The following is a 228,059-nucleotide window of genomic DNA, read 5'->3' as shown; positions in this document are numbered from 1 at the left end:
GCGCCGAAGATCGAATGGCCGGTCTTGTCCTTCATCTCAATGCGGATCGTGTCGCCGAAACGCAGGAAGGGCGTTTTAGGCTGGCCTTGCGTGATGGTCTCGACGGTGCGCTGTTCGGCGATGCAGGAATAGCCGAGGCCCCCCTCTATGACGGGTTTGCCCGGCCCGCCGTCACCGCCTCTGTTCGAAACCGTTCCCGATCCGATGAGGGTGCCGGCTCCCAGGGGGCGAGTCTTCGCTGCGTGGGCGATCAGGGTCGGAAAGTCGAAGGTCATGTCGACACCGGCATCGGGCTTGCCGAAGAGATGGCCGTTGAGGCTCGACAACAGCGGCAGATGCAGCCTTTCGCCATCCCAAGCCTCTCCTAATTCGTCGGGTGTGACGGCGACCGGCGAGAAGGCCGAGGACGGCTTGGACTGGAAGAAGCCGAAGCCCTTGGCGAGCTCTGCCGGGATCAGATTGCGCAACGAAACGTCGTTGACGAGGAGGATGAGGCGGATTGCCGTGGCGGCCTCATCCCGCGAGGCGGACAGGGGCACGCCGTCGGTGATCACTGCAATTTCGGCCTCGAAATCGATGCCATGGGCGTCATCGACGGCGAGGATCGGGTCGCGAGGGCAGAGGAAAGAATCCGAGCCGCCCTGATACATCAGTGGGTCGGTCCAGAATGAGTCAGGCATTTCCGCACCGCGGGCCTTTCGAACCAGTTCGACGTGGTTCACGTAGGCCGAGCCGTCAGCCCATTGGTAGGCGCGGGGCAGGGGTGACGCACAGTCATGCTCGTGGAACCGAAACGAAGGAACAGAGCCAAGTTCGAGCTGTTCGGCCAAATCCCGAAGCCTGGGCTCGACTAATTCCCAATTGTCCAAGGCTTGCTGCAAGGTCGGAACAATGAAAAAAGCATCCGTTGCGCGAGTGAGATCCCTTGAGACGACGACGAGACGGCCGTCACGACCTTGCTTGAGGGAAGAAAGCTTCATGGCCACCGTCCTGGGTTGTTATGATTCACTCAGCTTGCAACGGAAAGCTTAGCGGGGAAATGCCCATGACGACATCGACGATGAAAAGAAGAAGCTTCCTGAAGGGAGCGGGCCTGGCAGCTGCGGCTGGAACCGTTGCTGCGCCTGCCATTGCGCAATCTTCCCCTGAAATCCGCTGGCGTCTCACATCGAGCTTCCCGAAATCGCTCGATACCATCTTCGGCACCGCCCAGACCTTCGCGAAGTATATGGCGGAGGCGACCGACAACAAGTTCCAGATCCAGGTTTTCGCCCCAGGCGAGATCGTCGGTGGCTTGCAGGCTCTCGATGCGGTGCAGAACGGCACCGTGGAATGCGCCCATACCCCGACCTACTATTATCTCGGCAAGGAACCGGCGCTTGCCATTGGCACGGGCCTTCCGTTCGGCCTCAATGCCCGTCAGCAGCATGCCTGGTGGCATTTCGCCGGCGGCAAGGAAATCATCAACGAGTCGCTGGCCAAATTCAACGTCACCTCTTTGGTGTGCGGCAATTCCGGCGCGCAGATGGGCGGGTTCTTCCGGAAGGAAATCAACTCCGTAGAGGATTTGAAGGGCCTCAAATTCCGCATCGGCGGTCTGGGTGGCATGGTGCTCGCGAAGCTCGGTGTCGTGCCGCAGCAGGTCGCTCCGGCAGATGTCTATCCGGCTCTGGAACGCGGCACGCTGGACGCCGCCGAATTCGTCGGTCCGTACGACGACGAGAAGCTCGGGTTCCTCAAGGTCGCCAAATATTACTACGCGCCTGGCTGGTGGGAGGGCGGCGCCATGCTGCATCTCATCATCAACCAGCAGAAATGGAATGAGCTGCCGAAGCATTATCAAGCCATCATGGCTCAGGCTTCCGAGGCCGCGAACAACTGGATGCTGGCGAAATACGACGCCGTGAACGGGCAGGCCTTGCGGCGTATGATCGGTTCCGGCGCAGAACTGCGCACCTTCTCGCCCGCCATCATGGAAGCCTCGCTCAAGGCAGCGAACGAGCTTTATGCCGAACTCTCCGAGAAGAGCCCGGATTTCAAGAAGGGCTACGAGTCGATGGCAGCCTATCGGGCGGACGTGTTGCCCTGGTGGCAGCTCAACGAATACGCGTTCGATACCTTCATGATCCGCACGCGCGGGAAGAGCTGAGCTCCGGTTCCTGTTTGAAATAAGAGAAAGGCCGGCGGCACCTTCCGCCGGCTTTTTTATGAAGCGGCTACTAGGGCTCGCGTCGATTGGGGTCGAAGCACTTCTTCAGGTCCCGCCAGCAATCGATATAGTTCTTCTGCAATGTCGGCAGTCCGGCGGCGTATTTCGTCACCCGCTGCGGGAAACGCGTCTCGAACATGAAAGCCATTGTGCCGGTGAGCTTTACAGGCTTCAGCTCCACATTGCTCGCATGCTCGAAGGCCGATGCATCCGGCCCGTGCGGCAGCATCTGATTGTGAAGAGAAAAGCCGCCCGGCACGAAGCCCTCGGGCTTTGCATCATAGACGCCGTAGACCAGCCCCATGAATTCGGACATCAGATTGCGGTGATACCAGGGAGGCCTGAACGTGTTTTCCGCCACCGACCAGCGCTCGGGGAAGATCACGAAATCCACGTTAGCCGTGCCGGGAGTTTCCGAGGGTGCGGTCAGCACCGTGAAGATCGATGGGTCCGGGTGGTCGAACAGGATCGCACCGACCGGCGAGAAGTGGCGCAGGTCGTACTTGTAGGGCGCATAATTGCCGTGCCACGCCACCACATCGAGCGGCGATTGGTTGATTTCCGTGCGGTGCAGATCGCCGCCCCATTTCACATAAAGCAGGGAGGGCACCTGCTTGTCTTCATAGGCCGCGACGGGGGTGTGGAAGTCGCGAGGATTAGCGAGGCAATTCGCGCCGATGGGGCCGCGGTCGGGCAAGGTGAACGCGCCGCCGTAATTCTCGCACACATAGGCGCGGGCAGGCCCGCCACGTAGTTCGACCTTGAAGATCACGCCACGCGGGATGACGCAGATTTCCCCCGGTTCGATATCGATGATTCCGAATTCCGTGCGGAAGCGTAAGGAGTTTTCCTGCGCAACCACCAGAAACTCACCATCCGCGTTGAAGAAATACTCGTTCTCCATAGAGCGCGTGACGAGAAGCACGTGCGCTGCCATGCCGACCTGCGTATCCGAGTCCCCCGCCGTGGTGATGGTGCGCAATCCGTCGATGAAAGTAAGAGCTTCATCCGGAAGCGGCGTCGGATCCCAGCGTAGCTGACCGAGGGCGAGATCGCTTTCGTTGCGTGCTTCCGGCGCGGTGCGGATCAGACCTCTCTCGACCTTCACATAATAGCCCGAGTGCTTGACCGTCGGGCGGATGCGATAGAGCCACGAACGCTGGTTCGTCGCCTGGGGTGCCGTGAAGGGGGACCCGGAAAGCTGCTCCGCATAGAGACCGTAATTCAGCTTCTGGGGCGAGTTGCGGCCGATAGGTAGCGCGCCGGGCAGGGCCTCCGTCTCGAACGAGTTGCCGAAGCCGGACATATAGCCGGGAATAATGGCGCTGGTGCGCGTCTCTTGAGATGGGCGATGGGGGGCGTTCTGGACATTCATGGCGCATCTCCTTCTGGGAGGCGGCTGAACCGGTGACAATATCGTTGCGCGTGCAACGAATTTGCTCTATTAGTTGCACTAGCAACGAATTATGTCAACGATGACACAAAGCTCTGCAGCTCTCAGGAAGCAGTCGGAAGCGCTCGTGGTTCTGGAGCGTTTTCTGCCATACCGGCTCAATGTTCTCGCGAGCCTGACTTCGAACGCGCTCGCGCAGATCTATGCGGAGCGGTTCGACCTCACGATCCCCGGCTGGCGGGTGGTCGCCACGCTCGGCCAATATGAGTTCCGCACGGCGCGGGATATCGCCACTCACGCTGTGATGCATAAATCCACCGTGTCGCGCGCAGTTGCGGTTCTGGAAGGGCGGGGCTTGGTCGTCCGCCGACCGAACACGGACGATAGACGCGAGGAATTACTCGAACTGACCCCGGAGGGACGCGCCATCTACGAAGCGCTCGCGCCGGAGGCCCTGTCTTTCGAGGATCGGCTTTTGTCCGTTTTGAGCCGAGACGAACAGAGCCTTTTATGGGCCCTTGTCGACAAACTCGGCCGCCACGCCAGGTCGCTTGCGCCAGAGGAGGAGGGCCGGTCTTGAAGCTCTACGGCTACTTCCGCTCCTCCGCTGCCTATCGTGTGCGGATCGCCCTCAACATCAAGGGGCAATCCTACGCGACCGTGCCGATCAATCTTCTCAAAGGCGAACAACTCGAAGCGCCATATAGAAGCATCAATCCGCAGGCGCGCGTGCCGGCTCTCGATATCGGCGAGACCATCCTCATCCAATCCCCGGCGATCCTCGAGTATATAGAAGAGACTTATCCGGAGCCGCCGCTTCTTCCGGCGGATGGAGTGGAGCGGGCGAGAATCCGGGCGGTGTCGGCCATCATCGGTTGCGATATTCATCCGCTCAATAACCTGACCGCACTCAAATACCTGAAGCACACGCTGGGACACGATCAGCCGGCCATCGATGCCTGGTACGCGCATTGGATCCGTCAGGGTTTCGACGTCATCGAACGTCTCATCCAACCGGAACCCTATGCCTTCGGGGCTGTCCCGACATTGGCCGACATTTATCTCGTTCCGCAGGTTTTCAACGCGCGCCGGTTCAACATCGCCCTCGACGCCTATCCGAACATCGCCGCCGTCGACGCCGCTTGCTTGGAGCATCCAGCGTTTCAGGCTGCCGCACCGGAGCGACAATCCGATGCGGTCTGACGACCTGCATTCGCGAATACGCCTTTGGTCATAGAGCATGATCAGAACAAGTGGAGACCGGTTGTTCGCCCGGATCATGCGGATTTTCAAGCACTAGCCGGCCGCTTCGAAAGGGCCGGAGAACAACAGGAGGAGAACAATGGGACCGTTTCCGCACGACGCGCCGCCCCCGACCATCAGCGACGAAAACCCGATGGGCACCGACGGCTTCGAATTCGTCGAATTCTGCCATCCGAAGCCCGAAGAGCTTGATCGCCTGTTCAAGACGATGGGTCTTGCTGCTGTCGCGAAGCACCGTTCTAAGAACGTCACCCTTTATCGCCAGGGCGACATCAATTTCATCCTGAACGCGGAGCCGGGCTCCTTCGCCGAACGGTTCGCGAGAGAGCATGGTCCGTCCGCGCCGGCCATGGCGTTCCGGGTCGTGGACGCCAAGCATGCTTATGACCGTGCTTTGTCACTCGGCGCGAAGCCGGTTCAAACACGGATCGGGCCGAACGAACTCAATATCCCGGCCATCGAGGGTATCGGCGGTCTGCATATCTACTTCGTGGACCGTTACGGCGCGAAGGGCTCGATCTACGATGTCGATTTCGAGTGGTTCGGCGAGCGGGACGCGAAGCCGCCGGGTGTCGGGCTCTATTACATCGATCACCTGACTCACAACGTCCATCGCGGGCGTCTCAATGAATGGGCGGGCTTCTATGAGCGCCTCTTCAATTTCCGCCAGATCCGCTACTTCGATATCGAGGGCAAACTGACCGGGCTGCATTCCCGTGCCATGACGAGCCCCGACGGCAAGATCCGCATTCCGATCAACGAGGATGCGGGCGAAACCGGGCAGATCGAGGAATATCTGCAGGAGTACAAGGGCGAGGGCATTCAGCACGTGGCTCTCGGCTCCACCGATCTCTATGAATCAATTGAAGCCCTCATCAAAGCTGGCGTCGAGTTCATGCCCGCGCCGAACGAGCTCTACTACGCCCGCATCGACACGCGGCTCCCCAGTCACGGCGAGCCGATTGCGCGGCTACAGGCGAACGGGATTCTCATCGACGGAGAAGGCGTGGTCGAGGGTGGCTTCACGAAAGTCCTTCTGCAGCGGTTCGGTAAGACGGCCATAGGCCCGATCTTCTTCGAGTTCATTCAGCGCAAGGGTGACGATGGATTCGGGGAGGGGAATTTCAAGGCGCTCTTCGAATCGATTGAGGAAGATCAGATCCGCCGCGGGGTCCTGAAGGCCGAAAACGCCTAACGATTCTGACTCGCCCAGGGTCGGGACGCCTGACTCTGGGTCCGCGTCGAGGGAGAGTTATCCTCAGGCGCTGTCCTGCTCCATCAGCTTACAAATGCCGATTTTCAAGCCGAAAACGGCTGCGCCAAGTGATTCCACGTGTCGACACCGATGTCGGAAGTCGTTGTTTCTTAATGGTTTATTAAAATTGCAGGCCTGTTCTTTAACGCAACGTTAAGGTCCCGCCGAAGAACGTGGCCTTTGTGCAACATGCCTCTGAAAAGCCCCCATTGTTGCCCGTTTTCCGCCTTCATTCGGTTGCTTGAGCGTTCGTCCTGGCTAATGTGGCACCAGCGACGGGGGCACCCCGGTCGTTACTGGTTGTTCCCAACCCGGATTTCCGGCGAGGGCCAATCGATAACCAGGGGAAATGGGACGCTTTCTAGGCTTCGTTGAAGCTGTCGAGGCAAAAAAGCCCGGCCCCCCAAGGGTCTCGAAACTTTGGAGGTCACTCAATGAAGCTCGTCAAGAGCCTTCTCCTCGGATCGGCTGCTGGTCTTGCAGCTGTTGCCGGGGCTCACGCTGCCGATCTGCCTGCCAAGAAGGCGGCTCCGGTGGAATACGTTCGCGTCTGCTCCACCTACGGTGCAGGCTTCTTCTACATCCCGGGCACGGAAACCTGCCTTCGCGTCAGCGGTCGCGTTCGCGCCGACTACCTGTTCGGCCAGGCTTTCAGCCGCGCTTCTGACACTGTTGGCTTCCGCACCCGCGGCCGCATCCAGCTCGACGCTCGTACGGCGACCGCTTACGGCCTGCTCCGCTCGGTCGTCCGCTTCGAGATCACCCGTTCGTCGGGCACGCCGTTCGGTAACACCGGCACGGTTGGTTCTTCGTCGCCGAACGTTGCTGAAGCCTTCGTCCAGTTCGGTGGCCTGACCGCCGGTCGCGTGACGTCGTTCTTCGACAACGGCGATCTGCCGACCGGCCACATGGGCACGCTCCGCTTCTCGGACGCTCCCGACGTGGATCTGTTGGCCTACACCTTCTCGTTCGGCAACGGCTTCTCGGCCACCCTGTCGCTCGAAGACGGTCTCGAGCGTCGTAACGGCGCTGTCGCCGGTGCGTTCTCGTACGGTGGTCAGCGCGTTCCCGACGTCGTCGGTAACGTGAAGTACACCGGCACGTGGGGTACGGCTCAGTTGTCGGCTGCTGTTCACCAGATCCGCAGCGCCAACCTGTTCACGACCGCTGGCTTCGCTCAGTTCCCGGACACCGAGTACGGCTTTGCCGTCACGGGTCAGGTTGGCATCAACCTGCCGATGCTCGCTCCGGGTGACGCTGCTTGGTTGGCTGCAACCTACGCTAACGGCGCTCTTGGCTACATCACCGGTGGTGCTAACAACAGCATCGGCGTTGGTACGCTTTCGGGCCCGACGGTCGACGCTTTCTTCAACCCGGCTACGGGTAACGTCAGCAAGTCGAATGCATGGTCGGTTGCAGGTGGCTTCCGCCACTACTGGACCCCGCAGATCCGTCAGAACGTGTTCGGTTCGTACGCTCGCTTTGACTACTCGGCTGCAGCCAACATCGCTGGTCTGCCGGACTTCAACGAGTGGCGCGTTGGTACCAACGTGTTCTGGAGCCCGGTTAGCGGCCTCGATATGGGCGTGGAAGTTCTCTACGCTAAGGTCGACCCCCGCAACCGCGTTGTCCTCCCGCTCGGCGCTTCGCAGAGCTCTTGGGAAGGCCGTCTCCGCGTTCAGCGCGACTTCTAATCGGTTCTCCGATTGGACAGGAAACCCCGGTGGCAACACCGGGGTTTTCTTTTTGTGCGTCAGCCAAATGGCGGAGTGCTGTTGCGGCAAAAGACGCGTGCCGTCTTGCCCAGTGTGAGAACAGGTTTTTGCTTTAGAGGATGATCAGAACAAACCGTTGTTCGCCCGGATCATGCGGCATCAAAAGAATCGAGAGTTTGATCCTGTTTCAATCTGAAACGATCAAACTCTAGGCCGTTCGACGGATGGCTTAGTTCTTCGTTGGTCATGACGATGGTGGGCCATAGCCGCGCGCCAATCTCAGTCATGATTGAACGTGAAGCGCTTTTGTCCGCGTGCCGTAGCAAGAGCCGGACTAGGAAACTCGAGATCCAGCTTCCAAGAATACAAGGCGGAGTGGAGAACCCGGAAACAGTTCAGGTTCAACGAGACATGCTTGATTCTCTAGCGGCTGCTTGCTCGGTCGAGAGGACGAAATCTTCCACGATTGAGATCAGGGGACCTTCGAATTCCGGTGCGTGACCCTGGTCCGGGACCGTCACCGCCGAGAGGTGCGAATGGCGCTGCTTCATCTCCTCGACTGTCGTCGCGGCGAGGAGATCCGAGTTCGCCCCACGCAGGACCATGACCGGAATGCTTTTGAGGCCTTCGAAGAAAGGCCAGAGCGTCGGGAGAGGCGTTTCGAGGTCGATCGCATCAAGGGTTTTCATGAGCGCGGGGTCGTAGGTCGGAACTAGTTGCCCGTCCTGTTCGCGCCAGGTTCCTCGCGCAATCCGTTCCCATTGCTCTTGCGAGTTGCGTGGAAATTGGGCGTCGGACATCAATTTCAGGATTTGACCGGCTTCATGGAAGCTCCGTGGTTTCGGCAACTGCCCGATATAGCCTTTGATCCGTATCAGCCCCTTGGCGTCGATCACGGGGCCGACATCGTTGAGCACCGCGCCGCGAAGGAGTGTCGGACGTACCGCCCCGAGCGCCATGATGATCAGGCCACCGCGCGACGTGCCGACGAAGATGGCGTTTTCGATGCCGGCGGCCGTCAGAACTTGAAGGGTGTCGTTCAGCTCCATGCGTACGTCGTAGTTACGCCAGTCCTGATCCCATTCCGAACGCCCGCGGCCGCGATAATCGGGGCAGATCACGCGCCGTGGCATCTGGCCTTGAGAGAGGGCCAGAGCAAGGTCGTGAAAGTCGATAGAATTGCGAGACAGTCCCGGCAAGCACACGACCGGCGTCGCGGAGGAGACAAGCGGCCCGTAATCGCGTGCATAAAGGCGCAGACCGTCCGATGCGGAGACGAACAAGTCCCGATAGCCGTCATTCATGATCTGTTACGCTCCAGTCGGATCAATCGATCAATATTCAATCTGATTGGAGGCTTTCGCGCTATCCGTCTTGTTCGCAAGCGAGCGATTTTCCAGCCTCTGTCGATAAACCGTGAGGTTCTCCAGCACGCGCTGAACGTAGTTTCGGGTTTCATTGAATGGAATGCGCTCGATCCAATCCACCATGTCGACCTGCGGCTGCCGCGGATCGCCATAGGCCTGGATCCATTTTCTCACATTCCCTCCACCTGCGTTGTAGGAGGCGAAAGCGAGCACATGCGATCCCTTCCAAACGTCCAGGAGCTCACCCAAATGTGCCGCGCCGAGTTTCGTATTATAGGCCGGGTCGGTGACGAGACGATTGACGTCGAAGGGCATGTTGAACCGCTGCGCAGTCGTCTTTGCCGTTGCAGGCATCAACTGCATCAGCCCACGCGCACCCGCGCTGGAAAGGGCTTTTGTATCGAAGGCGCTCTCCTGCCGCGCGACAGCATAGACCATCGCGGGATCGATGGGATCGCCCAGAGTCTCGAAGTCCGGGATCCCTGCAAGCGGATAGGCATGCAAGTCCAGCGGCAGGCCTCTTTGAACGGCTGACTTGCCGATAGCGAGCATTGCGCGCGGGTTGTTTTGAGAGGCTGCCAACGCCGCCAGCGCGCCGAGTTGCGCCGGGTCGTTCAGACCCAGGGCAAGATCGCTGTAGAGAGTGAGCGCGAGATCCTGCTCACCGATCTGCTCGAGAAGCTTGATGGCGTCGACAACGGGCATCGCCTCGAAAGCTTTCCGCGTTTCCTCAGGGAGCGCGGGTTCGGTTTTGAAAACGATGGGTTGCCCGAGTTTTTCCAAGGAAAGCTGGCCGTAATAGGTCGTCGCGTATCCCGCCGCTCTCCGGTAGGACAAATTCGCTTCCTGATGCAGGTTCGCTGCTTCAGCGGCTCGGCCGAGCCAATAAGTTGCCCGCGCAATGGAAATCGGCGTCGATGCGTTGTGGGCGGCATTCGTGAAGTGCTCCAGGGCCTTCACGGGCTCATTGAGAAACCGCAATGCGATCCAGCCAGCATGGAATTCGGCCTCGATCTGTTGCGCGGGAGATTCCGCCGCGTGCCCGCTCGCGACATCGTAAGCGGTCTTCGCGTCGCCCTTGTCGAGCAGATCGCGGGCGATCCGCCGCCGCTCGGTCCACCATTCATCTCCATCGACGAGGAGGTCCACATCGCGCGGAGCCTGAGTCAGCAAGCGGGCCGCTTCCGTCAGATTGTCGTTCCGTCGAGAGAACAGAATGCGGGAAAACTGGTAGGAGGCATCCGAACGCAAGTTCGCAGGAACCGCAGCGAAGGCTTTCTCAGCGGCCTTCTTTCCCTGAAACAACCCAAGGCGCGCCTTGACCAGGGTCGCATAGTCCTTGCCGGCTCGAGAGGCAGCTCGCAGGGCACCACTCCAGCTCTCCTTGAGCGCGAAGCGTTCCATTCGAAAACGATGGTCAGTCTGGGACAAGTCGCCGGCGAATTTGTCCATAACCCTGTCTTCGATCTCGCTCCCGAAGCTGTCTTCCCGCCAGACACGACGGATCAGCCGGGCTGCATCCTTGTCAGACCCGTTGGCCTTGAGTGCCATGGCAAGACCGATCCGCCCGTTCACGGTGACGGGTGGCTGCGCCCCAAAGTAGCCGGTGATCTGCGAGGGAGTCTTCTGGCTGGCCAGGAAGGCCTCCTCCACTCGCCGACGGAGGAGAGCGGATCGGGGCCAATCCCTGAATTCGCCCTGAAAGGCCGCGATCCGCTCAAACCCCATGGGAATTCCGCCACGGATTGCGAACCACTCGGCGAGGCCCTTTGCCGCTGGCCTTTGGAGTTGGGACCTCAGAATCTCGGCTTCAGCCGCATCGCCGGTGCGATACGCCTTGAAGACGAGTGGGAGGTAATCGACGTCGCCCAACGCTCGCGGGAGAATGACTTGATCGTCAACCGAGCCGAACCGGTTGTCGTTCAACAATCCAGGAGAGGCGGGACTTTCGGCGGCGAGTGTCGCCATAGCCCAGCTCTGCGCCAGGGCGACGGAAACGACAAGATAGGTCATAAGGCGCTTCGTCCTCATGAAACTCCCTTTTTGCCCCGGCCGAAGTCTCTTATCCTGAGACTATGCCCTTGAGGAAACACTAACAGCCGGGCTAGGACAACAGCACGGGCCTTCGTTTGCGCTAATGGGCCGCACCCCTTATGTGTCCCCAGACAACTCTCTCGGTTCTAGAGAGTTCAAGAGATTTCATCCACGGAGAGCGTCCCATGGTTCAACTAAAAGGCTCAATCACCGCCCTCGTGACGCCCTTCAAAAACGGCGGCGTGGATGAGGCTGCCCTCAGGGCCCACATCAATTGGCAGATCGAGAACGGCACCCACGGCCTGGTTCCAGTCGGGACGACGGGCGAGAGCCCGACGCTCAGCCACAAGGAGCATGAGCGCGTCGTCGAGGTCTGTGTCGACGAGGTGAAGGGCCGCGTTCCGGTCATCGCCGGGGCAGGTTCCAACAGCACCACCGAAGCGCTGGGCTTTGCGCGCCACGCCGAACGGGTCGGGGCCGATGCCTTGCTCATCGTGACGCCTTACTACAACAAGCCGACGCAGGAAGGCCTGTATCAGCACTTCAAGGCCATCAACGATGCGGTCGGCATTCCGATCCTGATCTACAACATCCCTGCTCGGTCGGTGATCGATATGTCGGTCCAGACCATGGCGCGCCTCTACGAGTTGAAGAACATCGTGGGCGTGAAGGACGCGACCGCCAGCATGGCGCGCGTGAGCCAGCAGCGTCAGGCCATGGGGCCGGACTTCATCCAACTCTCGGGCGAGGATGCGACGGCTCTCGGCTTCAATGCTCATGGTGGGCATGGTTGCATCTCGGTGACCGCGAACGTGGCGCCGAAATTGTGCAGCGAGATGCAGACTGCGTGCCTGTCGGGCGATTTTGTCACGGCGTTGAAGATTCAGGACCGGCTTATGCCGCTTCATGACTCGCTTTTCGTCGAAACCAGCCCGTCACCAGTCAAATATGCCGCGTCGGTGCTTGGCCTCATGGAGGACACCGTCCGTCTTCCGTTGATTCCCGTATCCGACGGCACGAAGACGTTGGTGCGGGCGGCCATGGCCCATGCGGGGCTAACCAACGCGTAAGAAATCATGTCGAGCGATCCCAGCAAAGCCAACAAGATCGTCGCCGATAATCGAAAGGCGCGGTTCCATTACGAGATCACGGATACCTACGAGGCCGGCATTGCGCTCACCGGCACGGAGGTCAAATCCTTGCGCCAAGGTAAGGCGACGATCGGCGAGGCTTATGCGGGGCCATCCGGCGAGGAGTTCTTCCTCTTCAACGCCTATATTCCGGAATACCTGCAGGCGAACCGCTTCAATCACGAGACCAAGCGCCCTCGTCGCCTGCTGCTGCACAAACGCCAGATCGACAAGCTGATCGGCGCGACGCAGCGGGAAGGCTATACGGTCGTTCCGCTCAAGATCTATTTCAACGAGCGGGGCATGGCCAAGGTCGAACTCGGCCTCGGCCGCGGCAAGAAACTCCAAGACAAGCGCGAGACCGAGAAGAAGCGGGATTGGGATCGCGAGCGCGGGCGGCTCATGCGCGACAAAGGCTGAAGCGCACTCCTAGATTACCTACAGCATGATCAGAACAAGTGGAACCGGTTGTTCGCCCGGATCATGCGGCATCAAGAGAATCTAGAGTTTGATCATGTTTCAAAGAGACATGACAAACTCTAGTGCAATTTCTCCAGCACCGGCCCGTCGATGATGATTTGCGGGCGGAGCTGGGAGCATGGCTCGATGCGACCGGAGACTTTGTAGACCGACTTGAGAAGGCCCGGCGTGATCACGTCACCGACCGGCCCGCAGGCGACCATCGTGCCCTGGTCGATGACCATGACCCGGTCTGCAACACGCAAGACCTGGTTCAAATCGTGGATCGCCAGGATGACGCAAATCTCCCGTTGCCGCGCGAGATTCTGCACGAGACTCAACACCTCCACTTGCCGATGAAGGTCGAGAGCGCTGGTCGGTTCGTCAAGCAACAGGATGCGAGGGTCACGTACCAGCGTCTGGGCCAGCGAAACCAGTTGCCGCTGACCGCCGCTCAGTTCGGATAGGCCTTTGAACGCGAAGGGTTCGATCCGCAAAGCCGTCAGCATGTCATCGACCGCAGCCAGATCCTCGTCCCGCACGCGCCGCTCAGTGCCCTGCTTGCGCGCCAGAAGGATCGACTCATAAACGGTGAGGACTGTGTTTACGGAGGTGTCCTGCGGCATGTAGCAAATGCGGCTCGCAATCCCGCTCCCGCCATGGCTGAGAGCGAGTTCGCCCGGCCCGTCGAGAAGCCCGGCGATACGGCGGAACAGGCTCGATTTTCCGGCCGCGTTAGGGCCGATGACCGCCGTGATCTCGCCACCACGCAGAACCGGGGTTGTGATGCCGGAAAGAACGCTCTGCTTGCCATAGCGCACGCCGACGTCTTTGAGCTGTAAGGTGGCTACCATGCCCGCCCCCGGTTCGACATGATGAGACTGAAAAGGAAGGGTACGCCCACGAGGGCCGTGATGATGCCGATCGGAAAGATCGTGCCCGGTATGATCGACTTGCTGATGACGGACGTGAGCGAGAGAAGCGCTGCACCTGCCAACGTGGAGGCGGGAAGGAAGTATCGTTGATCCTCACCGATCAGCATGCGTGCGATGTGGGGACCGACCAGCCCGACGAACCCGATGGTTCCAACGAACGCGACGGAAACAGCGGCGAGGATGCTGACGGTCATCATCGTCTCGAGTCGCAGGCGGCGGACATTGATGCCGAAACTCAACGCCTTGTCCTCGCCAAGCCGCAGGGCTGTAAGACTCCAGGCTCGCCGGATGAAAAGCGGCAGGGCCACGATGAGGACGGTGCTCGTGATCGCGAGTTTGGGCCACGTCGCGCGGGTCAGGCTTCCCATCGTCCAGAACACGATGGCGCCGAGCGCCTGTTCCGAGGCGAGATATTGCACAAGGGCGAGCAGCGCATTGAAGGTGAAGACGAGGGTGATGCCGAGAAGAACGACAGTTTCGACCGTCACGCCGCGCCTCTGACTCATGACATGAATGAAGAGCGCTGCCGCCATGGCCATGATGACGGCATTGATCGAGACCACGTATTCTATCGCAAAGGGGAGAAGGCCCACACCGAAGGCAAGCGCCAGCGCGGCGCCGAAGCTCGCAGCCGCCGACACGCCGAGCGTGAATGGGCTGGCAAGCGGATTGTTCAGGATCGTCTGCATCTGTGCGCCTGCAGCGGACAGCGAAGCGCCGACGACGACGGCCATCAGGGCAATCGGCAGCCGGATATCCCAGATCACGACGCTGATCTGGTTCGAGACCTGCGGCGATCCTGCGAGAGCGAGCACGACCTCGCTCATGCTGTAGCGGGCAGGGCCAAGGCCCAGATCGGCGACGACGGAGGCGACGAGCACCACCGACAGGATGAACAGAACGAGCTTCTTGCGTTGGACGAGGGCGCGGTAGGTTCCGCGCCCCGATTGAACCGCAAGCGATTGAGGGTGGCTCAAGATCTTACTCTTTGTCGGTGAGGGAGACCCAGTAGCCGGGCTTGTATCCGACCGGCAGGAACCGCTCGTGCAACGCACGCATTGTCTGGTTCGGATCCACATCCTTGAACAGGTCGGGATGGAGCCACTTCGCCATCTGCTGAATGGCAACGAACTGATACGGGCTGTTGTAGAATTGGTGCCAGATGGCGTGGACCTCGTTGTTCTTGACCGCCTTCACGCCGGTATAGGCAGGACGCTTCATGAGTGCGGCGAGCTTATTGCGCGCCATCTTGGCATCGGCACCGGGGCCGACTCCGACCCACGCGCCGCCGGGTACGTAAAGCTCCCAGTTGGAGCCCGTCACGATGACATGATCGGGATTGGCCGCGACGATCTGCTCCGGATTGACGATGCCGAAAGTGCCGGGAATGATTTTTCCGGCCATGTTCACGCCGCCGGCGATCTCGACCATCTTGCCGAAGTTCTCGCTGCCGAAGGACATGCAGCAATCGTCGCTGTATCCGGCGGCACGCTCCATCATCACCACGGGCTTGGGCGGATTGGCCTTCGCAAGGCGATCGGTGATGATCTTGATCTGCTCGTTCCTGAACGCGACGAACTCTTCCGCCCGGGCCTCCCGGCCGAAGAGCTTGCCGATCAGGCGCATGCTCGGATCGGTGTTCACGAAAGGCTGGTCGCGAAAATCGACGAACACCACCGGGATGCCGACCTTGGCGAGCTTTTCGGTGAGCTTCGCGTCATCGGTGGCGGTCTTCGCTTCGATGTTCATGATCATGACGTCCGGCGCGAGCGCGACCGCCTGCTCGATGTCGAAGGTTCCTTCCTTCGAACCGCCGAAGGTCGGCAGCTTCGCAATCTGCGGATATTTCGCGAGGTAATCCTTGTAGCCGTCGAGATCGGCCTTCTCGAAATCGTCGCGCCAGCCGACGACACGCTTGAAGGGATCGTTCGTATCCAGCGCGGCGACGAAGTAGATTTGGCGTCCCTCACCGAGAATCGCCTTGTTGACCGGAACCTTGACCTCGACCTGGCGGCCGGTCACGTCCGTTACGGTCACCTTTCCCTCAGTTGCATGAAGTGTGGCTGGCACAAGGCCTGCGAACGCCAGAGATGCGCAGAGTGCGAGTTTACGAAGCAACATTTCAGTTTCCATTTCAACAAAGGTTGCTCCTGATAGTTTTTGATCGTGCTTGAATCAATAATTATGTTTTAGAATGTCTCTATACTGGAGAAATGTATCGCAGTTTATAATTATTATAATTTGACGATCGTCATTTGCGAATGTAATCGAGCCGTAAATATCGAACTATGCATTGAGCTCCTTAGATGAATTCTAATTTCTCGATCCGAGACGAAATCCGGGAATATTGGTCCTCGCGCGCCGCGACCTTTGACGAACAGGTTGGGCACGAGATCTTCTCGGAGGCGGAGCGGCAGGCTTGGCAGGGCCTATTCATGCGCCATCTCGGACCGGGTGACGGACGCAAGGCCCTCGATCTTGCCAGTGGAACAGGCGTGATCTCACTCCTGCTTCATGGATTGGGCTTCGACGTCACCGGGCTCGATTGGGCCGAGCCGATGTTGGCCCGTGCCCGCGCCAAGGCCGCCAGCCGCGGCGCGCAAATTCAGTTCATGATGGGAGATGCCGAGCAGACGCTCGAGAAGCCTGAGAGCTACGACGTGATCGTGACGCGCCACCTCGTCTGGACACTTGTGGATCCCAAAGCGGCTTTTCGCGAATGGCACTCGGTGCTGCGGCCCGGCGGGAAGGTTCTGATCGTCGATGGCGACTTCGTTTCGCATACGATCGTCAAACGGATCATCCAGCTCATCGAAAAAATGACACGCCGTTCAACAGCGGCCACTCATATTCCCGACGTGATGAGGGGAGTGCATGAGCGCATTCTAAGGCAGGTCTACTTTTCGCAAGGCGCCAAGGCGGATGAGGTGGCAAAGCTCCTTGGAGAAGCGGGTTTCTCGAATATCGTGATCGACAGGAACCTGTCACGCATCCACCGCGAGCAGGCGAAAAACCTGCCTCTTCTGAAAGCGCTCGATCGGCAGACCCAGCATCGCTATGCCATCGTCGCGACGAAGCCGGTGTGATGCTCCGGCTGCAATGGCAGGCATGAGCTGCCCGCTCGTTGTGTATTCAAAGCAGGTGACGGGGTGAATTGATCGCTCCGCCGCCCGTTGAATCAGATTTGAGTGAAAGATTGCGCTAGGGTCTGGACTCAACTGCTAGAACGGCGAGGTTCCGCTCACGACCCACACCGGACGCGCGCACCAGATCCGTGGTGTTACCCGCTTCCTTCATGGTAGGCATGCTTCGTTTCGGCATGCCGAGCCAGAAGGAGTGAGCCGCAATGAAGTGCCTGCGCATCTATGCCACCCTGGATGGCGAGTCGCATTTCGACGAAGTCGAATTGCCGATGACGAAGAGGTCGGTGCACCCCGATGCCGTGCCGTTCGAGGTCTCGGCCAGCTATCAGGCGTCCCGCGTCCGCTTCACCCGCATCCCAGCGGGTATGCGCGAGGTTGCTTGGCATACGGTCCCAGAGCCGGTGCTTACGGTCAGGCTGGATGGTTCTGTTGAATACGAGACGAGCGACGGAGAGGTGCGCCACGTTCAGGCAGGTAGCTTCGTGTTAGTGGAGGACACACACGGCAAGGGCCATCTGTCACGCCATTCTGCAGAGGCGCAAACTGTCATTTGGATCTCACTACCGAACGGCCTCGATTTGCCGCCCGCATAGTCCGTCTTGGCACGCTGTCGGCGCCGCTGTCGAGGCGTAGTTGCGGGCGAGCTTGTCGTAGCGGGTGGCGACGTGGCGAAAGTCCTTCAGATGGCAAAACATCGCCTCAATACGCCAACGCTCGATCACGAAACCGAAGCCGTGGCAACGGCTTGGCTCGGTTCAGGCCCTAGCCTTCGATATCGTCGTCGTTCTGGCGAATGCCGTATCGGCGTTCGAGGCCGCCCGGGCTGACGGGACCCTGCGTCCGTGGACGTTCGCCGAACTCGCCCGGTACACGCGCGGGGCGTTCGCCTTGTTCGCGGCCGATCTTCGAGACTAACTGCGAGAGATCCAGGAACTCGTCGGCCTGACGGCGCAGTTCATCCGCCACCATCGGCGGCTGGGTCGTCACAGTGGACACGACGGAGACGCGCACACCGCGACGCTGCATGGCTTCCACCAGTGAGCGGAAATCACCGTCGCCGGAGAAGAGAACCATGTGGTCGATGTAGGGAGCCAATTCCAGGGCATCGATGGCGAGCTCGATGTCCATATTGCCCTTGACCTTCCGGCGACCGGCCGAATCGACGAATTCCTTCGTGGGCTTCGTGACGACACGGTAACCGTTGTAATCGAGCCAATCGATGAGCGGGCGGATGGAGGAGTATTCTTGGTCTTCTACGAGGGCGGTATAGTAGAAAGCCCGAACCAGGGTGCCGCGGCTCTGAAATTCCTTGAGAAGCTTTTTATAGTCGATGTCGAAGCCGAGCGTCTTCGTTGTGGCATAGAGATTGGCGCCGTCGATGAAGAGGGCAATTCGCTGCTGGCCGGCCATGCTTTGTCTCGCACTATATGCTCAGGGTCTGGCAAAAACCGTACTTAAAAAAACGACATCAAAACTATTCGCGACTGAAATAAAGTAGCGAGCTATTTGCGGCGTATTCTGGAGCGGCTGACCGTACCCTCGTCAGGAATAATAAACTTCAACCTCTACAGTAAAGCCATAGGAACAATTTGTGTCAAGCGGGTACTACTTCAGGATGATAAGATATGCCCATGAAATTAAAGGAAAAATCTATGTTGTAAGGTTTCGGCTCCCCGGCTTTGTCGCGGGAAGTGCCGCCAGTTCCGGCGGCAGTTCGTCAGCCGGATAAGTGGGAATATCCAGCTGAATCAGGGAGACCAGCGGGACGCCCAGATCGGCTTTGCCACCGGATCGATCGATGAGGCAGGCCGCTCCCAAAATCTTTCCCGGATAGCTGCTCAGAGCGGCAAGGCATTCACGGGAGGAGAGACCCGTCGTCACGATATCTTCCACCATCACGACCCGGGCGCCCTCCGGAATGGTGAAACCGCGCCGCAGCACGAACTCGCCGTTCTCACGCTCGACGAAGATCGCCTTGCAGCCCAGATGCCGCGCCGTCTCATAGCCGGGCACGATGCCGCCGATGGCAGGGGATACGACGTAATCCACCGTCCCGTAAACATCCTTAATCCGCTCGGCCAACGCCTTGCAAACACGCTCCGTGCGCGCCGGATCCTGAAAAACGAACATCTTTTGCAGGAAGACGGGGCTGTGCAGCCCCGACGAGAGAACGAAATGTCCCTCCAACAGGGCGCCAGCGGAGCGGAATTCGTCGAGGGCTTCTGTGGGGGTCATGCGTTGGCTTTCGATTAGGTGCGTCCGGGGTTGGTTAACTCATGACGGGAGGGGGCGTCGAGAAGGATTTTCAGTAACAAAGTTCATGAATAGTCCCTAGTATCGAGCGCTCGGCGCAGCTTCTCTTCCACGGCGGATTTTCATGCGGGTTCTCGTCCTTGGGGCATACGGGCTTATCGGACTGCCCGTCGTTCTCAAGCTTCTCGATGCCGGCCATGGTGTCACGGGTTTAGGGCGTTCGGTCACCAGAGCGCGCGTGTCGCATCCCGACGTGATCTGGCTCGAACGGGATATCGCGCAACTCACTGATGCCGCCGCATGGCTGCCCGTCTTGTCGAACGTGGATGCCGTCGTGAATTGTTCCGGGGCGCTCCAGGATAGTCCGCGCGACAATCTGCAAGCGCTCCAGTTCGACGCGATGGAGGCGCTCTTCGCAGCCTGCGAGCAAACCGGGGTAAAATACGTATCCAGGTGTCGGCTGTTGGTATCTCCGCTGAGGCGGATGTTCCGTTTTCCCGTACGAAGGCACTAGCCGATGCGGTCCTGATGGCCTCCGATCTGTCCTGGACGATTTTGCGCCCCGGTTTGGTTATCGCTCCTAATGCCTATGGCGGGACGGCGCTCTTGCGAGGCCTCGCATCGTTTCCTTTGGTGGTGCCGCTTCTCGATGGTGAGCAGAAGATCCAGACGGTGAGTGTCGATGATGTTGCGGAAGTCGTCTGTGCTGTCGTCGAGGAGCGTGTGCGCAGCCGCATGACCTACGATCTCGTGGAAGACGAAGCCCATTCCCTGCGCGATGTCGTTCTGGCCTTTCGCTCATGGCTCGGATACCCGCATCGCATTCTTCATGCTGATGGCCCATCGGACGGGCAATCCCGCTTTGATCGCGCATGTTGCCGGAACTGTCGTCCTGGCGGATCTTCTAGCAATAAAAGCCTCGGCTTTCGGCGCAGTTCTCGCCATCATTTGGCTGATGCTGGCGAAGCCATCGCTCCAACTGATCTAGGAATTCACTTTCTTGAAGCTTCAATGAAGGCACTGAAAACCCTATTCCCCGGATGATCCTGGGTCGCGAAAGCCTCCTGGTGCCATTGGAGGCCCAGGGCGAAGCGGCGGGAGGGGATCTCGATGGCTTCGATGACGCCGTCATCCGCTTTGGCGGCGGCGACAGCTTTGCCTGAGACTTCGACCACGGCCTCCTGATGGCGGCTGTTCACCGCGAATTGGTCGGTGCCGAGGATGCGTGAGAGCATCGTGCCTGGCGCAATGGAGACGGTGTGCGTTCCGTTGCGGTTGTCATGATCGAGAATATGCGCGCCGACTTTGCGCACCTCGTGGACCATGCGTCCGCCGTTGAGGCAGGCGAGCATCTGCATGCCGTTGCAGATGCCGAGAACAGGCTTGTCGCGGTTGAGAAAGCCTTGCATGAGCGCCATTTCGACGGCGAGGCGTTCGGAGAGTGGATAGCGCGACTCGTGACCTGGTATGTACCACTCGCCGGGAAATCGGATGCGACCGCCGACGCTGACCAAGCCGTCGAACTCCTCGACGACCGGCTCGACGAGATCGGCGAAATACGGAATGCCGAATGGCAGGCCGCCCGCGCGATGGATCGCGATGAAGTAGGCTTTCGTCATGTCGTACCGGGTGCCGTCGACGCTGGTGTTTTCGTCCATGATGACGGCGATGCGCGGGTTCTTGCTCACGTGTAGGGCTTTCTAGAGCTTTCTCATGTCTCATTGAAACATGAGAAAGCTCTCGTTTCTTTAGTGCCGCATGATCCGGACGAACAACCGGTTTCCACTTGTTCTGATCATGCTCTATCCGATGACGCGCTCGACCTTGCTGACGACACGCTTGGCGCGCAATTCGGCAATGATCGCGTTGAGTTGTTTGAGATCCCACACCGTCAGATCGATGGTCATATCCGTGAAGTCCTGTGTGCGGCGCTTCATGGAGACGTTGTCGATATTGCCGTCGTGATCGGCGATGACCTGTGTGATCTGGGCGAGCGAGCCCGGTTCGTTGATGGATTCGAGCTTGATCCGCGCGGGGAAGCGCTGATCGGCATGCGCTTCGATATCCCAGCGCACGTCGATCCAGCGGTCGGGCTCGTTGTCGAAGGCCGCGAGTGAGGAGGATTGGATCGGATAGATCGTCACACCTTCGCCGGGCGTCAGAATGCCGACGATGCGATCGCCGGGGATCGCGCCGCCTTCCGGCGAGAAGCGGATCGGCATATCGCGATTGAGGCCGCGAATGGGGATGCCTGTCGAAGAGCCAATCCCATCGTTGCCGGTGGCGGTCGCAATCTCTGCCTGATTGGCCCGCCGCTCTTCCTTGAAATCAGGATAGACGGCACGCACGACATCGCCTGAGAACATCTCGCCACGTCCAACCGCCGCGAGCACGTCCTCGATGGAGCCGCGTGCAAGGCGTGGCAGGGCGCCCTTCAGCTTCTCGTCCGAGAAAGCCTTGCCGCCTCGCTCGAAGGCGCGCTCCAGGATCTGATGACCGAGACCCGTATATTGCCGCCGCACGGCGGCGCGCGTGGCCCGACGGATCGAGGCGCGGGCCTTACCGGTGACGACGAGGGATTCCCAGGCGGCTGGGGGCGTCTGACCTTCGGAACGAATGATCTCGACCTCGTCGCCGTTCTGCAATTCCGTAAGAAGGGGTGCGATGCGGCCGTTGATCTTGCAGCCGACGGCCGTGTTGCCGACATCGGTGTGCACCGCATAGGCGAAATCGATAGGCGTCGCGCCACGGGGCAGGGCGATGAGCCGCCCCTTCGGCGTGAAGCAGAAGACCTGATCGTGAAACAGTTCGAGCTTGGTATGCTCCAGAAACTCTTCCGGATTGTCGCCCTCGGCCAGAAGGTCGACCGTGCGCCGCAGCCATTGATAGGCGCGGCTCTCGTTGGCGAGCCGTGAATTGTCGTTGATGCCCTCCTTGTAGAGAGCGTGAGCTGCGATGCCGAACTCGGCGATCTCGTCCATTTCCTGACTTCTGATCTGCAATTCCACACGCTGGCGACCGGGGCCGATCACGGTCGTGTGGATCGAGCGATAATCGTTCTGCTTCGGCGTGGAGACGTAGTCCTTGTAGCGGCCCGGCACCATCGGCCAGGACGTGTGCACGACGCCGAGCGCGCGATAGCAATCGTCCACATTATCGACGATCACGCGGAACCCGAAGATGTCGGACAATTGTTCGAAGGCCAGGGACTTGCGCTCCATCTTGCGCCACACGGAATAAAGCCGCTTCTGGCGTCCGGTAACGACCGAATGGATCCCCTTGGCTTCAAGTTTCGCGGTCAGGTCCTGCTCGATCTGCTCGACGAGTTTTTCGTTCTTGACCGTCAGGTCGCGAAGATGCCGGCTGATGGCCTCATAGGCGTCTGGGTCGAGGTTCTGGAAGGCGAGATCCTCCAGTTCCTCGCGCATTTCCTGAATGCCCATTCGTCCGGCGAGGGGCGCGTAGATATCGAGCGTTTCCTCGGCGATGCGCTTGCGCTTCTCCGGCGACATGAACTGGAGCGTGCGCATATTGTGCAGGCGGTCCGCCAGCTTGACGAGAAGCACGCGCACGTCATTGGCAATCGCGAGCAGAAGCTTGCGGAAGTTCTCTCCCTGGGCTGCCTGTTTCGAGACGAGATCGAGCCGCTTGATTTTGGTCAGACCATCCACGAGCGCGCCGATCTGCGGGCCGAAGGTCTTGTTGATCTCCTCCAGCGTCGCCTCGGTATCCTCCACGGTGTCGTGCAGAACGGCGGCGGCGATGGTCGCATCGTCGAGCTTCAGGTCGGTCAGAATGGCAGCGACTTCGAGGGGGTGGCCGAAGAACAGATCGCCGGAGGCACGCTTCTGACTGCCATGAGCCATCATGGCATAGATGTACGCACGATTGAGAAGCGCCTCGTCGGTCGAGGGATTGTAGCGCTTGACCCTCTCGACAAGTTCATACTGGCGCATCATCGGCTGAACATCTCCTTCTCGTCCTCATAACCGGCTGAGGTTAAAAGGATATTGTCGAAGCTTGCATGATCGCAAGCTGAACGGTTTCGAAAATACGGCAAGAAACCTGCAATAAGAAACCCACAATAAAAAAGCCCGGCGCTGGGCCGGGCTTTCGAAATTCGACATTCGACGCTTATTCGCGGTCGTCGTCGTCCGCGCTATGGGTCGGCGGCACGAGGCCTTCGAGGCCGCGGAGCAGGTCTTCTTCGCTCATGCGGTCGAACTGCACATCGGAATCGTCGCCGCTGCTGGCGGCAGCCGTGTTGCCAAGAAGTGGCACGGCTTCCGCTTCGGGCTCGTCCACTTCGACATATTTCTGCATCGAGTGGATCAGCTGCTCCTTCAGATCGTCCGGGGCGATGGTCTCGTCCGCGATCTCGCGCAGGGCAACGACGGGGTTTTTATCGCGGTCGCGATCGATCGTCAGCGGCGAGCCGGAGGAGATCAGGCGGGCGCGATGGCTGGCGAGCAACACGAGCTCAAACCGGTTATCGACCTTGTCGATGCAATCTTCGACGGTCACACGAGCCATGGAAAGGCTCCTTCTTCAGGTTCGGGAAGATCTGGAAAGTGGCTGGATACACTGTGCCAGCCGAGAAGACAAGGGCGCTATGCGGTGGGGCGTGGAAGCAGGCTTAAAGGGGATCAAGCCTCAAGGCCGTCATATGGAAACCAAGCTTCCTTAAATCGGTGCCTAAAGAAAGATCTCTCGGCGATTTGAGATCGGCGAACCTGAACTGCAGAGAAACATAGCCGTTCCGCTTCTCTACCAAAGAGAAAGGGACAATTATTTTGTATTCCTGGTCGACGTCTCCGGAAAACCTTACCGTCTGGAGGTTTTGGCCATTGACGATAATGTCTGCCACTTGGAAATCCCGCCCCGGTCTCTGGAAAGGGGTTCCGGAGACGACGACCTGGCAGTCGGCTTTAATCTCGAAAGTGACGCGAAAAAGAAGATTGGCCTGCGGCTCTTCGCTCCAGACTCCGCTGGCATCCGGCTCGGACCAGCCCATGCCCAGGATGCTCGGATCCTTGGGTCCCTTGTCGGAGAAGATTTTTTCGTAGGGGCGAACTTCGGGATACTGGCCACCCCGGACCCAGCGCTTTGCCGTCTTCTCGATAAAGTAATCCCGATATTCCGGACGTACTTTCGGATTCAGCACAATGAAAAGAAAGGTCGCATTCAGGGCAAGAGCGACCACCAGCACGACAAGTTTCGCGATGAACGCCACCGCGGATACCGCTTTGCTCTCGAGAATTATACCAGCCACGACGCGCCCCTGAACCATTCCCCCGCAAACGCGAACAGAAGGTTGAGTTGGCCGATCAGAATAATGACGAGAACAGGCCTTGGAAGCTTCGGGATGGCGTGAACGAAGAACAGGGCAAACCCGACCGAGGCCAGGACATAGCGGGGCATTGAGATCAGCGAACCCGAGGAGGTAGCCAAGGCAAAGCCTAGGGCCGTGAAGATGGCTTCACCCCAGCGCTGCGTCCAGGCAAGCCATGCCGTCGCGATGCAGCCCAGGATCAAGGTGGATAGGGCATATATGTTGTAAGCATCGCCAAGCCACACGATGTTCAAGACCAATAGGGTGGGATTTTCGAAGCCTCTCCCCCAGGCTCGTTGAATGTGGCCGAATGAATGCCGCGGAAACGTCGACGTATCGCGCCTTTGAGGCGATTTTCATTAGAAATCGGACACTGAGTGGAAACAGCGGAAAGAATGCCCAGTTGGCCGCGTCCCCCCATGCTTGTCGCTCTGAGCATTCTGTGAGCGATCTTTTGGGCGAAAAGCCAGGCTTGGGGAAAGTCAGGGGCGTTCATTTTCAGCTGTATAGACGCCTAAACAAGCGAAGTGACCCTTGCACCAGCTTGACTCATCCTGCCGCTGGTGCGAGTCCCGCGCGGATTTTTAAAATAGCTAAGGGCGTCATTTCATGAAGCGCGCATTCGTCTTTCCCGGTCAGGGAAGCCAGTCGGTCGGGATGGGCAAGGCCCTGGCCGATGCTTTTCCGCAGGCCAAGGCCGTCTTCGACGAGGTTGACGAGGCCCTCTCCCAGAAGCTTTCCAGCATCATCTGGGATGGTCCTGTCGAGGAATTGACGCTCACCGCCAACACTCAGCCGGCGCTCATGGCCGTCAGCCTTGCCACGATCCGTGTGCTCGAGGCCGAGGCCGGGCTCGATCTGAAGCGTGATGCAGCTTATCTCGCTGGCCACTCGCTTGGGGAGTATTCGGCGCTGGCTGCGGCAGGAACGTTGTCCATTGCCGATACGGCTCGCCTGCTGCGTATTCGCGGCAACGCCATGCAGAGCGCCGTGCCGGTCGGGCAGGGCGCCATGGCGGCACTGCTCGGTCTGGAATACGAGGTTGCGCTCGAGGTTGCTCGCGAGGCTGCTCAAGGCGAGGTCTGCGATGCCGCCAACGACAATGGCGGCGCTCAGGTCGTCGTCTCCGGCCACAAGGCTGCTGTCGAACGGGCGGTCGTGATCGCTCAGGCGAAGGGCGCCAAGCGGGCGGTGATGCTGCCGGTGTCCGCTCCCTTCCATTGCTCCCTCATGGCCCCGGCCGCCGAGGCGATGCGCGAGGCCCTGGCAAAGGTCACGGTCAATGCGCCGGTCGTGCCGGTGGTGGCCAATGTCGAAGCGAAGCCCGTCTCTGACCCGGCGGCGATCCGCGATTGCCTCGTCCGGCAGGTGACCGGCACGGTCCGTTGGCGCGAAAGCGTTGCTTATATGGCGTCTGAAGGCGTTGACTCATTCTATGAGGTAGGTGCGGGTAAGGTGCTGACCGGACTCGTGAAACGTATCGCGGCGGGGGCTTCTGCCGGCGCCATCGGCGGGCCTGACGATATTGCCGCCTTCAAAGTATCCCTGCAAGGTTGAGGAGAGCCTTCATGTTCGATCTGAGCGGCCGCAAGGCTCTTGTCACCGGCGCGACCGGCGGAATCGGCGGGGCGATTGCCCGCGCTCTGCATGCACAGGGCGCGACCGTGGCCATTTCCGGCACCCGGCGCGGCGCGCTGGATGAACTCGCTGCCACCTTGGGTGATCGGGTTCATGTGATCGAGGCGAATCTGTCCGACAAGGATTCCGTCGAAGCGCTTGTTCCCGCCGCGGAAACCGCCATGGATGGGCTCGATATCCTCGTCAACAACGCAGGCATCACGAAGGACAACCTCTTCATGCGCATGAAGGACGAGGAGTGGGATGCGGTGATCGCCGTCAATCTCACGGCGGCCTTCCGCCTCTCCCGCGCGGCGGTGAAGAACATGATGCGTCGCCGCTACGGCCGTATCGTCAATATCGGGTCCGTGGTCGGTTCGACCGGCAATCCGGGGCAGGGCAACTATGCCGCCGCCAAGGCCGGCCTGATCGGCATGACCAAGGCGCTCGCCGCCGAGGTCGCGAGCCGGAACATCACGGTCAACTGCGTCGCTCCCGGCTTCATCGCCTCGCCGATGACGGACGTTTTGAACGACAAGCAGAAGGAAGCCATCCTCGGGACGATTCCCATGGGCCGCCTCGGCCAGGGGGATGAAATCGCATCCGCCGTTGTTTATCTGGCATCGACGGAAGCCGCCTACGTGACGGGCACCACCCTGCACGCCAACGGCGGAATGGCTATGTTCTAAAGCGACTTAGGACGTCTGCCGGAATCTGTTTGCGAAACTCTTCGCCCCCTCGCCAGACACGATAAGCTTGTGTTAAGCATGGGGTTGATTGGGTCGTAGGGGTTGACCGGCGATCAAAAATGCGGCTTTGCACGGCGTAAGCCGACCGTTAGCCAGAAACGGGCAGAGCCGCTAAACCGAAATCTATTCTTGATCCGCCCAAATCACGGGCGGCAGCCACTGAGGAAAGAACGATGAGTGACATCGCTGATCGCGTGAAGAAGATCGTTGTCGAACACCTGGGCGTCGACGCCGAGAAGGTGACGGACAATGCCAACTTCATCGACGACCTTGGCGCCGACAGCCTTGACACCGTCGAGCTCGTCATGGCGTTCGAAGAAGAGTTTAACGTCGAGATCCCGGACGATGCCGCTGAGACGATCGTCACGGTCGGCGACGCGATCAAGTTCCTTGAGAAGAACGCGGCCTAAAGCCCATGGGGCGTCGGATGAACCATCCGACGCCCGATTTTTGTTTAAAGACATGGCCTGGAAAAGTGGAATGCGGTTTTCCGACAAGGCCATGCCTCGTCTAAATGGCAGGATTTAGCATGCGTCGTGTCGTCGTCACAGGTCTTGGCATGGTCACTCCCCTCGCTTGCGGGGTGGAGGAGACATGGTCTCGAATCCTCGAGGGCAAAAGCGGCGCGAACAGGATCGCTGGTTTTGAAATCGACGATCTCGCCTGCAAGATTGCCTGCCAAATTCCCATGGGCGACGGTTCCGACGGCACCTTCAATCCTGATCAGTGGATGGAGCCGAAGGAACAACGCAAGGTCGATCCGTTCATCGTCTATTCCATGGCTGCGGCCACTCAGGCGCTCAACGACGCCGGGTGGAAGCCGACCACTTATGAAGATCAATGCGCTTCGGGCGTTCTGATCGGCTCCGGCATTGGCGGCATCGGCGGCATCTACGAGGCCTCGCAGACGCTCATCGAGCGCGGGCCGCGTCGCATTTCGCCGTTCTTCATTCCCGGCCGTCTGATCAACCTGGCGGGCGGCTACGTTTCCATTGCCCATGGCCTCAAGGGCCCCAACAACGCGGTCGTGACGGCGTGTTCCACCGGTTCTCACGCCATCGGCGACGCGGCCCGCCTCATCGCCCTCGGCGATGCGGAAGTGATGGTGGCCGGCGGCACGGAATCGCCCATCAACAGGCTCTCCATCGCAGGCTTCGCGGCTTGCCGGGCCCTCTCCACGAATTTCAACGACGACCCGACCAAAGCCTCGCGGCCCTACGACAAGGACCGTGACGGTTTCGTCATGGGTGAGGGCGCGGGCGTGGTGGTTCTCGAGGAATACGAGCATGCCAAGGCACGCGGTGCCAAGATCTATGCCGAGGTCATCGGTTACGGGCTTTCGGGCGATGCCTATCACATCACCTCGCCCTCCGAGGACGGCGACGGGGCCTATCGCTGCATGGCAGCCGCAATCAAGCGGGCCGGCATCTCGGCGTCCGAGATCGACTACATCAATGCCCACGGCACCTCGACGCCCATGGGCGACGAGCTTGAGCTGAAGGCGGTCGAGCGTATCGTCGGCAACGCCGCGGGCAAGCTTTCCATGTCCTCGACCAAATCGGCCATCGGGCATTTGCTGGGCGCTGCCGGCGCCGTCGAGGCGATTTTCTCGATGCTGGCCATGCGGGACAGCATCATTCCGCCCACGCTCAATCTCGACAACCCCTCCGTTGAGACGGCTATCGATCTCGTTCCGCACAAGGCCAAGCGCAAAGAGGTCAATATTGCGCTTTCGAATTCGTTCGGCTTCGGCGGAACGAACGCTTCGCTGGTTTTCCGGCGCGTTGCTTAACCAGACGCGCCTTTACTACCGTTTTTTGCCATAATTTCTGGTAGGGTGTCTCAGGCGGCTTGCCCGCTGATTTGGCATCGGCATATTTTGCAGAGCGCTTTCCGCAGGACGGCCTTCGATCCTGCGATGAATGTGCGTCGAATCATAACGCCAGAGCTTTTTCGTGAAGACGAGAATGCTCTACTCACGCGAATTCCCGTTCGCCGAAGAAATGCGGCTTTTTAGATAGTTTCCTGATGTTCGGCAGAAAAAAGCAGACGCCTTTGATGCAGCAGCCTGAAGGGCAGGAGAGCGACCTTCAGCCTCGCCTTGCGCCGAAATCGCCCAGCGAAGCGATCAAGCCCATGGCTGCTCCGCCCCCTCCGCCCCAGCTGCGGCGCCGTCGCGGGGGCATGATGTCGACCTTCAGCGGTCTCCTGACCCTGCTGATTGCGCTTGCCGGTGCTGCGATCTTCGGAATCAGCATTCTGGAAAAGGAAGTGTCGGCTCCGGGGCCTCTGCAGGCCGACAAGGTCGTGGTCATTCCGCGCAATACCGGGACCAACGAGATCGCCGGCCTGCTCAAGCAGGAAGGGGTGATCGAGCAACCTCTGCTGTTCGAAGTCTTTGCACTGTTGAACCGTCAGCGTGGCCAGCTCAAGGCGGGCGAGTTTTTGTTCAAGGCCAAGGCGAGCCTTGAGGATACGATTGATACGCTGGTTCAGGGCAAGGCCATTCTACACTCGGTAACGGTACCTGAGGGTCTGACGAGCGATCAGATCGTCGCGCGCCTCTACGACAACGATATTCTCTCCGGCGACGTGATCGAGACGCCCCGTGAGGGCTCCCTCCTGCCGGATACTTACAAGTTCGAACGCGGAATGACCCGTCAGCAACTGATCACCTCCATGCAGACGGCGCAACGACAGGCCATCACGCAGATCTGGCAACGCCGCTCGACCGACCTGCCGATCAAGACGCCACAGGAATTGTTGATCCTCGCCTCCATCGTGGAGAAGGAGACGGGCCGAGCCGACGAGCGCACCCGCGTCGCAGGGGTGTTCATCAACCGCCTGAACAAGCGCATGAAGCTCCAGTCCGATCCGACCATCGTTTACGGACTGGTCGGCGGAAAGGGCACCCTCGGACGCGGAATCACAAAGAACGAAATCGAGACGGCGACGCCCTACAACACCTATGCCATCGAGGGCTTGCCTCCGAGCGCCATTGCCAATCCGGGGCGCGCGGCGCTGGAAGCGGTCGCCAATCCGTCGCGGACCAAGGACCTCTATTTCGTGGCGGACGGGTCGGGCGGGCACACCTTCGCCGAGACCTACGATCAGCACCAGCGTAACGTGGCCCGGTGGCGGCAGATCGAGAAGACCCGCGCCACGACCGATGGCGCAGTCGACCGCGCCGAGCCTGACGACGACGTGAAGTCGGGGATGACCGGCTCCCCCGCTCCCGCTCCCGCTCAGGACCAGGCCCCGGCGGTGCTCAAGCCAGGTGCGCGCCCGCGTGCTTTCGATGCGAGCGAAGGCACGAACAAAGACCCGCTGAAGAACAAGAGTTTTGATCTGAACTCGCAGAAGTCTGTCCCTAACCTGCGCCAGCCTTAAGCGCTGAATTCGCTCGGTAGAACGGCAGATTTCTTGCAGCATAAAGGAGCGCGGACTATGGTCCTGCGCTCTTTTTCCATTTTGAGGCTCTAGAGTATGTCCATTGCGAGTATGACCGGCTTTGCCCGTGAAGCCGGAGTCACGGGTTCGTCCCAATGGGCTTGGGAGATTAAGACGGTGAACGGGCGCGGCCTCGAGGTTCGCGCGAGAGCGCCGATTGGCCTCGACATTGTCGGTGAGGACGCACGCGGCCAAATTCTCAAGGCTCTGACCCGGGGCCAGGGGCAACTCAATCTCTCGGTCACGAAAACCGCCGCGACCCCCAAGGTGCGGGTCAATGGCGATGTCTTGAAGTCGCTGATCTCCGCTATCGCGGACCTCGAGCTTCCCGCTTCGGTGAAACCCGCTTCTCTCGATGGTCTCCTGAACGTGCGCGGCGTTGTGGAGGTCGAGGACGAGGGCACGGAGCCGGGGCAGGACGCAGCTCTTCAGGCCGACCTCAAGGCAGCGGTGTCGCGTTTAATTGAGGGGCTCAAAGCGGCGCGTCTGACCGAGGGTAGGGCGCTCAAGGGTATCCTGGAGCAGCATCTGGAAATCATCGCTCGCCTGACCGATGAGGCCGACGCGGCCCCCGCCCGTCAGCCCGAGGCGGTCCGCACTCGTCTTGCCGCACAGATCGACCAGATCCTGGGCGCCAGCGCGACGCTGGATCGGGAGCGTCTGCATCAGGAGGCCGTACTCATCGCCGCCCGTGCCGATATCCGCGAAGAGCTCGATCGCTTGCGCGCTCATATCGAGACTGCTCGCGGCTTGTTGACGGAAGGCGGTCCGGTCGGTCGGCGGCTCGATTTTCTCGCTCAAGAGTTCGGCCGCGAGGCCAATACGCTCTGTGCGAAGGCCAACGACGTTTCGATTTCACGAATTGGGCTTGAACTGAAGACGGTAATCGAGCAATTCCGCGAGCAAGTGCAGAACGTGGAATAAGTAATGAGCGGAATAACTCTCAAACGGCGCGGCCTTCTTCTGATCCTGTCCTCGCCTTCGGGCGCGGGCAAATCGACCCTGACGCGCAACCTCGTCAGAGAGGATCGCGGCATCAAGCTTTCCATCTCCGTGACGACCCGCACCAAGCGACCGTCCGAGATCAACGGCGTGCATTACAACTTCATGGAAGATGTGGCCGAGTTCGAGGAGCAGCGTGATCGCGGTGATCTTCTCGAATGGGCGCAGGTGCACGGCAATTATTACGGCACGCCCCGCAAGCCCGTGGAACAGGCTCTCGCCCGTGGCGAGGACATGATGTTCGATATCGATTGGCAGGGCACCAAGCAGATCGTCGAGAAGATGCGCTCCGATGTAGTGAGCGTGTTCATCCTGCCGCCTTCCATGAAGGAATTGAAGGCGCGTCTGGAGCGCCGCGCGGAGGACACGCCAGACGTCATTGAGCGGCGTCTTCGCAATGCGTGTGAGGAAATCGCGCAGTGGCAGGCTTACGACTACGTGTTGGTCAATGACGATCTCGATCGCACCTTCGGCGACCTGAAAGCCATCCTCGCCTCAGAGCGCCTGTCCCGCGAGCGCCAAGTGGAGCTTGGCGGCTTCATTGATGGATTGTTGGCCGAGAAAGTTTGAGTGCGAAGAGATTCGTTCAGGAGCGTCGCGACGAATTGACCACCAGAACGCCGACCGCGATGGTTATGCTCGCAGCCCACACCCAGGGCGAGTAGGTCTCGCCAAAAACGAGGGCGCCGGATACCAGGCCCGTGGCCGTCCCCACATAGCCCATCTGGCTGACATAGACCGGGCCCGCCGTCTTCTGCAGGCGCATGAACATGAGGAACTGGGCCGCATTCAACGCGGCCTGGACCAGTGCCAGGCCAGGCGCCTGCGCCAGCGTGACGACATCGCCCGTCCGGCCAAGGGCAAGAATGCTCAGGATGGTCCACACCGCGCCGGACAACATGGTGCCCGCCGACAACGGTAAGGGAGCCGACCCAGTCGGCCAGTAGCGTGTCCTGAAGATATTTCCTGCTGCGACCGATGTCGGGATGAGAAAAGCCAACATCATCCAGATGTGCATGTCGGAAGAGGGTAGGCTGCTGCGCTGGCTGACAATCATCGCCGCGCCGAGAAAACCGAGACCGATTCCAAGGACACGTCGCGCTCCCGGCTTCTCAAGGCCGAGCAGGGCCGCGAACGTCAGGGTCAGGATCGGCGGCAGTGTATAAACGACAGAGGATAGCCCCACGCCAAGATGGGGCATGACCGTGAACAGAATGAAGTAGGGCAGGCCCATCGTGAGAAAGCCGGCGATGGTGTAGTAGTGAATGTGCTGCCGGGATACCGGGATTTTTTGCCCGCGTGCGGCGGTCAGCGCCGCGAGCAACAGGCCGCCACCAAGGAGCATCGACAGCGTCCAGGGCATGGCAGCGACGCCCGCCTTCTCCGCTGCCTTGCCCAACGGAAACATCGCCCCGAAAAAAATTCCGGTCGCAATCAGCAGTCCGATAGCACTCCATCTATCCGACGGTCGGGAGGGTGCTGCGGAAGTGGGTGAGGATGTCATGGCGCTTCATTCACTGCGGAAAGGGGGCGATGTGCGGGAATCGCAAACGCGCTCGCGGGACGCTCTCATACAACCGCTTGCAACCGCTTGAAAGCGTCGCAATATCTCACAGGGTAAAACCGGCGAGGAGGCTTTGGAGAAAGGGGCCCATCAATTTCGGGACGCCTCATAGGCATTCGCCAATGCGACGTACCCTTCCACGGCAATCTCCTCCGCGCGCGCCGTTTCTTTCTGTGCCGCAGCCTCGATCAAGGCCGTCGGATTTGGAACGAGCGATTTCAAGCTCTGGCGCAGCATCTTCCGGCGCTGGCCAAAGGCGGCGCGTGTGACGGCTTCGAGGGCATCCACGCGGCATGGCAACGGATCGGCCTTTGGCGTCAGGTGCACGATGCTCGACGTGATCTTTGGCGGCGGCACGAAGGCGGAGGGCGGGACGTCGAAAAGAATGTTTGCGTGAGTACGCCAGCCGCAGAGAACACCGAGACGACCATAATCCTTCGGCTCGCTCTCATCGGCGACGATGCGTTCCGCCACCTCGCGCTGGAACATGAGCGTCAGCGAACTCCACCACGGCGGCCATTTCTCGCTTGTGAGCCACCCGGTCAGAAGCGGCGTTCCCACATTGTAGGGAAGATTGGCAATGATCCTGGCAGGGCCTTCGCCGATGAGCGGGCGCGGATCGAATGTCAGCGCATCGGCCTCGACGACTTCAAGGCGGCCAGGATAACGAGCCGCGATTTCTGCCAGTGCCGGCAGGCATCGTTCATCGCGTTCAATGGCGACAACCTTTGACGCGCCCGCCGCGAGAATGGCACGGGTCAGCCCTCCGGGGCCTGGGCCGATCTCTACCACCGTCACGCCCTCGAGCGGGCCCGCAGAGCGGGCGATACGGCTCGTCAGGTTGAGATCGAACAGAAAGTTCTGGCCGAGGGACTTCTTGGCGAGAAGACCGTGCGTGCGCACGACCTCGCGCAGCGGCGGCAGATCGTCGATCTGGCTCATGTCCTCGCCCCTTGACTGAGCCGGGCGGCCAATCTGATTGCAGCGATCAGACTATCGGGGCGAGCGATGCCCTTGCCCGCGATATCGAATGCGGTGCCGTGATCGGGGGAGGTGCGAATGAAGGGGAGGCCGAGGGTCACGTTCACGGCCTCGTCGAAGGCGATGGTCTTGATCGGGATCAGAGCCTGATCGTGGTACATGGCAAGCGCGGCGTCATAGTGCTCGCGCGCCCGCGCATGGAACATGGTGTCGGCAGGCAGTGGCCCTGCAACAGCAATGCCCTCATCCCGCAGGATTTTGATGGCAGGTGCAACGATGGCCTCGTCCTCCGATCCGAGGGAGCCGTGTTCACCCGCATGAGGATTGAGCCCGGCGACCGCGAGACGCGGGCGGGGAAGGCCAAAGCGGCTCTTCAAGTCCCGCGCGACGATCCTGCCGGTCTCGACGATGAGCGGCGTAGTGAGGGCCTTTGGAACATCCGCAAGCGGGATATGCACCGTCACCGGCACGACAGCGAGAGTTTCGCTCCACAGCATCATGACAGGATGAAGCACCGGGCCGCCGGGCTTACTCCCCAGGGCGGCCAGGAATTCCGTATGTCCCGGATGCTGGAACCCGGCCGCGTAAAGGACGTGCTTTGCGATAGGGTTGGTGACAAGCGCTGCCGCCGTGCCCGATTGCACAAGGCGTACTGCTTCCTCGATAGAGGCGATCACCGAAATCGCATTGGCCGCATCGGGCTGGCCGGGTTGAGCTGTCACCGGATGGTCGAGTGCAATCACGGGCAGGGCACTGTCGAACACTGTGGGTGCCTGCGAAGAAGAGACCGCCTCGATCGGCACATCCCACCCGAGTTCGCTTGAGAGGCGGCGAAGATGCTCGGGATCGGCGAGAACCGCGAAGGGTGGCAGCTTTTCCGCACGGCGCTGGAGCCACGCCTTCAGAGTAATTTCCGGTCCTATTCCGGCAGGGTCGCCTTGTGTCAGCAGGATCAAGCTTTCGCCGATGCCCACCACTTATTTCTTCACGGTTCCGGATTCGCCGGTCGCTCCGTTCAGATTCTGATTGACCGAGATCTGGCCGAGTGTGCGGAGCTCAAGCGTGAAGGAAACCGTCTGGTTCCGGTCCTTTTCGCCCGAGCTGATGGCGATTTCACGGGGCGAAGTGGAATAGTTGACCATGAACGTGGTGCACTCGTCCACGTAGCCCAAGCCGAGAGACATGGAGCTGACATAGGCTAGGTTTTGACGGTTGTAGACAGCGGTCGCCGGGTTTCTCAGATAGCTCTGGATGAAATTATCCCGTGCCACGAGATAGCGGTCGAGATCGACGAGAACTGATCCGAACACACGCCAATTGTCCGTGATGTTCCAGCTCGCCGATGACAAGACACCTTCACGCCGACGAGTAAAACCAAGTTCCGGCTGCGGTGCGTAGCGAGCGTAAATGATGGAAGCGTTCACCGGGATAAAAGGATTCAGGTTTGCCGAAATGCCGGCCTCCAGGCGATTGAGGCCGAAATCTTCCTGATCGAAACGGCCACGCGCCGTGAACGAGATGTTTTTGTTCGGGGAGACCTGGAAGCGGCCGACATAGTCGGAATTCGCCGTTTGCAGACCGGATTCCCGACCTGCATTCACAAGGTCTCCCGGTGTGAACGAGTTGCGACCCGCAAGTTGATAGGATTGCCCGAACAATACGTTCGCGTTGAAATCGTTGTTGTTGGTGACGGTGTACTGCACGCCCACATTGGCACGCACACCACCTTCCGCACGATCGTATCCCGAGAACTTATCCCACTCGAAAATCGAGGTGTCATCGAAAACGAGGCTCTGCGCATCCTCGTTGGGGAGACGGCCGATGCGGCTTTCGTTGGGGCGGGCAATGATCTGGGCGATGGGCTCGATGACTTGCCGGCCGATGTCGCCGATATCCGCGACGAAGGGGAACCGATAGTCGAGGCCGATGGCCGGCATGACGCGAAGCGCGTACTCGCTGTCGCCGGGGAGGAAATTGATGAGCTCAGGGTTCTGGAAGCCGGTCAAACGGGGAGAGAACCAGAAATTGTCCGCGCGCAGATAGGTGAACGGCGTCCAGACCTGACCGATGGGATCGATGAATTCACGCCGCCAGGATACGGTGGCGGAGGCACGAGAGGCGTTACCGCTGATGCCGCGTACAAGGCACGAATCGTGCTGGAAGACGGCGCAAGTGCCGTAGATACCGAAGAGTGAGGTCGTCCTCACCGGAATCTGCTGGAACTGGGCAGCCTCACGGCTCAGGCTCGTGATGTTCACATCGATCGCGACTTCGCCGCCGATGCCTTCGGGCCCATTGATGCGTTTGTTGTAGTCGATTACCGGAGCGACGACGGGTTGCTGCTTCTGCCAATCCGACGTGGAAAGGCCCTGGAAGTAGTAGCCACGCATGTCGAAGAACGATCGGTCGCCCTTGCCTTGCAGGTAGAGAGTCGAGATCGATTCCTTGAGATAGTTGTTGCTCAGGCTCTCACTGCGGATGTGATAATTCTCGAGGAACCACTTGTCGGAAACGAGGGAAACGTCCCAGCCCCAACGCCAGCGGTCGTTGAGGTAGAACATGCCCGAACTTTCAAGCGATCCGCGGTTTTCGCGGTCACCCGGGCCGAAAGGGCTCTTCAGAAACGCGCCTAGATCCTGCTGAACGATGCCGGCTGCGCGAATGTTGTAGTAGCCGGTATCGAGACGATGGCGCCATTCCGCCTGACCGAGCACGCCCTGGCGGCTCATATAGGCAGGCGTCAGCGTCAGGTCGTAATTCGGCGCGAGGGCCCAGAAGAAGGGGATCGCGGCGCCCTGACCGAGGGAACTCGAGCCGATGTAACGCGGTGAAAGAAAGCCGGTCTTGCGCTTCACCGTCGGATCGGGAGTCCAGAAATAGGGCAGGTACGCGATCGGGATTCCGTAGATTTCGACCGTCGCGTCTTCGTAATAGATCGTCTGCTCGCTGTTGTTGTGGATAATCTTGGCGGCTTTCACCTGCCACAACGGCGGCTTTTCTGGGTGTTCCTTACAGGGTTCGCAGGCCGTGTAAGTGCCCCGTTCGAAAATGGTCGTCTCACCCGCGGAACGCTCCGCGCGGGGAGCGGAGAATCGAGTCGTGACCGGCCTGCCCTGGTAGATGGTGCTCTGGGTCACGCGGAGGGTATCGATGAAGCCGTCCTTAAAATCGTCCGTCAGCTCGAATCGCTCGCCGGTCGCGACGGTCCCATCCTTGTCGGTCATGCGGGCGTGGCCCTCGGCATAGACGCGACCTGTATTGCGGTCATAGGTAACGCGATCCGCTTGCAGCGTGCGTCCCTGATAGTTCAATTCCACGTCGCCGGAGGCTGCAATCGTGTTCTTGTCGTTGTTGTAGACGATTTCCTTGGCATCGACGAGCAGACGATCCGGCTCCTGGCCGACTTTACCCTCGGTCCTTGACGTTAAGGCATCGTTCAGCGTGCGCTGGGCAAGCGCAGGCAAGGCGCCGACTGTGCAAAGAAGCACAATCGCGACCGCAGATGCTGCGATCGTTGTCTTGCCCCGGTCCATACGCGCTCCTCGCCAAGTCCTCATGCCGAACCCTCAGCCATCCTCTTGATAGAGGAGTGCGAGAGTTCCGAGGAGACTGCCTACTACAGCTGGGAACCAGGCCGCAACCATCGTGCTGATGAGTCCGGAGGCCCCCAATTCACTCATAAGTTCAGTGGCCACATAAAGCACGAACCCGGCGGCCACGCCACCGAGAACCATCATCGCTACACCACCGAATCGAAAGAATCTTAACGAAACCGAAGCAGCCACGAATACCATGGCGATGAACAGCAATGGACGCGCCAAAAGCACATCGTGTTGGAGACGGTAGCGGGTCGAATCGAGGCCCGCCCGATCCATTCGGGCGATACTGTCATTGAGATCCCAGAACGGCACCGAATCTGGGGCGACGAAGCTCTGTTTTACCTGTGAAGGAACGAGATTCGAAGCAATCACGAACCGCTTGAACGTCTGCGGTTGATCGTTCTCGGTCAGGACCCTGGCGTCCTTGATTTCCCAGAATCCTTCATGGAGCACGGCTTCACGGGCCTCAATTCTCTGCTCGAAAGTGCCCTTCTCGTCGAACGTGAAGATAGTGACCCCTGTGAGGGTCGCCGATTCACCGATTGCCGCTTCCGCGCGGATAATCGCCTGACCATCCTGGCTCTTCTGCCGGATCCAGATCCCTTTTCCACTGATCTGGGTGGCCTTCGCGAAGATTTTCGCCTCGATATTGGAGGCCCGTTGCTTCAAATGCGCAGAGACCGGATTGTAGACCGTGATCGAGAACACGCCGAGAGCCAGGGCTACGAAAAGGCCTGGCTGAAGGAACTGCCAGGCGGAGATGCCCGCCGCACGGGCGACGACGAGTTCAAGTTTTCGACTGAGTTGCAGAAGCGCCGCCATGCTGCCGAACAGCACGGCGAACGGCATTACTTGTTCCGCAACGGCAGGTGTGCGGAAGAGGGCCAATGTGGCCATCATGCCGGCCGTCGCCCCCTCAGCATCGCCGGCGCGCCGCATCAGCTCGACGAAGTCCAGAGTGTAGACGAGGGCGAAAACCGTTCCGAAGACGACGAAAATCGTTTTCAAGAACTGCCGCGAGAAATAGCTCCCAAGGGTCACACCGAGCAGCATGTCAGGCCTTCGAAGTCTCAGGGCGGCGCGGCATGCGCAACACGGCTGCCAAAGCATTGAGCCGCGCACGAAGCTTCCGGAGAGCTGCCCCCTGAAGGGTCAATAGCAAAGCAAACACGATGGCGATCAGCGGCGCACCATAGACGCCGAGAAGTGCCCATGGCGTTCTGATGGCCGCGCTCGAAGCTGCGAAGCCGGCGATGCGCAGGACAACGACGCCAATCACGGCTGCCGCAATGGCAAGGCCGCGTCCCTGTCGGGTCGTCTGGGCGTCGCCGAGTGCCGCGAATGCGATCATCATCATGGCTAACGGATAGAGCCAGGAGGAAAGCCGGTCGTGCAACTCGGCCCGGAAACGGCCGGACTGGAATTGGTAGTAGAACTCGCTCGTATCCGGGGAGAACAATTGTACGGTCGATCGTTCGCGGGGTTTGTAGACCACGTCGCCGCCGTCCTGATTGAAGGCGGAGAGGTCGACCGCGTAGCGTTCGAACGCAACGATGGACGTATCCCGGCTGTTCGCCTCCTTGCGGTGGACGCTGCCCTTTTCGAGCACGAGATAAGACTGCCCGTTCGCTTCGAGAGCTTGCCCCCGCTCGGCGAGGTAAACCACGGGTTTTTCCTTGTCGCGCAGATCCTGCATGAAGATGCCGAGAAGCGCATCCCCGGCCTTTTCGCGGTAATGGAAGGTAATGCCGTTATCGAGGGTGGTGAACTGTCCCTCCTTCACCATGTTCGATACGAAATCGGCGCGGATCTTAGTCACGAGATCACGCATTTCCTGGAAGCTGGCCGGCATGATGTAGATCGTCATGAACCCGACGATCACGCAGACGAGAGCACTCAAGGCAAAAAACGGTTTCAGCAGCCGGCGCGGAGGCATTCCGGCGGCGCTCATGACGATCAACTCGGAATCGCTGTTGAGCTTGTTGAGGGCATAGATTGTCGCAATGAAGAGCGCGACGGGAGAGATCACGGTGATCAGCGCTGGAAGGGACAACCCGGTGACAGTGAGGAAGACCATGATGGTCTGGCCCTTGGCTGTCAGCAGGTCGAGCTCCCTCAAAGCCTGCGTGATCCAAATCACGCCGGTCAAGGCAATCAGACACGCCGCGAAGGCGTTGAAGGCAATCTTTAGAATATAACGTTCGAGCAGAAGCATTGAAAAACCTTCGCCTTACGGCGCGCCCGCTTTCGGTAGCCTGTCCGGCGCAGCCAAGCAAGCCGCCTGGCTGCTTCAACACCTTGGGAGTGCGGCGCTTTCGGGGCAGACCCGTGGTGCCGTCGTCTCGGATGTGTTTTAAGTCACGTCATGACGCGGCCGGTCGCACCGGCTTTTCACGGGAGGCAGAGGAATTCCCATGGCCGAGAGCATGAAGATCGACGTCCAGGCCCACGGCCCGGTTGAGGGGGGCGAGTTTGTTGTTTTCGTCGGGGAAAATCTAAAGCCGACCCCAGCCGTCGCCAAGCGCATCGGAGCCAAGACGGTCGATCTCATCGCCAAGGCGGGCGATCTCGAAAAGTTCAAGGGTAAGGCTCGTAGCGCCCTGGTGCTTACGGCGCCTGCTTGGCTTGCCGTCGACAGGCTGATCGTGATCGGCGTTGCCGAGGACAAGAAGACACCCATCGATTGGGCGCAGTTGGGTGGATTCGTCGCCGGCAAGCTTTCGGGCAAGGCGGCAACAATTGTCCTGGACGTGCCGGGTGCGGACGTGACGCCGGAGGCGGCGGCCGAGGTGGCGCTTGGGGCAAGGCTCCGAAAATACAGTTTCGACCACTACAAGACCAAGAAGGACGACAAGACTCCGGGGACGGCCCGCCTGACGCTCTCCGTTGCCGATCCCACCGCGGTGAAGAAAGCGCTCAAGGCCGCCGAGGCGGTCGCGGAGGGCGTAGTCATCGCCCGCGATCTCGTCAACGAGCCGCCGAATGTGCTCAGCCCAGAGGAATTCGCATCCCGCGCTGATGCCTTGCGCAAAGTTGGCGTCGAGGTCGAGATTCTCGATGAGAAGGCTATGCGCAAGCTTGGAATGCGCGCCCTTCTCGGTGTTTCCCAGGGCTCCGTGCGTGAGGCGCGCCTCGCCATCATGCGCTGGAACGGGGGTAAGTCCACGGACAAGCCCATTGCCTTCATCGGTAAGGGCGTCGTGTTCGATTCCGGCGGTATTTCCATCAAGCCCGGCGCGGGCATGGAGGATATGAAGGGGGACATGGCGGGCGCGGCCTGCGTCGTCGGTCTCATGCATGCTCTCGCCAGCCGCAAGGCGAAGGCGAATGTGGTCGGCGCGATCGGTCTTGTGGAAAACATGCCCGGCGGCAACGCCCAGCGTCCCGGCGACATCGTTACCACCATGTCGGGCCAGACCATCGAGATCATCAATACGGACGCGGAGGGCCGTCTCGTTCTGGCCGACGTGCTCTGGTACGTGCAGGATCGGTTCAAACCCAAATTCATGATCGACCTCGCGACGCTGACCGGCGCGATTCTCGTGGCGCTGGGCCAGGAGTTCGCCGGCCTGTTCTCGAACGACGAAGAACTCTCGCAGCGGCTGACGGCGGCCGGGCAGGCGACGGGCGAGCGCGTGTGGCGCATGCCGCTCGCAGCTGAATTCGACAAGATGATCGATTCCAAGTTCGCCGATATGAAGAATTCGTCAGGCCGCCATGCCGGCTCCAGCACGGCTGCCGCTCTGCTCCAGCGTTTCGTGAACAACGTGCCGTGGGCGCATCTGGATATCGCGGGCGTTGCGATGGGCTCGCCGCAGACAGAGACCAACAAGGGTTGGGCCTCGGGTTGGGGCGTTCGCGTTCTCGACCGTCTCGTGAAAGACCACTACGAGGCTTAAAAAAGCACACCGTTCGCCGCAGGAGACACGTCGCCACCAATGGCCGAGATCCTCTTCTATCATTTGCAGAAGCAGCCGCTCGAGGCCGTGCTTCCGACGTTGCTTCTCAAGACTTTGGAGCGCGGCTGGCGGGCGGTCGTGCAGGCTGTGACGGAGGAGCGGATGGCGGCCCTCGACGATCATCTGTGGACCTTTTCCGACGAAAGCTTCCTGCCGCATGGTACGGATCGCGAGAGCCCGGCGAGCGACCAGCCGGTGCTCATCACGCTGGCGGAGCACAATCCCAACAACGCAAATGTCCGCTTTCTCGTCGAAGGGGCGGATCTTCCGTCCGACATCGCATCGTATGAGCGGATGGTCGTCATGTTCGATGGCAATGACGAAGAGGCGCTTGCAACCGCGCGCGGACAATGGCGCGCGGTGAAGGAGGTTGGGCACGAGGCGACCTATTGGCAGCAGGACGAACACGGCCGCTGGCAGCGCAAGGCTTGAGACCAGGTTCTTCAGTCCCTGGAACGAAATCGAGCGCGGCTTATTTCAACCGCATCACAGGGGATTGAGCGGATGACCGGATTTGCGCGACTGTCGACCATTGCGGCTCTGTGTCTGGCGCTGAACGCGCCCGTTTCCGCCTTCGCCCAGGAGGCGAGGACACCGACCGCGCAACGCCAGGAGAGCCGGCAGCCGGAGACGCAACGCCTGCCGCCGGAATCGGTGACTCGCCACAGCCTCGAACTGCCCGGACGGACGTTGAAGCTAACCGCGACCGCGGGGAGCCTCACCCTTGTCGATGGAGAGGGCAAACCCCAGGCCGAGATCGGCTTCGTCGCCTATGTGAAGGACGACGAGGATCCGGCAACGCGCCCGATCACTTTCGCCGTCAATGGCGGTCCCGGCGCCTCGTCCGCATACTTGAACCTCCTGGCCTTCGGCCCCTGGCGGCTGCCGGTCGGTGAGAGCAGGATCAGCCCGTCAGCCCCGGTCGGCCTCGTTCCGAACGCCGAAACATGGCTCGATTTCACGGATCTGGTTTTCATCGATCCACCGGGCACGGGCTACAGCCGTGTCATCGGCGACGAGAAGGTGCGGGATCGGTTCTACTCGGTGAACGGCGACATCGATGGCCTTGCGGCTTTCGTCACGCGCTGGCTCAAGGAAAAGAACAGGTTGCTTTCGCCGAAGTTCTTTGCCGGCGAAAGCTACGGCGGTTTTCGTGGGCCGTTGCTGGCTGAGAAGCTGCAGCGTGATCAGGGCATCGGTTTCAGCGGTCTCGTCCTTGTCTCGCCCGTATTCGACTTCGATTGGCTCGACCAGTCATCCTTCGCTCCTTGGGTCGACGCGACGCGGCTTCCTTCCATGGCCGCCGCACGGCTCGCGCGAAGCGGACCCGTCACCCGCGATGCCCTGCGAGAGGCCGAGGCCTATGCGTCCGGCGAGTATCTCGTCGATATGATGAAGGGGCTTCAGGACGGGGCGGCTGTCGAACGCGTCAGTCAACGCGTCGCGACGCTGACGGGGCTCGACCCCGCTCTCGTGCGAAGGCTCGCGGGGCGTGTCAGCGGTAACGCTTTCCAGCGCGAGGCGCGTCGCGCTTCCGATGAGATTGTGAGCGCCTACGACGCCGATGTGGCAGGGTACAATCCCAATCCCACTGTGCTTTTCCCACAGTTCGAGGACCCGGTTCTCACGGCTCTGACCGCGCCTTTGACGAGCGCTATGCTCGATCATCTGACACGCACGCTGAACTACAAGGCCGAGGGGCGCTACAACCTGCTCAACGAGGGTGTGAGCCGTGCCTGGAAATGGGGAGGCGGTCGCGATCACGTGGAGAATGTGAGCGAGCTGCGGCAGAGCCTTGCACTCGATTCCAAGTTGCGTGTTCTCGTCGTCCATGGTTTCACGGATCTCGTGACGCCGTATTTCGCAAGCCAGATTCTCCTCGATCAGCTGCCGGATTTCGGATCGGAGAAGCGCGTTTCGCTGCGGGTTTACGGCGGTGGTCACATGTTTTATTCGCGCGATGCATCGCGCCAGGCGTTCCGCTCCGATGTTCAGCGCCTCTTCGACGAGACGCTGCGTGTGTGGGGCGATGGATTGAAAAAGGATTGATGGGAATGCGCGCAAGTCTTGCGTCGGTCTTGGTTGTGACGACCATTGGGCTTGCTGCCTGCAACGGCCAGAGCTCGCCGGTGGTCTCGGCCCCAGTGATCCCAGCCCCAGTGAACTCAGCCCCTGCCGCGCAAGCGCCGGTCTCTGTGGCCAGTACGCCGGATTACGGTCCTGTGCTCGGTCCCGATGGGCAATGCACAGGCAACGTCCCTGTCACTGCCGCCACCATCGCGCCTGGAATGGCAGAATGCGATCTCGTGCGCCTGAAGGGTAAGCCGGCAACCGATGTGCTGGTTGGCGAGAGTGGCAAAGGCCAGCGCGAAGTGCAGGTTCTCTATGCCGAGCCCGGCGGGCGCGAACTCTACTTCTTCGTCAACAACCGGCTCGACCGAATCGTGAAGTAGAAATTCAGGGCCTGTCCTTCGCAAGCACGGCCCGATATTTTCCATAACCTCAAAAATGACGCCCGTAACGCAAGAAAGCGCTACGGAAGGGCTGTCTTTTAACTTAGTTTCCGTTAGCGTCAGTGTGGCGGTCGTCACAGTCGCTTAAACTTCAAACTGCACGGATAGTGTTGAGTATCTGGGATCCGATCAATCAGCAGGTGCTGGCAGATCGATGCCCCAAGTCTAACAATCGAGATCATCAATAAAGTAAGGGGAACAGCTTTGAACGCTTCTCTGAACATCGTACGCGGGCTTCGAACGGCCTGTATTTCCCTGGCGTTCCTGGCATTCAGCCAGCAATTGACCTTGACGTCGGCCCGCGCGCAGGAAGCGCCCGTTCGCCCGGCGTCGCAGGCGACCGCCGGCGAAGAGCAAACCTCCATGAGGGTCGTTCTGGTCGAGTGGCGGATCAAGAAGGGGCGCGAGCAGGAATTTCTTGATTACTGGTCCACCCGTGCCACCATCGCCGACCGTTCGGGGCTCATTGGCGAATTCCTCAGCCGCGTTGAAGATCGCAAGCAGTTTCCGTGGATGGTTTGGGGCCTTGATCACCGTTGGACCACGTATGTGAATGTCGGGTTCTGGCGCGACGGAGAGGATTTCCAAGAGCAGATCGGACGCTTCATCGACAACTCGAAGCCGCCGCAAGTCTTCGAGGCAACCAAGCGGCGTCGTGTTTTCGTGGCGCCCGAGCGCTGGCGGATCGGCGCTACTCCGTTCATGACGGCAGATCACCCGGACGTTCGCTGAACCTAAGGCATTAAGGCTGGAGCATGATCGCGTTTCGAGGAAACGCGATCATTTTTGCATGCAGAATGCAGCTCGCGCGGGAGAGACACGAAGAGCCCGTTTGGAAAGAGTTGAACGGCTTTCAGCACCGTCATTCCGGGGCGCCGCAGGCAAGCCCGGAATGACGATGAGGAGAGCGGCAGCACATCATTTCAAAACAGTTTCTAAGCGCCCGCCATTTCGATTTCGCTGCTCAGGTCCAACCATTCCTCTTCGACGCCTGCGAGCGTCTCGGCGGCTTCGGCGCGCATCTTCGCCAATTCGGTTGCCTTAGCCGGATCCTTTTGGAACGCGCTTCCGTCCGCGAGCGCTTGATCGATCTTGCCGATCACCTCGGTCAATTTCGCCATCCGCGCCTCGAGCGCATCCAGCTTCTTGCGCAGAGGCGCGAGCGCCACGCGCTTCTCGGCGGCTGCGCGGCGCTCATCGACGCGCGATGCGCTCGGGGCCTGCGGCTTGTCCGAGCGCTTTTGCGGCTCGAGATCGCCGGAGAGCACCAATTGGCGATAATCGTCCATGTCGCCATCGAAGGGCTTCACGGTGCCCCCGCCCACGAGCCAGAGACGATCCGCGCAGGCCTCGATGAGGAAACGGTCGTGGCTCACGAGAACGACCGCGCCGTCATAGTCGTTGATGGCTTCCATCAGCGCCTGGCGGCTGTCGATGTCGAGATGGTTGGTCGGTTCGTCGAGAATGAGAAGATGAGGACCGTGGAAGGCCGCAAGGCCCATCAGAAGGCGCGCCTTCTCGCCCCCGGAGAGGGACGAGACCGGCGTGTCGGCCTTTCCCGCTCCGAAGCCGAGCTGCGCCGTGCGGGCGCGCGCCTTCGCGACGGGCGCATCCGGCATCAATGCCGCCACGTGATCGTAGGCGGTCGCCTTCGGGTTCAACTCGTCGAGCTGGTGCTGGGCGAAATAGGCCACATCCATTTTGGTCGGGAACCGGATGTCGCCCTTCATCGGGGCCAGCCGCCCGCCGATGAGCTTACAGAAGGTCGATTTGCCGTTGCCGTTGGATCCCAGAAGGGCGATGCGATCGTCCGGTGCAATCGAGAGATTGAGACGGTCGAGGATCGTGCGGCCGTCATAGCCGACGGCGGCGCTCTCCACCGTAATCAGCGGCGGCGCGAGAACGCGCTGTGGGCTAGGGAGGTCGAAGGGAATGGCCTCGTCTTCCACAAGCGCCGCGATGGGTTCCAGCTTCGCCAGCCGCTTGACGCGCGATTGCGCCTGCCGCGCCTTCGAGGCCTTCGCCTTGAAGCGGTCCACGAAGGCTTGCAGATGCTTGCGCTCGGCCTCCTGCTTCACTCGCGCCTTGGCGGTCAGCTCGCGCTTTTCCGCCAATTGCCGCGCAAACGAGGTGTAGCCGCCGCGATAGATCGCCAGCTGCCCCCGATCCAGATGGAGAATATGGTTCACGCAGGTGTCGAGCAGATCCCGGTCGTGGCTGATGATCAGAACCGTGTGCGGATAGCGGGCCAGATAATCGTAGAGCCAGAGCGTGCCTTCGAGATCGAGATAGTTGGTCGGCTCGTCGAGAAGCAGCAGATCAGGCTCTGTAAAGAGGACAGCCGCCAGCGCGACGCGCATGCGCCAGCCACCGGAAAAGTCCGAGCAGGGCCGATTCTGCGCTTCCGCGTCGAAGCCGAGGCCATGCAGGATCGCGGCGGCGCGAGCGGGCGCGGAATGGGCGCCGATATCGGTCAGGCGGGTTTCGATTTCCGCGCGGCGAAATCCATCTGCGGTTTCGGCCTCCGCCATGAGCACTGTCCGCTCCTTGTCGGCAGCCAGCACCACTTCGAGCAAGGTTTCGGGGCCGCCCGGGGCCTCCTGCGACACACCGCCGACCTTCACGTTGCGTGGCATGGCGATGCTACCGCTCTCGGTCGGGACTTCGCCCTGAATGATGCGGAACAGGGTCGTCTTGCCCGCACCGTTTCGCCCGACGAGGCCCACCTTGCTGCCGGTCGGCAGGTTGAAGGAGGCGTGATCGAGGATGAGCCGGTCGCCGATGCGATAGGTCAGATCGTTCGCGTGAAGCATGATGACCGCCTTTTGGCGCGAGGAGCCGGCTCTGGCAAGGCACGATCATGCAAGGCGGCCAATCTTGACTGTGACCGGTAACGACCCCAGACACAGGGGACAGTTCGTCAGTCGGGAGTTCGGACAATGCGCGCGGATCGCTCAGGCCAAGCAGGCGCAACGACTTTCGACGTGACTGCACTTCTGGAGAAGTTTAAGGCCCGCCGCGCCAAACTCGGCATTATCGGCCTCGGCTATGTCGGTTTGCCGCTGGCGCTCACCGCCGCGCGGGCCGGTTTCGAGGTGCTCGGCTTCGACATCAACAAAAATTACGTCGAACAGATCGGCCGAGGGGAGAGCTACATCAAGCATATCGGTTCCGATCATGTGGCCGAGGCCGTGCGTAGCGGTCGCTTTTCCGCAACGGACGATTTCGAACGGCTCGACGAGCCGGATGCCATCCTCATCTGCGTCCCGACGCCGCTGACGAAACACCGGGAGCCGGATCTTTCCTATGTGGAGAAAACGGCTCAGGCCATCGCGCGGCGTCTGCGGACGGACCAGCTCGTGGTTCTTGAATCGACCACCTATCCCGGCACCACGGACGAGGTGCTCAAACCCATTTTCGAGGCGAAGGGGCTGAAAAGCGGCGAGGACTTCTTCCTGGCCTTCTCGCCGGAGCGCGAGGACCCAGGCAACCCCGATTTCGGCACCTCCAGCATTCCGAAGGTCGTCGGTGGCGATGGCCCCGAGGCGGTTGCGCTCGCGGATGCGCTCTACAGCCAACTCGTCGTGAGGACCGTGCCCGTCTCTTCGGCCGCGACGGCGGAGGCGGTGAAGCTCACCGAAAACATCTTCCGTGCTGTGAACATCGCCCTCGTGAACGAGTTGAAGGTGGTCTATGCGGCCATGGGCATCGACATCTGGGAGGTGATCGAGGCGGCCAAGACCAAGCCTTTCGGCTTCATGCCCTTCTATCCGGGGCCGGGGCTCGGCGGGCACTGCATCCCCATCGATCCGTTCTATCTCACCTGGAAGGCGCGTGAGTACGACATTACCACCCGGTTCATCGAACTGGCGGGGCAGATCAATACGCACATGCCGTATTATGTGGTCGACCGGCTGGCGGAGGCGGTCGACCGGAGTGGCAAGGCTTTCTCCGGCTCGAAAATCCTCATCCTCGGCGTCGCCTACAAGAAGAATGTGGACGACATGCGGGAAAGCCCGTCTCTGAAGCTCATAGAGCTGATCGAGGCGAGGGGAGCCTCGGTGGATTATCACGACCCCCATATCCCGGCTCTTCCGACGACGCGCAAGCACGCGCCGCTGGCAGGGCGACGCTCCGTAACTCTGGATGCGAAGACTTTAGCGGCCTACGATGCGGTTCTCATTGCAACCGATCATGACGCTATCAACTATAGAATGGTGGTCGATCACGCCAAACTTGTTGTAGACACTCGTAATGCCTGTGCCCGCGCTGGAATTACAGACGAGAAAATTCTGAAAGCCTAGATTTTCGGATAGGGTATTCATTTTTATCTTCCGTTACGTAAGCTTTGGAAGATGCCGGAGTTGAGCTTGACCTGAGCATTGGCTCGGTTCAACGATAGCAGCGTCAAGGGGGACTGAATGGCGCGGCTTGCGAGCGTTTTTCTCTTTAAGGATCTAAACATCGACCTGGCTCCGTTCGAGGCTCGATCCTCCTGGCGTCGGTTCGAGCCCGAGGAAATCCTTGTGGATTTCGATGACCCGTCGACGGATGTTTATTTTCTTCTCGCCGGTGATGTTCGTGTTCTCATGCGCACAGCTGCCGGAAAGGAAGTTATCCTTGATGAGATGAGGGCCGGTGAGCTTTTCGGTGAACTGGCCGCCATGGACGGCATCAAGCGCTCGGCCAACGTCACGGCATTGACGCGTGGCGAGGCCTGCGTGATGCCTTCATCCGTGTTCCGCGAACTCGTCTTTGCCAATCAGCCCGTGGCCGAGCGCCTGTTCTGCCTGCTGTCCTCGCGTATTCGCGAGTTGAACGAGCGTTTCGTGGAGCAGACTGTTCTCGACTTGCGCCATCGTCTCTACTCGGAGCTTCTGCGCCTCTCGATTCCGCGGGGAGCATCCGTCGAGCGGGTGGTGACGCCTCCACCGTTCCACCACATCCTCGCCGCCCGCATCGGCTGCCGCCGTGAGCAGGTGACGCGGGAATTCACGGTCATGGCTCAGGAGGGCCTGATCGAGCGGACGCGTGGCGCTCTCGTTTTGCGCCGCCCCGATCTTTTGCGCGAGCGTGTGTCCGAGGCGTTGCGCGAGGAGGGCTAGAAACCAGACGCGAGTTAGGCGTCGAGGTTTTTCAGCAGATCCGCGAGGTCTCCGGGAAATACGGTTTCTCGCGTTGTGGCGAGTTCATCTGCGCTCCACCAGCGGTGGTCCGCGCGATCAAGCAGGAACGTACGTCAACCTGATCACGTCCTCGTCAATGAGATCGCTGGCCACAAGGCGGAGCGGTGGCCGGGGGCCGGCGAAGAATGGCTTGCCGCGACCGAGCACGCCGGGGTGGAGGTAGAGGCGATACTCATCAATAAGACCAAGGTCGGTTAGACTTCGTGCCAAGTCTGGTCCGCCAACTTGAATCTCCCCAACGAGCTGAGCCTTGAGCCCGCGTATCGCCGCCTCGATGTCATTGTCGACAAGTGTGGCGTTGGGGCCGACTGACTTCAAAGAGCGCGACACGACCCACTTCGGTTGGCTCCGCCATGCAGCCGCGAAGTCGCGCCGCGCCGCGTCCCACTCGGGATGATCCTCATCCCAATAACGCATGACCTCGTACAAGCGGCGACCGTACACGCTACCCACCTGGTTGCGCGCCTGGTCGATAAAGTGATTGAAAAGCGTTGGGCTTGGCGCAAACGCCATGTGGTCGACATAGCCGTCCAAGGACTGGTTCATTCCAAAGACGAGCTTCGCCATCATGCAAATTCTCCGCCCCAGCTCTTTTAGAATAGCTTGAATCGACGGTGCGTAGAAGTGTGGTTGGAACAACCTGCGCGCCGCTTTGTCGGTGCGGCCAATAACCAGAGGTCTGCTTCTACCGGTCCCCGGGGTGCGGTCGACCGCCTGGATCTGGCTCTTCTCGTCGACCGCCAGCTCGATGGCATGGGCCGGCGGATCGATAGAGCCCAACCACGTCTCTGAGCTTGTCGACGAACTTGGGATCTTTGGAGAGCTTGAAAGCGATCCCTCTATCCATGCGCCTGACTCGCACGCGCTCGCGCCAAAGGGAATCCCATGCGGACTCTTATGTTAGATGGGATCCATTAGCGCGGGGCCGCGTTCGGGCCATAGGCCGCGAAGAACACGCGGATCGCGCTTTCCACTGTCTTGTGGATTTCCTCTTCTGTCGGACGGTCGCCTACCGCGAAGAGCAAGCGATGCATGACGCCGGATTTGCACAAATCGAGAAACTGCTGCGCGGCGACGGGGGTATCGGAAATCGTCAGACGTCCTGCTTGAACCTGGCGGTCGAGATAGGCTCCGAGGCGCTCGATGCCGCGACACGGACCCGCTTCGTAGAAGATCTGGCCGATGCGAGGGAACTTCTCGGCCGCGCCGATCACCATGCGAACGGAGGAGATGTGCTCCGGCCGGCCCATGTGAACGAGATAGCTATGTCCGAGCCGCGTTAAAACGCCGCGGACATCCGGATCATCCGCATCGAGCTTGAACAGGACTTCTGCGAGGCCGCGCTTTTCTTCCGTCGTCAGTGCCTCGAAAAGGGCTTCCTTGCTGTCGAAATAGACGTAGAGCGTGCCCTTGGAGACACCGGCGGTCTTGGCGATTTCGCCCATGCTGGCGCCGTCGAACCCGCGTGCGAGAAAGACTTCCCTCGCGCCATCCAGAATCTGGCGGCGCTTCGCTTTTTCAAGGCTGCCGTCCGCAGGCGTGGGAGGCGGTTGGGAATGAGTATCCTGCATCTCAGACATGTGCGGTTTATCACATAAAGGCTATTGACCGAACCGTTCAGTCAAATCATATGGGCTTTGTATTTCTTTTCTGCCAGACCCTTGACCTAGTTTGACCGAACCGTTCGGTCAAGAGAGTTTCGCAGCCTCGAGGACATAGCAATGGCTTATCGGGAAGAATTCGCAAAAGCTGACAGGAGCGAGGCCGCTCAAGAGGGCAGGCTCCCGGAGGGCAAAGCGCCGGAAACGCCGGTGGCAGCTCCCCTGCAGGCGAAAGCCCCCTCTACTGGCGTATCACCTGTCGAGAAACCCAAGCGCAAGCTCGGCAAAAAGCCAGTGATTCTGGCGGTTCTCGGCGTGGCCCTGGCATTCGGAGCGTATGAGGGCGTGCATTGGTGGACGACCGGGCGGTTCATGGTGAGTACGGACGACGCCTATGTTCAGGCGGACATCACGATCCTGTCCGCGAAGGTCTCCGGCTACGTGGCGTCGCTCGCTGTGGTCAGCAACCAGAGTGTCAAAGCGGGTGATCTGATCGCGAAGATCGATGACGGCGATTACCGCCTCGCGCTTCAAGCGGCCAAGGACAAGCTTGCGACGCAGGGCAGCGCGATTACGCGCATCGGCCGTCAGATTGAAGCTGGCAAAGCGTCTATCGTACAGGCTGACGCGCAGGTCGCAGCCGCCAAGGCGGAGGCCGAGCGGGCCGAGGGCGATTATGCCCGTCAGCTTCAACTGTCCCAGTCCAACTATGCCAGCAAGGCGACGCTCGATGCGGCCAAGGCCGGACGGGATCGCGCCGATGCGAATGTGAAGAGCGCCGAGGCCGCCTTCACCGCCGCACAGGCCAATGTGGACGTGCTTGCGGCGCAGCAGGTCGAGGCACAGCGTGTGGCCGCCGAACTCCAGACGGCAGCCGACAAGGCGCAGCGGGATCTTTCGTTCACCGAAATCCGCGCACCGGTCGACGGCGTCATCGGCAACAAAGCCGTCGAGGTCGGAACCTATGTGCAGCCGGGAACCCGCCTCGCAGCGCTGGTTCCTCTGACGAGCGTTCACGTGGACGCGAATTTCAAGGAAACGCAACTTGCATCAGTGAAGCCGGGCCTGAAGGTCCATATCGCGGTCGATGCCTTCCCGGATCATGACGTCATTGGAACCGTCGAGAGCGTATCGCCGGCCTCCGGCGCTGTGTTCAGTCTGCTGCCACCCGAAAACGCGACCGGCAACTTCACCAAGATCGTGCAGCGCGTCCCCGTGCGTGTGAGCGTCAACCCGGATGTTGCCAAGCAGGGCTTATTGCGCCCGGGTCTTTCCGTCGTGGTGAATGTCGATACGCGGGAGAAGGCTCCCGCGAAGACCGCGAGCATCAAAGAGTAAGCGATCATGGCCGGTTCAGCCGCCATTGCTGGCAAGCCGTCAGCACCTGCTCCGATCGCGAAGTCCGCGCCGCTCGACCGGCGTCGGACTTTCGCGTTCTTCTGCATGGTGTTCGGCATGTTCATGGCGATCCTGGACATCCAGATCGTCTCGGCGTCGCTTGCCGAAATCCAGGCCGGTCTGTCGGCTTCTGCCGATGAAATCTCGTGGGTGCAGACGAGCTACCTGATCGCCGAAGTGATCATGATCCCGCTCTCCGGCACGCTCTCGCGGGTGCTGTCCACACGCTGGATGTTCGTCATCTCGGCGGGCGGCTTCACGCTCATGAGCTTCATGTGCGCGACTTCGACCACCATCGAGCAGATGATCGTCTGGCGCGCGTTGCAGGGCTTCATCGGCGGCGGCATGATCCCGACCGTCTTCGCCTCGGCCTTCACGATTTTCCCACCCGAGAAACGGCCGATCATTTCGCCCATCATCGGCCTCGTCGCGACGCTTGCTCCGACCGTCGGCCCGACCATCGGCGGCTATCTGACGGATCTTTTCTCCTGGCACTGGCTCTTCCTCGTGAACATCGTGCCGGGAATCTTCGTGACCGTGTCGACCTATCTTCTGGTCGATTTCGACGAGCCGCAATTCGATCTTTTCAAGACGTTCGATTGGCTGGGCCTCGGCTTGATGGCGGCGTTCCTCGGCTCGCTCGAATATGTGCTGGAAGAGGGCGCCAACAATGACTGGTTCCAGGATGAACTGGTCGCGATCCTCGCCGTCGTCTGTCTCGTCTCGGCCATAGGCTTCTTTTTCCGCGTCTTCTCCGCGCGTCACCCGATCGTGGACCTGAAAGCTTTCAGCGACCGAAATTTCGCGGTCGGCTGTGCCTTCAGCTTCGTCATGGGTATCGGTCTCTATGGCCTGACCTATATCTACCCGCTCTATCTCGGCCGGGTGCGGGGCTATTCCTCGCTGCAGATCGGCGAGACCATGTTCGTCACCGGTGTCTGCATGTTCCTGATGGCGCCTGTCGCGGGAAGGCTCTCCCGGACGCTCGATCCGCGCATCATGATGGGCATCGGCTTCACGAGTTTCGCCGTAGGCACCTGGCTTGCCTCCGAGATCACCAAGGATTGGGATTTCAACGAGCTTCTGTGGCCGCAGATCCTGCGCGGCGCCGGGCTGATGATCTGTATGGTGCCGATCAACAACATCGCGTTGGGCACGTTAACGCCGGACCGGCTGAAGAACGCCTCGGGTCTTTATAACCTGACGCGAAATCTCGGCGGCGCGGTCGGGCTCGCGCTCATCAACACCATCCTCAACAACCGCTGGGATCTGCATTTGCAGCGGTTGCGCGAGAACGTCCAATGGGGGCGCTCAACCGCCGTCGAGACTCTGAACAACATGACCATGAGCTTCCAAAGTCTCGGCTCCGATGCGAACAACGCCGCGATTCGCACCATGTCGAACATGGTGCGAAAGCAGGCTCTGGTGATGTCGTTCGGCGATATCTTCCTCGTGCTCTCGGTTCTCTTCATCGGCCTGACGCTCGCGCTACCCTTCGTCCGCAAGCCGCGCGCCGCGCCGGCTGGAGGAGGGGGCGGGCATTAGCGGGTCTGCCGCCGGGGTACGATTGGCCACCTGACTTGCGGTTTTGGCTCCGTCTCTTGGGCTAGCGACGGCTCGACCATGCGCCGGATCTCATGATTCCAACCTCGCTCAAGGCCCATATCGCGCAACACGTGGTCGTTAAAATAAGCGACGTCTCGTAATGCGCCCCGACGGCTGCCGGTCACCGATTGTCGTAAAATTTTCCAAAGGGCATCAACGGCATAAGCGATTTTCATGACCAGCTTTCCTTGCGGTGTTCGCAGGGCCAAGCTAGGCTCTCGCAACGAGCGGTGGCGAATGGTCATTCCTCACGCTCGCATGAGCTAAATTCATGAGCTTCGCTTTTGGCTGAACGACCCTCCAATTTCCCCCCATTGCCGTGGCTGCGAACCTTCGAGGCGGTGGCGCGGCACTTGAGTTTCACGCAGGCCGCCGCCGAACTCTGTGTGACGCAGAGCGCGGTGAGCCATCAGGTGCGGCAGCTTGAAGGGCAAATGGGGTGCCGTCTGTTCCTGCGAAAAAATCCAGGAATCGCGCTGACCGAGGAGGGCAAACTTCTGCTCGCCGGAATTGCCGATGGCCTGGACCGTATGCGAATGGCTGTGCAGCGGGTTCGGGCGCGGGGGCAGGTCGGTGTCCTGACTGTTGCTGCTTCCACATCATTCGGAACCTGGTGGCTAGTGCCGCGTCTGGGGCGCTTCGCCTCTCGCCACCCGCAGATCGAGGTCAGAATCGCGGCCATGGATGAAGTGCCCGATTTCGCCCGCGACGGGGTCGACCTCGCCATCGTCGGTCAACCAGCGGATCTTACGGAACTCACCGCAACCAGCATGCCCCTGGTTCGCGAGGAAGTGTTTCCTGTCTGCTCGCCGACTCTGCTCGATGCCGATGGTGGGCTGAAGATCGAGGATCTCAGAAACCATCCGCTTTTGCACGAGACGGGTAATCTCCATGCCAATCTCTCTCCGGTGCGTCCGGAGCTCGATTGGAACACGTGGTTGCCGCATCTCGGGCTGGCCGATGCGGAGATGATGCACGGACCTCGGTTCAGCCATTTCGGCCTTGCTCTTCGAGCGGCCATCGAGGGGGCCGGCTTCGTGCTTGGTCGCTCACCGATGATCGACGCGGAGCTCGCAGCCGGCCGCCTCGTGCGTCCATTCGGCGACGTGAAGATGTTGGCTACGAAAAGCTATGTGGCCATTTGGCCCGAGGCGCTGGCGAACGATCCGCGTGTGGTCGCCATGCGTGAATTCCTTCTGGATGAATCCTGCGGCTGCGAATTGTCTGCCGGACCATGCGGGATACCGCCATCCGAACGCGATCTGATGGAGCGCGACCGGAAATCTGCGGCGGCTCGACCAGACGTTTTGCGTTGAGACACCGATAGTCCCTCTGGCAAGCCGGTAAATTCCTACCATTGGTTGAGATAATGTTTCGATTATTCCTCAGGCGTGCGGCTTGCCTGAGAGGCCGCTCACTGCGACACATGTCGGACAATGCGCAATGGTGCCGATTCGACGGGCTCTTGCCGGCTGAAGGTGAAGCGCCACCATAAAGAAAACGATCATTGTCGGGGGACGGATCTTGGGGAAGGAATGACGGAGAGCATTGTCAAGAAGCGTCTCGTCTATCACCTGGGAGGCTACGATCCTGTTGTGCCACAGGTCGCGTACCGCCGTTTTGCGCGCGAACTTCAACGATTCGAAGCGACATGGTCCGTTGCCGCATCGATCTCGGAAGTGGTCGTTGAGAAGGATCTGGCCTCGTGGAGAGCGATCGCGTCAGGCCCCAATTGGCAAGTCGAGACCGATTTCCAACTGGTGCGATGGGACGATGTCATCGACGCGGGCATACAAAAAAGCATGTGGCAGCGATTGCCATGCGCCTTGCGGGCCTTTCTGGACTTTGCGACGGCGGGCGCGCTTTGGGGCTATTTGCGCAGCAACTGGCGTTATGCCGGGTTTTTCCTTTACCCGTTCGTTTTCCTCGCCTTCTTCGTCGCTCTCGCATGGGGCGTGGATGTTCTTGCAACGAAGGCGACCGATTCTCTGCTCTTTGGGATCTGTGCCGGTCTTTCGACATTCGCGCTCTTGATGCGGTGGCCCGCGAAGTGGCTCTTTCTCCCGCTCCTGTTCGATGATTGGATTTTCTCCCGCGATTATATTCGGCGGCCCAATGCCGTGCTCGATTCCCGGCTGGACCGCGTTGCTCGTGCTCTCGTCGCGAAGGCGAGGAACGGTCAGGCCGACGAAATTCTGGTCATCGGCCATAGTCTCGGGGCCGTCCTTGCCGTGGATCTCCTCGACCGGGCTTTGCGGCTCGACCCCGAATTCGGCACCCGCATCCCCGTCGCTTTTGCGTCCGTGGGTTCATCGCTTCTGAAAATCGGCCTGCACCGGGGAGCGACGCGCTTCCGTCATGCGGTGCAGCGCGTGGCGTCTGCGTCCCAAATCCTGTGGGTCGAGTACCAGGCGCTGACGGACGTGATGAACTTCTACAAAACGAATCCAGTCGCCGCCATGGGACTGGATGTGCCAGGACGTCCCATCGTGCGCATTGAGCGCATCAGAAGAATGATGCAGCCGGCACGCTACCGGCGTACGCGCCGAAATTTCTTCAAAGTGCATTGCCAGTTCGTCAGCGGCAACGATCAGCGGGCGGCCTATGACTATTTCATGCTGCTTTGCGGACCACTTTCCGTCGAACGGCAGGTCAGGTATGCGGATGGGGCCGTCTCCGCGATCGGCGCTGACGGAGGGCTCCCGGAGACGGTAACCGACGTCTCACTCAACGCGGCAAAGGCGGTGGAGAAGAGCTGCTCATGACGCCTACCATTGCCAAGACCGTCTTCGTTCTGCTCGCCGTCGGCTGGTATTTGATCCGCGTTCCGTTCGCGCGCAAATCACGCCGGACGTCCGTGGCCCGTAATGCGCGTGGAGCGCGGGAAACCTTGCTTCTATCCATTTCGTTCAGCGGCCTCGGCTTGGTGCCGTTTGTCTATGTCGCGACAGGATTTCCGAAGTTTGCGGCTTATTCCTTCAACCCCTTCCAAGCGTCTGTCGGAGTTGTCGTTGCGCTCGCGGCGCTCGCGATGTTCCGCCTGACGCACAAAGCGCTGGGGCGCAATTGGTCGGTGACCCTCGAAGTGCGTGAGAACCATAAGCTCGTGACCGAAGGCGTCTATCGGCGCGTCCGCCACCCGATGTACACGGCCTTCTGGCTTTGGGCCATTGCGCAGGCGCTTCTCTTGCCCAATCTCGTTGCAGGGCTCTCTGGTCTTATCGGATTCGGAACGCTCTATCTGTTCAGGGTCGCCGAGGAAGAGCGCCTCATGATCGAGACCTTTGGTGAGCCCTATCGAGCTTATATGACCCGAACCGGACGACTGATTCCGCGATTCCTCTAGAAATTTCTGAAACGGGCCTATTTAAAAACGAATAGCAGCATTGATAAGAGATATGACTGAACTTGTGTCAGATCTCTAATGTATTCGTTTGGCCTTTTTAAGTAAAATCATCTTTAATTGAGATATTTTAATTTTATACTAGTAGTAGCTTGGCTTTTATGATAGTTTAGCTTCGTTTATAGAGGGTATAAGCTATGAAGAAAACTTTTCTGGTTTCGCTTACAGCTCTTCTCGTCCTCTCTGCCGCAGCGTGCGCTGGTATTGGAAAAGGAAAGGCTCCGCCTCCTGCTCCACTTGCGCCAGTAATCACTAAGGGGTAACTCAAATTTGAAAGAGGGTCGGCCAAAAGCTGACCCTCTTGCTTTGTCGGCGTTTAATTCTACTTCTCGATGCTTCTCCTGTTGTTGTGCGGAACGGAATGCGGTTCGCATCCCAAGCGCACGTTAAAAACGTAGGAGCGAACGTTGCTGTATTTCGATAAGAACTTGACTGGAAGGCGCTTTTTTTCGATTTGGCCGGCGCTCGGGTTGGTCATCGCACTGGTTAGTCCGGCACTAAGCGCGCAAACATCCAATTCGCCTAACCGGATAGAGGCCGCCGCGTCTCAGAAGCCGAAGGGCAAGAAGGCGGTTCGCGCACCTGCGACGCAATACTTCATAGAATTTCGCTCACGGTATGCGTTGAGCTATGGCCACACCTTCGCGATGTTCGGCCAACTGAATCCGCGCGGTCAGATTCTCACGAGTGAAGTTGCCGGTCTGCACCCCGCGGGCAACAGCCCTGTCCCGTGGATGATCGGGCATTTTATCCCGGTTGTCTCGGAGACGGGTCCCAGCGACGGCGATCTCGAGGAAAAATATGTCTCGGCGCGTTACCGGATCGTGATGAGCGAGGCCGAATACGCAAGGCTCACGGCCTTTATCAAGAAGCTGCAGGCTAACTCGCCGCTTTGGAGCGCGGTTGCTTATAATTGCAACGCGTTCGTGGCTGACATCGCGAAGTTCATGGGGCTCCAAACGCCATCCTCGACGTTGCTCTACCCGCCGGATTTCATCAACAAATTGCGGGACTTGAACGGCGGGCGGGATCGCGCGGCGATGGCTGAGACAAACGAGGCCTCACCGCAAGATTGATCGGTGGTCATCGCCGGCAGCAATCCTGTGCTTCCGTAGCGGAATGCGTCAGCTTCGTGACAGGCCCGTTGTGACGAGGTGTTTTTAGCGCCGGTCACCATAAACCGTATCCTTTGGGAGACAGCTCCCAAATTTGCGCGGGAGGGCGATCCTCAATAGGGGATGACGCCGCGAAACTGTTGTTCTTGCGGCTCTCTCATTTTAGGTTGCGCGTCTTGGTCCCCTTGAGCCCGAAGCACCAACCGCATTGCCTCCTTCCCGTAAACCGTCCTCCGTCGGCGCCGTGCGCCGCACTTTCGCTCCCTGGTCCGATCCGAGCGCTAAGCCGCTCATCCGCTTCGAGAACGTGACGAAGCGGTTCGGCGACGCTGTGGCCGTGGAAAATCTTTCGCTCGATATCTTCGAGCGCGAGTTCTTCTGCCTGCTCGGTCCTTCCGGCTGTGGGAAGACGACCCTCATGCGGATGCTGGCGGGCTTCGAGGAGCCGAGCGAGGGGCGTATCACGCTCGCCGACCAGAGCCTTGCAGGCGTGCCGCCTTACCGGCGACCGGCGAACATGATGTTCCAGTCCTATGCGCTCTTCCCCCATATGAGCGTGGAGAAGAACATCGCTTTCGGGCTGAAGCAGGATGGTCTGCCGAAAGCCGAAGTCGCAGCCCGCGTCGAGGAAATGCTGCGTCTCGTGCAGTTGGAGCGGCTCGCCAAGCGTTATCCCGATCAATTGTCCGGGGGGCAGCGCCAACGCGTCGCGCTCGCACGTGCTCTTGCCAAGCGTCCCAAGGTGTTGCTGCTCGACGAGCCGCTCGGCGCGCTCGATAAGAAGCTGCGCGAGGAGACCCAGTTCGAGCTGATGGACATCCAGCACGAGGTCGGCATGACCTTCGTTGTCGTCACGCACGATCAGGAAGAGGCGATGACCATGGCGGACCGCATCGCGGTCATGGATCATGGGCGCATCGTCCAGGTGGCGACGCCGGGCGAGATCTACGAGCAGCCGAAGACCCGTTTCATCGCCGAGTTCGTGGGCGACGTGAACATCCTCGAAGGCAAGGTGATCGGCCAGGAGAACGGCCTGTGGCGCGTCGGAACCAATGCATCGGCGTCGCCCCTGACTATCGACGATCCGGATGAGGTGTTAAACGAGGGCCAAGCGGTCGCCATCGCGATCCGTCCCGAAAAGATGGTGATCCGCCGCGGCCCCCCGAGCCCCGATGCGCAGAATGTCCTGACCGGCGAAGTGTGGGATATCGGCTATCTGGGCGACTGGACCGTCTATCGGGTCAAGCTCGCCTCCGGTGAAATCCTGCGCGTCTCACGCGCCAATGCCTCGCGCTTCGTCGACAACCCCATCGATTGGGATGAGGAGGTTCATCTGACCTTCGTGCCCGATGCGGCGGTCATTCTGGCGGAATAGCCATGGCGCGCTCGCTCACGAAAAGGCTGATGTCGGCTGTGGTGCCGGCGGTGCCGTTCTTATGGCTCGCCGTCCTTTTTCTGTTGCCGTTCCTGATCGTCCTCAAGATCAGTCTCTCGGACCCTGTCGTCGCGCAGCCGCCCTACACGCCCGTGTTCGAATGGAGCGATGTCTGGGGATTTTTCCAGAAGCTCGATCTCGAAAATTTCGAGATGCTGGTCGAGGATGGTATTTATCTGGCGGCGACACTGTCATCCGTGCGGATCGCCGCCATTTCGACGGCACTGCTTCTTCTTGTCGGCTTTCCCATCGCCTACGCCATGGCGCGGGCTCCCGCGAAACATCATCCGCTCTTGATCGGTCTGATCATCCTGCCGTTCTGGACGAGCTTTCTCATCCGAATTTATGCCTGGGTCGCCATTCTGAAGCCGGAAGGGCTTCTCAATCAGGCGCTGATGGGCATCGGCCTGATCGACGACCCTCTGATCATCCTGAACACGGAATTCGCGGTCTATATCGGCATCGTCTATGCCTATCTGCCCTTCATGGTGCTACCACTCTATGCGTCGCTGGAGCGGATGGACAATACGCTGATCGAGGCGGCGCTCGATCTCGGTTGCCCGCCTTGGCGCGCGTTCTGGGCGATCACCGTGCCGCTCGCCATGCCCGGCGTCATTGCCGGTTCGCTTCTGTGCTTCATTCCGGCCGTCGGAGAGTTCGTGATCCCGGATCTGCTCGGCGGTTCCGAGACTTTGATGATCGGCCGTCAATTGTGGAGCGAGTTCTTCTCGAACCGCGATTGGCCGTTGGCCTCCGCCGTGGCGATCCTTCTGTTGATCATCCTCGTCGTGCCGATCGTGATCTACCGTGATGTCGAGGCGCGCCGGCTGGAGACGCAGCGATGAGAAACCGCCTCAGTCTCTTCAACGTCACATCGCTGGTGCTCGGCTTCGCCTTCCTTTATGTGCCGATCCTGCTGCTGGTCGTCTATTCCTTCAACGCGTCGCGCCTGGTGACCGTGTGGGGCGGGTTCTCGACGCAGTGGTATGGCGCGCTCTTCCGCAACGAAGCGTTGATGGATGCCGCCTGGGTAACAGTGCGGATCGCGCTTCTCTCCGCCTCCATGGCGACTGTGCTCGGCACGCTCGCGGCTCTTGCGCTGACCCGTTACGGGCGGTTTACGGGGCGCACCCTGTTTACCGGCATGGTCTACGCGCCGATGGTCATGCCGGAAGTCATCACCGGCCTGTCGCTGCTGTTGTTCTTCGTGGCGATCGGTCTCGACCGCGGCTTCTGGACGATCACGCTGGCCCATACGACGCTGACCATGTGCTTCGTGACGGTGGTTGTGCAGGCGCGGCTTTTGACCTTCGATCGCTCGTTGGAAGAAGCTGCGATGGATCTCGGCGCGCCACCGCTCAAGACCTTCTTCGCCGTCACGTTGCCGTTGATTTCTCCCGCGATTGTCGCGGGCTTCCTTCTGGCCTTCACCCTGTCGCTGGACGATCTCGTGATTGCGAGCTTCAATACGGGTCCAGGGGCCACGACCTTGCCCATCAGGATTTACAGTCAGGTCAGGCTCGGCCTGTCGCCGGAAGTGAACGCGGCTTCGACGATCCTCATCAGCATTGTGACTGTGGGGGTTACCATCGCCACGATTCTAAGCAAACGCTCTCTAATGGTTTCCGAACGCAACGCTCACTGAGCGTTGTCTGCCGGGGGTTCTTTAGTCGTTCGTTCCGGCCCGAAGAGCGGCTTTGCGGCGCCCGAGCGCTGGATCAGGGATTTCACGTCCGGCGTTATCATGACCGAATCCCAGCCGCCATCGAGATCGAATGCGATCAGCGGCGATGTGTTGGGATTGGGCGTTGCCGAGTCGACCAACGCTTTCAGATCCAAGGTGCGGTCCGCGATGGAAACTCGTCCCTGTAGCGCCGCGTGCACTTCGGGAGCGGTCAGACGGCCCTCCATGATCTCGCCGTTGCCGGAGGTGATGTTCAAACTGACCTGGGCGAGGTCGAACGCAGTGCGTCCGCCGCGCCAATCGAGCGAAGCGGCGAGGGGGCGCTTGTCGATCCTCTTCAACGCGTCATTGAGACCGATCCCGATCAGCTCTCCGCGTTTGACGGAAATGGTGGTCCGGCCGTGGCTCGCGCGGACGAGTTCAGACACGGTGCCCCCGGCCGCCTCGATCTGAATTTGTCCGAGCGCTTGGCCTGTGATCCAGCGCGGTTCACCGACGACGGAAAGAAATGAGGCAATATCGATCCGGTCGAAGCTGGCCTGCCCCTTGAGTTCGGGCTTGCCCTCGGTCTGACTGAGCGAAAGACGACCTTTAAGCGAGCCGTCGTAAAAACTTGCGCGCCCGAGAGAGGCCTCGATCTGGCCGGGCTTCACGAGAATGCTCGCAGCCATGTCTCCGAGAGTGAGAAGTCCGAGCCTCGCGGAAGTGGCGGACAGGCGAATATCCAGATCGCCCGCAGTCATGCGGGTTAGGTTCAACGCATCGTCATTCCAGGCGCCGGTGAGGGTCCGCGTCTGCGCGAAGGGTGCGAAAAAATCGGACAAATCAAGTTTGTCGGCCGCCAACGTGCCCGAGATGACCGGGCGTTCGCTGTCCAAGCGTACGGAGAGCGTGCCGTCGAGACGATCTCCTCCCAGAGCCACCGCGACCGAAGGCCACGAGAGGCGGCGCTTGTTGGCCGAAAATTCACCTGAGATAGAAAACGCACCCGTCAGCGGGCTCAAAGGCAGGCTGAGCCCGCTCCATCGAGCGAAATCCCGGACGGAACTGGCGGCGATAGACCCTTTTCCGGTCACGCGCGGGTCAGCTCCGACTTGCGCCTCGCCGGTGATGGCGACATTGCCGGAAAGTGACCGCAACTTCACGGCGAACGGGCTTGCCGCATCCGCAGCGAGGAGGGCGGGATTGAAGGAAACCTCACCGATTTCAATGTCTTCGCCGCGCCAGGCGATTGAGCCGGCGACGGCAAGTTCGTCGTCCTCACCGCGCCAATTGACCACGAGATTAACGCGATTCAATCCGGCGGTCGGAAAGTCGCTCCATTGCAGCGTGGAGCCGGTTACAATCAGTCGCCGGGCGTGCAGGGAGCGCTGCTTGCTCGCTTCGGATGCTGTCTTGCGAGCCCAGTCCAGCGACTTCATCTGCTCGAACGAGACCGTGATGCGGCTATCGCTGAGAGCGATCTCCGACAGTTCGATCCGCCCAAAAACCAGAGGAAGAACGCGCAACTCCCCTCGCAAATATCCACCATCCACCGTCGTTTTCCCGTCCGCGGAGACGAGGTCGACGTCCTCGAACTTCACCCGAGGCGTCGGCAGGAGTGCAAAAGTGCTGCGTCCATTGACCTTGAAGGAGAGGCCGTAATGACTCTCCAGGTGCTCCGTCAGCGCAGCCGAAAGCGCGCCGCTGGACAAAGTCCAGGGGAATGCCGCGGTTCCGAGAAGCGCGAGCGCGATCAGCGCGATAATGAGAAGGGCACGACGAGACATGAGCGAATGGATATGGACCGGTTGCCCCAACGTCGCAAGGAGGAGCGAGTAGAAGAAAAGCGAGCCCCGTTAGGGAATCCGGCGAGGCATGCAGGAACTTGCATATATCCATATGAAGGGATTGTCTAAAATGAGGCCACCATGCAGGGTGCCGCCCGATCGTATTTTTGACGATATACTGGAACATCTCCGGGAGGTTTTATGAATAAGGTTCAAGCCGATGCGCGCTCGGCGCTCGCTGGGCTCGTGAAGGACGGAATGACGATCATGGCGGGCGGTTTCGGCCTGTGCGGCATTCCCGAGGCGCTGATCGAGGCCATTCGTGATTCGGGGGCGAAGGATCTGACCTTCATTTCCAATAATGCCGGTGTGGACGGTATCGGCCTGGGACGGCTTCTGGAAACCCGACAGATCAAGAAGATGATCTCATCCTATGTGGGTGAAAACAAACTGTTCGCCCAGCAATATCTTTCCGGCGAGCTTGAACTCGAATTCAACCCGCAAGGCACGCTGGCCGAGCGCATTCGGGCCGGCGGCGCGGGAATTCCCGCCTTCTTCACCAAGACCGGCGTCGGCACCATCATTGCCGACGGCAAGGAAGTGCGCGAGTTCGATGGCGAGAAATACGTCATGGAGCGCGGCCTGTTTGCCGATATCGCTGTCGTTCACGCCTTCAAGGGCGATACGGAAGGCAATCTCGTCTATCGCAAGACGGCCCGCAATTTTAACCCGATGATGGCGAGTGCCGCAAAGATCACCATCGCGGAGGTGGAGCATCTGGTGCAGCCCGGCGAGATCGATCCGGATTGCATCCACACACCCGGTATTTTCGTGCAGCGAGTTGTGCATGTGCCGAACCCGGCCAAACACATCGAGCAGCGCACCACCCGCCCGCGGGCAGCGGCGTAAGGGAGGAGAGGACAATGGCTTGGACCCGTGAACAGATGGCTGCGCGTGCCGCCAAGGAATTGCGCGACGGCTTCTACGTCAATCTCGGTATCGGCATTCCGACGCTGGTCTCGAACTTCATTCCGGCGGGCATGAATGTGCAGCTGCAATCGGAAAACGGCATGCTCGGCATGGGCCCGTTCCCGTATGAAGGCGAAGAAGATGCCGACCTGATCAATGCCGGCAAGCAGACCATCACGCAGCTTCCGACGACGAGCTATTTCTCGTCCGCCGATTCCTTCGCGATGATCCGTGGCGGTCATATCGACCTGTCGATCCTCGGCGCCATGCAGGTGGACCAGAACGGCGATCTCGCCAACTGGATGATCCCCGGCAAGATGGTGAAGGGCATGGGCGGCGCCATGGACCTGGTGGCGGGCGTCAAGCGCGTCGTTGTCGTCATGGAGCACACGGCGAAGGACGAGCCGAAGCTGCTCAAGAAATGCAACCTGCCTTTGACGGGTGCCGCCGTCGTCGACATGGTGATCACCGATCTCGGCGTCTTCACCATCGACAAGAAAGGCCACGGCGGCATGACCCTGATTGAGCTTGCCGACGGCATTACGCTCGACGAGATCAAGGCCAAGACGGAAGCCGAATTCAAAGTCGCGCTCTCGTCCAAAGCCAACGCGGCCTGACGAGGCGATTGGATGTCTCTCTCAAGGGCCGTTCGCAGGAATGCGAAGGCCCTTGAGTTCTTATGGAAGACAGTCTGCGGCTCTTCTCAGCCCGACGCAGAATGAACGCTTGACGATGACGCCTTCGCTAACCGTCGCGCCTCGGCGCTCCGCACGAGCTGGATGACAGGCAAAAGCCCGACGAGAACGATCACGAGAGCGGCAAAGGAGCCGTCCTCGAAAGCCCCGCGCGATGCATTGCCATAGACCAGCGTCGCCAGCGTCTCCGTGTTGAGGGGGCGTAGCAGCAGGGTCGCCGACAGTTCCTTGATACAATCCACGAACACGAGGAGCGCCGCGCTCGCCAACGCCGGACGCAAGAGCGGTAATTGCACGTGCAGCACCAATTCTCGCGGCCGTGCGCCGAGAATGCGCCCGGCATCTTCGAGGTTCGACGATATACGCTCGAGGCCGGCCGACAGGGAGCCGGTGGCAATCGGCAGGAAGCGGATCGTGTAAGCGATCACGATGCCTGCGACGGAGCCGAGAAGAATCAGCCCGAGATGCTCACCGGTGAGGAACCGCCAGAAGGACCCGATCCAATTGTCGACGGTCACGAGTGGGGTGAGCAGACCAAGCGCGAGAACGGTGCCCGGCACCGCGTAGCCGACGCCGGTGATGCCTTGCGCCGTTCTGGTGAAGCGTGTTCTGGCGAGGCGCGAGGCTGTGACCACCACAATACCAAGGACGATTGCCGTTACTGTTGCGGTGACGGAGAGTCCCAGGGTCGTCAGAAGGTGGTCGAGAAAAGCGGAATCGATCTGGCTCGACAGATCGCGGCGCGAAACCTCTCGGAGCAAGAAGCCCAAGGGTAGTGCAAAGCCCATGATGACGGGGACGGTGCAGAATAGTGTCGCGGCCCAGCGACCGGCTGGGGGAAGATTCACCGGCTGCGTGACGCGCGGTCTGCGTGTCGAGAGCGAGTAGCGCCTGTCCCGTCGTCCGCGCCGTTCGAGCATGATCAGCAGGATCACGATGGCGAGCATGACGCAGGCGATTTGCGCTGCGCCGGCAAGATTGTTGCGGTTGAGCCAGGTCGTGAAAACGGAAACGGTGAGCGTGCGCACGCCAAGATATTCCGCAGCACCGATATCGTTCAGCGCCTCAAGAAGCGCAAGCGAGAGGCCGACCGCGAGCGCGGGGCGGGCGAGGGGAACGGCGATGACGCTGAAAAGTCGGAAACGGCCTGCGCCAAGCGTGCGCGCCACTTCGATCATGTTCGCTCCTTGCGTCAGAAACATCGTCCGCGCGGCGATGTAGACGTAAGGGTAGAGAACAAAGGACATGACGAGAATGCAGCCGTAGAGCGACCGGATTTCGGGAAACCAGTAGTCGGCGCGTGACTTCCATCCCATGAGGCCGCGCAGGCCCATCTGTAAGGGGCCTGCAGCGTCGAAGATTTCGACGTAGATATAAGCCGTAATGTAGGTCGGCACGGCGAGCGGCAACGGCAAAAGCCATGCCAACGCATCGCGGCCCGGGAAGCGATGCGCGGTGACGAGCCATGCAGTCCCGATGCCGATGGAACCGGCAAGAATGGCAACGCCCGCGAGAAGCAGGCTCGTGTCGAAAAGCGCCGACGGCAATACGTCCGACACAAGCCCAGGCAGTTGGGCGGGGTCGCCCCTCATGGCGATGCTCACCAGCGAGGCGAGAGGAGCCAGCACGATGCAAGCCACAAGAAAAACGACAGCCAGAGACCAGAGCGGCGCGCCGTTGCAGGCACGCCGAATGGCCGTGATGGACAAGCGTGATGGCAGGGCCAGTGTGCTCATTGGAAGGGGCGTTTCATCCGTTGCACCAATGTCCGATCCTGCCTCAGTTGCGGGTTAGAGCCCGTTTGGAAATAGTTTAGCGCCTTTCCACCGTCATTCCGGGGTGCCGCAGGCGAGCCCGGAAACCCATAACCGCTGGCACCTCCGGATGAGATGAAAGCCCCACGCGTTGCTGGCCGTTCTGAAATGGTTGCGGTTCGGGGTTCCGGGCTCCGCTGACACGGCCCCCGAATGACGAAAGGAGAGAAAAGCGCATCATTTCAAAACAATCTCTTAGCGATCCACGCCAACCTTATCGACCAGCTCGCTCGCCTTGGCGCGGGCCTTGCCGATGGCCGAGATCGTCATCGGATCAGCCTTCAGATCGCCGAAGGACTTGATGAGCGGATTGATCGCAACGCCGGCCCGAACCGGATACTCGTAGTTCACATCGGCGAAGACGTGCTGGGCTTCGGGAGAGGTCATGTACTCCATGAGCTTCACGGCGTTCGCCTTGTTCGGCGCATGCTTCATGAGCGCGGCGCCGGAGACGTTGACGTGTGTGCCGCCGTTCTGGAAAGTCGGCAGAATGACGTGTATCGCCTCGGCCCACTTCTTCTGGTCCAGGTTCGTGCCATTGGTCATGAGGCCGACGTAATAGGTGTTGCCGAGGCCGATATCACAGACGCCGGCCATGATGTCCTTCGCCACGTCACGGTCGCCGCCGGAAGGCTTCTTGGCGAGATTGGCCTTGATACCCTTCAACCACTCTTCCGTCTTCGCTTCCCCGTGCTTGAGGATCATCGCGGCGGTGAGGGCGATATTGTACTGGTGCTGGAAGGAGCGGGTGCAGAGCTTGCCCTTCCACTTCGGGTCAGCGAGATCTTCATAGGTGATCGCTGTGTCCTTCACCCGGTCCTTCGAGGCGTAGACCGAGCGGGCGCGCATGGAGAGCGCGAACCAGCGGCCTTCAGGATCCCTCAATTGTGCCGGAATGGCGGCTTCAAGCGCCTGGGATTTCAGGGGCTGCGTGATGCCGAGATCGAGCGCTTCCTGCAGCCGGCCGATATCGACCGTAATCAGCACGTCGGCCGGGCTGTTCTCGCCCTCGGCCTTGATGCGCTCGGAAAGACCCTGCTCGGAGAAGATGGCATTGACTTTGATACCGGTCGCCTTGGTGAACTCGTCGAGGGTCGATGAATACAAACCCGGCTCACGGTTCGTATAGACGTTCACGACGCCTTGTGCCGAAGCCGGCACGCTCGCCGCAATAAGAGCTGTCGACCCAAGAGCTCCTAGAACCAAGCGATTGACGAATGCACGAACCGACATCTTGCCTCCTGATCTGACTTTAAGCCGCGACGGTTCAAGGCCGTCCAGCGAGATGGCACAAACCACGAGGCAGGAAAGTGGTCAAGAAAAACCGCAATCAATTCAATTATTTAGATGAATTCTAAACTGCGCTTACCATGCTATCTTTCGCGGAGGCGGGCATTTGCGTGATGCGTGTTTCTTCCGAACTGGCGCGCAATTGCGATAGTTCAGCCTCCAGCCTCTCCATGTTGGCAAACATGCGTTCCGTCGTCAGGCGCAGGAAATAGAAGCCAAATTCCGGGTTCTGGAAATAGAGTTGCCGAACCTGATCGTAGGTGATGCTCAAGACCTCTCCGCTCTCGACACATTCCAGAGTCTGAGTGCGTTTGTTGTCCGGTGAGAGGAAGCCCATCTCGCCGACGACGCGCCCTGGCGGAAGATCTATTCCAAGCTGACGGAGCCTGAAACGTCCGCTCAGAGTGTAGAACATGCAATCCGCTTCGTCGTCCTTGTGAAACAGCGTTTCGCCCGCTTTCACGCCGCGTTTTGTCATGAAGGGCTTGAGCCAGTCCATCGACAGGTCGCTTTGGGAAGCGCTCTTCACCTTGCGGATCAGGCGCAGCATCTGAAACAGGCGCGTGCCGTTGAGCGGCAGCAGGATCAGATTGACGATTACGCCTGGGACGAGGCCGAGGTGGTAGTTATAGGTTAGTGAAACGACATTCGCGACGATCCCGACACAACGTAGCGGGATAATTGTCTTCATGGCGCTGCCGGTGATGGCAAGCACCGCACCGAACCATCCGAGAGCTTCGAGCCACGTCATCGTCATTCGATCAATCTCCTCAGGGGCATGCCGCTGCAGCTATCGATGTCTTTCGCAATCAAAACCCAAAGTCGTGTCGCCGATAGCGTTGAACGAAACTAATTTCCAGTTTTTGCTAAAGTCCAGTCGTCGACGGAAGGCAACATTCATTTTGGTAGAGATAGGGCTTCCTTGATCGTGTGTTGCATCATCAGTTAGATAGATCGCTTGGGTAGGCAACGATTCATGGCGATGAAACCGTCGATGGAACAAACTTTGCGGCAAGCCAGCCGATTCCTCTCGCTCATAGCACTCTTGGTTCTGCTCTTCGCTGGGCAAATCGCCAGTGCTGAGGACGCAAAGGCTGGGTTTCTCACGCCTGCCGATACCTCCAGCCCGCGGGCCACGTTCCAGAATTTCCGCAACAGCGTGGGGGAGGCGTCCAAGCTCTTGCTCGACGCCTACAAGGAAAATCGCAGCGAAAGCGGGTTCTTCTGGAGCCCCGCCGTGAAGAAGAAGGTCAAGAGGGCCGAAGCCTTGCTCGCCCGTGCGGCGCGATCCCTCGATCTTAGCGATGTTCCGCCCGTCAATCGCGAGAACCGTTCTCTCGAAGCGACGCTCATCCTGAAGGAAATACTGGATCGGGTCCCCGAGCCTGCGAGTGAGACCATCCCCGGTCCTGAGGCTGTTGGAAGCGATAGTTCGAAGGCATTGAAGGGCTGGAACGTACCGGAAACCGAAATCCGGATTTTACGCATCGAGGATGGGCCGCGAGCAGGCGAATATCTGATCTCCAAGGCCAGTCTCCAACGGTTGGAGGAATTCTATAGCGCCATCAAGGACCAGCCGGACGTCAACGGTTCGGAGGACTTTTACGCGTTCTACAAACAGACGCCCGGTCAAATTCTGCCGCCGAAATGGTACAGCCTCATCGAGGGATTGCCGGAGCCGCTTCGTTGGGAAGTCGGAGACCAGACCGTCTGGCAATGGATCGGATTTGGTCTCGTCCTCACGATCGCGGCCCTCTGGCTGGCATGGGCCTGGCGCCGGATCGGTCGCATGCGGCCGGAGAGGCGGGCGGCGATCCTTTTTGTCAGCATTGCCTTTCCGTCCGCGCTCGCCTTAACCGCGCTCGCAGTGATGTACGTTGTTGACTACCAGCTCAACATCACCGGTCACATCCAGGATTCGTTCGACGGCATTGCAGAGGGAATTGCCTTTCTCGCCCTTGTCTGGGGCATCGTCGCGCTCTCAAATGCACTGGCGCTCGTCGTCGAACGTTTCTCGCATGTCCGTACGGAGAGCATCGATGCCTCTCTCGCGCGGGCGGCGATCCGCACGTTCGGGATTGCCATCGCCTGCGGCATTCTCATCTACGGCGCAACGCATCTCGGCCTGCCGCTGGCTGGCATTCTCGCCGGCCTCGGTGTCGGCGGTCTGGCGATTGCGCTCGCGGCAAAACCGACTATCGAAAACTTCATCGGCGGGCTGATCCTCTACGCGGACCGGCCCGTACGCGTCGGCGACATATGTCGGTTCGGTTCTCTCGAGGGCCAGGTCGAGAGCATCGGCGTCCGTTCCACCCGCATTCGCGGCCTCGATCGAACGCTGATCACCGTGCCGAATTCGGTCTTCGTGAATCTGAACCTGATCAATCTCTCGAAGCGCGATAAGATGCCTTATGATCGGGTGCTGAAGATTGCCTCGGCGGGTGACAGCGCTTCTATTCGCCGAACCATCGCGCAGATCGCCGCCGCCGTTGCCAACCATCCGAAGGTCGAGCCTTCCTCGGTTCGTGTCCGGCTTCGCGAGGGCCACGAGGAGATTCCGAAAGTGCAGGTTCTCGCGCTGATTCAAACTGCGGATTGGAACGAATTTCTCGCGATTCAACAGGAGGTGGACCTGCTTCTCAGAGACGACTTGCTCGGCGAGCCGGTTCGCGACGATGAGGGAGAGAAAGCTGACGTCTATCGCTTGGCAGCGGAAGGTAGGTGATCGTCAATGATCCCGGAACTTCACAACAGCGAGGACTTGATCCGCATCAATATCGTGTTCCGTGCTGGGGGCCCGAAGCCCTCATTCTGGCAGCGTTGCCGGATGAGCGCCATCAGCGCGACGCGTGTCTGTGGCTCCGGGTTGCTTTGGGCGCGCTCGATTTCCTCCGCGATAATCTCCTCGACACGCGTCTCGACCCGGCGCCCGTCATTCTCCAGCGTCGGCAGGAAACCTTCGATCGACCGGGCGTAGAAATACTGGTTGAGCAAAGCGTGGAGACGTGTGGTGCTGATGCCTGCGCTGAGCGCGAGCATCTTGAGAATGCGTGTCTTATCGGCGCGACTGACATCGCGGTTGTCGGTCAGCGAGAAATACGTCTTCGCGACCGTAAAATGCATCCAAGCCTTGGCGACAACGGGCTCGCTCCATTGATCGAGAAGAGTGATGAGTTGCTTTGTGTCGAGGTTCTCCGCGCGAAGCTCTGCGAAGGGCTCGTCAGGTGCGATATTGCGAGGAGAGGGTGGAGATTGGCGAGATGAATGGGACATTGGCTGTCATCTGGAGCGTCTAGCGCGACGTTTCTGAGAGCGTTGCGCGAGACGCGCTTTGCTCAGAGGTAGAAGTCGCCCTTCACGAGGGAAGCGATACTCTTCAGATGGATGCTGAAATCGGCCTGCCCGTCGCCGTTGACATCGCCATAGATGTAAACGCCGCCTTTGACCTTCTCGTAGCGGAGTTCACCGGCCTTCTCGGAAAAATCCTTGGTGCCGATGAACTTGAAGGCTTGGTTGCCCTTCAGGATCGTGTTGGCATCGATGGTGCGCAGATCGATCTTGTCGCCCTGTTTGCGCGAGAAGTCATAGATGGTGTCACGCCCGGAGGCGGCGACGGTGCTGTCCTTGATCGATTTGAAGACGAACGCGTCCGCATCGGCTCCGCCGTAGAGTTTGTCGGCACCGCGCCCGCCATAAATCTTGTCGTTGCCGGCCTCGCCCTTGATCAGATCCACCCCGGTCGTCCCGTTGAGAATATCGCCCGCCGCCGTACCGATGATGGTCTTGGTGGAGGAGATCGCGGGGAGAGAGGTCGCTTCAATCGTTCCGTCCGAGAATTTCAGCTTCTCGATATTCTTCAGCGTGTCTGAGCCATCCGGCGAGCCTGAACGCTTGTCGACGACCTTGATCGTTCCGTTCGTATATCGCGTGATGCTGTAGTTGCTCTTGGTGCTGGAATAGATGGCCGTATCTACCCCGGCACCTCCGTCCAGCGTATCGTTGCCGCCATTGCCACGAATGGTGTCGTTGTACTTCGTGCCGGTGTAGGTATCGGCTCCGGATGAGCCGATGAGTTTTTGCGCCTGGCTCGCAAGAGCGCTCTTTAGCAGAGACGGATTGGTGCTTCGCCCTCCAGCGCTGACACCGCCCATCAGGCCTGAGACAAGGTCGTGGAACGGGCCGCCCGCTGTACTGCCTGAAATCGAAAGACCTGAGATTTCTAGGGGGGCGGCATAGTTGACGATGTGCTTCGATGCGTCCTGCGTGAACGATGACTTGGAAGACGAGTAGCTGTCGCCGAGCGTTCCGAGCTTGATGCTTTTCAGCGTGCCGGTCATGATGTGGCTCGCGAAATAGTATTCGAAATTCGAACCGTCGAGCACCATGGCCTTCGTGTTTCGACCATCGATATTGTCGAGCAGCACAAGCTGGTCGCCCTTGTAGGTACTGCTTCCGCCCAGAATGTAAGGCCAGCCCTCGAATGCGAAGTCCGCGAAATAGCTGACCATGTATGTGTTGAAATTGACGCCCTTTGCATAGGCCTCGGCGGCGGTCAGCTTGATGGTGATTGCCATGTCGATCTCCTTTGCAGAACGTCAGTAGAGTTTGACGGTGAGGGCGGCCTTCGCCGTGAGGCCCGGGCTTGCCTGGGCATTGAGGTACTGAGTGTATTGAACGTTGAAGAGGTTCTCGACCACGAGACCCGCTTTGACGTTGTCGTTCACGTTCCAATCGGCGAAGAGATCCACGAGGGTGTAGGGATCGCCAATGAAACCGAGAGCCGCGGCGTTCTTCTTTCCCGCAACCCACGTGACTCGCGTTCCCATTTCGAGCTTCTCGTCGAAGAGCCGTAGGCCGAGCGTCGTGACCAGGCGATTAGGCGGGACCTTGTTCAGAGGATCGCCAGTGATCGCGTTCTTACCGCTCATGATCTGGCCACCGAAGCCCATGAAGAACATGCCGGAATCGTAGAAACCTTCGGCCTCGAAACCGTGCAACTTCGCTTTGGCGATGTTCTGGTATTGATAACCACCCGGAATGGGGAAGGGCGTGAAGACTTGCTCGATGTAATCGTCGACCGTGTTGCGGAACACGCCGAGCTTCAGGCGGAGTCGGTCGGTATCCTTGACAAGACCGTTGAGCCGAAGGTTCACCCCGGCTTCGACATTGTGGGCGACCTCAGGCTTCAGATCGGGGTTGGGGAAGAAGCGACCGGTCACCGGCGGTGGATGGAAACCGTCGATCAGAGTCTCATTCAGTGACGGCGCGCGATAGCCTTCGGCATAGGTGCCGTAGAAAGTGATCGGATCCCACGGTGTGATGCCGATGGTGATCTTGGGCGAAACGCGGTTACCTTCGTTCTCGATATCGTCCCCGGTGAGGCGATAGGAATCGTAACGCAGGCCGCCGATGACTTCGAGCCAGGTGGAATATCTCACCTTGTCCTGGACATAAGCGCCGTAGGCGAGGCGAGTACCCGATGGCGTGATCAGGTTGCTTGTGCCGTAGGAATCGCGGGTCTTGACGTTGTCCTCGAAAAGATCGCTGCCATAGGTGACTTCGTGGCTGAACTCGCCGGTGGAGAAGAGGGACGTGTTGAAGATATCGAACCCGGTCGTGCCGATGCGAAATGACTTTGTTCCGCCGAGAGGAAGGCCTTCGAGCACGGTCTGCTTCACATCTGTTCCGGTGAAATAAACCTTGGCGCTCAGGTTCCAGATGTTCGAGTTCGGCGTCCAGCGATAGCCTGCTGTGAAAGTGTCGGCGATGGCGTCCGTGTGGTAGATCGTCGAGAGGCCGCCGTCGAAAGTATTGCGGATACGCAAAGCGGAGAGTGTGAATTCGTGATCCTCGGCCGGGCGGATACGGGTCTTGAACAGGCCGGAAAGAAGGTCCTGCGCCGTATCCTCCACAAGCCGCCCGTCGCCCGATGTGTAATCTCCCGCCGACCGCCACGTGGCTGCGCCGAGAATATCGAAGGCAGCCTGTTTCCCGGCGACTTCGCCATGAAGAACGGGCGTCTTGCCGTTCGTCTCGAAGGCGGCCTTGAGGCGCGCGCCGATCAGCCTGCCTTCGCCGATCACATCGTCCGCGTCGAGTGTCGTGAAACTCGCCACGCCGCCGATGGCGCCCGACCCATAGATCGAGGATACGGGGCCACGCGTGACATCGACGGACTTCATCATCTCCGGATCGAAATAGAAGGTGCCGTTTGCGCCATGCCCTTGACGCTGGAAGTTCTGCCGGGCGCCGTCCACCAGCACGTTCACCCGGCCGAAATCCTGAAGGCCGCGAATGTTGACTCCAGTGCCTGAATCGCCCGCGCCCACCTGGGTCGTGACGCTCGGGATGAGGTTCAGAATCTGGGAGACAGAACTCGGCTGGACTTGATTCTGCAATTCGTCGCGTGTGAGAACGCTCGAAGGAGACAACGACTCGTAGACGCGTTCGCCTCCCTTCGTGGCAGTCACCGTGATCGGGTCGAGAGCGATGGTGTCGCCGGGCATTGGCGGATCGTCTTGTGCCCGCGCAGGCTCGGCCACGAACAGGGCAGCGGTCAGGATCGCGGTTGTTCCAAAGAGACTAAAGCGTATCGGCACTGTGCGAATTCTTCGGGAGTCTGGAAAAGGAATCCGGAGGCGCGAGCGCCTCCGGTTTATTCTCGAGGGCTTTGGCCTTCTCAGAGGAAGAAGTCGCTTTTTACGAGAGACGAGATGCTCTTCAGGAGGATGCTGAAATCGGCCTGACCGTCACCGTCGACGTCACCATGGACGTAAACGCCACCCTTGATCTTTTCGTAGCGCAACTCACCGGCCTTTTCGGAGAAGTCCTTTTTGCCGATGAGCTTGAAGGCCTGGTTGCCCTTGACCTTCGTGTTGGCATCGATGGAGCGCAGATCGATCTTGTCGCCCTGCTTGCGCGAGAAGTCGTAGATCGTATCGCGGCCCGACGCATCGACCGTGCTGTCCTTGATCGATTTGAAGATGAAGGTATCGGCATCGGCTCCGCCGTAGAGCTTGTCGACTCCGGCCCCGCCATAGAGCTTGTCTTTGCCCGCGTTGCCATACAGCTTGTCGCTGCCGCCGCCGCCATTGAGCACGTCGTTGCCATCACCGCCGTTCAGGATATCGATGCCAATGCCGCCCTTCAGGATATCGTTGCCCGAGGTGCCCATGGTCGTCTTTGCGACGTCGATGACATTGATCTTGATCTGCTGTGTCGACGTCAGGCCGCCGGCATCCTTGGCCTCGAGGGTTACCGTATGGCTTTGCGCCTTGTCGTAGTTCAGGGTCTTCGCGAGGACGAGTTTGTTTCCGACAAGCTTGAAATAGCCGCCCGGATTGCTCACGAGTTTGATGGTGACGTTGCCACCTTCCGGGTCGCCGGAAGAAGCTGTTCCGACTGTCGCGCCGACCTTCGCATTCTCCGAAATGCCGGTCTTTGACAGAACCGGCTGAGAGGGCGCCTCGTCCACATCGTTGACGACAATGGTGAAGGCCTTTGAAGCCGTCTCGCCATCGCCGTCTGTCGCCAGCACGGTGACTGCGAGCGATTTCAGCGCTTCATAGTCGATCTTACCGTTCACGCGCAGTTCGTTGCCGACGATCTTGAACAATCCGCCCGGATTGTGGCTGAGCGTGAACCGTACGCCCTTACCCTCCGGGTCGGTTGCCGAGAGACGGCCGATGAGCGTATCGGCGGCGGCGTTCTCGGTAACCTTGAGCCCATCCAGATTCAGATTTTGCGGCGGAGCATTCGGCGGGGTTTCTTCCAGTGACGAGATATCGACATCGGCATCCGAGAAGCGTGCCAGTTCGACGTTGCTGAGCACGGATGTCGCCCCGGTCGTCTTGTCACGGATGCTCGTCTTTCCGTCAACCAGCTTGGAAATCACATAGTTGTCGCGAAGGCCGGAGAAAATGATGCGGTCGTTATTCGTACCGCCGTCCACCAGATCATAGCCACCGGAAGCGTAGAAGATATCATCGCCGCCGCCACCGTCGATGGTGTCGTCATGGCCCGTGCCGATGTAGGCATCCGCATTGGCCGAGCCGATGAAATGCTGAGCGTACCCGTCGAGGGAGTTCGCAAATTTGTCGAGCTGCTCCTGCGATGCATTCTGGCCGCCCATATAGGCAAAAGCGAAATTATGCACCGCACCGTTGGCTTCGATCTCTGCTTCTGTCCCACCAGGACCTGGGATCGGATTGAACAGATCGAGGCCCGTGATCTTCAGACTGGCGCTGCCACCGACGAAATATCCGTTTGAATTGAAACTGCCTGTCCCCCGTGTGCCGAATTCGAGTGTGTTGATCGTTCCGGCAACGGTGTGCGTGTTGAAGTAATATTCGAGGTTGCCGTGAGCGAAAACGTATTTTGAGGAGGCGCTATCGCCGTAGCCGATGAACATCTCCGCACCGGAGAAGCTGCCTCCGTTATCGAAGACCGGGAAACCACCTCCGGTCGCGTCGGAGATGAAGCCACCGCGTATGAAGGCTTCAAGATCCATGCCGGACGATCCCGAAGCGTCGATGACGATGGACTTTACACCGTTTCCGACGGCATCTGCGATGGCGCGAGTTCCGTCCGAAAATTGGATCTTCTCGACATTCTTGATCGTATCGACGCCTTGATCGGCCGCGCCAGAGGCGCGGAGATGGGTCACAGAATAAGTGCCGTCTCCGTTATTGACGACATTGTAGTTCTCGCGACGACCTTCATAGACGGCGAGGTCGATGCCATCGCCACCATCAATCGTATCGCTTCCCCCGCCGCCGCTGAGCGTATCGTCATGAGAAGACCCGGTGACGGCTTCGTTGACTGGGCCGCCTTTGTATTCGAGCGCATAGCTTTTAACGTCATTGACGAGCAACGACATGTTTCCGCTTCCCAGCGAGGTGAATACTTGCTGCAAGAGGCTTGTCGTGTTGCCTGCGGTGCCGGAGATGCTGACGCCTTCGAACGTCGCAACGGTCTCGTAACCGGTGAGGAGGCCCGTTGTGGCGTCCACGGTCGCGGATCCCTTATTCGCAAGGATGATCGTCGTCGCCGTCCCCGAAAGGGTATGTGACGCGGTCGGGTTGTACTTCAGTTCGCCTTCACCGGCCTGAAGGATGAGAAGCTTGTCTCCAACCGAGAAAACGAGCTGCTCGCCGCTAATCAGAGTGGTCCCGAGGAAATCCGTACCACCGTAGAAATTGAAAGTGCTGCTCGAGGTGAAGTAATTCGCGAGCAATTCGCTAAGGCCTGTTCCCTCCGGGAGTGCTGCAAAAGTCTTCACAACGAGTGAGTGGGCTCCCTTGCCAATAGCGTCGGACGTGTCAAGAAGACCGTCCGAGAATTGGATCTTTTCGATATTGCTTAGAAGGTCGGTGCCCTGACCGGCGGCATCGGAAGTGCGAAGATGCTTGACGGTGTATGTGCCGTTGCCATTGTCGATGATGTCGAAATTTTCGCGCTTCCCGTCGTAGACCACTGTGTCTACACCGTCGCCACCATTCAAGTTGTCGTTGAATGCGGAGCCCGTGATGATGTTGCCTGCGGTCGTGCCTTCGTAGTTGACCGCGTAATTCCTCAACTCGCCCGTCAGAGCCGTCATGTCACCAAGCCCGAGGGTGGAGAACATCTTCTGCAGCGGGCTGGAAGTGTTTCCCGCAACTCCCGTGATCTCTACGCCGTCGACCTGGGCAACAACGTCATACCCAGTGAGGAGGCCTGTCGTCGTGTCAACGGTTGCTGAGCCCATATCGGCCAGGATTATCGTCGTTGCCGTGCCGGAGAGCGTGTGCGCATCGTTTGGGTTGTACTTCAGCTCACCTTCGCTGGTCTGAAGGATGAGAAGCTTGGTGCCTACAACGAAGGCGAGCTGTTCGCCGCTCATCAGCGTGCCGTGGTAATATTCGCTGCCGCCGTAAAATTTGAAGCTCGTGCCCGAGGTGAAATAATTTGCGAGGAAGTCGTTGAAATCGACATCGGCCGGCACCGCCGACGGATTGATCGTGATTGTGCCCTTCGGAGTATCGGTCATGGCTGTAATCCGTGCCTTCAAATCTGAAATTGTTGCCGCCGCGGCGCCGTCGCCCGGCACCGCGTGTCGCTTTCGCTCCGAGGTCCTCGCCGTGCCCGTAACCCAGCTGCCGTCAATGACGACGGTGGTCCGAGGTGGCGAGGCGAGGGGAATTCTCGATCACGATCGAGAGCCCCTTCCCAGGGAAAAGCGAGACAGCCATATTGTCGTTTAAAGTTGATGTCGAGTCGTGTGACAGTAATTGATAATTGATCTAAATAAGATCATCGTCGATGAGAAGTTTAGAATCCCTATAAAGAGCAGTTTTTAATGAATTTAAACTGTATTTATTTTGGTTAAGTGGCTGCTATGCCCGGTGATTTTTTTCAGCTCACGCCAATTTCCGTTGGGCGCAACGTCATTGCTGACGCTCTGGAAACGGCAGAAGAAGCAGGGCACAGTTTCCTGGAAAGCTCGCAAACTGTCGGATCTTGGCACGCAACAGGCAGCCAACCATCGAAATGGCGGTTTGTTACAATGACGCAGGGGCGAGTCGGGAGAGCCCCGAGGACGGACGACGCCCGTTATTCGGCGGCGACCTTGGTGGCTGCGGCGAGCGGCACGGTTCGACTCCACAACTCCCCCGATACCGCCTTGGCGTATCCGTACTCGTAGAGCCGGCGCATGTATGGCGTATCGAAGCCGGTTGCCCCGCCATCCGGTACGGTGCTGTCAATGGCCGTGAGATTGAAGCGGAAGCCGTTCTGACGTGCGAAGGCGGCGGTGGCGTGCAGGGTCGAGCGGCTTTGCGCCTGGGTCATCGTCGTGACCGCGCGCCCGGCGATCTGGCCCGTGCTGTTCTCGACGACGGCGAAGGACGGCTCGATCTTGCCGTTCATCAAAACATAGATGGATCCGCGTTGCTGCCCTCCGAGGCGGGGATCGCGGACGAGGAGATTCTGCGGCAGCGTGAAGACATTGGAGGTGAGGCCGCCATCCACGTGCATTTCCTGAAACGCGTGGCCGTCGGCAGCCACATTGATCAGCATCGGTTGAAACACGCCGGGAACGCTGGCGGAAGCCGTCATGACCTCACGAAAGAGGCTATTGGCCTTCGTGGCCGCGATCGTGCCCATGTCCCAGACCATCGGGCGTTGCGCGTCCAGGTTGGTCGTGACGATGATGAGGCGACGACCCTTGCTATGCTCCTCAGCGACCTGAGCGATGAGATCGTCAGTGACGTAGCGCTGGACAAGGGACAGGAGGCGCTCGTTGCCGAAAAGGCCCGAGCCGAACAGAACGTTGAAGGGATTGGGTGACTCGATCAGGCTTTCCGCGTAGCCGCTCGTATAGAGGTCTTGCAACGTCGCGTCGTAGCTCGGCCCAAGGAATGCGAACGGCGCCATCAAAGCCCCGGTGCTCACGCCCGAGACGAGGTCGAATTGCGGGCGCGTGCCTGAAGCAGTCCAGCCGTTCAACACGCCGGCTCCATAGGCACCATCGCCCCCGCCGCCCGAGAGCGCGAGGTAGGTGAAATTCTTGCTCGTCCTTTGCGCAAAGACCTTGGCATCGCGCGCGAGCACCGGCGAGTCTGCCCAACGACGGACTTGCGGCAATCCGGGAGGCCCGGCAGTTGCATCTTCTTGAGCGGTATAAGGGATGCGCGGAATGGAGGCGCACGCATTCAGCAGACTGGCCGCCATCAAACTCACCGAAAGGGCCGTCCAGTTCATAAAGCCACCATGAAATTGGATCCGTCCCATCCGGATGCCTTCGCGCTGAGCCATTTGCCGAAATTTCGAACCCGCGAAAAGGAGAAAATAGGGTGAGGCGCCAATCTGACGATGCTTCGGTTGGGATAAAAGGTCCTCATGTGCGAAGAGTGAGCCTGGATTTCTCCCGACCGGGTGATCACCCTGCGAGGGCTTTGTTGGGTTCCTCAGCGCAAGCAGTATGAAAGCAGCGGCGCGGCGAGGACGTTTAGAAGTCCGGCGAGCACCATGACGAGCCCCGCGATCGATCCTTCCTCGCCCCCAATCTGATGCGCCTTGGCGACGCCCGCACCATGGGCTCCCATGCCGAAAAGGGCGCCACGTGCAACGCTCGAGCGCAGAGGCAGCCACTTCAACAACGCATCACCCATGGCTGCGCCACAAAGCCCTGTGAGAACTACGAAAAGAGCAGTGAGATCGGGAATCCCGCCGATATCGTTTGAGATGGCCATAGCGAAAGGCGTCGTGACCGAGCGAGGAAGCAGGCTCAGTCTCAATGTTTCCGACAGGCCCAGCATGCTTGCGAGAGTCCATGCCGTCGCCATGGCAATACTGCTTCCCACCAGAACGCCGATGAGGAGCACCGGCCATTGGCGACGGATCAACCCGCGCTGCTCGTAGATCGGCAAAGCGAAAGCGACTGTCACGGGGCCGAGGAGGGCGACGAGCCAATGCGTGCCGCTGATGTACTCGCGATATCCCGTGTGAAGGGTCAGCGCCAGCACGAGTAGCGCTGTCGGTGCGATCATCAGAGGCGATAACCACCAGCGTGGATGCAGCCGATGCAAGGCACGTGCGCCCATATAGAGTGCGATGGTGGCGGCGGACCAGAAGACGGCGAGCGCCGTCGTTTCACCGATGGGCATGGCGCACCCGCCAGCAATAACAGAGATCCACCGTCAGCGCCGTGCCGCCCATGACGAGGGTTGTACCGACGACGATGACCGCCAACAATTTGAGACCTAGAAGCCCGACGAACTCGTGGTGATCGAGCACGGCCATGACCGCAGGTACGAAGAACAGGAGCATTTCGGCAAGCAACCAATAAGCTCCGCGCCGCACGCTCAAGGGACTGATGATCCCGCTGGCGAGAAGCGCGAGCACCAGCGCCATACCAACGATCCCGCCCGGAATGGGCATGTCGAGCGCGTGCACCAGGCCTTCACCGAAAGCCCAAAAAGCAATGATGGCGGCAACCTGCATCACCCGGCTGCGATGCAGGGCGAGGCGGATCAGAAGCGGGATCTTGCGGGCGCGGGTCGGCATGACGAACTCCGGGAATGCCCCGCATTTAAGGTGCAACGCTTTATAATGAAAATGAATTGATTGAATTAATTCAATTCTGATATGGAATGGACATGGAACTCCGTACTCTCCGTGCTTTCGTCGAGGTGGTTCGCCAGGGCGGCTTTTCGCAGGCCGCCAAGGCCGTCTTTGCGACGCAGCCGACCATCAGCAAGGCGGTGAAGCAACTCGAAGACGAACTCGGGGTGCCGCTGCTCGACCGTATCGGCCATCGCAGTGAAATGACGGCGGCGGGCGAGATCGTCTATCGCCGGGCACTCGCCATCCTTGCTGAGAGAGACGATCTGATCGCCGAGCTCGATGAACTGCGCGGCTTGAAGCGCGGCGTGCTCAGGCTTGGAATTCCGCCCCTTGGCAGCAGCACTCTCTTTGCGCCGCTCTTCGCGATCTTCCGAAGTCGCTATCCCGGTATCGAAATCCGCCTCGTCGAACATGGCAGTAAGAGGCTGGAAGAAATTCTGCTAGCGGGCGAGGTCGACCTTGCCGCCTCGCTGCTTCCGATTTCTGATGATTTCGAGGCGCAGGCCGTGCGTCGAGAACCTCTGATGGCACTGTTGCCCTCCGGACATCCCGTCGCGCGGGGCAAGAAAATCGGACTCACCGCGCTAGCGCAGATCCCATTCATCCTGTTCGAGTCGGGCTTTGCCTTGAACAAGGTCATTCTCGACGCGTGCGAGCGGCGCGGCTTTTCGCCAGACGTTGCAGCGCGAAGCGGGCAGATCGATTTCATTGTGGAGCTTGTGGCGGCAGGGCTCGGCGTTGCGTTTCTGCCGCGCATGATTGCGGAACAACGCGCTCATCCCGCCGTTCGACGATTGCTGCTCGATGAGCCCGAGACGGATTGGCACATGGCCCTCGTGTGGCGTCGCGGCGCTTATCTCTCGCACGCGGCGCGGGCATGGCTTGCGCTCGCGCGCGATGTGCACGGAAAACGCGGTGCTGGCGCAACGCTGCAAGCGTAGCGCGCAGACAAAAGGGCGCAGCCGTACGCGCCATGTGGTTGCCGTGAAAATCTCAAGCCATAAATCTCTCTCCTCGATGTAACGATCCGCGAGCGCGAGCTTATGTCCGATTAGCCTTCTCGTGCTCGCCTCACGTTTAACGCCGTGTGGAGGATGAGCGATGGCGCAACATATGTGCGAGATCTGCGAAGCGCGCCCGGCTTCGGTCCGGGTGACGGTCATTCAGAACGGACAGCGCAAGCAACTCGATGTTTGCGACTATCATTACGCGCAGCTCAGCCGCCATCAGCGGGCGCTTTCGTCCTTGGAATCTCTTTTCAGGGGCGGTCTGCTCGATGATTTCTTTTCCGCGTCGGGTAATGAGCCTTCGGCTCCGCGCAGCTCAGCGCGACGAGGGCCTGCTCAGGAACGCGAGGCGCTCAATCTCGAGCAGCATTTCAGTGGGCAAGCCAAGGAGATTTTGCAACGTGCCGAGCAATCTCGTCTCCGATGTGATCATGGGCGGACGTCAGACACCCGGCTTCACCTCCCATCCGACCGATGACATGCGCGAGGGGGTGATGAGCGTCCTGCGCTCCCATTTCCGCCCGGAATTCCTGAACCGCATCGACGAGATCATCATCTTCCACGGCCTCGATCAGGAGCAGATCAAGTCCATCGTCAATCTGCAACTGGAGCGGGTTCGCAAGACGGCGCAGGGACAGGATGTCGATCTCGTCTTCGACGACAGCATTCTCGAACATCTGGCCGAGAGAGGTTATCAGCCGGAATACGGTGCCCGCGAACTGCGCCGCCAAATTCGTCAACTGATCGAGACGAAGCTCGCGAAAGAGATGCTGAAAGGCGCGATCAAGGAAGGCAACCGCGTTCTTTGCTCATACGACGAGGCCGCGAGAGATGTGATCTTCACTGTGACGCAGGATGTGAAGGCCCTACAGAAGACTCCTGCTAAGACAGCCTCGAAAAAGGCTGCGAAGAAAACAGCCAAAAAGGCCGCGAAGAAACCGGCGAAAGGAAAAGCCCACGGCGCGAAGAAGAAACACATCGACGAATTGCTCGAAGAAACCTTCCCGGCAAGCGATGGCCATCCGTGACGCGGGATCGCTTTTGAGCACAACAAAGCGCGGAGTGGTTTTGCTCCGCGCTTTTGAAAAGACTCTATTGTTCAGGCATGAACAAGCGGAGTGTCGACAAGGTGCTCAGCCAAAAACCAGGACTGAAGCTCTCCTGTACGGATGACATTCGAGACGATCAGATCATTACTGCCGTCATCGCCGAGATCTTCCACCTTGGACGCGGCCTCGTGGGCATCGATCAGGATCATCTCATGAGCCTCGAGCAGGCGCGAGAGCATTGCCGGCACTTCCTCGCATCCATCGGGAGCGCGCGGAATGCGCGTGATTTCCGCGACTTGGCGCGGATCGCCGACGGCGATGCCGCCGAGGGTCTGAATGCGTTCGGCGATTTCGTCCACGAGTTCGTTCTGCTCGTCCGCGTGCTTGTCCAGCAGAAGGTGCAGCTGATAGAAGCTCGGTCCTCGCATGAGCCAATGGTGCTTCTTGTAGAGAGCATACAAAATCTGCGTGTCGGCTAGAATCTGGTTGAGGCGTTGGCAGGAATAGAGTCGCGCATCGCGGGAGAGGCCGATTGGAAATTGACGGACCGTACCGAAGGCCTGGATCGTCTTTCCGCGCTGGTGAAGCCAAGGCTGGCTGGATATCACCTTCTGAACTGCCGCACGCTTTTGCATCGTCTTCGCCATAGCTTGAACCTCTTCGCTCAATCGATTTCGAAGGCAGCCGCGGGCTGCCGTGAGGTTCATGTGTGGCGCAGGAGAGATCCGTCCAGTGCGCGGCTATGTGATCTGAAGATTTGAGACGTCGCTTCTGAGCGGTTATCGGCGCGTCCGTAAGTCGTCCGCCAGCGATGGCGCAACGAGTGCCAGCAGCAGCAGAGCGAGCGGCACACAGGCCAGGAACCCGACATATTTGAACCCCAGCGCTCCGATGACACCGCCTGCGAAAAACGAAGCGAGGAGGGATGACAGAAGACACAGCTTGCGCCGGTCGGCCATTACCGCAGGCCTCTCCGGCTCAATCGGAAGCCTGTTCCAATAAAGCAGCTTGCCGAGTTCGATGCCGATATCGGTGACGATGCCCGTCACATGAGTCGTTCGCATTCGCGCGCCGGAAATTTTCGTGACGGTGGCGTTCTGCAACCCCATGATGAAGGTGAGAAACGGCACGATCATGAGACCGGCTTCAGGCCTCGGATGATAACTCACCCCAAACACGCCGAAACACAAAAGCAACAGCGCTTCGAGCGTCAAGGGGAGGGCATAGAGACTTCTTCTATGGCGGCGGCGCCCCCAGTTGATCAGCATGGCAGAACACGCCGCTCCTGCGATGAACGGCAAGAACGCGCCAAGCCCGATGGCGAGCAGTCCAAACGCCCCCAAGGCCAGATTGTCCGCCATCGCGGAGAAAATTCCGGACATATGCGAGGTATATTGCCCCACCGCCAGAAACCCGCCGGCATTGATCGCCCCGGCAATGAAGGTGAGGGTGATGCCCAATTGTATGTCGGCGGCTTCCGTCCTCTCGGAGGAGACGACACGCCGGACTGAGACGGCGTAACGATTGGCCAAGGTTCGGCGTTCCCGCATTCCTTGCTGCAACTGCATCTCATCCTACCTCGCCGCAGTTCAGGAAAAGGCCTGCAGCTGGTCAATTTCGCAAGCTTATGCCCTCCGAGGCAGGTATTCCACTCCCATGCGAAGAGATAAGTCCACATCTTGCCTGCAACCCTGTTGACCGGGGCGAAAAAAGATCATATCTGACCGCATCCACGATGGTCCTGAGCGACTTTGTCCTGAGCTCGTTCCCAGGCGTTAGTCTCAGTTTGACCCTGGTGGGGGATAGTTTAACGGTAGAACCGCGGACTCTGACTCCGCTAGTCCTGGTTCGAATCCAGGTCCCCCAGCCAATGAATTTAGCCCGTTAAGTCAAAGGCTTAGCGGGTTTTTTATTGACCAAAATCGGCTTGTTTCATGTTGCAACGAGTTGCAACATGATTCCTTGATTCACAACGGTTTCAGAAGCGTTGCATTTTGCTCCGTGCAACACGGATGCAACACGGGTTGGCCTGGAAAAGAACGCTAATCGATGGCTGAACTTCCCAACAATTTGGCCGCAACTCCTTCTCGAGGATTTGCCCCACGCCGATGACCTTCATCTTCTGGGGCGCGTAGCGCCTTGATCTGCTGCATCAGTTCATTGAGGTAAAAACCGGTATCGAGAACTTTGCCGTCTTTCAGATCGAGGCGATCAGAGTCCAAGGGAGCGTCAAGAACTCGCCTTGCGAAAGCCGACGCCGACATACCCCGATTGAGCCCTGTCCTACTCATGCCACAATGTACGTACGGTACGACGAAGCTGCCCCTCTTGCCGCAACGGATCAGCCGAACGTGAACGCAAAAGTCTCCACGCCCGGCCCCATGAACTCGATCTCGAACTGGCGATCGGTGACGGGTTTCGGTTGTCGGATCAACTGGTACAGACGCTGTTCGGTCACCGTGCCATTGCCTTCTTCGTCAATGTCAATTCCGTGAGCTGCACCTGGGGGCTGTCCATCGATCAGCACGCGAAATCTCACCGACGTCCCTGGCGCTGCCGGGCCCATGACGAGATGAAGGTCGCGCGCGTGAAAATGGTATGCGATGCGCCCGTTGGGCTTGTTCAGCACTGTGGTGTTCTTCTTCACCGTCCAATCACCAGACAGCGCCCATTCATTTAAACCCAACCGCGCGGGCAGGGCATACGGGCGAGGCCTGTCCAGAGCCGCCCCGCCGGGCGATGCAAAGTTCTCGGTCCGCTCATATCCGACATAGTTTTCCGCAGACCTCAGGCTGGCCCAATCGGCGGCCGCTTCGAACCCTTGCGCATCGACTGATACGGGCTCACGGGCGATCCCACTTGATCCCGCCTCGGCCAATAGCCGTTGAATCATCATTTCCAACTGTCCGTACGAACCCTCGCCAAAATGCTGATATCGAATGAGCCCCTGCGCATCGATGAAATACAGCGCCGGCCAATATTGGTTGTCAAAGGCTCGCCATATGACATGCTCATTGTCCACAGCGACCGGATAATCGATGCGCATCTCCTTCCCGGCGCCGCGGACGTTGTTCAGGTCTTTCTCGAATGCGAACTCCGGCGCATGGACGCCGACCACCACTAATCCTTGATCCTTGTATTTCTCGGCCCAGGCGCGGAGATAGGGTAGCGTGCGCCGCCAGTTGATGCAGGTGTAGGTCCAGAAATCGACGAGGACGACTTTTCCGCGCAGATCCGACGCCGTCATGGGCGGCGAGTTGAGCCACGCGTTCGCGTGTTCAAGGGAAGCCAACTCGGCTTTGCGAGCGACTAGGTCGGCGAGTAGTCCATGAAGGAACGGAACCCGGACCCCTGAGGACGGTGTCGACTGCGGCATGTTCATGTCCTCTCCAAGGCCCGCAATCGGCGCCCCGATCGCAGTGGCGAGTACCGCGGCTACCAAGAGCTTGCTTGTTTTCACCGATGTAGCTCCTTCTGGATTCCGATCGATGGTGCTGCTCAGTGCGGAGTCGGTGCGCGCAACGCGCGCGTCAAGCGCTTCAGATCTATTGGCGAAGTGGCCTGAGCGCCTCTCGGAGCTCGACGCTGAAGAGTTCGGGCTCTTCCCAGGCGGCGAAGTGACCACCCTTGTCGACCTCGTGGAAGTGGATCAGGTTGGGATAGGCGCGCCTGGCCCATGTCTCCGGCGCTCGATAACTCTCCCCCGGAAAGACCGTAATCGTCACCGGAAGCGAGATCTCGGCGGTCCTCTCCGGGGCCGCAAGAGCGGGACTGCGCCCGCCGTACTCCCAGTACAGTCTTCCTGACGAGGTCGCGGTGTTCGTCAGCCAGTACAGCGAGATGTTGTCCAGGACTTCGTCTGGCGACTTTTCGGGATCGCTGCTGTTATAGGTCCAATTCGCAAAGCCTGGATGCCCGAGCATCCACGCCGCGAGGCCGGCTGGGGAGTCCGATAAGGCGTAGCCTATCGTCTGCGGCCGCGTGCCCATCATCACCGCATAGGACCTGCTCCCCGTTTTCGCTGCGGCGCTGAACGCGTCGAATGTCGCGCGCTCCTTGTCAGACAGTCCCGCCGGTGCGGGTCCGCCGGCGGCGAGTGCCGCTGCCACCTCAGGCGGTATGATGGCCGGCAAGTTGACGTGGATGCCCAGCAGGCCGACCGGCGCCTGGCGCGCCATCGCGTTGGAGACGGGGGAGCCCCAATCGCCACCCTGGGCGACGTAGCGGGTATAGCCGAGGCGCTTCATCAGCTCCGCCCAAGACCGCGCGATGCGGTCGGGCCCCCAGCCGACGTCTGTCGGCTTGCTTGAGAAGCCATAGCCAGGCATCGACGGGATCACCACGTCGAACGCATCCTCCGCGCGACCTCCGTACGTAGTCGGATCCGTGAGTGGACCGATGACCTTGAGTTGCTCGAACACCGATCCCGGCCAGCCATGGGTGATAATCACGGGTAGAGCATTGGGCTGCTTCGAGCGAACGTGAATGAAGTAGATGTCGAGGCCGTCGATCCGGGTGACGAATTGCGGCAGGGCATTCAGCTTCGCTTCCGCCTTCCGCCAGTCGTAACTGGTGCCCCAATACTCGACAAGCGGCTTGATCTTCGCGAGCTGTATGCCCTGCGACTGGTCATTGACCGTCTCGCGATCGGGCCACCGTGTCGCCGCGATGCGGCGGCGAAGGTCGACGAGTTGCTCTTCCGGAACGTTGACGCGGAAGGGACGGATCGCGTCGTCTTCGGCTGCATTAGCCAGGCTTGCGGGGAGTGCATTCAACGCACCTGTGGCAACCGAGGCAATCAGGAGGTCGCGCCGATTTGGGAGTGATGAAGGCTCCGACATTGATCTTCTCCATTCGTTCAGGTCGCACATTTGGCGATCATCGAGATTGGGAGCGGACGACTGCGAGACTCCTGGCCTTGTGCGCAACGGGTGCGCGGCTCCTCGGTTCAGGAATGACGTCGCCAAAGCTGTCGATCAAAAGCGGTTCGTCGGGCGTGGAAGTCCAACGCAGGGACGTTGATTGAGTTCAAAACTTCGCGGCAATAATCGCCCGCCCAGAGGGATGCTACCGCAAACAGGCCGATGATGTCTGTTGCGCCGCCCGAGCTCGGCTTGGAGCGCGTGGCGTTGGCGAGGGGGGTGGCCCTTTGCGGCGCATGGCACCACGAGATTATTCCGATATCGTGATGGTCGGGATCGTCAGTTCACTACCGGCTCTTGCAACCGTGATTAGCCTCGGCTCGGCATTCGGGTGGAGAATGGGCGGACGCGAACACCTGAACGACTTTGCCGCGTTGGCGGGCTCGCTCGGCGGCATCCATGGTGCTGCGTGCCATACTCTGGGCACGTAGTCAGGTTAAGAAAGCCAATCGGGTTGCTTTCCCTCTCCGGCGGAAGAGTGGACCCGATTGCATTGTCATCCCGAGCACGGAAGGCGGGCCTGCGACCGTCGGACGATAACGGCATTTCTTTCGCCCACGGTCCTGCTCTCCGGTACGCGCTGGCCGGGATGGCGGTGAATGCGTTCGGGAGGAGATACGATGGTTCCGCATCGGTGTATGGCTCCCTTATGGAGGCGAGTCTTTCTTCTCGGTTTTCTGCTGCCGGCGGCGTGCAATGCTCCGCAGCAAGCGGCGGCTCCAGCGCCGCAGCCGGCGGTTGGTGTGCGGCCCGCCGAGATGCGGGGGGTAAACCAGTCCTTCCAGTTCGTCGGTCACATCAAGGCCGTTAGCAAGGTCGATCTGCGTGCCCGCGTCGAGGGTTTTCTCGAGCAGGTCGCGTTTCGGGAGGGCCAGGCTGTCAGGACCGGCGATCTCCTGTACCAGATCGAGAAAGTTCAGTTTCAAGCGCAACTCGACCAGGCAAAGGCGAACCTGGCTTCGGCCCAGGCCGTGGTAACCAACGCCCAGCTTCAGTACGATCGGCAAGTGTCGCTTTCCCAGCGCCAATTCTCCCCCCAGTCCGTCGTCGATCAGGACAAGGCCAATCTCGATAGCGCCAAGGCTAATGCCTTGCAGATGAAAGCTGCACTCACACAGGCTGAGGTCAATCTCGGCTACACCGAAATAAGGTCGCCGATTGACGGGCTGATCGGCCGCACCGCGTACACGGTGGGAAACCTCGTCAATCCGGCGAGTGGCGTACTGGCGACGATCGTGAGCGAGGATCCGATCTATGTGCTCTTCCCAGTAAGCGTGCGCGACCTCGAACTCATTCGCGAAGCACGTCGTGAGGAGACCGGCAGCCTCGCCAAGATCGAGATCCGCATCCGCCTGTCGAGCGGTGCCAGGTACCCGCACCGTGGCGTCTGGGATCTGACCGATCCGCAGGTCGATCAGCAGACGGACACGCTCATTATGCGCGCTACGGTTCCCAATTCCAACGGGCAGCTGATCGACGGCCAGTTCGTGACCGCGGAGGTCCGTCTGCGCCAGGAGGAGCCGCGCTTGGTCATTCCTCAGGCAGCCTTGCAGTTTGATCAGACAGGCTATTACGCCCTGGTGGTCGATGATCAGCACAAGGTGCAGCAGCGACGAATCACGCCTGGTCAGAACCGCGATGCTGATGTGGTCGTCACCGCGGGCCTTCAGGAGGGCGACAACGTGATCGTCGATGGGGTGCAGAAGGTCCAGCCCGGGCAGGTCGTGCAGGCGAATGTGCTGGCACCAGAGGCCAAAAGTCAATGATCTCGAACATCTTCATCGATCGGCCTCGCCTTGCTTTCGTGATCTCGATCGTCATAACGCTGGCGGGTCTGCTCGCAATGCGGGCGATTCCGGTCGCCCAGTTTCCAGACATTGTGCCGCCGCAGGTCTCGCTCACGACCCTCTATCCCGGTGCCGATGCGGAGGTCGTGGAAACGACCGTCGCTCAGCCGATCGAGCAACAGATCAATGGCGTCGACAATGCTCTCTATTATCAATCGACGAGCGGAGCCGACGGCAGTTACTCGCTGACCGTCACCTTTGCACTCGGCACCGATCCCGACATCAATACGGTGAACGTCCAGAACCGGGCCCAGCTTGCAACGCCGCTCCTGCCGCAAGAGGTCCAACGTCAGGGATTGGTCATCCGCAAGAAATCGGCGGCACTCTTGCAGGTCATCACTCTCTCGGCGCCGCGGGGGACGCATGATGCGCTGTTTCTCAACAACTATGCCACCATCAACATCATCGATCTGCTGGCCCGCATCCCCGGTGTCGGCCAGGCAAGCCTCTTCGGTCCTCTCGATTATTCGCTGCGCCTTTGGCTCGATCCCGACCGCCTGACGGCCTTCAATCTGACTCCGGCCGATGTGATCGCCGCGATCCAGTCCCAGAACCTGCAGGCCGCTGTGGGCCGGATAGGCGCCGCGCCTGCGCCGAGCAACCAGCAACTTCAGCTCACCATCAAGACCAAGGGTCGGCTGACCCGGACCGAGGAGTTTGAAAACATAATCCTACGCGCGAACCCCAACGGCTCTCTCGTCCGCGTCAAGGACGTAGCCCGGACCGATCTCGGCGCAAAGACACAGGACCGCTACACCCGCTTCAACGGCGCGCCATCCGCAGCGATCGGTATCTATCAGACGCCCGGCGCCAATGCGGTCGAGGTGGCGCGGCGCGTGCGGGAAGTGATGGATGGTCTCTCTAAGCGCTTTCCGGACGATGTCCGCAGCGACCTCTTCTGGGATGCGACCACCTTTGTCACCGCAACCGTCAACGAGGTCATTCGCACCCTGATCATCGCCTTCATGTTGGTGGCACTCGTGGTGTTCCTGTTCCTCGGCAAGCTGCGGACGATGGTGATCCCCATGGTTGCGGTGCCGGTTTCGATCATCGGCACCTTCGCGGTCATGCTTGCCATCGGCTATTCGGCCAATACCGTATCGCTTCTTGCCTTGGTGCTCGCTATCGGCATCGTTGTCGACGATGCCATCGTTGTCACCGAGAACGTGGAGCGGGTGATGGAAGAGGAGCCGACTCTGTCGGTCCCCGAAGCCACGAAGAAGGCCATGGCAGAAATCACCGGGCCGATCATCGCGATCACCCTCGTCCTGCTCTCGGTGTTTATTCCGGTGGCGTTCGTTCCCGGCATCAGCGGTCAGCTTTTCCGCCAGTTCGCCGTCGCGGTGTCGACGGCGATGGTCATCTCCGCGGTGAACGCCCTCACTTTGAGCCCGGCCTTGTGTTCGGTTCTTCTGAAGCACGCCGGGCCACATCGCGGCCTGATGCGCTACGTGCTCGGCGCGATCGATCAGGCGCGCGACGGATACACCACTCTGGTGCGCCATTTGGTCCGCATCGCAATCGTCAGTCTGATTATCGTTGCCGGAATCGCGGCGGGGTCGTTCTTTCTCTTCAAGGTGACCCCGCAAGGCTTCCTGCCGTCGGAGGATCAGGGCGCGATCTTCGGAGCCATGCGGTTGCCGGAGGGCGCGTCCAACGAGCGCACCGAGAAACTGGTCGCTCAGGTGGAGGACATCATACGACAGACCCCTGGGGTCGAGCGTGTCCTGTCGGTGGTGGGCTTGAATTTCATCGACTACGTGGCCTCGTCGAACAACGCCTTCTTCGTGATCCGCATGAAACCGTACGAAGACCGAACCGATCCGGCCCAGAGCGTCGATGCGGTCATCGCTCGCCTGCGTCCGCAACTCGCCGCCGTCCAGGGGGCCGTCGTCTTCCCCTTCAACCTGCCGCCCATTCTCGGGTTAGGCAATACCGGTGGCTTCCAATACGCCCTCCAAGCTCTGCAGGGCCAGAGTCCCACGGACCTTGCGGCCGTCATGCGCGCACTTCTCGTCGCCGCCAACCAGCAGCCTGAGCTGGCCGGCGTCTTCAGCACCTTCGCCGCTGAAACTCCGCAGGTCTATCTCGATATTGATCGCGACAAGACGCAGGTGCTGGGCATCCCCATCAGCAGCATTTTCAACGCGTTGCAAGCGTCACTCGGCGGATTTTACGTCAATGATTTCAATCTTTTCGGCCGCACCTGGCAGGTCAATATCGAGTCGGAGGCTGGGTTCCGCAATGAGATCGATGACATCTACCGGGTCTATGTCCGTAACGCTGCCGGGACGATGGTGCCGATCCGCGCCCTGGCACAGGCGCGGCTGGTGCAAGGACCGCAAGTGATCGTGCGCTACAACGGCTTCCGCGCCACGATCATCAACGGCGCGCCAAAGCCGGGCTACAGCTCGGGTCAGGCGCTCACGGCTATGGAACGGATCTCGGGCACGACCCTGCCGCGCGGCTACGGTTTCGAATGGACCGGGACCGCTCTGCAGGAAAAGACGGCAACTGGCCAGACCGGCGTCGTGCTCGGCCTTGCCGTGCTCTTCGCCTATCTGTTCCTGGTCGCGCTCTACGAGAGCTGGAACATCCCGATTCCGGTCCTTTTGTCGGTCAGTGTCGCCGTGCTGGGTGCAATTGCGGCGGTGAAGTTGTCCGGGCTCGCCTTCGATGTCTACGCGCAGATCGGCCTCGTGGTGCTTGTGGCGCTTGCCGCCAAGAATGGAATTCTGATCGTCGAGTTCGCACTTCAGCAGCGACTCCAGGGCGCAAGCATCGGCGACGCGGCGATCGCTGGCGCGCGCCTGCGCTTCCGACCAGTGATGATGACGAGCCTTGCATTCATCTTTGGCCTCCTTCCGCTGGTGATCGCTGAAGGGGCAGGAGCACTCAGCCGGCGTGCCGTCGGCACTCCCGTCTTCGGCGGCATGCTTGCTGCCGCATTCTTTGGTATCTTTGTGATCCCGATGCTCTATGTGGTCTTCCAAAAGCTGCGCGAACTCAGCGCCGCGCGGGCAATGAGCGTGGCAGATTGAGAGTGCCTCGTAGCGGGGCGACCTTCGGTGCTTCCCGTCGCGTCTACGCCTTTGTGGATGAGCTGAAGAAGAAGGGTCGCTCAGCTGAGACGAGCCGTCGGGCTGTGCAATCGCTTGGCAGGATTTTTCGCTTTGTGAAGGGCCGCGGCCTCGCCGGCATGAACCCAGTTGCGGACGTGAAGATGCGGGTTTCAAGGCGCGGGAAGGCCCGGCCAGAGATTCCCACCAAGGATGAATTGCGGGCGATCATCAGCGCGGCAGCTGGGCGCTGGCGTCCTCTCATCATCACGGCGATCTTCACAGGTCTGCGGGCTTCGGAAATCCGGGGGCTGCGCTGGGCGGATGTGGACCTGAAGCGAGGCGTCCTGACCGTCTCGCAGCGGGCGGATGCCTGGAAACAGATAGGAGCCCCAAAGAGCGAGGCCGACACCCGGGACGTGCCTTGGCCTCCATCGTGGTCAACACGCTGCGGGAATGGAAGCTGGCTTGCCCCAAGGGTGAGTTGGATCTCGTTTTTCCGAATGGGGCAGGGAACATCGAGCATCAGCCAACATCATCAACCGCGGCTGGGGCCCGATGCAGTTCGAGGCCGGTGTGGTGATCCTCGTGGACGGCGCGGACAAGGAGGGGAACCCGCTCAAGGTTCCCAAGCCGAAATACAACTCCATTCCCTGCGCCATGCCGCTGCCTCGATGTTCATCGAGAGTGCATGAACGCGAAGCGGGTGCAGACCGTGATGGGGCATTCGTCCATTCAGGTGACCTTCGACGTGCATGGCCATCTGTTCTCAGACGAGGAGGCGGATCGCCGCGCCATGCGAACGATCGAGGAGCGGCTGCTCGGCTGAGCCCGATATCCGCTTAGGCAATCATATGGCGGTGATACCTGATATGCGCTTCGACATCGGAGCGCCGATATACATTCGCGATTACGGGCTCGCCCACATAGAGTGGGCTCCACTCGGTCGTGAGATTCGGCTCTCCGTTATGGACAGCGGCATGCACGGCGGCTGCAAAATCGGCCGCCTCCGTTTGAAAAGAGCGGTCCTCCATGAACGCTTGACCGCCGTCGGACAGATTGAGTGCAAGTTCACCGTTTGTCAGAAGCTCGACAAGTGCGTCGGCAATCGATTCCGGCGTTTGGTGAGCAAGAAGCATGCCTTCGGACGGGAAATCATAGATCGTATTGTTGCGATAGATGTCCACTGTGGGCAAACCGCACGACATCATCTCGAACGGGATTCTCGAAGGATTGGATGAGCTGACGCACAATCCAACTCCCGATTCATTGTACAGATCCGAAAGCTCTTGAGGTGATATGATCCCAAGCTGGTTCGCTTCGAACCAAAGTTGGATCGGCTCCCCACCGAATAGATTTATCTCAGCTTTTGGCAGTCTGGTTTTGACGATACCGAGGGATTCGAGAACGAGCTGAGTGCAACGCCTCGGCTTCTCCGGTTGCAAGATCGCGCAGACGGAAAGCTTGCGATCGTAGAAGGGTTGGCGCGTCGTATAAATTTCGCGATCGACGCCGAAATCGATGGAATAGGGAACGTTGCCGAACTCGCGGGTCAGGCGTTGGCTCAACCAGCGCCCCAAAGTTATCGTCTGAAGCCCGTACATGTAGCTGTCTTCACCGAAGATGAAACCGTCTCCCATCGGATTGAAGCCGGCTTCGAAATCTTGGACCAGATACAGCTTATGTCGCGCGCCTGAATTGCGAGCGATCACACTGGTGTCCCAGCGCGTCGAAATCACGACGTCGTAGTCTGAAAGACGGCAGGGCCAGGATTGGAAGCCGAGGCCTTCGACTGTGTAGAAATCGGTCACTTGCTGCGCGACTGCGCTCGGATTGTCGACCGGATCGACGATGACGACATCGACGGTGTAGCCTTGCTTCATGAGCGCGGCGCCGTAACTGAAAATGGTGCGAAGTCCGCCTGAGCCTTTGATGGGAGCGGGGGACAGAATTGCGATGCGCATCGAGTTTTCTCTTCGTCTCAATGTGTTGACAGGCAAACGATGATCGAAATTTCGTGCGGGCCTTTGAAGGCCGGAAGTTCAAGCCGCGCTTTGTCGTTTTGGAAAATGCCGATCCTGCCGTTGACGTCGGGAGTCGAATTCGGAACGGTGACCTTTGGGCGGAAATGAATTTTGCGTTTTACGTTTCCATTCTGGCAATTCCGCACGGAGATCAAGATCCGCTCGATAAAGACGGATGGATCGGGTCCATAATTGCCCCATTCCAACTTGACGGGTTCAGTTGTGAAAAATGAAACGGAAGATAAGGCACGCCCGTCTGTGGACACGAAATAATCTGCGGGCAAATCGGCCACGGCACCGTCGGAATCCGTCACGTACATGCGCGCAGCGCAAAAGCGTTCGCAACCGGCAGCCTGATAGCCGATAGACTTCAGAAGAAGGCTTTCAAACATCGCCGGGCGGTGATGCTTCATCAGGCCGAACAGCCAATATGCCGGCAAGTGGTTCAACTGATCGGCCGTTCCGTAGCGCACCAGTTCACGGAAATAGGGATCGCAGATCCGCTCCACGCCGTCGGAGCCGTTATTCTCCTCGTGATCCCACGCTCCCAGCTCCTCGATTTCTGGGTCTGTCGGCATGACGGTCAGCCGACCGAGCAAAATTCTAAGGGCAGGCTGCATCTCGGAGATGGAGGTTGGAGCCGCCCGATACTGCGGGTCGCCGCGCAGAACCAGATAACTCTTGATGAATTGGCGGACCCCGTTCCGAAGATTCCGTAGAAAGCGGCTTTGTCGCGCGTGGACCGAGTTTGGTGCAAACAGAACCTGCCCTTGTTCTCCATATCCTTTCACGGACCCAACATCCGCCGAGCAGACTTGCTCGAAGATCTCTTTACATCTCAGAATGAGATTGGAGTCGTTGCGGGGTAATCCGCAATTGACGAGGAAGCCTTGCGATAGCGTGCCGCGCGCCATTTCGTCTTTGGCGTTGTTATCGGTGGCGAGATACAACCCGATTGTCGGATTGTTGTAACCGATTTCTTTAAGAGCGCCTTCGAGAACGCGTTGCGACTTGGTCGTCCATCCGAGATCGACAAAAGCAACCGTTTCCGTATCCCGCTGAAGTTCGACGGCCTCCGCCACCGCATCCACGTAGCGCTTGAGCGATGTTCTCTGCCTTCGGGCCCACTCGCGAATGGGCACATGAAATTTCTCGGAGCCGCTCAGGGTCCGAATGATGGCATCTGTTTCATCCGAGCCGTTTCTGAGAGGAAGGTCTCTGAGCTGGGTCGGGAACTCGCTTACCAGTTTTGGGCTTTCAATTCTCTCGAAAAAGCCGCGCAGCGTGAGCGGAGTTCGCCGTGAAAAAAAGAACGTCCTGAACTCGTCCCTATCGCAGTTATGAAACAATGTGGGATAGGTCACTGCCCTGGACGATAGGAAGGGTACAGCGAGAACGCGCGTTTTTGTGTGCTCTGCGTAAAGGTTTATGAGCTCCGAGAGAAAAAGCCCTTCTCTCGTCAGACAAAAGAGCTTTTCAATTTTGAGTTCTACAGCGCGCGTCACAACCCATTCGACGAAGCCGGCCAAGACCGGTCCCACTGTCGAGAAAGCCAGGTCCGACGCGAGGCTGGACGAGTGGATGTGACCGCGTGCCGCAAGAGACACATGCCTTCGCAAGGGGTCTATCCCCACGCGCAGACCTTCGTCGCTCCAATCGCGCCCCAAGACGGTCGCAAGCCGATCCTCCAGTTGGACGCGCTCCCGATCGAGGTCCTTGAACTGTCGAATATGGATGGGGAAGGCACCAACAATCTCGGCACCAATGTGATCAGCCTCATGACTATCGCCAAAGTGCATGATCGACGATGTAGAGCAGCCATAAGCGTTGCAGACGTAGGCAAGCAGTCCCCTGCACTTATCGACATGCTTTTCAGACGAGACGAATATGTCTCTAACCGCAATCTGAATCGGAAGCTTGTCGTGCAGAAGCCGGAATATCTGCGAGGCGGAATAGTACGTGTCTGAAACGTACGCGGTCTTGATCCCTTGCGCGTCAATCCATTGAATGAGGTTTGACAGAATGGGGTCTAGAAATGTGGTCGCCCGTTCGAACTCCACCTCTGCTGCAACCGCCTTCTCCACGGCACCATCAATGCACGCCTGGAGTTCCGCGTAGATTTCACTGAGGCTGACTTCCCAGATCTCGCCTCGTGCAACCTTCCTGTCCCTGGCTCGCGTTTCGGCGGCCCGTCGCGCTTCGGCGAACGTGGCAGGATCGATCCGAGATGAGAGCAGACCTTCATCTTGCAAGGCAGCGCCCAGGCCCGCGAACATATGATGAGGCGCGCGCGCGGGCCGCCAAAGCAATGTATCGAAGACGTCGAACGTTACGCATCGCGGGCGTCTGCGGAGGATCATCTCCTTGAGCTGCTGAACCGCGATCAAGTGCTCGTGCATTTTCGCGCCATCGGCGCCGGCGAGGTCAACATCGACGACCGATTTAAGGCGCGTTTTCGAAGCGTGCAGGGGATCGGCGTCTATATCTTCGATCGACGCGAGGGGAACCAATCTGAGGCGTTTCTTTACCAGCGACATGGGCTTCACAGAGTAATGAGATAGCGGGGCTGGGGTATGACGCTAGGCTGTGCCAACTTCACAAGGGAAATGTTCTCGATCTTTTCGAAAGCGCTCTCTCTGCGGCCAATCGTGAACTCCTTGCTCGCGTCCATGAAAGTGGCACGGATGGTTTTTGCGGAAAGCGGAGTCCCCGATTGCCGCAAATTGAGCTTGAAGCTACAAGCGCCATTTGCAAAGCCGGCCTCGTAGAGATCGCGCCTAAACTCGGTTGGCCAAACGGAGAATCGCTTTTTATCGATGTCCAGATAGACAGGCTCGTCGCCATTGCCGAATGGCGACCAAGCCCAGCCTTCGATCGAACCGCTGCTTATCGTGTCGATGTGGAGTTGGGTTGTATTGAAGCTGAGGGTCGGAACGATCACGACCGGGCTTGCAAAATCCTTCTTGCCGATCACCAACTGCACAGGGATCTGGTCATGCTCCCGAAGAAGAGCGTCTTCGATATTGTACTCGAAGCCGACAAAGCGATGACTTATTTGTGCAGGAAGATCTCCCGCCCAAAAAATATCACAGACAAGCGCCTTACGCTTTTTCATGACTCGCAGGTCGAGAACAGCCGGTTCTCCGGCACCCGCAAGGGTTGAGGCCCAGCCGAACAGGCGGCGCCCCTTGAAATGCCACTGGCCAATAACAGGGCCTGTGGCCGAATTGATGTAGCCAGAAAGCAATCGATGCCCCTACAGGTTGTACATAATAAAGTTGTTTGTGAATTTTCCCGGGACTATATCCTCTTGGAAATAATATATCAATATTTCTTGACACCGCTGCCACCACTTATCTAATGGGAAGATATGGTTTCGCTCAAATAAGCCGTCTTGCCGCTCAGTTCGAGGGTTGCAACAGTAAGAATATATACGTGGGCGTATCCAACTCGACCACGTCAACTGGAGTGGAGCGGCGCACGTTGCTTGCGACGCACTTGGCCAAGAGATGGACGCGTTATCGCGTTAGCGAGAATTTTCAGATGCGTGTTGCTATTGTTTCTACGGGTGGTCCCGGCCGTATTCCAGATAGCGATCGGGAAGCCACGCGCGACCTGTTTCCTAAATGTGGATTCAATACGGGAAATTTCGCCTTCTGGGGTGGGATAGCCCGGCACATTGCGAATGAAAAATCATTCGTCCCATGGTCGTTCAACCCTGACCAGGTACGGGCGAACTATGATGCGCTCGTCTTCCCCGCCGCCAATCAAATCAACTCGAACAATGATCTCGGATATTTTGCGGATCTTTTCGAGCGGACGCAACTACCCTGCGTCGTTGTCGGGCTTGGGGCTCAAGCCGATAAAGTCGGAGATAAGGTCACGATCTCGGCGGGCACTCGCCGTTGGTTGAGCGTGATAGCAGAGCGCAGCCTCACGCTTGGCGTCCGAGGGACGTACACGGCGGAGGTCCTGGGTGGCCTCGGAATTCACAATGTCGAGGTTGTCGGGTGCCCATCGTTCTTCCTCAATCCTTCCGCGACACTCGGGCGCGAACTTGAAAAAAAGCTCTCCGCGCCAAGTCGGAGCGTCGCTTTTTGTCAGGGTGAGTTTCACAACGATCAACGCGCCGTTGAAAGAAAAGTGTTTGATTGGGCGTCGAAACGCGGCGCGCCTTATGTCTGCCAGGCACCGGAGAAGGTGATCTCATTGGCCAGAGGGCGGCTCGATGAGCTTTCCGACGCCGATATCGACGCTATCAGGTCATACCTCTCGCCGGACTTGTCGCCCGAAGAATTTCTGCAGGTGGCGCAGGCATCTTTCAAAACTTTCTTTGATATCGATGCCTGGCTGGCACATCTGAAGCAGTTCGACCTGAGCGTTGGCGCCCGACTGCACGGAAATATTCTCGCGGTTCAAGCTGGCACCCCGGGGATCATCATTCCTCACGACTCCCGGACGAATGAACTCGCGCGCACGGGGCGCCTACCGGTCCTCAGCACCGAGCAGTTTCTGGAGTGCGCCGATGTCGAAGAGGTAAAACGAAGAGCCGGATTCGATGGACTTGAGTTCGACACGACCCGGCATGAGCTCGCCTCAAAATTGGCCAGAATCCTTCGCGATAGCGGCCTTGAAATCGGCGCGGAACTTTCCGGTTTGGCGGCTGCCGGCCCCGTGGCGGCGTCGCCGTCAATCGATTCAGAAGTTACCTCTCGTCAGCGAGTAGAGACAGTGTCTGCAGAGACTAACCAGAGCATAAAGGCGATCGATTTTGCTCCGTCCTATATCCATCCTCTCCATGTTCGAGCGAAGGGGATCTGGCCTCAATATGGCCAATTGCAGACCCGTCTCAGAGGCAGAGTTTATTATTCCGATATTCTTCAGCCGACGGACCAATGGACAACGTGGAAAGGGGAACCAACTCACACAGTACCATTGGATCAGCAAAAACCGGAAAATTACCACGACACGCATAACCACTATCAGCTCATTCTGTCTGAAGTGCTGAACTTCATTCCAGGCGCCAACGCCATTCCGATTTGGGGCGATGGAGCGGCAATAGCTCAAGGATCCGGAGCGTGGGGTGCATTTTTCTCGGCGCGCTCATCTTACTATGATCCGACGACCATGCGCGGCTCCTTCGTTCCCGAAGGATTCAAGGCGGTCCCTAGGGACGAGTTCGACTGTCAGCTCACCGGCCTGGAGGTCGATGTTCTGAATGGCGGCAAGCCGGGTGTTTATCCGAACAAGGCGAAGCATGGCATCTCGATTGTCGGGTTCGGAAATCCCAATTCGCATGCCCTGTCCGTTATCTGCGAGAACTTCGATTGCGCACCCGAGTTGCGCAAGGGGCAGTTCGAGGCAGGAATCTATTTTCAGAACTCAATTCACCCCGAATACGGGCGCCTCATCGTCAGTGACTTCGATAAGTCACATATTGGACTCGATTTTCGCCGGACCCTGTTCAAGTGGGGTGCGGTGCAAATTAAAAGCGCGGGACCCGGCACCGGAATCGTGTTCGACGAAGGCAAGGGTGGGGAGATCTACACCGGGAGCCGTTGGGTTGGGCAGGATACGCTGCGGTGGCAGACCATTCGAATGGCTGAAGAGGGGTTGCGGATCGTCACGCCGGATGGCAAGCGCGAGGTGCTGGCCGTCGATGCGTATGGGGGCCTCTACCTGAGCGGTGACATCTACTTGAACGGACGCAAATTCCAGGCCTCCTCAGAGGCATCGCCTGGTGGTCTTTTACGACAGATTGCAACTGTCCTCCTGCAGCGTGTCTTGAAGTGGCTGGAGCGTCCCGTTGCCGGCTAGTCAGGCCATATTGCTGGCCTGCATTTGAGGCTGTCGACGCGCGTTCGGCGCTGATCTTGCTATGGCTCGCCAGTGGCAGTGCACCGATAAATTGTTCCGGCGCTTCGCACTTTGCTGTTCGTCTAGGCTCCGTCGTCGGGCAATGACGGATGGAGAACGTGTGTGTAGATTCCTCGTATCTGCGGGACTTTTTCCATAGCTTGCAAGAGCCTGCCCGGTTTTCTGATCGGGTGGACGAAGACGGGGCAATCGTCACTCAGAGACGCGAAAGGATTCGACGCGGGATCCGAAGTGATTTTCAGATGATCCCCGAGGATCCATTGGATCGGGGCGGTAATAGCGACGCCGCCGAGATCGCAAGCCTCCACGACATCGGTTGCGCCGGGCGCTTTGTAGATCGTGTAAATGATGTTTGGAAAGCCTGAATATCTGTAGACCTGCGCCTCAGCGAGGCTATACGCCTGCGGAATGATGCGTTCGATCGCAATATCCTGCGTTGCCCTCAAGTGAGACGCGATTTCAAAAAACACGGCTTTCGTCTGTTCTTCTTTCGTGTCCAGAATCACCGATGCGTCGGGATGCTTTGCGAGAAATCGAGCGAGAGAATTGAGTGTGCAGTTGTTCCACCGCATGAGAGGGTTGGACGCGTCATATCGCTTGCTCTTGAACTGGTCATAAGTGAGGGGGCTAGCCCCCCAATCGTGAATGCATACGATCTTGCCATCGGTCGTTTTCATGAAGTCGAGTTCGAAGAAACGAAACCCGTCTTTGTATGAGCTCTCCAAAGCATCGAGTGAGTTGGTATAGCCATGCTTTTCATAACCGCCGCCGGCATGGGCGATGAAGAGCAGTTGGTCTTCATCCAAGGACTGATTCAATTCGTCGATTTTTGCCGGCCAATAGGCTGGCTCTGAGGCTGGCCGAACCGAAACGATGCCGGTCAATAACGAAAGGGACGCTGCCGTTACAATCGCAATGAAAGCTTTCATGAGAAGCATCGACCTTTGCAAAGAGGCGCCGCGAATCGTTAATTCGGGGCCTTTTAGCACTTTTAGGTTCTCGGAAAATTAAGCCGCGCAGCTCATCGTCTCGATCGGAATTTTGAAGCGGAATGTAAGGGGCCGGCCTCTCCCCATTCTGTCGCGAAGCCATCATATCGCCACGGTCTCAGCGCACGCACCCGCTCCGGCGGTCATTGATTTCCCGGCATTCGAGGAGAAATATCTTGCAGGTTGTGGCGCGATTGTTTGCAGGCGTCTCCGTCGTTCTCATGGTGACGAGCGGTTCTGTCCTGGCGGCCGGCCCCCGCATGGAGCGCGGGCTCGATCGTCTCGAGCCAACGACCCGGATGATGCAGGTTTGCGACATCAAAGCAGCGCAAGAGATTCGGCGAAGCGCGCAATTCAACAAGGTCGACCGGGTCATCGTCGATGCGATGGAAACCCCTGATATCGAGGGAAGTCTCGTCGAAGGGAAGGGCGGCGCGTTTCGGGAGAACGGCCGCTGGTATCGGATGGAATTCAAATGCACGCTGACGCCGGACCAAAAATCGGCGTTGTCTTTCGAATTCACGACGGGCGAAGAGATTCCAGAAGCCCGCTGGGAAGAATACGGGCTTTGGAATTGAGCTGACTATCGCTCCTGTCGTCGTCGTTTCCTGAGATCAGAAATCGCGTTGCAGGCGTGCGCGCACCTCAACCGCCGAGTCGTTCCTGGTCAAGACCGGGATCGACGCGGCAGCCCCGGGCTTGATTGCCAGAATGCGCCCCTGCGTATCGGCCTTGATATACATGGCCTCCACGCCCACCGCGAGGCCGCTGACGGGCAGCCAGAAGGTGCTGGTGCCCAAGCGCGTTTCAGAAAAATTGGGAAGGCCCGTCACATTGCCGACAGGGCCGATAGCCCTTGCCGGGCTCGAATATTCCACGTGGGCCCAAGAGCCGAAGATGCTCGTTCTCCACTCCGGCGTCCAAAAATGATTGAAGCCACCCGCGAAGGAATAGCCGCGCGCTTTGCTGAGGTCATTCTTCAGCGTATCGACAAAAGCGTCGACCGCCGGCGTGCTCACGATGCCGGCGCCGAAAATGCCGGTATTGTAGGTGCCGAAACCGAGATAGCTCAGCGCGCCGTTCACGTAGCTCAGGGCATACCACACCCCGTCGCCGGGAGCGATCTCGGGGAGATTCACGCTGCCCTGCAGGCTGACGGCGTAGCCGTATTTCGTCCCGGCGAAGACGCGTCCCGGAACAACGACGTCGTTGACGATCGAATTCGCCACGCCTGCATCCCGGATTTGATGGAGCGCACCGGCGAGCTGCACCGTCCCCCATGTCCCGACGTAACGGATGTTGGCGACAGCATCCGGCAGCCTTTCGCCACCATAGACGAGGGGGCTCGTGGTTGGGATGGGCGTGTAAGGATTGATCTGTCTGCGGCCGAGCCCGTCTTCGATCGAAAGCGACGTCGAGAAGCCGTTGCCGAAGGAGTAGGTATACGCGAACAGCATTACCTCGGGCGCGTCGTCATAGCGGAGAGTGCCCATGTGAACGATAGGCAGATCCGGGCTCGAGAAGAAGGATGTCACCTGACCGGCGGTGAGACCTCCGAATTGGATATAGGCCTGAGGAACGTTGGGTTGGAGCGCGATCACACCGGGCTGTCCGTAGGGGAGGCCGGAAACGCGCGTAATCTCGAACCGAACGAAGGCGCGCAACAGGCCGTAGGCGGTCGCCGTGCGGTGGTCGAGCTGAATGCGTCCGCGCACCCTGGAGCCTAGGATGTCGTTCCCCCGTGTAATGGGTTCGACATACATCATCTCGGCCCGGACGCGCCCGCCGATCTTCAGGCAGCTCTCTGTTCCGGGGATGTAAAAGAAACCCGCACCGTAGGTCGAGCAGATCCGGACATATTCGACCGGAGCGGCGTTCTTTACGGGAAGATCCGCGGCCTGAGCACCGGTGACTAAGGCAAAAACGAAGGCGGATGCGGCGAGAAGATGCTTGGCGAACATCATCCGTTGAACTCCTTTGCTCCCCGACGAGGAGGGGAAGCCCTGCTTAGCTTGGGAAAATCAACTTAGAATGGAGGCTGTGTCAACCGGCGATTGGGAAATGTATTCTAACGTTCTGACAGCGTGGCTTGCAGGACACACCTTTGAGCCTTTTCAGAACACGAAAACGAGGCCGCTCCTAAAGGCAGCCTCTGTCAGTGGTCGGTTGCGGCGGGGAATTCTGTCCAGCCGCTCTTAGGGGATTTTGCCCTCGCGTGCCCGCAGGCGCGCATAAGCCTCTACATTCTCCTGAGCCTTGCGAATGTCGTTGGTATACGTTCCGTCCCGCATTTTCTTGACCGTTTCCTCGAGGATCTTCTGATTATCGCTCTGTCCGCCGCCGCCGTTGCCGTAGGCTCCGGGGTTCATGGCGCCGAAGGCGCCCGCGTTGTTGTTGCTGCTTTGCGCGGCGACGGGCTGAATTGAAAGCAACAATGCCGCGGCCAGGGTGCCCGAAACCAATTTCATGGTGATCCTCCAGATGGATCTTGCTGCCTTTAAGACCATGCCCGGTGAATTAGTCCTCGCGCGCTATTCGACAACGGGCCGGATCCGGTTAAATTACGAAGAGCCTGAAGGAGTTTGCGGTTGGTCGACTAGGGAGCATGAACGATGAAGATGAGGCTTGCCTTACCCGTTCTGCTTTTGATGGCGATGTCGGATACCGCTGGGGCGTCGCCCCGTGAGGCAGCCGCTCTACCGGTAGGCATCGCCCATTCCTGCATGCCCGGCTTTACCTCGGTGCCCGGAACCAGAACGTGCCTCCGGGTCTCTGGTCGGATCCGGTCGGATGTCGTTATGGGAGGCCCGAGCTCTCGCTCTCACGACAACACACGCATTGCGAGCGATGGGCGCCTTACCTTCGATGCACGGACGCAGACGGAATATGGCCCTTTGCGAGTTGTCATTCGCGTCCAGGGAGCAACGCGTTAAACGGGGATATCGCTAGGCTGCCTGTTGCCGCCTAGCGGGTCGGTGTTGCGACGTTGCCCACAATCCCGCCTTGTCCAGGGGGCCTTTGAGCCATGGCGGAATCGCCAGGCTCCTGAACCCGGAACCAGGCGACGTAAAGAGCGGGCAGGAAGATCAGCGTCAACACCGTTGCGCCGGCCAGGCCGCCGACGATTGCGAAGGCCATCGGATGGACAGAACGAGCGGGATCGAGAGCGCCACCACAAGCCCCGCGCGCAGGTCGAGACTGACGAAGCTGACCAGAAGTACGATGCCGATGGCTTCGAACAAAGCCTCCGTAAACCCGCCGATGGCCTGCTTCACGACCTGTGGCTGGTCGGACACGAGAATCACATCTATCCCAATGGGAAAAGGTTTTTCCTGCAGCCAGATCTTGATGGGCATGCCTACGCGAGCATAGGCGATCCGCTGCGGCGCGATGGAGAAGACAGCCTCGCGCTCGGTGAGCTGCGATATCTGCACGATCATTTGCCCAGCTTGCACCACCTGTCCGGGATCAGCTGTTGCAGGCCGAAAGCGTGATCGAGGCCCCAAAGCCAGGAAGAACAAGGTCGGACGCATCATCGGTCACCGTTTCTGGAGAAGAATGGGTGATTAAAGGAAGGTCATAGGCGATCTATCCGCGATCAATCGGCTCCACTTTGTGAGAGGTCGAAGGTCGATACGCCGCCGAGGCTGCTGGGGCGTTCGAAGATCTCCGGATGGCGAAGAGTCCGCACGGCGTCATTGTAGCCTGCTTGCCAATGCTCCTCCATGCTGAGCCGCGAGAACTCGTAATCTTTCGAGTGCTTCTCGTATTGCCGCGAGCGGTAGATGAGATGAACGATGTTGTAGACCTTTCGGTCGGCGGCGGGACGCAGGATATTGGCCTCCTCGCTTTCGGCGATCTCCGGCGGGAGCTTCTCGAGAAGGCCGGCCAATGCCACGCGCAGCTTCTGCACGCGCTTGAATTCGTCCGTCTTGGCGCGTGTGCGGCTGGAGAACTGGATTTCCTTTTGCCGCACCGCGACCTCGCCCAGATCGCGGGGAATTTCGCCGCGCGCATTCCAGAGATCGACCTGGAAGGCCAGAGTGTCCTGACGCGCACCGCTTTCCTCCGTCACCCATTGCAACGGCGTGTTTGAGATGAGGCCGCCATCCCAGAAGAACTCACCGTCGATTTCGATGGCCGGAAAGTTGGGCGGAAGCGCGCCGCTGGCCATGACGTGTTCAGGGCCGATGGTATGAGTGCGATTGTCGAAATAAACGAAGTTGCCCGTGCGGACATTGACGGTGCCGAGGGCGATCCGCGTGCCGTCTCGATTGATCCGATCGAAATCCACCAGCGCCTCGAGGGTGCTTTTGAGGATGCTCGTGTCGTAATAGCTCGTCGCGTTCGGCGAGCCGGGCGCGGCTAGCCACGGGGGCGGAACGCGGGGTTCGAAGAAGCCGGGCGCACCCTTGAGAAGAGCGGTCGCTGCGTTAAGCTGATTGAACGCGGCGCGAGCCATCTCCCCTTGAAAGACGGCGTGCCAAATCTCGGTGAACGGATCGAGTTGGGGCCGGTCGCTGACGCTCTCCCAAAACTTACGCAGCTTGCCGACCCGGCTTTCGGGAGGGTTGCCCGCGATGATCGCCGCGTTGATCGCTCCAATGGAGATGCCGGCGACCCAATCGGGATGAAGATCGGCTTCCGCGAGCGCTTCATACACGCCCGCTTGATACGCTCCCAGAGCACCGCCCCCCTGAAGCAGGAGTGAAATGCATTCAAAAGGAGGGCGCTTGGTCACTCGGTGGTTCTTTTTCAGTCGCGTTGCCACCATCGGCCCTTCAGCGGCAACCCGCTCTCCTGAATGATCTTCGGAACTTCGACACACTAAGATCTTAAAAGACTGAACCAGCAAAAGATGAATGACAAGGACGCGGAAACTGGCAAGGATCCTTCGTTGTATCTTTTCCTATATAATTGCGACTGACGAAGAACCAACGTCACGCATCGAATTTTCTCCCATTGTGAAGGTGAAGGGAGGCTCGATGAAATTCTTCGGCAGGCGATATGCCCAAGGCTGAGGCTGCGGGGAAGGCGCTTGAGAATTTCAGTCAATGCCGGTATTTGCGAAACAGTCGCTGCCCGAAGGATTTCCCAGGGTGGCGCGACGAAAGGGCCGCAAGGCGTGACAGCGCAGCGCAGAAAAGGATGGGCGTCTTGGGTTGCGGTTGCCGCAGCCTACCTGCTCGCTATCCAGACGTTGCTGGTGGGCCTGACGCTCGGCTCGACAGCGGCGCCCCTTCAGACGAGCGACGCTCATGCCGTTCTCTGCCTTACCGGCCCGTCAACCTCAGAGGGCGACGCGTCTTCAAACAAGGCGCATGTTCCTAATTGCTGTGTTCTCGGCTGCGGCATGTTCAATGCGGCTTTCGCGCCGCCTCCGCAGACAGCAAGACTGATCTCACTTCAATCGACCATGACGCTCGTGTCGATCCCGGCAAGGGATCAGCATGTGGTCGTGGTTTCTGTCCGAACACCGGGAAATCCGCGTGCTCCGCCACTGAAAGTTTAGGCTGGTCCGTTCCGCCTCTCACGTGAGGCGCCGGATCTTTTCAACCGCATTCAGTTTTCCTTGTGTCGCCAACTCGCATTGCGAAACGGCACTCGCTCATGCGGAGCAAGATCATGTTCAAGAAATCCAAGTCTGGTGCAGCACTGATCGGTGCTTTCCTCCTCGTCGCCACTCAGGGCGCTGTCGCCCATGAATTCAAGATCGGCTCTCTCGAAATCAAGCACCCCTGGTCTCGGGCCACGCCTGCTGGCGCGAAAGTCGGTGGTGGCTATCTCACCATCAAAAATGAAGGCGACGCGGAAGACCGGCTGGTTTCGGTGACCGCAGAGATCGCGGGTCGCGCAGAGATCCATGAGATGGCGCTGAATGACGGCGTCATGACCATGCGCCAATTGCCGAACGGCGTCGTCGTGCCGGCGAAAGGATCCGTGACTTTCAAGCCCGGCTCCTATCACCTGATGCTGATGGATCTGAAGAAGCCGCTCAAGGAAGGCGAGCCTTTCTCCGGGACGCTCACTTTCGAGAAGGCCGGAACAGTGCAGGTGAAATTCGTCGTCGACGCCATCGGCGCAGCCGGTGCTGTCGATCATTCGGGGCATTGAGCCGCCGGTACGATCGAGCGAAACGCCTAAAAGTATTTCCAGCATAGCGACGCGGAATCCGGCTGCGAAAGCGACCGGCAAGCATCGTGTGCGGCCTGCGCCGCTGCTGCAGCCAACATATAAATTTGAGGAACATCCCCGATGACGACTCTCTCCGCGACCTCGAATGAGGGCGAGCGCGTCGCGCGCGCTACCGACCTTTATCGCGTCGTCTGGCGCTGGCACTTCTATGCGGGACTCCTCGTTCTGCCGTTTCTGATCCTGCTCGCGACGACAGGCGCGCTCTATCTGTTCCGAGATGAGATCGAAGGTATCGTTTATCGAGACCTGAAGCAGGTAGAACTCCGTCAGACACCGCAACGTCCCGCAAGCGTTTTGATCACGTCAGCGCTTGCCGCGCAGCCGAGCGTCGCTTTGAAAATCATGCCGCCTGCCACTCCGACATCCTCTGCCGAAATCACCGTCAAAGCTCCGTCCGGCGAACGGCTCGTGGTCTATGTGGATCCTTATGATGCCAGGGTTCTCGGAACGCTGCCCTTCCAGGGCACGATCATGTGGACGATCCGCCATCTACACAGCCTGAAGATCATCGGACCGGTGGCGCGCGGCTTCATTGAAATGGCTGCCGGTTGGACAATTCTGCTCGTTGGAACCGGCATCTTCCTGTGGTGGCCGCGCAAGCAGACAGGTGGCGTTCTTTCAGTCCGTGGCACGCCGAAGAAGCGCGTGTTCTGGCGCGATCTCCATGCAGTGACGGGCATTGTCGCCGGGGCCTTCATCACGTTTCTTGCGGTGACAGGCATGCCCTGGTCGGTCGTGTGGGGAGACTATGCCAATCAATGGGCCAACGGCAGCAACTACGGCTATCCTTCAGGCCTTTACGTGGATGTGCCTATGTCGTCCGAGCGACTTTCACAGGCGACAGGACCGACGACATGGTCTCTCGAACAGGCACAGATGCCGCTCTCATCCCCGAAGGTCGCGCCTCCGATTGGGGTCGATGCAGCTATCGCAATTTTCGACAAGCTGGGGCTGACGCACGGATACGCCGTGAGCCTCCCGACCAAGCCGACCGGTGTCTATAGCGCCACGGTTTATCCGGACGATCTCCCGAAGCAGCGTGTCATCCATCTCGACCAGTATTCGGGAGATACCTTGTTCGATTTGAGTTATGCGGAATACGGCCCGTTCGCGCGAGCGATGGAATGGGGCATCAATACGCATCTCGGCCAGCAATTCGGGCTCGCGAATAAAATCGTTCTGGCCGTCGTCTGTCTCGGTATTGTCGTCATGTCGATTTCCGCTGCTGTGATGTGGTGGAAGCGTCGGCCGAAAAGGATGCTCGGCGTGCCGCCAATGCCGTCGGACAAATCGGCGATGCGCGGGGTTCTTTCGATTATGGTGCTTGTCGGGATCGTCTATCCGCTCGTCGGTATGTCCCTGATCGCGATCCTGTCGATCGACTGGCTTTTAGTGCGCCGTATCGGCGGCCGCGATGCTCGCTCGAAGCCTGTGACTTCGGCGAGTTGATATCCGTGAAGCACTCCGCTTTACTCAAAGAAGAGGGCCCCGTTCGGGGCCCTCTGATTTCATAGCGCTACAGCGTTCAGCGCTTCCATTTGCCTTCATATTTGAATTCAGGAGCGGCTTTGAGCTGTTCCTTTGTCGTATTCATCATGGCGTGCCACTTCGAATCGGAGGCGTTGTAAGAGACTCGGACGGCAGCAGGATCGACGACGACGTAGTGATCCCCCATGCCGAGGAACCCTCCAACAGAGACGATATAACCCGCGAGGCGGCCTTGATCCAAAACAAGATCCTTGATCTCGCCGACCGTCTCGTTGCCTGGATTGCTCACGTCCAATCCGACGAGATTGTAGCTCAGCATGGAGTCAGGCTTCACGGCTACGAAACTCGGCGGTATCGCTCCTGTGGTCGATGTCTCTTGCGCTATCGCAGCGCCAGACAGGATCGAGGCCGCGGCAAGAGTGATGAAAAAACGGCGCATCAACATTCTCCTCTTCGAACTCAGTACGGGTTGGAGAATGCGTCGAATGGACCTAGGTTCCGAAAAAAAACTGCTGAGGTTCAATGGAACCCGCTGCGCTTTGGGTATTTCTCCCCGCATTCGTTGAGAGGAGATTCAACAATGGCAACGCTTGCAGCGGGGCAATCAGTATCGCCCAACCCGATGATCGACAGCGATCGCGTCGAGGGCACAAAGGTCTACGATCCCAAGGGTAGCAAAATCGGAACGATCGACCGCCTGATGATCGAGAAAGTCAGCGGCAAGGTCGTATACGCGGTCATGACCTTCGGCGGCTTCCTCGGACTTGGCGGGGAGACGCACACAATCCCTTGGGCCAAGTTGTCGTATGATCCGAGCCTCGGTGGATATCGCACCGACATCACCGAAGAGGAGCTTACCGGAGCGCCTGATTTTTATCGGGAAGAAGACCGCGACTATAGCTGGTCCGACCGGGAGCGGGAACGCGAACTGCACGACTATTGGCGAATGCCTTACTATTGGGGCATGTGACGCGTCGAGCCCGGCCTTGCGCCGGGCTTTTCATTTTCTCAGCGACTGCTCTTTCAGCGTGTCGGATCGTACAAGGGCACCTGAACGGGTAATTCATCCTTCGTTCAACAGCCTGGTTATAGGTAGATAGGAGAAGGAGCCCGCGACTTCCGGTTTGATTCGCGGGGAGGAGACAACGAGATGAAGCCAGGCATGTGGATTGCCGGTGCCGTGACAGCGGGGCTCGCCTTCGCAAGCGGTGCTCACGCAGCCCCCGTTTCCGCTACAGGATCGGCTGGATGGGGTGCGACCGTCGAGAGCGTTCAATTCCTGTTTTTCGATGACGATCCGCCGCCGCCGCCGGCTTATTACGGCCCGCCGCCGCGCGCTTATTATCCGCCGCCGCCTCCCGGCTATTACGACGCGCCGCCGCGCTATGGCTATCGTCGTCCTCCTCCGCCGCGTCCGGGCTGGCGTCCGCCACCGCCCGGCTATGGCTACGACAAGGAAGCGGCCAAGGATTACGTGAAGGACTACCGGCGTAATCAGAAGGAAATCCAGAAAGAGCGCGTTCGCACCTGGAACAAGACGCACGGTTTCTGAGCGTCCGCGGCGCGTGGCACGAATTCCGCGCCGATCTTCTAGAGATCGAGAGCGCCGCCTGTGGGCGGCGTTTCTACGTCGGTGTCGTCGGTGCCGAATTCGTCCGTAAAGGCATCGTGCTCGACGCAAAGCCGTTCATATCGATCGAGCGCGCCCTGCAGGATATAGGCGGCCGCCATCTTGTCGACTGCTTCCGCCCGCTTGGCGCGAGAGGCATCCGCATCAAGCAGCGTGCGAGTGACGACCATCGTCGACATCCGTTCGTCCCAGAACAGAATGGGTTTTCCGATCAGCGGACCCAAATTGCGAGCGAAGGCCCGCGTCGCCTGCGAACGCGGGCCCTCGGTGCCGTCCATGTTGAGCGGCAGGCCGATCACGAGGCCGCCCACATCATGCTGATCGATGAGGGCCTTCATGCGCTCCGCATCCGGCGTAAATTTCACACGCTTGATCGTTTCCAGCGGCGTCGCGATCCTGCGTTCGATGTCGGAGAGGGCAAGGCCGATGGTCTTAGTGCCGAGGTCGACGCCCATGAGGCGCGCTCTCGGCGGCAATTGCTCGATCAGCTTTGTCAACTCGTTGTCTTTGGCAGTCATGGAACGGGCCTCCTCGTCTCCCACTTCCTCGACGCGAGGTCGCCCTGGGAGAGTTCAGGCGATAGTTCGTCCGAAGGCTGGTCCAAGTCTCCGCACAGGGCAAGTCGATTCGAACCTTGGCGGAAGGCCTCCCGGACCTGTGAAGTGCCAGAACGACCGCGAAAGGTCCAGCACCGCAGGTTTCGACGCGAGAGACTTGATAGACCGGACTTTTTCCGGTTCTTGGTCTTCTCGATACGCTGGTAGGCTCCATTTCAGGAGGCGGACCGGTCAAGGTCGGGCTCCCAGAGCTTCGCAACTGAGGATAGATGCATGAAAATCACCTGGTTCGGCCACTCCGCGTTCCGGCTCGATTTCGCCGACAAGGTCGTGCTGATCGATCCGTTCTTCACCGGCAACCCGGCTTTCGAAGGGAGCCGGGACAAGGCCGCCGAGGGGGTGACGCACATTCTCGTCACCCACGGTCACAGTGACCACGTGGGCGACACACTTGATATCGCCAAGGCGACCGGGGCTACCGTCGTCACGAATTTCGATCTGTGCATGTATCTCGTCTCTCAGGGGCTTGAGAATTTCGCCCCCATGGGAACGGGCGGCACAATGGATCAGGGCGGCTTCACAACCACGCTCGTGCGAGCGGACCATTCTTCGGGCTTCGTCGAAATGGGGGTAAACTATCCGCTCGGCAGCGCCAACGGCATCATCGTCAAGGCACCGGGCGAGCCGACCGTCTATCATATGGGCGATACGGACATTTTCGGAGATATGGGCCTGATCGCCGAAATTCACCAGCCGGACGTGGCAATGGTGCCCATCGGGGACCGCTTCACCATGGGTCCGGAGGTCGCGGCGCTGGCAGTGGAACGCTATTTCAAGCTGAAAGCCGCGATTCCTTGCCATTACGGCTCATTTCCGATGGTTCTGCCCAATGCGGACCGGTTCGTCTCGGCCTTGGACGGCAAGGGCACGCAAGTCGTGGTGCCGCACAAGACCGTCGGTCTGCGGATCTGACATTGCAGCTTCAGGCGAGCGGGTGTTATAGCCGCCGAAGACACAATTTCGCATGATCTCCCCGGAAAACCGCATCCCGCTTTTCCGGGATCCATGCTCCAGAAAAGGGGTTGGCCATTCATGTCGGTCGATCAGAACACGGTCCGGCGCATTGCGCGGCTGGCGCGCATCGCGGTGACGGAAGAGGATGTTCCTCATCTTCAGGGTGAATTGAACGCGATTCTGTCCTTCGTCGAGCAACTCGGCGAGGTGAATGTGGACGGCGTGGAGCCGATGACCTCCGTCACGCCCATGGCGATGAAAAAGCGTCAGGATGGCGTCACCGACGGCGGGATCGCCGACGATATCGTCCGCAACGCGCCCGTGACGGAGGATCATTTCTTCGTCGTGCCCAAGGTGGTTGAGTAACCTCGGCCGACTGCCACCCCGTCAGGAACTAAGGCGTGAATGGCCGGGACAAGCCCGGCCATGACGCTGATTGAGAGATCAAGCCCCGTGACCGAACTCACCCATCTCACCCTTGCCGAGGCCCGCGACGGATTGAAGGCCAAGACCTTCTCCGCCACCGAGATCGCCAAGGCCCATATCGACGCCATCGAGAAGGCGAGGGCGCTCAACGCCTATGTGCTGGAGACGCCGGAGCACGCGCTCGCCATGGCGAAGGCCTCGGACGAGAAGATCGCCAAGGGCGAGGCGCGGGCTCTCGAGGGCATTCCGCTCGGCATCAAGGATCTGTTCTGCACCAAGGACGTGGTGTCGACCGCAGGCTCCAACATCCTCAAGAACTTCAATCCTCCTTACGAATCGACCGTCACCCAGAACCTCTGGAACGATGGCGCGGTGATGCTCGGCAAGCTCAACATGGATGAGTTCGCCATGGGCTCGTCCAACGAGACCAGCGCCTTCGGTCCCGTGGTGTCGCCATGGCGGCGCGAAGGCTCGAATGTGAGCGCGGGCGCGTCCGGCTCCATCGAAGGCTCTCATCTCGTCCCCGGCGGCTCGTCGGGCGGGTCGGCGGCGGCTGTTGCGGCGCATCTGTGTCTTGCCGCAACCGCAACCGATACGGGCGGCTCCATCCGCCAGCCGGCGGCCTTCACCGGTACGGTCGGCATCAAGCCGACCTATGGTCGGGTCTCGCGCTGGGGCACCGTGGCTTTCGCCTCGTCGCTGGATCAGGCCGGCCCGATTGCCCGCACGGTGCGCGACAGCGCCATCATGCTGCGTTCCATGGCCGGCCCCGACGCGAAGGACACAACCTGTGTCGATTTTCCCGTGCCGGATTTCGAGGCAGCGGTCTCTCGCGGCGTAAAGGGCCTCAAGATCGGCATTCCGAAGGAATACCGTATCGACGGCATGTCGCCCGAGATCGAAAAACTATGGGATCAGGGCACGCAGTGGCTGCGCGATGCCGGGGCCGAGATCGTCGAAGTCTCGCTGCCGCACACCAAATACGCGCTTCCCGCCTATTACATCGTCGCTCCGGCTGAGGCGTCCTCGAACCTCGCCCGTTACGATGGCGTACGCTACGGCCTGCGCGTTCCGGGCAAGGACATCGCCGACATGTACGAGAAGACCCGCGCCGAAGGTTTCGGCCGCGAGGTCAAGCGCCGCATCATGATCGGCACCTATGTGCTCTCGGCCGGTTACTACGACGCCTATTACGTCCGCGCGCAGAAGATCCGCACGCTGATCAAGCAGGATTTCGAGAAGGTCTATGCCTCCGGCGTTCACGCGATCCTCACGCCAGCCACGCCGTCCGCCGCTTTCGGCATCGGCGAGAAGGGCTCGGGCGATCCGGTCGAGATGTACCTCAACGACATCTTCACGGTGACGGTGAACATGGCGGGCCTTCCAGGCCTTGCGGTTCCCGCCGGGCTCGACGCCCAGGGCCTGCCGCTCGGCCTCCAGCTCATCGGCCGCGCCTTCGATGAAGAGACACTCTTTGCCGTCGGTCAGGTGATCGAGGATGCGGCTGGCCGCATCAGCTTGCCGAAGGCGTGGTGGTCGGCGTGACGCCTCCCTCCATTCCGCTTCACGTCTGGCTTCTCGCGGCGTTCGATCCGGTCCTGATCGCGGTGGCGGTCTGGCTTGGGTGGCGGGCGACGCAGTTCGGCAAGGTCTTCATTGCGGCCATCGCCGCGTTGGGTGTGTCGGTGATCGTCTCGTGGATCGTGACCGGCATCGGTCTGCCCTGGATCGCGCCGATCAGTCATGACACGCCGACGCTCTACCCGGTCAGGGCCATCGCGGCTCTCGTCTGGGCGAGCGTAGCCTACGCCGTGCGGCGCGTATCGGGGCGATAAGCGGGCCTTTCAGACCGCTGCGTGCGAGGAGCCGAGTGCGCTCGTAATTTCGGCTAGGGTCGCCTTCTCGGCATCGCTGACAGCGACGCCGCCGATTCCTAAGAACCCACCCTCACTGCTGGCTTCTGCTGTCTTCTCCGCCACGGAGCCCAGCCATCCCTTGAAGGCAGGGGCATCGTCCGGGGCTTTTGCATCGAGGATCGCGGAGACGCCACGTAATTCGTCGATCGCCTTCTGTTTGACGTCGGATATTTGACTGCTCTTGAAGCGATTTTGAAAAGAATGCCGCACGGCGTCTCTCGTCGTCGGATCTGCGAGGTCTTCCGCGACAGCCTTGACGAGCGTATCGGCGTTCGCGTTCTGCTTCGCCTCGACCAGCGCCCATCCGCTCGCCATGGATTCCTTCATCAGGCCCCATAATCCGCTCGGATCCGCCGCGGTGATCGCTATGCCGGCAACCATCGGACTAGCGACGACGCGAGCCCATTCCTCAGGCGTGAAGTTCGCTTTCGTGGCCATGTCGAAGATCCTCCCGTTCCATTGTGGCGACAGAATTCCTCGAGGCGTAATGGCCCGCCCTCAGCTTTGTTCCTCGATATCGAAGAACTCCTTGAGGCCGTTGCGTCCCACTGATGTCACGGTAAGCGCGCGGCTGTCCTTGATACGCTCGACCCAGCCTTGCTCGAACATGTGCGTGCAAAGGGCGGCTCCAAGATGTCCGGCGAGGTGAGGGCGGCGCTCGCTCCAATCGAGGCACGTGCGGCACAGAGCGCGCTTATGGTCTTGCCCTGGCGCGAGATCGATCCCGATATCGCAGAGAAAGCGATGACCCTCATCCGTCAACGCTCCAGCGCTTTCGGAAAGGACGACATATTTCTTCGCGGTCAGGGCTTCGGTGATGGCTGTGCCGAGGCGACCCGCGAGGTGGTCGTAGCAGGTTCGTGCGTTGCGAAGAGCCTCATCTTTCGGGCCGACGGGGCGATAGCGCTTCGGCCCAGTTGACGCCACCGCCATCAAGGCCTCGATGGCATGCGCCACTTCCGGAGTCGCCAGGCGATAATAGCGGTGGCGACCCTGTTTCTCGACGGCGAGAAGTGAAGTCTCGACCAGCTTGGCGAGATGCCCGCTCGCGGTTTGTGCGCTCACATTGGCGTGCCACGCCAGTTCGCTCGCCGTCAAAGCGCGGCCATCCATCAGAGCGGAGAGAATGTTGGCGCGCGAGACATCCCCGATGGAAGCGGCGATCTCCGCGAGAACGATGCCTGAAACAAGATTTGTCATAGGACAATCCTATCCCGCTTGCGCCCGACGCGCAGCATGAGACATTTCGGTCGTGGCCGAAGCATTCGGGGGCGACCATGGCCCCCGGTGGTGGCATTTCTGAGGTCATCGCAAACCTCGATTCATAGGATGGATAAGATGGCTATGCCCATCACCGCACAACCCCGCCACGCGTTGGAACTTGCCTTACTCGTTGTTCTCGCGACGTTGTGGGGCGCTGCCTATACCTTCATTAAGATCGGTATCGAGACCATCCCGCCGGTTACTCTGATCGCGGCGAGAACCGCCATCGCGGGGGCCGTGTTGCTGGTCGTGATGCGGATGCGCGGAGTTTCCCTGCCGCGTGACAGGGCCGCCTGGAAAGACTTCGCGGTGCAGGCCTGCCTCAACAGCGTCGTTCCCTTCACACTCATCGCATGGGCGGAAGCCGATGTGGATGCGGGTCTCGCCGTCGCGCTGAATTCGATGACGCCGGTCTTCGCTTTCCTCATGACATGGCTCTGGTTCCGCCACGAACCGACGAGTCCGCGCAAGCTGATCGGCGTCGTGCTCGGTCTGTTGGGGGCTTGCGTCATCGTCGGCCCGCAGGCGCTGAGCGGTCTCGGGCGCGAGGTCCTCGCTCAATGCGCCATTATCTTCGCATCATTCTGCTATGCGGGTGCTGCGATTTTCGGAAAGCGCTTCAAGGGCATAGACCCGATGGCCACGGCTGCCGGGTCATTGATCTGCGGAGCCGTCATCCTGTTCCCATTCAGCCTGGCTGTGGATCGACCCTGGACGCTTCAGCCATCCGCTGAATCGGTTCTGGCTCTGGTTGCCCTGGCCGTCTTCTCGACCGCTCTCGCCTTCACGATCTACTTCCGGCTCGTTCAGACGCTGGGTTCCGTCGGCGTCACGGCGCAGGGTTATTTGCGCGTGCCCATCGGCGTCGCCATCAGCGCGTTCTTTTTGGGGGAGACGTTGAGGCCACTGGTCTGGGGCGGGATCGTGATGGTCCTCACCGGAATCGCGGTCATCACCACACCGGATCGGAAGATCGTGTCCGACGCGGCATGAGCGCGCGAAAGGGCCCGCGGAGGTTGCGGGCCCTTTCGAAAAGAGCGGGGCTCGAGCCTATTGCTGCGGAGCTGTCGGGTTCGCCGGAGATGCAGGCGGGCTCAGAGGAGAGGCGGGGGGTGCGACAGGTTTGCTCTGCATCGGTGCAGGCGGTGTCGTCTGGGTTTGCGGCGGGGTAATGGTGCCGGTCGTGGTTACGTCGCGGTTGCCGCCATAGAAGAGAAAGGCAAGAAGACCCAGGGCTAGGACTAATCCGCCAATCAAATAAGCGAGAGTATTAGACCTCCGACCTTCCAAGTCATAGATATCACGGTCGCGATCATAGTTGTTCGGGTCTCGGTCAATTGCCATTGTTAACTCCTCGATCCTTCGATTGGGAGTTAAACGCTCAACATCACAGGCAGTTTCATGCGAGCTTGACCGGGTTGGTCAAAGAACTGTGAATGGGCGCCGAAATTACTGTTGCGGTTTCATGCTTATCTGAACGTGCGTTCAGGTTGAAAGGGGTTGACCGCGGCGGGCGATGGCACTTACTCCGGTCGTAGAAAAACGAAATTTTGAGGCGCGAGACGGCATGAACGCTCCGGTCAACCCGAAGAAGCTCATCAAGGGCGCGACAGGCGATTGGGAAGTCGTGATCGGCATGGAAATCCATGCCCAGGTCACGAGCCAGGCAAAGCTGTTTTCCGGCGCATCCACCGCCTTCGGCGGCGATCCGAACAGCCACGTTTCCCTCGTCGATGCGGCGATGCCCGGCATGCTGCCCGTGATCAACGAGGAATGCGTGCGTCAGGCCATCCGCACCGGGCTCGGCCTGAAGGCGCGGGTCAACCACCGCAGCACCTTCGACCGGAAGAATTATTTCTATCCGGATCTCCCGCAGGGTTACCAGATCAGCCAGTTCAAGAGCCCCATCGTGGGCGAGGGCGAAGTGATCGTCGACGTGTCCGACACCGAGACCATCACGGTCGGCATCGAGCGCCTGCATCTGGAGCAGGATGCGGGCAAGTCGATCCACGACCTGCACCCCTCCATGAGCTTCGTGGACCTCAATCGCTCCGGCGTCGCGCTGATGGAAATCGTGTCGCGTCCGGATCTTCGCTCATCGGAAGAGGCCAAGGCCTATGTGACCAAGCTGCGCACCATCCTGCGCTACCTCGGCACCTGCGACGGCGACATGGAGAAGGGCAACCTGCGCGCAGACGTGAACGTTTCCGTGCGCCGTCCCGGCGAGCCCCTCGGCACGCGTTGCGAGATCAAGAACGTCAACTCCATCCGCTTCATCGGCCAGTCCATCGAATACGAGGCGCGCCGCCAGATCGGTATCATCGAGGATGGTGGCACCATCGATCAGGAAACGCGCCTGTTCGATCCGGGCAAGGGCGAAACCCGCTCCATGCGCTCGAAGGAAGAAGCGCATGATTATCGCTACTTCCCCGATCCGGATCTGTTGCCGCTGGAATTCGATCAGGCCTATGTGGACGATTTGGCGCAGCACTTGCCCGAGTTGCCCGACGCCAAGAAGGCTCGCTTCGTCGCCGCATACAGTCTCTCGAATTACGACGCGGGTGTGCTCGTGGCCGAGCGCGCTTCCGCCGACTTCTTCGAGGAGGTGGCGAAGGGCCGCGACGGCAAGATCGCTGCGAACTGGGTCATCAATGAGTTGTTTGGCCGCCTGAACAAGGAAGGCAAGGATATCGCAACTTCGCCTGTCTCAGCTGCGCAGCTCGGCGCCGTCGTCGATCTGATCGGCGAAGGCGTGATCTCCGGCAAGATTGCGAAAGACCTGTTCGAGATCGTCTTCAACGAAGGCGGCGACCCGCGTCAGATCGTGGAAGCGCGCGGTATGAAGCAGGTCACCGATACGGGTGCCATCGAGAAGGCCATCGACGAGATCATTGCCGCCAACCCCGACAAGGTGGAGCAGGCGAAGGCAAAGCCCACGCTGCTCGGCTGGTTCGTCGGCCAGGTCATGAAATCGACCGGCGGCAAAGCCAATCCGCAGGCTGTGAACGATCTTCTGAAATCTAAACTCGGGATCGAATAAGAACTGTCGTGACGCAACCGAACCCCTTCGCATCGCATTGGCTGATCCGGGACATCGTCGTCGGATCGCATATCGGCGCGGCGGGGCCGGAGAGTTTGCTCTTCATCGGCGATTCCATCGTCGAGGGTTTTTACTGGAACCGTATTGGGCCCCATGCCGTCATCAATGCCGGTTATTCCGGCATCTGGACGGAGGCGTTGGAACCGAAGATCGAGCGATTGCTCAACGCGGCGAAACCCCGCGTCGCCGCGCTCCTCGTCGGTACGAACGATGCCAAGAAGGGACACGGCGAAGAGTATCTAGCGACTGTCGCGACCTTCTACGAGAAGATCGTCAGGTTGTTCTCGGCCTCGGGCGTCGCGCTGATCGCCTTCACGCCGCCGCCGGTGGAGCAGAACAAACGTCTGACGAGCTTCTATTCGCACGAGGCCATGCGGGCTTTGGCTCGCGAGATCACGCAAATCGCAACGCATCACGGGCACGCTGTTATCGATCTCTATAGCGCGTTGAGCACGGCGGACGGCCACGCGAAGACGGGCGCTACGATCGACGGCGTTCATCTGTCCACGCAAGCCTATCGCCTCATGCATGGAATGCTCGAACGGAAGGTTGCGGAAATGGCCGCAGCCGGAGGAAAAACCGCCTGATGAATGACGTGATTTCTCTTCCAGTTCGCCCTGCCATCGACAGTGACGCGCAGGATCTGTTCGGTCTCTTCGCGCTCTGCTTCGCGGAATATCCCGGCTGCTATGTCGACCCGCATGATGACCTGCGCGACTTGCGCGAACCTGCTTCGACCTTTGCGGGCAGAGGCGGTGTGTTTTGGGTGCTGGAAGACGAACGCGGGCGCGTCTGCGCCTGTGCGGCGGTGGATTATCCGGAAGAGGATGCCGGCGAGCTGCACCGCCTCTATGTGCGCCCCGATCAGCGCCGCAAGGGCCTCGGCGTCGCGCTGGTGCGTCTGGTCGAAGAGCATGCGAAGGCGCGCGGAGCCACGCGCATGTTCTTCTGGTCGGACACCCGTTTCACCGATGCGCACCGGCTCTACGAGCGCCTGGGCTACGCTCGTGCCGAAGGGTCGTCACGCGATATCGGCGATGTTTCGAACACCTCGGAGATTCGGTTCGACAAGGCGCTATAGCGCTGCTTTGAACGGCCCCGGCATTCGTCATGGCCGGGACAGGCCCGGCCATGACGGGGCGTTAAACGCTCTCTTTCAACTCTGTCACCCCGAACTCCTCCGCATAGCGGTTCGCGACGTACGTCTGCCAAAGGCACAAGGCGGGCGTTACGACCAGTTCCATGACGAGCCCGCCGAGCATGAAGAACGAGGGCAGGCCGGTCAGCATAAGGCCGATGACGCGTCCGAGTCCGCCGAGCACGACGATCGTGGTCAACAGCCTGAAACGCCCGGTCTTCGTTTCGATGTTCGGCAATGTGCTCCAGAAACAAAGACCGATGGCGAGGAGAAGCCCGGATAGATAACGAAAATGGCTGTCGGCCGAGATGCCTATGGGCTCGCCGGTGAGGCGTCCCCCGAACAGCACGCCATAGAGCCCGACGGCGACGGGAAGAAGCGCGGCGATGGCCACGGCCTGCTGCAAAAGTTTCTTTTGGCGCGCGATGTTCGGCATGAGGCTCTCCATTGTCTCCTATTCTGTCTCTTCCGCGCCGCTAATCAATCGACTACGCTTGTGCGCCACGCATTTTCCGCTTTGCGCAAGAAATGCGTCAATTCAAAAAGATCAGGGAGAGTGTCGATGTCTGCGCGTTTCGAGCTTCATGGCATATTCGTTTCGGGACCATCCTATAAGGTCGGCCTGATGCTATCACTGGCGGGTCAGGCGTTCGACTACGTGCATGTGAATTTACGTGAGGGCGAGCACAAGCGGCCCGATTACGTTGCCAAGCAGCGATACGGTCAAGTGCCGCTTCTCCTCGACAAGTCCAATGGCCGCCAGTTGTGCCAGTCGGCGGCGATCCTCGAATATCTCGCCGACACGATTGCTAAGTTCGGTGGCGCGACGCTCGATGAGCGTCTGCAGGCCCGCGAATGGATGTTCTGGGATTTCGATAGGCTTTCGTCCTCGATCTACCGCGCACGCGTCATCAAACTCGGTATCCGCCCCGGAACTCCCGAGATGCTCGAGGAGTATTCCGGTCTCAGCCGTGTGGCACTCAAAGTACTCGACGAGCATCTTGCGGGCCGCAGCTGGATCGTCGGGGAAGGGCTCACCATCGCGGATATCGATATTTACGGGGCCGTGGTCTTCGCAGGAGAAGCCGGGATCGATATGGTCCCTTACGCCAACATTGCCGCGTGGATGAAGCGCGTCGAAGCCCTGCCGGGGTTTGCCCCACCAGCGAGCCTGTTGCCGCACGAGAGTAAGGCGGCAGCGTGAGCGATCTTCTTATTCGTCAGGCGGGGAGGGAGGATCTCGAAGCGATCATCCGCCTGCATGAGGAGGACGCTCTCGGCGCCCATGGCGACACCTGGACACCTGCCAATGTGCCTGCCTACGAGAAGGCTTTCGCCGCTATCGATGCCAATTCTGACAACCTGCTCTTCGTGGCGGTTGCGGACGACATTGTCGTCGGCACGTTTCAACTGACTTTCATCCCCAACCTCACCGGGCGGGGCGCGCTCAGGGTGAAGATCGAAAGCGTGAAAGTCCGCGCCAGCGAGCGCTCTCGCGGGATCGGTGCGAAGATGATGACGTTCGCGGAAGAGGAAGCACGCAAGCGCGGGGCTTCCATGCTCGAACTCTCATCGAACAAGACCCGCAAGGACGCTCACCGCTTCTATGAGCGGATCGGCTTTGCGCGCAGCCACGAGGGCTTCAAGAAGAAGATTTAAAGAAAAAGCCCGACCGACCAATCGGTCGGGCTTCATATCTTCATATGACGCAAGGTTGATGAAAGGCTCAGGCTTTCCCGGCCTTCAGGCGCGTGTTGCACTCGCTCCAGAATTTCGGCCATTTGGCGTCCTTGGCCACCTTGCCGCCGGCCTTGGCTTCCTTCCACTCCGCGCTGCATTTGTGCATCCGCTCGCGAGCGGCGAGTTGGCCGGCGGTCGGTTCCTTCTTCGGCTTGGTCTCGGCCAGTGCAGGCCCGGCAAGCGCGACGATAGCGGCAGCGGCGAGAACGGTCCGGAGAATGCGGTTTGTCATGGAAAACTCCCATATGCCTTATGAAGTGAGGCTTCTTGGTCATTCCATTATGAAACAATGAAACATGCAAGGGGGGAGGATCTGCCATGCGCTCTATCCACTGCATTCCTGCCTTGGATTAGTGCCGCAATCGATCTTATGTCTTAACCTCAACTCCCGACCCGATGTCAGGAACACTGAGAGGCTATTTATGGCGGCTTCCACGCAACAGCCCATCGACCTGTATTACTGGCCGACTCCTAACGGATGGAAGATCTCCATCATGCTGGAGGAATGTGGGCTCCCCTATGCGGTTCACTTGGTGAATATCGGCAAGGGCGACCAGTTCGCGCCTGAGTTTCTGGCGGTTTCACCGAACAACAAGATGCCGGCCATCGTCGATCCAGACGGTCCCGGCGGCAAGCCGCTCTCGGTCTTCGAATCCGGCGCGATCCTGCAATATCTCGGCCGCAAGACAGGCAAGTTCTATCCGCAGGACGAACGGCAGCGTGTCGAAGTCGACCAATGGCTCTTCTGGCAGATGGGCGGTTTCGGCCCCATGCTCGGCCAGACCCATCATTTCCGCATCTATGCGCCCGAGAAAATCCCTTACGCCATCGAGCGCTATACCAACGAGAGCAACCGCCTTTACGGCGTTCTGAACAAACGTCTCGCGGATCGCGACTATGTGGCGGGCGAGTATTCCATCGCCGACATGGCGATTGTCGGCTGGGCCAAGCTCTGGGAGCGGCAGGGGCAGAACATTGAGGATTTCCCCAACGTGAAACGTTGGCTCGAGCGAGTGCTCGCGCGCCCGGCGGTTCAGCGCGGTCTCGCGGTTAATGCGGAAAGCCGCTCGACGACCAATCTGCAAGACCCTGCGGTTCAGGCCGTTCTGTTCGGCCAGAAGGCGCGGTAAAAGTCAGGGCTATGCCGGATGCAGCAAGGAATTCGGCATAGCTTACGCTGTGAATCTCCAATTAAGCTGCCTACTGCCCCGCAGAGGTAACCTGGAGAGGCCCGGGGTGTCGAAGGTTACTTCGTCTTTCCTACAGGCTTTGAGCAGGGCGAGATGTCTGTTTTCGCCAAGACCTCATTTATTCGCAGAATCAAGACGCGGCCGTGCGAAGCGCTTAGCGGATCGCATGCCGGAAAGTATTCATTTCCGACTTCGGAGATGTCTGAAACTGATTTAACGATCCGGCAAAGGGTCTTGGTATCGGGGTCAACACTTTTGGAATGCAGAAGAATGCGATGAATCTGCGCGACTTCGATCATCGCTTCTTCCCAGCGCTTATGCAGGGATGGTGTGCACTCTGCAGCGTAAGAGGTGCTGACACTCGATACAGCAAGCGCGAGGGCCAGGAGGGTTCTTAGCATGATGAGGCTCCGAAACTCTTAGTTGCGCATTGTTACTTCATAGCGCGCCTCATCTTGAGTGTCGAAACGATTTTATTCTTATCAACCGGAGCCTCTCGATAAGCGCGGCTGCGGAGGATGCCCGATCGGGTTTTCCTCAATTCACCTTCGACCAGGTCTGCGTCCGGCAGATCAAGCCGCCGAGGACGCAGCCGGAGAGCTTCATGGCCTGGCCCTGGAAGTTCATCTTGCCGGTATAGGTCTTGCCGTCCTTGTAGTTGTAGAGCTGCCCCGTAAAGCCCTCTCCGGCGGGCTTGATGTCGGAGATCATGTGTACGCCGACGAGATTGCGGGTCTTGAGAGCAGGATCGGGGTTGTTCGCGTCTTTAGCCTCGCCCTGGACGCTGATGATGGTGCCGCAAAAGACTTGCCCGCATTTGGCAATCTTCACGCGGGTCTCTCCGCTTTCGCTCAAGTAGGTACCGGTTGGATCGGCCGGCTGAGCGCTCGCCGCTTGGCTAAGGATGGAGAGGCCGAGGGCCAGAGGGGCCGCGAGATTTACAAACTTCATGTTTCACTCCCGATGCCGGCCTTCGGATGGGCCGGTCGTGTAACAAGGTAGGGGAGGTGGCTGTGCTTTCCAACAGGCCTTTAACCGCGCTCCCCGAAAGCCCTTGAGGCAAACGAGCCTCGCCGCTATAAGCGCGCCACTCCAACGATTTTCCCTTTAAGAGCGAGTTTTCCATGGCCACCGAGCGCACTTTCTCCATTCTCAAGCCCGATGCGACCCAGCGTAATCTGACCGGTGCGATCAACGCCGTCATCGAGAAGTCCGGCCTGCGCATCGTGGCGCAGAAGCGCATTCAGATGAGCCGCCGCGAAGCCGAGACCTTCTACGCAGTCCACAAGGAACGCCCCTTCTTCGGTGAGCTCGTCGATTTCATGATCTCGGCCCCGGTCGTCGTGCAGGTTCTCGAAGGTGAGAACGCCGTCGCTCGTTACCGCGAGATCATGGGCGCCACGAACCCCGAGAGCGCTGCCGATGGCACCATCCGCAAGCTCTATGCCAAGTCCATCGGCGAGAACTCGGTCCACGGCTCCGACAGCCAGGACAACGCCAAAATCGAAATCACCCAGTTTTTCTCGGGCAACGAGATCGTCGGCTAAGGCGATCGCCTATCCGGACATTGCTTCCTTAGGCCGCCTCCGGGCGGCCTTTCCATTTTCGGGCCTCTCCCCCATCATGCGCCTGCCATGAATCAAGCCCCCCGTATCGAGCATCGCCCCTCCGTTTGCCCGCACGATTGTCCGTCATCGTGCTCGCTCAATGTCGAGGTGATTGAAGGGCGGTCCATCGGGCGGGTGCATGGGGCGAAGACCAACGGCTACACGGCGGGCGTTATCTGCGCGAAGGTGGCGCGTTATGCCGAGCGTATTCATCATCCCGACCGGCTGCTGCACCCATTGAGGCGTATCGGGCCGAAGGGCTCCGGGCAGTTCGAGCGCATCTCTTGGGACGAGGCGCTCGATATCGTGGCCAAAAGGTTTCTGGAGGCCGAGCGGGATTTCGGCGCTCAATCCGTCTGGCCCTATTACTATGCGGGGACGATGGGTTTCGTGATGCGCGACGGCATCAACCGTCTGCGCCACGTGAAGAATTATTCGGGCCAATACTCAACGATCTGCACCACCATGGCCTGGACCGGTTACATTGCCGGTACGGGCAAACTCGCCGGGCCCGATCCGCGCGAGATGGCTCTGTCGGATTGCGTGGTGATCTGGGGCACGAACCCGGTTCACACGCAGGTCAACGTGATGACCCACGCCGCCCGCGCCCGGAAGGACCGCGGCGCGAAGATCGTCGCTATCGACATCTATATGAACGCCACGATGAAGCAGGCCGACATGGCGCTTCTCGTGAAGCCCGGCACCGACGGCGCGCTCGCCTGCGCCGTGATGCATGTATTGTTCCGCGACGGCTACGCGGATTGGGATTATCTCGAACGCTACACCGATTGCCCGCGCGAACTCGAAGAACATCTACGCACCCGCGATCCGGCCTGGGCGTCTGCGATCACAGGTCTTTCCGTGGAAGAGATCGAGGCTTTCGCGAAACTCGTCGGCGAGACGAAGCGCACGTATTTCCGCCTCGGCTACGGCTTTGGCCGCCAGCGCAACGGCGCGATCAACATGCACGCGGCCTCCTGTATCGCTGCGGTGACGGGATGTTGGCAATACGAGGGCGGCGGTGCGTTCCACAACAACGGCGCAATCTATCATTGGAACAAGACGCTGATCGAAGGGCTCGAGGAGCGGGACGGGACCATTCGCCAGCTCGATCAATCGCAGATCGGACGTGTGCTGACCGGTGATGCGGAAGCCTTGCGCCATGGCGGACCGGTGAAGGCATTGCTGATCCAGAACACCAACCCGGTTTCCGTCGCGCCGGAGCAGGAACTGGTGAAGGCGGGCTTTGCTCGTGAGGACCTTTTCGTCTGCGTCCATGAGCAGTTCATGACGGAGACCGCGCTCATGGCTGATATCGTTCTGCCCGCGACCATGTTCATGGAGCATGACGATCTCTATCAGGGCGGTGGCCATCAGTATTTCCAGCTTGGATTGAAGCTTGTCGATCCGCCCGACGAATGCCGCTCCAACCACGAGGTGGTGCGCGCGATTGCGCAACGGGTCGGCGCACGGCATCGCGGCTTCGAGATGGAGCCGCGCGAGATTGTCGATTGGACGTTGCAGAATTCCGGCTGGGGCACCATCGAGAATCTCGAAGAGCAGGTGCATATCGATGCGCAGCCTTCCTTCCGCGAGGCGCATTATCTCGACGGCTTCGGCTATAAGGACGGCAAGTTCCGCTTCAAACCGGATTGGACGAAAGTTCCCTCGAAGAACGACGGGCCGATGGGGCCGTGGGCCGAAATTCCCACGCTGCCCGACCATTGGGCGGTGATCGAGGAGGCGACGCCGGAGCATCCGTTCCGCCTCGCAACGAGCCCGGCACGGAACTTCCTCAATTCCACCTTCACGGAAACCCCGACTTCGAAGACGAAGGAGGGGCGGCCCGAGGTGATGGTCCATCCGCTCGATGCGGAACCGCAAGGTATCGTCGACGGCGATTGGGTGAAGTTGAGGAATGCGCGAGGCGAGGTGTTTCTTCGCGCGCGCCTCTATGATGGTGTCCGGCGAGGTGTGCTGATCGCGGAATCGATCTGGCCGAACGCGGCGCATCCCTTCGGTCGAGGCATCAACACACTGACGGGCGCCGATCAGGTCGCGCCTTATGGCGGCGCGGCTTTCCACGACAACCGCGTGGCCCTGGTGAAAGAAGAGCCGGTTGCTGACTAAGTTTTAAGTCTATTTCGAGCCAGCCCTTGACCCTCGCCGGCGAACCCTATCCTTAAGCTTACAATGATTTTGTGGAGGGTTCCCATGAGTTCCGTCATCCGCGTGATGCTGGCCGCTGCGGCTCTCGCCGTTTCCACCACTGTGGTTCTCGCCGCGGCGTCCAATACACCCACGCTGTATCAGGTGGATCCGGCGTTGAAGACGGAAAGCGTCGCTGAATTGACGGCCCGTGTGCGCAGGGCCTGCGCCGCGACCCAGGCCAAGATCCAGAACGCGAGCGAAATGTCCTTCGGCCGCAAGTGCGATTGCTATGCCGGGCGGACGATGCGCGCGCTGAGCGAAGACGAGGTTCAAGCCTATCGCGACACGGGCGTCTTCAACGATGGCGCTCGCGGCAAGGCTCTTTCAGCCATCGACGGATGCAAGTTGCAGCGGCCTATTTGAGGGGCAAAGCGTTTGATTTCATGGCCGGGTTCGTCCGGCCATTTGCGTTTCTAGGGAGCTACGTTGGTATCTCACCTCATCCTGAGGAGCAGCGCAGCCGCGTCTCGAAGGAGGTTCCAGAGAGCGCTGGACACTCCTTCAGAAGGGGAGAGGCCCTGAACTCGGCGAACGCAGCACACCGCTCGCGTCCCAGCCCTCGGCAAAAACGACCTGGCCGTTTTCCAACCGTGCCCGCCCGTCGCAAATCATGCGCAGCGCCTGCGGGTAGACCACATGCTCCTGCGCCAGCACCCGGGCGGAGAGGGTCTCTTCCGTATCGCCCGGAATGATCGGCACGACGGCCTGCGCCACGATGGGGCCGGCGTCGAGTTCCGGTACCACGAAATGCACCGTGCAGCCGTGAACGAGCACGCCTTCGTTGATCGCCCGCTGATGCGTATGCGTGCCGCGAAAGAGCGGCAGCAGGGATGGGTGGATGTTGATCATCTTGCCCGCCCAGCGTTCCACGAACCAGGGCGTCAGCACGCGCATGAAACCCGCAAGACAGATGAAATCGATGGCGTTCTCGGTCAGCGCCTGATCCAGCGCCTGTTCGAAGCTCTCGCGGGTGAGATGGGTCCTGTGGTCGATGGCGCGCGTCGGAATTCCCGCCTCCTGCGCCCGCGCCAAGCCACCCGCATCGGGCCGGTTGGAGAGCACCAGGGCGATCTCGCCCGGAAAGTCCGGCGCGCTCGCAGCCTCGATGAGCGAGGTCATGTTCGAGCCGCGCCCGGAAATCAGAATGGCGATGCGGCGGCGGGACATCAGAGTTTCAACGATCCCGAGGTCTGAACCGGCTCGCCGTCGGAATGCGCGATCGTCTCACCAATACGGATCGGCGCTTCGCCTGCGTCCTGCAAGCACTTCATCGCCTCGTCAACCTTGTCGGCTGCCGCAAAGACGATCATGCCGATGCCGCAATTGAAGGCGCGCAGCATTTCAGCTTCAGCCACGCCGCCGGTCCTGGCGAGCCAGCTGAACACGGGCGGAACTTGGATCGCGTCGAGATCGAGCCGAACGCCGACGCCCTCAGGGAGAACGCGCGGAATATTGTCCGGGAATCCGCCGCCGGTGATGTGGCACAGGGCGTTGATGCCGTCTGTCGCCTTCAGGGTGGCGAGAAGCGACTTCACGTAAATCCGCGTCGGCTCCAAAAGCGCCGCCCCGAGAGTCTTGTCTTTGGCGAACGGGGCCGTGTCCGTCCAGGCAAGGCCCGAGTGCTCCACGATACGGCGCACGAGCGAGAAGCCGTTGGAATGGACGCCGGAGGAGGGGAGCCCGATCAGCACATCGCCGGCCTTCACCGCCTTCGGCAGCAGCGTTCCACGTTCGGCCGCGCCCACTGCGAAGCCCGCGAGGTCGTAATCGCCCTTGGCGTAAAGGCCCGGCATCTCGGCTGTCTCACCGCCGATCAATGCGCAGCCCGCGAGGCGGCAACCTTCCGCGATGCCCTTCACGATGTGTACGCCCACTTCCGGCGACAGCTTGCCGGTGGCGAAATAGTCGAGAAACAGCAGCGGTTCCGCGCCCTGCACGATGATGTCGTTTACGCACATGGCGACGAGGTCGATGCCGATGGTGTCGTGAATGCCGGTATCGATAGCGATCTTGACCTTGGTGCCGACCCCATCATTGGCGGCAACCAGGATCGGATCCTTGAAACCGGCAGCCTTGAGGTCGAACAGGCCGCCAAATCCACCGATCTCGGCATCGGCCCCCGGTCTGCGCGTGGCACGCACCAGAGGCTTGATCTGGTCGACCATGGCGTTGCCCGCGTCGATATCGACGCCCGCTTGCGCATAGGTGAGGCCATTCGGCGGGTTCTTGGTCATCGGCAATCCCCGTTTGGGATGGGCAGTAAGGCGGGAGGGAGCCGGAGGCAAGGGCTATTCGGCTGAAGGGAGGCTGCGACCTGTTTTCTTCGTCCAGCGGGGGTGTTCGCTCCTCGTCCTGGAAGCCGCGTCTCGAAAGAGGTTCCAGTGCGAACTGGAGACGCCTCGCCCTTCGAGACGATGCTTCGCATTCCTCCGGGTGAGGCTGGGTCGGCTTGAAATTGAGGAAATTCAAACAGAACAGCGTTGCGGTCGCAGCGTCTGCGCGCCATCATCCCCAGCGATGACCATTCCGAATCTCATCACCATCGCTCGGCTCATTATCGTCCCGATCGTCATCGTCATGATCATGCAGGGGCGGTGGGTTTCCGCCTTCGTGCTCTTTGTGATCGCAGGCATCTCGGATGGGATCGATGGATTCATCGCCCGGCGCTTCAACATGCAGAGCGAATTCGGGGCCTATATCGATCCCCTGGCCGACAAGGCCCTTCTTGTTTCGATCTATGTCACACTCGCCATCGTTGGGGCGATCCCGAGCTGGCTTGCCATCGTGGTGGTATCGCGGGATGCGATGATCGTTTCCGCCGTGCTTCTGTCCTGGGTGATGGAGCGCCCGGTGGAAATCCGACCTCTCCTTGTGAGTAAGCTCAACACAGCGGCTCAGATCGCCTTTGCCGCCTTCGCCCTGGCCACCAATGCCTTTGACGTAAACCTTGGAGGACTTGAGGATATCGCCATGCTCACCGTGGCCGCCTTGACCGTCGCCTCCGCGAGTGCCTATCTCGCAGACTGGCTGCGGCATATGGCGGCCTGAATTCTCGTGTTTTAAGGAAACGAAGCCGGATGTCGCTTCAAAGGCAGCTCGTATTCTGGGGCATCGCGCTTGCGGTCACGGTCTTTCTGCTGACCACGCTGCGCGAGATCCTTCTGCCCTTCGTGGCGGGTTTCGCGCTCGCCTATCTGCTCGATCCCCTGGCGGACCGGCTGCAACGGGTCGGCGTCGGCCGTCTCGGTGCGAGCCTCGTCATCCTCGTCATCTTCGTTCTTTTGTTCATCGTCACGCTCGTCATCCTGATCCCGCTTATTGCGCAGCAGGTCGAGGCTTTCGTCGAAAAACTGCCCGGCTATGTGGCGCGTCTTCAGCAGCTTGCGATCCAGGAGGGCGGCCCTCTGCTGGAACGGCTCGGCGGATCCCGTGCGCTCTCGGAAATCCAGACCTCCGTCGGCAATCTCGTGTCGCAGGGGCTTCAGTGGCTCGCCGGTGTCTTCCAGTCCCTCCTGTCCGGTGGCCGGGCGCTCGTCAGCATCATGGCGCTTCTCGTCGTGACGCCGGTGGTGGCCTTCTACATGCTGGTCGATTGGGATCGCATGGTGAATACCGTCGATTCCTGGCTGCCTATGAAGCAACGGGATACGATCCGTGCGATCTTTCGCGACATCGACCGGGCTATCGCCGGCTTTGTGCGTGGGCAGGCCATGGTCTGTTTCATCCTCGGCACGTTCTATGCCGTCGGCCTGACCATGATCGGTCTCAATTTCGGAGCCCTGATCGGCATGGGCTCGGGGCTCCTGAGCTTCATTCCCTATGTGGGCTCGCTCACCGGTCTCATCCTCTCCGTCGGCGTCGCCATTGTGCAGTTCTGGCCGGATTGGACGTGGATCCTGGCGACGCTTGCCGTCTTCGTCTTCGGTCAATTCGTCGAGGGCAATATCCTCTCCCCCAAGCTGGTCGGCGATTCCGTCGGGTTGCATCCGGTTTGGCTGATGTTCGCGCTTCTGGCCTTCGGCACCCTGTTCGGCTTCGTCGGCCTGCTGCTCGCGGTGCCTCTCGCCGCCGCCATCGGGGTCATTGCCCGATATGCCCTTAGGGAATATCTGGCAAGCCCGCTCTATCGCGGAACGGACAAGGTCAATCTCGATGCGTGAGGCGCCCAAGCAACTCACTTTCGATCTGCCGGTCGATCCTCGTTTCGAACGGGAGGATTTTCTCGTCAGCCCATCGAACGAACAGGCCTATGGCTTGATCGAGCGCTGGCCCGATTGGCCCGATAACATCCTCATCCTGAAAGGTCCGCGTGGCAGTGGCAAAAGCCATCTGGCGGCGATCTGGGCGGCAAGCGCCCATGCCTGGACGGTCGATGCCTTCGAGGTGACGGGGGACAAGGTTCCGCACCTGATCTCGAACGGGACGCTCGCCATCGAGGATGCCGATCGGGCCGAGATGGACGAGGCGGCGTTCTTCCACCTCCTCAATCTCGCGCGGGAGCGCAAAGCCTTCATCCTTGTCACATGCGAAAAGTCGCCGGACGGGTGGGGGCTGAGAACGCCGGACCTTCTCTCGCGCCTGCGCCTCGCGCCCATCGTCACACTCGATGCGCCGGACGACGCGCTTCTGAAGGCTGTGCTCGTGAAACTCTTTGTCGACCGTCAACTCGTGGTCGACACCACGGTCGTGGACTACATTGCTCTCAGGATCGAGCGATCCCTGTCGAAAGCCTCCGACGTGGTGGCGGCTCTGGACAAGGAGGCCTTGAGCCGTGGGCGGCGCGTCTCCCGCGCCATCGCCGCCGAAATCCTCGGCACCGCGCAGGATACGGAAGAGAACGAGTGAAGACCTTGTCGTCGAAGCGTCGTGAAACCGTCATCAAATCCGAGGCAAAGCGAAATCCGCGAAAGAAGGCGGAGGCGGCTGTGAGTGGGCTTGTTCTGGAAGAAGTCGAGATCGTCACCGATGCGCCGCAACCTAAGGCGCCGCCGGATATCGAACTCGATGGAGCGGCCTTGAGGCAGTTTCCGCAGCGCTTCGTGAACCGGGAACTGTCCTGGCTGCAATTCAATCGCCGGGTGTTGGAAGAGGCTTCCAACGCCAATCACCCGCTTCTGGAGCAACTTCGCTTTTTGTCGATTTCCGCGGCAAATCTGGACGAGTTCTTCATGGTTCGCGTAGCGGGTCTGCGCGGTCAGGTTCGTTCCGGCGTCGGCACCTTGTCTCAGGATGGCCTGTCGCCGCAGGAGCAATTGACCAGGATCGCGGCTGCCGTGTCGAGCCTCGCCTCCGACCAGCAGCGCCGCTGGCGTGATTTGAAGGATTCTCTTCTGGAGGAGGGTATCGTCCTCATCGACGGGACGGGCCTGGCGAAGGCCGAGGCGGTCTGGCTTGAAGATTACTTCCTCAACCACATTTTCCCGGTGCTCACGCCGCTTGCCATCGATCCGGCGCATCCGTTCCCGTTCATCCCCAATCTCGGCTCGTCGATCGCCCTCAAGCTCGTGCGGCAGAGCGATGGCAAAGTGCTGAACGCACTGATCCGCTTACCGTCCAAGGTCGAGCGGTTCATCCGCCTGCCGGATCTCGCGGAAACAGGAGCAACCCGCTTCATCGCCCTCGAACAGGTAATCGTGCTCTACACCGCGCGCCTTTTTCCTGGCTACAGCGTGCAGGGGCAGGGTGCATTCCGTGTCATCCGCGATTCCGATCTGGAAGTGGAAGAAGAGGCGGAAGATCTCGTGCGTCTCTTCGAGACCGCGCTCAAGCAGCGTCGCCGCGGCAGCGTGATCAGGCTCGAAGTCGAAGCCGCGATGCCGGAGGATCTGCGCCAGTTCGTGGCCGAGGAATCCGAAATATCCTTCGAGACCGAGTTGTTCGTCGTCGAGGGCATGCTCGCGCTCAACGAATTGTCGCAACTCGTCGGGCTGGAGCGACCGGATCTCAAGTTCAAGCCGTATAATCCGCGCTTTCCCGAGCGCATCCGCGAGCATAGCGGCGATTGCTTCGCTGCGATCCGACAGAAGGACCTGATCGTCCACCACCCCTATGAATCTTTCGACGTGGTTGTGCAGTTCCTGCGGCAGGCCGCGCGCGATCCGAACGTGGTGGCGATCAAGCAGACGCTTTATCGAACCTCGCCCGATTCACCCATCGTCGCGGCCCTGGCCGAGGCGGCCGAGGCGGGCAAATCCGTGACCGCGCTCGTCGAGTTGAAGGCGCGGTTCGACGAAGAAGCCAATATCTTCTGGGCGCGCAATCTGGAGCGCGCGGGCGCGCAGGTGGTGTTCGGCTTCATCGAGTTGAAGACCCATGCCAAGCTCTCGATGGTTGTGCGGCGCGAGGGCGGGCAGCTCATCACCTACTGCCATGTGGGCACGGGCAATTATCATCCGATCACCGCGCGTATCTACACTGACCTCTCGTTCTTCACCGCCGACCCGGTGATCGGGCGCGATATTTCCCGCATCTTCAACTTCGTCACCGGTTACGCGGAACCCGCGCAGTTGGAGCGCATGGCGGTTTCGCCGCTGACCCTCAAGAAGCGCCTGCTGCAGCATATCGAGGAGGAGATCGCCCACACCAAGGCTGGACGATCAGGCTCGATCTGGCTCAAGTGCAATTCGCTCGTTGACCCCAACATCATCGATGCGCTTTACGACGCGAGCGCGGCAGGAGTGCAAATCGATCTTGTTGTGCGCGGCATCTGCTGCCTGCGGCCCGGCATCAAGGGCTTGTCGGAGAATATCCGAGTGAAGTCGATCGTCGGACGGTTTCTCGAGCACACCCGCATCTATGCCTTCGGCAACGGGCAAGGCCTCCCGAATGCCAAGGCACATGTCTATCTTTCTTCCGCCGATCTCATGCCCCGCAATCTGGAGCGCCGGGTCGAGTCGCTGTTGCCGATCCTGAACCCGACGGTGCATCAGCAGGTGCTCGATCAGATCATGCTCGCCAATCTCCTCGACAATGAGCAGAGCTGGACGGTTCTGGCGGACGGCACGAGCCGGCGCATCGTTCCCGGTAAGGCCGAAGAACCCTTCAACGCACATAAGTATTTCATGACCAATCCAAGCCTGTCCGGCCGCGGCAAATCCCTGAAAACATCGAGCCCGCGCGCGCTCGAGAAACGAGGGCAGCGCTGAGATGCCGTCACGCGAGGCTCAGGGACGCCTTAAGGTTGGCCGCCCGATTGCGATCATCGATATCGGTTCGAACTCGGTTCGTCTGGTGGCCTATGAGGGCATCACGCGCGCGCCGACGCCTATCTACAACGAAAAGGTGCTTTGCGGTCTCGGCCGTCACGTCGCGACGACTGGACGTCTGGATGACGACGCGGTTGAGCGGGCCTTGCGCGCTCTCGCCCGTTTCCGCGTGCTGTGCGAGACCATGGACGTCTCGAAGGTCTTCGTTCTGGCGACAGCCGCCGCACGGGACGCATCCAACGGTCCGGCGTTTCTGAAAGCGGCGGCCGCTGCCTGCGGGCAGAAAGTGCAACTGCTCTCAGGCGCGACGGAAGCGCTCTTTTCGGCCTTCGGCGTGGTCTCCGGCTTCTACGATCCTGACGGACTCGTGGGCGATCTCGGCGGCGGCAGCCTCGAACTCGTCGATGTGAAGGGCAAAGTGGTGGGCGAGGGCGTCACAATGCCCCTCGGCGGTCTCGCCTTGCAGGATCTCAGCGGCGGCTCTCTCAAGAAAGCGCAGAAGATCGTTCGGGCCGCGTTGGAGCGCCAGACTGAACATCTCGATCATTTGCGCGGACGCACCTTCTACGCGGTCGGCGGCACGTGGCGCGCATTGGCGCGGCTGCATCAAGCGGCGCGCGATTACCCGCTTCATGTCATGCACGGCTACACCATCAGGCCGGATGACGGGCTCGACTTCCTGCATCTGGTCGAGCGAGTGGAAGCAAAGACCCTGAAAGACATCGAGAGCATTTCGGAGGCCCGCCGCCCCCTCTTGGCCTACGGCGCCATCGTGCTCGAAGAGATTCTACGCCTGGGCCAGCCGAAAGAAGTGGCGATCTCGGCGCTCGGCGTACGTGAAGGGCTTCTCTACGACAAGCTCGACGCGGAGACGCGCGAGCGTGATCCGCTGCTCTCGGCGGCGGGCGATCTCAATCTCCTCCGCTCGCGCTCTGCTCGACACGGCGAAGAGTTGTGGGATTGGACCTGCCGGTTCTTCGAATCCGTCGGTTTGCCGGAAACCGAGAACGACAGGCGATTGCGCCATGCCGCGTGCCTGCTCGCCGATATCGGATGGCGCGCGCATCCGGATTATCGGGGCGAGCAAAGCCTCAATCTCATCGCCTATGGCGCGTTTTCCGGTATCGATCATCCCGGCCGTGCCTATCTCGCCCTCGCGATCTTCTTCCGGCATGAAGGACTTTCGCCGGACAAGGTCAGTTCCCGCATCAAGACTTTGGCTGGCGTGAAGTTGATGGAGCGCGCACGTCTTCTGGCGGCCTTGATGCGCATCGCCTATCCGGTCTCGGTGGCGATGGAAGGCATTCTTCCGCGTACGCCACTGATTGCGCGGGGCGAGCAGGTTGTGCTTCAGGTGCCTAGCGACTTGAAGGAGCTCGCCAGCGACCGCCTCATTGGCCGCGTGCGGGCACTTGGCAAGCTCTTGAACCTCGAACCGCGTATCGAAATCCTCTGACGGGCAGCGGCGTCGCGATGCGAACGCCAGTGAGGGCATTGCCCGGTCACGGTCGCGAATGGTAGAGACGAACGAAAGACGATTTTCCGGGGCGAGCAGGTTTTGATTCCTCGGAAATCAAGAGCCCTGCGGCTATTGCCGCATCTCAGACTATCGTCGCATTTTGGGTCGGTTGAATGGACCCTAGTTGTGTGGCGCGCCTCCTGCTACCCTGCGCTGCAGATAAATCGAAAAGTCGAGGAACTGAAAGATGTCGACCATTGACCTCAACGCAATTCGAAACGCGAAGCGTTCGAGCGATCCTTATGATTTCTTGTTGGGATCCAGTCTGCTGAAGGCCGATGCCATCGACGATCTTCGCCGCGATTTCCCGAACATTACGAAACCCGGCTATCTGACCGTCGATGAGGTCAACCTTCACGGCCGCTTCAAGACCCTGATCGAGGAGCTCGAAGGGCCTGAATTGACGGAAGAACTGTCGCGCAAGTTCGGACAGGATCTGCATCAATTCCCGCGCCTGACCACCATCATGAAGCGCTCGCAGCCGAAATACGGTGCGATCCACACCGATGGCCCGTCCAAGGTCATGACCATGCTCGTCTACATGAATGACGACTGGGGCACGGATGACGGCGGACGGCTGCGCGTTCTCTACAACGGGCAGGATTTCGAACCCTTCGCGATGGAAGTGCCGCCGGTCATGGGTACCGTTTTCGCCTTCCTGCGTTCAGACAATTCCTGGCACGGGCACCGCCCCTTCGTCGGCGAGCGCAAGGTCGTGCAGATCGCGTGGGTCAAGAGCCAGGCGGATGTCGAGCGCAAGAAGAAACACAACAAGCTCGCGCAGGTCTTCAAGGGCATTTTCGGGCGCTGAGAGCCCGTTTGGAATTATGCGCAATTCGCTCTCCTCTCGTCATTCCGGGGCCGCGTGAGCGGAGCCCGGAACCCATAACCGCAACCGTTCAGAATTTTAAGCAACGGGTTGGATTGCGGTCTCATCAGGACTGGCCAGCGGTTCTGGGTTCCGGGCTCGCCTGCGGCGCCCCGGAATGACGGTGCTGAAAGGCGCTAAACTATTTACAAGCTGACGCTAACGTTTATTCAACCCGAACCATGGTGTCCTCGACATTCACGTTGAGGACACTTGCCGCATGGCGCCGGACATCAGAACGACCGCGACCCGTCTCGTCTATGAAAACCGTTGGATGCGGGTGCGAGAGGACACCATCGTTCGGCGTGACGGATCGAGCGGAATCTACGGCGTCGTCGAGAAATCCGATTTCGCGGTGATCGTGCCCGTCGAGAACGGGGTGATCCATCTCGTCGAGCAATATCGCTATCCCGTTCAGGGCCGCTATTGGGAACTCCCCCAAGGCTCGTGGGAGCAGACACCCGGCATGGACCCCCTCGATCTCGCCCGCGCGGAACTGCGAGAGGAAACCGGCCTTGTCGCGCGGCGTATGACGCATCTAGGCCATCTCTTCGAGTGCTATGGCTACTCGACGCAAGGCTATCACATCTACCTTGCGCAAGATCTAGAACCCGGCGATGCGAACCGAGAACGCGAGGAGCAGGACATGATCTCCCGCAGCTTCCCGATCGGCGAAGTGCAGGAGATGATCCTTCGCGGAGCAATCAAGGATGCCGCGACGGTTGCGGCTTTTGGGTTGATGCGACTGAAGGGGCTCCTTTGAGAGCGCCTCCAGCTGCCGATCAATCGACTATTCAACCGGCCTCAGCGCCACCCGTCCGCGATCCAGCACGAGGCTCAACTGGCCGCCCTTCAAGGCGAGCGCCTTGTCCCCGAACAGGGTGCGCCGCCAGCCGTGGAGGGAGGGGACGTCCGCCGTGTCGCTCTCGGCGATGGCTTCCAGCTCTTCGACGGTGGCGATGATCTTCGGCGCGACGCCTTCCTGCTCCGCGACCGCCTTGAGCAGCACCTTCAGCAGTTCCACGACGGATCCCGATCCGCCACGCCCGCGGCTGCGTTCGGGCAGGGGGATGGTTGCCGGGTCGCGGGCAAGGCCGCGCTCCACGGCTTCCAGAATGTCGCCGCCGGTCTTGGACCGCTCGAAGCCATTGGGGATGGAGCGCAGGCGTCCGAGTGCTTCGACACTGCGAGGAGCGGAGACGGCGATGTCGATGAGGGCATCGTCCTTCAGGATGCGCCCGCGCGGCACGTCGCGATTTTGCGCCTCGCGCTCGCGCCATGCGGAGATTTCCATGAGAACGGCGACTTCCTTCGCCTTGCGCAGGCGTCCGCCGAGGCGCTTCCAGGCGTTTTCCGGGTCGGCCTGATAGGTCGCGGGTGAGGTCAGGACAGACATTTCCTCGCTGAGCCAAGCCACCCGACCGCTCGCCTGCAACTGCGCCATCAGCGCCTCGTAGACCTGCACCAGATGGGTCACGTCGGACAGGGCGTAGGTCAATTGCGCGTCCGTCAGGGGGCGGCGTGACCAATCCGTGAAGCGGGAGGACTTGTCGACCCGTGCCTTGGCGAGATCGTTGACAAGTTGCTCGTAGGAGACTGAGTCGCCATAGCCGCAAACCATGGCCGCGACCTGGGTGTCGAAGAGCGGGTGAGGCACGAGCCCCCCAAGATTCCAGACGATTTCCAGATCCTGCCGGGCCGAATGGAAGACTTTGGTGACGCTCTCATTGGCCATCAGGGCCATGAAGGGGGCGAGATCGAGATCCGGGGACAGCGGATCGATCAGATACGCATCCTCCGGCTCGGGCCCCGCCATCTGGATCAGGCAGAGCTTCGGGTAATAGGTCGTCTCCCGCAGGAACTCCGTGTCGACGGTTACGAACGGATGCGCGGAAAGGCGGTTGCAGGCCTCGGAAAGGGCCTCGGTCGAAATGATCAAATCCATGAGGATGTCTCTTAGCTCAAGCTGGGCGATGAAGCCACTCCGCTATCGAACTCGCCCGGCTCGATGGATGCGATTGCGATTTCACCATGCGAACGCCGTGGTTTGTTGGGCGGGTTTCGCATCGGAATCCTAGGATTCCCTTCTCTCGGCAGGATCCGGCTCCAGGATTCGATCCTAAGTGGGGAGAGGTCGATCCTTTCGCCCTTCCTTCTTGACATCCCCCGGCCGCCATGAATGTTGCGCTCAACATCGTTTCAGGCAGGCAGACCATGCACCGTTACCGCTCCCATACCTGCGGCGCGCTCCGCGAATCCCATGTCGGCGAGACCACCCGGCTGTCCGGCTGGTGTCACCGTATCCGCGACCATGGCGGCGTGTTGTTCATCGATCTGCGCGACCATTACGGCATGACGCAATGCGTGATCGATCCGGATTCCCCGGCTTTCAAACTGGCCGAGACCGCCCGTTCCGAGTGGGTCATCCGCGTCGACGGCAAGGTGCGTAAGCGCCCGGCGGGCACGGAAAACACCGAACTGCCAACCGGCATGGTCGAGGTCTATATCACCGAAATCGAGGTTCTTGGTCCGGCAGCCGAACTGCCGCTGCCGGTTTTCGGCGATCAGGAATATCCGGAAGAGACCCGTCTCACCTACCGCTTCCTCGATCTGCGCCGCGAGAAGCTGCATCAGAACATCATGAAGCGCGGCGCCATCATCGATGCGCTTCGCCGCCGCATGAAGGAAAGCGCGTTCTTCGAATTCACGACGCCGATCCTGACGGCCTCGTCGCCGGAAGGCGCGCGCGACTTCCTCGTGCCGTCGCGTCTGCACGCGGGCAAGTTCTACGCGCTGCCGCAGGCTCCGCAGCAGTTCAAGCAGCTCATCATGATCTCAGGCTTCGATCGCTATTTCCAGATCGCGCCCTGCTTCCGCGATGAAGACCCCCGCGCCGACCGCCTGCCGGGCGAGTTCTACCAGCTCGACGTGGAAATGAGCTTCGTCACGCAAGAAGACGTGTTCACGACGATGGAGCCCGTGATCCGCGACACCTTCAAGGAATTCGCTGAAGGCAAGCCGGTCACCGAGACCTTCCCGCGCATCAAGTATTTCGATGCGATGTTGAAATACGGCTCGGACAAGCCCGACCTGCGCAACCCGCTTGTCATCTGTGACGTGTCTGAGGTGTTCACCCGCGAGGACGTGTCCTTCAACGCGTTCAAGAACGTCGTCAAGTCGGGCGGCGTCGTGCGCGCCATTCCCGCACCCGGTGCGGCTTCGCAGCCCCGTTCGTTCTTCGACAAGCTCAATGATTGGGCCCGCACGGAGGGTGCGCCCGGCCTCGGCTATGTGGTGTTCGAGGACGAGGGCGGTCAGATCGTCGGCAAAGGCCCCATCGCCAAATTCATTCCCGAGGAAGCGCTGAAGATCATTCGCGAGAAGGCAGGTCTGAAGGCCGGAGACGCGGTGTTCTTCTCGGCAGGCAACGAGGACAAGGCCGCTTCGCTTGCGGGCAAAGCGCGTGTCCGCATCGGCGATGAGCTGGGTCTTGGCGACAAGAACCAGTTCGCTTTGTGCTGGATCACGGACTTCCCGCAATATGAGTGGAACGAGGACGAGAAGAAGATCGACTTCTCGCACAACCCCTTCTCCATGGCCGATATGGATCACGACGCCTTCATGGCGCTCGACCCAATGGACAAGGACAAGATCCTCAGGATGACCGCCCTTCAGTACGACATGGTCTGCAACGGCTACGAGCTGGCCTCGGGCTCGATCCGCAACCATCGTCCCGACCGGATGGTGAAGGCCTTCGAGATCGCCGGTTACGGCGAGAAGGAAGTCATGGAGCGCTTCGGCGGCATGTATCGCGCGTTCCAGTACGGCGCGCCTCCGCACGGTGGCATGGCGGCGGGCATCGACCGCATCGTGATGCTGCTCTGCGGTGCGATCAACCTGCGCGAAATCACCCTGTTCCCGATGAACCAGCGCGCCGAAGACCTCCTCCTCGGCGCACCTTCCGACGTGACGCCGAAGCAGCTCCGCGAGTTGCACATTCGCCTGAACGTTCAGGAGAAGTGAGCGTCAAAGCACAATGACCCTTGTCACCGCCATCGTCGTGGCCTTCGACAGTGCGGAAGCCCTGCCGGAGTGCCTCGGCGCTCTGAAGGCGGAGGGGCTGCCGGTCATCGTCGTCGACAATGCATCGACCGATGACACAGTGGTGGTTGCCGAGCGCTGCGGCGCGCAGATGATCCGCAACGCGAAGAACGAAGGTTATGGCCGCGCCAACAATCTTGGCGCGCGGGCGGCGGCAAGCGAGTTCGTTCTTGTCGTCAACCCGGATTGTATCGTCGGGCAGGGGAGCGTCGCTGCCCTTCTCGACGCCGCGCGACGCTATCCTGATGCGGGCCTGTTCGCGCCGCGCATCGTCGAGCCCGATGGGCGGGTATTTTATCAGCCGCGTTCGCTGCTCTCATCCTATCTCCCCAATCCTGATGGCAAGCTCGTCCTGCCCGAGGGCGAAGCCTGCGCGCCGTTTTTCTCCGGGGCCTGCTTCCTGGTCCGGCGCGATCTTTTCCTTCGCCTCGGTGGGTTCGATGAAAACATCTTCCTGTTCTACGAGGATGATGATCTCTGTCGCCGGGTCGCGGATGCCGGTGCGGCTCTCGTCTACGTGCCCCAGGCGGTCGTGCGCCATGCGCGCGGCAAGTCAACCGGGGCTAAGCCTGGTCGGGTCTTCAAATCCCGTTGGCATCAGGCCTGGTCGCGGGCCTATGTGAGCCGGAAATACAATCTGCCCAACCCTGCGCCGGTGATGTTCGCCATCAATGCTTTGAAGACGCTCGGCGTTTCTCTCACCCTTCAGCGCGGCCTGATCGAACGCTATGGTGGCTCGGCGGCGGGAGCCTACGCCTCCTTGAGCGGGCGCACGGCTCTGGAAGAGGAGGGGCTGTCATGAGTTCGCTCTGGTCCATGTCTCCCACCGTCTCCACCGCCATGGCGCAGGAGCGGAACAATTTCACCGTGATCCGCTTGTTGCTGGCGCTCGCCGTCGTCGTCTCCCACGCCGTCAGCGTGACAACGGGAAGCGTCGCCGACGAACCGCTCGCGGCCTCCACTGGCTTCACGATGGGCGAACACGCAGTCAATGGCTTCTTCGCCATTTCCGGTTTTCTCGTCACCATGAGCTTCGACCGGCGCGGCTGGCGGGATTATGTCATCGCACGCACGTTGCGCATCGCGCCGGGGCTCATCGTGGCGGCGCTCGCCGTCGGACTTCTGCTTGGCGCGGCCATGACGAGCCTGCCTTTGGGCCAGTATTACAGCAGCGCCGATCTGTGGCGCTTCGTGACCGCGACGCTCACCAGCTTCAAGAGCAACATCGCTCTTCCTGGCGTCTTCAACGACAACCCGCTCCAGTTCCCGATGGGCACGGTCTGGACCCTCAAATACGAGGTGCTGTGCTATGCGGGCGTGTTCGTGCTCGGTCTGGTCGGGCTGCTGCGCTGGCGCCTCGCATCGGCCATCCTCGTCATCGGTCTGTTCGCGGCGCTCGTCGCGCTCGATCAGTTGCACCCTGACGCGCCCAAGGGAATCGAGACGGCTCTTCGCCTGCCGCTCCTCTTCGCGATCGGCGGCGCGCTGTATGTCTGGCGCGATACTTTGCGTCTTTGCTGGCCGTTGGTCTTCGCTCTTGCCGTCATCACCTGGTCTGCCCATGGGACGGCTCTCTATAAGGCGCTGCTGTTCACGAGTTCGGCCTATGGCATCCTCTGGCTCGCCATGGCCCCCGAAACACAGCGCTTCGCCTATGAGCCGAAGGCGGATCTGTCCTACGGAACGTATCTCTACGGTTGGCCGATCCAGCAGGCGCTCCACGCGCTGTTCCCGACTGTCGCCGCCATCGTCCTGCTCGGGCCGTCGCTGGTCATCACCCTTGCGGTGGCGGCTCTGTCCTGGTTCAGGGTCGAGAAGCCGGCACTCGGGTTGAAAGCGCGGGCCCTCAACGGTCGTGTGCTCAAGACGATTGAGCCCGCAGCGCCCTGACGGCGGCAATCAGATCCTGAATGCGCTCGCTCTGCAAAAGCGGGATCAAACCGGCGACCTGCTCTTGCGGCAAATCCCACCACGCCGTCTCCAACAGGGCCGCAATGGTCGCCTCGTCGAAGCGATAGCGAATGATCTTCGCCGGATTGCCGCCGACGATGGCGAAGGGCGGCACGTCCTTCGTCACGACCGCATGGGCGGCGATAACGGCCCCGTGGCCGATTGTGACGCCCGATAGGACGAGGGCTCCCGAGCCCAGCCAGACATCGTGCCTGATCACCACATCACCGCGCGTCGTATGGTAATCATGGGTCGCCGGAGCCGTCGGCCAGAGGTCGCGCAGAGCTGAAAAGGGGTAGGTCGTGACCCAATCGACCCGGTGATTGCCGCCGAGCATGATCTCCACCTTGTCCGCAAACGAGCAATACCGGCCGATGGCGAGCCTCGCCCCGGCCTCCGGAAACCGCACCTTCGGGCGACCGTAGCTGAAGGGGCTGATATCGTAGCCGTATTTTTCAACCAGCCGGCTCAGATGCAGCCGCGTCTGGTTATGGGGATTGCGCCAGTTCTTCAAGCGATGCCTGAGTCTCATCGAATGCATACCACGTGAGGCTCAAGGCCGTTGACGGAAGGGGACAGGGCGCGCACAAGAGCGCCCACAAAACAAATCGCCAAAACAAATCGCTTGGGCGGAAAAAGGAGTGTTTGGGATGGCTGACAACATCTCGCAGGATCTGAAATCGGGTGCGCTGTTCTATCATCGCTACCCGCGTCCAGGAAAGCTCGAGATCCAGCCCACCAAGCCGCTTGGAAATCAGCGCGATCTGGCGCTGGCCTATTCCCCCGGCGTGGCGGCCCCTTGCGAGGCCATTGCGGCGGATCCGGCGGAGGCCGCGAACCTGACGGCCCGCCAGAATCTGGTTGCCGTGATTTCGAACGGCACGGCGGTTCTGGGCCTCGGCGATATCGGTCCGCTCGCCTCCAAGCCGGTGATGGAGGGCAAGGCGGTTCTCTTCAAGAAATTCTCCGGCATCGACGTGTTCGATATCGAGATCGCCGAGAAGGACGCAGGCAAACTCGTCGAAGTCATCGCGGCCCTGGAGCCGACCTTCGGCGGCATCAATCTCGAAGACATCAAGGCTCCCGAATGCTTCGAGGTGGAGGAGCGTTTGAAGGCTCGCATGGGCATTCCGGTCTTCCATGACGATCAGCACGGCACCGCGATCATCGTGGGTGCTGCCGTCACCAACGCGCTCGAACTCGCCGGCAAGAAAATCGGCGATGTGAAGATCGTGACCTCCGGCGCGGGCGCGGCGGCGCTCGCCTGCCTCAATTTGCTGGTGTCGCTCGGCGCGAAGCGCGAGAACATCTGGGTCACGGATATCGAAGGCGTTGCCTATGAGGGGCGCGAAAAGCTCATGGACCGCTGGAAATCGGTCTATGCGCAAAAGACCGATGCCCGCACGCTCGCCGATGTCATCCCTGATGCCGACGTGTTCCTCGGCCTGTCGGCGGGTGGAGTGCTGAAGGCGGAGCTCCTCGCCAAGATGGCCCCGCGTCCTCTGATCCTGGCGCTTGCGAACCCCTATCCGGAAATCATGCCGGAAGAGGCGGAGGCCGCGCGGCCGGACGCCATGATCTGCACCGGGCGCTCGGACTACCCGAATCAGGTCAACAACGTCCTCTGCTTCCCCTACATCTTCCGCGGCGCGCTCGATGTGGGCGCAACCACGATCAACGAGGAAATGAAGGCGGCTGCGGTCAAAGCCATTGCGGCGCTCGCCCGCGAGACGCCTTCCGAAGTTGTGGCGCGCGCCTACGGCGGCGAGGCGCTTCCCTTCGGCAAGAAGTCCCTTATTCCGAGCCCGTTCGACCCGCGCCTTATCCTGCGTATCGCGCCTGCGGTCGCCAAGGCCGCGATGGATTCCGGCGTCGCGACCCGTCCGCTCGAAGATCTCGAAGCTTACGCGGATTCGCTGACCCGTTTCGTCTTCCGCTCCGGCTTCATCATGAAGCCGATGGTCGCCAAGGCGAAGGCAGATCCGAAGCGTGTCATCTTCGCCGAGGGCGAGGAGGAGCGGGTTCTTCGGGCGGTCCAGGTCATCGTCGAGGAGGGCATCGCCAAGCCCATCCTGATCGGGCGTCCGAATGTAGTCGAGGCCCGCATCAAACGGTTCGGCTTGTCCATCGCCATGGGCCGCCATTTCGAGCTGGTGAACCCGGAAGACGATCCGCGCTATCGCGACTACGTGGCGACGTATGTTGAAGCGGCGGGCCGCAAAGGCATCACGCCCGACGCGGCGAAGACGCTGGTGCGCACCAACAGCACGGTCATCGGTGCGCTGGCGTTGCGGCGTGGTGATGCGGATGCGCTGATCTGTGGTGTCGAAGGGCGATTCCAGTCCCGCCTCAAGCACATCAAGGACATCATCGGTCTCGCGCCGGGCGTCCACGAGATGGCGGCTCTCTCCCTCGTCATCACGTCGAAGGGGGCGTACTTCCTCGCCGATACTCATGTGCAGTTCGATCCGAACGCGCAGCAGATCGCCGATATGACGATTGCCTGCGCGAGCCACGTGCAGCGCTTCGGCATCGCTCCGAAGATTGCGCTTCTCTCGCATGCGGATTTTGGCGCGGCGGATTCCCGTTCGGCGATCAAGATGCGGGAGGCTCTGGCGCTTATCAACGAGCGCGCGCCGGATCTCGAAGTCGATGGCGAGATGCAGGCGGATGCTGCGCTCTCCGAGATGATCCGCGAGCGCGTCTATCCCGCGTCTCGCCTGAAGGGCGAGGCCAACGTCCTCATCATGCCGAACCTGGACGCGGCCAATATCGCGTTTCAGTTCACGAAGATCTTGGCGGATTCGCTCCCTGTCGGCCCGATCCTGATCGGCCCGGCGAAGCCCGCGCATATCCTCACGCCGTCGGTGACGGCGCGAGGCATCGTGAACATCACGGCAATCGCTGTGGTGGAGGCGCAGGCGCTCGTGGAGAAGGGGGCCTGACGGCCCCTTATTCCGCCTTTGCCGAGATATCGAGTTTCTCAAGAATGGCGGCCGGTTCCGACTGCGCCGCCAGCTCGACCACGCTGAGCCCTGCCGGGTCTTTCGACTGTGCCTTGATGGTGAGGCGGCCGGGCTTGGCGATGAACTTCGCGATCACCTGACTCAAGGTTTCGGCCTTGTCGGAATTTCCGAGAAGCGAGGGAATAATCATTGCGGCTGCTGCGCCGTAGGTGCGACGCAAAGCTTCGGGCTTCGTCTTTTGCTCTCTCGCTTCGCTGGCGAGATAGCGGTCGAAGAGGCCCTTGTTCTCGATGAACAATTCGGCCGATTTCGCCTTTGCCGCCATAGCGGCAACGGTAGCGACGGCGGTATCCGCGTTGAAAACGTCTTTCGTCACATTGCCGAGCGTGCCCCGCAGAGACACCTGTCCCATGTCCTTGCCCTCGAAGGACAGGTCGCGGATCGCGATTTCGTTCGTAGTCTCGTTCCAGGCGGACGAAATCAGGAAGGACAGGTCGAGATCCTTGTAACCGAGAGCGAGGAGATCCTTGATCCCATCCTCCTTGCTTGTCGGCGGTAGCGTCATGGCGAAATGCTTGATGCCGAAACGCACATTGGTGGCAACGCCGTTCATCGGCTTGTCGGCGGTGATCTCCAGATCCTCGATGGACGCCTTGATCTCCTCGGGCTTTTTGTTCTTATCCGCCTTGCCGACCGCTTCGACTGAGAAGCCCGACATGCGCATGGTTCCGATGGTCGGCACAAGACTGCGCAGAGCCGTTGCGTCAAAATCGTCGAGTGCTTTGCCGCGCAGGGCGCGCAGTCCATTCAAGGTGGCGTCGAAGGAAAAACCGGTGAAGCTGATCGTATCGATTTCCACCTCTCCGTTGTCGCCGGAGAAGTGGATGCCTTCGATGCGCGCATCGGCAGATCTGCCGTTACTTGCGCTGGTATAAGTCATGCGGTCGATATGGCCGTTGGCGTCATCCGCCGAATTGTCGGTGATGTCGACATTCGCTATTTCGACGGAGCCGATGTCCATCGCACTCAGCAAATCAGCCATGGATGACAAAAGCCGTCCTTCGTCTTCTTTGCTCAGCTTATCGGTCTCTGAAAGTGCGGTGAGAAGTGAAATTGTGCCCGACCAGGAATCCTGAGTGGGCCTCGCTTTGAAGTCTCGTCCATTGACACTTTCGATCTTGGCGACGGAGCCATTACTTGCGGTCAGGACGATGTTCTCGACAGCGAAGCTGCCGTAGATCTTCGCCAACGGCTCATTCGGAGTGCCTGCCTTCTCCAGATAGAGCCGTGCCATGGCGGCAAGATCCAGTTCGCTGATGGTTGAACGGCCCTGCGTGACCGTGCCGATGCCGTTCTTCTGGCTCATTTCCTGCACGGCCGTATCCGCCGCAATCGTCGCGAGACGCCCTTGCGCAATGTCGGAGGCGACGATGTTCTTGTAAGTCGTGCGCTGGGTGAGATCTGCGATCTTCTGCTCGACGATCAGTTCGGGAATGACGATCTGCTTTGCGCTGAGGCGGCTCAGGCGTTCGGCGAGGGGTGCGGCGGAGGCTGGGTTGAAGATGGCCTCGACATCGGCACGAGAGGAGGTCACCCCGGAGAAGTCGATTTTTTTGGCGCGGTAAGTCGCCGAACCGACGATCAGGCTGACGTTCTCAAGGGTGAAGGTATCGGCGGATTGCGCGAAGGCCGCGCTCCAGAGCGGAACGCGAATTGTACCGATGGAGACGCGTCCCTGGCCGAATTCGTGTGAGACGCCCCGTACGGCCACCGGCTCGAAAGGGAGAGCACTTGAGCCGACAATAAGCGCGAGCGCGCAAACGCTCGTACGGAACGGGACCTTCATGATTTCTCCTCGGGCGGGCGTGATGCCTACCCTTGGCATCAAATGCACATTACGCAAAGAGAGGTGTGGGCTGAAATGCCTAGTTTTACAGCGCGAAAGACGTTCCGCACCCACAAGAGGCGACCGCGTGCGGGTTTTCGATCTTGAAGGACTGGCCGATGAGGTCGTCAACGAAGTCGATCACCGAGCCTTCCATGTATTGCAAGGAAACCTGATCCACGAGGACCGCTGCGCCGTCGCGCTCGACCATGACATCGTCGTCCTGCCGGGCACGATCCACCTCGAAGGCGTATTGGAAGCCGGAGCAGCCGCCGCCATTGACGCTGATTCTCAGCATCGAGCCGGAGGGTTCGGACGCCATGATCTCATGAATTCTGCTGGCGGCGCGTTCGGTGAGGGTAATATCGGCCATTGCTGTATCCGGTCTTGGACAACCACTTGAGTCCAAGGTAAGTGCCACAAGACTAAGCTTCAACCCAAGGACGATCCAGTGCGGCCCTTTGGCGAAAGATGGCGAGCCCCTTATGCCTGCGATCCCGGCCGGAGCCGGGGGCGGCTTTACCCCGAGGCGGTGTCTCCAACCCGCAGCGAATTCCAGCGCGACCGGGACCGGATCATCCATTCCTCGGCTTTTCGCCGCCTGAAGCACAAGACCCAGGTCTTCGTCTATCACGAAGGCGACCATTTTCGCACGCGTCTGACGCATACCATCGAGGTGAGCCAGATCGCCCGTGCGCTCGCCCGCTCCCTCGGATTTGATGAGGATCTGGCCGAGGCGCTGGCGCTTTCGCACGATCTCGGCCACACGCCCTTCGGCCATACGGGCGAAGACGTCCTCGACGAGTGCATGCGGCCCTTCGGCGGCTTCGATCATAACGCTCAGGCGCTCAGGATCGTGACTCGATTGGAGCACCGCTACGCCGACTATGACGGCCTCAACCTCACCTGGGAAACCCTGGAAGGGCTGGTGAAGCATAACGGGCCGCTTATCGACGCGGCGGGTCAGCCCACAGTGCGTTATGCCGAGCATGGGGTGCCGCTCGCGATCCTCGAATACAACGCCCAGCAGGATCTGGGATTGGCGACCTATGCCAGCGGGGAGGCGCAGACGGCCGCCATCGCCGACGACATCGCCTATGACGCCCACGATATCGATGATGGTCTGAGGGCAAGGTTGTTCGGCATCGAGGAATTGCGGGACGTTCCGTTCCTCGCCGAACTCCTCGGCGAAATCGATGCCCGCTATCCAAGGCTCGACGAATCCCGCCGCATCCATGAACTGACCCGCCGGGTCATCACGCGTTTCGTGGAAGATGTGGTGGCGGAGACGGACCGCCGCTTGTCACGTCTCGAACCGAAGGCGGCTGACGATATTCGCGGCGCGAACGAAACCGTGGTTTCCTTCTCGGAGCCCATGCGACAAGCCGAGGCTTCCGTGAAGCGCTTCCTTTATTCGCATATGTACCGCCATCCGGACGTCATGAGCGTTCGCCGGCAGGCGGATGACATCGTGCGCGATCTTTTCACCCGCTTCAAAACGGACCCTTCCGCCATGCCGGAAGAGTGGCGAGCGGATCTGGAAGGGGCTGACGAGCCGCGTCTTGCCCGTCGCGTTGCGGATTACATTGCGGGAATGACAGACCGTTACGCCGTGCTGGAGCATCAGCGTCTGTTTGACGTAACCCCTGACTTGCGTTAGGCGCGCCCAAGCTTTGGGCCGCAAAGGCCTTGTCGAGAAAGTGCCATGAATATCTTCGGGTTGTTTGAGAAGCGTGTCGCGGAAGCCTTGAGCCGTCTGGCCGAGGCCGGTCAGATCCCCACGGGCCTGGATGCCAGCCGAGTCGTGGTCGAGCCCCCGCGCGATCCGTCTCACGGGGATCTCGCCACCAACGCCGCCATGGTGCTGGCGAAGGAAGCGCGCACCAACCCGCGCGCTCTGGCGGATCTGATCGTAGCCGATTTGAAAAACGACCCGCGCGTCACGAAGGTCGAGGTGGCAGGGCCGGGCTTCATCAACATCACCCTCGTGCCGCAAATCTTCCATGATGTGCTGCAGGCCGCAGTCGTGGATGCGGACGGCTTCGGTCGCTCCACGCGCGGCGCAAACCATCCGATCAATGTGGAGTACGTCTCCGCGAACCCCACCGGGCCGCTCCATGTGGGCCACGGGCGCGGCGCTGTTTTCGGCGATGCCCTCGCGGCATTGCTTGCCTTCGCCGGCTACCAGGTGGCGCGCGAATACTACATCAACGACGCAGGCGCTCAGGTCGATGTGGTCGCCCGCTCGGCCTACCTTCGCTACAGGGAAGCTCTCGGCGAGAATATCGGCGCGATTCCGGAAGGCCTCTATCCGGGCGACTATCTCAAGCCCGTGGGCGAGCGCCTTGTCCGCGCGCACGGTAAGGCCCTTCTCGATAAGCCGGAGAGCGAGTGGCTCGCGAGCGTTCGCGAAACCGCCATCGCGTCCATGATGGACATGATCCGTGACGATCTCGCCGCCCTCAACATCCGCCACGACATCTTCTTCTCGGAGCGAACCCTGCAGGAGAACGGCGGGGGAGAAGTGGCCAGGACCATCGAGGATCTGCGCTCCCGCGATCTCGTCTATATGGGCCGCCTTCCGCCGCCCAAGGGCCAGAAGGACGATGATTGGGAGGATCGGGAGCAGCTTCTCTTCCGCGCGACCGCCTTCGGCGACGAGGTCGACCGTCCGCTCCTGAAGTCGGACGGCACCTTCACCTATTTCGCCTCTGACATCGCCTATCACCACTCGAAATTCGAACGCGGCTTTGTCGACATGATCGACGTGTGGGGCGCCGATCACGGCGGCTACGTCAAGCGTATGCAGGCGGCGGTCAAGGCAGTCACCCAGGGCAAGGGCGAACTCGATGTGAAGCTTTGCCAACTGGTGAAGCTTCTGCGCGACGGCGAGCCGGTGAAAATGTCCAAGCGCTCCGGCGACTTCGTGACGCTACGTGACGTGGTGGATGAAGTGGGGCGCGACGCCGTCCGGTTCATGATGATCTACCGCAAAAACGACGCGACGCTGGATTTCGACCTCGCCAAGGTGGTCGAGCAGTCCAAGGACAATCCGGTCTTCTACGTTCAATACGCTCACGCCCGCTGTGCCTCCGTGTTCCGGCAGGCGTCAGAAGCGTTTGCAGGTGAAGATTTTTCTGCGGCCAAGCTTGCAAAAGCAGATTTTTCAGTGCTTCAAGACGAGGCTGAATTGGATCTGATCCACCGTATTGCTCAGTATCCGCGTATGATTGAAGCAGCCGCCGAGGCTCATGAGCCTCATCGGATTGCGTTCTACCTGTATGACCTTGCGAGTTCGTTCCATAGTTTGTGGAACAAGGGAAAAGATCTGCCGCAATTACGATTTGTTAATCAGACTGATAAAGATTCAACTCAAACGAGGCTCGCTCTTGTCCATGCCCTTAAGGGCGTTTTGGGATCGGGTCTCACCATTTTAGGCGTCACGGCACCGGACGAGATGCGCTAGCGATTTTTGAGGCAAGCCTTAGGTTTGCCAAGATCGCGTGCTGGGTGGAGTGGCATCGAACGGGCACAGGTGGTTTTCGCCTGTGCCGAACCACCGGAGGTCCGGCACTATGAGCGAATCAGCCAAGCCACGTTTCGCGGTCGATCTCGACGATATCGAGAAGCAGCTCGCTTATGGACAAGCGCCGGCGCAGCCTGCCGCTTCGACCAGAAACGACCCTCTGGCGGAGCTGGCTCGCATCGTGGGCCAAGACGATCCGTTCCAGTCCATGCTGTCGACCGGTAATACGGCGCGTCCGCAGGCTCATTCGATCCCGAATCTGGACGATATGTTCCCCGCGCAGGAGCGCGTTTCCGCGGCTCCCCGTGGTTTCGAGCCGTCTGATTTGCATGCGGTGGGCGCTGTACCTGCCGCCTTCGATCTCGATCAGTATCAGCCGGCTGTGACGTCTGGTCGCGCCTATGCCGAGCAAGGTGCCGCCGTTCACGCTGATGCGCACGAAGCCGCTTATGATGAGGCGTCATACGATCAGAATTATTACGCTCCCGCGGCGGCGGGTCCGGCTTATGCCGAGCCCGAGCCGGAGGAGGAGACGGTTCGCCCGCTTAAGCGTCGCGGGTCGCGCAAGGGCATGATCGCGCTTGGAGTCATCGCCGGCGCTGCCGTCATCGGCGCAGGCGGCGCCTGGTATGCGACGGGAAGCTCCTCAGTCGCGTCTGGTGGAAAGCCCCCGTTGATCCGTGCTTCCAAGGAGCCGACGAAGGTCCAGCCCGAAAACCCGGGCGGAGTCGAGATTCCGAACCAGAACAAGCAGATCCTGGAACGCGCCGCGCAGCCGACCGAAACCAAGGTGGTGAATCGCGAAGAGCAGCCGGTCGACGTCAAGCAGGCGACGCGCGTCGCCTCCGCCGATGCAACCGGCCCCGTCGCTTCCGCTCAGAACAACTCGCTCAACCTGGGCGAGCCCCGCAAGGTCCGCACGGTCACCATTCGGCCTGACGGAAGCAATCAGGACGCTGCCGCAGCCCGGCCGGTGGCGGCTATCCCCCCTGTCACGATGCCGCCCGGCACGCAGCCTTCGGCTGCAGCCGCTGCCGTTCAGCCGAAACCGGCTGCTTCGACGCCAGTCGCTCCCGCTGCGACCACGGAGGCTCCGGCTCCGGCCGCGAAACCCGCGACCACTATTGGCGCACTCGCCCAGGCAAGCGCTTCTCCGGCCGCGCCCACGCCGAAGCCCGCCGCGACTACGCCGCAGCCGCAAAAGATTGCAGTTGTCGCTCCCACGACGCCGGTTCCGGCTGCATCGGAGGCACCGGTAAGCGCTGGCGGGGCCTACTCGGTGCAGCTCGGTTTCAGGACTTCAGAAGCCGCCGCGCAGGCTGCTTATCGACAGATGCAGCAGAAATATGAGGATCTGGACGGTCTCGCACCGTTGATCGTCAAGGCCGAGTCGAACGGCAACACCATCTACCGTGTCCGCACGAGCGGCATGTCGCGTGAGGAAGCGTCCGCCTTATGCTCCAAGCTTCAGGGGCAGGGCGGCCAGTGCTTCGTCGCCAAGAACTAAGACGTTACGCTCCTTGACCGCAATCGGCGGTGGACTTAAGGCGCGGGGATGAACACTCGCGCCTTTATTGCTGGCTGCGCCGGCCACACGCTCTCTCCAGACGAAGCGGCCTTCTTCCGGGAGGCGCAGCCTTGGGGATTCATCCTCTTCAAGCGCAACATCGACACGCCCGAGCAGGTCCGGTCCCTGTGCGATGCCTTGCGCAATACGATCGGCCGGGCCGACGCGCCGATCCTGATCGATCAGGAGGGCGGACGGGTTCAGCGCATGGGGCCGCCCCATTGGCCGAAATACCCGGCAGGCCGGACTTACGGCCGCCTTCACGCCAATGACCCCCTCGTCCAGCGCGAAATTACACGCCTAGGCGCTCGCTTGATCGCCCACGACCTCCTATCCGTGGGGATCACGGTCGATTGCATGCCGGTACTCGACGTTCCGGTATCCGGCGCTCATGACGTGATCGGAGACCGCGCCTATGCCTACGAGGCGGACAAGGTCGCTATTCTAGGCCGCGCCAGCGCGGAAGGGTTGCTGGCGGGTGGTGTTCTGCCCGTCGTCAAGCACATGCCCGGTCACGGGCGTGCCGGAGTGGACAGTCACCTGTCGCTTCCTGTCGTCGAGGCCTCGCTGGAAACGCTTGAAAGCCATGATTTCAGGCCGTTCCGGATCCTGGCCGACATGCCGCTCGCAATGACCGCCCATGTGGTCTATACGGCTATCGATCCTGACCACCCGGCGACGACATCGAAGGCGGTGATCGGCGACATCGTTCGCGGGAAGATCGGTTTCGATGGGCTCCTCATGAGTGATGACCTGTCCATGCAGGCCTTGAGCGGAACGTTCCGCGAGAGGGCCGAGGGCGTCTTTCAGGCGGGCTGCGATGTGACGCTGCATTGCAACGGCAAGGTCGAGGAGATGATCCCGGTGGCCGAGGCTTCGCCGATCCTTGCGGGCGATGCTCTACGTCGGGCTGAGGCGGCGTTGCGGCTCATTCGTCATGATCCCGAGCCCTTCGATCCTGTGGATGCCCGCGCCAGGCTCGAAGCCGCGCTTGCGGTGGTCGTTTAAGCGTCCGAAGCTGTCGCTTTAGTCGAAAAGAGTTGGTTGATGGCAGTGGCCCTACCTTTCGAGGATGTCGAACTCGTCGAGCGCGGTGACAGCGAACCCGCGCTTCGCGTCGACGTGGACGGATTCGAGGGACCCCTCGACCTCCTGCTCGAACTCGCCCGTCGTCAAAAGGTCGATCTCCACAAGATTTCGATCCTCGCCCTTGCCGAGCAATACATCGTCTTCATCGAAGAAGCCCGGCGCATGCGCCTGGAGCTTGCCGCCGACTACCTCGTCATGGCGGCATGGCTCGCCTACCTGAAATCGCGCCTGCTGCTGCCGGAGCCCCCGAAGGGCGAGGAGCCGAGCGCGTCCGATCTCGCCTCGGCCCTGGCTCTGCGCCTACGCCGGTTGGAAATGATCCGCGAGGTGGCCAAGAAGCTGGGCGAGCGGGATTGGCTCGGACGTGACGTGTTCGGGCGCGGCGAGCCGGAGCATGTCCAGATCCGCAAGGAGTCCCATTACGAGGCGACCCTCTACGATCTGCTCTCTGCTTATGCGCGCCAGCGCCAGATCGTGCTCAGCTCGAAGGTGACACTCCACCAGCGCCGCGTATGGTCGCTCGTGGATGCGCGCGAGGCCTTGGAGCGTCTGATCGGGCACCTCGCCGATTGGGCGCCGCTGGAAAGTTATTTGATTCACTACATGGTGGAGCCGTCGATGCGGACCACCGTGCTCGCCTCCGCGTTTTCGGCCACGCTCGAAATGGTGCGGGAAGGCAAGATGACGGTTCGTCAGGATGGAGCCTTCACGCCCCTCTGGATCAAGGGTCTGGAAGAGGCGGAGGCACAGGATTGATATGAGTGAGCATGACGAAATCGCGGAGATGGAAGACGCTCCGGAGCAGAGAAGCGTTCCCGATCACGGCGAAGCCATGCGCATCGCCGAAGCCTTGCTGTTCGCCTCGGCCCAACCTCTGAGTGTCGAAGATCTCGCTGGGCGTCTGCCTGAGGGTGCCGACGTGTCGCGGATTCTCGAAGAACTGGCCGATCTTTACGCGGGAAGGGGCGTCAACCTCGTCCGTGTCGCCGGTGCTTGGGCTTTCCGCACGGCGAGCGACCTTTCCTTCGTGCTCTCGCGCGATGTGGTCGAGCAGAAGAAGCTTTCGCGCGCGGCCATGGAAACGCTTGCGATCGTTGCCTATCACCAGCCTGCGACCCGGGCGGAAATCGAAGAAATCCGCGGCGTTGCAACGTCCAAGGGAACGCTCGATCTGCTTTTGGAAACCGGCTGGATCCGCTTGCGCGGCCGTAGGCGTGTTCCGGGGCGGCCTGTCACCTACGGCACGACACCTGCTTTCCTCAGTCATTTCGGGCTCGACGCCATCGATGACTTGCCGGGTCTCGAGGAACTCAAAGGTGCTGGCTTCCTGGAAGGCCGCGTGCCGCCCGGCATGTCCGTGCCGGTGCCTTCCGACGCGGAAACCCTGCGCGAGGATGAGGATCCCCTCGATCAGGACGATCTGTTCATGCCCATCGAGATCGAACCAGACTCCGAGGCGGGAGCAGCCGAGGAATGACATCGGCCCCATCCCCGGTTCGGGATCGGTTCCGCCTGCCCCGTTGGGGACAGCGCGGCACGGCCGGAGCGTCCATCCCGGCGCGGCTGACATTCGAGAATATCGTTCAGACCTACGGCGCTCTGAATGCCGTGAACGGCCTCTCGCTGACCATCGAGCCGGGCGAACTGGTGTGCCTGCTCGGCCATTCGGGTTGCGGCAAGACGACTCTGTTACGGATCGCCGCCGGCGTCGAAGCGCCGACCTCCGGCCGTGTGCTCATGGACGAGCGGGAGGTCAGTGGACCGACTGCGTTTCTCCAGCCCGAGCATCGTGGCATCGGCCTGATGTTTCAGGATTATGCCCTGTTCCCACACCTGACGATTTTGGAGAACGTGCTGTTTGGCCTGAAGGGCCTTGCGGCGAAGGATGCCGAGGCCTCCGCCCGTCGCGCACTCTCACGCGTGGGGCTTGAGCATTATGCGCGCGAATATCCGCATACGCTCTCGGGCGGCGAGCAGCAGCGGGTGGCGCTTGCCCGCTCGATCGCGCCTCGCCCCGGCGTTCTCCTGATGGACGAGCCGTTTTCGAACCTCGACCGCCGGATGCGGGACGCGATCCGCGATGAAACCGTGGCCATTCTTCGCGAAACCCGGGCCACGACCATTGTGGTGACACACGATCCCGAAGAGGCTATGCGCATTGCCGACCGCATCGTTTTGATGCGCTCCGGCGTTATTATTCAGCAGGGTTCGGCAGAGAATCTCTATCGGAGCCCGGAAAACCTCTTCGCAGCCCGGTTCTTCTGCGATTTTAACGAGGTCCCAGGCATCGTCGAAGGCGGTCAGGTTTCGAGCCCGGTTGGAATTTTCCCCGCGCGGGGGATCGAGGATGGCCGAAAGGCCGTCGTGTGCATCCGTCCGCAAGGTATTAGGCTGAAGCCTGCGGGCTTTTGTCTTCCGGGGCGAATGGTTTCTCGGCGCTTTCTGGGTGAGGTCGAGCTTTTGCAGATCAATGTGCAGGGTGTGGACCGACCTTTGCAGGCCCGCATTCACGATCCTGTGTTGATCAATGTGGGACAAGATGTCGGGATTGAGATTGATCCGAAGGATGTCCTTGTTTTCGCCGCGACCGATGCCTAGGTTGGCCGCACGTTTAAACTCGATAGCCGCGCCCGATCAGGCGCAGGAGGATTGCCATGGGTGGCGCTAGCATTTGGCACTGGATCATCGTCGGCTTGATCGTCGTCCTTCTCTTCGGACGTGGTAAGATCTCCGACATGATGGGCGATGTCGCGAAGGGCATCAAAGCCTTCAAGAAGGGTATGGCGGAAGAAGACACCGCCGCGAAGCCCGCGCAGCCGAGCGAGCCGGTACGGCCCCTCGATCATCAGCCGGTCTCGAACACGAACACTGCGACATCCGATCACAAGATCGGCTGAACCGCGTATGGCCGCCTTTCGCGGCCCGAGTCATTGTTGAAGGTAGGTCTGGGACCGCGCCATGTTGGACATGAGCTGGGGTGAAGTCATGGTGATCGGCGCTGTGGCGTTGATCGTCATCGGCCCGAAAGACCTGCCGAAGGCGTTGCGCACAGTCGGCAACGTCACCGGCAAAATCCGTCGTATGGCGGCTGAGTTCCAGGGCCAGTTTCACGAGGCGATGCGCGAGGCCGAGCTTGACGATGTCAAGCGCGAGCTTCAGGGCATGAACGACAGCGTCTCCTCTATGAACAAGGGCTTCAACCCGATCCAGACGATCCGGGACGAGTTGAAGGGTGCCGTCGAGGCGCCGGTCTCGACTCCGCCGACAGTAACAGGTGAAGCCGTTGCCGAGCCTGCGCCAAGCGGGGAGGCGACGCCTCCAGCTCCGGTCGATCCGTTGCTTTCACTTGAGCTCCCGTCCGTGCCGCCCATCCCCGATCCGGCGGAAACGATTGCCGCTACCTTGAGACAGGAAGCCGAAGCGAAAGCGCTCCAGGAAAATCCTGCTCCCGAGCCTAAACCGGATGCGAAAGCCTGATGACGACCGAAGTTGAGGATGAGGTCGAGGCGTCGCGCGCGCCGTTGATCGAGCACCTGATCGAGCTGCGCAAGCGCCTGATCCGGGCGCTCATCGCTTTCGTGCTCATGTTTTTCCTGTGCTTCACGGGAGCGAAATACATCTATAACGCGCTCGTTTGGCCTTATGTCGTGGCTGTCGGCTCGGCCGAGAACGCGCATCTGATCTATACGCACGGCCTGGAATATCTGTTCACGCAGATCCAGGTGGCTGCTTTCGGGGCGGGCTTCCTCTCTTTCCCGGTCATTGCCAATGAGATCTACAAGTTCGTCGCGCCCGGTCTCTACAAGAACGAGCGCCGGGCTTTCGTGCCTTATCTGATCGCGACGCCGGTGCTTTTCGCCATTGGCGGGGCTGTCGTCTATTTCATGGCAATGCCGCTTCTGATGCGCTTTTCCGTCGGCATGCAGCAGCTTGCGACCGCGAACACGCCGGGAATCGCCTTTATGCCCAAGGTCAGCGAATATCTTTCGCTGATCATGACGCTGATTTTCGCCTTCGGCATCTGCTTCCAGCTGCCGGTGGTGCTGACCCTGTTGGCGCGGGCGGGGTTGATCGATTCCGATTTTCTCAAGCAGAGGCGGCGCTATGCCGTCGTGATCGTCTTCATCGTCGCTGCCGTGCTCACGCCGCCCGACGTGATCAGCCAGTTCGCCCTTGCGGTCCCCACCTTGCTTCTTTACGAGGCGTCTATCTTCTCTGTCCGCATGGTCGAGAAGAAGCGCGCGGAAGCCGAGGCTGCGCGCGCGGCGGCAGGCTGAAGGCTCTTGCGCTTCAAGACCCGCTGACCGTTTCCTTGGCATCGTCAAATGCTCTAACGGTCAGCTCCCATGCACGACATCCGTTCCATCCGCGAAAATCCCGCAGGCTTCGATCAAGGCCTCAAGAGCCGGGGAATGGAGTCTTTGTCCGCGCGCCTGATCGCGTTGGACGACCGCCGCAAGAACGCCGTTTCCGCCCTTCAAGCTGCGCAGGAGCGTCGCAACGCGCTCTCCAAGGAGATCGGCCAGGCCAAAGCTCAGAAGAACGAGGCGAGGGCGCAGGAACTCATGGCCGAGGTGGCGCGCTTGAAAGAAAGCGTGCCGCAGCTCGAGCAGGAAGAGCGTGAGGCCGGACGCGAACTCGAAGAGGTTCTGGCCGCGATCCCCAACACCCCGAAGGACGAGGTGCCTGTCGGGCCCGACGAGACGGGCAATGTGGAGCGTCATCGCTTCGGCAATCCGAAGAACCTTGCCGCCGCCAAGCAGCATTTTGAGATCGGCGAAGAGCTCGGCCTCATGGATTTCGAGACCGCAGCGAAGCTCTCCGGTTCGCGCTTCGTGGTGCTGAAGGGTGGACTTGCCCGCTTGGAGCGCGCGCTCGGCCAGTTCATGATCGATCTGCACACCAACGAGCACGGCTATACGGAAGTGAGCCCGCCGCTCTTGGTGCGCGACGAGGCCATGTTCGGCACGGCGCAATTGCCGAAGTTCGAGGATGACCAGTTCTGGGCCTTTCCGGGCTCGACCCTGCAAGGCCTCGTGTCGTCCGTTCTGGAAGGACAGGCGACCCGCGAAACGCTTCAGAAGATGCTGAGCGATGCGCGCTACGGCCTCATCCCCACCGCCGAAGTCACGCTCACCAATCTGGTGCGCGAGCAGATCCTGTCGGAGGAAGAGCTTCCGCTTCGCTTCACGGCCCTGACGCCGTCGTTCCGCGCCGAGGCGGGCTCGGCCGGGCGCGATACGCGCGGCATGATCCGTCAGCACCAGTTCGTGAAATGCGAGCTCGTTTCGATCACCACGCCGGAAACCTCTGCCGACGAGCATGAGCGCATGCTCACCTGCGCCGAGAACGTGCTGAAGAGGCTCGACCTGCCGTTCCGCACCATGACGCTCTGCACGGGCGACATGGGCTTCGCCTCTACAAAGACCTACGACATCGAGGTCTGGCTGCCGGGGCAGGGCATGTATCGCGAAATTTCGAGCTGCTCGGTCTGCTCCGATTTCCAGGCGCGACGCATGAATGCGCGCTATCGCACCGGTGACGGCAAGGCCCCGCGTTTCGTCCACACCCTCAACGGCTCGGGCCTTGCGGTCGGCCGTACCCTCGTCGCCGTTCTGGAAAACTACCAGAACGAGGATGGCAGCGTCACAGTCCCGACAGCGCTTCAGCCTTATCTCGGCGGTCTCACCCGCATCGAGAAACAGGGATAGGACATGCGCATCCTCTGCACGAACGACGACGGCATCAACGCTCCGGGACTGAAAGTCCTGGAGACGATAGCCCGCGCTCTCTCGGACGATGTGTGGGTAATTGCGCCGGAGACGGACCAGAGCGGCGTCGCGCATTCGCTCTCGCTCAACGATCCGTTGCGCCTGCGCGAAATTTCCCCGCGCCATTTCGCGGTCAAGGGCACGCCGACCGATTGCGTGATCATGGGCATCCGCAACATCTTGCGAGAGAACAAGCCCGCCCTGATCCTGTCCGGTGTCAATCGGGGCCAGAACGTCGCCGAGGACGTGACCTATTCGGGCACTGTCGCGGGAGCCATCGAGGGCACCATTCTCGGCGTTCCTTCCATTGCGCTCTCGCAAGCCTCGGGGCCCGGTGGACACAACAGCATCAAGTGGCAATGCGCCGAGCACCACGGCCCACAGATCGTCCGCAAGATCCTTTCTGCGGGTATCGACAAGGGCATTCTCGTCAACGTCAACTTCCCCAATTGCGAACCGGGGGAGGTCGAAGGTACGGCTGTCGTCAATCAGGGCCAGCGCAGCCAGGAATTGCTGCGTCTCGACGAGCGTGAGGACGGGCGCGGCAATCCTTACTACTGGATCGCCTTCGAGCGTGGACCTTTCACGCCGGGCAACGGCACCGATCTATGGGCCATCGCACACCGCAAGATCGCCGTCACGCCCTTGCGGCTCGACATGACGGACGAGCCCACGCTCACGCGCTACGCGCAGACTCTCGTTTGAGGTCTTGTTGCGAATGACAGGAGAGCGTCCTCTTCCCGGCCAGATGGATCTGCCCTTCTTCTCGGAGGAACAGGATCATCTGGCTGAAGAGGCCGTCGAGGTCGGGTCCTTCATTTTGTCTCTGCGCGCGCGAGGGATCCGCGACACGGCGATCCTGCGGGCGATGGAATTGATTCCGCGCGACGTGTTCGCGCCACGCCGTTTCGCCGATCTTTCGCGCAGCGATGTCGCCCTTCCGTTGCCCTGCGGCCAGACCATGACCTCTCCGGGCACGGTTGCTATGATGCTCATGGCTCTGGGCGTCCAGGAAGGCCATCGGGTGCTCGAAATCGGCACGGGCACCGGCTACGTGGCGGCTCTCTTGGCTCAACTTGGCGCGGAGGTGCACTCGGTCGAGCGGTTCAACACGCTTGCCGAAAGTGCGGTCCAGCATCTCAAAATCGTCGATCTGGCCTTGCGCGTGAAGATCGAGATCGGTGACGGCCTTGCGCAGCGGGTGCGGGAGCGCTTCGACCGTATTCTGTTGAACGGTGCGGTGCTGTCGATCCCGAGCACCGTGACTTCCCTCCTTGGGCCGGGCGGACGTCTTGTCGGCGCGCAGACGATTGAAGGTTTCCCGCGTCTGGTGCGGATCGATCGGCTCGACGATGGCCAGTTGCGGCAGGAGCTTGGTGCAAACCTGCGCCTGTCACCGCTCGTGACAGGTGTCGCTGCGACGCTCTAAAGCGTGATCAGAAAATGTGGACATCGGTTGCTCGCCCGGATCATGCGACAATAAGGAATCAAGAGCCCGATCGTGTTTCAAAGGGGCACGATCGAGCTCTGAGAAAATTTTTCCAATAAGGTTACGAAAATAGTCGGCGCATCAACGCTTGCTTAACCTGAATGGACTTTTAATGGCCCCGTCGAGTTGCGTTGCGTTGGGGATTGTAATGCGTAAGCCTGTGTTGTCTGGGCTTTGGACGGCCGCGTCGCGGGTCGTTCTGGTTGGTTTTATCGGAAGCGCTGCCGCAGCGTGCAGTTCGGATACGATCCGTCTGACCGAAAACCCGTTCTCCAATCCCTTTGCATCGAGTGAGCGAGTGGCCGAGCCGCAATCCACGGCTTCCACGCAAAGCTACAATGCTCCTGTTTCGGCTGTTCCGACCGCTCAGATTCAGTCGCAGGCTTTGCCGCCCGTCCAAGGTGCGCAGCCCATGAACCTATCCGCGCCTCAAGCCTCGGTTGCCCCCGCACCGATCGCAGCGAGCGGGCCTGCCGGTTGGTCGGCCAACGGCGGCACCAGGATCACGGTTGGCAACAACGACAACCTCAACATGATTTCCCAGCGCTACGGCGTTCCCGCAAACGCGATTCTCGCGGCGAGCGGATTGAGCAGTCCGGCGCAAGTGCGCCCTGGTCAGCAGGTCGTGATCCCGGTCTACAATGCCGGAGGCGCTCCGACCCGTGTCGCTTCCGCCGGCCCGGTCGCCATTCAGACACCGCAGGCCGCGCCGCAAACCAAGGTCCAGTTCGTCGATCAGTCCAAGCCCGGCAATGCCGCTAAGGTAGCCGCAGGACCCCAGCCGATTGACGCCGGTAAGCAGCGCGTTCGCCCTGGAATGACAGCTTCCGCTCCTATGCAGCCTGCTCCCGTGCAGGTGGCCTCCGCTTCGGCAGAGCCGCTCGTGAGCGCTGCCAAGCCGGTTGAGACTCTTCCCAGGACCGCACCGCAGCAGGTTGCTGCCCGTGTCGAACCGGCCGCGCAAAAGCCGATCGTTCAGACCCAGCCTGCTGCTCCGGCGATTGTGCAGCCCGAGGCTAAGGCCCCGGCGACCGAACCCGAGCAGACGACAAGCACTTCCGGCGACTTCCGGTGGCCTGCGCGCGGCCGTGTCATCGCGGGCTTCGGCACCAATGGCGGCAATGAAGGCATCAACATTGCGGTCCCAGAGGGAACCCCGGTGAAGGCCGCAGAATCCGGCGTCGTGACCTATGCGGGAAGCGAGGTGAAGGGCTACGGCAACCTCGTCCTCATCCGCCACGAGAACGGCTTCGTGTCGGCTTACGCCCATAACGGTTCGCTCAGCGTGAAGCGCGGCGAGGCGGTGAAGCGCGGTCAGGTGATCGCCACCTCCGGCCAGACCGGCAACGTGACCTCGCCCCAGCTCCATTTCGAACTGCGCAAGGGCGCAAGCCCGGTGGATCCGATTCCACATCTGGGTGGCTAAGGGGCATGATCCGGAAAAGTGGGAACCGGTTTTCCGAAAAGATCATGCGTAAAAGAATTTCGTAAATTCGAATAGATCAGGCTTCGAGACCCGAAAACTGATCAAAAAGAGGGACGGTGGAGCTCAGCCATCGTCCCTTTTTGTTTGTTGGGGCGGAACTCCGTCATTCCGGGGCCGCGAAGCGGAGCCCGGAACCCATAGCCGCGACGTTGCAAGAAGAATGCGCGCGAACGGGTGCATTTTATTCTACGAGAGCGGAGGTTATGGGTTCCGGGCTCGTGCTCCGCACGCCCCGGAATGACGAACGTCGCGCCGCCCTAAATCACCTGCCCCAATCGCCCCGCCAGTTCCTGAATGAACTGCCACGCCGTACGCCCCGAGCGCGCGCCGCGCGTTGTCGCCCATTCCAGCGCTTCGGCGCGGATCGCATCGCGGTCGGCTTTGAGACCGAGATGGTCCACATAGGCGTAGACCATGTCGAGATATTCGTCCTGGCTGCACTTGTGGAAGCCGAGCCAGAGGCCGAAGCGGTCGGAGAGCGAAACCTTTTCCTCGATGGCCTCGCCGGGATTGATGGCTGTCGAGCGCTCGTTGTCCATCATGTCGCGCGGCAGCAGGTGGCGGCGGTTGGACGTGGCGTAAAAGATCACGTTATCCGGCCGGCCCTCGATGCCGCCTTCGAGCACGGCTTTGAGGGACTTGTAGGAGGTGTCGTCCGCGTCGAAGGAAAGATCGTCGCAGAAGATGATGAAGCGATGCGAGTCCGACCGCAAAACCCCCATGAGTTCCGGCAGGGTCTCGATATCCTCGCGGTGGATCTCGATCAGCTTCAAGGGCAATGTCCCGACGGGGCGGGTGGCGTTGATCTCAGCATGAACGGCCTTGACGAGCGAGGATTTGCCCATACCGCGTGCGCCCCAGAGAAGGGCGTTGTTGGCCGGCAGGCCGTTGGCGAAGCGGCGCGTGTTGTCGCTGAGCGTATCGCGAACTCGATCGATCCCGCGCAACAGGCTCATCTCGACCCGATTGACCTTCGGCACACCCGACAGCCGGCGGGCGGGAGCCTGCCAGACGAAGGCGTCCGCGACCGCGAAATCCGGTGCCGCCAAGGCGGGAGGAGCCGTGCGCTCCAGAGCTTTGGCGATCCTGCGCAGAAGATCGAGAGCGTCCGGGGAGGCAAGGGCGGAGGCGGAATCGGAGGGAGGCTTCGGCATTTCGGCTCTCATAAGTGCATGATCCGGCTTAAACATCGTGTTCTGAAAAGATCATGCGAACTCAAAACTTGAACTTCGGCCATGTTTCAACGTGACGTGACTGGATTCAAGGGCCGCGGCTGCATATCTGCCAAGCTCCACAGGGTCTGTTGTCAGCTGTGGAGGAAAACCGGCCGGCTTCATTGATTTCGTGAAGTCGATAGGTATAGTCCGCGCCATTCGGAATCCTTTCTCGGCGCGGGTGGGCTTCACAAGGTCCGCCACGCGCCTTTATCCATGGAGAGCCTCTTGTTCATTACTCCTGCTTTCGCCCAAGGGGCCCCTGCCGGGGGCAGCACGGATATGATCCTGCAGTTCGTCCCGTTCATCCTGATCTTCGTGATCATGTGGTTTCTGATCATTCGCCCGCAGCAGCGCAAGGTGCGTGAGCATCAGGATATGATCAAGAATGTCCGCCGCGGCGACACAGTCGTTACCTCGGGCGGCATCATCGGCAAGGTGACCAAGGTGCTGGACGATTCCACGGATCTGGAAGTCGAGATCGCCGATGGCGTTCGCGTCAAGGTCGCCCGTTCCATGATCTCCGAAGTCCGCTCCAAGAGCGAGCCGGTCAAGGCGTAATGCGCCTTGGCTTTTGCATCTAAAGGGTTGAACTGACGATGCTGCGTTTCTCGACGTCGAAAGTTGTCGCCACGATGGCGATCATCGTGATTGGTCTGCTTTTCGCCGTTCCGAGCATGATGAGCCATGACCAGCGCGTTGCCTTCCAGCAATCGCTGCCGAGCTGGGTTCCCTCCTGGCTCGTGCCGTCCCGCGCCATCGTGCTCGGCCTCGATCTGCAGGGCGGTTCACACGTCCTGCTCGAGGTGGATACGCAAGATCTCCTGCGTACACAGACGACGCAGCTTCGCGATGATGTTCGCCGCGTCTTGCGCGAAACGCGCGTCTCGCCGCAGGGCGGCATTCAGATCACCCCGCGCGGCGTCCAGATCCGCGTGACGGAAGCCGCCGACCGCGAGAAGCTTCTGCCGAAATTGCGCGAGCTGTCGCAGCCTGTCGGGAGTACGGTCCTCGGCCAGTCTGGCACCCGCGACCTCACCATCACCGACACGCCTGACGGGCTCATCACGCTCACCTACACGGATGCGGGGATGAACGATAAGGTGCGTCGTGCCGTCGATCAGTCGATCGAGGTTATTCGGCGCCGTATCGACTTCGGTGGAACAACCGAGCCGAGCATCCAACGTCAGGGCTCGGACCGCATTCTCGTGCAAGTGCCGGGCCTTCAGGATCCGCAACGCCTCAAAGATCTTCTCGGCAAGACTGCGAAGCTCGAATTCCGCCTGCTTGGTCAGGCAGGCGCGACGGATGTCGACATGCTGCCCTCCAAGGATGAGGGCGGTCAGAAGGTGCCTGTCGAGCGCCGCGTGATTGTGGAAGGCGGCGATCTTGTCGATGCGCAGCCTGCCTTCGACTCCCGCACCAACGAACCCATCGTCAATTTCCGCTTCAATATTCGTGGCGCGCAGCGCTTCGGGCAGGCCACCACCGAGAATGTCGGTCGTGCGCTCGCTATCGTCCTCGATAACGAAGTGATCTCCGCGCCTACGATTCAAACGCCGATCACCGGCGGCGCCGGACAGATTTCGGGCCGCTACACGGTGCAGTCCGCGACCGATCTCGCTGTGCTCCTGCGCGCCGGTGCATTGCCGGCGAAGCTCACGGTTGTCGAGGAACGCACCGTCGGTCCGGGCCTCGGTCAGGATTCGATCCATGCAGGCAAGATGGCGACCTATGTCGCGACCGTGCTCGTCGTGATCTTCATGTTCATGACCTACGGCGTCTTCGGTTTCTTCGCCAACATCGCGCTTCTCGTCCATGTGGGCCTGATCATCGGCCTGATGTCGATCCTTGAAGCGACGCTGACCCTGCCGGGTATCGCGGGTATCGTGCTCACCATCGGCACGGCGGTCGATTCCAATGTTCTGATCTACGAGCGCATCCGCGAGGAGTTCCACGCGGGTCGTTCCATGGTCTCAGCCATCCAGGCGGGCTTCGACCGGGCGTTCGCGACCATCATCGATTCCAATAGCACCATGGCCATTGCCGCGCTCATTCTGTTCTTCTTGGGCTCGGGTCCGGTGCGTGGCTTCGCGGTCGTGTTCATCCTCGGTATCCTGACCACGGTCATCACCGCCGTGACGTTGACGCGCATGATGATTTCGCTCTGGTATCATTGGGCACGTCCGAAAGCCTTGCCGTTCTAAAGAGGGGTCCCGGCGTGGCTGCCATGTCGGGACTATTTTGAGATTGTTGTTGATGCATTTCGAGCGGCGGCCCTCTACGGCTCGCCCGAAAATGCCTTGAGGAGAGCTACGGTGCGTCTTCTTCGCATTTGGCCTGAACATGCCCACTTTGACTTCATGCGCCTGCGGCGCTGGTCGTTTCCGTTCTCAGCCGTTCTGTCGCTCGCGACGGTCGTTCTGTTCCTGACGGTCGGGCTTAATTTCGGCATCGACTTCAAGGGCGGTACGCTCATGGAGTTGCAGGCGAAATCCGGCCACGCCGATGTCGCCAAGGTGCGCGAGACGGCGGATACCTTCGGCTTCGGTGAGGTCGAGGTGCAGGAATTCGGCAATGCTGGTGGCCTGTCCCTGCGCTTCCCGATTCAATCGGGTGGCGAGGCCGCGCAGAGCGCCGTTGTGCAGAAGGCGCGCGATACGTTCAGCCCGGAATATGAATTCCAACGAGTCGAGACGGTCGGTCCGCGTGTTTCCGGCGAGCTCGTGCAATCGGGCACCATCGGCATCATTCTCGCTGTCATCGCGGTGTTGTTCTATCTCTGGTTCCGCTTCGAGCGGGAGCTGGCGGTCGGCGCGATCATCGGTACGCTCCACGACATCGTGCTCACCATCGGCTTCTTCGTGATCACGCGGCATGAATTCAACATGACGTCGATTGCCGCGATCCTGACCATCGTCGGCTACTCGCTGAACGAGACCGTCGTGGTGTTCGACCGGACGCGCGAATTGCTGCGCCGCTACAAGACCATGCCGACGAAGGAGCTGTTGAACCTCTCCATCAACACCACCATGTCGCGCACGGTGATGACCGCGACGACCGCTTTCCTTTCGCTGCTCGCGCTCGTGATCTTCGGCGGCCGCGCCATCGAGGGCTTCGCGCAGGTGATGCTGACCGGCGTCGTGATCTGTACCTATTCGGCGATCTTCATTTCCTCGCCCATGCTGATCTATCTCGGCCTGCGCAGTTCGGAAGGCGCGAAGATTGCGGAGGGCAAGGTCGCTCCGGCGGAGTGATGTCATGAGCGATGGTAAGCGTTTTGACGGTTTCGTTCCCGGACGCTACCAGATCGACGCCTACGGCAATGGTGGCTTCCGCTTCGCGGACATGTCTCATCGCGGCTCGATCCTCATTCTTCCTTCCGGCATCAAGGCCTGGCCCGTCACCTCCATAGCCGAGGTGACGGAGGTGACGCTTGCTCCTGTTTTCGCGGAGGCCGATGGGCTGGAGCTTCTGCTTCTCGGCACGGGGCTCGAGGTGGCGGCCATTCCGGAATCCTTGCGCTGGCGGTTTCGCGAAAACCGCATCGGTCTCGATGTGATGCAGACAGGCGCCGCGGCTCGAACCTACAACATCCTGCTCGGCGAGAACCGCAAGGTCGGCGCCGCGTTGATTGCCGTATAGCCATGGCCGCAGACAATCTCGATTTCGCCTACGCCCATTGCGAAGCGCTCCTCAAGGAGGGCGATCCCGACCGCTATTGGGCGACGTTGTTCGCGCCCGCCGACAAGCGCAGACATCTCTTCGCGCTTTACGCGTTCAGCTTCGAGATCGCACGTGTTCGCGATTCCATCAGCGAGGCGCTCGTCGGAGAGATGCGCCTGCAATGGTGGCGCGATGCCCTGCAGGGCGAGGCGCGGGGCGAGGTGCGCGCAAACCCGGTCGCGGCCGCGCTCGACGATACCCTCGTGGCCTTCCGCCTGCCGCGCCAGGCACTGGTCAATCTCATCGATGCGCGCATTTTCGATCTCTACGAAGATCCGATGCCGAGCCTGAACGATCTGGAAGGCTATTGCGGCGAAACCTCATCGAGCCTGTTCCGTCTCGCCAGCATCATTCTCGCTGGCGGCGCCGATCCCGGTCAGGCGGACGCGGCAGGTCATGCGGGCGTCGCCTATGCCGTCACCGGCTTGCTGCGCGCCTTCCCGTGGCATGCGAGGCGACAGCAGCTTTACATCCCGATTGATCTTTTGAACCGTCACGGCGTGGTGCGCGATGACATCGTCACCGGGCGCGGCGGACCGGGGCTGCGATACGCGCTTGGCGATCTGCGCGCCGTCGCCCGCCGCCATCTCGCGCAGGTGCGAACCTTAAGCCCGGCGATCCCGCAGGCGGCTTTACCGGCCTTTCGGCCGCTGGCTTTGGTCGAGCCCTATCTGCGAGCGATGGAAGCGCCTGATTACGAGCCGTTCCAGACGGTCGTGGAGGTGCCCGCGTGGCGTCGCGTATGGGCGCTTTGGCGCGGGGTGTTTTAGGGATAGCTCGCGCTTATTCCCTCCCCCTTGCGGGGAGGGCTAGGGTGGGGGGTGCTGTCGCGACATTAATTCGATGTGGCGCGCTGCCACCCCCACCTCCAACTCCTCCCCACAAGGGGGAGGAGGGTTGGTCGCGCCTTACTCCGCCGCAACCTGAGCCGCGCCAGCCGTCAGCCACGTCGCCAGATCGGCGCGGGCGCGATCCGTCAGTGCGTGTTTCTTCGCCACCGCCTTGGCCGGGCCGCGCAGGCGTTTGCCGTTCTCGTCCTTGGCGGCGTGCTCGATGGGCGGGAAGAGGCCGAAATTCACGTTCATGGGCTGGAACGAGCGCGGGCCTTCATCGATGGTCTCGATATGCCCGCCGGTGATGTGGTTGATGAGCGCGCCCATGGCCGTCGTCGAGGGGAGCGACTGGATCGGGCGGCCGAGACGCTCGGCGGCGGCGAAGCGGCCTGTCATCAAGCCGACGGCGGCGCTTTCCACATAGCCCTCGCAGCCGGTGATCTGCCCCGCGAAGCGCAGGCGCGGCATGGCCTTGAGGCGCAGCGTCGGGTCGAGAAGCTTCGGCGAGTTGAGATAGGTGTTGCGGTGCAGGCCGCCGAGGCGCGCGAACTCGGCGCTCTCCAGGCCCGGTATCATGCGCAGCACCTGCGTCTGCGCGCCGTATTTCAGCTTGGTCTGGAAGCCGACCATGTTGAACAGGGTGCCGAGCGCATTGTCCTGGCGAAGCTGCACGATGGCATAGGCCTTCACGTCCGGTTTGTGCGGATTGGTGAGGCCGACAGGCTTCATGGGACCATGGCGCAGGGTCTCCCGTCCACGTTCGGCCATGACTTCGATGGGCAGGCAGCCGTCGAAATAGGGCGTGTCGGCTTCCCATTCCTTGAAATCGGTCTTGTCGCCCGCGATCAGTGCATCCACGAACGCTTCATACTGCTCCTTGTTCATCGGGCAGTTGATGTAATCCTTGCCCGTGCCGCCCGGCCCAACCTTGTCGTAGCGCGACTGGAACCACGCCACGTCCATGTTGATGGATTCGCGATAAGCGATGGGCGCGATGGCATCGAAGAACGCGAGTTCCTTCTCGCCCGTCAGCCCAAGGATGGCCTGCGCGAGAGCCGGCGAGGTGAGGGGCCCCGTGGCGACGATGACGGAGGACCAGCTTTCCGGCGGCAGGCCCGCGATCTCGCCGCGCTCGATGGTGACGAGCGGATGCGCTTCGAGCGCTGCCGTGACGGCGGATGAAAACCCGTCACGGTCGACGGCCAGCGCACCGCCGGCGGGCACCTGATGGGCGTCACCCTTCGCCATGATGAGCGAGCCGAGCGTGCGCATTTCCTGATGCAGCAGACCGACGGCGTTGGCCTGAGCATCGTCCGAACGAAAGGAGTTGGAGCAGACGAGTTCGGCAAGCCCCTCGGTCTTGTGGGCATCGGTGCCGCGAACGGGACGCATTTCATGCAGCACCACGGGCACGCCCGCTTGCGCGATCTGCCATGCGGCTTCCGATCCGGCGAGGCCGCCGCCGATGACGTGGATGGGTTCCATGCTGCTCACCTTACTCCCTCACGAAGGGCGTGTTGTTGACCCTCGCGATGGCGCGGGTCAAGCTGAGCCTTTCCATTTCATCGCATAGGCTCATGATCATGCCTCAGACGAGACCCGTTGTCCTTATTACAGGAGGCAGCCGGGGCATAGGCGCTGCGGTGGCGCGGCTCGCGGCCACGCGCGGCTATGATGTCGCCATCAATTTCAAATCCGACCGCGAAGCCGCCACGCACGTGCTGGAAGCCTGCCACGCCTTAGGCGCGAGGACGGTCGCCTGTCAGGGCGACATGACCGTCGAGAATGATGTGGTGCGGATGTTCGACGAGGCCACCGCCGCCCTTGGCCCCATCTCCCACGTGGTCAACAATGCGGGAATCACCGGCCGCTCCGGGCGGTTGGAGGCCACGGCCTCGGACGTCATCCGCTCCTGCATCGACATCAACGTTCTCGGTGCGATCTGGGTGGCGCGAGAAGCCGCCCGCCGCCTGTCGACGCGCCATGGCGGGATCGGGGGCTCCATCGTCAACATCTCATCCGTTGCGGCGCGGCTCGGCAGTGCGGGCGAATATGTCTGGTACGCGGCCTCGAAGGGGGCCATCGACTCGCTGACGATCGGGTTGGCTCAGGAACTGGCGGTCGATGGGGTGCGCGTCAACGCGGTCTCGCCCGGAATCACGCGGACCGACATTCACGAAAAGAGCACGGGCGATGCGGGGCGCATGGAGCGCTTCCGCTCTAAAATCCCCCTGAACCGCGTTGGCGAGCCGGAGGAGGTAGCCGAGGCGGTGCTGTTCCTGATGTCGGACGCGGCGTCCTACATCACGGGAGCCAACATTCCCGTCTCGGGCGGGCGTTGAGCCGAGGCTCCCCAGACAAGCAAACGCCCGCCAGAGGGCGGGCGAGGGCCGTTGCTGCAGTGCAGCTAAGTTTTACGCCGTAGCGTGCTCGCGAGCGATGCTGTCGATCTGGAAACGCGAGATACCGAGATCGTCCAGCTCGCGGTCGCTGAGGACCGAGAGTTCACGGACGGTTTCGCGATAACGCAGGTAGGTGCGGACTTTAGCGAGGATGTAAGAGACGAACATTGGTAACTCCTTAGTTAGCCGGCCCAGCGGCCCGGCAGGCTTTGTTCTTGCTGTGTGCAATGCAGCATATAAGGAGCTGTGCCGTGAAAGAGGAGCGGTAATAATGTAGGGCAGTTATGCTTTAGTAGCATAGCGACTTAAGGCCAGGTTAATGAGCCGTGCGGTGAGGGCATGGGTCTTAACTATGCTGTGTCCGGCCCGAAATCGGCGGCGCGATTTCTCTTTAAAAACAAGGGTTTCTGGCAGGCTTTCATTCAGCCGCAATTGCGACGGGCTCCGGCCGAAGAATCTTAACCGCGCAAACCCCTATGACATCAGAAACGGATGACCGCGGTATGACAGGTGATCCGGTGAGTACTTCGAACTCACTTTAAGTCATGGTCATGACAAGCTCGGCCGTGACGTTGCGGGAGCACGCCCGTCAATGCTTGGCGCCGAATGCTCGCATGGCCTCGCGGCAGGCCTTGTCGCAGCGGCGACAGGCTTCCGCGCAGACGCGGCAATGCTCATGCTTGCTGGCATGCCGCTCGCATTCCTCGGCACAGACGCGGCAAGCGGTGGCGCAGGCATCGAGGAGGCGATTGAGGACCTCGTCGTTCGTCCCCGTGCGCCGGGTGGCCACGGTTCCGGTTGTTACACAGATATCGGCGCAGTCCAGGTCCAGCCGGATGCATTGCCTCAACTCGGCCACCATCGACTCGCCAAGGCAGGCGTCGGCGCAGGATGTACAGATCTGCGCGCAATCATAACATTCCTCGATGCAGCGGATCAGTGCGGCATCGACCTTGCCATGCATCTGAGGGTGCGTCCGAATCATCTCTTGGGCATGCATGCCGCTCTCCCGTGGTTGGTTTCTAGCCCCGCAGCATGGGGCGGAAAACACGGGAGGGGTGGGTTGGTTCCGGGGGGTGTGGAGGCTTTGCCTCGGCGGCTCCAGGAACCGGCTTTTTCCAGCTCATAAATCTCGGCCGCTCAGCACTTGAAACAAATTCCTCGCGTGCGAATTAGCCTCGGTAGAGGTTTCGCGAACGGCGGATGTGCCATGCGCTTAGACCCCGCAAAGCCCCGCTTCCCGGAGGTTTCGAGATGGAAACACTGAAGGAGAAGGATGATCGGACTCGCAGCGCGTCTGAACTGGGTGATGAAACATTCATGTCTGCAGCCGATCTGCGAAACTACATGAGTGAGATTCAAATGGCGCGCGCATCCAAGTCCGTCGACGCCATGGATCGTGCCAGTCATGCGCGGGCAAATTTGGTCAAAACCCTCGCGGCGCCGATCGATCTGACAGAAGAACGTTTGACGGAAATTACGCAGAACCTGCTTCTCAAATTACGGGCCGCAGCGGGGCGTGGCGAAACTGAACTCATGGTCATGCGCTTCCCTGTCGATCTTTGCTCCGACCGCGGGCGGGCGATCAATAATGCGGATGACGAATGGCCGAACATGCTGACGGGAAGACCTCGTCAAGCGTACGAGCTCTGGAGGGACCAGCTCAAACCTGCGGGCTACAAGCTGAAGGCCATGATCATCGACTGGCCTGGTGGCTTGCCGGGCGACGTCGGATTTTTCCTGAACTGGGGCAAGTCAAAGGTCTGAAAGCGCCCCGGCGCTTTGCCCTTGATGGCGTGGTGCTGCTGGGCGTGTCCGTTTTAGTCGCGCGGCATGCAACCTCTTCTCTTCTCTGCTCCGTGCGCCACATGCATGTAGGAGACATGACCCGGAGGAGCAACAGGTGAGTCCGAAACGTTCCTCAAAAGAAAAAGCGATTGACCGTGCCGCTCAACCAATGAAGCGGAAAGAATTCGAGGACGAGTTAAAAAAGCTGCAAGTCGAGCTCGTACGCTTGCAAACCTGGGTAAAAGAGACCGGGGCGCGGGTCATCGTGATTTTCGAAGGGAGAGATACCGCAGGCAAAGGCGGCGTCATCAGCAGAATCACGCAGCGTGTGAGTCCCCGGGTCTTCCGGCACATCGCCTTACCGGCGCCGACGGAACGCGAGAAGAGCCAGCTCTACATTCAACGATACGTCGCCCATTTTCCCGCTGCCGGCGAGATCATCCTGTTCGACCGCTCCTGGTACAACCGGGCGGGCGTGGAACGTGTGATGGGTTTTTGCAGCGAGCCGGAATATGAGCGCTTCATCCGCCTCGCGCCTGCCATCGAGCGGGAGATCGTGGACAATGGAATCATCCTCCTCAAGTACTTCCTCGATGTGAGTCAGGACGAGCAGCGGCGACGATTTGCCGATCGAATCGATGACCCGGTCAAGCATTGGAAGCTCAGTCCGATGGACACGGAATCCGTGCGCCGCTGGTGGGATTTCACGGCCGCTTATCAGGACATGCTGCGGGATACGGATACGCCGAGGTGTCCGTGGTACCTCGTGCCGGCAGACGACAAACGACGGGCGCGGCTCAATCTGATCGCCCACATGCTGAGCATGATTCCTTACAAGAAAATCAAAGTGGATTTGCCCAAGGTGCCGAAAGCGGAACCAAAACCGAAGGGCATCAAGGAAGGGCTGCCTGCCAATCACATCGTACCGCAAGCTTACTAACGGATCTCAGCCGCGACGACGATCAGGGACGGCCGCTCCGCGCAGGACCACTTTTCGCCGATAGGCAACGCCAGAGAGAGCCCCTGGCGCGACCTCACCGTTTCATCATCGTCATGCCCGGGCTTGTCCCGGGTATCCACGCCTTTGACTGGGCGAGCGGCGGAGAGGAAAGGCGTGGATGGCCGGGACAAGCCCGGCCAGGACGGCGGGGGATGTTGATCGCGTCAGGCCAGGGAGCGGGTGAGGGTGAAGAGACGCTGCCATTCCTCGTTCAGATGGGTCAGCCGCCGCTGCACCTCGCCCGCGAGGAAATAGACCGTGCTCGGCTTGACCCTCAACGTGCCCCGGCGGCCCTCCATGAGGGTGATGAGCGCATCGGAGAGGCACAGGGATTCCGCGATAGCCTCCTCCATGCCGAAAATGAGACTGCGAATACCGCCGTCTTCCACAGGCGGATCGAGCACGAACTCATCGTCCACGAGCGCGTCTGGCTGCTGGGCAAGGGATGGTGTAGGGGATTCGGTAGCCTGAGACATGCTAACTCCATGTTGAAGGTCAGGCCCTCGTCGGTGTTGCTGCACTGGCGGGGGCCGCTTTGGATATCGACCTGATATTCATATGATAGGAATATCCGCCGGTCAATCTTCTGATATACAGACGATATGCAAAAAGAGACGAAAAGCGCCCAGGTTCTGATCCGCCTTCAGCCGTCCTTGAAGGCTGCCGCCGAGACTGCGGCTAAGGACGATGCACGTTCGCTCTCGTCGCTCATCGAGAAACTGTTGCGCGATTACCTGAAGGCGAAGGGCCATTTGAAATGAGCCGCCTGCTTCCCTGAGGAGCCATCCCCTGCCATAGCCAGTTCGAGGATAGGGCGTCCACCTCCTAAGGGAGCAGTTTCGGAGTGCCAAGCTCTTGCTATGATTGGGAGAATAATCTGTTGGGATAATCTGCTCATGCATCACTATAAAATCGAATTTGAGGCTAGCGCATTAGACGAGGTCGCCTTGCGAGATGCCCTCGAAAACGGCTTTGGGCTCTTGAGTGTTATGATCGCGCGTGAGCCAGCTGTTCAAAACACAATTCCAAAAACTGGATCAAGAGACGGCTTCGAAGTGCAGGTCCTCGAAATGCTTGCAGACCAGAAGCCTAGGCGGCTTAAAAGCTTGCTTCAAAATAGCAAGGACGCCGCCGACAAGAGTAGGATCCACAGGGCGGTGTCTCGGTTGGAGGCCAGAGGTCTAATCAACAAAGTGCGCCACGGGGTCTATGTGATCGCAGGCGCGCCGCAACCATCCGAAAACGAAATGCCTGATTTGACTCGTTGGTATGAGCGGCCAACGCATGCTGGACTGCTTGAGTTATTGTCGACCCCGAAAGCGGCGCCTGAATTACGAGAACAGCTCGGCGTTTCTAGGCAGCGAATCGAGCAAATCCTTAGGAAGCTTATTGTCCAGAAGCTGGTAATCAGACGTGAAGTACTTGGGGAGCGTGGACAGCATGTATATCTCAGAGCCGATGTGGAGGATCGAGAGACACTTCTCACAAGATCACCGTTGCTTTCTGATGCGCGGGCCAGATTGCTGTCCTCTCTTCCACCCGAAACGATTTGCCGAGGCCGAGATTTATCTGAAGTTACCCGTATAGCGCATAGCGGGGGACTACTCGACCAACTTAGTGCGCAAGGTCTCATCATGACCTTCAAGTTAGGTCTACACCGATATGCTGGCCTTACGCCACGCGGTCTGAATCATCCGCAATACGATGAGGCTGCCAGGAAGGCGCTAGCGGCAGACTTAGTGCATGACTTCGGACCAACCCGCACGAAGTTCTTGCAGGCTCTGTCAGTGCTTGGCGAGGTTTATACAAGGGATGTTACGTATGCTCTCCCGCCCGATATCTTTCAGGGCGTACAGTATTCGTCCGGGCAGATGATCCAACGGTTAGAGAGGTCTGGGTTGATAGAGAAGGGGAAGCGTAAAGCGGGTAAACACGGAACCTACAAATTGACCGCGAAAGGTCGCTTTACAGTTGCCGTCCTAAACAAGACCAACCAGGTCCCTACACTCGTAGAGATCAAGGAAAATATTGAGAGGCGTAGGGAAGCTAATAAAAAGCACTTGCGAAGAAATGTAGGCTCACCAAGGCAAGCTTCCATAGTGGAGGCCCTTAAACTCCAAGGCCCACTCTCTTCCATGGCAATCGTTGAGCACATGAACCTCCAGTTCAAGAATCGTCGCAGTGTAAATCTCGCTCTTCAGGTCCTAGAAAAACGAAATATTGTGCGCCGTGTGCGAGACAGATTTGGAGCGATTCTTGTTGGACCTAACAAGGCCATCACCTGGGAGCTCGCTATCTAGAGCAACTGCCGTAGTCGGAAGCAGCAAGGACGATTGCCTAAGACGTTTTGGGTATCGCGGGCCTTCCTAGAGTGATTTGCTGTAAACGCCCCTCACTCCGCCGCCTGCGCGGACCGGTACTCCGATTGGAAGGTCCTGCGGATCACCTTCAGCGCGAAATAGCGCTCGTCGCCATATCAGGATCGACGCTTCTCCTGTCGAAGACATTCGGCCAGGAATGAGGCCACGACGGCAACGGCATTGTTGCCACGCAGATCCCGATGGAAGGTAAGCCATACGTCGCGGGACATGGAGCCGCCTTGCGGGGCGGCGTCTTCCAGGTCGCCCGCAAGGCCAACGAAGTGGGGTAGTGCGGCGATCCCCACATGGGCCTGTGCGGCCGCGCATTGGACCAGAAGATCGTTCGTCCTGAATACGATTGGCCGCCCGTCCGCGAATTTCATGAGCCAGATCTGTTGAGGGACATCGTCGAGGCTTTCGTCGAAGGCGATGAACTCGAAATCTTCGGGGCTCTTCGAGGCAAGATAGTCCCGCGAGGCGTACAGGCCGTAAGTTATCGTTCCTACTTTGCGGGCGATGAGGCTCATGTCGCTCGGTCGGGACAGCCGCAGGGCGATATCGGCTTCCCTGCGCGGCAGCGAGACGTTTCGCGTGTCGCCGAGAAGTTTTAGCTGCAGGCGAGGATGGCTCTCCCTTAGGCGGGGCAGGTGGGGCGCTATCAACGAAGTGGCGATCGCCGGCGGAGCGCTCACCGAGACTTCGACGGAGACATCGCCCTGTTGGGCCAAAGCGACCCGTTCGATGGCGAACGCCTCGGCCTCGATTCTTCGTGCGTAGTCCACCACGCGCTCACCATCCGGCGTCAGCACGTAGCGGCCGGATCTCTTGTCGACCAGCTTGACCCCGATTGCCGCTTCGAGCGCCGCGACCCGTCGCGCGACGGTCGCATGCTCGACCCGGAGCCGCCGCGCAGCGCCCGACAGCGATCCTTCGTCAGCGAGGGCCGCGAAATGCCGAAGATCGTCCCAGTCGAACATGCCCGATTCTTTCACACCCAGTGGGAGAAGTTCGAAATGGAGAAAAGAATGGCCTATTCATCATCGACGACGACAAACGTCCGTAAGGTCGTGCGGATCGAGGTAAAACCCGGACTTGCCGACGCGGCCCGTGCGGCGCTTCTCGAATTGCAGCATGCCACTCACGCGGAAGCCGGATGCGTCGAGTTTGTGTTCTTTCAGGCGCTCGGTGACTCGCATTCGTTTCTGCTGATCGAGGATTTCGCGACCCCCGAGGCGCTTGACCAGCACATGAAACTCTCTCACACCCAGGCATTCTTCGCACGCGAACTCGTCGCCGGGATCCGGCCTATCGAACGGGGATGGATGGCATGACCGAACAAACGAAGTCCCTCCACCGCACTGCGCCGGGCCTTCGCTTCAGGAAATTGCCGGCGCGAGCGCAGATCGTGGTGTTCCCCCTCATCCTGTCGTTTTTGATGTCAGGTGTCGTCTCGACGATAGCGACCATCAGGGCGGTCGGGTTCGAGACGGGCATTGTCTGGACGATCGTTCAGGCATGGGGCCTGTCCTACATCATCGCGTTCCCGACGGCGCTTATTGTGATGCCCGTGGTGCGCAGGATCGTCGCCGCCATTGTAGAGGTGCCTCAACAGCACTCGTGAGCGAGGGCTCGCAACGCCCGAGGCGAAAACTCCATGTCCGAGATATTCCCGGGCATTAGAGCATGATCAGAACAAGTGGAAACCGGTTGTTCGCCCGGATCATGCGAAATCAAAGAGCCTAGAGCTTGATTGATCATGTTTCAAAGAGACATGATCAATCAAGCTCACCTAAGTTCCGCTTTGTCGTCCTCAACCGAACAGCCGGCGGGTCGTCCTCACTCCGCCGCCTGCTTCGGCACTTTCCCCTTCTTCAGCGGCCGTCTCGCGAGCACTTCCTTCAGGAAGCGTCCCGTATAGCTTGCCTCGACCTTGCACACGTCTTCCGGCGTGCCTTGCGCCACGATCTGGCCGCCGCCGTCGCCGCCTTCCGGGCCCATGTCGATGATCCAGTCGGCGGTTTTGATGACTTCGAGATTGTGCTCGATCACCACGACCGTGTTGCCCTGGTCGGCGAGTTCGTGGAGCACTTCCATGAGTTTCGCGACGTCGTGAAAATGCAGGCCCGTGGTGGGCTCGTCGAGGATGTAGAGCGTGCGGCCGGTGGCGCGCTTGGAGAGTTCCTTCGAGAGCTTGACGCGCTGCGCTTCGCCGCCTGAAAGCGTCGTCGCCTGCTGGCCCACATGGACGTAGTCGAGGCCGACGCGGGCAAGCGTCTGCATCTTCTCGCGGATCGTCGGGACGGCCTTGAACAGGTCGCGGGCTTCCTCGACCGTCATGTCGAGCACGTCGGCGATGGACTTGTCGCGATACTTCACCTCCAGCGTCTCGCGGTCGTAGCGCTTGCCCTTGCACACGTCGCAGGTGACGTAGACGTCGGGCAGGAAGTGCATCTCGATCTTGATGACGCCGTCGCCGGAGCACGCCTCGCAGCGCCCGCCCTTCACGTTGAAGGAGAAGCGCCCGGCCTGATAGCCACGCGCCTTGGCCTCGGGCAGGCCCGCGAACCATTCGCGGATCGGTGTGAACGCGCCGATATAGGTGGCCGGGTTCGAGCGCGGCGTGCGGCCGATGGGGGATTGGTCGATGTCGATGACCTTGTCGAGATGCTCCAGCCCTTCGAGCTTGTCGAACGGAGCCGGATGCTCCATCGCGCCGTTGAGCTTCTTCGCCACGGCTTTGTACAGCGTGTCGATGATGAGCGTCGACTTGCCCCCGCCGGAAACGCCGGTGATGCAGGTGAAGGTGCCGAGCGGAATTTCCGCCGTCACGTTCTTCAGGTTGTTGCCGCGCGCGCCGGTGAGTTTGAGCATGCGGCTCTTCTGCGGCTTGCGGCGCTGGGCGGGCACGGGCACGCTTTTCGCGCCGGTCAGATATTGGCCGGTGAGCGATTTCGGGTTCGCCATGATCTGCTTCGGCGTGCCCTCGGCGACGATCTTGCCGCCGTGGATGCCGGCGCCGGGGCCGATATCGAACACGTAATCGGCCTGAAGGATCGCATCCTCGTCGTGCTCCACCACGATCACCGTATTGCCGAGATCGCGCAGGCGCTTCAGCGTCACGAGCAGGCGCTCATTGTCGCGCTGGTGCAGGCCGATGGAGGGCTCGTCCAGCACATAGAGAACGCCCGTGAGGCCGGAGCCGATCTGGCTGGCCAGACGAATGCGCTGGCTCTCGCCGCCCGACAACGTGCCGGAGGCGCGCGAGAGCGTCAGATATTCGAGGCCCACATCGACAAGGAAGGTGAGACGCTCACGGATCTCTTTGAGAATGCGGCCGGCAATTTCGTTCTGCTTCTTCGTCAGCTCCTTCGGCAGGGCGGTGAACCATTGATGCGCATCGCGTACGGACAACGCGGTCGCGTCGCCGACATCGAATTTCGCGATCTTCACCGCGAGCGCTTCCGGCTTGAGGCGCTTGCCGCCACAGGAGGCGCAGGGCGTCTCGCTCATGAAACGGCCGATTTCCTCTCGCGACCAGTCGCTCTCGGTCTCCTTGTAGCGGCGCTCCAGATTGGTGATGACGCCTTCGAACGGCTTCTTCACCTCGTAGGAGCGCAGGCCGTCGTCATAAGCGAAGCGGATCGCCTCGTCGCCGGAGCCGTAGAGGATGGCGTCGTGCACCTTTTTCGGCAGTTCCGACCACGGCTTCGTCATCGACACTTTGTAGTGCCGCGCGATCGCCTCCAGGGTCTGGCCGTAATAAGGCGAGGAGGATTTCGCCCAGGGCGCGATGGCGCCGCGCTTGAGAGTGACGCTCTCGTCCGGCACCACGAGCGCGGGATCGATGGTCATCTCATGCCCGATGCCGCCGCAGGTGGGGCACGCACCGAACGGATTGTTGAACGAGAACAGGCGCGGCTCGATCTCTGGGATCGTGAAGCCGGAAACGGGGCAGGCGAATTTCGAGGAGAAGACGATGCGCTTCGGCTGACCCTTTTCGTCCTTCTCGTCCGCATATTCGATGATCGCGATGCCGTCGGCGAGATCGAGCGCCGTCTCGAAGGATTCCGAAAGGCGGGCGCCGATATCGGAGCGCACGACGATGCGGTCCACCACCACGTCGATGTCGTGCTTGAACTTCTTGTCGAGGGCAGGGGTGTCGTCGATGGCGTAGTATTCGCCGTCGATCTTCAGGCGCTGAAAGCCCTTCTTCTGAAACTCGGCGATTTCCTTGCGGTATTCGCCCTTGCGTCCACGGACCACGGGGGCGAGCAGGTAGAGCCGTGCTTTTTCCGGCAGCTCCAGCACCCGGTCTACCATCTGGCTGACCGTCTGGCTTTCGATAGGCAGGCCCGTGGCGGGCGAATAGGGGATGCCCACACGCGCCCAGAGCAGGCGCATGTAATCGTAGATCTCGGTGACGGTGCCCACCGTCGAGCGCGGATTGCGCGAGGTGGTCTTCTGCTCGATGGAGATGGCGGGCGAGAGACCATCGATCTGGTCCACATCCGGCTTCTGCATCATCTCCAGAAACTGGCGCGCATAAGCGGAGAGGGATTCAACGTAGCGGCGCTGGCCCTCGGCATAGATCGTGTCGAATGCGAGCGACGATTTGCCTGAGCCGGAGAGGCCGGTGAACACGACGAAGTGGTCCCGCGGCACCATCAGATCGACGTTCTTGAGATTGTGCTCCCGCGCCCCGCGCACGGAGATCACGCGCGCATCCCGGTCGCCCGCCTTCGCGCGGTTGAACAGATCGTCGAGTTTAGCCATTGCCGAATTCAAGCCTGTGATGAGGTCCGAGCCGCCGAAACGGAGTCGTGCATATGGAATGCAAACGCCGTCCGCACAACCGGGCCACCTTTGAGTCGCAACAGATGCTAGAACAAAAAGGGTACGCAGGGCAAGGTGACAGGTGCAGAGGTAGTGACTCAGCTTGGTCCGCGCTCTTCCCTCCCCCTTGCGGGGAGGGGTGGGGGTTGAAAAGTCAGAGCGTTGCCTGTGATCCGATAAGCAGGAAGGCTGTTACAGCGCCAGACGTCTGAAAGTTTCACCCGGTCGGACCACCCCCGCAAGGGGGGAGGGAAAGCCTGTGCCTTATCCTCATCAAACTGAGTCACGACCGGTGCAGATGAACGTTCAGCAATGTTATGCTGTAACTTCAAGGTTGCCATATGCCTTGCCGGATTTGCCGCTTTCGCCCTTTGCTTCGTTCTCAGCCGACCCTCTCGCGCTTTCGCGCGTTATAGGGGATACAAAACCATTGGCCCTTTCGTTCGCTCTCGAAGGGAGTTCAAGTCATGATCTCTCGATACTCGTTGGCTGTCATCGGCGCTCTTACGATGGCTTTTCCTTCCATTCCGGCTCTGGCCGGTCCTTGCACCAAGATGATCGACCGCGCTCAGGCTGGAGTCGATGCCCGGATCGATACAAGGGCAGCCCGTGGCCCGTCGTCTCCCGAAAGCACGGGCGCTCTTCTTCATCACCAGCCGACACCGGGCTCTATCGCCGGTGCGGAGCAGAAGGCAGGTGAAGGCAGCAGGGCTGAGAAGTCGCTGGCGCTACTCGCACGGGCGCGCAAAGCCGATGCGGCGGGCGACAAGGCCGGTTGCGAAAGCGCGCTGCAGGAGCTGCGCGCTTTGCGCTAGGTTCGTCTTTACAGACGGCGGCACTGTTAAGCCTCACCGCCTCATTGCGCCGTTATGGGTGAGAGCCCTTCCATCTTGGTCACAGGGGGAGGATTCCATTTGCCGGTCAGCGCGTCGGATTGTGGCGCGTAGAGGCGCATGGTCAGGTTGTAAGAACCCTTTGGCGCGGGCAGCCAGTTGGCTTGCTTTTCCGCGCCTGGGTTCTCATTCTGGAAATAGAGGGTCAAAGATCCATCCACGTTGGGCTCGAACGGCATCCAACTGCTGACGGCGAAGCGGTTCAGGCTGTTAGCCACCTGGAAGCCCTCGTTGTCATAGAGGGTGATGGACCAGAAGGCGTCCGCAGGAGGAGCCATGCCCTTGTCGAAGTGGATCGTGTACTTGTTCGCACCATCAAGCGGTGCACCGGTTTTGTCGCCCAGGCTCAAGGGGTAGATGGCATCCTCAGGCACATTCGCGCCGAGGCCAAGCTGCGTTACGATGGCGCGTTTGAGGTAGTAATTACCGTACACGCCCATCGTATCGGTGTTCAGCGACCAATAATTGACGGCCCGCGCGAGGGTCGGGACCTTCCATGCCATCAGTTGCTGCGCTGCCGCCGGCACGCTCTCCAGTGCCTTGGCGATACCGGCATCGAGTTTTGTCGCATCGAAGCTCTTGCCTGCTTCAAGGCCGATCCGTTTCATCCGCGCCACGATCGGCTGATCGGTGATATGGGGCGGGTGCAGTTTCAGGAGTTCCGCCGCGTATGCGAAGAACCTGGCCGCGGGCATGGTGTCGACCTGAACCTTCGGCGGGGTCTTCATGTCGATGCTGGGGTCGATCTTGACCTCCGGAACCTTCGGCGTCATGCCCCATTCCGACAGCGGCGTGATCTTGAAACCCGCTTGGATCTTGTGGACCGCATCGTAGTCCGGCGGGCCATCGGTCTTGGTGCGGCCGATGATCCAGACATAGGGCGTTGGCGCATCGATACGCTGAGTCTCCTTCGGCAGTTTGAATTCGTCGACGAAGCGGTCGCGCAGGTCCGGCCGCCAGCCGGGCGGCGTGACGAGGAAATTCCCGGCCTGCGTGCCGGTGGTGCGCCAGCCGGGCGAGGCAAAGACATCCGTCCACATGTCGAGCATCGGCAGGAGATAATAGCGCCCGTTCGTGTCGGGCACGGAGACGACCATCGGCTCCTTGGTCAAATCCAGCCACGCGCTCGAATAGAGCGTATCGAAATTGGGCCGCACGACCGATCGGAAGTCTGCTTCCGGGAAAGCCGGAACGTTGATGAAGGTGTTCATGGGGCCGCCGAGCGCCGCGCTCTTGTCGGGATCGACATTGGTGAGTTGCTTGCGCGTCAGATCCATCGTCACGAGCGGGTAGAGATAGAGATAGGCCTCGACGCCTATCGCTTGCGCATCTGCCCCGGTGATTTTTTCGGCGGCACCGGCTGAAGGCGAAAGAGTCAGGGAGAGCGCGGCCGCGAGAATGGCGGTGCGGACGGGGTTGCTCAGGCGACGAGAGCACAAGTGCAAGGACATTCGAGCCTCCTTCCAATGGCGACGATCACTTAAGTGGTGCGGCTGGGCGGCTTAGCCTTGGAAAGATGTAGCGCGTGAGAATTGATCGGCGACGCTAAAACAGAGCCGGAGCTGGAACGGGAGAGGTACTCCTAGCAGCGGGGCAGCGTCGCTCCTGTCCTCTGAAAGCAGTAATGTATACTTTATAATATAAAATATTATGCATAAATACATAACATATCAATATATCAACATATAACGTATCAATACAAAATAAGCTGTCATTGCTTTCATTTTTTTCGTGCAACAAAACGTAATTTCATTGACGCTTTATTTGAAGAAGCGTTACAAAATAACTGAAACAAAGTTGCGATCAATTGCGCCATAGGAGGATTCCAATGACTCTGCACACCCTGACAGTTGCCGATTTTCTTGCGGCCACAACCGCCTTTAGCGCCGCCGATGACGTCATCATTGCGGATGCCCCTGACAATCTGGACCAGTTATGGACGAATGCCTTGGTTACCAAGATGAACGACTTTCATGTCGATTTCATTCATTCTTCTAGTGGAAGTTACAGCCTAAACTGGAACCAAGCTCAAAAGCTTATTGCATCGAATGTTAAATTCGTTGCTGGCGATAACGTGCTTTTTGTCGTCCCGAACACTATTCTGGACTTGGTTGTCACTCCGCAACAGCTTGCAATCCTTTCCAGCAAAGCCATCGATTTCATCCAATCTCCGACGGCGGATATGAAGCAGTTCTATGATGTCGCTAAGTTCAAGGCCCTTGGTAATATTCAGCCGGCGACCGCTGATGCAGTCACTATAACAGATACGGCCGAAAATCTCGCCACCCTGACCATAGCCGAGCTCAATAAGCTCGATACTAACGACAAGATTAATCCGTCTGACAACAATCCTCTTGCCTTGTCGGTCGCGCAGCTCTTCGTTCTCAAATTTTCCAACCTTACGGCTGTCAACACCCTGGTTGTCCAGGATACCGCGAGCACGCTGGAAAGTGTTAGCGGTGTTGCTATCCAAGGCTGGGTCGGCAAAGGGATCGATCGCATCGTTTCGAGCGATGATGATTTGCATCTGACAGTCGAGCAGGTGACGCCCCTGCTTGGTGCCGCCGTAACCGTGACCGCACCGGCAAACAAGGTGGTGATGTTGCGCGATTCCGGCGCCAATCTGGCGACGGTGCTCAGCGATACCCAGGTCAACAACCTGCGTGTTATGGGCATCAAGTCGATCGATGCTACCCAGGCTTCGGGCAACGCATTGACCCTCTCGGCGCAGCAGGCCGTTGCTCTCGCCAATGCGAACATCAAGCATGATGAAAGCGATCTCGTGACCGTTGCCGACGATTCTGACAGGTTGGCCCTTATAGATCCTAACGATATCGCCAATCTCGGTGTGAACGGCGTCGATAAGATCGATGTGACGGGCAACCTGCTGGACATCACGGTCGACCAAGCTCGTGCCCTGGCCACCACAAGTATCGTTTTTGCGAGCGGTGACGCGATCATCATCCGAGGCACGTCCCTTCAACTTAAGGACGGGCTCAATGTGACTGAGCTGACGGCTCTCGCGACCAAAGGCAACATCACCCTCGACGCCTCGGATGTTCCAGGTTCTTTGATTTTCGATTTGGCAGAGTTCAATGCTCTGGGCGGAATCAAGCTCGCGGCTGACGACGACAAGCGAGTCGAGGACAGCGGAGCAGCCTTCGCGGCTTTATTGCCTCAGGATATCGCGAAATTCGCGGCCAAAGGCATCAACTCCATCAAGGCGACCGGCGATGGCAAGCTTTCTCTATCGATGGCTCAGCTTAGTGCTTTGGGGACCGTCGCTCTGACGGATGTTGGCAATGAAGTGACATTGCTGGATACGGCGGCCAACCTGAAAACTCTCAGCGAGCCTGATATCGTCGCGCTTAAAAACAAGCACATCGACTTCATTGGCTCGAATGAGAATGACCATAGCTTGAGCCTGTCGGTCGAACAGGCGACGGCCTTGTTAGTCAATCACATCGGACTGACTGCGACCGATAATGTGACCTTGGCCGATACGGCAGCCAATCTGCAGGCCCTCACGGATGTTAACCTGATCGGCCAGCTCGGCGCTATGGGTGTCGATAAGATCCATGTTACGGGCCCGGACAACAAGCTGGCCCTCTCGGTCGATCAGGCCTTTGCCTACTTCAATGCCGGAACCACTGGTATCGCGCTGACGGTGGAGGATGAGGTGACCCTGGTCGATACGGTGGCCAAGCTCCAGGCCTTGCAGCCGAACGATATCGCCAAACTCGGTGCCAAGCACGTCGATATAATCGATGCCTCAACGAGCGACCCTTCCGGAAACACCACGATAACCTTTAATACCTTTCAGGCGCAGGCTCTTGCCGGTACGGCAACGCTGACCATGGCCGCAGGCGACCAAGTCGTCCTGTTTGATAAGGTGAGCAATCTGCAAAGCCTTACGGAGGAACAGATCACAAAGTTGGGGGCTAAGGGCCTCGACGTGATCGATGCGGCTGATACGTTAGGCAGCAACGCCGATGTCGCCTGGAATCTGTCGTTCTTGCAGGCAAAGGCTCTGGCGGATACGTCCATCACGTTGGCATCAGCCGACGACGTCACCCTCAATCTGACCGTGCCCGAGCTGCAGCTTTTGTCGGGAACTCAGATCACGGCGCTTCGTGCGAAAGGCGTCGATCATATCAACGTGACAGGCCTCAATACTCAGGCGCTCATCCTGACGGTTGCGCAGCTCGATGCCTTCCTCGCGGCTGGGATCAATTTGGCGACCATCCAGAACGTGAGCATCCGCGACAGCGGTGCCGCCCTGGGCACTCTCACGCCCGAGAAGATCGCCCAGCTCTCGAACCTGGGTGTCGACATCCTGGATGCCAGCAACGACATCCTGGTCCTGAGTGTGGCGCAAGCGAACGTCCTCGGCACCATTGCGATGACGGCGGATGATTCCGTCACCGTCCTCGATACGAGCACATGGCTTGCCGAGCTGACGGCAGCGCAAATCAACGCCCTGAACCTTCAGGGTGTCGATAAGATCAATGCGCTCGACGATGAGTGGATGATGACTATCGCTCAGGCGAAGGCGCTAGCGAATACGGGGATATTCCTTGCCACAGCCGACGATGTGACATTGAAGGGAACGGCTGCGGAACTCGCGACTCTGAGCGACACAGAGATCACCAATTTGGGCAAGAAGAATCTCGATGTCATCGACGTCAGCGGCAATGCTTTGACACTGACCGCCGCCCAAGCTGCTGCGCTTGCTGACAGCCCATCCTTGCGGTTTGCCGTAGACGATGCGGTGACCGTATCCGGTGCGGGCGCCGCTCTTGCCGGCCTCAGCGCGACGCAGCTCGCAGCATTGAGCGCCAAGGGAGTTGATGCCCTCGATGCGACCGATAACAAGCTTTCGCTGTCGGTCGCTCAGCTTGCCGCGCTCGGCAATCTGGCATTTACCGCTGGCGACAGCGTGACCCTGTCTGACACGGGTGCCAACCTCGCGGCTCTGACGGCGCCCCAGATCGGAGCCCTCGCAGGGAAGGGGATCAAAGCCCTCGATGCGACCGGCGATCAGCTTTCCCTGTCGGTTGCTCAGCTTGCCGCGCTCGGCACAGTGGCACTGACCGCTGGTGACAGGGTGACCCTGTCTGACGCGGGTGCCAACCTCGCGGCTCTGACGGCGCCCCAGATCGGGGCCCTCAAGACGAAGGGCGTCGATGTTCTCGATGCATCCAATAACAGCATCAAATTCTCCTTGGAGCAGTTCAATGCCTTGGGAGCGTTGAGCCTGGCGGCCAATGACGTTGTCGATGTTCAGGGCACCGAGGCTGCAGACACCTTTAATGGAAGCGGTGGCAATCAGACCTTCTTCGGATTGGGCGGCAACGATGTCATCAAGGGCAGCGCAGGAAATACGACATTTTATGGCGGAGCTGGCAATGACACACTCTACAGCGGCTCTGGAAGCGACACTTTCGTGTTCAATACGGCCCTGAATGCGAAGACCAACAAGGACAAGATCATTGACTGGGACAAGGCCTCGGACACGATCATTCTCGAGAACTCGATCTTCAAGGCTTTGAAGAAGACGGGCGCATTGAGTTCGATCTCGTTCAAGATCGCCAACAAGGCGGGCGATGCCAACGACTATATCCTCTACAACAATAAAACCGGCGACCTGTCGTACGACTCCAACGGCAACAAGGCCGGCGGGCAGGTGGTGTTCGCCAATATCGGTGCCCATAAGTCCATCGCGGCCAGCGACTTCCTGATCATCTGATCAGGTCGCATAAGAGGAGCCTTCCTGCGGTCCGAAAGATCTATGAGGAAGGCTCTTTCCCATCCTGAGGAGACTTTCCTGTTTCTTGAGCGATTTTCCCAGGAAAGGGCCTTGAAGATGCCCTTTCTGGGGAAAGTACGACGATCTGCTTGTCCTGAGGGCTTTCCCGTTCCACAACAGGCCTCATGTGAACAGGAGTGAGGCTCGATGGCGGGCAGCGTGAACAAAGTCATCTTGGTGGGCAATCTGGGCCGCGACCCGGAGGTGCGCCGCCTGAACAATGGCGAGCCGGTCGTTAATCTGCGCATCGCCACCTCCGAGACCTGGAAGGACAAGGGGACCGGCGAGCGCAAGGAAAAGACCGAGTGGCACTCGGTGGTGATCTTCAACGAGAACCTCGCCCGCGTGGCTGAGCAATATCTCAAGAAGGGCTCGAAGGTTTACATCGAAGGTCAGCTTCAGACCCGGAAGTGGACCGATCAGAGCGGCGTTGAGAAGTACTCCACCGAGATCGTGCTCCAGCGCTTCCGTGGCGAACTCACCATCCTCGACAGCCGGGGTGGTGGTGCGGGAGGCGGGGACTACGCGGACGACGAGAGCGGCGGCGGCCAGATCAGCCGCGGCGGCGATTTCGGTCGCTCCTCGCCGATGGAGCGCCGTCCAGCGCCTGCAAGCAGCGGCGGCGGCGGTGGCGGAGGTGGCTCGCGCTACAACGACCTCGACGACGATATTCCGTTCTAGAGCATGATCAGAACAAGTGGAAACCGGTTGTTCGCCCGGATCATGCGGCAATAAGAAATCGAGAGCGTGATCGTGTTTCAAAGAGACACGATCACGTTCTAGGACCGGCGGCGATCTAGCCTTGATCGGGGGCTATCCATGGCCTCCCGCCTCATTCGACCGAATATGCAAAAAGGCCCGCCTTCGAAAGGCGGGCCTTTTTGTGTTCGACGACGTCGGTCAGTAGTCGAAAATGAAGTTGGCTTCGGCCAGTTTCATCTTGTTGGCCAAGGTCAGGATATGGACGGCGGCACCAGCGCCGACGCCGTCAGCGTCGTAGTACAGACGGCCATCGTCGGTGTTGTAAAGGAACTGAGCCCTATACGTTGTCGCCACGGGGTTGGAGCCGGAGATGAACGGCTTACTCGGATCCAGGTCCCAAAAGTCATAGCTCGGATTTATGAGGAGGAAATCCTTCGAGGTGAAGTCGAGGATCGTGTCCGCCGCTCCATAAAGGTTCAGTTCGAACACGTCGGATCCGGCTCCACCGATCATCGTGGTGTTGTTGCCACCGCCAAAGATCTTGTCGTCTCCAGCGCCGCCATTGATCGTGACGCCTTCCGCGTAAACCTTAAACGTATCGTTGCCTTTCGTGCCTATGATCGAGCTAACGGCTGCCAGGTCGTAGACCGTTACATTCGCCTTCTCGAATTGGCCCGCTTGGATGTCTTGAAATCCGATGCTTTGGGCGGATTTGCCAGTGCTCTTCGAGAGATCGATTGTTAGCGGGGTTGTTCCGAAGGGGTCCGAAATCGCGATCTGGAGCGTGTCGGTTCCTTTGCCGCCCAGAGCGAAATCACCCTTATCGACGGACACAAGGTCGTTTCCGGCTCCGCCAAGCAACGTATCCTTGTCGCCACCGCCATCGAGCGTGTCGTTGCCGTTGCCGCCGGAGAGATAGTCCACGCCGGATCCGCCGTTGAGCCTGTCGTTCCCGTCATCTCCCGAAAGGCGATCATCCCCGTCGTCTCCGGACAGACGGTCGTTGCCTTTGCCGCCGGAAAGACGATCGATGCCGTTGCCGCCGGAGATGCTGTCATCTCCCGCGCCGCCTGAGAGTTTGTCGTTACCAGCCCCGCCATAGAGAGTGTCGTTACCGTCGTCTCCGGAAAGACGGTCATCTCCGGAGTCGCCGTAAACGACGTCGTTGCCCTTGCCGCCCGTCAGGACATCGTTGTCGTCGCCGCCCGTGAGACTGTCTTCCCCGGCGCCGCCCGAAAGGCGATCCTTGCCATGCCCCCCATAGAGGGAGTCGCTGCCGTCGTCTCCAAAGAGACGGTCGTCGCCATTGTCGCCGGTGAGGTAGTCGTTTCCGCTGCCGCCATAGAGAGTGTCGTTGTCGTCATCGGCGAAAATAATATCGTTCCCTGCGCCGCCCGACAAATAATCCCGGTTAGCGCCGCCACCAAGAGTATCATTCCCGTCTTCGCCGTAGAGTTTGTTCCTGCCGGGGCCACCGTAGAGAGTATCCTCTCCGGCCCCGCCATAGAGGGTGTCGTTCCCGTCGTTCCCGGACAGATAATCGTTGCCGGCACGCCCTTCGAGCCGGTCGTTGCCGAATAGGCCGTAGAGCCAATCCTCATACGGTGTCCCCTTGAGAACATCCTTTTTTATGGTTCCTCGACGAATGGCCATGACGGCTCCCTCTGTGTGGCGTGGCCATCTATCGCACGAGTATTTTCCGAAACACTATTTCAAAATTAGGGGCCGAACCGCCCATGCGGGCGTGCGTGACGAATTGATGACTCGATTGGGCAACGGGTCTATGAGAGGTCGCTGCGACCGTCGAAGTCGCCTCGCGCTCTCGAAATAGCCCCGGTTCACGCTCTCATGTCGTCCCAGTCTCTCGATACGCTTCTCACCTGGATCAAGACCGAAAGTCCCACGGACGATGTCGGCGGCGTCAATCGGATGATGGATCTGGTGGTAGCCGAGATGGCCGATGCCCCCGTGACTGTCGAACGTATATCGGGGCAGCAGCACGGGCTCGGCGATGCGCTTATTCTTCGGGCGGGGCCGCAGACCGATGAGAAGCCCATTCTCGTCATGTCGCATCTCGACACGGTGCACCCTATCGGCACCATCGCGCACGATCTACCGTTGCGGATCGACGGCGACAGACTCTACGGGCCGGGCATCTACGACATGAAGGGCGGCGCGCATTTCGCGGTTCAAGCCTTCAAGGAGGTGGCGCGCAAGGCTTCGGCGGCGCGCCCCATCGTCTTTCTCGTGACGCCCGATGAGGAAATCGGCAGCCCCATGACGCGCCCGATCATCGAAGACCTGGGTCGTCGCTCGGCCTATGCGCTCGTGACCGAGCCCGCCCGCGACAACGGCCTGATTGTCACAGCGCGTAAAGGCGTGGGGCGGTTCGACGTCCATGTTGAAGGCCGTCCCGCTCATGCCGGTTCGCGCCATAAAGATGGGCGCAACGCCGTTCACGAGGCTGCGCGCCAGGTTCTCGCCATCGAGGCTATGACGGATTATTCGCGTGGCATTACGACGACGGTCGGTATGATTTCCGGTGGTACGGCGGTGAACGTCATTCCGCAGCATTGCCGCTTTCCGGTCGATATCCGCGTCGAGACGGTCGCCGATGGCGAAGCGCTCACGGCCGCGCTTCTTGGTCTCAAAGCCCATAACCCCGACATCAAAGTCACCGTCACCGGCGATATGAACCGGCCGCCTTATGAGCGCACGGATGGTGTCGAGAAGCTGTTCCAGCACGCCAGAAAACTTGCCGCCGAAATCGGCTTCGAGTTGATCTCCGCGCCGCGCGTCGGCGGCGGATCGGACGGCAACTTCACTGCTGCCATCGGCACGCCCACCCTCGACGGCCTCGGCATCGACGGAGACGGCGCGCATACCTTGCAGGAATACGGCTTGATTTCCTCCATCGCGCCGCGCCGCGAACTCATGAAGCGTTTGCTCGAAACCCTGCGCTGAGAATGGTAACGATCAGCGAAGTTCGCTCAGGATCATGCCGCCGCGCCCCTGAACAGCGCCTCCACGCCGTTGATGATGAACTGCACGGCGAGGCCTGCGAGGATCACGCCGAGCAGGCGGCTCAGCACGATGTTGCCGGTGACGCCCAGCATCCGCGAGACGCGCTCGGCGGCCATGAAGACGAGGAAGCAGCTCACGACGCCGAGCGCGATAAGAATGAGCAGCGAGGACAGGTAGGCGACGTTGCCGTCCGCGCGCCCGGCGAGAAGGATCACGGCGGTGATCGCGCCGGGGCCCGCCATGAGCGGGATCGCGAGAGGGAAGGCGGCGACGTTGCGGATGTGATCCTCCGTGATCGCCACATCCGCCGTGTGCTGCTTACGCTCATTGCGGCGCTCGAACACCATCTCGAAGGCGATCCAGAACAGGAGCAGGCCGCCCGAGATGCGGAAGGCGGGAAGCCCGACGCCGAGGAGGCGCAGCAGAACCTCGCCACCTAAGCCGAAGAAGGCCAGGATGCAGAAAGCGATGATGGCCGCGCGGATCGCGACGCGCTTGCGCTCCTGCATGTTCATGCCTCGCGTGAGCGAGATGAAGATCGGTGCGAGAGCAGGCGGGTCGAGGGTCACGAGCAGGGTGACGAGAGCGGCGGAGATATAATCGAAAAGCATCGGCTGGACCTTCGAAGGGACTTTGCGTTATGCCGTCGCGAGGGGCATTTGGCGAGGGGAAAGTGCAACGATGTTCACGGTTTTGGATCGCCTAAGCTGGCCCGGCTCGCCCGTGAAGTCCAACGAAGATTCCTGCGGGGCCTCCGCCGATTGGGCCTGGGTGATCGATACCTCGATCTTTCCCGGCACGCCGCCGATCATGAACAAGGAAAGCGACGCCACCTGGCTTGCCACTTTCGTTAGCGAGCGCCTGTCCGATCTTGCGCTCAATGCCGAGAACGGCGTCGATCTCCTGCGTCATGTGATGGAAGAGGCACGGACGGTCTTTCTCGCGAAGGCATCCGAAGAGCGGCACGATTTCCTCACCTGGCCCGTTGGGGCGATGACGCTGGTGCATCGCCGCGCCAACCTTCTCGATGTCTGGACCTTTGGGGACACGACCGCTTATCTGCGCCGCCCGGGCGGCGAGGTGACGACCCTCGGCGATGCACCGGATATGCGCAAGTTCGAAGTCGCCAAGGCACGGGAGTTCCTCGAGAAGACTGGCGCGACCCCCGCCACCATCACCGCGACGCCCCTGTTCCGCGACTGGCTCGCGGAGCGTCGTCAGCGCCAGGCGCAAAGCACTGGCCTCGCGCTCCTCGGGCTCGACCCGACCGCCGCTGACCGCCTGCGTCACGAAACGGTACCCTGCGAACAGGACACGGTAATCCTCCTCGCCAGCGACGGTTTTTCGGCCCTCGTCGATCTCTATGAGGATTTCACGGTCGGGGAACTGATCCAGGCGGCGCTCACCACCGGGCTCGAACCGCTGGCGCAAAGGGCGCGGGAGGTCGAGACGCAAATCGATCCGGATGGAAAGCTCTATCCGCGCTTCAAGGTGAGCGACGACACCACGGCTTTGCTGCTGCGAGCGATGTAGGGCGCCCATGAACCTGGATGACGCCGATTTTGAACAGATCGCGGCTTGGCGACGGGAGTTGCATCGAAATCCCGAGGTGTCTGGGCAGGAGGTGTCGACGGCCCTTCGCGTGCGAGATTTTCTCGCGCCGACCGGGCCGGATCAGGTGCTGAGCGATCTTGGCGGCCATGGCGTGGCGGCGGTCTTTTCCGGCCGCGAATCGGGGCCGACGCTGCTGATCCGCTCCGAGTTGGATGCCCTGCCCATCGAAGAACTGACCGATGTGCCCCATCGCTCGACCGCCACCGGCGTTGCGCATCTCTGCGGACACGACGGACACAGCGCTATCCTTGCGGCCGTGGCGCGGGATCTGGGGCGAAAGCGTCCCGAACGCGGACGGGTGGTTCTTCTGTTCCAACCGGCGGAAGAAACTGGCGCGGGCGCACACGCCGTCGTCACCGATCCGCGTTACAGCGAGATACGGCCCGACATGGCCTTCTCGATGCATAATGCGCCTGGACTGCCTTTCGGTCATGCGGGCATTGCCGCTGGCCCCTTCGCTTGCGCATCCCGCGGCATGCGCATCATGCTAAGAGGCAAGACGGCGCATGCCTCGATGCCGGAAACCGGTTTGTCTCCCATGCGGGCCGTCGCCAGGATCATGCCCGCGCTGACGGATCTCGGTCGTGGCGGTCCGCTCGATGCGGATTTTACGATGATCACGATTACCCATGCCCGGATGGGGGAGCCCGCCTTCGGCGTCGCGCCGGGCTATGCGGAGATTTTCGCCACTCTCCGCACGATGACGGATGCGGGCATGGAAAAGCTCCGCGAAGAGGCCGAGGCCCTCGCGGACGAGGCCGCCGAGGTGGCTGGTCTCGATCTGGAAATCACCTACGAGGACATTTTTGCCGCCAGCATCAATGCACCGCAGGCGGTCGAAGTTCTTCGCGGGGCATTGAAGGCCGAGGGCGTGCCGACGAGTTCGGAAGGAGTCCCCATGCGTGCCTCCGAGGATTTCGGCCGCATCGGCCAGACCGCTCCCGCCGCCATGTTCCTCCTCGGAGCCGGGGAGACCCATCCGAGCCTGCACAATCCGGACTACGACTTTCCCGATGCGCTGACCCCAATTGGGGCAAGGGTTTTCCTGCGCGCGATCCGCGATGCGCTTGGGGAAGAATGACCTGAATCAATTTCTCAAGAACCTGAATCGATCTCTGAAGGCGCGCTTGAAATGCGCTTGTTTTCAGACGCTTGCAGGCTCTTCCTGAATCGTCGGACGACGGCCTCCGGCTCTTACCAGAGCCGCAATGCGTTTCTCGATTGAGGGGTGTGTCGCAAACAGATCCGAGCGGGCGCGGGGATTGTCGAGGCACATTTCCATGACGCTGGAAGGGGCGCTGTCGATCTCGCTGCGGCTCTCGATCTTGAGAAGCGCCGAGATCATTGCGTCGGGATTGCGGGTCAGTTCCACGGCTCCCGCATCCGCCAGATATTCCCGCTGTCGGGAGAGCGAAAAACGGATGACGAGGGAGAGGATCCAGGCAATGACGATGCAGGTCAGCGCCATGATGATTGCGGCCGCTTGCCCTGAATTCTTGCCCCCCGAAACCTTGAAGCGGACGGATGTCTTGCTTGAGCTCTCGCTCGATCCTTCGTAGAGACGCGCGCCGCTGCTGAGGCCGCGAAAGGTCATCTCGCCGATGAAGGACATCACACCGACGATGAAAACGGCGATGATCATCATTCGCACATCGCCGTTGCGGATGTGGGTCAGTTCGTGGGCGAGCACCGCTTCGAGTTCTTTCTCGTCGAGAGTGTCGAGAAGGCCGCGTGTGACGGTGATCGTGAATTGCTCGGGCTTCACCCCGGCAGCGAAAGCATTGAGGGCAGGGGTTTCGATAATCCTCAGCCGGGGCACGGCCATGCCCCGCGACAGGCAGAGATTTTCGAGAAGATTGTAGAGCCGGGGGTTCTCCGTGCGTTCCACGCGCGCCGAGCCCATCACCAGGCCGAGCGCGAACTCGTTGATGCGAAGGCCGATCCAGACCCACAGCCCTACGGCCACCGTCGCGAACGGAGCCAGCCACAGGGTGTCGTGGAGCGCGAGACCGACCAGATTGTCGAGAGTGCCGGACGTGTCGTCCCATCCCTGCGCGAGCAGCGCCAGGGCGAAAGTCAGGAGATAGAACAGCGCGAAGAGACCGACGATCAGAAAGGTCGACCGGCGGCGATTGGCTGCGATCTGCGTATAGAGGCCGAAAGCGGGGAGCACGGCTGGCGACTAGAAGGCGACCTTCGGCGGCGCCTCCAGCGTCTGGCGCTGAGCCTCGCCGAGATCGAAGAAGTCCTTCTGTGCAAAGCCCATCGCTCCGGCAAAGAGCACTGCCGGGAAGGACTGGACAGCCGCGTTGTACTCAGCGACGCCGTTGTTGAAGAAGCGCCGTGCGGCGGCGAGCTTGTTCTCGATATCGGACAGATCGAGCTGCAATTGCTGGAAATTGGCGCTGGCCTTCAGGTCGGGATAGGCCTCGCCAAGGGCGAGAAGCCGCCCGAGCGCGCCGGAAAGGGCTCCCTCGGCCGCAGCCTGCTCGGTGGGGTTATGAGCTTGCAGAGCCGCGTTCCGGGTCTGGACGACCGCCTCCAGCGTTCCGCGCTCGTGCCCGGCATAGCCCTTCACTGTCTCGACCAGATTGGGAATGAGGTCGTGGCGCTGCTTTAACTGCACGTCGATATCGGCAAAGGCCTGGGTGACGCGCTGCCGCAGCGTCACAAGGCCGTTATAGGTCGCGATACCGTAGAGCACGGCTACGACGACGATTCCCACGACGATCCATTCCAAGGCCAATCCCTCCAACGACTCCTGTCACACATGGCACGGCGGGGCCTTGCGGCTCAAGCACCGGTTTTCGGGATTCTTCGAAAGCGTCGCGCGGAACCGGGAGGAAACTGCGCCAAGGCGGCTGGAGGCGCTTCATGAGGATGATTTCTCCCTTTGGAAAACGTGTCAAAAGCCTTGAAAACATCGCATTTTTCGCCCAGTTAAGGATTTGATTTTAAATTGAGATTCGCGTGCGCCGCCCGGGCGCACGGACAGAGCGGCAAAAGCCGTCTCTTCCCCGAGACGGCAGCACGTTTTTAAGAAAGACCGACCTTGACCGATCCGAACGATATCAGCTCCGGTGGCCCGACAGGGGATCAGCCGGCCAGCGACATCAAGCCGGTTTCCATCGTAGAGGAAATGAAGCGCTCCTATCTCGATTACGCCATGAGCGTGATCGTGAGCCGCGCTCTGCCCGATGCGCGCGACGGCCTCAAGCCCGTTCATCGGCGCATTCTCTACGCCATGAACGAGAGCGGCTACACGCCGGACAAGAAATACGTAAAGTCGTCCCGCATCGTCGGTGACGTGATGGGTCAATATCACCCGCACGGCGACCAATCGATCTACGACGCGTTGGTGCGTATGGCGCAGGATTTCGCGCTTCGCGTGCTGCTCGTGGACGGCCAGGGCAATTTCGGCTCGGTCGACGGCGATCCGCCTGCGGCCATGCGTTACACCGAGTCCCGCCTGACCCGCGCGGCCATGCCGCTGCTCGAGGACATCGACAAGGACACGGTCGACTTCCAGCCGAACTACGACGAGTCGCAATATGAGCCGACGGTTCTGCCGGCGCGCTATCCGAACCTGCTCGTCAACGGCGCGGGCGGCATCGCGGTCGGCATGGCCACCAACATGCCTCCGCACAATCTGGGCGAGGTCATCGACGGCTGCGTCGCCTATATGGACAACCCCGATATCTCGACCGAGCAGCTGATCGAGATCATCCCCGGCCCGGATTTCCCGACCGGCGGCATGATCCTCGGCCGCGCGGGCGTGCGCTCTGCCTACACCACCGGGCGCGGCTCCATCATCATGCGATGCAAATCCGAGGTGGAGGAGGTCCGCAAGGAGCGCGAGGCGATCATCGTCACCGAGATCCCGTATCAGGTGAACAAGGCCTCGCTCATCGAGAAGATCGCGGAACTCGTGCGCGAGAAGAAGGTCGAGGGCATCTCGGACCTGCGCGACGAATCCGACCGCGACGGTATGCGCATCGTCATCGAGATCAAGCGCGACGCCATGGCGGAAGTGGTGCTGAACCAGCTCTACCGCTACACTCCGCTCCAGACGAGCTTCGGCGCCAACATGGTGGCGCTGAACGGCGGGCGCCCTGAATTGATGAACCTGAGGGACCTGATCGGCGCCTTCGTCGATTTCCGCGAGGAAGTCGTCTCCCGCCGCACCAAGTACCTGCTCAACAAGGCACGCGAGCGCGCTCACGTGTTGTGCGGCCTTGCCATCGCGGTGGCCAATATCGACGAGGTGATCCGCCTCATCCGCACCGCGCCCGATCCGAACACAGCCCGCGAGTCCCTCATGGGTCGCGACTGGCCGGCGCAGGATATCGCGCCGCTGATCGCACTGGTGGACGATCCGCGCCACCGCATCAACGAGGACGGTACCTATCGCCTCTCGGAGACGCAGGCCCGCGCGATCCTCGATCTGCGCCTGCAGCGCCTCACCGCGCTGGGTCGTGACGAAATCGGCGACGAATTGTCGAAGCTGTCGGCGGAAATCTCGGATTATCTCGACATCCTGCGCTCGCGCGTGCGCATCATGTCGATCATCAAGGACGAGCTGATCGAGATCAAGAATTCCTTCGCCACTCCGCGCCGGACCGTGATCACCGATTGGGACGCGGATGTGGACGACGAGGATCTGATCCAGCGCGAGGACATGGTCGTGACCGTGTCGCACGCCGGTTACATCAAGCGCGTGCCGCTCTCGACCTACCGGGCGCAGCGCCGCGGCGGCAAGGGCCGCTCCGGCATGTCGACCCGCGACGAGGATTTCGTCACCCGTCTGTTCGTCGTGAATACCCATACGCCCGTTCTGTTCTTCTCCTCCAAGGGCAAGGCCTACAAGGAGAAGGTGTGGCGTCTGCCGCTCGCGGCTCCGAATGCCAAGGGCAAGGCGCTGGTCAACATGCTCCCGCTTGAGCAGGGCGAGCGCATCTCGACCATCATGCCGTTGCCCGAGGACGAGACCACTTGGGATACGCTCGACGTGATGTTCGCCACGTCGCGCGGCACGGTTCGCCGCAACAAGCTGTCGGACTTCGCGCAAGTAAACCGCGCGGGCAAGATCGCCATGAAGCTCGACGAGGGTGAATCAATCCTCGGCGTGCAGATCTGCACCGAGCAGGACGACGTTCTGCTCACCACGGCCAAGGGCCAGTGCATCCGCTTTGCGGTGCCGGAAGTGCGCGTCTTCAAGGGCCGTGATTCCATGGGCGTGCGTGGCATCAACCTCGCTCAAGGCGACGACATCATCTCCATGGCGATCCTGCGCCATGTGGAGGCGACCGGTGAAGAGCGCGCGGGCTATCTCAAGATGCGTCGCGCCGTTCTCGGCGAACTGGCGAATGGCGAGGCGGGAGCTGAGATCAACGCCGAGGCCGAGGAGGAGAATATCTCCGCTGAGGCTCTCTCGATGGAGCGCTACACCGAGATGAGCGCGCTCGAACAGTTCGTGCTCACCGTCTCTGATAAGGGCTTCGGCAAGCGGACCTCGTCCTACGAGTACCGCATCACGGGGCGTGGCGGCAAAGGCATCACGGCCATGGCGGTCAACAGCCGCAACGGCAGTCTCGTCGCCTCCTTCCCGGTGGAAGAGAGCGACCAGATCATGCTCGTCACCGATGCGGGCCAGCTTATCCGCGTGCCGGTCAACGGCATCCGCGTGGTCGGCCGCAGCACCCAAGGCGTCACGATCTTCTCGACCAAGGGCAAGGAACGCGTCGTCTCCATCGAGCACATCGAGGGCGAGGAGAACGGGGATGAGGCCGAGATCGACGAGAACGATCTCGGCCCTGAGAGTGAAGAAGGAGAGGGCGCTGAATAAGCGCCCTTTTCTTTTGGGGGATTTACACCGTCAGAGACTAAGCAGCCGGCTGTAGGCCCTGGCGAAGGACGAGGCGATGCGCCGTCCGCTTGAACTTTTCGTCGCGGACAGCCTGATCTTCACGAACCTGTCGCGATGCAGGGTGACGAAGACGAAGGACTCGACGATCCGATCCTTCAAGCTGAGGCGCAGGCGGGCGGCGCTGAAGCCCGCCTCCTGCCAGCGCTCCAGGGTTTCTGCGCGCTTGTAGAAACCAGCTTTGACCGCGCGGTCGATCTCGCCGATCACGGCGGATACCTCGGCTTCGGCGTTTTTTGATCCGTCCGAACCCGTCAGGGCACGAGTGTCGTCATAGATGTAGACATCTGCCCAGACATTGTTGTCCGGCACGGCAGCATATTTGACGGAGAACCCCGCTCCGGGTTCACCGTCGTAGCGCTGCACCTGAAATCGAGTCATGCCCACGATCTGCAACGGAAAGCTGAAACCTTCGACGACCAGTTCCTGGGCTCGGCTTCGGGACTTCTCCCGGTCAAGAGGATAGGGGTTCTGGGCGAAGGCGGATGGGGCGGCGGCAAGACCGCAAAGTACGGCGAGGGCAAGGATCGAAGCGACGGAAAAGAGAGGGTGGCGCATGGATGTTCCTTTCCGCTCTTCTGTAACATCGCTCATTCTGCGTGACGACACTCATGAGTTGTGGTTCCTCCAGCATCCGTCGAAGGGAGGTCGAGGCAGTGGCGCGCGGTTGGGCTAGGGTCTGACGCCCGATTCTTGCGGGCGCGGATGAGAAGGGACAGTGGAATGACCCAGACCCAGCGCGAATTCGGCCATTTCGACTACATTATCGTTGGTGCGGGCTCTGCCGGTTGTGTCCTGGCGAACCGGCTGTCCGCCGATCCGGCCAAGCGCGTACTGGTTCTGGAAGCCGGGGGGTGCGATAACTGGATCTGGTTTCACATTCCCGTCGGCTACCTCTACGCCATCGGCAATCCGCGCGCAGATTGGATGTTCAAGACGGAGGTGGAAGCCGGCCTCAACGGACGGGCGCTCGCTTATCCGCGTGGCAAGGTCATCGGTGGTTCGTCCGCCATCAACGCCATGATCTATATGCGCGGTCAGGCGGCCGATTATGATCGCTGGCGGCAGGGCGATCTTCCGGGCTGGGGCTGGCATGATGTGCTCCCGTACTTCCTCAAGATGGAAGATCACGCGCGCCCGATAAATGACCTGCACCGCTCGGGCGGCGAGTGGCGGGTCGATTTTCCCCGCATGCGATGGGATCTGCTCGATGCGGTTCAGGATGCGGCGGAAAGCATCGGCATTCCGAAGGTCGAGGATTTCAACACCGGCGACAACGAGGGCACGTCCTATTTCCAGGTGAACCAGAAGAACGGGCGTCGCTGGAGCGCGGCGCGCGGTTTTCTGAAACCGGCTCTCAATCGGCCCAACTTGCACCTTGAGACAGGCGTGCGGGTCGAGCGTGTGGTCATGGAGGGACGCCGCGCCGTCGGCGTTCTTTTCTCAAAAGGCGATGAGCGATTCTTTGCACGAGCCGATGGCGAAGTGATCCTTTCTGCGGGAGCCGTGTGCTCGCCGCAATTGCTCGAACTCTCCGGCATAGGGCACCCGGAGCACCTGCGCGATCTCGGCGTTCCGGTGGTGCAGGCGTTGCCCGGCGTAGGGGAAAATTTCCAGGATCACCTTCAGCTCCGCCCAATCTTCAAAGTCTCGGGCGTGCGGACGATGAACGACGATTATCGCAAGCTCTGGAAGCGCGGTCTCATGGCGCTCGATTATGCGCTCTTCCGCAAAGGCCCGCTTACCATGGCGCCGTCGCAACTCGGCATCTTCACGCGCTCTTCGCCGGATTATGCGACGCCGAATTTGCAGTTTCACATCCAGCCGCTGTCCCTCGACAAGTTTGGTGACATGCCGCACCCGTTCCCTGCCTTCACCGCGAGCGTCTGCAATTTAAGGCCGGCGAGCCGGGGATCGATCCATGCCCGTCCTGCCGATCCATACGGCGCGCCCGAGATCCGGCCGAATTATCTTTCGACGGATGAGGATAGACGTGTCGCCGTCGACTCCATTCGGCTGGCGAGAAAACTCGCGAGCGCGGGACCGCTTGCGCGCTTCCATCCAGAAGAATTCAGGCCAGGGGCTCATCTTAACCGGGACGACGAACTCGTGGCGGCCGCCGGCGATATCGGGACCACGATCTTCCACCCCGTCGGCACGGCGAAGATGGGAAGCGACGCCGACCCGATGGCGGTGCTCGATCATCGCCTGCGCGTGCGCGGCGTCGAAGGCCTGCGTGTCGTCGATGCCTCTGCCATGCCGAGCATCACCTCAGGCAACACGAATTCACCGACGATGATGATTGCGGAGAAAGGTGCCGAGATGATTTTGGGGGATGCGAAAGGCTCGGTGTGAGGAGATCTGCGTAAAGGCTGTTTTGAAATTATGCGCTATCGCGTCATTCCGGGGCCGCGCAGCGGAACCCGGAATGACGGTGCTGAAAAGGCGCTAAGCTCTTTCGAAACGAGCTCTAAGGGTGCCGAAAATTCAGGAGCCCTCACATATCGGAGCCTTCAGATATAGAAGTCGCCCTTGGAGAGGTGCGTGTTGTTGTAGACGGTCACCGAATTCGTGTGACTTGCATCGAAGTAAACGATGCTGCTGTCGACGACGCCGTCCCCGTCGGTGTCCACTTTGCTGATGTACAGGCTTTTCAAGTTCTTGAACCCGAAAGCGCGAACGTCGATGTGGTCCTCGCCCTTGTGGAAGTCGTAGATGTAGTCGTTACCGTTGCCGCGCTTGAAGACGAACGTGTCCTTTCCGCCTTTTGCGCCGCCGGACATGGTGACCGCATCGCCCCACATATGGTCCGTGCCGGCGCCGGAGACCAGCTTGTCGGTTCCGCCGCGCGCCCGGCCGGACATGGTCTCGGCATCGCCGTAGAGCCAATTCACCTGCCCATGTCCCGTCAGTGTATCGTTTCCGCCAACGGCTTTCCCGGACAGGGTCTTGGCGTCACCGTATAGGCTGTTGGCCGTGCCATAACCGATCAGGCGGTCATTGCCGCCACGCGCGCTGCCTGAGAGGCTGGAGGCATCGCCGAACAGGATGTTGAACCGACCGTTGCCGATGATGATGTCATTCCCGCCGATGGTCTGGCCGAACATGTTGAAAGCATCGCCATAAGCTTGATTCGATCGGCTCTCCCCGGTGATCCGGTCGTTGCCGCCGTAGGCGCCGCCGAACATGTCCCCGGTTACATCCCCGAAAATCTTGCTCGCGAAATCGCCACCTATCGTGATCTTTTGATTGCCGCCCTTTTGCTTGCCGCTGAGATTGCCGTCCCGGTCGCCGAACTTAAATGCCACGAGCTTCCTCATAACGCATGAAGAGTGAAGTACTTCCCAGGATTTGGAGGTTTCTTGAGGCTTGTCTTCTTGTTGTCGTGGAGCATAGGTTCGCGCCTGCGCAGTGTCGATTGACACGGAATCCCTGGAAGATACCCCCAAATCGCCGGCAGGAAGGCCGATTTCTAAGACTTATTCCAGCGAGGGTTGCACTCTCTGGCTTGTTTCACTCATCAGGCGCATTCAGCGTCCGGCAAGACGCTCTGAGGCGGCGCTGTCGATAGACGTCGTATCACGCATGGCCCAAGCGGCCGGAGCCAGAACGAGGGAAGCCATCAGGAGAACGACGAGGAGGCGCAATGTCATATGACCCTCCTTAGCAGGTCGAAAGCATATTCCTCGGGATCGGCTCCCGTGGCTGTGTGCCGACGCACGGCTTGCTCCGGGGACGTTCTCAAGCTACGCCATAGCTCCGATGATCCGCACCGCGCTCTATACCGGGAGCTTCGATCCCGTCACCAACGGCCACCTCGACGTGGTGCGGCAGGCTTGCAGCATTGCCGACCGCTTGATTGTCGCTATCGGCATTCATTCGGGCAAAAAGCCTGTCTTCACACCCGAGGAGAGGGCGGAGCTCCTGCACATCGCCTGTAGCCCCGTGGCGAAATCGCTCGGTGTCGATCTCGAGATCGTTACGTTCGACGGCCTCGCCGTGGAAACGGCCCGCCGTTACCGTGCGAGCTTGATCGTGCGCGGGCTGCGCGACGGGACCGATCTCGATTACGAGATGCAGATGGCCGCCATGAACGCGGTCATGGCGCCGGAGATCCAGACGGTCTTTTTTCCTGCCTCGCCCCCGGTTCGCCCCATCACCGCCACGCTCGTGCGTCAGATCGCATCGATGAACGGCGATGTGACGGCATTCGTGCCCCCTCTTGTCGCTGAGCGACTGAGGGACAAATTCAAGCGGTCCTGAAAACCGCGATCTACATAAGGAGACGACCCCATGAAGCGCTTGCTCGTTGCTGGAGCGATGGTTTTCGCGAGCCTTTTGCCTGCCGCTGCTCAACAGGCCGCCGATCCTCAAAACACGGTCTATCTCGACACTAAGGACGGCCGTGTCACCATTCAGCTGCGCCCCGATCTCGCGCCCAAGCATGTCGAGCAGATCAAAGCGCTGACGAAGCGCGGCTTCTATAACGGGGTCGTGTTCCACCGCGTCATCGGCGGCTTCATGGCTCAGACCGGCGATCCGACCGGCACCGGCACAGGCAAGTCCGACCTGCCGAACATCCCGGCCGAATTCACGAAGACGCAGTTCAAGCGCGGCTCCGTCGGCATGGCGCGCTCACAGAGCCCCGATTCGGCAAACAGCCAGTTCTTCATCTGCTACGAGGGCTGCGGCCCGCTCACCGGCCAGTACACACTGTTCGGCGACGTCGTGTCCGGCATGGACGTGGTGGACAAGGTCAAGAAGGGCGACCAGACCAATAACGGTATGGTCTCTTCGCCCGACAAGATCGTGAAGATGCAGATGTCAACCGACGCCAAGTAATGCGCTGTTTTGCACGATCCCGGGTTTGGGGCGCGGCGCTCTTCGCGGTTTTCGCGATGGCGTCCGTTGTCCCTGGCTCGGCCCGGGATCTATTGCCCCGGTTCGAACGGGGCGAGGGGAAGACGCCTTACGATCTTTCGCCGCCATTGCCCCAGAGCATCAACGGAGTCATCCGTCCGGGCGAGTCGGAGCAGAGCGGCGGCCAGCTCGACCGCCTGAGCGATATCTTCAAGGCCATCCACGGCTGCTGGCGGCCCCCACGGGGGAGTGGGTTCACCGGGCAGGAAATCACCTTGCTGGTGAGCTTCAAGCGCGACGGTGCGGTTTTAGGCAAACCCCGCATCACTTTCTACAAATCGGGTGGAGATTCCGATCAGCGGGAAGCTTTCCAGAATTCCGTGATCGACGCTTTCGCACGCTGCACGCCTCTTCCTGTCACGGAAAAGCTCGGCGCGGCCATCGCGGGCCGACCCTTCACCTTTCGTTTCGTCGACACACGGCCTATGTGAGCGACGAAGCATCTCAATCTTCAAACGGATTCATCGGAACAGGAGGACCTTATGGCCGATCCCGAAAACACTCTCGTCCTGGAAACAACCAAGGGCCGTGTCCTTATCGAGCTGCGCCCCGATCTCGCGCCCAAGCATGTGGAGCGGATCAAGACGCTCGCGCGCAAGGGCTTCTATGACAATGTCGCTTTCCATCGTGTGATCGAGGGTTTCATGGCCCAAACCGGTTGTCCGAACGGTACCGGCACCGGCGGTTCGGATCTCCCCGATCTGCAGGCCGAGTTCAATGCCGAGCCGCACGTGCGCGGCGTGTGCTCCATGGCTCGTACGAATTACCCGCATTCGGCGAATTCGCAGTTCTTCATCTGCTTCGATGACGCGCGCTTCCTCGACAAGCAATACACCGTCTGGGGCAAGGTCACGGAAGGCATGGATAACGTCGACAAGATCAAGCGCGGCGAGCCCGTGCGCGAGCCGGACCGGATCGTGTCGATGAAGGTTCAAGCGGACGTGGCGTAAGGCTTTCATATTCTCGCGTGACGTCGTGCCCTCCCCCCTTGTGGGGAGGAGTTGGAGGTGGGGGTGTCGCGTGACGCTGATTCAGTTCGGCGCTTGCACCCCCACCCTAACCCTCCCCACAAGGGGGAGGGGACAAGGCTCCGCCCGTTTGGGATCTCGTTCAAGGCGGCACTTTTCATGCACGTCGACCTCTTCGATTTCGATCTTCCCGAAGACCGGATCGCGCTCCGCCCCGTGGAACCGCGCGATGCCGCGCGGATGCTCGTGGTGCGGCCCGATGCGAAATCCTTCGAGGATCGCATCGTGCGAGATCTGCCGGATCTGTTGCAGCCCGGCGACGTGCTGGTGCTCAACGACACCAAGGTCATTCCCTCGCGCCTCCATGGTCTACGCGTCCGGGAAGAGACCGCCGCGCGTGTCGAGATCATGCTTCACAAGCGGGAAGGAGCGGACCTGTGGCGGACCTTTGCCCGTCCTGCCAAGAAACTTCATGTCGGGGATCGCATTCGCTTCGGCGAGCATGCGGAAAGCACATCTTGCGAACTCACCCGGCTCGATGCGGAGGTGATCGCGAAGGGCGAGGGTGGGGATGTCACTCTGCGCTTTGCTTTTTCGGGACCACTCCTCGACGAGGCCATTGCAAGACTCGGCGAATTACCGCTGCCGCCCTACATCGCCGGCAAGCGCCCGACCGACGACAAGGATATCGCCGACTACCAGACGGTCTATGCCCGCGACGAGGGCGCTGTTGCGGCACCCACGGCCGGGCTGCATTTCACGGACGATCTCTTTCGCCGGCTCGACGAGCGCGGCATCACGCGGCAGTTCGTGACACTTCATGTGGGCGCGGGGACGTTTTTGCCGGTGAAAGCGGAAGATACCGAAGATCATCGCATGCATGCGGAATGGGGCACGATCAGTACCGAGACGGCGCAGGCTCTCAACGATGCCAAGGCCAGAGGCGGTCGTATCGTCGCCGTCGGCACGACCTCGTTACGGCTTATAGAAAGCGCGGCGCGGGACGATGGCACGATCATGCCGTTCTCGGACGAGACCGCGATCTTCATCACGCCGGGATATCGCTTCAAGGCGGTGGATGTGCTGATGACGAATTTCCACCTGCCGCGCTCCACCCTGTTCATGCTGGTCTCGGCTTTCGTCGGGCTGGAGCGCATGCGGGCCGCTTATGATTGCGCGATCAAGAACGGCTATCGTTTCTATTCCTACGGCGATGGCAGCCTGTTGTTCAGGGCGTAAAGCTTTCCGCGCCAGGGCGGGGCAATCGGTATAGCCTCATCCGAGCAAACGCGGTTGCGACCACTGTTCTTCGCCGCATAGAGCAGCCTGTCAGCTCGGCTCACGAGCTGTTGCAGGGTTTCGCCCGGACGATGATCCGCAATGCCGATGCTTGCCGTGGTTGTTGAGTTTCCCCGCAAGCCTTCGGTCCCCGAGACTTCGAAGAGAACACGAACGCGCTCCGAAAACATCGTGGCGTCCCTTGACGCACATTCGGTGAGCAGCACGGCGAATTCCTCGCCGCCAATCCGTCCGACAATGTCATTCTTCCGGATGTGCGCGGTTAGGAGCGCGGCGAATTTTCTGAGGACGTGGTCGCCTGCCGCGTGGCCATGATGATCATTGATATTCTTGAAATGATCGATATCGCAGATGACGAGCCTGATCGGCTGGAACTTGCCGCTCGCGATCATGTCCGATGCTCTCTCGTCGAAGCCACGCCGATTGTAGACACCCGTAAGAACGTCCGTCGCGCTCTGTCTTTTGAGGTCGCTGGTGATGTCGACGACGATGGCGAAAAGGAGCGCCAGCCCCATGAGGACTGCGGAAACGATGAGCGTGAACTGAAAAGCCAACCAGAACGGCGACTCGTGGAACGTCCCCAGGTTGGCATCCGACATTCCTGGGCTGATCGTCAGCAAAGGACGCAAGACGAGCTGAACGCTCAAAAACAGAAAGATCCCAAAAATGGCTCGATCGACGAGGTGATCCTCGCGCGAGGGGCGGATGCGAAAGGCGGCAGCGGCGAAAAGCAATCCACATCCGAAACTCAGGATGTATATCCGTGTGCTCAGGCTCTTCTCGATATAATAGTAATAAAAATATCCAACGAGAATTGTCGTTAATAGTGGCGCTATTTGAAGGTAATTAGAACTCGCGTTCTTCCTCTTCAGGCATCCTTCGAGCAGGAGGACGATGCATAATAAATAGAGGATCGCGGACATCATCATACTTCGCCCCGCGCCATCCGGGATGAAGAATATTTGCAATCCTGTCGCCAAAGTATAAAAACCGAACGCGCTGACGAGATACAAAATATATGTGCGCGCGCGATGGTGATACCAAAGTGCCAAATAGAATATTGTAAAAATGGTACCGATGACGGGGCTCAAGATTGTCATCAGTTGATTTCCGCTCATGGAGTGGAGCCCTCTCAATATTCCTCAGTTTGAACGCTGGAACAGAAACAGATATTTGTGGATTGCCCCTCATAGCTATTTAGACGTCGTGTAATTTAACAACATAGCTATTTTTTGTAGTAGTTACCTCTAGATTTTGCAGATTCAGAGTAGTTCCAAGCGCGGAGAACGTTCCGGCAGATGATAATGGTATCGAGCCTTTAGATCGTAGTTGTCAATAATTAGCGGATTTTAATAACACGAACATTTGTCGGATTAGTTCACTAGACATTTTCGGTGTCGAATTATGCATCGGGGTGACGCTTTGTGCGGCCGCAGGAAGTGTCTTTTTGGGAATGATTTCTTTGGCCCGATGGAGCGCTCCTTCCGCTTTCCCTCCTGCCTATGATCGGGGATAAGACGGAGGAGTTTTTGCAGGACCACTAATGACCACCGAGCATTTCACCTTCACCGTCAACAAGACCGATGGCGCGGCGCGAACCGGCGAGATCAGGATGCCGCGCGGCGTGATCCGCACACCGGCTTTCATGCCCGTGGGGACGGCTGCGACCGTGAAGGCCATGTATCCGGATCAGGTGAAGGCGCTTGGCGCAGATGTGGTGCTCGGCAATACCTATCATCTGATGCTGCGCCCCGGTGCCGAACGTGTCGCGCGGCTCGGCGGCCTGCATCAACTCATGAACTGGCCTTATCCGATCCTCACCGATTCCGGCGGGTTCCAGGTGATGTCGCTGGCGTCGCTGCGCAAGATCGACGAGACCGGCGTGACCTTCCAGTCTCATATCGACGGCTCGAAGCACGTGATGACTCCGGAGCGCTCCATCGAGATCCAGGGGCTGCTCGGCTCGGACATCCAGATGCAGCTCGACGAATGCGTGAAGTTGCCCTGCGAGGACGATGTGGCGGAGAAAGCCATGCGCCTGTCCCTCCGTTGGGCGGAGCGTTGCAAGATCGCCTTTGGTGACCAGCCGGGCAAGGCGATGTTCGGGATCGTTCAGGGCGGGTCAGTGGAACGGCTGCGCATCGAGAGCGCGAACGAACTGACGGCGCTCGATTTGAAGGGCTACGCCATCGGTGGCCTCGCGGTAGGCGAGCCGCAGGATGTGATGCTGCGCATGATCGAGACGGTGGAACCGCACCTGCCGACGACGAAACCGCGTTATCTGATGGGCGTCGGCACGCCTGACGATATCGTCGAATCCGTGCGGCGCGGTGTCGATATGTTCGATTGTGTCATGCCGACCCGCGCCGGACGTCACGGGCAGGTGTTCACCCGCTTCGGGCGCATGAACCTGCGCAATGCGAAATTCGCGGAAGACACGCGCCCGCTCGACGCCGAATCCAAATGCCCGGCCTCCAACACCTATTCGCGCGCCTATTTGCATCACCTCGTCCGCTCCAACGAGATTCTGGGCATGATGCTGCTGACGTGGAACAATCTGGCCTATTACCAGGATTTGATGGCCGGACTGCGCAAGGCTATCGCGGAGGGACGCCTGAACGACCACATTGGCGAGATCAAGGAAGGCTGGGCCAAGGGTGATCGCGATGGAATCGCGGAGCACGCGGACAACCGCGCTACCGGCGGGGAAGACTGAGCACCCGGTAAAAGCCCTGGCGGTCGTCGCTGCCGGAGACGCGGGCTTCCTTCAGAGCGTCCACGATCCGGCGCGCGATGCCGATGCGATAGTGCAGGGGATCCCAGTAATTCGCGTCGTTCTCCGTCACGGGAGAGTGATAGCGGAAGTCGACCAGCGCCACGCCCTTTTCCAGTGCGAGATCGGTGATCTGCACCTTGCAGGCTTCCTCGATGGCGGCCTCCCGCGTGCCGGGGGCGGCCTGCGCGCGAACATGATTAGGCGTGAAGACGAGCGTCACCGCCGTGGAAGCCGGGACGCGAGACAGAAAATCCCGTAGCCAGGGCAGGGCCGGAAAAACGATTGCCCGTTGCGCGTCCGGGCCGATGCGGAAAGGCGTCTTGGGGGCTGCCGATGGTTTCCACTGGTTGAGGTGAAAGCGCGCGCGCTCCAGATCATAGGTCGCATCGTCTGGCACGAAGATTTCGAAGCCGTCGGCGGGGATGCGCTCGGGCATGTAGCCGAGGCGGTTCAGGAAGACGCGCCCTGCGATTTCGAGCCCGGTCAGACCGAAGAGTTCCGGGTAGTCGTTGAGGCGGCTGTCGTCATAGAGCCACGGCGGGAAGACGCGGAACGTCGTCTTCTTCCTGTCGGCGTCTTCTTCGCACCATGTCCGGTCGAGGCCGAGGATCAGGTTTTTCGGTTGGGGAACGTTGCGCAGGAAAAGGTCTGCTAGCTGAATCTGCTCCCATGGCGTCGCGGCGTTCATGCCGAGATTGGCGAAGCTTCCGCCAAAGGTCTCATCGAGTTGCCCGGGATCCAGAAGCCGGACCGTGGAAGTCCCGAATACAGCCGAATCGAAGCGCCCGCCGCGGATGAGCTGCGGGTACATGAAGCGCTGGTTCACATCCATGATCGGCGTCGGCGGATTGGCTGGAGATGCCCGCAGACCGTACGGGTCCATGACGAGGACAAACCCGTAGAGCGCCCCCGTCAGTAGCACTGCCGTCGCGGCAAAGCTCAGGGCGAACCGCCGCCAGAGGCTATCGTCTGAAGGGACCGTCATCCGCGCGTGATCGCGGGAGAAGAGGCCGATGTCAACCGGAACGGAAAGATTGGGGCCACGTGGCGCAGGCGCTTGCGCCAGACACATGACCCGCGGAGGAATTTTATTGCCGGATAAGGTACGAGGTGGTGAGCGCGCTGGGACTCGAACCCAGGACCCTCTGATTAAAAGTCAGATGCTCTACCGGCTGAGCTACGCGCTCCCAAGGGTTCGCCCGAAATAGGGGCTCTCGGCGGGCGGGTCAACGAAAAAGGATGGCCTTCGTCGCTTATACCGCGCTTGTTCGATCATTTTGGTGACGCTTTCGGCTTTATTTCAGTCCCTTGGCGTTGCTCTGCCCCTATATTCCATGCCGGGGCGGGAAGGGGAGCGCCATGCCAGCCAAATTATTCAAGGTCGGGGATCACGTTACCTGGAACTCGGAAGCCGGGCACGTTTCCGGCCATATCGTGCGGGTCCATACCAGAAACGTGAACTATAAGGGCTACATTCATCACGCGAGTGAAGAAGAACCACAATACGAGATCAAAAGCGACAAGACCGATCACGTGGCAATGCACAAAGGCGGCAGTCTCACGAAGATTAAATGATGCGATGAGCATCGATACACTTGCGGGCGGCCCTCAGGGACAACATATCCGCGTGGATTCACACGGATAAGCTTATGGACCAGATTTTACTTCTCGCCGCCGATCCGACCGCCTGGGCGGCACTTGCCACCTTGATTGCCATGGAGGTGGTGCTCGGCATCGACAACCTGGTCTTCATCTCGATTCTCACGAACAAGCTGCCGGCGCACCAGCAGCAAAAGGCCCGGCGCATCGGCATCGGGCTTGCCCTGATCCTGCGATTGGCCCTACTCGGCACGGTGGCGATCATCGTTCAACTGACCGCGCCGATTTTCGAGGTTTTCGGCCACGGCTTTTCCTGGCGCGATCTTATTCTCATCGCAGGCGGCCTGTTTCTGGTCTGGAAGGCGACAAAGGAAATCCATCACAGCGTCGATCCCGATCCGGGTTCCGATATGTTCGAGAGCAAGAAGCCGCAATTGGGGTTCTCCGCGGCCATCGGTCAGATCCTGGTGCTCGATCTCGTGTTCTCGATCGACAGCATCATCACGGCTGTGGGCATGACGGATCATATTCCGATCATGGTCGTGGCCGTGATCGTGGCCGTGGTCGTCATGCTGATCGCGTCCGATCCGCTCGCGCAATTCATCCAGAAAAATCCGACCGTCGTCATGTTGGCGCTGGGCTTCCTCCTCATGATCGGCATGACGCTGATCGCGGAAGGCTTCGGGGCGCATGTTCCAAAGGGCTACATCTACAGCGCGATGGCCTTCTCGGGTCTGGTCGAGGGTCTCAACATGCTCTCGCGCCGGGCGAAGAAGCGCAGGTAGAGACACCACTTCGCAAATAAAAAAGGCCGCTCCCAGGAGCGGCCTTTCGTTTGACAGGATTGGCTCAGAACTTACCGAGCTTGATGAACTGCGTCTCGCCGGACGAGTTGTCGACGCCGTCGTTGTCGGTGACGATGAAGGCGTCGCCCGCCGCGTCGACCGTGAAGCCCTCGACCTTGTCGAGCACGTAGCCCTTCGAGGCTTTCAGGTCGCCGAGCAGATCGCGGACCAGGGTCTTCTTGACCACGGGCAGTTTCTCCTGGAGCGAGACCGGCTTCATGTCCGATGCGGCGATGGCGTAGAGCTTCTTCACTCTGGCGTTCTCGCCGATCTGGTTGTCGCGTTCGATCACGATGAAGCGGTCGCCGACCGCCGTGATCTCGGAAAGGCCGATCCAGCCGGCTTCGACCTTGTCGAGCGGATATTGCACGCCACGCCAGGTCTTGTCTGAAGGCTTGTAGGCCAGAAGCTTGACGAAGCCCTTGGCGTCATCGGCCCATTCGCGTTGAACCGCGACCCAGATGAGTTGCTCGCTGCCGGTGCCCGACACCGTGACGCCCTCATAGCCGTAGTTCTTGGCGCCCTTTTCGGCCTCCGCAGGGAGCTTGATCTCTTCCTTGATCTCACCCTTGGCGTCGACGCGCAGGAGAAGGTTGTTCATACCCTTCTCGAGATTGCCCTCGGACGCGAGCCAGAAGCCGCCTTCGGGGGCGACGGCGATGCCTTCGAGATCGAGCGGCTCGGCGGCGGCGCCATTGCGCGTCACGAGGATATCGCCCGTGATCATGGCGGGCTTCCTCATTGCGTCGATGGTGAGAATACGGGGCGCGGCGCTATAGAAGCTGTCGGTTATCGCGAACAATTGGCCCGGCTTCGATGGATCGGCGGCGAGACCGGAGAGAGCGCCCCAGCCGATGGGCAGGCCCTTGGCGTCCTTCGCTGAGCGGATCGACGGATAGGCGGGTGCGGCGCGCTCTGCGCGCTGGTAGATCATCACGTGGGGGGCGATCCCGCCTTCGCCATGCAAATCGGATTCGCTCGTCGCCACGAACAGATTGCGTCCGGGAATGGCGAGAAGGCCTTCCGGTCCCATGCCCGCAGGCAGAACCTGCAGAAGCTCCGGCTCCGCACCCGTGTCGCGATAGACGCCGACCACCGAGCCGCGCTCGGAGCCGACGAAGATCAGCTTGTCCTTGCCGTATTGGCTGACCTCGATACCTTCGATCTCGGCGCCCTTCTTGTTGCGCTTGTCGGGGTAATGGCCGAGAGAAACGATCTCATGCTCCAGGGTCGCGCCTGATTCATAGGCGACGGAGCCGTCTTTCCGGAAAATGCTGAAGCCGCGCGAGCCGCCTTTCCAGTCGCCTTCATTGGCAGTGACGAAACGGTTATTATCGATCCAGCGGACCGCATCCGGCTCGCGCGGAACGGCTTTCATCGATCCGCTCAGATCGATCTTGCCGTCCTTCTTGGTGTCGATGTCCTTGAGATCGACCGTGCCTGCCGAGAAATGTGTTTCGATCGTTCCGCTGGCGGCGTCGATGATGATGACGTGGTTGTTCTCTTGCAACGTCAGGACGATCTTGCCGTCGGCGGAAATGTCGACGAATTCAGGTTCGGGATCCTCACCGACCACGGCGGCAAGGCCGGTCACGTCGATGTTCTTGAGGCTTGCGCAATCGACGCTTCCACCCTTCAGCGGAGCCGTCACGAGCGTGCCGGCGGGCATCTGCGGCAGGGCGCCCTCATTCACCTCTTCGTTGCGCTCGTTTTCGATGGCGATCGCAATAAAGCCGGCGCCGGATGCGATAGAGTCCGGCTGGCCGGGCAGGGCGCATTCGCCTGTCACCTTCCTGGCGGCGATATCCACCACGACCAGTTTGCCGCTGGGCTCTGTGAAACTCTTGGACGTGTTGACGGCGACAAGCGCGTTTCCGCCGACCACCTTCACCGAGGTCGGCTCGCCCCCGACGGAAAGCAGGCCGCCCGCCTTTGGCTGCGCCGCATCCGTGATGTCGATGAAGCCGATGGCCTTGCGTGGGCTGTCCGTATAGACGAGCAGCTTGCCGTCTTCGCTCACGGAGATGATTTCGGCGACCGTCTTGCCGTTCTTGTCCGCCTCTGCGGAGAGGTTGGCCGTGATCGGGAAGCTGGCGATTCTGTCGAAATATTCCGCAGCGGAGGCACCGAGAGCGGTTCCGCAGAGGAGAAGCGTCGCAAGCGAGCAGCCGGCGAAATGAGTGCGCATGATAGCCCCGTCGTCATGTTGTAGGTCAGCGGCTTTGTGATGCGGCAAACCTGTGACGGCCGGATGACGATGGGGCATTCGATAGAAGCGATGGCCGTGTGCCAGGGACGGGCTTGCTAACTTCCGACGGCGCCTTCGAACGATAATGTCGCGCCGTCGAACACGCGATTACGGCCGGCTCTTTTGGCGGCGTAAAGCCTGTTGTCGGCGGTTTCGAAAAGAGCGTCCAGCGTGTCCCCATTCGCTCCTGAGGACGCAGTGCCGATAGATACGCTGATCTGCTGACCGATTTCAGGGACGATGGATTCGCTGATCTCTTGGCGGATTCGCTCCGCCAGGGCTCGAGCACCGCCCGGTTGCAAGCCGGAGCAAAGGAGCACGAATTCGTCGCCGCCATAGCGGAAGAGATAGTCGATGTCTCGGGTCAGGGTCGCAATCTGCTGTGCGGCAAAACGCAGAACCGTGTCGCCTGCGCGATGGCCGAATCGGTCGTTGATTTCCTTGAAATGATCGAGGTCGATCAGAAGCAGACTGATCGGGCGGCCGGAATCGACAGCCTGCTCCACGATGCTCGCACCCTTTGCTTCCAGATAGCTACGATCGAAAGCTCCGGTGAGCCGATCCCTGCCGATGGTCTGCAAAAGATCCTCGTACCGCTCGCGATAAGTAAGAGTGCTGAACACATCCCACAAGCGGCGGCGCGGACGCCGCAAGGGTTGCCGTGCGATCCAGCTCAAATAGCCGCCTGCCATCGGGCTGAAGAGCGCCGCCATGGTCATCTTCGCGATCCATCCGCTCCAAAGAACCTGGGTCGGTGCGTCTGTGAGGGTATGCAGACCCGCGAAGAACCCGAACTGATCGAACGTGAGAATGGTGGCGGAGCTGACGAAAATACGCGCCGTCCGATTGTCCCCCAGCCACCCACGAAGTCTCTCATAAAGCAGGATGATGAGAATCGAATCGAAGAAAAGCAGCAGCGTCCCCCATCCCATCAGCCAGCCCATCTCGTCGAGGAGATTCAGGTCCGGCGAGCGTTCGGGGCTCAGTTCGGCTGTTCCATACCAGCCGAGCGAGATCGCGAAGAGGATAACAATCACGTTACCGACGAAGAGGCCGTAGATCGGTTGGCGCGCGGTATCTGCATCTTCCGTTATGTAAACCAGCAGGATGAAGATGAGTTTGGAGGAGAAGAGAACGGCCGAGCCGGGTGTGGCGATAATCCCGAAAGGAAGGCCGATATAGAAAACGCTCGCGAGATAAGTTTCGAGAAAGTGCATCACGCCGAGGATTGTGATGAAAATCCCAATTCCGAAGCGTTTGCTGACGAGGAGGATAGCCAGCATCGACGCAAAGTAGAGGCTTGCTTCTAAAATGAGCAGAATGGCGTTCTGGTAGGCCATCAGGAGATCCGTAGGTCTTCTGCTAGAAAGAAGATGATCCCTTAATTTAGGGTGGCAGCTTTACGTTGTATATCGACTTCACGCTTGCTGCAGTCTTCTTGATGTTCATAGTGATAAATTTGTCATTGCGGCTTTTTCTGACCAAAAGGTCAAAAGGAAACACGGTTATACAGATTTAAACTAAAATTGCCTGCGATATTGACGCAGCGTAATGATTAGTGTTTCCCAGCATCGCATCCTTCCCGAGTCTGCCTCCAAGATCGTTGTGAGCCCATGTCCCTAGACCCGATGTCTCTCGGGGTCGCCGCGGTTTTGCTGACCTTGGTGTCCGGAGGTCTGTTGCTATTCGCCTGGGTTCAGAACCGGCAGGTCGATGCATTGTTCTGGTGGGGGATCGGCTTCTGCCTGGCTGCCGGAGGTGCGCTTTTCCTCGGCGTGCAGGGGATTATTCCTGGCAATCGCTTTTTGGGGAACGGCTTGTTCGCCTTGGCCTCCGGCGCGCAATATGTCGGATGTCGCTCGTTCAACGGACGTCCGCCTAAAGTGCTTGCCGGTTTCATCGGGGTCGGAATCTGGGTGGCTTTTTGGCCCCTGATCGCACCGTTCTTCACTGCCAGACTGTTCACTATTTCGGCTATCGGGAGTTCCTATAGTTTCCTGATGGCTTGGGAGCTCTGGAGGAACGCGCCTCAGCGCCTCATGTCCCAATCCGCCACGGTCTTCGTCCTGATATCCGCGGGTGTGTATGCGCTCATTCGATGCATCATTGCGTTGTTCGACGAGACGATGACCAGCGTCGATCCACTAACGGGCCAATGGTCCGCAGCCATGGCGCTGATGCTGGTCATTTACATGCCCACATCGGCCTTTCTGTTCCTATCCATGGCAAAGGAACTCGCCGAATCGGAGTTCCGGCAGGCGGCCCTGCTCGATCCGTTGACGCGCATTCCCAACCGCCGTGCCTTCTTCGCCAACGCAGATGCTCTTAGCGCGCGCAACAAATCCAGGCCCTTGAGCTGTCTTCTATTCGATCTCGACGGCTTCAAGCAGGTCAATGACACCTTCGGCCACGCCATGGGTGACGGGGTCATTAAGACTTTCGCGCAAACCCTTGGCCGTTATCTCCCATCGAGCACTTTCGGGCGTGTGGGAGGGGATGAATTCTGCGCCATCATATCGGGCGATCGGAGCGAGGCTCTCGGCCTTGCCGAGGCAATCCGATCCGAATTTCCGAAAGCGGTGGCCGCGAACCTCGGCGCGGATTTGGATGTCACGGTGAGCATCGGCTCCGCAACGGCAATCGGGATTGCTCCTGAAACCCTCGTCACAATGGCCGATACGGCGCTCTACCGAGCGAAGTTCGACGGGCGGAATAAAGTTGCGGCATCGAGCAGTGACGTCGTCTTTTTTCCATCCCGGCCCCAGGGGCGGCGCAGGCAGCGGGATACGACGGTCTGAGGGCCGATAAACGGATCGCGGAAAGCCCGCTTCCTTCTGTCGATTTGACTCCGGCGCCCGTTTGCGGGAATAGCCCCGGTCGTCGCGCGGGAACTTTCGCTCCTGCGAATTCCAACGATAACAAAGCGTTCGCCTCCGCCGGAGCTCCTGATGGACGATGTCGCCGACCAGCCGCGCGCACTGCCGCGCCAGGCCTTCCTGGCTCGCATGGTCGAGTTTGTCGAGCGGAGCCATGTGCGGATTGCCGCGGTTCTGGTCCTTCTTTCGCTCGCCTGCTTCCTGCCTGGTTTTACATCCCTTCAGCCTATGGACCGGGATGAGCCACGCTATGCCCAGGCCTCGAAGCAGATGCTGGAGACCGGCGACATCGTCGATATTCGGTTTCAGGATGAGGCCCGGCACAAGAAACCGGTTGGCATCTACTGGCTCCAGAGCGTCAGTGTCGCCATGGGCGAGGCGCTGGGCGTCCCCGAGGCGCGCACGACAATCGCGCTCTATCGCATTCCGTCGCTCATCGGGGCCGTTGCGGCGGTGCTTCTGACCTATTGGGCCGCATTGGCATTTTTGGGGAGGCGAGGGGCCTTTCTTGCCGCGGCCCTCATGGCAACCTCCATCATTTTGATGGTCGAAGCCCGGCTCGCGAAGACCGATGCCGTTCTAGCCGCCTGTTCGATTGCGGCCATGGGGGGGCTGGCGCGAGCCTATCTCGGGCGTGGCGCGGCGGTGTTGCCACGCTCGGCCCTTGTCACCTTCTGGCTCGGCTTTGCCATCGGCATCCTTGTCAAGGGACCTCTCGTCCTCATGTTCGTCGGGCTGACGGCCGCGATCCTGTCCTATCGCGAGCGTTCCGCACGCTGGCTTCTGGCGCTGCGACCCTGGTCGGGGCTCGCGGTCACGCTCCTGATCGTACTACCCTGGTTCGTTGCCATTGCCTTCAAAAGCCATGGAGAGTTCTTCGCAGCCTCCATCGGGCAGGACATGCTGGGCAAAGTCGGTACGGCGCAGCGCTATCACTGGGCTCCCCCGGGCTTCTATCTGATCGCTTTCTTTGCAACCTTCTGGCCCGGCGCCATTCTGGCGACCATCGCGACGACATTCGCGTGGCTCAACCGACGCGAGGATGCGGTCGCCTTCGCGCTCGCCTGGGTCATCCCGTCGTGGCTGATCTTCGAGGCGGTGCCGACCAAATTGCCGCATTATGTGATGCCGCTTTATCCGGCCATCGCAATCGTGACCGTGATGGCGATCGGGCGTGGTTTCGTGGGTCCTCACCGGCCCGGCGCAAAAATCGCGACCGTATTGATCCCTTTTATCCCGGTCGGTCTGGCCATTGGTCTCTCGGCGGCCAACTGGAACTTCGACCACACGCTTCCGTACCGGGCACTGCCCGCGCTCATCATCTCCTCCGGCATCGCGCTCTACGCGTGGCGGCTGTTTCTTAAGGATCAGGTCGTCGCCTGCCTCTCGGCCGGTGTCTTCTCCGCGATTTTCCTCGCCATCGGGGTTTTCGGTTTCGCGCAGCTCGATCTAAGGTCGCTCAAGATCTCGCCGCGTCTTGCGGAAGTGGCGCATGACATGACATGCCCGAACCCGGTCGTGGCGACCCTCGGTTATCGCGAGCCGAGCCTCGTTTTCCTCACCGGAACCAACCTGGACATGCTGGAAACCGGAGAAGAAGCCGCCGCTTTCCTGGCCAAGGGCGGATGCCGTCTCGTTTTTGTCGACAAACGCTTCGAGAACGATTTCCAGGCAGCGGCTGCGCGGATGAGAATTGCTCCGGCGCTCTCGACCCGCGTCTCCGGTTTCAATATCAATTCCGGCCGAAGGGTCGACATTGGGACTTATTCGGTCAGCCCATAGAGCCATTCGTATTTTTGAGAGGCGGCTGTAATCAAGGCCGTTGATTGATGAACCAATTATCTGTGCAGCCTCAGGTCAGCATCGTGGTGCCGGTCAAGAACGAGGCGCTGAACATTCTTCCGCTCGTGGATGAGATCGAGCGCGCCTGCGCTGCTCTTGGCCCCTTCGAGGTCGTCTATGTGGATGACGGCTCCACGGACACGACGCCCGACGAGATCCTGAAAGCCCGCACCACGCGGCCCTGGCTTCGGCTCGTGCGCCATGAGGCAAGCTGCGGGCAGAGTGCGGCCGTTCGCACGGGTGTGCGGCACGCGCTGGGGGACATCATCGTGACCCTCGATGGTGACGGCCAGAACGACCCGGCTTTCATTTCGAACCTCGTTGCGGCGCTTGACGATGAGGGTACGGCGCTTGCCGCCGGCCAGCGCATCGGCCGCAAGGACGGTCATTCCAAGAAGTGGCAATCGCGTGTCGCCAACAACGTGCGCGGCTGGATTTTAGACGACGCGACGCGCGACAGCGGCTGCGGGCTCAAGGCCTTCCGCCGCGATGTTTATCTGGCTTTGCCCTATTTCGACGCGCTCCACCGCTTCATGCCCGCGCTCGTGAAGCGTGAAGGTTACAAGGTGGCTCATGTGGACGTGGTGGACAGACCCCGTCACGCCGGCACGTCCAATTACGGCCTGTTCGATCGCCTCTGGGTCGGGATTCTCGATCTCTTCGGCGTCTGGTGGCTGATCCGTCGTCGCAAACGCGTGCCGAGCGCTCAGGAGATCGTCTGATGCTGATGCGCCTTTCGCACGATATTGGTTTGTATTTTTATGACGTCCTCGTCGCGCGCTTCGATGTGTGGGCCGCGTTCGGGGTTATCGCCCAGCTCATTTTCGGCGCGCGCTTCATCGTGCAATGGATCGCGAGCGAGAAGGCGGAGAAGAGCGTCATCCCCGTCGGGTTCTGGTTCCTCTCCATCGGCGGCGGGTTGATGACCTTGATCTATGGCTTTGTCCGGCATGACATCGTGATCATCCTCGGCCAGGCATTTTCGGTCTTCATCTACGTTCGCAATCTGATGCTGATCGCAAAGGACGCCCGCAAGAAAGCCTCGCGGGTGCCAAAAGTGGGCGAAGCGGAAGCGTCCTAGGACCGCTCTTGTCGTCATTCGGGGCCGCGTCAGCGGAGCCCATAACCGCAACTGTTCAGAACGTCAGCAACGGTTTGTGGTGAGTCCTCTCCGGAGTTGCTGGTGGTTATGGGTTCCGGCTCGCCTGCGGCGACCCGGAATGACGGGGCTGAGAAGTTAAGCCGCTTTTGCGTCGGCTTCCTTGAGGCGGGCGAAGCCGGCATCCAGATCGCGCTTCAGATCGTCCAGATCCTCGAGGCCGATATGGAAGCGTAGCGCGCGTCCGCCGGGATTCCACTTCGTCGCCGTGCGGTAGGTCGAGCAGTCGAAGGGGATGACCAGGCTCTCAAACCCGCCCCAGGAAAAGCCCATACCGAACAGTTCGAGGCCATCGAGCATGGCCGCGAGCGCCTTCTCGGAGCACGGCTTCAGGATGATCGAGAACAGGCCGGACGACCCTTTGAAGTCCCGCTTCCAGATGGCGTGACCGGGATCGGTTTCGAGCGCCGGATGGAGTACTCGCGCCACTTCTGGCCGCTTGGCAAACCACCGCGCCATATCGAGGGCTTGTTTTTCGTGCTCGCGCAGGCGTAGCGCCAGGGTGCGCAAGCCGCGCAGGCCGAGGAAGACGTCCTCCGGTCCCGGGCACATGGCGAATTCGTCATAAGTCCGGCGCAGGGCCGGGAAGCAGCGTTCATTGGCCGAAACGAGACCGAGGAGAAGGTCTGAACCGCCACTGAGATATTTCGTGCCCGCCTCGATGGCGATGTCGACGCCGCGTTCATGCGGCGGGAAGAGCAGGGGGGTCGCCCAGGTGTTGTCCATGAGTACGACCGCGCCGTGCCGGTGAGCGACCTCGGCAATGGCCGGAATGTCCTGCATCTCCAGGGACTGCGAGCCCGGCGCCTCCGTGAGAATGGCAGCGGTGTTGGGACGGAAGAGGGCCTCGATGCCCGCGCCGATGAGCGGATCGTAATAAGTGGTCTCGACGCCGAACCTCTTCAGGAAGCTGTCGCAGAACGAGCGGGCAGGTCGGTAGGCCGAGTCCGTGACGAGAAGATGATCGCCCGCCTTTAGGCAAGACAGAAGCGCAACGCTGATTGCGGCGAGCCCCGAGGGAGCCAGCACCGTGCCTGCCGCGCCGGCAAGAGTTGTCCAGGCCGATTCGAGCGAGTCCGTCGTCGGCGTGCCATGGGTGCCGTAAGAGTACCTGCCACGACGATGGAGCAGATCATCCATAGTCGGATAAAGAACTGTGGATCCCCGATAGATCGGCGTGTTCACAAATCCGTGCTGCTCGGAAGGATCGCGCCCGGCATGGACGAGGCGTGTGCGGTCGCCGAGATCGCTGAGTTTAGGCGGGGTTTTGGACATTGTTACATTTTGCTGTTAGCGAAGAAGAGATGTGAAACCGCCCCTTCGGCGCCGTCAACCCCGGCGAAGGCACTGTTCCATCAACACTTGACCGGTGATCAATCATGGAATGTGATGGATGAGAGGCCGGTTCGCCTAATGCGGCCGGAACGGTCAAACGAAAACTCGACTGGATGCCTTCAAGTCCGGCGAGCGCAATCGACAGAGTGGAGAACAAACCAACATGAAAAAGGCTATCGCATCGATTGCCTTCGGCCTGATGGCCGCCAGCCTGGCTACGACCGGCGCTTCGGCGCAGGCAACGCTCGCCAGCGTCAAGCAGAAGGGCTACCTGACCTGCGGCTCGAACACCGGCCTTGCCGGCTTCGGTCTGCCGGACGCCCAGGGCAACTGGACCGGCCTGGACGTCGAGCTTTGCCGCGCCATTTCGGCCGCCATCTTCGACGATCCGACCAAGGTCCGCTTCATTCCGCTCGCCGCCAAGGACCGCTTCACGGCGCTCCAGTCGGGCGAAGTGGACGTGCTGTCCCGTAATTCCACGGTGACCATGTCGCGCGACACGCAGCTCGGCCTCGATTTCCCGGCGATCAATTATTACGACGGCCAGGGCTTCATGGTCCGCAAGAAGCTCGGCATCTCCTCGGCCAAGGAGCTGAACGGCGCTTCGATCTGCACCCAGCAGGGCACCACGACCGAGCTGAACCTCGCGGATTACTTCCGCGCCAACAACATGAAGTACGAAGTCGTGGCCTTCGCGACCTCGGACGAGACCTTCAAGGCCTATGACGCCGGCCGTTGCGACGCGTTCACGACGGACGCTTCGGGCCTCTACTCCGAGCGCCTGCGCGCCTCGAACCCGGACGATCATATCGTTCTGCCGGAAATCATCTCCAAGGAGCCCCTCGGAGCTGCGGTTCGCCATGGCGACAACCAGTGGAGCGACATCGTCCGCTGGACCTTCAACGCCATGCTCAACGCTGAAGAACTCGGCGTGACCAAGGCCAATGTCGACCAGATGAAGGGCTCCGAAAACCCGGAGATCAAGCGTCTTCTCGGCACCGAAGGCAAGTTCGGTGAAGCTGTCGGCCTGACCAACGATTGGGCCTATCGCGTCGTCAAGCACATCGGCAATTACGGCGAGAGCTTCGAGCGCAACGTCGGCGAAGGTTCCAAGCTTAAGATCAAGCGCGGTCTGAACGCTCAATGGACCAAGGGCGGCCTGCAGTACGGCCTGCCGATCCGCTAATCGGATTTGAAAGAGGGCGTCCGGAACGATCCGGACGCCCTATATAAAAGCAATTGTCGCTCAAGCGGCAGGCCGCCACCAAAAGGAAACGGCCCAATAACAAAAGCCTCCAGAGGATCGGTTCAGTGCAGACTCTCGTCAGCCAGGCGTCAGCGCCGAAAAGGTCGTTTCTTTACGACCCCAAGATACGCGGAATTTTCTACCAGGTTCTTCTGGTTCTGGTCGTCGGCTACCTGTTCTACATGGCCGCGAGGAACGCGATCGAGAACCTTCAGCGCGCAAAGATCGCGTCGGGGTTCGGCTTTCTTGACGTCACCGCCGGGTTCGACATTAGTCAGGCGCTGATTCCTTTCAGCGCGGCTGGATCAACCTATGGCGACGCTTTCATCGTCGGCCTTCTGAACACCCTGATCGTCTCTGCGATCGGTATCGTGCTCACGACGATTCTCGGCTTTGCGGTCGGTATCGCGCGCCTTTCGAGCAACTGGATGGTTGCCAAGGTCGCGATGGTCTATGTCGAACTGCTTCGCAACATCCCATTGCTGCTGCAATTGCTGTTCTGGTACATCGCGGTGCTCGGGCCGTTGCCGCAGCCGCGCGATTCTTACTCGATCGGTACCGGGTTCTTTCTGAATTCCCGCGGCTTCTTCATGCCGCGCCCGATTTATGCGGCAGATAGCTGGGCGATCCCCGTAGCCCTTGCCATCGGTATCATCGGGACGATCCTGTTCCGACGCTGGGCCAAAAAACAGCAAGTGGCGACAGGGCGCCAATATCCGGTCGGCATCGTCACGCTCGTCCTTGTTCTCGGTCTTCCGATTGTCACCTGGGCTGTTCTTTCGCTCTTGAATGCCAACCCCGTCAGCTTCGACTTGCCCCAGAAGGGCACGTTCAACCTGCGCGGAGGCATGCAGATCCTGCCCGAGTTCGTGGCTCTTCTCATCGGCCTTGTGACCTATACGGCGGCCTTCATCGCCGAGGTTGTTCGCGCTGGCATTCTTGCTGTTTCCAAGGGGCAGTCGGAGGCGGCCGGTTCGCTCGGTCTGAAGCCCGGACAGACGCTCCGCCTCGTGGTAGTGCCGCAGGCCATGCGGGTGATCATTCCGCCGCTGACGAGCCAATATCTCAACCTGACGAAGAACTCCTCGCTCGCAGTGGCCATCGGTTACCCGGATCTCGTGCAGGTCTTCATGGGCACCGTTCTCAACCAGACGGGACAGGCCATCGAAGTCGTCATGATCACCATGGGAGTTTACCTGACGATCAGCCTTGTGACCTCCTTCGTCATGAACATTTACAACCGCCGCATGGCCATCGTGGAACGGTAGGGCATCACATGAACACCGCGGTTGATATGTCTCGCTTCGTCCGAGCCGATAAGATCGAGGCGCTCCCCCCGCCCAATCTGGCGCGCGGGCCCATCGCCTGGATTCGTGAGAACCTGTTTTCGGGTCCGCTCAGCACCATCCTGACTCTGGTCGTCGCCTATCTGCTCTATCTCCTCATTCCACCGATCGTCGATTTTCTCTTCGTCAACGCTGTCTGGACAGGCACGGATCGCAGCGCCTGCCGGGCCGAGACGGCCGGTCACCCGGTTGGGGCCTGTTGGGCGTTCATCATCGATAAGATCAATTTCTTCACATACGGCTCGTACCCGGCAGCCGAGCGTTGGCGGGTCAATGTCTTCTTTGGCCTTCTTGCGCTGGGTGTGGCCTGGCTCCTGTGGCTGAAGGCGCCGCGCCGGGATCTGGGAGCGGTCTATTTCTTCTGGCTGTTCCCGACGATCTCCTACATCATTCTGACCGGAGGCAATGTGAGCCTCGGCCTTCAGTTCTGGGTCATCTTCGCCGCCATCGGCGTGGTGTTCGTGGCTGGGATCGGGTTTGCAGCTTTCATGCTGAAGACGCCGGTGCGTTCGGCCCTTCTCGTCAGCGCGGCCATCGTCGCCGTGATCGGCATCACGTTGGGCCTCGTCAGTTGGGATTGGGGCTTGCAGCCCGTGCCGACCTCTCTCTGGGGCGGTATTCTCGTGACCTTGCTCGTGGCGACGGTCGGGATCGTGTTCTCGCTCCCATTCGGCATCCTGCTCGCCCTCGGCAGACGCTCCAAGCTGCCGATCCTGCAACTCGCGTCGGTCATCTTCATCGAGTTCGTTCGTGGCGTTCCCCTGATCACGGTTTTGATCATGGCCAACACCATGCTGCCGCTCTTCCTGCCTCCCGATACGACGGTCGATCGCCTCGCGCGTCCGCTCGTCGGCGTCGCATTCTTCGCCTCCGCCTATATGGCCGAGGTGATCCGTGGTGGTTTGCAGGCGATGCCGAAAGGGCAATATGAAGGGGCGATGTCGGTCGGCCTCAATTACCCGCAGATGATGGTCCTCATCATTCTGCCGCAGGCTCTGCGGATTGTGATCCCCGGTATCGTGAATACCTTCATCGGTCTCTTCAAAGACACGTCGCTGGTCTCTGTCGTCGGTATTTTCGACCTGATCAAGACCATCGAGGCGTCGCGCATCGACCCGAACTGGGCTGCGCCGACGATCAGCTATACGGGCTACGCTTTCGCAGCCCTGTTCTACTTCATCTTCTGCTGGGGCATGTCGCGCTATTCGCTTGGTGTCGAGCGTCGTCTGGCGACAGGACATAAACGGTGAACCTCATGGCAACGACTTCGATACAACGACAAGCTTCCGCCGCAGCGATCGATCCGAAGGCCGAGCCGGCTGTTCAGCTCATCGATGTGCATAAGTGGTACGGCGAATTCCACGTGCTGCGCGACATCAACCTGAACGTCCGCCGTGGCGAACGCATCGTGATCTGCGGACCTTCGGGATCCGGCAAATCGACGATGATCCGCTGCATCAACCGTCTGGAGGAGCACCAGAAGGGCCGCATCATCGTCAACGGTACGGAACTGACCAACGACCTGAAGCGCATCGACGAGGTGCGCCGCGACGTCGGCATGGTGTTCCAGCACTTCAATCTCTTCCCGCATCTCACCATCCTTGAGAACTGCACGCTCGCCCCGATCTGGGTGAAGAAGATGCCGAAGAAGGATGCGGAAGAGGTCGCGATGAAATACCTGACCAGGGTCAAGATCCCGGAGCAGGCGCACAAATATCCCGGCCAGCTGTCCGGCGGCCAGCAGCAGCGTGTGGCGATCGCCCGCTCGCTCTGCATGAACCCTAAAATCATGCTGTTCGACGAGCCGACCTCGGCACTCGATCCGGAGATGGTGAAAGAAGTGCTCGACACCATGGTCGGTCTCGCGGAAGAGGGCATGACCATGCTCTGCGTGACCCACGAAATGGGCTTCGCTCGTCAGGTCGCCGACCGGGTGATCTTTATGGATTACGGGCAGATCGTCGAAATGAACACGCCCGACGAGTTCTTCAAGAACCCGCAACACGAGCGCACCAGGCACTTCCTCAGCCAGATCCTGCACTGAGAGAGTGTCGCTCCTATTTAAAAAAGCCCCGATTGTTCGGGGCTTTTTGCTTTGGAGCGGCCCAGTGCGAAGAAGCTATCCGGATCTCGATAGACAGTCTTGGATCCTAAACTTTCTTCGCAGGACCAGTCGCGATTGGCAGATCCTGCCGAGCGCCCCATTCGGACCAGGAACCATCATAGATCGCCTTCGTCTGATGACCGAGGGATTCGAGCGCGAGGGCGAGGATGGCGGCGGAGACGCCGGACCCGCAGCTTGTGATCACTGGTTGGCTCAGATCGATACCAGCCTTTGTCACGGCCTCGCTGAGGGCTGCCTTTCCTTTCAAGCGACCGTTCTCGATAATCTCGGCGAAGGGCATGTTGAGGGAGCCGGGCATATGGCCTGCGCGTAGGCCAGGGCGCGGCTCGGGAGCCTCGCCTCTGAAGCGTTCGGCTGGACGTGCATCCACAATCTGCGCGGAACCCGCTTGCAACGCGCTTTGCACGTCCGCCGCGTTCGCGACGGCCGAGCGGTCGAGCTTTGCCGTGAAGGTTTGTTTTGCACGCGGCTTCTGCTGCCCTTGCTCAACAGGGCGCCCTTCAGCCTTCCAGGCCGGAAATCCGCCTTCGAGAATGCGCACGTCCTTTGCCCCGAAAACGCGGAACGTCCACAGCACACGCGGCGCGGAAAACAGGCCGGCTCCATCATAGACGACCACAATCGTGTCGTTGTCGATGCCAAGCGCGCCGACGGCCGAGGCAAAGACGTCTTCGGAAGGCAGCATGTGGGGCAGGGGCGAAGACGTATCCTTCACCGTGTCGATATCGAAGCGGACCGCGCCGGGAATGTGAGCGGCGAGATATTCGGCTTCAGGATCGCGATTCTGCGTCGGCAGATACCAGGAACCGTCGACGACAACGAGATTGGCGTCGTTCAAATGGTCTTGCAGCCAAGCCGTTGAAACGAAGGAATGGGGCATCGCGAAAACTCGCTGTTTGAAAACAATGGCGGGAAAGGCTGGCACTCAATCGGCAAGGGAAAGGCGCACGCGCCGGTTCTGTTTTCCCTTCTTTTCGATATCGGTCACGACGACAATGCCGATCTCGCTCGTGCTGCGCACATGCGTGCCGCCGCAGGGCTGAAGATCGATACCGGCGATCTCCACCAGCCGCACCCGGCCCGAGCCGCGCGGTGGCTGAACCGACATCGTTTTGACAAGGCCGGGATTGGCATCGAGTTCCGCATCGGTGATCCATCGATCCGTGACAGCGGCGTCGCGCGCGATGAGGATGTTCATCTTGTCTGTGATGTCGGTCTTGTCGAGACCGGCATCGGGAATATCGAAATCGAGACGCCCGTCGCCATCGCCGATGGAGCCGCCGGTGACGGGATAGGGCAACACCACGCTTAACAAATGCAAGGCTGTGTGAACGCGCATGCGCTTGAAACGGCGTTCCCAGTCGAGATGGAGCGAGGCCGCATCGCCGGGCTTGAGCCGAGAGGCGGCTTCCGCTCCGACGAGATGGACGACCTGCGAGCGATCAGCACCATAGACTGCGTTCGTCACGGGAATTTCGCTGCTGCCGGAAAGCCTGATATGGCCGACATCCCCAGGTTGTCCGCCGCCCTGTGCGTAGAAGATCGTGCGATCGACGATCACGCCACCTTCCGGCGTGACGGCGATTACGGTCGCATCGCAGGTCCTGGCGTAGGCATCCTCACGGAACAGCAGATTCGTCGCAGCCATTGTCGGTTTTTGTCCATCTTCACGAGGGTGGGCATCTTCGTTGAAGTTGTACGGGCTTGGCAACCGGCAAGGCACGCATCATTTGGCGTGGCGGACTTCCTGAAACGCATGGAGCGCCCGCTCGCGGGCAGCGGCGTGATCGACGATGGGTTTGGGATAAGTCACGCCAAGCCTCACGCCCGCTTTATCGAGAATTTCCGGTGAGGCTTCCCACGGTTTGTGAATGAAGGCATTGGGCAGACGGCCGATTTCCGGCACGAAGGCTCGAACGTAATCGCCGGTTTCGTCGAATTTTTCGCCCTGGGTCACCGGGTTGAAGATTCTATAATAGGGGGCTGCATCAAGCCCGCAGCCCGCGACCCATTGCCAGCCGAATGGATTGTTGGCCGGGTCCGCGTCCACCAGCGTGTCCCAGAACCACGCCTCGCCGTCACGCCAGTCGAGGAGCAGATGCTTCACCAGAAACGAGGCGACGATCATCCGCACGCGGTTGTGCATCCACCCCGTTTGCCAAAGTTGCCGCATGCCCGCGTCGACGATTGGGTAGCCGGTCGTACCTCTCTGCCACGCTTCGAGATTCGCTGCGTTCGTGCTCCAGTGAAACTGCGCGAACCGAGAATCATGCGAGCGGGTCGCGAGATCGGGATTGTAGAAGAGTTGCTGGTAGCAGAATTCCCGCCAGATCACTTCACTCAGGAATTTTTCGACATCGCCTGTCACGCCGCCCAGCGCGGCGGAGGCACTCGTGACGGTATGCCAAATCTGGCGCGGGCTGATCTCGCCGAATCGGAGATGCGGCGAGAGGCGCGACGTTCCTTCAATGCCAGGACGCTCACGATTCTCCGCATAGCCGTGCAAGGCGCGATCGATGAAGGCGGCAAGACTGTCCTGCGCACCGGCTTCGCCACGTTTCCAGATTGCTGGAAATCCCTTGGCCCAGTTCGGCTCTAAGGGTTCGAGATGGAGGCTGGCCAGGGTGACCTCCGCGCCGTGCAACGAATCGGGCCAATGCCCTGCTTTAAGCTTCGAAGGTGCGGGCAGGGGA

At 60.2% G+C, this 228,059-nt stretch carries 210 protein-coding genes, 2 tRNA genes and 2 pseudogenes (2 of these 214 cut by a window edge); 127 read left to right on the top strand and 87 right to left on the bottom strand.

The window, feature by feature from the left end; translation table 11 throughout:
- Positions 1-980, bottom strand: partial view of a fumarylacetoacetate hydrolase family protein gene (locus AB4072_RS01345; protein WP_441965106.1) — the 5' portion only. It extends 40 nt beyond the left edge of the window; only the first 980 of its 1,020 coding nucleotides appear in the window; the start codon lies at positions 978-980; its stop codon lies beyond the left edge, outside the window.
- A gap of 80 nt (positions 981-1,060) precedes the next feature.
- Between AB4072_RS01345 and AB4072_RS01340 the strand changes: the two genes are divergently transcribed.
- Complete coding sequence (locus tag AB4072_RS01340; protein ID WP_441965706.1) at positions 1,061-2,149, top strand: TRAP transporter substrate-binding protein; 1,089 nt, start codon at positions 1,061-1,063, stop codon at positions 2,147-2,149.
- Between the two features lie 70 nt (positions 2,150-2,219).
- Here AB4072_RS01340 and hmgA read toward each other — a convergent pair whose 3' ends face one another.
- Entirely contained in the window at positions 2,220-3,584 is a 1,365-nt protein-coding gene (hmgA, locus tag AB4072_RS01335) for a homogentisate 1,2-dioxygenase (protein WP_441965105.1), read from the bottom strand.
- Positions 3,585-3,684: 100 nt separating this feature from the next.
- Here hmgA and AB4072_RS01330 point away from each other — a divergent pair, with 100 nt between their 5' ends.
- From AB4072_RS01330 to AB4072_RS01315, 4 genes are all read left to right on the top strand, one after another.
- Positions 3,685-4,182: a MarR family winged helix-turn-helix transcriptional regulator gene (locus tag AB4072_RS01330; protein ID WP_441965104.1), complete on the top strand. Its 498-nt coding sequence runs from the start codon at positions 3,685-3,687 to the stop codon at positions 4,180-4,182.
- The gene (maiA, locus tag AB4072_RS01325; protein ID WP_441965103.1) at positions 4,179-4,805 is read left to right on the top strand and encodes a maleylacetoacetate isomerase; all 627 of its coding nucleotides are present in this window, start codon (positions 4,179-4,181) and stop codon (positions 4,803-4,805) included. The genes AB4072_RS01330 and maiA overlap by 4 nt, the downstream gene beginning before the upstream one ends.
- A gap of 139 nt (positions 4,806-4,944) precedes the next feature.
- Positions 4,945-6,060, top strand: a complete 1,116-nt coding sequence (gene hppD, locus AB4072_RS01320; RefSeq protein ID WP_441965102.1) for a 4-hydroxyphenylpyruvate dioxygenase — start codon at positions 4,945-4,947, stop codon at positions 6,058-6,060.
- Positions 6,061-6,554: 494 nt separating this feature from the next.
- Entirely contained in the window at positions 6,555-7,814 is a 1,260-nt protein-coding gene (locus tag AB4072_RS01315) for a porin (protein WP_441965101.1), read from the top strand.
- A 422-nt stretch (positions 7,815-8,236) separates the two neighbouring features.
- Here AB4072_RS01315 and AB4072_RS01310 read toward each other — a convergent pair whose 3' ends face one another.
- Both AB4072_RS01310 and AB4072_RS01305 read right to left on the bottom strand, forming a co-directional pair.
- Positions 8,237-9,139 carry an alpha/beta fold hydrolase gene (locus AB4072_RS01310; protein ID WP_441965100.1) on the bottom strand — a complete coding sequence of 301 codons (903 nt, stop codon included), beginning with the start codon at positions 9,137-9,139 and terminating at the stop codon, positions 8,237-8,239.
- Positions 9,140-9,169: 30 nt separating this feature from the next.
- Positions 9,170-11,233, bottom strand: a complete 2,064-nt coding sequence (locus tag AB4072_RS01305) for a lytic transglycosylase domain-containing protein (RefSeq protein WP_441965099.1) — start codon at positions 11,231-11,233, stop codon at positions 9,170-9,172.
- 188 nt (positions 11,234-11,421) lie between these two features.
- Between AB4072_RS01305 and dapA the strand changes: the two genes are divergently transcribed.
- The gene (dapA, locus tag AB4072_RS01300; protein ID WP_441965098.1) at positions 11,422-12,306 is read left to right on the top strand and encodes a 4-hydroxy-tetrahydrodipicolinate synthase; all 885 of its coding nucleotides are present in this window, start codon (positions 11,422-11,424) and stop codon (positions 12,304-12,306) included.
- Positions 12,307-12,312: 6 nt separating this feature from the next.
- Positions 12,313-12,786, top strand: coding sequence for an SsrA-binding protein SmpB (gene smpB, locus AB4072_RS01295; protein ID WP_441965097.1), 474 nt, complete (start codon positions 12,313-12,315; stop codon positions 12,784-12,786).
- A 119-nt stretch (positions 12,787-12,905) separates the two neighbouring features.
- On the opposite strand, the gene AB4072_RS01290 is transcribed toward smpB, so the two are convergent.
- Genes AB4072_RS01290 through AB4072_RS01280 form a run of 3 tightly spaced genes read right to left on the bottom strand, consistent with a single transcriptional unit; the run spans position 12,906 to position 15,881 of the window.
- Positions 12,906-13,679, bottom strand: a complete 774-nt coding sequence (locus AB4072_RS01290; RefSeq protein WP_441965096.1) for an ABC transporter ATP-binding protein — start codon at positions 13,677-13,679, stop codon at positions 12,906-12,908.
- A complete protein-coding gene (locus AB4072_RS01285) occupies positions 13,673-14,740 on the bottom strand; it encodes a FecCD family ABC transporter permease (protein ID WP_441965705.1) in 1,068 nt (355 codons plus the stop codon). The genes AB4072_RS01290 and AB4072_RS01285 overlap by 7 nt, the downstream gene beginning before the upstream one ends.
- A 1-nt stretch (position 14,741) precedes the next feature.
- Positions 14,742-15,881: an ABC transporter substrate-binding protein gene (locus AB4072_RS01280; protein WP_441965095.1), complete on the bottom strand. Its 1,140-nt coding sequence runs from the start codon at positions 15,879-15,881 to the stop codon at positions 14,742-14,744.
- A gap of 185 nt (positions 15,882-16,066) precedes the next feature.
- Here AB4072_RS01280 and AB4072_RS01275 point away from each other — a divergent pair, with 185 nt between their 5' ends.
- Positions 16,067-16,846, top strand: coding sequence for a class I SAM-dependent methyltransferase (locus AB4072_RS01275; RefSeq protein ID WP_441965094.1), 780 nt, complete (start codon positions 16,067-16,069; stop codon positions 16,844-16,846).
- A gap of 260 nt (positions 16,847-17,106) precedes the next feature.
- Positions 17,107-17,496: a hypothetical protein gene (locus AB4072_RS01270; RefSeq protein ID WP_441965093.1), complete on the top strand. Its 390-nt coding sequence runs from the start codon at positions 17,107-17,109 to the stop codon at positions 17,494-17,496.
- 169 nt (positions 17,497-17,665) lie between these two features.
- On the opposite strand, the gene AB4072_RS01265 is transcribed toward AB4072_RS01270, so the two are convergent.
- Both AB4072_RS01265 and pyrE read right to left on the bottom strand, forming a co-directional pair.
- On the bottom strand, positions 17,666-18,313 hold the full coding sequence (locus AB4072_RS01265) for a LabA-like NYN domain-containing protein (protein ID WP_441965092.1): 648 nt from the start codon (positions 18,311-18,313) through the stop codon (positions 17,666-17,668).
- Between the two features lie 240 nt (positions 18,314-18,553).
- Positions 18,554-19,138: an orotate phosphoribosyltransferase gene (pyrE, locus tag AB4072_RS01260; protein WP_441965091.1), complete on the bottom strand. Its 585-nt coding sequence runs from the start codon at positions 19,136-19,138 to the stop codon at positions 18,554-18,556.
- 142 nt (positions 19,139-19,280) lie between these two features.
- Here pyrE and AB4072_RS01255 point away from each other — a divergent pair, with 142 nt between their 5' ends.
- Together AB4072_RS01255 and AB4072_RS01250 are read left to right on the top strand one after the other, a co-directional pair.
- Positions 19,281-19,670 (top strand): NAD-dependent epimerase/dehydratase family protein, encoded by a 390-nt coding sequence (locus tag AB4072_RS01255; protein ID WP_441965090.1) that lies wholly within the window; start codon positions 19,281-19,283, stop codon positions 19,668-19,670.
- 14 nt (positions 19,671-19,684) lie between these two features.
- Positions 19,685-20,200, top strand: a complete 516-nt coding sequence (locus AB4072_RS01250) for a hypothetical protein (protein ID WP_441965746.1) — start codon at positions 19,685-19,687, stop codon at positions 20,198-20,200.
- Here the strand turns inward: AB4072_RS01250 and AB4072_RS01245 are convergent.
- The 5 genes from AB4072_RS01245 to AB4072_RS01225 all read right to left on the bottom strand — a co-directional run bounded on the left by AB4072_RS01245 (position 20,149) and on the right by AB4072_RS01225 (position 24,742).
- Positions 20,149-20,844, bottom strand: coding sequence for a gamma-glutamyl-gamma-aminobutyrate hydrolase family protein (locus AB4072_RS01245; protein WP_441965089.1), 696 nt, complete (start codon positions 20,842-20,844; stop codon positions 20,149-20,151). The genes AB4072_RS01250 and AB4072_RS01245 overlap by 52 nt on opposite strands.
- A 114-nt stretch (positions 20,845-20,958) precedes the next feature.
- Positions 20,959-23,115: a RelA/SpoT family protein gene (locus AB4072_RS01240; RefSeq protein ID WP_441965088.1), complete on the bottom strand. Its 2,157-nt coding sequence runs from the start codon at positions 23,113-23,115 to the stop codon at positions 20,959-20,961.
- A gap of 175 nt (positions 23,116-23,290) precedes the next feature.
- On the bottom strand, positions 23,291-23,689 hold the full coding sequence (gene rpoZ / locus AB4072_RS01235; RefSeq protein WP_441965087.1) for a DNA-directed RNA polymerase subunit omega: 399 nt from the start codon (positions 23,687-23,689) through the stop codon (positions 23,291-23,293).
- A 103-nt stretch (positions 23,690-23,792) separates the two neighbouring features.
- The gene (locus AB4072_RS01230) at positions 23,793-24,428 is read right to left on the bottom strand and encodes a hypothetical protein (protein WP_441965086.1); all 636 of its coding nucleotides are present in this window, start codon (positions 24,426-24,428) and stop codon (positions 23,793-23,795) included.
- Positions 24,416-24,742, bottom strand: a complete 327-nt coding sequence (locus tag AB4072_RS01225; RefSeq protein WP_441965085.1) for a hypothetical protein — start codon at positions 24,740-24,742, stop codon at positions 24,416-24,418. The genes AB4072_RS01230 and AB4072_RS01225 overlap by 13 nt, the downstream gene beginning before the upstream one ends.
- A 355-nt stretch (positions 24,743-25,097) precedes the next feature.
- Between AB4072_RS01225 and fabD the strand changes: the two genes are divergently transcribed.
- From fabD to gmk, 7 genes are all read left to right on the top strand, one after another.
- Complete coding sequence (gene fabD, locus AB4072_RS01220) at positions 25,098-26,045, top strand: ACP S-malonyltransferase (protein ID WP_441965084.1); 948 nt, start codon at positions 25,098-25,100, stop codon at positions 26,043-26,045.
- 11 nt (positions 26,046-26,056) lie between these two features.
- Entirely contained in the window at positions 26,057-26,794 is a 738-nt protein-coding gene (fabG, locus tag AB4072_RS01215) for a 3-oxoacyl-[acyl-carrier-protein] reductase (protein ID WP_441965083.1), read from the top strand.
- Positions 26,795-27,027: 233 nt separating this feature from the next.
- Positions 27,028-27,264: an acyl carrier protein gene (locus tag AB4072_RS01210; protein ID WP_112662982.1), complete on the top strand. Its 237-nt coding sequence runs from the start codon at positions 27,028-27,030 to the stop codon at positions 27,262-27,264.
- Positions 27,265-27,383: 119 nt separating this feature from the next.
- A complete protein-coding gene (fabF, locus tag AB4072_RS01205) occupies positions 27,384-28,646 on the top strand; it encodes a beta-ketoacyl-ACP synthase II (RefSeq protein ID WP_441965082.1) in 1,263 nt (420 codons plus the stop codon).
- A gap of 236 nt (positions 28,647-28,882) precedes the next feature.
- Positions 28,883-30,244, top strand: a complete 1,362-nt coding sequence (gene mltG / locus AB4072_RS01200) for an endolytic transglycosylase MltG (protein WP_441965081.1) — start codon at positions 28,883-28,885, stop codon at positions 30,242-30,244.
- A 96-nt stretch (positions 30,245-30,340) separates the two neighbouring features.
- Entirely contained in the window at positions 30,341-31,228 is an 888-nt protein-coding gene (locus AB4072_RS01195) for a YicC/YloC family endoribonuclease (RefSeq protein WP_441965080.1), read from the top strand.
- A 3-nt stretch (positions 31,229-31,231) separates the two neighbouring features.
- Positions 31,232-31,876, top strand: a complete 645-nt coding sequence (gmk, locus tag AB4072_RS01190) for a guanylate kinase (protein WP_441965079.1) — start codon at positions 31,232-31,234, stop codon at positions 31,874-31,876.
- A gap of 16 nt (positions 31,877-31,892) precedes the next feature.
- On the opposite strand, the gene AB4072_RS01185 is transcribed toward gmk, so the two are convergent.
- The 6 genes from AB4072_RS01185 to lptF form a co-directional block, all read right to left on the bottom strand.
- Entirely contained in the window at positions 31,893-32,810 is a 918-nt protein-coding gene (locus AB4072_RS01185) for a DMT family transporter (RefSeq protein ID WP_441965078.1), read from the bottom strand.
- 150 nt (positions 32,811-32,960) lie between these two features.
- Complete coding sequence (gene rsmA, locus AB4072_RS01180; RefSeq protein WP_441965077.1) at positions 32,961-33,812, bottom strand: 16S rRNA (adenine(1518)-N(6)/adenine(1519)-N(6))-dimethyltransferase RsmA; 852 nt, start codon at positions 33,810-33,812, stop codon at positions 32,961-32,963.
- Positions 33,809-34,828 carry a 4-hydroxythreonine-4-phosphate dehydrogenase PdxA gene (gene pdxA / locus AB4072_RS01175; protein ID WP_441965076.1) on the bottom strand — a complete coding sequence of 340 codons (1,020 nt, stop codon included), beginning with the start codon at positions 34,826-34,828 and terminating at the stop codon, positions 33,809-33,811. The genes rsmA and pdxA overlap by 4 nt, the downstream gene beginning before the upstream one ends.
- On the bottom strand, positions 34,829-37,384 hold the full coding sequence (locus AB4072_RS01170) for an LPS-assembly protein LptD (protein WP_441965075.1): 2,556 nt from the start codon (positions 37,382-37,384) through the stop codon (positions 34,829-34,831).
- Positions 37,385-37,417: 33 nt separating this feature from the next.
- Positions 37,418-38,503 (bottom strand): LPS export ABC transporter permease LptG, encoded by a 1,086-nt coding sequence (lptG, locus tag AB4072_RS01165; protein WP_441965074.1) that lies wholly within the window; start codon positions 38,501-38,503, stop codon positions 37,418-37,420.
- Between the two features lies 1 nt (position 38,504).
- On the bottom strand, positions 38,505-39,665 hold the full coding sequence (gene lptF, locus AB4072_RS01160; RefSeq protein ID WP_441965073.1) for an LPS export ABC transporter permease LptF: 1,161 nt from the start codon (positions 39,663-39,665) through the stop codon (positions 38,505-38,507).
- A gap of 199 nt (positions 39,666-39,864) precedes the next feature.
- Here lptF and AB4072_RS01155 point away from each other — a divergent pair, with 199 nt between their 5' ends.
- From AB4072_RS01155 to AB4072_RS01135, 5 genes are all read left to right on the top strand, one after another.
- Entirely contained in the window at positions 39,865-41,349 is a 1,485-nt protein-coding gene (locus AB4072_RS01155; RefSeq protein WP_441965072.1) for a leucyl aminopeptidase, read from the top strand.
- 39 nt (positions 41,350-41,388) lie between these two features.
- Positions 41,389-41,841 (top strand): DNA polymerase III subunit chi, encoded by a 453-nt coding sequence (locus AB4072_RS01150; RefSeq protein ID WP_441965071.1) that lies wholly within the window; start codon positions 41,389-41,391, stop codon positions 41,839-41,841.
- A gap of 72 nt (positions 41,842-41,913) precedes the next feature.
- Positions 41,914-43,458, top strand: a complete 1,545-nt coding sequence (locus AB4072_RS01145; protein WP_441965070.1) for a S10 family peptidase — start codon at positions 41,914-41,916, stop codon at positions 43,456-43,458.
- A gap of 5 nt (positions 43,459-43,463) precedes the next feature.
- Complete coding sequence (locus AB4072_RS01140) at positions 43,464-43,862, top strand: hypothetical protein (RefSeq protein WP_441965069.1); 399 nt, start codon at positions 43,464-43,466, stop codon at positions 43,860-43,862.
- A 264-nt stretch (positions 43,863-44,126) separates the two neighbouring features.
- The gene (locus tag AB4072_RS01135; RefSeq protein WP_441965068.1) at positions 44,127-44,654 is read left to right on the top strand and encodes an antibiotic biosynthesis monooxygenase family protein; all 528 of its coding nucleotides are present in this window, start codon (positions 44,127-44,129) and stop codon (positions 44,652-44,654) included.
- Positions 44,655-44,857: 203 nt separating this feature from the next.
- On the opposite strand, the gene abc-f is transcribed toward AB4072_RS01135, so the two are convergent.
- Positions 44,858-46,735 carry a ribosomal protection-like ABC-F family protein gene (abc-f, locus tag AB4072_RS01130; RefSeq protein ID WP_441965067.1) on the bottom strand — a complete coding sequence of 626 codons (1,878 nt, stop codon included), beginning with the start codon at positions 46,733-46,735 and terminating at the stop codon, positions 44,858-44,860.
- Between the two features lie 126 nt (positions 46,736-46,861).
- Here abc-f and AB4072_RS01125 point away from each other — a divergent pair, with 126 nt between their 5' ends.
- Positions 46,862-48,226 carry a nucleotide sugar dehydrogenase gene (locus tag AB4072_RS01125; RefSeq protein ID WP_441965066.1) on the top strand — a complete coding sequence of 455 codons (1,365 nt, stop codon included), beginning with the start codon at positions 46,862-46,864 and terminating at the stop codon, positions 48,224-48,226.
- A gap of 117 nt (positions 48,227-48,343) precedes the next feature.
- Entirely contained in the window at positions 48,344-49,027 is a 684-nt protein-coding gene (locus tag AB4072_RS01120; protein ID WP_441965065.1) for a Crp/Fnr family transcriptional regulator, read from the top strand.
- A gap of 117 nt (positions 49,028-49,144) precedes the next feature.
- Here the strand turns inward: AB4072_RS01120 and AB4072_RS01115 are convergent, their stop codons facing one another.
- The 3 genes and pseudogenes from AB4072_RS01115 to AB4072_RS01105 all read right to left on the bottom strand — a co-directional run bounded on the left by AB4072_RS01115 (position 49,145) and on the right by AB4072_RS01105 (position 50,688).
- Positions 49,145-49,675: a dihydrofolate reductase family protein gene (locus AB4072_RS01115; protein ID WP_441965704.1), complete on the bottom strand. Its 531-nt coding sequence runs from the start codon at positions 49,673-49,675 to the stop codon at positions 49,145-49,147.
- A 93-nt stretch (positions 49,676-49,768) separates the two neighbouring features.
- A pseudogene (locus AB4072_RS01110) lies at positions 49,769-49,940 on the bottom strand (IS630 family transposase); the annotation flags it as partial.
- A gap of 82 nt (positions 49,941-50,022) precedes the next feature.
- Positions 50,023-50,688 carry a TetR/AcrR family transcriptional regulator gene (locus tag AB4072_RS01105; RefSeq protein ID WP_441965064.1) on the bottom strand — a complete coding sequence of 222 codons (666 nt, stop codon included), beginning with the start codon at positions 50,686-50,688 and terminating at the stop codon, positions 50,023-50,025.
- A gap of 141 nt (positions 50,689-50,829) precedes the next feature.
- Here AB4072_RS01105 and AB4072_RS01100 point away from each other — a divergent pair, with 141 nt between their 5' ends.
- From AB4072_RS01100 to AB4072_RS01060, 9 genes are all read left to right on the top strand, one after another.
- Positions 50,830-52,047 (top strand): HlyD family secretion protein, encoded by a 1,218-nt coding sequence (locus tag AB4072_RS01100; RefSeq protein ID WP_441965063.1) that lies wholly within the window; start codon positions 50,830-50,832, stop codon positions 52,045-52,047.
- A 6-nt stretch (positions 52,048-52,053) separates the two neighbouring features.
- Positions 52,054-53,652 carry a DHA2 family efflux MFS transporter permease subunit gene (locus AB4072_RS01095; RefSeq protein ID WP_441965062.1) on the top strand — a complete coding sequence of 533 codons (1,599 nt, stop codon included), beginning with the start codon at positions 52,054-52,056 and terminating at the stop codon, positions 53,650-53,652.
- Positions 53,653-53,996: 344 nt separating this feature from the next.
- A complete protein-coding gene (locus AB4072_RS01090; RefSeq protein WP_441965061.1) occupies positions 53,997-55,028 on the top strand; it encodes a LysR substrate-binding domain-containing protein in 1,032 nt (343 codons plus the stop codon).
- A 219-nt stretch (positions 55,029-55,247) separates the two neighbouring features.
- A complete protein-coding gene (locus AB4072_RS01085; protein ID WP_441965060.1) occupies positions 55,248-56,477 on the top strand; it encodes a hypothetical protein in 1,230 nt (409 codons plus the stop codon).
- Positions 56,474-57,058, top strand: a complete 585-nt coding sequence (locus AB4072_RS01080) for a protein-S-isoprenylcysteine O-methyltransferase (RefSeq protein ID WP_441965059.1) — start codon at positions 56,474-56,476, stop codon at positions 57,056-57,058. Before AB4072_RS01085 ends, AB4072_RS01080 begins: the two co-directional genes overlap by 4 nt.
- Positions 57,059-57,522: 464 nt before the next feature.
- Positions 57,523-58,191, top strand: a complete 669-nt coding sequence (locus tag AB4072_RS01075) for a hypothetical protein (protein WP_441965058.1) — start codon at positions 57,523-57,525, stop codon at positions 58,189-58,191.
- Positions 58,192-58,438: 247 nt separating this feature from the next.
- Positions 58,439-59,605, top strand: a complete 1,167-nt coding sequence (locus AB4072_RS01070) for an ABC transporter ATP-binding protein (RefSeq protein WP_441965057.1) — start codon at positions 58,439-58,441, stop codon at positions 59,603-59,605.
- Positions 59,606-59,607: 2 nt separating this feature from the next.
- Positions 59,608-60,510, top strand: a complete 903-nt coding sequence (locus AB4072_RS01065; RefSeq protein WP_441965056.1) for an ABC transporter permease — start codon at positions 59,608-59,610, stop codon at positions 60,508-60,510.
- Positions 60,507-61,310: an ABC transporter permease gene (locus tag AB4072_RS01060; protein ID WP_441965055.1), complete on the top strand. Its 804-nt coding sequence runs from the start codon at positions 60,507-60,509 to the stop codon at positions 61,308-61,310. Before AB4072_RS01065 ends, AB4072_RS01060 begins: the two co-directional genes overlap by 4 nt.
- Here AB4072_RS01060 and AB4072_RS01055 read toward each other — a convergent pair.
- Positions 61,304-63,118 carry an AsmA family protein gene (locus tag AB4072_RS01055; RefSeq protein WP_441965054.1) on the bottom strand — a complete coding sequence of 605 codons (1,815 nt, stop codon included), beginning with the start codon at positions 63,116-63,118 and terminating at the stop codon, positions 61,304-61,306. The genes AB4072_RS01060 and AB4072_RS01055 overlap by 7 nt on opposite strands.
- 201 nt (positions 63,119-63,319) lie before the next feature.
- Between AB4072_RS01055 and AB4072_RS01050 the strand changes: the two genes are divergently transcribed.
- Positions 63,320-64,027: a CoA transferase subunit A gene (locus tag AB4072_RS01050; RefSeq protein WP_441965053.1), complete on the top strand. Its 708-nt coding sequence runs from the start codon at positions 63,320-63,322 to the stop codon at positions 64,025-64,027.
- A gap of 14 nt (positions 64,028-64,041) precedes the next feature.
- A complete protein-coding gene (locus AB4072_RS01045) occupies positions 64,042-64,704 on the top strand; it encodes a CoA transferase subunit B (protein ID WP_441965052.1) in 663 nt (220 codons plus the stop codon).
- A gap of 86 nt (positions 64,705-64,790) precedes the next feature.
- On the opposite strand, the gene AB4072_RS01040 is transcribed toward AB4072_RS01045, so the two are convergent.
- The 3 genes from AB4072_RS01040 to AB4072_RS01030 all read right to left on the bottom strand — a co-directional run bounded on the left by AB4072_RS01040 (position 64,791) and on the right by AB4072_RS01030 (position 68,637).
- Positions 64,791-66,518, bottom strand: a complete 1,728-nt coding sequence (locus AB4072_RS01040; protein WP_441965051.1) for an ABC transporter permease — start codon at positions 66,516-66,518, stop codon at positions 64,791-64,793.
- Positions 66,519-66,791: 273 nt separating this feature from the next.
- Positions 66,792-67,829, bottom strand: coding sequence for a Fe(3+) ABC transporter substrate-binding protein (locus AB4072_RS01035; protein ID WP_441965050.1), 1,038 nt, complete (start codon positions 67,827-67,829; stop codon positions 66,792-66,794).
- Between the two features lie 121 nt (positions 67,830-67,950).
- Positions 67,951-68,637: a Crp/Fnr family transcriptional regulator gene (locus AB4072_RS01030; protein WP_441965703.1), complete on the bottom strand. Its 687-nt coding sequence runs from the start codon at positions 68,635-68,637 to the stop codon at positions 67,951-67,953.
- Between the two features lie 243 nt (positions 68,638-68,880).
- On the opposite strand from AB4072_RS01030, the gene AB4072_RS01025 reads away from it, so the two are divergent.
- Entirely contained in the window at positions 68,881-70,611 is a 1,731-nt protein-coding gene (locus AB4072_RS01025) for a mechanosensitive ion channel family protein (RefSeq protein ID WP_441965049.1), read from the top strand.
- A gap of 20 nt (positions 70,612-70,631) precedes the next feature.
- Here AB4072_RS01025 and AB4072_RS01020 read toward each other — a convergent pair whose 3' ends face one another.
- From AB4072_RS01020 to AB4072_RS00990, 7 genes are all read right to left on the bottom strand, one after another.
- On the bottom strand, positions 70,632-71,159 hold the full coding sequence (locus AB4072_RS01020; protein ID WP_441965048.1) for a hypothetical protein: 528 nt from the start codon (positions 71,157-71,159) through the stop codon (positions 70,632-70,634).
- Between the two features lie 62 nt (positions 71,160-71,221).
- Positions 71,222-72,460, bottom strand: coding sequence for a M10 family metallopeptidase C-terminal domain-containing protein (locus AB4072_RS01015; RefSeq protein ID WP_441965047.1), 1,239 nt, complete (start codon positions 72,458-72,460; stop codon positions 71,222-71,224).
- A gap of 21 nt (positions 72,461-72,481) precedes the next feature.
- A complete protein-coding gene (locus AB4072_RS01010; protein WP_441965046.1) occupies positions 72,482-74,485 on the bottom strand; it encodes a TonB-dependent hemoglobin/transferrin/lactoferrin family receptor in 2,004 nt (667 codons plus the stop codon).
- Between the two features lie 80 nt (positions 74,486-74,565).
- Positions 74,566-77,913 (bottom strand): hypothetical protein, encoded by a 3,348-nt coding sequence (locus tag AB4072_RS01005; RefSeq protein WP_441965045.1) that lies wholly within the window; start codon positions 77,911-77,913, stop codon positions 74,566-74,568.
- A gap of 563 nt (positions 77,914-78,476) precedes the next feature.
- A complete protein-coding gene (locus AB4072_RS01000) occupies positions 78,477-79,595 on the bottom strand; it encodes a patatin-like phospholipase family protein (RefSeq protein WP_441965044.1) in 1,119 nt (372 codons plus the stop codon).
- A 236-nt stretch (positions 79,596-79,831) separates the two neighbouring features.
- A complete protein-coding gene (locus AB4072_RS00995) occupies positions 79,832-80,530 on the bottom strand; it encodes an LrgB family protein (protein WP_441965043.1) in 699 nt (232 codons plus the stop codon).
- Positions 80,517-80,930: a CidA/LrgA family protein gene (locus AB4072_RS00990; protein WP_441965042.1), complete on the bottom strand. Its 414-nt coding sequence runs from the start codon at positions 80,928-80,930 to the stop codon at positions 80,517-80,519. The genes AB4072_RS00995 and AB4072_RS00990 overlap by 14 nt, the downstream gene beginning before the upstream one ends.
- 92 nt (positions 80,931-81,022) lie before the next feature.
- On the opposite strand from AB4072_RS00990, the gene AB4072_RS00985 reads away from it, so the two are divergent.
- Positions 81,023-81,931, top strand: coding sequence for a LysR family transcriptional regulator (locus tag AB4072_RS00985; protein WP_441965041.1), 909 nt, complete (start codon positions 81,023-81,025; stop codon positions 81,929-81,931).
- 467 nt (positions 81,932-82,398) lie between these two features.
- Positions 82,399-83,025, top strand: a complete 627-nt coding sequence (locus AB4072_RS00980; RefSeq protein ID WP_441965040.1) for a hypothetical protein — start codon at positions 82,399-82,401, stop codon at positions 83,023-83,025.
- A 71-nt stretch (positions 83,026-83,096) separates the two neighbouring features.
- Here AB4072_RS00980 and AB4072_RS00975 read toward each other — a convergent pair whose 3' ends face one another.
- Together AB4072_RS00975 and AB4072_RS00970 are read right to left on the bottom strand one after the other, a co-directional pair.
- Entirely contained in the window at positions 83,097-83,693 is a 597-nt protein-coding gene (locus tag AB4072_RS00975; protein WP_441965039.1) for a Dps family protein, read from the bottom strand.
- Positions 83,694-83,825: 132 nt separating this feature from the next.
- Complete coding sequence (locus AB4072_RS00970) at positions 83,826-84,578, bottom strand: YoaK family protein (RefSeq protein ID WP_441965038.1); 753 nt, start codon at positions 84,576-84,578, stop codon at positions 83,826-83,828.
- Positions 84,579-84,842: 264 nt separating this feature from the next.
- Between AB4072_RS00970 and AB4072_RS00965 the strand changes: the two genes are divergently transcribed.
- Positions 84,843-84,916: transfer RNA gene (locus AB4072_RS00965), tRNA-Gln, on the top strand.
- Between the two features lie 172 nt (positions 84,917-85,088).
- On the opposite strand, the gene AB4072_RS00960 is transcribed toward AB4072_RS00965, so the two are convergent.
- From AB4072_RS00960 to AB4072_RS00950, 3 genes are all read right to left on the bottom strand, one after another.
- Positions 85,089-85,268, bottom strand: a complete 180-nt coding sequence (locus AB4072_RS00960; RefSeq protein ID WP_441965037.1) for a hypothetical protein — start codon at positions 85,266-85,268, stop codon at positions 85,089-85,091.
- Between the two features lie 119 nt (positions 85,269-85,387).
- Positions 85,388-86,506 (bottom strand): thioredoxin family protein, encoded by a 1,119-nt coding sequence (locus AB4072_RS00955; RefSeq protein ID WP_441965036.1) that lies wholly within the window; start codon positions 86,504-86,506, stop codon positions 85,388-85,390.
- 85 nt (positions 86,507-86,591) lie between these two features.
- A complete protein-coding gene (locus tag AB4072_RS00950; RefSeq protein WP_441965035.1) occupies positions 86,592-87,887 on the bottom strand; it encodes an epoxide hydrolase family protein in 1,296 nt (431 codons plus the stop codon).
- Positions 87,888-88,204: 317 nt separating this feature from the next.
- Between AB4072_RS00950 and AB4072_RS00945 the strand changes: the two genes are divergently transcribed.
- From AB4072_RS00945 to AB4072_RS00930, 4 genes are all read left to right on the top strand, one after another.
- A complete protein-coding gene (locus AB4072_RS00945; protein ID WP_441965034.1) occupies positions 88,205-88,399 on the top strand; it encodes a hypothetical protein in 195 nt (64 codons plus the stop codon).
- Between the two features lie 168 nt (positions 88,400-88,567).
- The gene (locus AB4072_RS00940) at positions 88,568-89,734 is read left to right on the top strand and encodes an efflux RND transporter periplasmic adaptor subunit (RefSeq protein ID WP_441965033.1); all 1,167 of its coding nucleotides are present in this window, start codon (positions 88,568-88,570) and stop codon (positions 89,732-89,734) included.
- Entirely contained in the window at positions 89,731-92,856 is a 3,126-nt protein-coding gene (locus AB4072_RS00935; RefSeq protein ID WP_441965032.1) for an efflux RND transporter permease subunit, read from the top strand. Before AB4072_RS00940 ends, AB4072_RS00935 begins: the two co-directional genes overlap by 4 nt.
- Before the next feature lie 709 nt (positions 92,857-93,565).
- The gene (locus AB4072_RS00930; protein WP_441965031.1) at positions 93,566-93,703 is read left to right on the top strand and encodes a hypothetical protein; all 138 of its coding nucleotides are present in this window, start codon (positions 93,566-93,568) and stop codon (positions 93,701-93,703) included.
- Positions 93,704-93,716: 13 nt separating this feature from the next.
- Here AB4072_RS00930 and AB4072_RS00925 read toward each other — a convergent pair whose 3' ends face one another.
- From AB4072_RS00925 to AB4072_RS00915, 3 genes are read right to left on the bottom strand one after another with little or no spacing between them, the layout of a single operon-like run.
- Positions 93,717-94,838, bottom strand: a complete 1,122-nt coding sequence (locus tag AB4072_RS00925; protein WP_441965030.1) for a rhamnosyltransferase WsaF family glycosyltransferase — start codon at positions 94,836-94,838, stop codon at positions 93,717-93,719.
- A 17-nt stretch (positions 94,839-94,855) separates the two neighbouring features.
- A complete protein-coding gene (locus AB4072_RS00920; protein WP_441965029.1) occupies positions 94,856-97,435 on the bottom strand; it encodes a hypothetical protein in 2,580 nt (859 codons plus the stop codon).
- 5 nt (positions 97,436-97,440) lie between these two features.
- A complete protein-coding gene (locus AB4072_RS00915) occupies positions 97,441-98,145 on the bottom strand; it encodes a hypothetical protein (RefSeq protein WP_441965028.1) in 705 nt (234 codons plus the stop codon).
- A gap of 296 nt (positions 98,146-98,441) precedes the next feature.
- On the opposite strand from AB4072_RS00915, the gene AB4072_RS00910 reads away from it, so the two are divergent.
- Positions 98,442-100,715 (top strand): polysaccharide pyruvyl transferase family protein, encoded by a 2,274-nt coding sequence (locus AB4072_RS00910; protein ID WP_441965027.1) that lies wholly within the window; start codon positions 98,442-98,444, stop codon positions 100,713-100,715.
- A gap of 122 nt (positions 100,716-100,837) precedes the next feature.
- Here AB4072_RS00910 and AB4072_RS00905 read toward each other — a convergent pair whose 3' ends face one another.
- The gene (locus AB4072_RS00905; RefSeq protein ID WP_441965026.1) at positions 100,838-101,704 is read right to left on the bottom strand and encodes a glycerophosphodiester phosphodiesterase family protein; all 867 of its coding nucleotides are present in this window, start codon (positions 101,702-101,704) and stop codon (positions 100,838-100,840) included.
- Positions 101,705-101,949: 245 nt separating this feature from the next.
- Between AB4072_RS00905 and AB4072_RS00900 the strand changes: the two genes are divergently transcribed.
- Positions 101,950-102,342 carry a DUF930 domain-containing protein gene (locus AB4072_RS00900; RefSeq protein WP_441965702.1) on the top strand — a complete coding sequence of 131 codons (393 nt, stop codon included), beginning with the start codon at positions 101,950-101,952 and terminating at the stop codon, positions 102,340-102,342.
- Positions 102,343-102,378: 36 nt separating this feature from the next.
- Here the strand turns inward: AB4072_RS00900 and AB4072_RS00895 are convergent, their stop codons facing one another.
- The gene (locus tag AB4072_RS00895; RefSeq protein ID WP_441965025.1) at positions 102,379-103,728 is read right to left on the bottom strand and encodes a porin; all 1,350 of its coding nucleotides are present in this window, start codon (positions 103,726-103,728) and stop codon (positions 102,379-102,381) included.
- Positions 103,729-103,959: 231 nt separating this feature from the next.
- Positions 103,960-104,232 (bottom strand): hypothetical protein, encoded by a 273-nt coding sequence (locus tag AB4072_RS00890; RefSeq protein ID WP_441965024.1) that lies wholly within the window; start codon positions 104,230-104,232, stop codon positions 103,960-103,962.
- A gap of 144 nt (positions 104,233-104,376) precedes the next feature.
- On the opposite strand from AB4072_RS00890, the gene AB4072_RS00885 reads away from it, so the two are divergent.
- On the top strand, positions 104,377-104,697 hold the full coding sequence (locus tag AB4072_RS00885; protein WP_441965023.1) for a porin: 321 nt from the start codon (positions 104,377-104,379) through the stop codon (positions 104,695-104,697).
- A gap of 189 nt (positions 104,698-104,886) precedes the next feature.
- On the opposite strand, the pseudogene AB4072_RS00880 reads toward AB4072_RS00885, so the two are convergent.
- Positions 104,887-105,084 (bottom strand): annotated as a pseudogene (locus tag AB4072_RS00880) (hypothetical protein); the annotation flags it as partial.
- Positions 105,085-105,362: 278 nt separating this feature from the next.
- Positions 105,363-106,538, bottom strand: coding sequence for a DUF3734 domain-containing protein (locus AB4072_RS00875; RefSeq protein WP_441965022.1), 1,176 nt, complete (start codon positions 106,536-106,538; stop codon positions 105,363-105,365).
- Between the two features lie 264 nt (positions 106,539-106,802).
- On the opposite strand from AB4072_RS00875, the gene AB4072_RS00870 reads away from it, so the two are divergent.
- The 3 genes from AB4072_RS00870 (at position 106,803) to AB4072_RS00860 (ending at position 109,408) form a co-directional block, all read left to right on the top strand.
- The gene (locus AB4072_RS00870) at positions 106,803-107,276 is read left to right on the top strand and encodes a hypothetical protein (RefSeq protein ID WP_441965021.1); all 474 of its coding nucleotides are present in this window, start codon (positions 106,803-106,805) and stop codon (positions 107,274-107,276) included.
- Positions 107,277-107,389: 113 nt separating this feature from the next.
- The gene (locus tag AB4072_RS00865) at positions 107,390-107,878 is read left to right on the top strand and encodes a copper chaperone PCu(A)C (protein WP_441965020.1); all 489 of its coding nucleotides are present in this window, start codon (positions 107,390-107,392) and stop codon (positions 107,876-107,878) included.
- A 141-nt stretch (positions 107,879-108,019) separates the two neighbouring features.
- A complete protein-coding gene (locus AB4072_RS00860; RefSeq protein ID WP_441965019.1) occupies positions 108,020-109,408 on the top strand; it encodes a PepSY-associated TM helix domain-containing protein in 1,389 nt (462 codons plus the stop codon).
- Positions 109,409-109,484: 76 nt separating this feature from the next.
- On the opposite strand, the gene AB4072_RS00855 is transcribed toward AB4072_RS00860, so the two are convergent.
- On the bottom strand, positions 109,485-109,886 hold the full coding sequence (locus AB4072_RS00855) for a PRC-barrel domain-containing protein (protein WP_441965018.1): 402 nt from the start codon (positions 109,884-109,886) through the stop codon (positions 109,485-109,487).
- Between the two features lie 141 nt (positions 109,887-110,027).
- Between AB4072_RS00855 and AB4072_RS00850 the strand changes: the two genes are divergently transcribed.
- Positions 110,028-110,417, top strand: coding sequence for a PRC-barrel domain-containing protein (locus AB4072_RS00850; RefSeq protein WP_441965017.1), 390 nt, complete (start codon positions 110,028-110,030; stop codon positions 110,415-110,417).
- Positions 110,418-110,597: 180 nt separating this feature from the next.
- Complete coding sequence (locus AB4072_RS00845; RefSeq protein ID WP_441965016.1) at positions 110,598-110,999, top strand: hypothetical protein; 402 nt, start codon at positions 110,598-110,600, stop codon at positions 110,997-110,999.
- 38 nt (positions 111,000-111,037) lie between these two features.
- On the opposite strand, the gene ruvX is transcribed toward AB4072_RS00845, so the two are convergent.
- The gene (gene ruvX / locus AB4072_RS00840; RefSeq protein ID WP_441965015.1) at positions 111,038-111,595 is read right to left on the bottom strand and encodes a Holliday junction resolvase RuvX; all 558 of its coding nucleotides are present in this window, start codon (positions 111,593-111,595) and stop codon (positions 111,038-111,040) included.
- Between the two features lie 312 nt (positions 111,596-111,907).
- Here ruvX and AB4072_RS00835 point away from each other — a divergent pair, with 312 nt between their 5' ends.
- From AB4072_RS00835 to AB4072_RS00820, 4 genes are all read left to right on the top strand, one after another.
- Positions 111,908-112,606 (top strand): metal-dependent hydrolase, encoded by a 699-nt coding sequence (locus tag AB4072_RS00835; RefSeq protein ID WP_441965014.1) that lies wholly within the window; start codon positions 111,908-111,910, stop codon positions 112,604-112,606.
- Positions 112,607-112,726: 120 nt separating this feature from the next.
- Positions 112,727-113,014: an Asp-tRNA(Asn)/Glu-tRNA(Gln) amidotransferase subunit GatC gene (gene gatC / locus AB4072_RS00830; RefSeq protein WP_441965013.1), complete on the top strand. Its 288-nt coding sequence runs from the start codon at positions 112,727-112,729 to the stop codon at positions 113,012-113,014.
- 60 nt (positions 113,015-113,074) lie between these two features.
- Positions 113,075-114,619, top strand: a complete 1,545-nt coding sequence (gene gatA, locus AB4072_RS00825; RefSeq protein WP_441965701.1) for an Asp-tRNA(Asn)/Glu-tRNA(Gln) amidotransferase subunit GatA — start codon at positions 113,075-113,077, stop codon at positions 114,617-114,619.
- Entirely contained in the window at positions 114,616-114,909 is a 294-nt protein-coding gene (locus tag AB4072_RS00820) for a hypothetical protein (RefSeq protein WP_441965012.1), read from the top strand. Before gatA ends, AB4072_RS00820 begins: the two co-directional genes overlap by 4 nt.
- A 9-nt stretch (positions 114,910-114,918) precedes the next feature.
- On the opposite strand, the gene AB4072_RS00815 is transcribed toward AB4072_RS00820, so the two are convergent.
- Together AB4072_RS00815 and AB4072_RS00810 are read right to left on the bottom strand one after the other, a co-directional pair.
- Positions 114,919-115,428, bottom strand: a complete 510-nt coding sequence (locus AB4072_RS00815; RefSeq protein WP_441965011.1) for a hypothetical protein — start codon at positions 115,426-115,428, stop codon at positions 114,919-114,921.
- A gap of 60 nt (positions 115,429-115,488) precedes the next feature.
- Positions 115,489-116,190 (bottom strand): ArsR/SmtB family transcription factor, encoded by a 702-nt coding sequence (locus AB4072_RS00810; protein ID WP_441965010.1) that lies wholly within the window; start codon positions 116,188-116,190, stop codon positions 115,489-115,491.
- Between the two features lie 144 nt (positions 116,191-116,334).
- On the opposite strand from AB4072_RS00810, the gene AB4072_RS00805 reads away from it, so the two are divergent.
- Positions 116,335-117,246 (top strand): DMT family transporter, encoded by a 912-nt coding sequence (locus AB4072_RS00805; RefSeq protein WP_441965700.1) that lies wholly within the window; start codon positions 116,335-116,337, stop codon positions 117,244-117,246.
- 57 nt (positions 117,247-117,303) lie between these two features.
- Here AB4072_RS00805 and AB4072_RS00800 read toward each other — a convergent pair whose 3' ends face one another.
- Positions 117,304-117,597 (bottom strand): hypothetical protein, encoded by a 294-nt coding sequence (locus AB4072_RS00800; protein WP_441965009.1) that lies wholly within the window; start codon positions 117,595-117,597, stop codon positions 117,304-117,306.
- A gap of 223 nt (positions 117,598-117,820) precedes the next feature.
- On the opposite strand from AB4072_RS00800, the gene gatB reads away from it, so the two are divergent.
- The 3 genes from gatB to AB4072_RS00785 are packed head-to-tail and all read left to right on the top strand — an operon-like array spanning position 117,821 to position 120,434.
- Positions 117,821-119,293: an Asp-tRNA(Asn)/Glu-tRNA(Gln) amidotransferase subunit GatB gene (gene gatB / locus AB4072_RS00795; RefSeq protein ID WP_441965008.1), complete on the top strand. Its 1,473-nt coding sequence runs from the start codon at positions 117,821-117,823 to the stop codon at positions 119,291-119,293.
- An 8-nt stretch (positions 119,294-119,301) separates the two neighbouring features.
- Positions 119,302-119,940, top strand: coding sequence for an SGNH/GDSL hydrolase family protein (locus AB4072_RS00790; protein WP_441965007.1), 639 nt, complete (start codon positions 119,302-119,304; stop codon positions 119,938-119,940).
- A complete protein-coding gene (locus AB4072_RS00785) occupies positions 119,940-120,434 on the top strand; it encodes a GNAT family N-acetyltransferase (protein WP_441965006.1) in 495 nt (164 codons plus the stop codon). The genes AB4072_RS00790 and AB4072_RS00785 overlap by 1 nt, the downstream gene beginning before the upstream one ends.
- Before the next feature lie 61 nt (positions 120,435-120,495).
- Here the strand turns inward: AB4072_RS00785 and AB4072_RS00780 are convergent, their stop codons facing one another.
- A complete protein-coding gene (locus tag AB4072_RS00780; RefSeq protein WP_441965699.1) occupies positions 120,496-120,918 on the bottom strand; it encodes a DUF4345 domain-containing protein in 423 nt (140 codons plus the stop codon).
- Between the two features lie 135 nt (positions 120,919-121,053).
- Here AB4072_RS00780 and AB4072_RS00775 point away from each other — a divergent pair, with 135 nt between their 5' ends.
- Complete coding sequence (locus AB4072_RS00775) at positions 121,054-121,695, top strand: glutathione S-transferase family protein (RefSeq protein ID WP_441965005.1); 642 nt, start codon at positions 121,054-121,056, stop codon at positions 121,693-121,695.
- A complete protein-coding gene (locus tag AB4072_RS00770) occupies positions 121,692-122,150 on the top strand; it encodes a GNAT family N-acetyltransferase (protein ID WP_441965004.1) in 459 nt (152 codons plus the stop codon). The genes AB4072_RS00775 and AB4072_RS00770 overlap by 4 nt, the downstream gene beginning before the upstream one ends.
- Before the next feature lie 67 nt (positions 122,151-122,217).
- On the opposite strand, the gene AB4072_RS00765 is transcribed toward AB4072_RS00770, so the two are convergent.
- Positions 122,218-122,463 (bottom strand): hypothetical protein, encoded by a 246-nt coding sequence (locus tag AB4072_RS00765; protein ID WP_441965003.1) that lies wholly within the window; start codon positions 122,461-122,463, stop codon positions 122,218-122,220.
- 190 nt (positions 122,464-122,653) lie between these two features.
- Between AB4072_RS00765 and AB4072_RS00760 the strand changes: the two genes are divergently transcribed.
- On the top strand, positions 122,654-123,361 hold the full coding sequence (locus AB4072_RS00760; RefSeq protein WP_441965002.1) for a glutathione S-transferase N-terminal domain-containing protein: 708 nt from the start codon (positions 122,654-122,656) through the stop codon (positions 123,359-123,361).
- Between the two features lie 116 nt (positions 123,362-123,477).
- Here AB4072_RS00760 and AB4072_RS00755 read toward each other — a convergent pair whose 3' ends face one another.
- Positions 123,478-123,822, bottom strand: a complete 345-nt coding sequence (locus AB4072_RS00755) for a hypothetical protein (protein WP_441965001.1) — start codon at positions 123,820-123,822, stop codon at positions 123,478-123,480.
- 136 nt (positions 123,823-123,958) lie between these two features.
- Complete coding sequence (locus AB4072_RS00750; RefSeq protein WP_441965000.1) at positions 123,959-124,372, bottom strand: DUF2147 domain-containing protein; 414 nt, start codon at positions 124,370-124,372, stop codon at positions 123,959-123,961.
- 173 nt (positions 124,373-124,545) lie between these two features.
- Here AB4072_RS00750 and ndk point away from each other — a divergent pair, with 173 nt between their 5' ends.
- From ndk to AB4072_RS00735, 3 genes are all read left to right on the top strand, one after another.
- Positions 124,546-124,968, top strand: coding sequence for a nucleoside-diphosphate kinase (gene ndk, locus AB4072_RS00745; protein WP_441964999.1), 423 nt, complete (start codon positions 124,546-124,548; stop codon positions 124,966-124,968).
- Positions 124,969-125,055: 87 nt separating this feature from the next.
- A complete protein-coding gene (locus AB4072_RS00740; RefSeq protein WP_441964998.1) occupies positions 125,056-127,158 on the top strand; it encodes a molybdopterin-containing oxidoreductase family protein in 2,103 nt (700 codons plus the stop codon).
- A gap of 84 nt (positions 127,159-127,242) precedes the next feature.
- Complete coding sequence (locus AB4072_RS00735; RefSeq protein WP_441964997.1) at positions 127,243-127,602, top strand: hypothetical protein; 360 nt, start codon at positions 127,243-127,245, stop codon at positions 127,600-127,602.
- Positions 127,603-127,740: 138 nt separating this feature from the next.
- On the opposite strand, the gene purN is transcribed toward AB4072_RS00735, so the two are convergent.
- Positions 127,741-128,406 (bottom strand): phosphoribosylglycinamide formyltransferase, encoded by a 666-nt coding sequence (gene purN / locus AB4072_RS00730; RefSeq protein ID WP_441964996.1) that lies wholly within the window; start codon positions 128,404-128,406, stop codon positions 127,741-127,743.
- Positions 128,406-129,473, bottom strand: a complete 1,068-nt coding sequence (gene purM, locus AB4072_RS00725; protein WP_441964995.1) for a phosphoribosylformylglycinamidine cyclo-ligase — start codon at positions 129,471-129,473, stop codon at positions 128,406-128,408. The genes purN and purM overlap by 1 nt, the downstream gene beginning before the upstream one ends.
- A 283-nt stretch (positions 129,474-129,756) precedes the next feature.
- On the opposite strand from purM, the gene AB4072_RS00720 reads away from it, so the two are divergent.
- The 7 genes from AB4072_RS00720 (at position 129,757) to AB4072_RS00690 (ending at position 137,594) form a co-directional block, all read left to right on the top strand.
- Positions 129,757-130,287 carry a CDP-alcohol phosphatidyltransferase family protein gene (locus tag AB4072_RS00720; protein WP_441964994.1) on the top strand — a complete coding sequence of 177 codons (531 nt, stop codon included), beginning with the start codon at positions 129,757-129,759 and terminating at the stop codon, positions 130,285-130,287.
- A 29-nt stretch (positions 130,288-130,316) separates the two neighbouring features.
- Positions 130,317-131,399, top strand: coding sequence for an AI-2E family transporter (locus AB4072_RS00715; protein ID WP_441964993.1), 1,083 nt, complete (start codon positions 130,317-130,319; stop codon positions 131,397-131,399).
- The gene (locus AB4072_RS00710) at positions 131,392-132,084 is read left to right on the top strand and encodes a hypothetical protein (RefSeq protein ID WP_441964992.1); all 693 of its coding nucleotides are present in this window, start codon (positions 131,392-131,394) and stop codon (positions 132,082-132,084) included. The genes AB4072_RS00715 and AB4072_RS00710 overlap by 8 nt, the downstream gene beginning before the upstream one ends.
- A gap of 110 nt (positions 132,085-132,194) precedes the next feature.
- On the top strand, positions 132,195-134,384 hold the full coding sequence (locus AB4072_RS00705; protein ID WP_441965698.1) for an RNA degradosome polyphosphate kinase: 2,190 nt from the start codon (positions 132,195-132,197) through the stop codon (positions 134,382-134,384).
- Between the two features lies 1 nt (position 134,385).
- Positions 134,386-135,900, top strand: coding sequence for an exopolyphosphatase (gene ppx / locus AB4072_RS00700; protein ID WP_441964991.1), 1,515 nt, complete (start codon positions 134,386-134,388; stop codon positions 135,898-135,900).
- 250 nt (positions 135,901-136,150) lie between these two features.
- On the top strand, positions 136,151-136,774 hold the full coding sequence (locus AB4072_RS00695; RefSeq protein ID WP_441964990.1) for a 2OG-Fe(II) oxygenase: 624 nt from the start codon (positions 136,151-136,153) through the stop codon (positions 136,772-136,774).
- A gap of 277 nt (positions 136,775-137,051) precedes the next feature.
- Positions 137,052-137,594 (top strand): NUDIX domain-containing protein, encoded by a 543-nt coding sequence (locus AB4072_RS00690; protein ID WP_441964989.1) that lies wholly within the window; start codon positions 137,052-137,054, stop codon positions 137,592-137,594.
- A 27-nt stretch (positions 137,595-137,621) separates the two neighbouring features.
- On the opposite strand, the gene rnd is transcribed toward AB4072_RS00690, so the two are convergent.
- Positions 137,622-138,776, bottom strand: a complete 1,155-nt coding sequence (gene rnd / locus AB4072_RS00685; protein ID WP_441964988.1) for a ribonuclease D — start codon at positions 138,774-138,776, stop codon at positions 137,622-137,624.
- Between the two features lie 269 nt (positions 138,777-139,045).
- On the opposite strand from rnd, the gene aspS reads away from it, so the two are divergent.
- Genes aspS through AB4072_RS00670 form a run of 3 tightly spaced genes read left to right on the top strand, consistent with a single transcriptional unit; the run spans position 139,046 to position 142,822 of the window.
- Positions 139,046-140,854 carry an aspartate--tRNA ligase gene (gene aspS, locus AB4072_RS00680; protein ID WP_441964987.1) on the top strand — a complete coding sequence of 603 codons (1,809 nt, stop codon included), beginning with the start codon at positions 139,046-139,048 and terminating at the stop codon, positions 140,852-140,854.
- Between the two features lie 13 nt (positions 140,855-140,867).
- The gene (locus AB4072_RS00675; protein ID WP_441964986.1) at positions 140,868-141,734 is read left to right on the top strand and encodes a glycosyltransferase family 2 protein; all 867 of its coding nucleotides are present in this window, start codon (positions 140,868-140,870) and stop codon (positions 141,732-141,734) included.
- Positions 141,731-142,822 (top strand): acyltransferase family protein, encoded by a 1,092-nt coding sequence (locus AB4072_RS00670; RefSeq protein ID WP_441964985.1) that lies wholly within the window; start codon positions 141,731-141,733, stop codon positions 142,820-142,822. The genes AB4072_RS00675 and AB4072_RS00670 overlap by 4 nt, the downstream gene beginning before the upstream one ends.
- Here the strand turns inward: AB4072_RS00670 and AB4072_RS00665 are convergent.
- Positions 142,794-143,414 carry a CatB-related O-acetyltransferase gene (locus tag AB4072_RS00665; RefSeq protein ID WP_441964984.1) on the bottom strand — a complete coding sequence of 207 codons (621 nt, stop codon included), beginning with the start codon at positions 143,412-143,414 and terminating at the stop codon, positions 142,794-142,796. The two genes, AB4072_RS00670 and AB4072_RS00665, sit on opposite strands and share 29 nt — an antisense overlap.
- A 118-nt stretch (positions 143,415-143,532) precedes the next feature.
- Between AB4072_RS00665 and AB4072_RS00660 the strand changes: the two genes are divergently transcribed.
- Positions 143,533-145,827: an NADP-dependent malic enzyme gene (locus AB4072_RS00660; protein ID WP_441964983.1), complete on the top strand. Its 2,295-nt coding sequence runs from the start codon at positions 143,533-143,535 to the stop codon at positions 145,825-145,827.
- Between the two features lie 7 nt (positions 145,828-145,834).
- Here AB4072_RS00660 and AB4072_RS00655 read toward each other — a convergent pair whose 3' ends face one another.
- Both AB4072_RS00655 and erpA read right to left on the bottom strand, forming a co-directional pair.
- Positions 145,835-147,694, bottom strand: a complete 1,860-nt coding sequence (locus AB4072_RS00655; protein WP_441964982.1) for a hypothetical protein — start codon at positions 147,692-147,694, stop codon at positions 145,835-145,837.
- A gap of 85 nt (positions 147,695-147,779) precedes the next feature.
- The gene (gene erpA / locus AB4072_RS00650) at positions 147,780-148,106 is read right to left on the bottom strand and encodes an iron-sulfur cluster insertion protein ErpA (RefSeq protein WP_441964981.1); all 327 of its coding nucleotides are present in this window, start codon (positions 148,104-148,106) and stop codon (positions 147,780-147,782) included.
- Between the two features lie 78 nt (positions 148,107-148,184).
- Between erpA and AB4072_RS00645 the strand changes: the two genes are divergently transcribed.
- The 14 genes from AB4072_RS00645 to AB4072_RS00580 all read left to right on the top strand — a co-directional run bounded on the left by AB4072_RS00645 (position 148,185) and on the right by AB4072_RS00580 (position 162,601).
- Positions 148,185-149,393, top strand: a complete 1,209-nt coding sequence (locus AB4072_RS00645; RefSeq protein ID WP_441964980.1) for a deoxyguanosinetriphosphate triphosphohydrolase — start codon at positions 148,185-148,187, stop codon at positions 149,391-149,393.
- Between the two features lie 45 nt (positions 149,394-149,438).
- Entirely contained in the window at positions 149,439-151,199 is a 1,761-nt protein-coding gene (gene argS, locus AB4072_RS00640; protein ID WP_441964979.1) for an arginine--tRNA ligase, read from the top strand.
- A 109-nt stretch (positions 151,200-151,308) separates the two neighbouring features.
- On the top strand, positions 151,309-152,766 hold the full coding sequence (locus AB4072_RS00635; protein ID WP_441964978.1) for an SPOR domain-containing protein: 1,458 nt from the start codon (positions 151,309-151,311) through the stop codon (positions 152,764-152,766).
- A gap of 48 nt (positions 152,767-152,814) precedes the next feature.
- On the top strand, positions 152,815-153,834 hold the full coding sequence (nagZ, locus tag AB4072_RS00630; protein ID WP_441964977.1) for a beta-N-acetylhexosaminidase: 1,020 nt from the start codon (positions 152,815-152,817) through the stop codon (positions 153,832-153,834).
- A gap of 39 nt (positions 153,835-153,873) precedes the next feature.
- Positions 153,874-154,671 (top strand): segregation and condensation protein A, encoded by a 798-nt coding sequence (locus tag AB4072_RS00625; RefSeq protein WP_441964976.1) that lies wholly within the window; start codon positions 153,874-153,876, stop codon positions 154,669-154,671.
- Between the two features lies 1 nt (position 154,672).
- The gene (gene scpB / locus AB4072_RS00620) at positions 154,673-155,392 is read left to right on the top strand and encodes an SMC-Scp complex subunit ScpB (protein WP_441964975.1); all 720 of its coding nucleotides are present in this window, start codon (positions 154,673-154,675) and stop codon (positions 155,390-155,392) included.
- Positions 155,389-156,513 (top strand): ABC transporter ATP-binding protein, encoded by a 1,125-nt coding sequence (locus AB4072_RS00615; RefSeq protein WP_441964974.1) that lies wholly within the window; start codon positions 155,389-155,391, stop codon positions 156,511-156,513. Before scpB ends, AB4072_RS00615 begins: the two co-directional genes overlap by 4 nt.
- A 56-nt stretch (positions 156,514-156,569) precedes the next feature.
- Positions 156,570-156,812 (top strand): twin-arginine translocase TatA/TatE family subunit, encoded by a 243-nt coding sequence (locus AB4072_RS00610; protein WP_441964973.1) that lies wholly within the window; start codon positions 156,570-156,572, stop codon positions 156,810-156,812.
- A 61-nt stretch (positions 156,813-156,873) separates the two neighbouring features.
- Positions 156,874-157,392, top strand: coding sequence for a Sec-independent protein translocase protein TatB (gene tatB / locus AB4072_RS00605; protein WP_441964972.1), 519 nt, complete (start codon positions 156,874-156,876; stop codon positions 157,390-157,392).
- Positions 157,392-158,192 carry a twin-arginine translocase subunit TatC gene (gene tatC / locus AB4072_RS00600; protein ID WP_441964971.1) on the top strand — a complete coding sequence of 267 codons (801 nt, stop codon included), beginning with the start codon at positions 157,392-157,394 and terminating at the stop codon, positions 158,190-158,192. Before tatB ends, tatC begins: the two co-directional genes overlap by 1 nt.
- A 69-nt stretch (positions 158,193-158,261) precedes the next feature.
- Positions 158,262-159,626 (top strand): serine--tRNA ligase, encoded by a 1,365-nt coding sequence (gene serS / locus AB4072_RS00595; protein ID WP_441964970.1) that lies wholly within the window; start codon positions 158,262-158,264, stop codon positions 159,624-159,626.
- Positions 159,627-159,629: 3 nt separating this feature from the next.
- A complete protein-coding gene (gene surE / locus AB4072_RS00590; RefSeq protein WP_441964969.1) occupies positions 159,630-160,391 on the top strand; it encodes a 5'/3'-nucleotidase SurE in 762 nt (253 codons plus the stop codon).
- A 13-nt stretch (positions 160,392-160,404) separates the two neighbouring features.
- Entirely contained in the window at positions 160,405-161,115 is a 711-nt protein-coding gene (locus tag AB4072_RS00585) for a protein-L-isoaspartate O-methyltransferase family protein (protein ID WP_441964968.1), read from the top strand.
- Between the two features lie 208 nt (positions 161,116-161,323).
- A complete protein-coding gene (locus AB4072_RS00580; RefSeq protein ID WP_441964967.1) occupies positions 161,324-162,601 on the top strand; it encodes a peptidoglycan DD-metalloendopeptidase family protein in 1,278 nt (425 codons plus the stop codon).
- A 317-nt stretch (positions 162,602-162,918) separates the two neighbouring features.
- Here the strand turns inward: AB4072_RS00580 and AB4072_RS00575 are convergent, their stop codons facing one another.
- Positions 162,919-163,815: an ATP-binding protein gene (locus tag AB4072_RS00575; protein ID WP_441964966.1), complete on the bottom strand. Its 897-nt coding sequence runs from the start codon at positions 163,813-163,815 to the stop codon at positions 162,919-162,921.
- Positions 163,816-164,103: 288 nt separating this feature from the next.
- On the opposite strand from AB4072_RS00575, the gene yajC reads away from it, so the two are divergent.
- From yajC to AB4072_RS00550, 5 genes are all read left to right on the top strand, one after another.
- Entirely contained in the window at positions 164,104-164,436 is a 333-nt protein-coding gene (gene yajC, locus AB4072_RS00570) for a preprotein translocase subunit YajC (RefSeq protein WP_441964965.1), read from the top strand.
- A gap of 38 nt (positions 164,437-164,474) precedes the next feature.
- Positions 164,475-166,082: a protein translocase subunit SecD gene (secD, locus tag AB4072_RS00565; RefSeq protein WP_441964964.1), complete on the top strand. Its 1,608-nt coding sequence runs from the start codon at positions 164,475-164,477 to the stop codon at positions 166,080-166,082.
- Between the two features lie 111 nt (positions 166,083-166,193).
- Entirely contained in the window at positions 166,194-167,132 is a 939-nt protein-coding gene (gene secF / locus AB4072_RS00560; protein ID WP_441964963.1) for a protein translocase subunit SecF, read from the top strand.
- A gap of 4 nt (positions 167,133-167,136) precedes the next feature.
- On the top strand, positions 167,137-167,520 hold the full coding sequence (locus tag AB4072_RS00555; RefSeq protein WP_441964962.1) for an Mth938-like domain-containing protein: 384 nt from the start codon (positions 167,137-167,139) through the stop codon (positions 167,518-167,520).
- A 2-nt stretch (positions 167,521-167,522) separates the two neighbouring features.
- Entirely contained in the window at positions 167,523-168,371 is an 849-nt protein-coding gene (locus tag AB4072_RS00550) for a phytoene/squalene synthase family protein (RefSeq protein ID WP_441964961.1), read from the top strand.
- 138 nt (positions 168,372-168,509) lie between these two features.
- Here AB4072_RS00550 and trmFO read toward each other — a convergent pair whose 3' ends face one another.
- Positions 168,510-169,928 (bottom strand): methylenetetrahydrofolate--tRNA-(uracil(54)-C(5))-methyltransferase (FADH(2)-oxidizing) TrmFO, encoded by a 1,419-nt coding sequence (gene trmFO, locus AB4072_RS00545; protein ID WP_441964960.1) that lies wholly within the window; start codon positions 169,926-169,928, stop codon positions 168,510-168,512.
- 89 nt (positions 169,929-170,017) lie between these two features.
- On the opposite strand from trmFO, the gene AB4072_RS00540 reads away from it, so the two are divergent.
- Positions 170,018-170,776 (top strand): SDR family oxidoreductase, encoded by a 759-nt coding sequence (locus AB4072_RS00540; RefSeq protein WP_441964959.1) that lies wholly within the window; start codon positions 170,018-170,020, stop codon positions 170,774-170,776.
- Positions 170,777-170,848: 72 nt separating this feature from the next.
- Here the strand turns inward: AB4072_RS00540 and AB4072_RS00535 are convergent, their stop codons facing one another.
- On the bottom strand, positions 170,849-171,004 hold the full coding sequence (locus AB4072_RS00535; protein WP_441964958.1) for a DUF1127 domain-containing protein: 156 nt from the start codon (positions 171,002-171,004) through the stop codon (positions 170,849-170,851).
- A 421-nt stretch (positions 171,005-171,425) separates the two neighbouring features.
- Positions 171,426-171,836, bottom strand: a complete 411-nt coding sequence (locus AB4072_RS00530) for a four-helix bundle copper-binding protein (RefSeq protein ID WP_441964957.1) — start codon at positions 171,834-171,836, stop codon at positions 171,426-171,428.
- A 254-nt stretch (positions 171,837-172,090) separates the two neighbouring features.
- Here AB4072_RS00530 and AB4072_RS00525 point away from each other — a divergent pair, with 254 nt between their 5' ends.
- Complete coding sequence (locus AB4072_RS00525) at positions 172,091-172,603, top strand: hypothetical protein (RefSeq protein ID WP_441964956.1); 513 nt, start codon at positions 172,091-172,093, stop codon at positions 172,601-172,603.
- 190 nt (positions 172,604-172,793) lie between these two features.
- Entirely contained in the window at positions 172,794-173,564 is a 771-nt protein-coding gene (ppk2, locus tag AB4072_RS00520) for a polyphosphate kinase 2 (protein WP_441964955.1), read from the top strand.
- A gap of 224 nt (positions 173,565-173,788) precedes the next feature.
- On the opposite strand, the gene AB4072_RS00515 is transcribed toward ppk2, so the two are convergent.
- Positions 173,789-174,100: a hypothetical protein gene (locus AB4072_RS00515; protein ID WP_441964954.1), complete on the bottom strand. Its 312-nt coding sequence runs from the start codon at positions 174,098-174,100 to the stop codon at positions 173,789-173,791.
- Between the two features lie 126 nt (positions 174,101-174,226).
- On the opposite strand from AB4072_RS00515, the gene AB4072_RS00510 reads away from it, so the two are divergent.
- Both AB4072_RS00510 and AB4072_RS00505 read left to right on the top strand, forming a co-directional pair.
- The gene (locus AB4072_RS00510) at positions 174,227-174,385 is read left to right on the top strand and encodes a hypothetical protein (RefSeq protein WP_441964953.1); all 159 of its coding nucleotides are present in this window, start codon (positions 174,227-174,229) and stop codon (positions 174,383-174,385) included.
- 135 nt (positions 174,386-174,520) lie between these two features.
- Positions 174,521-175,924, top strand: coding sequence for a hypothetical protein (locus AB4072_RS00505; protein ID WP_441964952.1), 1,404 nt, complete (start codon positions 174,521-174,523; stop codon positions 175,922-175,924).
- Between the two features lie 176 nt (positions 175,925-176,100).
- Here the strand turns inward: AB4072_RS00505 and AB4072_RS00500 are convergent, their stop codons facing one another.
- On the bottom strand, positions 176,101-176,961 hold the full coding sequence (locus AB4072_RS00500) for a LysR family transcriptional regulator (protein WP_441964951.1): 861 nt from the start codon (positions 176,959-176,961) through the stop codon (positions 176,101-176,103).
- Between the two features lie 48 nt (positions 176,962-177,009).
- Here AB4072_RS00500 and AB4072_RS00495 point away from each other — a divergent pair, with 48 nt between their 5' ends.
- Positions 177,010-177,315, top strand: coding sequence for a putative quinol monooxygenase (locus AB4072_RS00495; RefSeq protein ID WP_441964950.1), 306 nt, complete (start codon positions 177,010-177,012; stop codon positions 177,313-177,315).
- The gene (locus AB4072_RS00490) at positions 177,312-177,605 is read left to right on the top strand and encodes a DUF2798 domain-containing protein (RefSeq protein ID WP_441964949.1); all 294 of its coding nucleotides are present in this window, start codon (positions 177,312-177,314) and stop codon (positions 177,603-177,605) included. The genes AB4072_RS00495 and AB4072_RS00490 overlap by 4 nt, the downstream gene beginning before the upstream one ends.
- A 215-nt stretch (positions 177,606-177,820) precedes the next feature.
- Here AB4072_RS00490 and uvrA read toward each other — a convergent pair whose 3' ends face one another.
- On the bottom strand, positions 177,821-180,757 hold the full coding sequence (uvrA, locus tag AB4072_RS00485) for an excinuclease ABC subunit UvrA (RefSeq protein WP_441964948.1): 2,937 nt from the start codon (positions 180,755-180,757) through the stop codon (positions 177,821-177,823).
- Positions 180,758-181,284: 527 nt separating this feature from the next.
- Here uvrA and AB4072_RS00480 point away from each other — a divergent pair.
- Positions 181,285-181,632, top strand: a complete 348-nt coding sequence (locus AB4072_RS00480; protein ID WP_441964947.1) for a hypothetical protein — start codon at positions 181,285-181,287, stop codon at positions 181,630-181,632.
- Between the two features lie 41 nt (positions 181,633-181,673).
- On the opposite strand, the gene AB4072_RS00475 is transcribed toward AB4072_RS00480, so the two are convergent.
- The gene (locus AB4072_RS00475; protein ID WP_441964946.1) at positions 181,674-183,161 is read right to left on the bottom strand and encodes a DUF1254 domain-containing protein; all 1,488 of its coding nucleotides are present in this window, start codon (positions 183,159-183,161) and stop codon (positions 181,674-181,676) included.
- Between the two features lie 377 nt (positions 183,162-183,538).
- On the opposite strand from AB4072_RS00475, the gene AB4072_RS00470 reads away from it, so the two are divergent.
- Both AB4072_RS00470 and AB4072_RS00465 read left to right on the top strand, forming a co-directional pair.
- Positions 183,539-187,459, top strand: coding sequence for a beta strand repeat-containing protein (locus AB4072_RS00470; RefSeq protein WP_441964945.1), 3,921 nt, complete (start codon positions 183,539-183,541; stop codon positions 187,457-187,459).
- Positions 187,460-187,666: 207 nt separating this feature from the next.
- On the top strand, positions 187,667-188,200 hold the full coding sequence (locus AB4072_RS00465) for a single-stranded DNA-binding protein (protein ID WP_441964944.1): 534 nt from the start codon (positions 187,667-187,669) through the stop codon (positions 188,198-188,200).
- Positions 188,201-188,419: 219 nt separating this feature from the next.
- Here the strand turns inward: AB4072_RS00465 and AB4072_RS00460 are convergent, their stop codons facing one another.
- Positions 188,420-189,874 carry a calcium-binding protein gene (locus tag AB4072_RS00460; protein WP_441964943.1) on the bottom strand — a complete coding sequence of 485 codons (1,455 nt, stop codon included), beginning with the start codon at positions 189,872-189,874 and terminating at the stop codon, positions 188,420-188,422.
- A 195-nt stretch (positions 189,875-190,069) separates the two neighbouring features.
- On the opposite strand from AB4072_RS00460, the gene AB4072_RS00455 reads away from it, so the two are divergent.
- Entirely contained in the window at positions 190,070-191,185 is a 1,116-nt protein-coding gene (locus AB4072_RS00455) for a M20 family metallopeptidase (RefSeq protein WP_441964942.1), read from the top strand.
- Between the two features lie 32 nt (positions 191,186-191,217).
- Here the strand turns inward: AB4072_RS00455 and AB4072_RS00450 are convergent, their stop codons facing one another.
- A complete protein-coding gene (locus tag AB4072_RS00450) occupies positions 191,218-191,856 on the bottom strand; it encodes a MarC family protein (RefSeq protein WP_441964941.1) in 639 nt (212 codons plus the stop codon).
- A 70-nt stretch (positions 191,857-191,926) separates the two neighbouring features.
- Between AB4072_RS00450 and AB4072_RS00445 the strand changes: the two genes are divergently transcribed.
- Positions 191,927-192,778 carry a hypothetical protein gene (locus AB4072_RS00445; protein ID WP_441964940.1) on the top strand — a complete coding sequence of 284 codons (852 nt, stop codon included), beginning with the start codon at positions 191,927-191,929 and terminating at the stop codon, positions 192,776-192,778.
- A gap of 7 nt (positions 192,779-192,785) precedes the next feature.
- Positions 192,786-193,940 (top strand): amidohydrolase, encoded by a 1,155-nt coding sequence (locus AB4072_RS00440; RefSeq protein WP_441964939.1) that lies wholly within the window; start codon positions 192,786-192,788, stop codon positions 193,938-193,940.
- Between the two features lie 63 nt (positions 193,941-194,003).
- Here AB4072_RS00440 and AB4072_RS00435 read toward each other — a convergent pair whose 3' ends face one another.
- Positions 194,004-195,032: a M48 family metallopeptidase gene (locus AB4072_RS00435; RefSeq protein WP_441964938.1), complete on the bottom strand. Its 1,029-nt coding sequence runs from the start codon at positions 195,030-195,032 to the stop codon at positions 194,004-194,006.
- A gap of 9 nt (positions 195,033-195,041) precedes the next feature.
- A complete protein-coding gene (locus tag AB4072_RS00430) occupies positions 195,042-195,605 on the bottom strand; it encodes a LemA family protein (RefSeq protein WP_441964937.1) in 564 nt (187 codons plus the stop codon).
- Between the two features lie 324 nt (positions 195,606-195,929).
- Between AB4072_RS00430 and gyrA the strand changes: the two genes are divergently transcribed.
- The gene (gene gyrA, locus AB4072_RS00425) at positions 195,930-198,704 is read left to right on the top strand and encodes a DNA gyrase subunit A (protein WP_441965697.1); all 2,775 of its coding nucleotides are present in this window, start codon (positions 195,930-195,932) and stop codon (positions 198,702-198,704) included.
- 30 nt (positions 198,705-198,734) lie between these two features.
- Here gyrA and AB4072_RS00420 read toward each other — a convergent pair whose 3' ends face one another.
- On the bottom strand, positions 198,735-199,340 hold the full coding sequence (locus AB4072_RS00420; RefSeq protein ID WP_441964936.1) for a hypothetical protein: 606 nt from the start codon (positions 199,338-199,340) through the stop codon (positions 198,735-198,737).
- A gap of 165 nt (positions 199,341-199,505) precedes the next feature.
- On the opposite strand from AB4072_RS00420, the gene AB4072_RS00415 reads away from it, so the two are divergent.
- Positions 199,506-201,137 (top strand): GMC family oxidoreductase, encoded by a 1,632-nt coding sequence (locus AB4072_RS00415; protein WP_441964935.1) that lies wholly within the window; start codon positions 199,506-199,508, stop codon positions 201,135-201,137.
- Positions 201,138-201,295: 158 nt separating this feature from the next.
- On the opposite strand, the gene AB4072_RS00410 is transcribed toward AB4072_RS00415, so the two are convergent.
- Both AB4072_RS00410 and AB4072_RS00405 read right to left on the bottom strand, forming a co-directional pair.
- Positions 201,296-202,090: a calcium-binding protein gene (locus AB4072_RS00410; protein ID WP_441964934.1), complete on the bottom strand. Its 795-nt coding sequence runs from the start codon at positions 202,088-202,090 to the stop codon at positions 201,296-201,298.
- A gap of 222 nt (positions 202,091-202,312) precedes the next feature.
- Positions 202,313-202,435, bottom strand: a complete 123-nt coding sequence (locus tag AB4072_RS00405; RefSeq protein WP_441964933.1) for a hypothetical protein — start codon at positions 202,433-202,435, stop codon at positions 202,313-202,315.
- 109 nt (positions 202,436-202,544) lie between these two features.
- Here AB4072_RS00405 and coaD point away from each other — a divergent pair, with 109 nt between their 5' ends.
- The 5 genes from coaD (at position 202,545) to queA (ending at position 205,909) form a co-directional block, all read left to right on the top strand.
- Positions 202,545-203,045: a pantetheine-phosphate adenylyltransferase gene (coaD, locus tag AB4072_RS00400; RefSeq protein ID WP_441964932.1), complete on the top strand. Its 501-nt coding sequence runs from the start codon at positions 202,545-202,547 to the stop codon at positions 203,043-203,045.
- 30 nt (positions 203,046-203,075) lie between these two features.
- Entirely contained in the window at positions 203,076-203,624 is a 549-nt protein-coding gene (locus tag AB4072_RS00395) for a peptidylprolyl isomerase (protein ID WP_441964931.1), read from the top strand.
- A gap of 56 nt (positions 203,625-203,680) precedes the next feature.
- The gene (locus AB4072_RS00390; protein WP_441964930.1) at positions 203,681-204,133 is read left to right on the top strand and encodes a hypothetical protein; all 453 of its coding nucleotides are present in this window, start codon (positions 203,681-203,683) and stop codon (positions 204,131-204,133) included.
- Between the two features lie 51 nt (positions 204,134-204,184).
- Complete coding sequence (locus tag AB4072_RS00385) at positions 204,185-204,652, top strand: peptidylprolyl isomerase (RefSeq protein WP_441964929.1); 468 nt, start codon at positions 204,185-204,187, stop codon at positions 204,650-204,652.
- A gap of 177 nt (positions 204,653-204,829) precedes the next feature.
- Positions 204,830-205,909, top strand: a complete 1,080-nt coding sequence (gene queA, locus AB4072_RS00380; RefSeq protein WP_441964928.1) for a tRNA preQ1(34) S-adenosylmethionine ribosyltransferase-isomerase QueA — start codon at positions 204,830-204,832, stop codon at positions 205,907-205,909.
- Here the strand turns inward: queA and AB4072_RS00375 are convergent.
- Complete coding sequence (locus tag AB4072_RS00375) at positions 205,876-207,069, bottom strand: GGDEF domain-containing protein (protein WP_441964927.1); 1,194 nt, start codon at positions 207,067-207,069, stop codon at positions 205,876-205,878. The genes queA and AB4072_RS00375 overlap by 34 nt on opposite strands.
- 443 nt (positions 207,070-207,512) lie before the next feature.
- Here AB4072_RS00375 and tgt point away from each other — a divergent pair, with 443 nt between their 5' ends.
- Entirely contained in the window at positions 207,513-208,685 is a 1,173-nt protein-coding gene (tgt, locus tag AB4072_RS00370) for a tRNA guanosine(34) transglycosylase Tgt (protein WP_441964926.1), read from the top strand.
- On the opposite strand, the gene AB4072_RS00365 is transcribed toward tgt, so the two are convergent.
- Both AB4072_RS00365 and AB4072_RS00360 read right to left on the bottom strand, forming a co-directional pair.
- Complete coding sequence (locus tag AB4072_RS00365) at positions 208,666-209,817, bottom strand: hypothetical protein (protein ID WP_441964925.1); 1,152 nt, start codon at positions 209,815-209,817, stop codon at positions 208,666-208,668. The genes tgt and AB4072_RS00365 overlap by 20 nt on opposite strands.
- Positions 209,818-209,856: 39 nt before the next feature.
- Positions 209,857-209,932, bottom strand: a tRNA-Lys gene (locus AB4072_RS00360).
- Positions 209,933-210,104: 172 nt separating this feature from the next.
- Between AB4072_RS00360 and AB4072_RS00355 the strand changes: the two genes are divergently transcribed.
- Positions 210,105-210,320, top strand: a complete 216-nt coding sequence (locus AB4072_RS00355) for a DUF2945 domain-containing protein (protein ID WP_441964924.1) — start codon at positions 210,105-210,107, stop codon at positions 210,318-210,320.
- A 74-nt stretch (positions 210,321-210,394) separates the two neighbouring features.
- Entirely contained in the window at positions 210,395-211,129 is a 735-nt protein-coding gene (locus AB4072_RS00350; protein ID WP_441964923.1) for a TerC family protein, read from the top strand.
- Between the two features lie 64 nt (positions 211,130-211,193).
- On the opposite strand, the gene AB4072_RS00345 is transcribed toward AB4072_RS00350, so the two are convergent.
- Together AB4072_RS00345 and AB4072_RS00340 are read right to left on the bottom strand one after the other, a co-directional pair.
- On the bottom strand, positions 211,194-213,377 hold the full coding sequence (locus AB4072_RS00345) for an esterase-like activity of phytase family protein (RefSeq protein WP_441964922.1): 2,184 nt from the start codon (positions 213,375-213,377) through the stop codon (positions 211,194-211,196).
- A gap of 116 nt (positions 213,378-213,493) precedes the next feature.
- Positions 213,494-214,777: a diguanylate cyclase gene (locus AB4072_RS00340; RefSeq protein WP_441964921.1), complete on the bottom strand. Its 1,284-nt coding sequence runs from the start codon at positions 214,775-214,777 to the stop codon at positions 213,494-213,496.
- A gap of 273 nt (positions 214,778-215,050) precedes the next feature.
- Between AB4072_RS00340 and AB4072_RS00335 the strand changes: the two genes are divergently transcribed.
- The 4 genes from AB4072_RS00335 to AB4072_RS00320 all read left to right on the top strand — a co-directional run bounded on the left by AB4072_RS00335 (position 215,051) and on the right by AB4072_RS00320 (position 219,236).
- Entirely contained in the window at positions 215,051-216,235 is a 1,185-nt protein-coding gene (locus AB4072_RS00335) for a GGDEF domain-containing protein (RefSeq protein ID WP_441964920.1), read from the top strand.
- Between the two features lie 150 nt (positions 216,236-216,385).
- Positions 216,386-218,095: an ArnT family glycosyltransferase gene (locus AB4072_RS00330; protein ID WP_441964919.1), complete on the top strand. Its 1,710-nt coding sequence runs from the start codon at positions 216,386-216,388 to the stop codon at positions 218,093-218,095.
- Positions 218,096-218,142: 47 nt separating this feature from the next.
- Positions 218,143-218,877, top strand: a complete 735-nt coding sequence (locus AB4072_RS00325) for a glycosyltransferase family 2 protein (RefSeq protein WP_441964918.1) — start codon at positions 218,143-218,145, stop codon at positions 218,875-218,877.
- Positions 218,877-219,236, top strand: coding sequence for a lipid-A-disaccharide synthase N-terminal domain-containing protein (locus AB4072_RS00320; protein WP_441964917.1), 360 nt, complete (start codon positions 218,877-218,879; stop codon positions 219,234-219,236). The genes AB4072_RS00325 and AB4072_RS00320 overlap by 1 nt, the downstream gene beginning before the upstream one ends.
- Positions 219,237-219,392: 156 nt before the next feature.
- On the opposite strand, the gene metC is transcribed toward AB4072_RS00320, so the two are convergent.
- Complete coding sequence (metC, locus tag AB4072_RS00315) at positions 219,393-220,589, bottom strand: cystathionine beta-lyase (protein WP_441964916.1); 1,197 nt, start codon at positions 220,587-220,589, stop codon at positions 219,393-219,395.
- Between the two features lie 223 nt (positions 220,590-220,812).
- Here metC and AB4072_RS00310 point away from each other — a divergent pair, with 223 nt between their 5' ends.
- From AB4072_RS00310 to AB4072_RS00295, 4 genes are all read left to right on the top strand, one after another.
- Positions 220,813-221,835 (top strand): amino acid ABC transporter substrate-binding protein, encoded by a 1,023-nt coding sequence (locus tag AB4072_RS00310; RefSeq protein ID WP_441964915.1) that lies wholly within the window; start codon positions 220,813-220,815, stop codon positions 221,833-221,835.
- A 125-nt stretch (positions 221,836-221,960) separates the two neighbouring features.
- On the top strand, positions 221,961-223,163 hold the full coding sequence (locus AB4072_RS00305; RefSeq protein WP_441964914.1) for an amino acid ABC transporter permease: 1,203 nt from the start codon (positions 221,961-221,963) through the stop codon (positions 223,161-223,163).
- Positions 223,164-223,171: 8 nt separating this feature from the next.
- Complete coding sequence (locus AB4072_RS00300; protein WP_441964913.1) at positions 223,172-224,491, top strand: ABC transporter permease subunit; 1,320 nt, start codon at positions 223,172-223,174, stop codon at positions 224,489-224,491.
- A 5-nt stretch (positions 224,492-224,496) separates the two neighbouring features.
- A complete protein-coding gene (locus AB4072_RS00295) occupies positions 224,497-225,285 on the top strand; it encodes an amino acid ABC transporter ATP-binding protein (protein WP_441964912.1) in 789 nt (262 codons plus the stop codon).
- 106 nt (positions 225,286-225,391) lie between these two features.
- Here AB4072_RS00295 and sseA read toward each other — a convergent pair whose 3' ends face one another.
- The 3 genes from sseA to AB4072_RS00280 form a co-directional block, all read right to left on the bottom strand.
- Complete coding sequence (gene sseA, locus AB4072_RS00290; protein WP_441964911.1) at positions 225,392-226,246, bottom strand: 3-mercaptopyruvate sulfurtransferase; 855 nt, start codon at positions 226,244-226,246, stop codon at positions 225,392-225,394.
- 45 nt (positions 226,247-226,291) lie between these two features.
- Positions 226,292-227,014: an alanyl-tRNA editing protein gene (locus AB4072_RS00285; protein ID WP_441964910.1), complete on the bottom strand. Its 723-nt coding sequence runs from the start codon at positions 227,012-227,014 to the stop codon at positions 226,292-226,294.
- A 78-nt stretch (positions 227,015-227,092) separates the two neighbouring features.
- Positions 227,093-228,059, bottom strand: the 3' portion of a protein-coding gene (locus AB4072_RS00280; protein ID WP_441964909.1) for a cryptochrome/photolyase family protein. It continues 491 nt past the right edge of the window; the window shows 967 of its 1,458 coding nt (coding positions 492-1,458); the start codon falls outside the window, past its right edge; the stop codon is at positions 227,093-227,095.

This window comes from Microvirga sp. 2MCAF38 (assembly GCF_052115485.1).
Taxonomy (GTDB): Bacteria; Pseudomonadota; Alphaproteobacteria; order Rhizobiales; family Beijerinckiaceae; genus Microvirga.
Note: the sequence above shows the minus strand (reverse complement) of the source record. Positions and strands in the feature narration are given on the sequence as shown.

Excerpts from the sequence above, each read along its gene's own strand:
- AB4072_RS00720 (WP_441964994.1), top strand. The coding sequence starts at position 129,757 with ATGACCATTCCGAATCTCATCACCATCGCTCGGCTCATTATCGTCCCG.
- AB4072_RS00295 (WP_441964912.1), top strand. The coding sequence starts at position 224,497 with ATGGCAACGACTTCGATACAACGACAAGCTTCCGCCGCAGCGATCGAT.
- AB4072_RS00895 (WP_441965025.1), bottom strand. The coding sequence starts at position 103,728 with ATGATGTTCGCCAAGCATCTTCTCGCCGCATCCGCCTTCGTTTTTGCC.
- ndk (WP_441964999.1), top strand. The coding sequence starts at position 124,546 with ATGGCCACCGAGCGCACTTTCTCCATTCTCAAGCCCGATGCGACCCAG.
- AB4072_RS00945 (WP_441965034.1), top strand. The coding sequence starts at position 88,205 with ATGGCACCACGAGATTATTCCGATATCGTGATGGTCGGGATCGTCAGT.
- rnd (WP_441964988.1), bottom strand. The coding sequence starts at position 138,776 with ATGGATTTGATCATTTCGACCGAGGCCCTTTCCGAGGCCTGCAACCGC.
- AB4072_RS01270 (WP_441965093.1), top strand. The coding sequence starts at position 17,107 with ATGAAGTGCCTGCGCATCTATGCCACCCTGGATGGCGAGTCGCATTTC.
- AB4072_RS00285 (WP_441964910.1), bottom strand. The coding sequence starts at position 227,014 with ATGGCTGCGACGAATCTGCTGTTCCGTGAGGATGCCTACGCCAGGACC.
- AB4072_RS00390 (WP_441964930.1), top strand. The coding sequence starts at position 203,681 with ATGGCGTCCGTTGTCCCTGGCTCGGCCCGGGATCTATTGCCCCGGTTC.
- AB4072_RS01085 (WP_441965060.1), top strand. The coding sequence starts at position 55,248 with ATGACGGAGAGCATTGTCAAGAAGCGTCTCGTCTATCACCTGGGAGGC.
- lptF (WP_441965073.1), bottom strand. The coding sequence starts at position 39,665 with ATGCTTCTGCTCGAACGTTATATTCTAAAGATTGCCTTCAACGCCTTC.
- AB4072_RS00910 (WP_441965027.1), top strand. The coding sequence starts at position 98,442 with ATGCGTGTTGCTATTGTTTCTACGGGTGGTCCCGGCCGTATTCCAGAT.
- AB4072_RS00330 (WP_441964919.1), top strand. The coding sequence starts at position 216,386 with ATGGACGATGTCGCCGACCAGCCGCGCGCACTGCCGCGCCAGGCCTTC.
- AB4072_RS00655 (WP_441964982.1), bottom strand. The coding sequence starts at position 147,694 with ATGAAGGTCCCGTTCCGTACGAGCGTTTGCGCGCTCGCGCTTATTGTC.
- AB4072_RS00575 (WP_441964966.1), bottom strand. The coding sequence starts at position 163,815 with ATGCCGAAGCCTCCCTCCGATTCCGCCTCCGCCCTTGCCTCCCCGGAC.
- AB4072_RS00815 (WP_441965011.1), bottom strand. The coding sequence starts at position 115,428 with ATGGCCACGAAAGCGAACTTCACGCCTGAGGAATGGGCTCGCGTCGTC.
- serS (WP_441964970.1), top strand. The coding sequence starts at position 158,262 with ATGCACGACATCCGTTCCATCCGCGAAAATCCCGCAGGCTTCGATCAA.
- AB4072_RS01030 (WP_441965703.1), bottom strand. The coding sequence starts at position 68,637 with ATGACGTGGCTCGAAGCTCTCGGATGGTTCGGTGCGGTGCTTGCCATC.
- AB4072_RS01045 (WP_441965052.1), top strand. The coding sequence starts at position 64,042 with ATGGCTTGGACCCGTGAACAGATGGCTGCGCGTGCCGCCAAGGAATTG.
- AB4072_RS01100 (WP_441965063.1), top strand. The coding sequence starts at position 50,830 with ATGGCTTATCGGGAAGAATTCGCAAAAGCTGACAGGAGCGAGGCCGCT.
- surE (WP_441964969.1), top strand. The coding sequence starts at position 159,630 with ATGCGCATCCTCTGCACGAACGACGACGGCATCAACGCTCCGGGACTG.
- coaD (WP_441964932.1), top strand. The coding sequence starts at position 202,545 with ATGATCCGCACCGCGCTCTATACCGGGAGCTTCGATCCCGTCACCAAC.
- hppD (WP_441965102.1), top strand. The coding sequence starts at position 4,945 with ATGGGACCGTTTCCGCACGACGCGCCGCCCCCGACCATCAGCGACGAA.
- pyrE (WP_441965091.1), bottom strand. The coding sequence starts at position 19,138 with ATGACCCCCACAGAAGCCCTCGACGAATTCCGCTCCGCTGGCGCCCTG.
- AB4072_RS00460 (WP_441964943.1), bottom strand. The coding sequence starts at position 189,874 with ATGGCCATTCGTCGAGGAACCATAAAAAAGGATGTTCTCAAGGGGACA.
- AB4072_RS01195 (WP_441965080.1), top strand. The coding sequence starts at position 30,341 with ATGTCCATTGCGAGTATGACCGGCTTTGCCCGTGAAGCCGGAGTCACG.
- AB4072_RS00585 (WP_441964968.1), top strand. The coding sequence starts at position 160,405 with ATGACAGGAGAGCGTCCTCTTCCCGGCCAGATGGATCTGCCCTTCTTC.
- AB4072_RS01025 (WP_441965049.1), top strand. The coding sequence starts at position 68,881 with ATGGAACAAACTTTGCGGCAAGCCAGCCGATTCCTCTCGCTCATAGCA.
- AB4072_RS00475 (WP_441964946.1), bottom strand. The coding sequence starts at position 183,161 with ATGTCCTTGCACTTGTGCTCTCGTCGCCTGAGCAACCCCGTCCGCACC.
- tgt (WP_441964926.1), top strand. The coding sequence starts at position 207,513 with ATGACCACCGAGCATTTCACCTTCACCGTCAACAAGACCGATGGCGCG.
- AB4072_RS00710 (WP_441964992.1), top strand. The coding sequence starts at position 131,392 with ATGCGTGAGGCGCCCAAGCAACTCACTTTCGATCTGCCGGTCGATCCT.
- AB4072_RS01210 (WP_112662982.1), top strand. The coding sequence starts at position 27,028 with ATGAGTGACATCGCTGATCGCGTGAAGAAGATCGTTGTCGAACACCTG.
- AB4072_RS01290 (WP_441965096.1), bottom strand. The coding sequence starts at position 13,679 with ATGGTAGCCACCTTACAGCTCAAAGACGTCGGCGTGCGCTATGGCAAG.
- AB4072_RS01155 (WP_441965072.1), top strand. The coding sequence starts at position 39,865 with ATGGCCGAGAGCATGAAGATCGACGTCCAGGCCCACGGCCCGGTTGAG.
- AB4072_RS00550 (WP_441964961.1), top strand. The coding sequence starts at position 167,523 with ATGGCCGCAGACAATCTCGATTTCGCCTACGCCCATTGCGAAGCGCTC.
- AB4072_RS01275 (WP_441965094.1), top strand. The coding sequence starts at position 16,067 with ATGAATTCTAATTTCTCGATCCGAGACGAAATCCGGGAATATTGGTCC.
- AB4072_RS00455 (WP_441964942.1), top strand. The coding sequence starts at position 190,070 with ATGTCGTCCCAGTCTCTCGATACGCTTCTCACCTGGATCAAGACCGAA.
- dapA (WP_441965098.1), top strand. The coding sequence starts at position 11,422 with ATGGTTCAACTAAAAGGCTCAATCACCGCCCTCGTGACGCCCTTCAAA.
- tatC (WP_441964971.1), top strand. The coding sequence starts at position 157,392 with ATGACGACCGAAGTTGAGGATGAGGTCGAGGCGTCGCGCGCGCCGTTG.
- AB4072_RS00420 (WP_441964936.1), bottom strand. The coding sequence starts at position 199,340 with ATGCGCCACCCTCTCTTTTCCGTCGCTTCGATCCTTGCCCTCGCCGTA.
- purM (WP_441964995.1), bottom strand. The coding sequence starts at position 129,473 with ATGACCAAGAACCCGCCGAATGGCCTCACCTATGCGCAAGCGGGCGTC.
- AB4072_RS00310 (WP_441964915.1), top strand. The coding sequence starts at position 220,813 with ATGAAAAAGGCTATCGCATCGATTGCCTTCGGCCTGATGGCCGCCAGC.
- AB4072_RS00950 (WP_441965035.1), bottom strand. The coding sequence starts at position 87,887 with ATGTCGGAGCCTTCATCACTCCCAAATCGGCGCGACCTCCTGATTGCC.
- rsmA (WP_441965077.1), bottom strand. The coding sequence starts at position 33,812 with ATGAGCCAGATCGACGATCTGCCGCCGCTGCGCGAGGTCGTGCGCACG.
- AB4072_RS00800 (WP_441965009.1), bottom strand. The coding sequence starts at position 117,597 with ATGGCAATTGACCGAGACCCGAACAACTATGATCGCGACCGTGATATC.
- AB4072_RS00375 (WP_441964927.1), bottom strand. The coding sequence starts at position 207,069 with ATGACAATCTTGAGCCCCGTCATCGGTACCATTTTTACAATATTCTAT.
- metC (WP_441964916.1), bottom strand. The coding sequence starts at position 220,589 with ATGTCCAAAACCCCGCCTAAACTCAGCGATCTCGGCGACCGCACACGC.
- mltG (WP_441965081.1), top strand. The coding sequence starts at position 28,883 with ATGTTCGGCAGAAAAAAGCAGACGCCTTTGATGCAGCAGCCTGAAGGG.
- AB4072_RS00555 (WP_441964962.1), top strand. The coding sequence starts at position 167,137 with ATGAGCGATGGTAAGCGTTTTGACGGTTTCGTTCCCGGACGCTACCAG.
- AB4072_RS00415 (WP_441964935.1), top strand. The coding sequence starts at position 199,506 with ATGACCCAGACCCAGCGCGAATTCGGCCATTTCGACTACATTATCGTT.
- AB4072_RS01315 (WP_441965101.1), top strand. The coding sequence starts at position 6,555 with ATGAAGCTCGTCAAGAGCCTTCTCCTCGGATCGGCTGCTGGTCTTGCA.
- AB4072_RS01095 (WP_441965062.1), top strand. The coding sequence starts at position 52,054 with ATGGCCGGTTCAGCCGCCATTGCTGGCAAGCCGTCAGCACCTGCTCCG.
- AB4072_RS01065 (WP_441965056.1), top strand. The coding sequence starts at position 59,608 with ATGGCGCGCTCGCTCACGAAAAGGCTGATGTCGGCTGTGGTGCCGGCG.
- AB4072_RS00985 (WP_441965041.1), top strand. The coding sequence starts at position 81,023 with ATGGAACTCCGTACTCTCCGTGCTTTCGTCGAGGTGGTTCGCCAGGGC.
- AB4072_RS00610 (WP_441964973.1), top strand. The coding sequence starts at position 156,570 with ATGGGTGGCGCTAGCATTTGGCACTGGATCATCGTCGGCTTGATCGTC.
- smpB (WP_441965097.1), top strand. The coding sequence starts at position 12,313 with ATGTCGAGCGATCCCAGCAAAGCCAACAAGATCGTCGCCGATAATCGA.
- erpA (WP_441964981.1), bottom strand. The coding sequence starts at position 148,106 with ATGGCCGATATTACCCTCACCGAACGCGCCGCCAGCAGAATTCATGAG.
- AB4072_RS01330 (WP_441965104.1), top strand. The coding sequence starts at position 3,685 with ATGACACAAAGCTCTGCAGCTCTCAGGAAGCAGTCGGAAGCGCTCGTG.
- AB4072_RS00480 (WP_441964947.1), top strand. The coding sequence starts at position 181,285 with ATGATCTCTCGATACTCGTTGGCTGTCATCGGCGCTCTTACGATGGCT.
- AB4072_RS01170 (WP_441965075.1), bottom strand. The coding sequence starts at position 37,384 with ATGGACCGGGGCAAGACAACGATCGCAGCATCTGCGGTCGCGATTGTG.
- AB4072_RS01250 (WP_441965746.1), top strand. The coding sequence starts at position 19,685 with ATGGCCTCCGATCTGTCCTGGACGATTTTGCGCCCCGGTTTGGTTATC.
- AB4072_RS00625 (WP_441964976.1), top strand. The coding sequence starts at position 153,874 with ATGGCAGTGGCCCTACCTTTCGAGGATGTCGAACTCGTCGAGCGCGGT.
- AB4072_RS01080 (WP_441965059.1), top strand. The coding sequence starts at position 56,474 with ATGACGCCTACCATTGCCAAGACCGTCTTCGTTCTGCTCGCCGTCGGC.
- AB4072_RS00855 (WP_441965018.1), bottom strand. The coding sequence starts at position 109,886 with ATGCGCCGTTTTTTCATCACTCTTGCCGCGGCCTCGATCCTGTCTGGC.
- AB4072_RS00615 (WP_441964974.1), top strand. The coding sequence starts at position 155,389 with ATGACATCGGCCCCATCCCCGGTTCGGGATCGGTTCCGCCTGCCCCGT.
- AB4072_RS01035 (WP_441965050.1), bottom strand. The coding sequence starts at position 67,829 with ATGTCGGTTCGTGCATTCGTCAATCGCTTGGTTCTAGGAGCTCTTGGG.
- fabD (WP_441965084.1), top strand. The coding sequence starts at position 25,098 with ATGAAGCGCGCATTCGTCTTTCCCGGTCAGGGAAGCCAGTCGGTCGGG.
- AB4072_RS01305 (WP_441965099.1), bottom strand. The coding sequence starts at position 11,233 with ATGAGGACGAAGCGCCTTATGACCTATCTTGTCGTTTCCGTCGCCCTG.
- AB4072_RS00510 (WP_441964953.1), top strand. The coding sequence starts at position 174,227 with ATGCAAAAAGAGACGAAAAGCGCCCAGGTTCTGATCCGCCTTCAGCCG.
- AB4072_RS00500 (WP_441964951.1), bottom strand. The coding sequence starts at position 176,961 with ATGTTCGACTGGGACGATCTTCGGCATTTCGCGGCCCTCGCTGACGAA.
- ppx (WP_441964991.1), top strand. The coding sequence starts at position 134,386 with ATGCCGTCACGCGAGGCTCAGGGACGCCTTAAGGTTGGCCGCCCGATT.
- AB4072_RS00785 (WP_441965006.1), top strand. The coding sequence starts at position 119,940 with ATGAATGACGTGATTTCTCTTCCAGTTCGCCCTGCCATCGACAGTGAC.
- aspS (WP_441964987.1), top strand. The coding sequence starts at position 139,046 with ATGCACCGTTACCGCTCCCATACCTGCGGCGCGCTCCGCGAATCCCAT.
- AB4072_RS00350 (WP_441964923.1), top strand. The coding sequence starts at position 210,395 with ATGGACCAGATTTTACTTCTCGCCGCCGATCCGACCGCCTGGGCGGCA.
- AB4072_RS01340 (WP_441965706.1), top strand. The coding sequence starts at position 1,061 with ATGAAAAGAAGAAGCTTCCTGAAGGGAGCGGGCCTGGCAGCTGCGGCT.
- AB4072_RS00905 (WP_441965026.1), bottom strand. The coding sequence starts at position 101,704 with ATGAAAGCTTTCATTGCGATTGTAACGGCAGCGTCCCTTTCGTTATTG.
- AB4072_RS00775 (WP_441965005.1), top strand. The coding sequence starts at position 121,054 with ATGTCTGCGCGTTTCGAGCTTCATGGCATATTCGTTTCGGGACCATCC.
- AB4072_RS00465 (WP_441964944.1), top strand. The coding sequence starts at position 187,667 with ATGGCGGGCAGCGTGAACAAAGTCATCTTGGTGGGCAATCTGGGCCGC.
- AB4072_RS00540 (WP_441964959.1), top strand. The coding sequence starts at position 170,018 with ATGCCTCAGACGAGACCCGTTGTCCTTATTACAGGAGGCAGCCGGGGC.
- gmk (WP_441965079.1), top strand. The coding sequence starts at position 31,232 with ATGAGCGGAATAACTCTCAAACGGCGCGGCCTTCTTCTGATCCTGTCC.
- AB4072_RS00885 (WP_441965023.1), top strand. The coding sequence starts at position 104,377 with ATGAAGATGAGGCTTGCCTTACCCGTTCTGCTTTTGATGGCGATGTCG.
- AB4072_RS00665 (WP_441964984.1), bottom strand. The coding sequence starts at position 143,414 with ATGAGACTCAGGCATCGCTTGAAGAACTGGCGCAATCCCCATAACCAG.
- AB4072_RS01265 (WP_441965092.1), bottom strand. The coding sequence starts at position 18,313 with ATGGCCGGCCAGCAGCGAATTGCCCTCTTCATCGACGGCGCCAATCTC.
- AB4072_RS01005 (WP_441965045.1), bottom strand. The coding sequence starts at position 77,913 with ATGACCGATACTCCGAAGGGCACAATCACGATCAATCCGTCGGCGGTG.
- purN (WP_441964996.1), bottom strand. The coding sequence starts at position 128,406 with ATGTCCCGCCGCCGCATCGCCATTCTGATTTCCGGGCGCGGCTCGAAC.
- AB4072_RS00505 (WP_441964952.1), top strand. The coding sequence starts at position 174,521 with ATGCATCACTATAAAATCGAATTTGAGGCTAGCGCATTAGACGAGGTC.
- AB4072_RS01000 (WP_441965044.1), bottom strand. The coding sequence starts at position 79,595 with ATGGCGGCCAGTCTGCTGAATGCGTGCGCCTCCATTCCGCGCATCCCT.
- AB4072_RS00810 (WP_441965010.1), bottom strand. The coding sequence starts at position 116,190 with ATGACAAATCTTGTTTCAGGCATCGTTCTCGCGGAGATCGCCGCTTCC.
- AB4072_RS01015 (WP_441965047.1), bottom strand. The coding sequence starts at position 72,460 with ATGGCAATCACCATCAAGCTGACCGCCGCCGAGGCCTATGCAAAGGGC.
- AB4072_RS01140 (WP_441965069.1), top strand. The coding sequence starts at position 43,464 with ATGCGCGCAAGTCTTGCGTCGGTCTTGGTTGTGACGACCATTGGGCTT.
- AB4072_RS00925 (WP_441965030.1), bottom strand. The coding sequence starts at position 94,838 with ATGCGCATCGCAATTCTGTCCCCCGCTCCCATCAAAGGCTCAGGCGGA.
- AB4072_RS00580 (WP_441964967.1), top strand. The coding sequence starts at position 161,324 with ATGCGTAAGCCTGTGTTGTCTGGGCTTTGGACGGCCGCGTCGCGGGTC.
- AB4072_RS00920 (WP_441965029.1), bottom strand. The coding sequence starts at position 97,435 with ATGTCGCTGGTAAAGAAACGCCTCAGATTGGTTCCCCTCGCGTCGATC.
- AB4072_RS00835 (WP_441965014.1), top strand. The coding sequence starts at position 111,908 with ATGAAAATCACCTGGTTCGGCCACTCCGCGTTCCGGCTCGATTTCGCC.
- tatB (WP_441964972.1), top strand. The coding sequence starts at position 156,874 with ATGTTGGACATGAGCTGGGGTGAAGTCATGGTGATCGGCGCTGTGGCG.
- nagZ (WP_441964977.1), top strand. The coding sequence starts at position 152,815 with ATGAACACTCGCGCCTTTATTGCTGGCTGCGCCGGCCACACGCTCTCT.
- AB4072_RS00445 (WP_441964940.1), top strand. The coding sequence starts at position 191,927 with ATGTTCACGGTTTTGGATCGCCTAAGCTGGCCCGGCTCGCCCGTGAAG.
- AB4072_RS00805 (WP_441965700.1), top strand. The coding sequence starts at position 116,335 with ATGCCCATCACCGCACAACCCCGCCACGCGTTGGAACTTGCCTTACTC.
- queA (WP_441964928.1), top strand. The coding sequence starts at position 204,830 with ATGCACGTCGACCTCTTCGATTTCGATCTTCCCGAAGACCGGATCGCG.
- AB4072_RS00660 (WP_441964983.1), top strand. The coding sequence starts at position 143,533 with ATGGCTGACAACATCTCGCAGGATCTGAAATCGGGTGCGCTGTTCTAT.
- AB4072_RS00495 (WP_441964950.1), top strand. The coding sequence starts at position 177,010 with ATGGCCTATTCATCATCGACGACGACAAACGTCCGTAAGGTCGTGCGG.
- AB4072_RS00690 (WP_441964989.1), top strand. The coding sequence starts at position 137,052 with ATGGCGCCGGACATCAGAACGACCGCGACCCGTCTCGTCTATGAAAAC.
- AB4072_RS00340 (WP_441964921.1), bottom strand. The coding sequence starts at position 214,777 with ATGGCCTACCAGAACGCCATTCTGCTCATTTTAGAAGCAAGCCTCTAC.
- AB4072_RS00525 (WP_441964956.1), top strand. The coding sequence starts at position 172,091 with ATGGAAACACTGAAGGAGAAGGATGATCGGACTCGCAGCGCGTCTGAA.
- gatA (WP_441965701.1), top strand. The coding sequence starts at position 113,075 with ATGACGCTGATTGAGAGATCAAGCCCCGTGACCGAACTCACCCATCTC.
- AB4072_RS01280 (WP_441965095.1), bottom strand. The coding sequence starts at position 15,881 with ATGTTGCTTCGTAAACTCGCACTCTGCGCATCTCTGGCGTTCGCAGGC.
- gatC (WP_441965013.1), top strand. The coding sequence starts at position 112,727 with ATGTCGGTCGATCAGAACACGGTCCGGCGCATTGCGCGGCTGGCGCGC.
- AB4072_RS00535 (WP_441964958.1), bottom strand. The coding sequence starts at position 171,004 with ATGTTCGTCTCTTACATCCTCGCTAAAGTCCGCACCTACCTGCGTTAT.
- AB4072_RS00975 (WP_441965039.1), bottom strand. The coding sequence starts at position 83,693 with ATGGCGAAGACGATGCAAAAGCGTGCGGCAGTTCAGAAGGTGATATCC.
- AB4072_RS00325 (WP_441964918.1), top strand. The coding sequence starts at position 218,143 with ATGAACCAATTATCTGTGCAGCCTCAGGTCAGCATCGTGGTGCCGGTC.
- AB4072_RS00300 (WP_441964913.1), top strand. The coding sequence starts at position 223,172 with ATGAACACCGCGGTTGATATGTCTCGCTTCGTCCGAGCCGATAAGATC.
- AB4072_RS00755 (WP_441965001.1), bottom strand. The coding sequence starts at position 123,822 with ATGCTAAGAACCCTCCTGGCCCTCGCGCTTGCTGTATCGAGTGTCAGC.
- AB4072_RS00890 (WP_441965024.1), bottom strand. The coding sequence starts at position 104,232 with ATGAAATTGGTTTCGGGCACCCTGGCCGCGGCATTGTTGCTTTCAATT.
- AB4072_RS01240 (WP_441965088.1), bottom strand. The coding sequence starts at position 23,115 with ATGATGCGCCAGTATGAACTTGTCGAGAGGGTCAAGCGCTACAATCCC.
- AB4072_RS00385 (WP_441964929.1), top strand. The coding sequence starts at position 204,185 with ATGGCCGATCCCGAAAACACTCTCGTCCTGGAAACAACCAAGGGCCGT.
- AB4072_RS00670 (WP_441964985.1), top strand. The coding sequence starts at position 141,731 with ATGAGTTCGCTCTGGTCCATGTCTCCCACCGTCTCCACCGCCATGGCG.
- AB4072_RS00735 (WP_441964997.1), top strand. The coding sequence starts at position 127,243 with ATGAGTTCCGTCATCCGCGTGATGCTGGCCGCTGCGGCTCTCGCCGTT.
- AB4072_RS01125 (WP_441965066.1), top strand. The coding sequence starts at position 46,862 with ATGCGCGCGGATCGCTCAGGCCAAGCAGGCGCAACGACTTTCGACGTG.
- ruvX (WP_441965015.1), bottom strand. The coding sequence starts at position 111,595 with ATGACTGCCAAAGACAACGAGTTGACAAAGCTGATCGAGCAATTGCCG.
- AB4072_RS00930 (WP_441965031.1), top strand. The coding sequence starts at position 93,566 with ATGAACGCGAAGCGGGTGCAGACCGTGATGGGGCATTCGTCCATTCAG.
- gatB (WP_441965008.1), top strand. The coding sequence starts at position 117,821 with ATGAACGCTCCGGTCAACCCGAAGAAGCTCATCAAGGGCGCGACAGGC.
- fabG (WP_441965083.1), top strand. The coding sequence starts at position 26,057 with ATGTTCGATCTGAGCGGCCGCAAGGCTCTTGTCACCGGCGCGACCGGC.
- AB4072_RS01055 (WP_441965054.1), bottom strand. The coding sequence starts at position 63,118 with ATGTCTCGTCGTGCCCTTCTCATTATCGCGCTGATCGCGCTCGCGCTT.
- hmgA (WP_441965105.1), bottom strand. The coding sequence starts at position 3,584 with ATGAATGTCCAGAACGCCCCCCATCGCCCATCTCAAGAGACGCGCACC.
- AB4072_RS00335 (WP_441964920.1), top strand. The coding sequence starts at position 215,051 with ATGTCCCTAGACCCGATGTCTCTCGGGGTCGCCGCGGTTTTGCTGACC.
- AB4072_RS00845 (WP_441965016.1), top strand. The coding sequence starts at position 110,598 with ATGAAGCCAGGCATGTGGATTGCCGGTGCCGTGACAGCGGGGCTCGCC.
- AB4072_RS01145 (WP_441965070.1), top strand. The coding sequence starts at position 41,914 with ATGACCGGATTTGCGCGACTGTCGACCATTGCGGCTCTGTGTCTGGCG.
- AB4072_RS00345 (WP_441964922.1), bottom strand. The coding sequence starts at position 213,377 with ATGCGCACTCATTTCGCCGGCTGCTCGCTTGCGACGCTTCTCCTCTGC.
- AB4072_RS00675 (WP_441964986.1), top strand. The coding sequence starts at position 140,868 with ATGACCCTTGTCACCGCCATCGTCGTGGCCTTCGACAGTGCGGAAGCC.
- AB4072_RS00875 (WP_441965022.1), bottom strand. The coding sequence starts at position 106,538 with ATGGTGGCAACGCGACTGAAAAAGAACCACCGAGTGACCAAGCGCCCT.
- AB4072_RS00760 (WP_441965002.1), top strand. The coding sequence starts at position 122,654 with ATGGCGGCTTCCACGCAACAGCCCATCGACCTGTATTACTGGCCGACT.
- AB4072_RS00470 (WP_441964945.1), top strand. The coding sequence starts at position 183,539 with ATGACTCTGCACACCCTGACAGTTGCCGATTTTCTTGCGGCCACAACC.
- AB4072_RS01060 (WP_441965055.1), top strand. The coding sequence starts at position 60,507 with ATGAGAAACCGCCTCAGTCTCTTCAACGTCACATCGCTGGTGCTCGGC.
- AB4072_RS01105 (WP_441965064.1), bottom strand. The coding sequence starts at position 50,688 with ATGTCTGAGATGCAGGATACTCATTCCCAACCGCCTCCCACGCCTGCG.
- AB4072_RS00405 (WP_441964933.1), bottom strand. The coding sequence starts at position 202,435 with ATGACATTGCGCCTCCTCGTCGTTCTCCTGATGGCTTCCCTCGTTCTG.
- AB4072_RS00635 (WP_441964978.1), top strand. The coding sequence starts at position 151,309 with ATGAGCGAATCAGCCAAGCCACGTTTCGCGGTCGATCTCGACGATATC.
- AB4072_RS00355 (WP_441964924.1), top strand. The coding sequence starts at position 210,105 with ATGCCAGCCAAATTATTCAAGGTCGGGGATCACGTTACCTGGAACTCG.
- AB4072_RS00935 (WP_441965032.1), top strand. The coding sequence starts at position 89,731 with ATGATCTCGAACATCTTCATCGATCGGCCTCGCCTTGCTTTCGTGATC.
- AB4072_RS00695 (WP_441964990.1), top strand. The coding sequence starts at position 136,151 with ATGTCGACCATTGACCTCAACGCAATTCGAAACGCGAAGCGTTCGAGC.
- AB4072_RS00320 (WP_441964917.1), top strand. The coding sequence starts at position 218,877 with ATGCTGATGCGCCTTTCGCACGATATTGGTTTGTATTTTTATGACGTC.
- AB4072_RS00715 (WP_441964993.1), top strand. The coding sequence starts at position 130,317 with ATGTCGCTTCAAAGGCAGCTCGTATTCTGGGGCATCGCGCTTGCGGTC.
- AB4072_RS00365 (WP_441964925.1), bottom strand. The coding sequence starts at position 209,817 with ATGTGTCTGGCGCAAGCGCCTGCGCCACGTGGCCCCAATCTTTCCGTT.
- AB4072_RS00940 (WP_441965033.1), top strand. The coding sequence starts at position 88,568 with ATGCGTTCGGGAGGAGATACGATGGTTCCGCATCGGTGTATGGCTCCC.
- AB4072_RS01020 (WP_441965048.1), bottom strand. The coding sequence starts at position 71,159 with ATGTCCCATTCATCTCGCCAATCTCCACCCTCTCCTCGCAATATCGCA.
- AB4072_RS00850 (WP_441965017.1), top strand. The coding sequence starts at position 110,028 with ATGGCAACGCTTGCAGCGGGGCAATCAGTATCGCCCAACCCGATGATC.
- AB4072_RS00990 (WP_441965042.1), bottom strand. The coding sequence starts at position 80,930 with ATGCCGACCCGCGCCCGCAAGATCCCGCTTCTGATCCGCCTCGCCCTG.
- AB4072_RS00490 (WP_441964949.1), top strand. The coding sequence starts at position 177,312 with ATGACCGAACAAACGAAGTCCCTCCACCGCACTGCGCCGGGCCTTCGC.
- AB4072_RS01050 (WP_441965053.1), top strand. The coding sequence starts at position 63,320 with ATGAATAAGGTTCAAGCCGATGCGCGCTCGGCGCTCGCTGGGCTCGTG.
- AB4072_RS00515 (WP_441964954.1), bottom strand. The coding sequence starts at position 174,100 with ATGTCTCAGGCTACCGAATCCCCTACACCATCCCTTGCCCAGCAGCCA.
- secD (WP_441964964.1), top strand. The coding sequence starts at position 164,475 with ATGCTGCGTTTCTCGACGTCGAAAGTTGTCGCCACGATGGCGATCATC.
- AB4072_RS01040 (WP_441965051.1), bottom strand. The coding sequence starts at position 66,518 with ATGAGCACACTGGCCCTGCCATCACGCTTGTCCATCACGGCCATTCGG.
- AB4072_RS01185 (WP_441965078.1), bottom strand. The coding sequence starts at position 32,810 with ATGACATCCTCACCCACTTCCGCAGCACCCTCCCGACCGTCGGATAGA.
- abc-f (WP_441965067.1), bottom strand. The coding sequence starts at position 46,735 with ATGCTTCACGCGAACGATCTGACCTATCGCATCGGCGACCGGCTCATC.
- rpoZ (WP_441965087.1), bottom strand. The coding sequence starts at position 23,689 with ATGGCTCGTGTGACCGTCGAAGATTGCATCGACAAGGTCGATAACCGG.
- uvrA (WP_441964948.1), bottom strand. The coding sequence starts at position 180,757 with ATGGCTAAACTCGACGATCTGTTCAACCGCGCGAAGGCGGGCGACCGG.
- AB4072_RS01255 (WP_441965090.1), top strand. The coding sequence starts at position 19,281 with ATGCGGGTTCTCGTCCTTGGGGCATACGGGCTTATCGGACTGCCCGTC.
- argS (WP_441964979.1), top strand. The coding sequence starts at position 149,439 with ATGAATATCTTCGGGTTGTTTGAGAAGCGTGTCGCGGAAGCCTTGAGC.
- AB4072_RS01120 (WP_441965065.1), top strand. The coding sequence starts at position 48,344 with ATGGCGCGGCTTGCGAGCGTTTTTCTCTTTAAGGATCTAAACATCGAC.
- sseA (WP_441964911.1), bottom strand. The coding sequence starts at position 226,246 with ATGCCCCATTCCTTCGTTTCAACGGCTTGGCTGCAAGACCATTTGAAC.
- AB4072_RS01115 (WP_441965704.1), bottom strand. The coding sequence starts at position 49,675 with ATGGCGAAGCTCGTCTTTGGAATGAACCAGTCCTTGGACGGCTATGTC.
- AB4072_RS00995 (WP_441965043.1), bottom strand. The coding sequence starts at position 80,530 with ATGCCCATCGGTGAAACGACGGCGCTCGCCGTCTTCTGGTCCGCCGCC.
- scpB (WP_441964975.1), top strand. The coding sequence starts at position 154,673 with ATGAGTGAGCATGACGAAATCGCGGAGATGGAAGACGCTCCGGAGCAG.
- AB4072_RS00865 (WP_441965020.1), top strand. The coding sequence starts at position 107,390 with ATGTTCAAGAAATCCAAGTCTGGTGCAGCACTGATCGGTGCTTTCCTC.
- AB4072_RS01150 (WP_441965071.1), top strand. The coding sequence starts at position 41,389 with ATGGCCGAGATCCTCTTCTATCATTTGCAGAAGCAGCCGCTCGAGGCC.
- AB4072_RS01310 (WP_441965100.1), bottom strand. The coding sequence starts at position 9,139 with ATGAATGACGGCTATCGGGACTTGTTCGTCTCCGCATCGGACGGTCTG.
- AB4072_RS00740 (WP_441964998.1), top strand. The coding sequence starts at position 125,056 with ATGAATCAAGCCCCCCGTATCGAGCATCGCCCCTCCGTTTGCCCGCAC.
- AB4072_RS00440 (WP_441964939.1), top strand. The coding sequence starts at position 192,786 with ATGAACCTGGATGACGCCGATTTTGAACAGATCGCGGCTTGGCGACGG.
- fabF (WP_441965082.1), top strand. The coding sequence starts at position 27,384 with ATGCGTCGTGTCGTCGTCACAGGTCTTGGCATGGTCACTCCCCTCGCT.
- AB4072_RS00530 (WP_441964957.1), bottom strand. The coding sequence starts at position 171,836 with ATGCATGCCCAAGAGATGATTCGGACGCACCCTCAGATGCATGGCAAG.
- AB4072_RS00395 (WP_441964931.1), top strand. The coding sequence starts at position 203,076 with ATGAAGCGCTTGCTCGTTGCTGGAGCGATGGTTTTCGCGAGCCTTTTG.
- ppk2 (WP_441964955.1), top strand. The coding sequence starts at position 172,794 with ATGAAGCGGAAAGAATTCGAGGACGAGTTAAAAAAGCTGCAAGTCGAG.
- AB4072_RS00860 (WP_441965019.1), top strand. The coding sequence starts at position 108,020 with ATGACGACTCTCTCCGCGACCTCGAATGAGGGCGAGCGCGTCGCGCGC.
- AB4072_RS00450 (WP_441964941.1), bottom strand. The coding sequence starts at position 191,856 with ATGCTTTTCGATTATATCTCCGCCGCTCTCGTCACCCTGCTCGTGACC.
- AB4072_RS00765 (WP_441965003.1), bottom strand. The coding sequence starts at position 122,463 with ATGACAAACCGCATTCTCCGGACCGTTCTCGCCGCTGCCGCTATCGTC.
- AB4072_RS00750 (WP_441965000.1), bottom strand. The coding sequence starts at position 124,372 with ATGAAGTTTGTAAATCTCGCGGCCCCTCTGGCCCTCGGCCTCTCCATC.
- lptG (WP_441965074.1), bottom strand. The coding sequence starts at position 38,503 with ATGCTGCTCGGTGTGACCCTTGGGAGCTATTTCTCGCGGCAGTTCTTG.